Genomic DNA, 226,488 nt, shown 5'->3' with positions numbered 1-226,488 from the left:
GTGTATCCGCGCAGTTTCGCCGACAGTGACGCCGATGGCACGGGTGATCTGGAGGGGATCCGGCGCCGGTTGCCGTACCTGAAGGAGTTGGGGGTGGACGCGGTGTGGCTGTCGCCGTTCTACGCCTCGCCGCAGGCGGACGGTGGCTACGACGTCGCGGACTACCGGGCGGTGGATCCGATGTACGGGACGTTGCTGGATGCTGATGCGGTGATCCGTGACGCGCACGGGCTGGGGCTGCGGATCATCGTGGATCTGGTGCCGAACCATTCGTCGGACCAGCACGAGTGGTTCAGGCGGGCGGTGGCGGAGGGTCCGGGGTCGCCGTTGCGGGACCGCTATCACTTCCGTCCGGGCAAGGGCGAGAGCGGTGAACTGCCGCCGAACGACTGGGAGTCGATCTTCGGTGGTCCGGCGTGGACGCGGTTGGCGGACGGGGAGTGGTATCTGCATCTGTTCGCGCCGGAGCAGCCGGATCTGAACTGGGAGCACCCGGCGGTCGCGGACGAGTTCCGGTCGATCCTCAGGTTCTGGCTCGACATGGGGGTGGATGGGTTCCGGATCGACGTGGCGCACGGCCTGGTGAAGGCGGAGGGGCTGCCCGATCTGGGCGGCGGCGATCAGTTGAAGTTGCTGGGCAACGATGTCATGCCGTTCTTCGACCAAGACGGTGTGCATGAGATCTACCGTTCGTGGCGGACGGTCCTGGACGAGTACGACGGGGAGCGGATCTTCGTAGCGGAGGCGTGGACGCCGACGGTGGAGCGCACGGCGAACTACGTCAGGCCCGACGAACTCCACCAGGCCTTCAACTTCCAGTATCTGAGCACGGCTTGGGACGCGGACGAACTCCGTACCGCCATCGACCGCTCCCTCGACGCGATGCGGCCCGTCGGCGCTCCCACCACGTGGGTCCTGTCGAACCACGACGTGACCCGGCACGCGACGCGGTACGCCAACCCGCCGGGTCTGGGTACGCAGATCCGCACGGCGGGTGATCGGGAGCTGGGGTTGCGGCGGGCGCGGGCGGCCACGCTGCTGATGCTGGCGCTGCCGGGGTCCGCGTACATCTACCAGGGGGAGGAGCTGGGGCTGCCGGACGTCACCGACCTGCCCGACGAGGTGCGTCAGGACCCGTCCTTCTTCCGGGCACAGGGCCAGGACGGGTTCCGGGACGGGTGCCGGGTGCCGATCCCGTGGACGCGGACCGGTCCCTCGTACGGGTTCGGTGAGGGTGGCAGCTGGCTGCCGCAGCCCGACAGCTGGGGCGAGCTGAGTGTCGAGGCGCAGACCGGTCAGGAGGGTTCCACGCTGGAGCTGTACCGGAGTGCGCTGTCTGTGCGACGCGAGCAGGCCGGACTGGGGGCGGGCGACAGCGTCACCTGGCACCAGGGCGTACCCGCCGGAGTGCTGCACTTCGAGCGCCCCGCCTTCGCCTGCACCGTCAACACCACCGGCGCCGCGGTCCGCATCACCGCACCCGGCACCGTGCTGCTCGCCTCCAGCCCGGTCACCGTCGAGGACGACACGATCGAACTGCCCGCCGACTGCACGGTCTGGTGGAGCAGGCCCTGAGCACACGACCGGCGGCACTCACCACGCCTTGACCCTGACACCGTGTGAGCCGGTGGAGTGGAGCCATCATGTTCAGCATCGGAGACTTCGCCCGCCACGGCCGCGTATCGGTCCGCATGTTGCGCCACTACGACGCACTGGGGCTGCTGCGCCCGGCCCGGGTCGACCCGGCCACCGGCTACCGCCACTACACCGCCGCCCAGCTCGCCCGGCTCAACCGCATCATCGCGCTCAAGGACCTCGGCCTCACCCTCCAACAGGTCGGGGCGATCCTCGACGAGAAGGTCGACGCCGGGGAACTGCGCGCCATGCTGCGGCTGCGCCGCGCCGACCTGGAGGCGGAGATGGCGGCGGCCGCGGCACGGCTGACCCAGGTGGAGGCGCGGCTCCGGTCCATCGAGAGCGAGGGACACATGCCCACCGAGGACGTCGTCGTCAAGAACCTGCCGCGGCTGTGCGTGGCCGAACTCACCGCCGTGGCACCCGACTTCGAACCGCCCAGCATCAGCGCGGTGATCCAGCCCCTGTACGACGAGCTGTTCCGCCGGCTCGACGCGGCCGGCATCCGACCGACCGGCCCCGGCATCGCCCGCTACGAGGACGCGCCCGGCGGCGGCATCGTCGTCCACGCGGGCGTCGAGGTGTCCGCCGAGCCCCGCGAGGAAGACGGCCTGCACATCCTCGACCTGCCGCCCGTGGAGCGCGCGGCGACGCTCGTGCACCGCGGCGCGATGGAGGGCGTGCTGCCCTCCGTGCAGAACCTCGCCCGCTGGATCGACGCCCACGGTGAGCGCTCCGCGGGATACCCGCGGGAGATCAACCTGGAGTGCCCGGCCGAGCGCGACGAGTGGGTGACGGAACTCCAGGAGCCGCTCGTCCGCGGGGCCGAGCAGGAGGTGGCGTAGGCGGCGTGCCCCGGGGCGCGGCTCCGGGGCCGCCCCCTTCTCCCGCTCGGCGAGCGCGGCCGGGGCTCACACGGTGAGGTGCTGCTGCGGGCCGGAGTCGTCGGCCGCCGCCTCGGGGGTGATGCCGTGCTGCTCTTCTTCGGGGCGGCCCTTTCTGGGCAGCAGGAAGGTGATCGCGAGGAAGGCCACGAGCAGGCACGCCTGGACGATCAGCGCGCGGTGGAAGCCGCCGGTGAAGTCGCCGGTCTCGGCCCGGGCGAAGAACACCGAGCCGAAGACCGCGACGCCGATGGAACCGCCGACGGCCTGGACCGCCGACAGGACACCGGAGGCGGATCCGATCTCGTCGTCGTCGACCGCGGCCAGGATGAAGCTGAACAGGGCGGCGATCACCATGCCGGCGCCGACGCCCGCCACCGCCACACCGGGAACGATGGCCCAGATCGAGAACGAGGCGGCGTCCAGGCCGTCGAGCTCGAACCACAGCACGGCCGCGCCGGCCAGCTGGACCAGCGGCCCGATCTGCAGCACCTTGCGGCCGATCCTGTCCGCGAGGAACGCGCCGCTGACCGCGCCGCCGATCGCGGTTCCCACCGCGAGGGGCAGGTTGCCCAGCCCCGCCTCACCGGCGGTGAAGTGCCGGCCGATCTGGAGGAACAGGGTCAGCACGAGCTGGGTGCCGATGAGCCCGCCGAAGAACAGGGCGATGCCGCCGAGCCCCACGGTGAAGGCCGGCTTGCGCAGCAGGCCCGGGGTCACCAGCGGCTCGCGGCCCGCGGCGGCCGTGCGGCGCTGCTGGAGGGCGAAGAGGGCGAAACCGATCACCGAGGCGGCCATGGACAGCCACGTCCACAACGGCCAGCCGTTCTCCTGCCCCTGGTTCAGCGGCAGCACCAGCAGAGCGCAGGAGATCACGACCAGGGCCGCGCCGGTCATGTCGACCCGTACCGCGCGGTCGCCCGCCTTCCTGGGCACGAACTTCGCGGCGACGATCAGTGCGGCGATGCCGATGGGCAGGTTGACCAGGAACACCGACCGCCAGCCCAGGCCGAAGAAGTCGCCCTCGATGAGGAAGCCGCCCAGGACCGGGCCGATGATGCCGCCCAGGCCGAGGACGGGACCGAAGATCGCGAAGACCTTGGTGAGCTCGGTGCCGGAGAAGTTCTCCCGCAGCAGGCCCAGGCCCTGGGGCAGCAGCATCGCTCCGGCGGCGCCCTGCAGCAGGCGGAAGGCGATCAGCGACCCGATGTTCGGCGCGACCGCGCACAGCAGGGAGCTCGAGGTGAAGGACGCAAGTCCCACCAGGAACATCCGGCGCCGTCCGTAGCGGTCGCCGAGCCGCCCGCCGAGCACGAGCCCGGCGCCCAGGGTGAGGGCGTAGCCGCCGATCACCCATTGCAGTCCGACGGAACCGGCGCCGAGGGACTTCTCCAGGTCCGGCCCGGCGACGTTGACGATCGAGGCGTCCAGGAGATCCATGATCTCCGCGACGATCATCACGGCCAGGATCAGCCATCGCCACCGGTAGGGCTCGGACGTCTCGGCAGGGTTGGGGGACGGATCACGCACGCCAGTTACCTCCACGGTGAAATAATTCCACGGTGAAGGTAAAGTCGTAGCGGTAGGTTGTCAAAGCGGTCTGCGTGGGCCGCGTGCCGGGAAAGAAGGGCGGAGGCGTGGAGGAAGCCGTGCGTGACGGTGTCGTGGAACAGCGTGAGCGGCTGATGGAGTCACTGAGGATCTACGGCGGCCACTACGCCGAGCTCAGTCGGCGCTTCGCCGCCTGGCTGGGTCTGCACTCCACGGATGCGACCGCGGTCCTGGAGATCGCCGCCGCCGAGGAGCGCGGCACGCCGTTGTCGCCGGCGCGGCTGAGCGAGCGCATCCCCCTGTCCACGGGCGCCACCACCGCCCTGCTGAACCGTCTGGAGGCGGCGGGGCACATCACGCGGGCCCGCGAGCACTCCGACCGGCGCGTCGTCACGCTGCGCAGCGGCGGGCACATCCAGGAGCGGGCGGACGAGTTCTTCGGCCCGCTCGCCCACCGCCTCGACGCCGCGATGTCGCACTACCCGCCCGAATTCCTGGAGCGGGTCGAGGCGTTCATGGCCGACCTGAACACCACCATGGACGGCCATCTCGCGGAACAGGACGCGGCGACACCGCGCTCCCCTCACGCCTCTGACGGGTGAACTCCCTCGGATGTTCTTTGGTGTCCGGGCGTGTCACTGGGCGGTGTCGGACAGCGTTTCCCGCTCGGGCAGTCGGCTGGGGTTGTCGCGGATGAGGTCGACCAGCCCGGGGAACCTGGCCTGAAGGTCCGCGGTTCGCAGCTGTGCCATGCGGCTGTTTCCGCGATCGACCTGCCTGATCAGGCCGGCTTCGCGCAGGATCCGGAAGTGGTGGCTGCGGGTCGATTTCGACACCGGAAGTCCGAAGGACGTGCAGTGGCGTTCGGTTCCGAGCGGTTCGCGCACGAGGGTGGAGATCACCTCGTAACGCAGGCTGTCGGCCAACGCCTGGAGGACGGTCCGGAAATCCATCTCGTCCACGTCGGGGTGACCTTCGGAGTCAGGCATGAGGGCGGCTCCCTTGCGCTGTGCGGGCGGCAGACTGCTTAGGTTCTACTTGCATCATACCTTGGAGTGTGCCAACTTAAGGTTCGAAAATTACCGAACCTAGGCGGGTCGGGGCTGCGACCCGCGCAGGGAGTGTTGAATGACCACGCACGCAGACCCGGACACCATCCCGGCCGGTCAGGAGTCCGGTGCTCCGCCCGGACAGAGGCTCACTCTTCTCGCGGTCCTGCTCGCCGTCTTCGTCGTGCCGATGTCGATCTCCGGAACCGCCGTGGCGCTGCCGGGCATCGGCGCCGACACCCACGCGTCACTGGCCCCGCTGCAGTGGGTGGTGAACGCCTTCAACGTCGCGTTCGCCTGCTTCACGCTCGTCTGGGGCTCGGTCGCCGACATCATCGGCAGGGCGCGGGCGTTCGCCGCCGGCGCCGCTGTCTTCGCGGTCGCCTCGCTGGCCAGCGCGCTCTCCGGCTCCGTCGTGCTGCTCGACGTGGCCCGCGCGCTCGCCGGCATCGGCGGAGCGGCCATCTTCTCGTGCGGCAGCGCGATCCTGTCCACCGTCTTCAGCGGAGCGGCCCGGGCCAAGGCGTTCGCGCTGTTCGGCACGGTCGCCGGCGTGGGGGTGGGCCTCGGCCCGTCGCTCTCCGGCCTGCTGGTCCAAGGGCTCGGCTGGCGCTGGGTGTTCGGGCTGCACGCACTCGCGCTGGCGCTGGTGCTGCTCGCCGTCCCGGTCATGTTCCGCACGCTGCGCGAACAGCCCGGCGGCGGCCGCGTCGACGTGCCCGGTTCGCTGCTGTTCGTCGTGGCGATGGGCCTGTTGATCACCGGCATCGTCCAGGGTTCGCAGTGGGGCTGGGCCAGTGCCGGCGTGCTCGGCCTGTTCGCGGCGGCGCTCGTGGTGCTCGCTGTCTTCGTCGTGGTCGAACGGCGTACCGCTCAGCCGATGCTGGACCTGAGCGTGGTGGCCAACCGGCGCTTCCTGGCCCTGTGCCTGGTGCCGGTCGCCGCCTCCTTCGGCTTCGTGACGCTGCTGACCTACCTGCCCAGCTACCTCACCGCCGTGCACGGCGAGAGCAGCGGCATGGCGGGTGTCCTGATGGTCCTGCTGACCCTGCCCGTCTTCCTCTGCCCGATGCTGGCGGCCAAGCTGGTCGCGCGCGGCATCGCCCCCATGACGGTGATCTACGCGAGCCTCGTCTGCCTGGTCCTGGGGGACGCGGCCCTCACCCTGTTCAGCCCGAGCGTGGCCCTCGGCGTGGTGGCCCTGCCGATGCTGATCACCGGTGCCGGTATGGGGCTGTCGGCCGGACTGGTCGACGGACAGGCACTGGAACTCGTACCGGAGGAGAAGGCCGGCATGGCCGCCGGTTTCCTCAACACGCTGCGTCTGGGCAGTGAAGCGGTCGCGGTGGCGATCTACGGAGCGCTGCTGGCGACGCTGCTCACCTCGAAGGTGCGCGACAGCATCGGCGACTTCCCCGGCGCCGGTGCGCCCTCCGAGGTGGCGGGCAAGGCGGCCGGCGGCGACTTCGCCGGTGCGGCCCAGCACGCCGCACCGGGAGTACGGCACGAGCTCACCGGGTTCCTCACCGACGCCTACGACGCGTCGTTCCACACCCTGCTGTGGATCCTCGGTGCGGTCTGCCTGGTGCTCTTCGCGGTCATCGGCGTCCTCGGCCGCCGGGGCCGGAACGAGGCGGCTGCGGCCGACGCCGCCCGGATCTGAGCCGGTACGAAACGACGAAGGAGCGTCACCAGGTGACCCGCACAACGCACCCTTTCGACGTCATCATCGCCGGCGGAGGACCGGTCGGCATGCTCCTCTCCACCGAGTTGGCGCTGCACGGGGTGCGCACCCTGGTCCTCGAACCGAACCCCCGGACCCTGGATCAGCCCAAGGCGGGCACCCTCCACGCCCGTACGGTGCAGTCGCTGACCCGGCGGGGGCATCTGCCGCTGCCGTCGGCCTGCCGGGTGGACCGCACGGTCACGTCCGCCTTCCACTTCGCGGGGATGCCCGGGCTCTCCATCACCGCGCCCGCCGTGGAGGGCCCGCCGATCGTCGGACGCACCCAGGCAGGCCTGGAGCGGCTGTTCGAGAAGCGGGCCCGCGGGCTCGGCGTGGAGGTCTGGCGGGAGCACGCGTTCACCGGCCTCGTCCAGGAGGAAGACGGTGTGACGGTCACGGCCACGGGCCCGGACGGCCGGTCCGTCCGGCTCCGCACCGGCTGGGTCGTGGGCGCGGACGGAGCGCGCAGCGCCGTACGGAGAGCGGCCGGATTCGAGAGCGACGAGTATCCGGCGACGCTGCGGGCGCTGCTCGGCGAGGTCCGGCTCGACGATCCCTACGCGGCGCCGCCGGGATGGCAGCGGACGGAGCGCGGCTGGACGGTCATCAACGTCAATCCCGGCGGCCCGAGCCGAGTCATCACCTTCGAGTTCACCGGCCCCGATCCCGACCGGCACGCGCCGCTGACGCTGCAAGAGCTCCATGACACCGCGAGCGGCATCGCGGGCCACGACATCCCGATGTCCGAGCTGACCTTCAGCAGCCGTTTCAGCGACTACAGCCGACTGGTGCGGCAGTACCGTTCCGGCCGTGTCCTCCTGGCCGGCGACGCCGCCCACGTGCACTTCCCGGTGGGCGGGCAGGGGTTGAATCTCGGGCTTCAGGACGCCTTCAACCTCGGTTGGAAGCTGGCCGCGGTGGTCCGCGAACAGGCCCACGAGGAGCTGCTCGACACGTACCACGCCGAGCGGCACCCGGCCGGCAGGGGCGTCGTCGACAACACGCGGGCCCAGCGTGACCTGATGCGGCCGGGCCCGGAGGCCGAGCCGCTGCGCACGCTCGTCCGGGGCATGCTGCGCTCGCCGGAGGCCTCCCGGCACCTCGGCGACATGATCAGCGCCCAGGACATCCTTGCCGGCACCGGGATGTCGGGATGCCGTGGGGAGTTCCTGCCCAACCTGCCGCTGCGCCGCGAGGGCGTCGACACCTGCGTCGCGGAACTGCTGTACGCCGGACGCCCGGTGCTGCTCGTGCCGTCGGCCGGCGCACCGGCGCTGGAGGCGGTGGCGGCCGAACGGGACGGCGTGCTTGACGTCGTGCGGGCGGACAGCGCGGACGGCGCCGTCGACCTGAGCACCTCGGCGCTGCTGCTGCGTCCCGACGGCTACCTCGCCTGGACCGGCACCGTCGAAGCAGTCGGCGAGGCGTCTCTCCGGCGCACTCTGAACCGGCTGCTGGGCACGCCGCTGGGCGGCGCGAGGGAGCCCGTGGCGGCCTCGGTGTCCGGAGAGTGAGAGCCGGCATCGCTTCGGTGGCGGACGCGCCCGCCACCGAAGCGATACCGGCGAGCACGCGGTCGAAAACACTGTGACCAGTACTTATGGCCGTCAAATACGCGAGGGGCGCCCTCTGTTACGACCGGTTCATGACACTGTGACATAAGCGGTGTTCTAAAAATATCGAACCTGTGTAGGATCAAAACCGAACCTAACCCCGTTCGAACACGGAGCGAATATGCTTGACACCATCCGCCCCGAGCTCTCCTATGCCTCCACCGTCCCGCGCGGGCTGGTGCACCGTGCCGCCGTCTGTGAAGTCTTCCTGACGGACACTCAGCGCCGGGACGAAGGCGAGTACTGGGTGGCCGCGCAACTCCCGCGGGTGCACAGCTACTACAGCGATCAGGCCGCAGGACCCGCGTCCTACGACCCGCTGTTGCTGCTGGAGGTCTTCCGGCAGACGTCCATCCTCGTCACCCACGCGCACATGGACGTGCCCCGTGACCAGAAGTTCAGCTTCAACACCGGTGATCTGCGGATCCTGGACAGCGAGGCGTTGCGCTTCGGTGACCGGCCCGCACACGCGCTGATCGACGTCGTCGTCACCCACCGCAAGTTCCGCGATGCCCAACTCGTCGGTGTCTCCCTGCGCATGCGGCTCAGCTTCGACGACCGGCAGGCCGCGTCGATGGACATGACCATCCAGTGGATGCCCGGCCACGCATGGGCGAAGCTGCGGGAGCGCAACCGCGCCACGCTGACCCTCCCGAACGCGATGCCGGAATCCGGCGGCAGCCTCCCGCCGAGCGCGGTCGGACGCGCGGCCGAGCAGAACGTGGTGCTCAGTGAGGCGGTCGTCCTCGGCCACGAGGTCGTCTCCAAGCTGCGCGTCGACCAGGGCCACCCGGCCCTCTTCGACCACCCGCTCGACCACATACCTGCCGCCCTGCTCTTCGAGGCGTACCGGCAGACCGGAGTCTTCGCCGCTCACGAGCTTCTCGGCCTGTCGCCGCTGCGGCTGTCGATGAGCCGCTGCAAGGTCGCCTTCAACCGCTTCGCGGAGCTCGAACTCCCCACCACCTGCCACGCGCAGCTCGTCGGGGACCCCGACGCCGACGCGATCACCCTGCGCATGGAGCTCCGCCAGCAGGAGACCGTCTCCACCGCGGACGTCACACTGGGCTGCGCCAGCGCCGTGGGCCGCGCGGTCCGGATTCCCGCTCAGCGCGCGAGCTGACACCGCCGCGCGCACCACTTCGCCGCGCGGCGTCGACCGCGCCGGCTCGAGGGCCTCTTCGCGCCCAGCTCCCCTTCCCGCGCACCCGGTACGGGCCGCCGCGGTGACTGCCGTGCCCGAAGTCCCGGCCCGCGTACGCCCATTCTCTTCACCCGTCACTGAGGACGCACATGTCTGCCCCGGCCACCTCTGTCATCTGGTTCGACTTCGGCGGAGTCCTGTCTCCGCCGCTGGAGGAGCTGTACGACGCCTACGAGACCAAGACCGGCATCACGCCCGAACAACTGCAAGGAGCGATGAAGGAAGTCGCCGCCGAACTGGACCTGCCGACGCTGGCACCCGTCGAACTCGGCACCATGAGCGAACCCGAGTGGGGCGCGGCCCTCGCGCGCGTGCTCGAAGACCGCCACCCCGGCATCGACCTCGGCCGCGCCCGGCTCACGTCCTTCGGCGAGCAGTGGTTCAGCGGGATCGAGGCGAACCAGTCGATGATCTGCGCCTTCCGGTACGCGCAGGCCAACGGCTTCCGCGCCGGCGTGCTCTCCAACAACGTCCTGGAGTGGGAGCCGCACTGGATGCGGATCATCGCGCCGCTCGGACCGGTCGATCTGCTGATCGACTCCTGCAAGGTCGGCGTGCGCAAACCCGACCCGAAAATCTTCGAACTCGCCGCCGACAGAGCCGGGGTGCGAGCCGAGGAGTGCCTGCTCATCGACGACCTCGAGGAGAACTGCGCGGCCGCCGCCGCGACGGGCTGGCGCACCGTGCACTTCCGCAACAACCACCAGGCGCTCACCGACCTCCAGCGCCTGACCGGCCTGCCCAGCATCTACTGACCCTGAGGGGAAGCCATGACGATCACGGACACTCACACCGGCGCGCGGATCGACACCATTCCCGGGCTCGATCCCGCCCCGTCCTACCAGCCGACCGCGGAGCGCTCGCCGGGCGGCCTGCCGCAGGTCCTGCTCCCGAGCGGCCACGCCGCCGTGCACCTGACCACGTACGCCGACGTCCACCGCGTCCTGGCGGACAGCAGTTTCGCCCGGACCGAGACCAACGTCGAGGACGGCCCGAGCTTCCTGCCCACCATCATGCCGCCCGAACTCCTGCTCAACCTGGACGTGCCGGACCACGCCCGGATGCGCGGAGTCGTGACGTCCGACTACAGCGCGGCCGGCGTGGAGCAACTGCGCCCCACCGTCGAGAAGGTCCTGGCCGAGCGCACGTCCGCGCTGCGCGCGCAGGAGCACCCCGACCTGTTCGCCACCGTGCTCGACCAACTGCCGGTCACCGTCAACTGTCATTTCCTCGGGCTGCCCGTCGCGGACATCGCCGCCTTCCGCCCCTACGCCCGCACGGTGCAGATGGCGCCCGACACGGACGTCCCGCACCTCCTGGACCACTTCTGGAAGGTCTACGGGTACGTCACCGACCTGGTCACCGGTGAACGTCCGGTGGAGCCGGGCGGCCTGATCGACCGGTTCAAGCGCGGACGGGACGCCGTGGAACCCCCGCTGAGCGACAAGGAACTGGTCGGACTGCTGCTCGGTTCGCTCCTCGGCGGCGACCAGAACATCCTCTCCGTCCTCGGCAAGGCCGTCTACGCACTGCTCGCCGTGCCGTCGTTGTGGGAACGCCTCGTCGCCGAACCGGCGATGGCGCCGCGCCTGACCGACGAGCTGATCCGGCTCATGCCGCTCGGCACCATCTCCACCTTCCCGCGCGTGGCCACCCGGACCGTCGCGGTCGGCGAGGGCGAGATACGAGCCGGTGACGTCGTCTACGCGGACGCGTTCGCCGCCAACCGCGACCCGCTGGCCTTCCCCGACCCCCTGCTGATCGACCCGGACCGCCAGGGCCGCCGACACCTGCAGTTCGGCTACGGCATGCACCACTGCATGGGAGCCGCGCTGGCGCGGATGGAGATCACGGCCGTGCTCACGCACCTGGCCACCGAGTTCCCGCGCCTGCGCCTGACGGCGGATCCGGCCACTCTCCCGTGGGACCAGGGCGTCCTGCTGCGCAGGCCCACCGCGCTGCCCGTCGCCTGGTAGACCGGCCCCCTCCTCCCTCGGCAGCCCAGACTGTGCAGTCTTAGTTGCGCAGTCTGGGCTGCCGATCTACGGTGGAGGCATGACCGAGAAGGAAGAACCCTCCGAGGCCGCCGTGCAGGCGGCCGCCGAGGTGTGGGTGGTGGTCGGACGCCTCCGCCGCAAGCTGCAGTCCCTGCTCGGGGGCCTGGACGGGGAGAGCGACCTCTCTCCGGCGCAGGCCTCCGTCCTCGCCCGCCTCGACAAGATCGGCCCCGCCTCCGCGAGCGACCTCGCCACGGTCGAGGGCGTGCGGCCGCAGTCCATGGCCAAGACCGTGATCGCCCTGGAGGAGGCCGGACTCGTCGAGCGTCACCCCGACCCCCACGACGGCCGCCGCCAGCTCGTCATGCTCACCGGGCCCGGCCTGGAGCGGCGCCAGGACGACCGGGAGGCCCGCCGGGCCTGGCTCGCCCGCGCCCTGGACGAGCACGGCACCGAGGAGCAGGTGCGCGCGGTGATCACCGCCATGCAGCTGCTGGACGAGGTGGCGCAGGCGTGACCGGTATAGCCGAGCGCCTCCACCGGGCCCGGACCGGCGACCCGGGCGGCTTCGACCGCCGGCTCGTCGCGCCGATGATCCTGGGCTCGGTCCTGAACCCGATCAACTCCTCGATGCTCGCGGTGGCGCTGGTCCCGATCGGCCACGCCTTCGGCGTCCCGCCGTCGCAGACCGCCTGGCTCGTCTCGGGCCTCTATCTCGCCACGGCCGTCGGCCAGCCGGTCATCGGCCGCCTCGTCGACACGTTCGGGCCGCGCCTGCTCTACCTGATGGGCACCGCCCTCGTCGGCGCCGCCGGACTGCTCGGCGTCCTCGCGCCGAGCCTGTGGGTGCTCGTCCTGTCCCGGGTCCTGCTCGGTTTCGGCACGTCCGCCGCGTACCCGGCCTCGATGTCCCTGCTGCGCACCGAGTCGGAGCGCACCGGACTGCGGAGCCCCAACGGCATCCTCGCCGCCCTCACCGCGTCCGGGCAGGTCATCGCCGTCGTCGGGCCCACGCTCGGCGGTGTCCTGATCGGCCTCGGCAGCTGGCACCTGATCTTCGCCATCAACGTGCCGCTGTCCGTGATCTGCCTGTTCCTCGGATTCCGCCGACTGCCCAAGGGTGCGCCGAAGGGGGCACCCGGGCGCACGGACGTGCCGGGCATGCTGCTGTTCGCCGCCGCGCTCACCGCGTTCATGCTGTTCCTGATGGAGCCGGACCCCGCGCACTGGTACCTGCCCGTCCTCGGACTCGCCGCCGGCGCCGCATTCGTCCGCCGCGAGCACGGCGTCGCCGAGCCCTTCATCGACCTGCACGTCCTGCGCGGCAACACCCCGCTCCTGGCCACCTACGGCCGCCAACTCCTCGCGTACACCACGTCGTACGCCTTCCTGTACGGCTACGGACAGTGGCTCCAGGAAGGGCGCGGGCTGAGCGCGTCGCAGGCCGGAATGCTCCTCCTGCCGATGTCCGCCATGGGCGTCGCCGTCACCGTCCTCACCGGCCGCCGCCGCGAGGTCCGCGGCAAGCTCGCCGTCGGAGCGGTCGTCCAACTCATCGGCTGTGCGGCCCTGTTGCCGCTGGGGGCCGACAGCCCCGTCTGGCTCCTGGCCGTCGTCGGCCTGCTCTTCGGCGTCCCTCAGGGGCTCATCGGGCTCGCCAACCAGAACGCGCTGTACGCACAGGCGGACCCGGCCCGGATGGGCTCGTCGTCCGGGCTGCTGCGCACCTTCACCTACCTCGGCGCCCTGCTCGCCTCCGCCGCCAACGCCGCGTTCTTCCGCGACGGCGCCACCAGCTCCGGGCTGCACGGCATGGCCTGGCTGCTGATCGGCGTGGCCGCGCTGTGCCTGGTGGCGAGCGTCGCCGACCGCTCGCTCGCCCGCGTCGGCCGCGACACCTGAGACCTTCTCCGCCACACCTCTGCAACAACCCCCCCTCATTGGAAAGCGAGTTCAGCATGCCCCTCACCACCCTCGACCCCCGCACCGCACTCGTCGTCGTGGACCTCCAGAACGGCGTGGTCGGCATTCCCGGCGCCCCGTACGCCACCTCCGACGTCGTGGAGCGCAGCGTGCGGCTCGCCGACGCCTTCCGCGCCGCCGGCCTCCCCGTCGTCCTCGTCCGCGTCTCCTTCGCCGCGGACGGCGGCGACATGGTCCCGGGCCGCACCGAGCAGGCACCGCGCGCCACGACCCCGCCCGACGGCTGGGACCGGATCGTCGACGTGCTCGCCGGACACCCCGAGGACATCACCGTCACCAAGCGGAACTGGTCCGCCTTCTACGGCACCGACCTCGACCTGCACCTGCGCCGCCGCGGCATCACCCAGGTCGTCGTGACCGGTGTCGCGACCAGCATCGGCGTGGAGTCCACCGCCCGCGCCGCCCACGAGCACGGCTACCACGTCACCCTCGCCACGGACGCCATGACCGACCTCGATCCGGAGGCGCACCGCGGCAGCGTCGAGCGGATCTTCCCGCGTCTGGGAGAAACCGGGACGACCGAGGACGTCCTGAAGCTTCTGGCGCACTAAGCGTTGGGTGATCACACACGCAAGACCCGTGCAGTATGGCGTTTTTCACCAAGTGATCTCCGGCCGGAATCTGTTGACCTGCTGAAAACCCCACCCGTAACGTCCAGTCCGCAGCGACGGAAGTTTCATTTCGTATAGCGGAACGGGAGGGGTCTTCGATGGCCACTGCTGAGCAACGGACCCCACCCTCGGCCCCGGAGCCCCTGACGGCGGGCGGCGTGGACATCAGTTCCCGCCTCTACCACCACGACCTGGCCCCCACCAGGACCCAGGGCCGCAGCTGGGGTGCGTACAACGTCTTCACCCTCTGGGGCAACGACGTGCACAGCCTCGGCAACTACGCCTTCGCCATCGGGCTCTTCGCGCTCGGCATGAGCGTGTGGGACATCCTCATCGCGTTCGCCATCGCCTCGGTGCTGCTGTTCGCGCTGCTCACCCTCTCCGGACGGATGGGACACCGCACCGGTGTCCCGTTCCCGGTGATGAGCCGGATCGCCTTCGGGGTGCGCGGCTCCCAACTGCCCGCCATCGTCAGGGGAGCCGTCGCCATCGCCTGGTTCGGCATCCAGACCTACCTGGCCTCCCAGGTGCTGCGCACCCTCCTCAAGGCACTCTGGCCGGGCGTGGCCACGTACGACACGAACTCCTTCCTCGGCCTGTCCACGCTCGGCTGGATCTCCTTCCTCGCCCTGTGGCTGGTGCAGGTCCTCATCGTCAGCTTCGGGATGCAGGTCATCCGCCGCTACATGGCGATCGCCGCACCCACCGTCCTCGTCACGATGCTGTCGCTCGCGGTGTGGATGTTCGTCAAGGCCGACGGGTCGATCGCGCTCAGCGGCGCCACCCACTTCACCGGCGGCGCCCAGTGGCTGCACATCTTCGAGGCCGCCGCGCTGTGGGTCGTCGTCTACGGCACGTTCGTCCTCAACTTCTGCGACTTCACCCGCTCCGCGACCTCCCAGCGGGCCATCGTGCGCGGCAACCTCATCGGAATCCCGGTGAACATGCTGTTCTTCGCCGCCATCGCCGCCGTGCTCAGCGGCGCCCAGTTCCGCCTCGACGGCGAGGTCATCACCAGCCCCACCGACATCGTGCGGACCATTCCCAGCACGGCCCTGCTCGCCCTGGCCTGCCTCGCCCTGCTGATGCTGACGGTCGCGGTGAACCTCCTCGCCAACTTCGTCGCCCCCGTGTACATGCTGGTCAACCTGTTCCCACGGCACCTCAACTTCCGCAGCGCGGGCATCGTGAGCGCCGTCGTGGGACTCGTCATCCTGCCGTGGAACCTGTACGACAGCCCGGTCGCCGTCACCTACTTCCTCGGCGGCCTCGGCGCCCTCCTCGGGCCCGTCTTCGGCGTCGTCATGGCCGACTACTGGCTGCTGCGCAAGGCCCAGATCAACGTTCCGCACCTGTACACCGAGGACCCGGCCGGCACCTACCACTACCGGCGCGGCGTCAACCCGAGGGCCATCGGCGCCTTCGTCCCGGCCGCGGGCTGCGCCGTGATCGTCGCCCTCGTCCCCTCCTTCTCCGGCATCTCGGGCTTCTCCTGGTTCATCGGCGCGCTGCTCGCCGCCGGGCTCTACTGGCTCGTGAGCGACCGCACGCAGACCTACGACCACGTCGACGGCGAACCGATCGCCGTCGCCGCCGAGTGACCGCCGCACCCCGGCGACCTTCTGGAGAACCCCCATGCGCATCCTCGTAGTGAACGTCAACACCACCGCATCGATGACGGAGAGCATCGGCCGGCAGGCCGAGGCCGTCGCCGCGCCCGGCACCGAAATAGTCCCGCTCACCCCCGACTTCGGCGCCGAGTCCTGCGAGGGCAACTACGAGAGCTATCTCGCCGCCGTCGCCGTCATGGAGAAGGTGCGCGCCTACCGCGAGCCGTACGACGCCGTCATCCAGGCCGGCTACGGCGAGCACGGCCGCGAGGGCCTCCAGGAACTCCTCGACGTGCCCGTCGTCGACATCACCGAAGCGGCCGCCAGCACCGCCCAGTTCCTCGGCCACAAGTACTCCGTCGTCACCACCCTCGACCGGGCCGTGCCACTCATCGAGGACCGGCTCAAGCTGGCGGGCCTCACCGACCGGCTCGCCTCGGTGCGGGCCAGCGGGCTGCCCGTGCTCGCCCTGGAGGAGGACCCGGACGCCGCCGTCGCCGCGATCGTCGAACAGGCCGCCGCCGCCGTCGAACTGGACCGCGCCGAGGTCATCTGCCTGGGCTGCGGCGGCATGGCGGGACTGACGGAACAGGTCGTCGCCCGCACCGGCGTCCCCGTCGTCGACGGGGTGGCCGCCGCCGTCACCATCGCCGAGTCCCTGGTACGCCTCGGCCTCAGCACGTCGAAGGTACGCACCTACGCGCCGCCGCGCCCCAAGGGGATCCGCAACTGGCCGCCGCGCGTGGGCTGACGACAGGGCACCGTCCGTCCCGGACCGCGTCAGGCCTGATCCGCCCGGTTCGGGGAGTGGCTGCGGCCGAGGAGTTCGGCCAGGCCCTGCCGGGTCGCGGCGAGGACCACCCGGTCCTGCGGGTGCAGCACATGGCCGGGATGCAGGTTCCACACCAGACCGGTGGGGCGGGGCGCGCTCTCGTCGTCCTCGGGGCCCGCGGACAGATCCGGGCGGCGCTCCGCCGGCTCCGTGGCGTCCAGCGCGAGCACCCGCCAGTGCCCCGGCCGGAACGATTCCGCGATGGTGCGCCCCGCCAACTGGGGATGTCCCGCCACCTCCAGGGCGGCGAACAGCAGCACGCTCCGCTCGACCGGGACGGCGCCCAGGATCTGACGTCCCATCATGGCCCCGGCGAAGGCGGGCGCGGCCAGCGTGGACACGCTGCGGCTGCGGGTCAGGGCGCGGGGGTGCGCGGCCCGCAGCGTGCGGTAGACGGCGGCGGCGAACGCGTCGTCGTACAGACGCAGCACCACCCGCAGATCGGGCTTGAGCGCACGGGCGGACAGCGCCGCCTCCAGGTTCGTGGTGTCGACGCTGGTCAGGGCGAGCAGCGCGGCCGCGCGATGGATCTTGGCCGCCTCCAGGACCCCGTCCGACGCCGCGTCACCGATCACCGTGGGCACGCGCATGCTCCGCGCCAGCGGGATTCCGCGCGCCTCCGGGTCGGCCTCCACGCACACCACGGGGATGCCGAGTTCACCGAGCCGGGACAGCACCCGGGTGCCGACCTTGCCGAGCCCGAGCAGCACGATGTGCCCGGACAGACCGCGCGGCGGTCGGCGCAGCGCGGCGGAGGTGCGGAAGGTACCGAGCGCCTCCAGCACGGCGGCCAGCAGCACCGGCAGCAGCAGCAACCCGGCGAGCCCGGTGAGGAGTTGCAGGACCTTGCGGGCCGTCGGCTCGCCGATGGCCGGGTCGTCGATGGCGAAAAGGTCCAGCAGGGTGAGATAGCCGGCGCGCAGCGGATGCATGTCGCCGGTGGCCCAGGTGGCGATCGCCAGACCGAGCACGCTGGCCGTCAGGCCGAACAGCGACCAGCGCAGCCGCCGTGAGAAGAACGAGCCGAACGGCATCCCGCGGGTGGCCGACGACCAGCTCGGCGCGGTCCGTTCGGCGGGGGCGATCGTCTCCAGGACGACGGTGCCGCGCCCGGTCGCGGCGGCCACGGTGGCGTCGTCGGGCAGCAGCCGCGGCCCGTCCCGGCCGTCGTCGGAGTCCGAACCCTCCGACCCCGCCGGGTCGTTGGTGGTCGCCGACAGCAGGGCGAGCGTGGCGAGCCCCGGATCGGGGACCTGGCCCGGCCCCGGCGGAGTGCGCTCGACGGCGCGCAGCAGCAGCCCGTCGGCCTGGACGATCTTGCTGGTCCCGGCGACGGCGGTGGCCGCCAGCGCGGGCGCGGCCGTGTCGGCGTCGGACAGCACCGTGGTCGAGTTGTCCAGGCTCTCCGGGTCGAGACCGGGCGTGGACAGCGCCGCGGCCTGGTCGAGCAGATCGGCGAGATGGCGGCCCAGGCTGCGGTTGTAGAGCCGGATCACCAGGCGCAACTGCGGGTTGAGCCGCCGGGCGACCAGCGCGGCCCGGATGTTGATCTCGTCGTCGTCGTGCACGAGCGCCAGCGCCCGTGCCTCGGTCACCCCCGCGTCCGCGAAGGCCTGTTCGTCGAGGACGGCCGCCTGCTGGACGCGCGGGGGCGCCGCCGGTTCGTCCGGGTCGGGCGTGCGGCCGAGCACCGACTGCATCCGGGCCAGCAGCGCGGCGGCACGGGCCCGGGCCGCCGGGGCGACGCGTCCGGCGACGCCGTCGCCCGGGGAGCCGGGGACGACCACGGTGACCTGCTCCCCGTACAGCTTGCGCAGCTCCGCGGCGAGCCGCTCGGCCAGCGCGTCGTCACCGCACACGATCATGTGGCCCCGGGACTGCGGGGCGGGAGGGCTCTGCGGGTGCTGCGTGTTCTGTGCGGACGATGTGTTCTGTGCGGACGGTGGGGGAGGAGGAGGCTGGTGGGGCACCGTGTTCATGGGATCAGTCAACCGGCTGGAGGGAAGAGGCGGCTACGTTTCCGAGGACCCGCGGCCCGAACCCTTCCCTGCGCACGCCCGATCGGTCACGATGATCTCCCATGACGACGATCCGGACAGCCGCCGACGAAGTGGCCGCTGCCCTGCCCGCCCGTACCCGCTGGGGGTTCGCCCTCGTCGCCCTCGACGGTATGGGGGGCTCGGGCAAGTCGACCCTGGCGGCCGCTCTCGCCGAGCGGTGCGGCGCCGCGGTCGTGCACGGTGACGACTTCTACCGGCCGATGGACCGGGAAGAACGAGCCGCGCTCACCCCCGCGGAGGGCTGCGACCGCTACTTCGACTGGCAGCGGCTGCGCGACGAGGTGCTGTTCCCGCTCGCATCGGGCCACGCCGCCCGGTACGGCCGCTACGACTGGGGGAGCGGTGAGCTCGCCCCCGAAGAGACACACACCGTTGCCCGAACGGGCATCGTCGTGATCGAGGGCGTCTACACGGCGCGCCCCGAACTCGCCGGGTTCTACGACCTTCTGGTGTACGTCGACACCCCGCCCGAGGAGTCCATGCGGCGGCTGCGCGAGCGCGGCCACGACCACGGGCCCCTCGACTGGGAGGCACGCTGGCGGGCGGCCGAGGAGCACTACGTGGCCGCCACCCGCCCGCGCGAGCGCGCCGATCTCGTCGTCGCCGGGTACTGAACGCCCGTACCCGTACGAGGACGTGTCCGCGTCAGCAGACGCTGTCGGTCGGCTTCGGGTTGCCGAGGCCGAACAGGGGGCGCAGGCGCAGTCCGGCCCAGGTGCCGACGAGGGCGATGCCGCCCCAGAGCCAGCCGTGCAGGGAGCCGGACGCGATCCCGGCCAGGTAGGCGCCGATGTTGCAGCCGCCGGCCAGACGCGCGCCGATGCCCATGAGGACACCGCCGACGACGGCCGCGAGCGCCGTGCGGGCGGGGATGCCGCGGTGCAGCTTCCACACCCCGCCGGCCGCCGCGGCGACGGCGGCGCCGACCATGATGCCGATGTCGGTGAGGCTGTTCTTGTCGGCGAGCACCGGCCCCGCCAACTGGGCGGAGCTGCCCGGCTGCTGCCAGAACGCCCAGGTCTCCGGGGAGGCGCCGAGCAGACCGGCCAGCTTCGAGCCCCACAGTGCGAACGCGCTGGTGATGCCCCAGGCGCCGCCCGACACGAGCAGTACACCGGCGCCCAGTACGGCGAGCACGACGGCACCGGCCGCGAGCGGCCAGGAACCCCGCACCGTGCGGGCGAGCGCGCCGCGCGCGGACGGCGGGGTGCCGATCGGCGGCGGGTTGCGGCGGGCCTGTACGGCGCGCGCGACGTACCAGACCACGGCGAGCGCCACGATCGTCACCGCCCAGGAGCCGAACCAGCCGACGTGGTCGGACAGCACGTAGGGATCGAACGCCGGAAGATCGCTCCAGAGCCCGAACTGCCAGGCCGCCAGCGTCGATCCGGTGATGAAGCCGAAGAGGGTGAGCACGATCGTGCTCTGTCCCGAACCGACGGCGAACAGGGTGCCGGAGGCGCAGGCGCCGCCCAGCTGCATGCCGACCGCGAAGAGGAACGCGCCGATCAGCAGGCCGACACCGATCGGGCCCGCGCTGGGCGCGGGCACCGATCCGAACAGCCCGCTGCCGGTGCCGATGATCAGCGCGAAGAGGGTCGCCGTGGTGCCGAGGAGCAGGGTGTGGGCGCGCAGCCCCGCGCCGTTGCCGACGGCCACCAGCTGCCGCCAGGCGGAGGTGAACCCGAACCGGGAGTGGAACAGGGCGAAGCCGAGCCCCGTGCCGAGCAGCAGCAGGACGCCCGGCTTGGCGCCGTGCCGGGCGAACACGTACGCGACGAGCGCGGCGCCGACGACACCGGCCACGGCGAGCGGCACGCGCCGCACCGGCGGGGCGGTCTCGGCGCCCGGCGCCGGAGCGGAGGTGGGAGCGGGGGAGAGCAGGCCGGCGCGGGGCGGCGCCCCGGCCGCGGGGGCGGTGGTCAAGGGAGGACTCCGGGGAGGCGGGAGGAAAGGACGGACCGGAAGAGGGCCGCGCGCACGGCGCGGCAGGGCGTCAGCGGCGACAGAGCGCGTCGTCGACGCTCCACGGCGTTGCCGCGAAGAGCGCGAGAGCCAGCTGACGGGCGGGTCCGAACATGTGCGCCACTCTAAGGACCGGAGCGGAAGGTGAGAATCCCGTCTCACATGACGGTCAGGGGCGCCCGGCTGACGGGACGCCCCTGACGGTTCGGGTGGCGGGACGGATCAGGCGGTCGCCCGCAGGTCCTTGCGCTGCTTGACGTACCCGCCCAGGGCCAGCGCGCCGACCAGGACCGCGGAGACGTACAGCTGGTCGCGGCCGCTGTCGGTGGTGGCCATCGCGACGAACACGCCGGCGATCGCCAGCAGGGCGACCCAGGTCAGGTACGGGAAGCCCCACATGGGCACGGTCAGCAGCTCGGGCGACTCGCGCTCCAGGCGGCGGCGCATCCGCAGCTGGGTGAGGCAGATGAAGACCCAGCCGACGAGGACGGCGACACCGGTGGTGTTCATCAGCCAGGTGAAGACGGTGTCGGGCCACCAGATGCCGGCGAAGACCGCGAAGAAGCCGAAGGCGCAGGAGGCGAGGACCGCGGCCATCGGGACACCGCGGGTCACCCTGACGATGAAGCGCGGCCCGAGGCCCCGGCTCACCAGCGAGTACGCCATGCGCGACGAGCCGTAGATGTTGGCGTTCATCGCGGACAGCAGGGCGACCAGGATGACGACCTGCATGATCGTGCCGGCCGCCGGGATCCCGAGCTGGTCGAGGACGGTGACGTACGGGCCGTCGGTGGCGACGGACGGCTTGTCCCAGGGAACCAGGACGACGACCAGGGCCATGGAGCCGACGTAGAAGAGGGCGATGCGCCAGACGGCGGTGCGCACGGCGCGGGCCACGTTCTCGCGGGGCTTGTCGGACTCGGCGGCGGCGATGGTGACGGTCTCCAGGCCGCCGTACGCGAACACAGCCGTCAGCAGACCGGCGATCAGCCCGGTGGTGCCGGTGGGGAAGAAGCCGCCGTCGCCGGTGAGGTTGGACGTGCCGGGGGCGTCGCCGAAGACACCGCAGATGCCGAGCACGCCGAGCACCAGGAAGGCGCAGATCGCGGTGACCTTGAGGGCGGAGAAGACGAACTCGAACTCGCCGAAGTTGCGCACGGCGAGGAGGTTGCTCGCGCAGAAGAACGCCATGAAGACGGCGACCCAGCCGTAGGCGGGCAGGAACGGCACCCAGCCGTGCATGATCTGCCCGGCCGCCGTGGCCTCCGCCGCCACGCCGCAGCACAGCATCGTCCAGTACGTCCAGCCGGAGGTGGCCCCGGCCCAGGCGCCGAGTTCCTTCTCCGCATGCACGGAGAAGGAGCCGGTGGCCGGGCGGGCCGCCGACATCTCGCCGAGCATCCGCATGATCAGCATGACGACCGCGCCCGCGGCGGCGAACAGCAGCACGACGGCGGGTCCCGCGGCGGCGATGCCCGCGCCGGAGCCGACGAAGAGTCCGGCGCCGATCACGCCACCGAGGGCGATCATGGAGAGGTGACGCTGCTTGAGCCCGTGCGAGAGCCCGGTCTCCGCACCCGGGTCGGGAGCTTCCTGGGCGTCCTGACGCCGGTCGGCGACGGATGTGGGGGTGCTGGTCAAGGTCGTACCTGTTCTGCGCTTGCCGGACCGTCCACGGTCCGCGGACACGGTTTCCGGTGGGCGGTCCGCGGCTGGTCGGCGGTCCGTCATGTGAGACGAGATCGGCCCAGTATGCGGGCACCGTCCGATGATCAAAACGCGGTGTTCGTTATTCGGACACCTTGCTCACGGGCTGTGCCGGGGCGACCTCAGTGGCTCCTGCTACCCGTGCGCGCCTGGCTCATGCGCCCGTCGGCCTCACGCTCCGCGAAGCGGTGCGGCGGGCTGGTACCCGAGCGGCCGTCCCGGTAGGACAGGGGCAGGGGCGTACGGCCCCGACCGTGACGAGGAGCGCCGCGCATGGACCACCAGGACTACTTCGACCTCGGCCACCACACCCGTCCCGTGACCACGACGTCCACCGCGGCGCAGACCTGGTTCGACCGCGGTCTGAACTGGACGTACGCCTTCAACCACGAGGAGGCCGTCCGCTGCTTCGAGGCGGCCGCGGCGGCCGACCCGGAGTGCGCCATGGCGGAGTGGGGACTGGCCTACGCACTCGGCCCGAACTACAACAAGCCCTGGGAGTTCTTCGACGCCCGGGAACTGGCCGAGACCGTGGAGCGGACGCACGCCGCCGTGCAGCGCGCCCTCGACAAGGCCCGGAGCACCGAGGTCGGCCCGGTCGAGCGGGAGCTGATCGAGGCGCTGCGGGCCCGCTATCCGCAGGCCGTCGCCGACTCCGCCGAGGAGTGTGCCGTCTGGAACACGGCATACGCCGACCGCATGCGCGCCGTACACCGGCTCGCCCCCGACGATCTCGACGTGGCGGCCCTCCACGCCGACGCGCTCATGAACCTCACGCCCTGGCAGCTGTGGGACATCCGCACCGGGCAGCCGGCGCCCGGCGCCCGGACCGTCGAGGCGCGCGAGGTCATCGAACGGGCCATGGCCGGACCCGCCGGTGCCCACCACCCCGGGCTGCTGCACGCGTACATCCACCTGATGGAGATGTCCCCGACCCCCGAGGTGGCCCTGCCGGCCGGTGACCGGCTGCGCGGCCTGGTGCCCGACGCGGGGCATCTGGAACACATGCCCTCGCACCTGGAAGTCCTGTGCGGCGACTACCGGCGGGTGCTCACCGACAATACGGCGGCGATCGCGGCCGACGAGAAGTACCGCGCGAGGGCGGGGGAGTTGAACTTCTACACCCTGTACCGGTGCCACAACCTCCACTTCAAGCTCTACGGCGCGATGTTCCTCGGCCGCCGGCAGGACGCGATGGACACGGTGCGGCGGCTCGAAGAGGCCGTCCCCGAAGAGCTGTTGCGCGTGCCGAGCCCGCCCATGGCCGACTGGCTCGAGGGGTTCGTCGCGATGCGGGTGCACGCCCTCGTCCGCTTCGGCCGCTGGACCGAACTGCTCGGCCTGCCGCTGCCCGACGACCCGAAGCTGTACTGCGTGACCACCGCCATGCTGCACTACGCGCGCGGCGTCGCCCTCGCGGCCACCGGCCGTGTCGAGGACGCCGAGGCCGAGCGGGACCTCTTCCGTGCCGCGCGCGCCCAGGTCCCCGAGACCCGCATGCTGTTCAACAACACCTGCGCCGACATCCTGGCGATCGCCGCGCAGATGCTCGACGGGGAACTCGCCGACCGCAAGGGGGACGTGGAGGAGGCGTTCGCGGCCCTGCGCCGCTCCGTGGAGCTGGACGACACCCTGCCCTACGACGAACCCTGGGGCTGGATGCAGCCGTCCCGCCACGCGCTCGGGGCGCTCCTGCTCGAACAGGGCCGGGTCGCGGAGGCCGAGGCCGTCTACCGTGCCGACCTGGGACTCGACGACACCGTGCCGCGTGCCCGGCAGCACCCCGGCAACGTCTGGGCGTTGCACGGCTTCCGCGAATGCCTGGTACGGCTCGGACGGGAGGGCGAAGCACGCATCGTCGCCCAGCAGTTGACGCTCGCGACCGCGCTGGCCGACGTGCCCGTCGAGGCGTCGTGCTTCTGCCGGACGACGGCCGTGACCGGCTGCTGCTCGGGGGAGGACTGACACTCGGGGGGACCGACCGGGCGGTGGCCCTCGCGATCCGGGCGGTGGCCTTCGCCGCTCAGGCGGTGACCTTCGCGATGAACGCCGCGACGTTCGCCACGGTCCGCTCGATCTTCTCCTCCGGCGTCAGCGTCTCGTGCATCCGGGCGCCGGCCCCCGCGTCCTTCAGGCCGCGCACGTAGAGCGAGCAGGCCAGATCGCTGCATATGTAGGCGCCCACCGAGTCGCCCTGCTTCCCGGCCTTGCCCGCCTTCGGCGCGACCAGCAGCGCGACCCCGCCCGTGTGCGTCGTGACGCACATCGAGCACATGCTGCGCCGTGTCTGCCAGGACATCGCCGACTGCGCGCCCCGCAAGGTGATGCCCCGCGGCCGCCCGTCGATCTCCGCCACCAGATAGGCGCGGTCCGGCGCCTGGAGGTCGCGCCAGCCGAAGAAGTCGAGGTCCTCCCACGGGTGCTCCGCCAGATCGCGCGGCACGGACAGGCGCTTCGCCTCGCCCTTGCTGCAGTTCACGAAGGAGCCGCGGATGTCTGTCTCGGTCAATGGCTTCATGAACACGAGGCTAAGTTGCCTAAAGGGTTTAGGCAAATGCATAATGGTCAAGGTTGAAGTGACAGATGGTTTCGGAAAGGGCGGCCATGGTGCGCGCAGGGCTCAACGCGGAACGGCTGGCCCGGGCCGGGGCAGAGCTGGCCGACGAGGTCGGCTTCGAGCAGGTGACCGTGTCGGCGCTCGCCCGGCGCTTCGACGTCAAGGTCGCGAGCCTGTACTCGCACGTGAAGAACTCGCACGACCTCAAGACCCGGATCGCGCTGATCGCCCTCCAGGAGATGGCCGACCGGGCTGCCGACGCCCTCGCGGGCCGGTCGGGCAAGGACGCCCTGACCGCCCTGGCGAACGTGTACCGCGACTACGCCCGTGAACACCCGGGCCGCTACGCCGCGGCGCAGTTCCGCCTCGATCCGGAGACCGCCGCCGCGAGCGCCGGCGTGCGGCACGCGCAGATGACCCGCGCCCTGCTGCGCGGCTACGACCTGACCGAACCCGACCAGACACACGCGGTCCGCCTGCTCGGCAGCGTCTTCCACGGCTACGTGAGCCTGGAGATGGGCGGCGGCTTCAGCCACAGCGCCCCCGACTCCGACGAGACCTGGACCCGAACCCTGGACGCGCTCGACGCCCTGCTGTGCAACTGGCCCGAGGAGAAGAAATGACCACCCCCCTGATCACCGTCCCGCTCACCGCCGACCTGCTGCGCGGCGCCCTCGACGTCGAGCGCACCCCCCTCGGTCTCCTGCCGCACCGGCTCCCCGCGTGGGCGCGCGCCCAGAACACCGACGGGCAGCTCGCCATGGCCGAGTCCCAGCCCTCGGGCGTCCGTCTCGCCTTCCGTACCCGCGCCACCGCGATCGAGCTGGACACGCTGCCGACCAAGCGCGTCTACGTCGGTGCCCTGCCCCGCGCCGAGGGACTGTACGACCTCGTCGTCGACGGCAGGCTCGCCGGACAGGACAGCGTGAGCGGCGGCCACACGCTCACCATCGACATGACCGAGGGCACCTTCGAGCGCACACCCGGGACGCCCGGCACGCTCCGCTTCACCGATCTCCCCGACACCCTGAAGGACGTGGAGATCTGGCTGCCGCACAACGAGACCACCGAACTCGTCGCCCTGCGCGCCGACGCCCCCGTCGAGGCCGCGCCCGCGCCGGACCGTCCCGTCTGGCTGCACCACGGCAGCTCCATCAGCCACGGCTCCGACGCCGCGAGCCCCACGACCACCTGGCCCGCGCTCGCCGCGTCCCGGGCCGGTGTCGAGCTGATCAACCTGGGCTTCGGCGGCGCCGCGCTGCTCGACCCGTTCACCGCGCGCGCCGTGCGCGACACCCCCGCCGACCTGATCAGCGTCAAGATCGGCATCAACATCGTCAACGCCGACGTGATGCGCATGCGCGCCTTAACCCCGGCCGTGCACGGCTTCCTCGACACGATCCGCGAGGGGCACCCGACGGCCCCGCTGCTCGTCGTCTCCCCGATCCTCTGCCCGGTCCACGAGGACACCCCCGGACCCAGCGCCCCCGATTTCGGTGACCCCGCCGACGGCCGCGTCACGTTCAAGGCGATGGGGGACCCCGCCGAGGTCGCCCTGGGGAAGCTCACCCTGCGCACCATCCGCGACGAGCTGGCCCGGATCGTCGAGCAGCGCGCGGCCGACGATCCGAACCTTCACTACGTGGACGGTCTCGACCTCTACGGCGAGGCCGACCACGCGGAGCTGCCCCTGCCGGACGACATCCACCCCGACGCGGCCACCCACCGGCGCATCGGTGAGCGCTTCGCGGACCTGGGGCTCGGGCCTCTGAGCGGGCGGGTTAGCATATGAGCGCCATCTAGCTCGAAAGAGATGATCGTGACTGTCAACGACGACTCGTTCACCAATTGGAAGCACCGCGAGGAGACCGCGGAGGCGATGATCCCGATCATCGGGAAGCTGCACCGCGAGCGGGACGTGAACGTCCTGCTGCACAGCCGCTCCTTGGTGAACAAGTCGGTGGTGAGCATTCTCAAGACCCACCGATTCGCCCGGCAGATAGCCGGCGCAGAGCTCTCGGTCACCGAGACGATGCCGTTCCTGCGGGCCCTGTCCGCCCTCGACCTGGGGCCCTCCCAGATCGACCTCGGCATGCTCGCCGCCACCTACAAGACGGACGAGCGCGGGCTGAGCGTCGAGGAGTTCACCGCCGAGGCCGTCGCCGGCGCCATCGGCACCGGTAGCGTCGAGCCGGGCGCCGGCCGCGACGTCGTCCTGTACGGCTTCGGCCGCATCGGCCGCCTCGTCGCCCGCCTGCTCATCGAGAAGGCCGGCTCCGGCAACGGCCTGCGGCTGCGCGCCGTCGTCGTCCGCGGCGGCGGCGAGTCGGACCTGGTCAAGCGGGCCTCGCTGCTGCGCCGCGACTCCATCCACGGCCCGTTCCAGGGCACGATCACCGTCGACGAGGCGAACAGCACCATCGTCGCCAACGGCAACGCGATCAAGGTGATCTACGCGAACGACCCGACCGAGGTCGACTACACCGCGTACGGCATCAACAACGCGATCCTCATCGACAACACCGGCAAGTGGCGCGACCGCGAGGGCCTCTCCACGCACCTGCGCCCGGGCATCGACAAGGTCGTCCTCACCGCCCCCGGCAAGGGCGACGTCCCGAACATCGTGCACGGCGTCAACCACGACACGATCAAGCCGGACGAGCAGATCCTGTCCTGCGCCTCCTGCACGACCAACGCGATCGTGCCGCCGCTGAAGGCGATGGCCGACGAGTACGGGGTGCTGCGCGGCCACGTCGAGACGGTCCACTCGTTCACCAACGACCAGAACCTGCTGGACAATTACCACAAGGCCGACCGCCGCGGCCGCTCCGCGCCGCTCAACATGGTGATCACCGAGACCGGCGCCGCCTCCGCCGTCGCCAAGGCGCTGCCGGACCTCAAGGCCCCCATCACCGGCAGCTCCATCCGGGTCCCCGTCCCCGACGTGTCGATCGCCATCCTCAGCCTGCGCCTGGGCCGCGAGACGACCCGCGAGGACGTCCTGGAGCACCTGCGCGACGTCTCGCTGACCTCGCCGCTCAAGCGTCAGATCGACTTCACCGACTCGCCAGACGCGGTCTCCAGCGACTTCATCGGCTCGCGTCACGCGTCGATCGTCGACGCGGGTGCCACCAAGGTCGACGGCGACAACGCGATCCTCTACCTCTGGTACGACAACGAGTTCGGCTACTCGTGCCAGGTGATCCGCGTCGTCCAGCACGTGTCCGGCGTCGAGTACCCGACGTTCCCGGTGCCCGTCGCCTGACGGACCGGCACCCGGGGGTGAACGTGCGCCGTACGCACCGCGCGTTCACCCCACCGGCCGCCGTTCGCCGTGCGGGATGTCCGATCAGGAGCCGTGACGCTCGCTCATGGGGCCGAACGTGCGGACTGCCTCGGCATCGGTGGTGACCGCTCGGACATAGTGTTCGGCCCAGGTGCGCGCGCCGGGAAACCCTGACTCACGGGCCACCCGGGCCACCGCCTCATCGATGTCGAACGCGGTGTGCCGCAGCTGCACTTGGCCTTCCGCCAGGAGGGCCCATGAGCCTCCGGCCCTCCCGTACGGCATGCCGATGCTCCCGGAGTTGACGACGAGGCGCTCGTCGACGAGACGCAGGAACGGCATGTGGGTGTGCCCGCAGACCACCGTCCGTACGTCGTCGGGGAGATCGGAGAAGACCTCCGCCCACCGGTCCAGAGGTGTGTCGACGAGCACGATCTCGTCGTCGCGACGGGGACTCCCGTGACAGAAGACGGTCCTGCCGAAACCGTCGACGTCCACGGTCACCGGGTGAGGAAGGTCCGCCAGGAAGCTCACGTCCTCCGGACGCAGCTGTTCGGCAGCCCAGAGGTCGATCTCCCACGCCTGGTCGGAGGCGAACTCACCCCGCGCCATCGCCACGAGCTCGCGGTCGGCGTTGCCGCGGACCAGAAGCGCCTTCTCCCCGAGCTCGCGGAGCCGGTCCAGAACCTCGACCGGCTGTGGCCCCGCCAGATGGTCCCCGGTGGCGACGATGAGCTCGGCCGCCATGACATCAGGCTCGCTCAGCACGGCGTCCAGCGCCGGCAGCACACCATGAATGTCGGACAACACAGCGACACGGGCAACCATGAGCGACCTCGCAACGTGGGGGAGTGGGCCATCTTCCGCTCAGTCTGCCCGGTTGCCGGAGGCCCTGCAGCCAGGCGAAGATCCGCTCCACCATCCATGGGTACACGCCCAGTCCGGTGCTGTTGGAATACGTTCCTGTGATGACGGGTTGCTTGGGGACATGTGATCTGATCCGGAGCCGCTCGGTGGTATTCATCCTCTGCTGGCAGGACGGTTCAGCCCCTCCCGGTTCGACCCGTCGGCCGCCGTCGATGACGACACCCTCGGGCTGTTGCTGGAAGCCGCACGGTGGGCGCCGTCTGCCGGGAACTCTCAACCATGGGGCTTCTTCGCGAGCCGGCCCGGTGAGCCGGAGCACGAGCGGGTGGCCCGCCACCTCGCGCCCAGCTCGGGCCGGTGGGCGCGGGACGCAGGGCTGCTCGTGGTCACGTCGGCGCGCCGCCACATTGACGACACGCGTCTGCTCTACTCCGAGTTCGCGGAGTACGACCTTGGTCAGGCCATCGCTCATATGACCGTGCAGGCGCAGGCGTTGGGCCTGGCCGCGCGACAGTTCCGGGCCTTCGACCTGGACGGCCTGACCGGGGAGCTTCGGCCGAACCCGGGATGGGCGATCATCTCCATGATCGCGCTGGGGCAGGCGGCCGAAGGACCGTCGAAGAACCGTGACCGGCGTAGCGTCGCCGATCTTCTGTCCGCTCCCTGGGCCGATGGACCGCAGCCGCTCGCTGCACCGGCCGTGGGCCAGAATCGCCCGGCAGTTCTCCCGTGACCACGCTGCCGATGGGGCCGGTGCGCCAAGAGCCGTCTTCCTGCACGACATGGACGTCCGACCCAGTCGCGATCGGCATCGTGGACGTACACCGGGGCGTCGAAGGCCCGGTCCCACTCGGTCATCACGCCGTAGAAGTGCGGGTGACCGACGGCAATCGCGCTGATTCCAGCAGCGCACGCCGGCCGACCACGACCGGCCGCATCGCCCCACTCCGAAGACGCCGGGCCCCGGTCCGCGGAACCGGGAACCTTCCGGATGCGGCACTCGTCTGATCAGTCACCTGGAAGACCAAGCACCAGAGGTGGTGGATGAACCCAACCCCCCAGGCCTCCGTACCGCGTTGGCCCGGCACGGTGCACGTGCTGATATCGATCGTCATCCTCCCGGCGGTCGCCACCCGCGATCTGATCTCGCACGTCATCGCGCTGCTCGGCGCTGACCTACGGGGCGGTCCGTCCTTCGAGAGCGCCGCGTCGCCGCTGCTGCGATAGCGGCTGCGGCCCCCTTCGGTGCGCTGAGGCGTTCAGTGCACGAGGGCTCTCAAAGGATCACTACCCATGCGTGCGATCTGCCGTGTCCTGCTGAAGCCCCTGTTCGGCAAGCTCCGCGAGGAGATGGACGAGGGCGACCTGGGCTCCGTTCCCTCCGAGTGGCTGGAGACGGAGCAGGAGTCCAGCGAGGACGAGTGATCACGCGAAGACCGTCCGGCAGCAACAGCGCCGGGCGGTCTTCGCACGTCTGTGGATCTGCCCGCGCGCCGCCACTCGCCGGCCGCTGGTACAGAGCGACGGAAGGGTGACAGTCAGGGGAACTGATGGCCGCGGCGAGACGTCGTGCAGTACATGACGGTGCATGGAATCGGTGGCTCGACGGGGATTGAGCAAGTGATCGGCTTCCTCCTTGCCATCACCGTCCCCATCGTCGTCGGTGGAGCACTCATCTTTTCCCTGGTCGGACTGACGATGTGGGCGACAGCTCCGATCCGCCGACGCAGGCGCGCTCGTTCCGGCGACTGATCCGGGGGGATCGGGCAGAGCCGGGGATCAGGGGGTGTCGAAGCGCCCGGGGTAGTGGCGTCGCAGGACTCTCGTCAGAGGGGTCCCCTGGTCCGCGTCGTGGGCCACGGGGATGAGCAGTTCCGTGTAGGCGTCGAGCCCCTCGATCGTCTCGGCGGGCAGCCGTGTCCGGTCCCGTTCGCGCACGGTGAGAAGCACGTCGAGGAGCCGCGCCATGTGAGGAGTGTTCACCGGCACGAAACCGAGGCCGCGGTGCACGCGCGTGTAGAGATCGCTCAACTCCTCGTCGGGTATCGCCGTGACGTCCTCGAGGACCAGCCGCAGGAGACTGTGGGCGACAGATGTCGCGTGTTCCCCGGGCCGGGGCGTGAACGTGGTGACCGCGACACCCAGGTTGGCGAAGACCGGATCCATCGTGTGCCGGACGATCGAGTCCGTCGTGGTGGCCGCCACGGACACCTTGTGCCACATCTCGTCCCAGTAGGTGCGTTGCCAAGGCTGCCCGCCTGCCCCTTCGCGCGAGCCGAACAGCCAGTTGCCGTCCAGAGGTTGGGGGTGTTCCAACAGCTGGTCGCCCCGCAAGGTGATCTCCAGTGCACGCGTCCCGTCCTCACCCCAAAAGTGCCGCGTCGTGAAACTCAGGGCGAAGTCCGTCCACTGCTCCTCGTCCATCGCGGAGCGCCACAGCAGACAGTGCCGGCCCCACAGGTGCACGGCCGCCTGCGCGTCGGGGAACAACTCGGCCGCCGTCGTCCGCCCGCGCAGCACCAGGATCATCAGTACGAGATTCGACTCGTACAGACCGTGCCGGGCCGACGTACGCAGATCGCTCGGCCGGTAGGCGGGGTGCTCCTCCGCCGTGCGGGTCCGGTGCTGCCCGCGCAGCACCTTGATCAGCTGCCGGGCGAGCCGGTCCCGCTCGGGCTCCGGGATCCGCCCGGCTAACTCCCTCAGAAATCGCAGCATCTGACGTGACGCCAGCGGCGCGTAGGAGAGCAGCGCGTACGCCAGGTCGTCGTCGATCCGGCTCTCGCCCAGCGACAGGCCGGGGCGCCGCGCCAGCAGGTCCGTGAGCAGCCGGACCGCGAGGCGGACCGCCAGATACTCGCCGAACGTCGCATGCAGGAACTCGTACGTCGACAGGACCTGGCCGCCGCGGACCGACTGGGAGCGCTGCACGAAGAAGAACCGGCCGAGCGCGATCTCGGCCGCTCCGAGCGGCGCGCGGAAATCGGCGGACGCGGCGGCGGCGTGCCTGCCGAGCAGCGCGGTGAGGTCCTCGTCGAGCTCGGCGGCCGACACCCACTGGCGACGCCGGTTGAGCAGGGCGAAGGCGACGAGGGACAGCCGGGTCAGCTCACGCTCGACCCGCTCCTCGGTCTCCGGATCGGGCACCGCGTCCCGGGTCGACTTCCCCACCTCGCGGCGCGCGAACGAGGACAGCAGCTCCTCGTACAGCTCGGTGACCGCGAGCGGCGCCCCGTCCCGGTTCAGGCCGCCCTCCGTGGCGTCGTAGAGGGCCAGCATCGTCAACAGCAGCGGCTGCGAAGCCAGTTCGGCGTGCTGGGCGACCGCGTCCCAGGTCAGCGGGGCGAGGATGTGCGCGTTGGCGTCGTTCCAGAGGGACAGCCAGCGCTGGATCTGCGCGGGACGGAACGGCTCAAGGCGCAGCGCCACCAGCCCCTCCGGATAGCGGGCCCGGTCCGCGACCGTGGTCCGGCTGGTGACCACGGCCAGGACGGGCCGGCCCTGGTCCGCCTCGCGCTGCTGGAAACGGGCGACCCGGACCAGGAAGTCGGTGTGGTGCACGCCCGTGGTCTGGAGCAGTTCGTCGAAACCGTCGAGGAGCAGCACCGGCGTCGAACCGCCCGCGGACCTCACCAGCTCGGGCCACGTGGTGCGCTCGCCGGTCGTGGACCGCACCGCCTGCTCGATCTGGTCCTGGAGTTCGTCCTCGGCGCGGACGTCCCGCAGAGGGACCCGGACCGGCAGGAACCCGGCCTCCGACAGCCGCGCGGCGAGCACCCGGGTGAGCACGGACTTGCCCGCACCCGGCTGCCCCAGGACGAGAAGCGGGGCGAGAGCGAGGGACGGGGCGGTGAGCGCGCCCGCGAGGTACCGCGTCAGGTCGTGGCGCACCTCGAACCGCTGCCACCAGGACTCGTCGGCCGGCCCCGACTGCCCCTGCGGCTCCGCCACCCGGAAGTCGGGGTCGAGATACATCTCCCGCAGCGAGGGGACGCGGATGCCCTCGGGCGCCGTGGTCGCGTCGAGGACCGGACGTCCCAGGGTCGCGGTGTGGGCCCGGTTCAGCGCCGCCGCCACGTCGACGGGCGGGGCGAGATACGCGGCGGTGGCGGACAGCAGCGTCCGCACGCCGTCAAGAGCGCGACGGACCTCGGCCCGGGTCGCCTGATGCTCGTTCTGGGTGACCCAGAAATTGAACTCGGGAGCGGCGAGGGCAAGTTGGGCGTACAGAGCGGAGTATCTCTCCACCGCGTCCTCGACCAGCGTGCTGTCCAGTGCCGTCAGAGCCTCGAACTGACCCTGGTCCCGCAGTCGTTCCCATACCCGCAGCCCGGTCAGGAAGCGCCGGAACCGCTCGGACACCGTCGTGTAGAACGACCTCAGCTCGACCGCCAGGGCCTCCGGCGGATGATGCGGCGCGGGGAACAGGACGTCCGCGGACAGCAGTTCACGCACCAGGTCGTCGCCCGCGACCTCCTGGGCGCCGACCAGCCGCAGCTGCTCTCCCCGGGTCAGCTCCACGTCGTCCAGGGAGAACGGCAGCCGCGCCTCGTCCAGCGCCTCGCACCACGCCACCACCACGATCACCGTGTGCGCCGCCCGCAGCACCTCGGTCCGCTCGGCCCGTCGCCCGGCGCGCCCGAGCCGGTCGGCGACCCCGTGCACCGCGTCGCGCCCCGCCCCGATGATCCGGCCGCGCCCCGACACCATCCCGAGCAGCGTCCCGCTCGCGCCGCCGGTCGCCAGATTGAGCGCACCGCCAACTGCCCTGTCCAGGGCGGCGATCCGCGCCGAATCCACTCCCAGCAGCGCCAGGGCGTCCGCGAACGACAGCACACTGCGCGACCCCACCACAACCCCCGTTGTCCAGCCCGGCGCGACGGCCGGATCCGTTCTCGTACTGTAGAGAGAGCGCGCCGCGTCGCGGGCGGCATTGTTCCGGAAGATGCAGTACGTAGCCCACCTGTTTACGCTCCGTGGCCCCTATGGCTTACGGTGTGGCGCGTGGACAGTCAGGGTGAGCGCAGGCTGCTGCTGCGCCTGACCGGGGCCGCGGCCCTCGCCGTCGTATCGGCGGCGGCCGGAACATGGGCGTACGGCCGCAGCGGCGCGTCCGCATCGGATCTCGTGCGCGACCTCGCGGTCGGCGGCGCCTATGTGATCGCAGGACTCGTCGCCTGGCGGCGCAGGCCCGCCAACCACACCGGCCCGCTGATGACGGCCGAGGGCATCACCTGGTTCTTCGGCAACCTCCAGGGCACCTCCGTGCCCGTCCTGTTCAGCTTCGGCGCCTGGTGGGAGGCGCTGAACATGGCGGTGCTGCTGCACCTCGTGCTGTCCTTCCCCGAAGGCCGCCTCACCACGGTCCTCACCCGCCGCCTCGTCCAGGGCGCGTACGCACTCGTCGCCGTCGGCGGTCTGATCCGCACGCTCCTCTTCGACCCGGCGCTCAACACCGGCGCGACCTACCTGGACTGCCGCGACTGCGGCCCGAACCTCATCGCCGTCCCCGCCTGGAACGGCGCCTTCGACACCTTCGACGCCGCCTACCACGCGGCGGGCTGGGCGATCTCCGCCGTCGCCGCCGTCGCCATCGTGCTGCGCTGGCGGCACGCGTCGGCGGCCCGCCGCCGTGCCCTGCTGCCCGCCTGGGTGGGCATCGGCGTCGCCGTCGTCTTCCTGATGTGGGACATGCTGTTCTACGTCGTGCCGTGGTTCGGCGAGGTCGGCTCCCTCGCGGAGCAGGCCGTCTACCTGCTGTCGGACCTCGCCCAGGTCGCCGTCCCCTTCGCCTTCCTCGCCGGCCTCCTCCGGATGCACCTCCAGCGCGCCGAGGTCAGCGGCCTGGTCATCGACGTCGGCACCGACCCCGACCCGGCCCGGGTGCGCGACGCCCTCGTCCGTGTCCTCGGCGACGCGACGCTGCGGCTCGGCCTGTGGCGCGAGGAGAAAGGGGCCTACGTCGACGGGTCCGGCCGCGAGGTCGGCACCGACGGACCCGGACGCACCCCGGTGCGCGCCGCCGACGGCCGCCCCCTCGCCCTGCTCCACCACGACCCGGCCCTCTCGGACGACCCGGAACTGCTCGAATCCGTCGCCGCCGCGCTCCGCCTGGCCCTGGAGAACGTCTGGCTGCGCACCCGCGCCAGGGACGTCGCCAGCCGGATCGTGCAGGCCGCCGACGCCGAGCGCGGGCGTCTGGAGCGCGACCTGCACGACGGGGCCCAGGCCCGCCTGGTCTTCGCCCTCATGTCGGTGCGGCGGGTGCGGCGCGGCCTGGCCGACCACCCCGACGCGACCCTGCGCGCCGCGGCCGACGAGGCCGAGTCGAGCCTGCGCCTGGCCATCGAGGAACTGCGCGGCCTCGCCCAGGGCATCCACCCCGCCGTCCTCACCCGCGAGGGACTGGCCCCGGCCCTGAACGCCCTCGCGAAGGAGGCCGCGCTGCCCGTCGTCGTCGCCGCCGAACCGCGCCGTTACGCCTCGCTCGTCGAGACCACCGCCTACTTCACCGTCTGCGAGGCCCTGTCGAACGCGGCCAAGCACGCGGGCGCCCGCGCCGTCAGCGTGTCGGCCCGGCGGGAGGGCGACCTGCTCGTCGTAGAAACCGTCGACGACGGCGTCGGAGGCGTCGACACCGCGCACGGCACCGGCCTGCGCGGCCTCGCCGACCGGCTCGCCGCCGTCGACGGCGTCCTGCACATCGACAGCCCCGCAGGCGGCGGGACCCGGATCAGGGCGGAGCTGCCGTGCGCGTGATCGTGGCCGAGGACTCGGCGCTCCTGCGGCAGGGCATCGTACGGCTCCTCACCGACGAGGGGATCGAGGTCGCCGCGGCCTGCGGCGACACCGGACCCCTGCTCGCGCTCGTCGCCGAGCACACCCCCGACGCCGTGCTCCTCGACATCCGGATGCCGCCCACGCACACCGACGAGGGGCTGCTCGCCGCGGCCGCGATCCGCGCCGCCCACCCCGGCACCGGCGTGCTCCTGCTCTCCCAGTACGTGGAGACCACGTCGACGGTCCAGGCGCTGGCCCGGAATCCGGAGGGCTTCGGCTATCTGCTGAAGGAACGGGTCGCCGACATCGACGAGCTGAGCGGCGCCCTCAAGCGGGTCGCGGCGGGGGAGACCGTCCTGGACCCGCTGGTCGTGAGCCGGCTGATGGAGGCGCCCCGGCTGCCGGGGCCGCTCGACGACCTCACCGGCCGCGAGCGCGACGTGCTGGCGCTGATGGCGGAGGGCCGCTCGAACGAGGCCATCGCGCAGAAGCTGGTCATCGGCGGCAAGACGGTGGAGACGCACGTCCGCAACATCTTCGGCAAGCTGCGCCTCGAACCCGACCTGCTGGAGCACCGCCGGGTCATGGCGGTGCTCACCTATCTGCGCGGCTGATCCTCGCGGCGTCGCTCAAGAGATCCCGGCTGCCCGCTCCGGAGACGACGCCCGTTCCCCCGTGTCCCCCGTGCTCCCCCGTACGTCGTCCGCGGAGCGGTGCCGGACCTCCACAGTAGGCAGCCGTGCGGCGGGGGACATCAGGGCCAGCCCTGAGATGTGGAACCCCACTTACCTCTTTGATCACGGCATGCCCCCGTTTGGTCACCCGGGACCCCTTCACAGTCGCCTCGGCGCAGGTCTATAGTCCAAAACTAGCAGTGCTAATTAACCGCGTTCCGGCTGTTCCATGGAGTTGACTGTGCGCCCCGTACACTTCGCCGCCGCCCGCCGCACCCCGATCGGGAAGCTCCGTGGCGCGCTGTCCTCCGTACGGCCCGACGACCTCGCGGCGACGGTCGTCCGGGCGCTCATCGACGACGCGCCCGCGCTCGACCCGGCCCGCATCGACGACATCTACTGGGGCGCGGCGAACCAGGCCGGCGAGGACAACCGGAACGTCGCACGGATGGCCGCCCTGCTCGCGGGCCTGCCCGAGTCGGTGCCCGGCGCCACCGTGAACCGCCTGTGCGCCTCGGGCATGGAGGCCGTCACCACCGCCGCCCGCACCATCGCCGCCGGTGAGGCCGAGGTGGTGCTCGCGGGCGGCTCCGAGTCGATGAGCCGCGCCCCGTTCGTGCTGCCCCGGCCCGACGAGGCGCTGCCGCACCAGATGCAGACGTACGACACCCGGCTCGGCTGGCGCCTGACCAACCCCGGGATGCGGGACCTGCACGGCGTCCTCGCGATGGGGGAGACCGCCGAGGAGGTCGCCGACCGGCACGGCATCTCGCGCGAGCGCCAGGACGCGTTCGCGCTCCGCAGTCATCAGAAGGCGGCCGCCGCCCGCAAGGACGGCCTGTTCGACGCCGAGATCCTGCCCGTCACCCGCCCCGACGGGGTGGTCGTCGACGCCGACGAGTGCATCCGCCCCGATACGTCGCTGGAGAAGCTCGGCGGCCTCAAGCCCGTGTTCCGCAAGGGCGGTTCGGTGACGGCGGGCAACGCGTCGCCGATGAACGACGGCGCCGCCGGACTGCTCCTGGTCAGCGAGGAGGCCCTGGAGGAGTTCGGGCTCGTCTCGCTCGGCCGCTATGTCGCCGGCGCCTCGGCAGGCGTCCACCCCGACGTCATGGGCGTCGGCCCGGTGCCCGCCACGCAGAAGGCGCTGAACCGCGTCGGCTGGTCGATCGCCGACATCGAGGAGGCCGAGTTCAACGAGGCCTTCGCCGCCCAGGCCCTCGCCTGCGTCGACGGCCTCGGCATCGATCCCGAACTGGTCAACCCCACCGGAGGGGCCATCGCCCTCGGCCACCCGCTCGGCTGCTCCGGCGCCCGCATCCTCACCACGCTCCTGCACCGCCTGCGCCGCACCGGCGCGGCCCGCGGCCTCGCCACCATGTGCGTCGGCGTCGGCCAGGGCAGCGCCGTCCTCGTCGAGCGCGGCTGAACGCCCGTACCACGTAAGGAAGTCGAGCACACATGAGCAGGTTCACCGGACGCGTCGCCGTCACCGGAGCCGCCCGCTAGCCGGATCACCGGCCCAACGACCTGGTTCACCGCAGCACCAGAGTTCAGTACGGAACGGAGCACCACCCGTCATGGCAACCCTCTCCCTCGCCGCGATCCTCGCCGAGAACGCCCGCCGCCGCCCCGCCAAGGTCGGACTCGTCGAGGGCGGACTCCGCCTCACCTTCGAGGAGTTGTGGCTCCAGGCCCGCAAGCAGGCCGCAGCCCTCACCGGCCTCGGCGTCCGCCCGGGGGACCGGGTCGCCCTGATGGCACCCAACACCGCCGAGTTCCCGCGCGCCTACTACGCGGCGCTCGCGGCCGGCGCGGTCGTCGTCCCCGTCCACCTGCTGCTCTCCGCCGGAGAGGTCGAGCACGTCCTGAAGGACAGCGGCGCGACGCTGCTCCTGTGCCACCCGGCGCAGGCGGCGGTCGGCGCGGCGGCCGCGGAGGCGACCGGCGTCCGCATGCTGACGCTGGGCGCGGACGGCGAGCTGGAGCGACTGACCTCCGCCGCACAGCCGTTGGGCACGTACGTCACCCGCGAGGCCGACGACGCGGCCGTCATCTTCTACACCAGCGGTACCACCGGCGTCCCCAAGGGCGCCGAGCTGAGCCACTTCAACCTGGTCATGAACGCCACGGTCTCCGCCTTCGACGCCCACAACGTCGCCCCGGACGACATCGCGCTCGGCGCGCTGCCGCTGTTCCACGCCTTCGGCCAGACCGTGTCGATGAACGCGACCTGGCGTGCGGGCGCGACCCTCGTCCTGCTGCCGCGCTTCGACGCGGCACGCGCCATCGACCTGATGGTGACGGAGAACGTGAACACGTTCCACGGCGTCCCCACGATGTTCGTGAACCTGCTCGCGGCGGCGCCCGCCGCGGACAAGCTCCCCGACCTGAAGATCTGCGTCTCGGGCGGCGCCTCGCTCCCGGTGGCGGTCCTCGAAGGCTTCGAGAAGGCGTTCGGCGCCACCATCTTCGAGGGCTACGGCCTGTCGGAGACGTCCCCCGCGGCCGCGGCCAACCAGCCCGTCTTCGGCGCGCGCCCCGGCACGATCGGCCACCCCCTGTGGGGCGTCGACGTGGAGATCGCCCGCGCGGAGGTGGAGGACCGGGTGGAGCTGCTGGCCGCCGGCGAGCTCGGCGAGGTCGTCGTCCGCGGCCACTGCGTCTTCACCGGCTACCTGGGCCGCCCCGAGGCCACCGCGGAAGCCCTGGTCGACGGATGGTTCCGCACCGGAGACCTCGGCACCAAGGACGCCGACGGCTATCTGCGCATCGTCGACCGCAAGAAGGACATCATCATCCGCGGCGGCTACAACGTGTACCCGCGCGAGGTCGAGGAGGTCCTGATGCGCCACCCCGGCATCGGCCACGCCGCCGTGATCGGCCTGCCCGACGACGTCCACGGCGAGGAGATCTGCGCCGTGATCGTCCCCAAGCCGGGCGAGACCCTGGACGCCGCAGCCGTCACCGACTGGTCCAAGTCCCACCTCGGCAAGCACAAGTACCCCCGCCGCATCGAGTTCACGGACCAGCTCCCCCTGGGCCCGAGCATGAAGATCCTGAAGCGCGAACTCCGCTCGACGTACGGCAAGTAGAGCCCCGTAAGGGGCGCGGGGAACGGCGCGAGAACCCCCACGCACCCGCACCCGACAACGCAGCGCACAAAAGAGGACCGGCCCGACGCCTCCCAGCGCCGACCCGGTCCTCCCTGCTGAACCGACGGAGTCGTCAGTCGGTGCCGAACTCCATCGCGGCCCGGTCCAGAGCCTCGTCCTCCCCGGACACCTCACCGCGGGAGGCGATGGCCTGGGCCCCGCCCTCCGGCAGCGCCCCGATGAGCCCGGCGCCGAGCGCCGAGTCGCCGGAACCGAGCAGCCCGAGGCCCGCGTACTGCTCCAGCTTGGCGCGCGAGTCGGCGATGTCCAGGTTGCGCATGGTGAGCTGGCCGATCCGGTCGACAGGACCGAACGCCGAGTCCTCGGTGCGCTCCATGGAGAGCTTGTCCGGGTGGTAGCTGAACGCCGGGCCCGTCGTGTCGAGGATCGAGTAGTCCTCGCCGCGCCGCAGCCGCAGCGTGACCTCACCGGTGACCGCGGCGCCGACCCAGCGCTGCAGCGACTCGCGGATCATCAGGGCCTGCGGGTCCAGCCAGCGGCCCTCGTACATCAGACGGCCCAGACGACGGCCCTCGATGTGGTACTGCGCGAGGGTGTCCTCGTTGTGGATGGCGTTCACGAGCCGCTCGTAGGCGGCGTGCAGCAGCGCCATGCCCGGAGCCTCGTAGATGCCGCGGCTCTTGGCCTCGATGATCCGGTTCTCGATCTGGTCGGACATGCCCAGGCCGTGGCGGCCGCCGATGGCGTTGGCCTCCATCACCAGATCGACGGCGGAGGCGAAGTCCTTGCCGTTGATCGTGACCGGGCGGCCCTGCTCGAAGCCGATGGTGACGTCCTCGGTGGGGATCTCCACCGACGGGTCCCAGAACTTCACGCCCATGATCGGCTCGACGGTCTCGACGCCCGTGTTGAGGTGCTCCAGGACCTTGGCCTCGTGGGTGGCGCCCCAGATGTTGGCGTCGGTGGAGTACGCCTTCTCGGCGGAGTCCCGGTAGGGCAGCCCGTGCTCGACGAGCCACTCCGACATCTCCTGGCGGCCGCCCAGCTCGGTCACGAAGTCCGCGTCGAGCCACGGCTTGTAGATCCGCAGGTTCGGGTTGGCGAGCAGGCCGTAGCGGTAGAACCGCTCGATGTCGTTGCCCTTGAAGGTGGAGCCGTCGCCCCAGATCTGCACGTTGTCCTCGAGCATCGCCCGCACCAGGAGCGTGCCGGTGACCGCGCGGCCCAGCGGCGTCGTGTTGAAGTACGCGCGACCGCCCGAGCGGATGTGGAACGCACCGCAGGTCAGCGCGGCCAGGCCCTCCTCGACCAGCGCCTCGCGGCAGTCGACCAGGCGGGCGATCTCGGCGCCGTAGGCCTGGGCGCGACCGGGCACCGAGTCGATGTCGGGCTCGTCGTACTGGCCGATGTTCGCGGTGTAGGTGCACGGGACGGCGCCCTTGTCGCGCATCCACGCGACCGCGACGGAGGTGTCGAGGCCGCCCGAGAAGGCGATGCCGACGCGCTCGCCGGCGGGAAGGGAAGTGAGGACCTTGGACATAGGAAGAGTATGCATCACCACTCATGGTTATGCAAAGCCTCGCCGGGTCTCCGTCTGCGTCGAACGTGTGTAGTGCGAAAGTGTCCCGGGGTGCGCGGCAGGCGGGGACCCCGTACGGGCGGAGATGGAGCACATGCACGAGATGTTCGGCGTCACCCCGTGGGGGTTCGCGGCGCTGGCCGCCGCGGCCCTCCTGGTGGGCTTCTCCAAGACCGCCGTCAGCGGGGCCAACACCGTCAGCCTCGCCGTGTTCGCCGCGATCCTGCCCGCCCGTGCCTCCACCGGCGTGCTGCTGCCGATCCTCATCTTCGGCGACGTCCTCGCCGTGCTGACCTACCGCCGGCACGCCCACTGGCCGACCCTGTGGCGCCTCTTCCCGGCCGTGGCGGGCGGCGTGGTGGTCGGCACCGCCTTCCTCGCGTTCGCCGGTGACGGACTCGTCCGCGGCTCCATCGGCGTCATCCTGCTCGTGATGGCCGGCGTCACCGTCTGGCGGCGCCGCCGGACCGAGGCGCCCGGGGCGGAGCGGAACCCGACCCGCGCGGCCCGCGTCAAGGCGGGCTCGTACGGGGTGCTCGGCGGCTTCACCACGATGGTCGCCAACGCGGGCGGCCCGGTGATGTCGATGTACCTGCTCTCCGCCGGGTTCAAGAAGCTGGGCTTCCTCGGCACCTCCGCGTGGTTCTTCCTCATCGTGAACTCCGCGAAGGTGCCCTTCAGCGTGGGCCTGGGCCTCATCGACGGCCGCTCGCTGCTCCTTGACGCGGCGCTCGTCGCCTTCGTCGTACCGGGTGCGCTCATCGGCAAGGTGGCCGTGAACCGCATCAACCAGCGGCTCTTCGAACAGCTGGTGATCGCGGCGACCGTGCTCGGCGGTCTGCAACTGCTCCTGCGCTGAACGTGCCGGGCCGGGTCAGGAGGCCGCCGCGGAACGGTCGGCCGTCGGCTGGTGCGGCAGCCCCTGCGCGAGATCCTCGGCGAGCAGCCGCTTGGCGATCGAGTCGACCGCGGCGCGCAGGTCCGCGCCCGGCGGGCGCCCGAGGTCGGCCTCGACCTGCTTGCCCAGCCACTCGCCCCAGGCCCGGTTGAGCACATCGGCCTCCCGCCGTCCCGCGGCGGTGTGCGAGAAGTACGACCCCGTACGCGTCAGATAGCCCTCGTCGACCATCCGCTGGAACACCGGCACCAGCACCTCGGGCGGCACCCTGCGCCGCGCCGCGATCATTCCGAGGGAGGCGTGTCCGACCATCCGCGTATAGAACTCCACCTGCATCACGGCCCACGACCCGGCGATGTCCAGACGGCTGTCGGAGGAGTCGAGGATCCGCCGCGCGGTCTGCAGGTCCGAGGACTTCACGATGTTGCCCACGGCCCGCTCCAGCAGGTGGGACGGATCACCGGTCGACGGCTGGGCGAAGCCCTCGCCCATGTCCGTCGAACCGGCCCGCGCGGTGTCGCGCAGCTGCACCTGCTTGAGGAAGAGCGCCACCACGAACCCGACGACCGCCACCGGCACCGTCCAGAGGAACACCGTGTGCAGGGAGTCCGCGTACGCCTGCGCGATGGGCTCGCGCGCCCCGGCCGGCAGCGCGTGCAGCCCCTCCGGGCTCTGCGCGGCCTTGGCGAGCGCCGCCGGATCGATGCCGGTACCGGCCCGCGCCGCCTGCTCGACGCCGTCGGACAGGTTCGGCTTGAGGGTGTTGGCGTAGATCGTGCCGAACACCGCGGTCCCGAAGGAGCTGCCGAGCGTACGGAAGAAGGTCACCCCGGACGTGGCCGTGCCCAGATCCGCGTACTCGACGGTGTTCTGCACGGCGATGGTGAGCACCTGCATGGACAGCCCGATCCCGAGACCGAGCACGAACATGTAGAGCGACTCCATCCAGGCCGAGGACGACGGTCCCATCAGGGACAGGAGGTACAGGCCGAAGCCCATGACGAGCGAGCCGATGATCGGGAAGATCCGGTACTTGCCGGTCTTGCTGACGACGTTGCCGGAGAAGATCGACGCGATCAGCAGACCGATCACCATCGGCAGCGTGCGCACGCCGGAGATCGTGGCCGAGTCCCCGTCCACGTACTGCAGATACGTCGGCAGGAACGTCAGCGCGCCCAGCATCGCGAAGCCCACGATGAAGCTCAGGATGGAGCAGACCGTGAAGACCGGGTTCGCGAACAGCCGCATCGGCAGCATCGGTTCGGACGCCCGGGTCTCCGCCCAGCAGAACAGGCCGAGCGCCAGGAGGCCGCCCGCGAACAGGCCGATGATGACGCCCGAGCCCCACGCGTACTCGTTGCCGCCCCAACTCGTCGCCAGGATCAGGGCGCTCGCCCCGACCGCGACCAGTGCGATGCCGAGATAGTCGATGACCGGCCGCGCCGCCGACTTCACCACCGGGATGGTGCGGGCCGCCGCGATGACCACCACGATCGCGATCGGTACGTTCACGTAGAACGCCCAGCGCCAGGTCAGATGGTCCGTGAACAGACCGCCGAGCAGGGGGCCGATGACCGTCGACACGCCGAACACGGCACCGATCGCGCCCTGGTACTTGCCGCGCTCGCGCAGCGGGATGACGTCCGCGATCAGCGCCATCGCCGTGACCATGAGGCCGCCGGCGCCGATGCCCTGCATCGCCCGCCAGGTGATGAGCAGCGACATGTTCGTGGCGAGGCCGCACAGGAACGAGCCCGTGATGAAGACGATCGCGGACACCTGGAAGACGACCTTGCGGCCGAACAGGTCACCGAACTTGCCGACCAGGACCGTGGCGACCGTCTCCGCGAGGAGATAGGAGGTGACCACCCACGACATGTGCGCCGCGCCGCCCAGATCCGAGACGATCGTCGGCAGGGCCGTGCCGACGATCGTCTGGTCCAGCGCCGCGAGCAGCATGCCGAGCATGATCGTCACGAAGACGACGTTCCGGCGACGCTTGTCCAGTACCGGTGGGGCCGGGGTGGCGGCTTCAGCCGTGGTGGTGGTCACTCTGGCAGAGTCACATCGGCGTGTCGGGGCCGCATGCGGGTGGGGGCCGGACCGGTGACGGACCGCTCCGCGGGGCTACCGGCCCCCGACGAGCCGGGGCGCGCAGGACGCCGCGTCCACCGGACGCCCCTCCCGCGCCACCCGGTCGGCCAGGGACCGGGCCCAGAACACGACCCCGGGCACGTCCAGCCGGGCCGGCGCGTCCCCCGGCCAGGCGTCCACCGCGTCCGCGCCCCTGCGCAGCAGCCGGGCCCCGCCCGTCGCGTTGCCCCGCGCCGCGTGCGTCAGCCCCACGGCCGCCTGGGCGAGCCCGCGCCACAGCTCGCGCTGCTCCCGGGGCGCCGCCTTCCACGCGTCCTCGAAGACCTCGTGCGCATGGAAGGGCCGCCCGGCGTCGAGCAGCGCCTGTGCCTCGGCGACGGTCTCCTCGGCCGTGCGCACCACACCCTCCGGCTGCCGGGCGACACCCGGGGACCTGTAAGGGAGCGGCCGCCCCAGCCCATCACGGGGCCGCGCGTTACGCGCGCGGCCCTCGTCGTCGCGGTCCCGGCCCGCACTGCGATCGGTGCTCATGCCCCGATTCTCGCCCACCGGGCCCAGAGCCCGCGGAACCGGTTTCAAACCACCCGTGAGCTTGGGGTAATGTTCTTCCTGTCGCCGCCGGAAGGGCCCGGAAACAGCGGGTCGGAAGGCGATCGACATCGGGACGTGGCGCAGCTTGGTAGCGCACTTGACTGGGGGTCAAGGGGTCGCAGGTTCAAATCCTGTCGTCCCGACTGGAGACAGTCGCAGTTCAGGGCCGGTTTCGGAGAAATCCGAGACCGGCCCTGACGTCGTTCTGGGGGCGATGCGGGCGGTCGGCCCCTTGCCTCTCCGTTGATCCTCGCTCTATTTTACTCCCAAGTAAGTTTACTTGGGAGTAAGGAGCTTGCTGTGGGGGCCTACCGTACGGTCATGGTCGGAACGGACGGCTCGGAGTCGTCCTATGCGGCGGTCGAGGGGGCGGCCGGGCTGGCTGCCGTCTGTGGGGCGGAACTTCTCGTCGTCTGCGCGTACTTGCCCATGCAGGGCACCGAACTCGCGCGCGCCCAGGATCAGTTGGGGGCGGAGGGGTATCAGGTGGTCGGCTCGGCGCCCGCCGAGGACACCCTGCGTACGGCGCGGGAGCGCGCCCGGGCGCACGGCGCGGAGGACGTGCGGTCCCTCGCCGTGGAGGGGGAGCCCGTCGCCGCCCTCGTGCGGACCGCCCAGGAGAACGCCGTGGACCTTCTGGTGGTCGGCAACAAGGGGCTGCGCTCGCTCGCGGGGCGTCTCCTCGGCTCCGTACCCGCCGACATCGCCCGCAAGGCCGGCCTCGACGTGCTGATCGTGCACACCACGTGAGCGCGGACCGGCCCGCGTCCGGCGAACCGGTGTCGCCGGACGGCGCCGAGGCGCTGCGGCGGACCATCGAGGACGTACTGCTCGGCGGCGGCCGCCACTGGACGCGGCACGACATCGGTGAGCGGACGGGGGTGGGCCCGGAGCGCACCGCGCAGATCTGGCGGGCGCTCGGCTTCCCGCTGGTCGAGGACGACGTGCGGGCGTTCACCGACGGTGACGTCGACGCGCTGCGGGCGGGGGAGCGGCTGATCGCGGCGGGGATCATCACCGAGGAGAGCGAGGCGCTGATGGCCCGCGCCCTCGGCCACCACCTCTCCCGGCTCGCCGAATGGCAGGTCCACACGCTGTGGGCGTGGCTGAACCGGGGCCGCGAGACGCCGCTGACGCAGACGGAACTGGCGAGCAAGGCCGCGGTCCTGCTCGCCGAGATGGAACTCCTCCAACAGCACGTCTGGAGGCGGCACTTCGCGGCGTACACCGGACAGGTCATCGCGACCGCGCAGGCGGACGCGGCGCGGAAGGAGACGCCAGGAGCCGTCCCGCCGCCCGACGGGACGGTCCCGCCGGGGGAGGGACTGCACGTACAGGACCTGGCCGTCGGGTTCACCGACATGGTCGGCTACACGCGGATGACGCGCGGCCTCGACAGCACCGAACTCGTCAAGGTCCTCGACCGGTTCGAGAGCCTGACCGGGGACGTGGTCGCCGAGGGCAGGGGCCGGGTGGTGAAGACCATCGGCGACGAGGTGCTCTTCGTGTGCGAGTCGGCGTCCACGGCGGCGGACATCGCCCTGGAGCTCACGGCCCGTGCGGAAGGGGAGAAACGCCTCCCGCACGTACGCACCGGACTGGCCCACGGACCCGTCATCGGCCGGTTCGGCGACGTCTACGGAGCCGCGGTCAACATAGCGGCCCGCCTGACCGCGGTGGCCCGCCCCGACACGGTCCTCGTGAACACCGCACTGGCCGGGGAGCTGTCCGGCCAGGACGCGTACGAACTGAAGGTCCTCCGCCCGGTCTCGGTACGCGGTTACCACCGCCTCCGCCCGGTACTGCTCCGCCCGGCGGCCGCTTCGCGCGGCCGGAGTCGCTGACGGCGGGGGAGTTCAGGCCCGGAGGGTGGCGAGCCAGTCGACCAGCAGGCGGTTGACCTCCGCGGGGCGTTCCTGCTGGACCCAGTGGCCGCAGTCCTCCAGGAGGTGGGAGGCCGACAGGGCGGGGAGGGCGGTGGGGAAGGCGTCGATGGCGTCGGACATCCAGGTCGTGGAGGCGTCGAGGGTCCCGCCGATGAACAGGGACGGCTGCTCGACCGGGGCTCCCCGGTACGGGGCGAGGTCCTCCCAGTCGCGGTCCATGGCGCGGTAGCGGTTGAGCGCGCCGGTCATGCCGGTGCGCTCGAACTCCCCGGCGTAGAAGTCGAGATCGGCCTCGGTCAGCCAGGACGGGAGGGTCCCGGCCGAGGGGAAGCGGTCGCGCAACCGGCCACCGCGCCGGGTCACGAAGTGCGGGTCGGGCTCGTCCCGGGCGGGCATGGTGTCGGCGGACAGCGCCGCGTAGAAACCGGCGAGCCAGCCGCGGACGTCGGGCTCGATCTCTGCCTCGGCGCGGCCGGGCTCCTGGAAGTAGGAGACGTAGAACTCCTGCTCGGGGCCGCCGATCCGGCTGAAGACGTCGGTCGGGCGGGGACCGCCGGGCGGCGCGTAGGGGACGCTCAGCAGGCCGACCGCGCGGAAGACCTCGGGATGGAGCAGTGCCGAGGTCGCGGCGATGGTGGAGCCCCAGTCGTGGCCGACGACCACCGCCGTCTCCTCGCCCAGGGCGCGGACGACGGTGACGTTGTCCGCCACCAGGTCGAGCATCCGGTAGGCGTCGGTCCCCGCGGGCCCGGAGGAACGGCCGTAGCCGCGTACGTCGACGGCCACCGCCCGGTACCCGGCCGCGGCGAGGGCCGGGAGCTGGCGGCGCCAGGAGTACCAGGACTCGGGGAAGCCGTGCACCAGCAGGACCAGCGGGCCCGCGCCCTGCTCGACCAGGTGCAGGCGCCCGGCCGGGGCTTCGACGATGCGGTGGCTGAGGCGGAGGGCGGGGGACGGCTCGGACTGCATGGGCTGCTCCTCGATGCACGGACGACGCGGCTACCCGTCGATCATGCGGCGCGGCGCCGGCCTCACGCGATCTCCGTTGACATTCTGGCAAAATCGCAGGACAGGGCGGTGGAGCGGCACGGTCGGAAGGAGCGGGCACGGTGGCGGTCGACGATGTGCACGACACCTTGGCGGCGATGGGGACCCGGCTGCGGGCCGCCCGCGAGCAGCGCGGCGTCACCCTCACCGACGTCAGCCGTGCGACCGGTGTCGCGGTGAGCACGCTGTCGCGGATCGAGACCGGCCGGCGCAGGCCCACCCTGGAGACGGTGCTGCGGCTGGCGAAGGAGTACGGCACCTCCCTGGACGAACTGGCCGGGACCGCACCCGCCCCCGAGCCGCGCCCGCCGAGGCCGCTGAGCTTCGGCGACGACAAGGCGGTGCTGCCGCTCACGCGGTACGTGGGCGGTCTGCACGCCCACAAGCACGTCCTGCCCGCCGTCGAAGGATCCCCCGCGCGGCCCCGGCAGGTCTCCCACGAGGGTCACGAGTGGCTGTGCGTCCTGTACGGGCGGCTGCGGATCGCGCTCGGCGACCGGACCCTCGTCCTGACCGCCGGGGACATCGTCGAGTTCGACACCCGCACCCCGCACGGCGTGGCGAACGCCGGCCCCGGCGGGCCGGTCGAGTACCTGGTCATGTTCGGCCCCCAGGGCGAGCGCCCACGGGTGCGCACCCCGCGATTCTTCCCTGATTCCTACCCGACGGACCCGGCCGCTGCGCGAGGATCTACCGGTGAAGCCCCGCCGGGCACCGCACCCGACGTCTCCCCCTAAGGACGGCTGAATTGAGCACCATCGGAATCGGTCAGGCCGTTGTTCTCGGAGTGGTCGAGGGTGTGACCGAGTTCCTGCCCGTGTCCTCCACCGGCCATCTGAAGATCGCCGAAGGGCTGATGGACATCCCGGTGGACGACAAGGCCGTCGTCGCCTTCACGGCCGTCATCCAGGTCGGTGCCATCGCCGCCGTCCTCGTCTACTTCTTCCGCGACATCCTGCGCTTCGTCACCGCCTGGGGACGCGGACTGGCCGACCCCTCCCAGCGCACGAGCCACGACTACAAGTTCACCTGGTGGGTCATCTACGCCACCATCCCCATCGTCGTCGTCGGCCTCGCCGCGAAGCCCCTCATCGAAGGGCCGCTGGCCTCGCTGTGGGTCGTGGCGGGCTCGCTGATCGTCGGCAGCGGCGTGATGTGGGCCGCCGACCGGATGGGCAGCCACCGGCGCGGCGAGGAGGACACCACCTTCAAGGACGCGATGCTGGTCGGCTGCTCGCAGATTCTCGCCCTGCTCTTCCCCGGCTTCTCCCGCTCCGGCGCGACCATGTCGACGGCGCTGATGCTCGACCTGGACCGGGTCGCCGCCACCCGGCTCTCCTTCTTCCTCGGCCTGCCGGCCCTGACCGGCGCGGGCCTGTACGAACTGAAGGACGCGGTGGGCGGCGGAGTGGACGCCGCGCCACTGATCGTCGGCACCCTGGTGTCCTTCGTCGTCGCCTACGCGTCCATCGCCTGGCTCCTCAAGTTCGTGGCCAAGCACTCCTTCAACGCGTTCGTCATCTACCGGATCGTGGTCGGCGCCCTGGTGTTCGCGCTGCTCGGCGCGGGGGTGCTCAACGCCTGACCGGGCGGCTACGCCACGTCCTCGCCCGCCGTGTCCGGCACCGCGTACCCGGGCACGGAGGGCCACCGCACGGTCAGCACCACCGACTCCTCCTCCGCGAACCACGAGTGGTCGACTCCGTGCCCCCACACGACGTAGTCACCCTGTTCCTCCAACAGGACACTGCGGCCCGGGAGTTCGACGCGGAAGCGGCCGCTGACGAGGACCAGGAGAGCGGTGCGCTCCTCACCCCGTACCCATTGGGCCCGCTCGTCGCCGGGAGGGTGGACGCCCCACTTGATCTCCACGTCCTCGCTGTGGCGCGGATCCCCGGCGTCCTTGAAGTGACCGAGGATCCATCCCCGGTCCAGTGCCGCGTCCTTGCCCGCATTGCCCACGTACACGCTGTCGCTCACGAGCCCGGACGCTAGCAGCTCCTCCTCGAGGCGCCGTCGAACCGTCCGGGACACGCCCGCCGCCGTTCTCCGCGAACGGCGGCGAAGCGGCCGAGCCACTGCACGGGGTCCCGGCGCAACGGCTCCGCAGACGATGGTCGTGTACGGGGAAGCCGGACGCAGGTTCTTCACAGGGGCCGCCGCGCTCAGTGGCTGACGGCCTCGCTCTGCGGACAGCGCGCGGGTCCCGGCGCCGACCGTCCCGGTGTGGCGGGCGGCGCCGTGGTCGCCGACGTGCCGGTCACGCGTCGAGTCCACCCCGCTTCACCAACTGGGTCGCGATCACGTTCCGCTGGATCTCGTTCGTGCCTTCTCCGACGATCATCAGCGGGGCGTCCCGGAAGTAGCGCTCGACGTCGAACTCCGTGGAGTAGCCGTAACCCCCGTGGATCCGGACGGCGTTGAGCGCGATCTGCATCGCCGTCTCGGAGGCGAACAGCTTCGCCATCCCGGCCTCCATGTCCACGCGCCGGCCGGCGTCGTACTCGCGGGCGGCGTGCAGCGTCAGCTGGCGGGCGGCCATGAGCGACGTGGCCATGTCCGCCAGATAATTGCCGATCGACTGATGCTTCCAGATCGGCCTGCCGAACGACTCGCGCTGCTGCGCGTAGGCGAGGGAGTCCTCCAGGGCGGCCCGCCCGACGCCCAGGGCGCGCGAGGCCACCTGGATGCGCCCGGTCTCCAGGCCCTTCATCATCTGGGCGAAGCCCTTGCCCTCCACGCCGCCGAGGACGGCGTCGGCCGGGACCCGGTGGTCCTCGAACGACAGCTCGCAGCTCTCGACACCCTTGTACCCCAGCTTGGGCAGATCGCGGGAGACCGTCAGCCCCGGGCCGTGTTCGACCAGGAGGATCGAGATGCCCCGGTGCGCGGGGATCGCCTCCGGATCCGTCTTGCACAGCAGCGCGATCAACCGCGAGCGCCGGGAGTTGGTGATCCAGGTCTTCGCCCCGTTCACGACGTAGCCGTCGGCGTCCCTGCGCGCCACCGTCCGCATCGCCTGGAGGTCGGAGCCGCCGCCCGGCTCGGTCAGCGCCATCGTGGCGCGCACCTCGCCGGTGGCCATCCGGGGCAGCCGGCGCTCCTTCTGCTCCTCGGTGCCGAACATCAGCAGCAGTTTGGCGACGACCGTGTGACCGCCCATCGCGCCGGCCAGGCTCATCCAGCCGCGCGCCAGCTCCTCGGTGACCAGGACGTAGCACGGCATGGAGACGGGGGTGCCGCCGTACTCCTCGGGGACGGCGAGACCGAAGATGCCGAGTTCCTTCATCCGCTCGATGAGGGCTTCGGGGTAGGCGTCGGCGTGGTCGAGCTCCTGGGCGACCGGCTTCACCTCCTTGTTCACGAAGTCGTGCACGGTCTTCACGACGAACCGTTCGTCGGACGACAGGGCGTCCAGGGTGCTCACGGGAACCTCCTCGGTCGTTTCGCGTGGTGCCCGGATGTGGGGTGACGCGGTGTCAGACGACGCCGTCCGCCCGCAGACGGGCGATCTCGGCGGGCGTGCGGCCCTGGGCGGTCAGGATGCGTTCGGTGTGCGCGCCCAGCGCGGGCACCGGTTCCATCCGGGCGTCGAGGCCGGCCAGGTCCGCCGGCGGACGCAGGGCCTGCACGACGCCGCCGGGAGTGGCGACGTCCACCCAGCGTTCCCGGCCCGCGAGAACCGGGTGACCGAGGAACTCGGCGACGTCGTTCACACCCGAGTTGGCGATGCCCGCCTCGTCCAGCGCCTTGGCCACGTCGTCGCTTCCGGAGCGGCTGAACCGCGCGGCCACGATCGCGTTCAGTTCCTCCCGGTGGGCCACCCGGTCCGAGCCGGTGGCGAACCTCGGGTCGGTGGTCAACTCCGGTCGCTGCAGGAAGTGTGCGCACAGCGCGGCCCACTCGCGCTCGTTCTGGATGGAGAAGAGCACCTGCTTGCCGTCGGCCGCGGTGTAGGCGCCGTACGGGGCGATGGTGGCGTGCTGCGTGCCGATGCGCGGCGGCTGCGTGCCCCCGTACCGGGTGTAGTACGCGGGCTGGCTCATCCACTCCGCGAGCGCCTCGAAGAGGGACACCTCCACGGAGCGCGCCACCCCCGTGGTGGCCCGGGTGAACAGGGCGGTCAGGATGCCGGTGTAGGCGTACATGCCCGCGGCGATGTCGGCGACCGACACCCCGACCCGGGCGGTGCCGTCGGGTGTGCCGGTCAGCGAGACGAGGCCGGTCTGGCACTGCACCAGCAGGTCGTACGCCTTGCGGTCGGCCCACGGCCCCGACGTGCCCCAGCCCGAGACCGTGCAGGCGATCAGCGACGGATGGCGCTCGGCCAGGGTCCGCGGATCGAGACCGAGCCGGGCGGCCGCGCCGGGGCCGAGGTTCTGGACGAAGACGTCCGCGCCGGACAGGAGTTCGTCGAGGATCGCCCGCCCCTCGGCGGACTTCACGTCCAGCGTCAGGGACTCCTTGGACCGGTTGAGCCACACGAAGTAGCTGGACTCGCCGCCCACCGTCGTGTCGTAGCGCCGGGCGAAGTCGCCGCCGTCCGGGCGCTCGATCTTGATCACGCGGGCCCCCAGATCGGCCAGCTGACGGGTGGCGAACGGCGCCGCCACGGCCTGCTCGACGCTGACGACGGTGATGCCGTCGAGCGGCAACGCGGCGGCGCGGTCGGTCGTTTCGGTCATGCGAGGGCCTCCAGATCGGTGCGGCGGACGGCTCGGCCGGACGGCCCGGTCCCCGGACGTGCTGCCCACGGTCCCCCCATCCGTACCGTCGGGGCGGCGGTCCGTATCGGCGCTGACATCATGTGCTTCCAGGACGGTGCGCGTGCAAGAACGGTTCGTGATGCCGCTGGGCCCGGCCGGGCCGTGATCTGTCGTCGGCCCGACGTGCCCACTACCATCGGCCCCGCACACCCGAGTCGACTGGGGGCGGGCCATGACCGCGGAATTCGCGCTGCTGGGTGTGCCGTCCTGCGCGGGGACGCACGGGCCGGGCCAGGAGAAGGCCCCGGCGGCACTGCGCTCCGCCGGCCTCGTGGACCGGCTGCGGGCGGCCGGCGTGAAGATCACGGACCACGGCGACCTCCCCGTCGTGCCGTTCAGGACCGACCCCGAGCGCCGGGACCGGCAGAACCTGCCGCGGGTGGTCGAGGTGGCCCGCTCGGTGGCCGACCGGGTCGGGGCGATCCTCGACTCCGGCGCGACTCCGCTGGTGGTGGGCGGCGACTGCACGATTACGCTGGGCGTGCTCGCCGCCCACGTCGCCCGCCGTCCCGACACGGGACTGCTCTACTTCGACGGGGACCTCGACCTGTCGGTGCCCGACACCAGCCGCTCCGGGATCCTCGACACCATGGTGCTGTCCCATCTGCTGGGCGACGGCGCGCCGGAGCTGCGGGACCTGGGGCCGCGCACCCCACTGATGCCGGCCTCGGCGATCGCGGCGTTCGGCTACGAGCCGGCGGAGCTGGGCCCCGCGGGACGGGAGCGGCTCGCCGCGTTCGGGCTGCGGGCCCGGTCCTGCACCGAGATCACCGCGCCGGGCGTCGATCCGGTCGCCGAGGCGCGCGCGTGCCGGCAGGAGCTCGCGTCCGGGTGCGACCGGTTCGTCCTGCACTTCGACGTCGACGTGATCGACTCGGTGGACTTCCCGCTCGCCGACTTCCCGCACTTCAACGAAGGCCTGCCGGTCGGGGTGGCCTTCGACTGCCTCGCGGAGTTCGCCTCCGCCCCATCGCTGGCGACCCTGGTCGTCACCGAGGTCAACCCGCACCGCGACCCCGACGGGACACTGGTGGACGCGCTGGTCGGCGCCCTGGTGCGGGCGCTCGCTCCGCGTCCGGTGTGACGTAGTAGGGCCTGACCGGTTCGCCGCCCCCACGCCATGAGGCGATGCCGCTGCGCAGGTCGGGCGGGGCGCAAACCTCACCCGGCCGCGATCATCGGATCGAGTTAATGTCACCCGCTTCTCCTGGATCCGCGTCCGCGGAGGCCTTTACCGTTCAGCTGCGTTCCGGATCGACCGGCCGCAACTCCTCGCCGAGTGACGGTATTTGATCCCGCATTCCTGCACCTCTGAACCTGGAGAGCTTCCCGTTGACTGTTGACTCGATCCCGGAGGCTCGGCCGGAACCGCCCCGGCAGACCAGTCTGGGCACGGCGGCCGCCCGCAACCTCTCCACCACGACCAAGTCGGCGCCGCAGATGCAGGAGATCAGCTCCCGCTGGCTGCTGCGGATGCTGCCCTGGGTGGAGACCACGGGCGGGACCTACCGGGTGAACCGCCGCCTGACCTACACCGTCGGTGACGGCAGCGTCGAGTTCGTCCAGGACGGATCCCGCGTCCGCGTCATCCCGCGCGAGCTCGGTGAACTGGCCCCGCTGCGCGGCTTCGACGACGTCGACGTGCTGACGGCCCTCGCCGAGCGGTGCGTCCAGCGCGACTTCCGGGACGGCGAGACGCTGGTCGAGCGCGGGACTCCGGCGGACCGGCTCCACCTGATCGCCCACGGACGGATCAGCCAGCTCGCCGAGGGGGAGTTCGGCGCCGACGTCACCCTCGACGTCCTCGCCGACGGGGACCGGTTCGGGGACGAGGCCCTGCTGGACGAGGACGCCCGGTGGGAGCAGACCGCGGTCGCCGAGACCTCCGGCACCCTGCTCACCCTGTCGCGCGCCGACTTCGCCTCCGTCCTGGCCACCGCACCGAACCTGCGCGACCACGTCGACGCGTTCCTCTCGCGGGGGCGGCAGCGCCAGAACCATCGCGGCGAGGCGGAGATCGCGATGTCGGCCGGCCACCGGGGCGAGCACGAGCTGCCCGGCGCGTTCGTCGACTACGAGGCACAGCCGCGCGAGTACGAACTCTCGGTCGCCCAGACCATCCTGCGCGTCAACACCCGGGTCGCCGACCTCTACAACCAGCCGCTGAACCAGACCGAGGAGCAACTCCGTCTCACCATCGAGGCGTTGCGCGAGCGCCAGGAACACGAACTCATCAACAACCGCGAGTTCGGACTGCTGCACAACGCCGACTTCAAGCAGCGCATCCAGACGCACGCCGGACCGCCGACGCCGGACGACCTGGACTCGTTGCTCTGCCGCCGCCGCGGGTCGAAGTTCTACCTCGCCCATCCCCGCACGATCGCGGCGATCGGCCGCGAGTTCAACGCGCGCGGGCTCTACCCGGAGACCACGGAGCTCCAGGGCGAGCAGATCCTCACCTGGCGCGGGGTCCCGATCCTGCCCTGCGACAAGATCCCCATCACCAAGGAGCGGACCAGCTCGATCCTCATCATGCGGACCGGCGTGGAGGAACAGGGCGTCGTCGGACTGCGGCAGACCGGACTGCCCGACGAGTACGAACCAGGGCTCTCGGTCCGGTTCATGGGCGTCGACGACAAGGCCATCACCTCGTACCTCGTCAGCACTTACTACTCGGCCGCCATCCTCGTGCCGGACGCCGTCGGCGTCCTGGAGAACGTGCAGATCTCGCGCTGGCCCAGGTAGCGGCGGAACGACCGGTGCCCCGGAACGCAAGGAGCCCCCAAGGAGCCATGGATGCCACCGCCTGAGCAGACACCTCCGCAGTCCAGCCTGCCGGAAGCCGCCTCCCGCTACGGAGCGCAGATCCTGGCCGACGCCGCGACCCGCGCGCGCGACATCGGCACGGCCCTCGGCGCCCCGCCGCCTTCTGACCCTGCACCCGTCGACGTCCCGTCGCCGGACATCGACCTGACACGGATCCTGAGCGGTCCCACCGGCATCGGCACGGCCGGTCTGCGGCTGAGCCTGCCGGACGGGGCGCCGGAGCCGACGCCGCAGGCCGCGACGGGCACGCCGATCCCCGGCCTCTACCACCACCCGATCGCCGAGCCCGATCCCGTACGCGTCGAGGAGGTCAGCCGCAGGATCAGGGCCTGGGCGCTGGACGAGGTCTCCCTCTTCCCCGACGACTGGGCCGAGGAGTTCGACGGCTTCTCCGTGGGCAGCTACATGGTCGGCTGCCACCCCGATGCACCCACCGTCGACCACCTGATGATCGCCACCCGCCTCATGGTGGCGGAGAACGCGGTGGACGACTGCTACTGCGAGGACCACGGCGGCTCGCCCGTCGGACTCGGTGAACGCCTGCTCCTCGCCCACACCGCCCTCGACCCCCTGTACACGACACAGGAGTACCAGCCCGACTGGGCGAAGTCGCTGCACGCGGACGCCCCGCGACGGGCCTACCGCTCCGCCATGGAGTACTTCGTCCAGGCGGGCAGCGCCTCCCAGACCGACCGCTACCGGCACGACATGGCCCGGCTGCACCTCGGCTACCTCGCCGAGGCCGCCTGGGCCCAGGAGGAGCGGGTGCCGGAGGTGTGGGAGTACCTGGCGATGCGTCAGTTCAACAACTTCCGTCCCTGCCCCACCATCACCGACACCGTCGGCGGCTACGAACTGCCGGCGGACCTGCACGCCCGACCGGCCATGCAGAAGGTCATCGCCCTCGCCGGGAACGCGACGACGATCGTCAACGACCTCTACTCGTACACGAAGGAACTCGACGCCCCCGGAACGCACCTGAACCTGCCGGTCGTCATCGCGGAACGGGAGGGCCTCTCCGACCGGGACGCCTACCTGAAATCGGTCGAGGTCCACAACGACCTCATGCGCGACTTCGAGACCGCGGCCGCCGACCTGGCCGCCGACATGCCCCTGCCGAGCGTCCAACGCTTCTTGCGCGGCGTCGCCGCGTGGGTCGACGGCAACCACCACTGGCACCAGAACAACACCTACCGCTACAGCCTGCCCGACTTCTGGTAAGAGATTGGACCCATCTGTGCTCAGCACCGAACTCACCGTCCCCTCCACCGGCCGCACCGTGCACGTCCCCAACCCGGCCACGCCCTACCAGGGGGACATCGCCCGCTACTGGGACGGCGAAGCCCGGCCCGTGAACCTGCGGCTCGGTGACGTCGACGGTCTCTACCACCACCACTACGGCATCGGGGACGTCGACCACTCGGCCCTCGGCGCCGACGGCGACCCGGCGAGCGAGCAGAAGCTCGTCGCCGAACTCCACCGCCTGGAATCGGCCCAGGCCGACCTCCTCCTGAAGCACCTCGGCGACATCGGCGCCGACGACACCCTGATGGACGCCGGCTGCGGCCGCGGCGGCTCGATGGTCATGGCCAACCAGCGCTTCGGCTGCTCCGTCGAGGGCGTCACCCTCTCCGCGAAGCAGGCCGAGTTCGCCAACGGCCGCGCCGCCGAACTCGGCATCCAGGACCGGGTGCGGGCGCGCGTCTGCAACATGCTCGCCACCCCCTTCGACACCGGTCAGATCGCGGGCTCCTGGAACAACGAGTCGAGCATGTACGTCGACCTGCACGACCTCTTCGCGGAGCACTCCCGCGTCCTGAAGGTCGGCGGGCGCTACGTCACCATCACCGGCTGCTGGAACCCGCGCTACGGCCAGCCCTCCAAGTGGGTCTCCCAGATCAACGCCCACTTCGAGTGCAACATCCACTCGCGCCGCGAATACCTGCGCGCCATGGCCGACAACCGCCTGGTCCCGCAGGCCGTCATCGACCTCACCCCCGACACCCTGCCCTACTGGAAGCTGCGCGCCACCTCGTCGCTGGTCACCGGGATCGAGGAGGCGTTCATCAAGTCCTACGAGGACGGCTCCTTCCAGTACGTCCTGATCGCGGCCGACCGCGTCTGACCCGCACACCCGTACACCGGAGGGCCCGGACGAACCGTTCGGGCCCTTCCCGCGGAACGCCCCTCGACCACCCGGCCGCCGAGGGCCGCGCCTCACCCACGGTGCGAACGCCCGTCCCGGCGCGGGCTGGGCCGGCCCGCTGTTGCACAATCGGCTGATGGCCGTCTCCGTACCCGACCTCGTGGCCCAGCCCGCCCTCCGGCTCACCGCGCTGACCAGCCACTGCGCCGACAGCGAGCGGCGGATCCGCTGGGTGTCCACCACGGAACTGCCCGACCCGCTGCCCTTCCTGCGCGGTGGTGAGCTGGTGATGACCACCGGCCTGCTGGACCGGGCCGAAGCCGACTGGATCGGCCTGCTCGGCAGACTCGCGGAGCTGCCCGTCGCCGCGCTCTGCGTCGGCACGGGGCTCGTGCACCAGAGCGTGCCGACGGTCGTCGTGGAGACCGCCGAACGGGTCGGCCTCGCGCTGCTGCAGTCACCGGTCGAGGTGCCGTTCGCCCAGATCAGCCACTGGGTCGCCGAGCAGACGTTCGCCGAGCAGTACGACGCCGTGCGCGCCGCCTCCGCGCTGCAGGACGAGCTGATGCGGGAGCTGCTCTCCGGGCACGGGCTGCGCGGACTGCTCCGCAGGCTGTACCGGCAGCTCGATGCCGGCCCGGTCGCCGTGGTGGAGCCGGACGGCAGCGTCCTGGCCCGCCACCCCGCCTCGTCCGCCCGGCCGGTCGGCGACCCGGCGGGCGCGGGCCCCGGCGCGTCCGTGCCGATCGAGGTCGACGGAGTGCCCGTCGCCCTGCTCTGCACCCGCCGGGCCACCCCGCGCGGCGACCTGCTGTCGTTCGCGACGAGCATCCTCGGCCTGGAAGTCGCCCGGCACCAGGCCGTGCTGACCGGCCGCCGGGAACTGCTCGGCCAGCTCCTCGAGGACGTACTGCACCGCACGATCCCGGACGCCGACGCCCGCCGGAGGCTCGCCGCCCACCACCTGGCCGTCGACGGGCCGCACGCGGTCGTGGTGGCCCGCGTCGACGGCGACCCCACCCGGCTGCGCAGCCTGCCCTGGACCCTCGGCCCGCTCCTCGAACGCGAGGGCGACCGACTGCCCACCGCCCTCATCGACGACACCGTGACGGTCGTCGTCCCGGACGGCGTCGACGCCGAGGCCGCCGCGCGGACCGTCGCCGGTCACCTGAGACTGCTGGACCCGGGGGTCCGCGTCGGGGTCGGCGAACCCCGCCGCGGAGTGGCCGGGCTGCGGCTCGGCTACTTCGAGGCCCGCCAGGCCGCCCGGACCGGCCCCGGAGTGCACCGGGCCGCACCGCTCAGCCTCACGGGCCTGCTGCTGGGCAATCTGGACCTGCCGCTGCGCGAGCTCGGAACCGGCGTGCTCGCCCCGCTCCTGCGGCACGACGAGGCCCAGCACGCCGACCTCCTCACCACCCTGCGGACCTACCTCGCCCACGACTGCGCCTCCGCCGCCACCGCCGCGGCGCTCACCCTGCACCGCAACAGCCTGCGCTACCGGCTCCAGCTGATCGAACAGCTCACCGGCCGCGATCTCGACCGGCTGACCGACCGGCTCGAACTGTGGCTGGCCCTGACCGCCCTCGACGCGGACCCGGCGGCGGGCTGACGCGGGGTCAGCGCAGCAGCGTGCGCGAGACCACGATCCGCTGGATCTGGTTGGTGCCCTCGTAGATCTGCGTGATCTTCGCGTCGCGCATCATCCGCTCGGCCGGGAAGTCCTTGGTGTAGCCGTAGCCGCCGAGCAACTGCACCGCGTCGGTGGTGACCGCCATGGCGGTGTCGGAGGCCAGACACTTCGCGGCCGCGCCGAAGTACGTCAGGTCGTCGGCGTTCACGCTGCTGCGGGCGGCCGCCGCGTACACCATCTGCCGGGCCGACTCCACTTTCATCGCCATGTCGGCGAGCATGAACTGCACGCCCTGGAAGTCGGCGAGGGCCTGCCCGAATTGACGGCGTTCCCGCACGTAGCCGGTGGCCAGATCGAGGGCGCCCTGCGCGATGCCCAGCGCCTGCGCGCCGACCGAGACCCGGGTGTGGTCCAGCGTCCCCAGCGCCAGCCGCAGCCCCTTGCCGCGCTCGCCGAGCAGCCGGTCGCCGGGGATCCGGCAGCCGTCGAAGTACACCTCGCGGGTGACCGACCCCTTCAGCCCCATCTTCCGTTCCGGCTCGCCGTACGAGATCCCGGCGTCGTCCGCGTGCACGACGAACGCCGAGATGCCGCGCGAGCCCGCCTCCGGATCGGTGACCGCGAACACGATCAGATACCTGGCGACGCCCGCCGAGGTGATCCACGTCTTCACCCCGTCCAGCACCCAGCCGTCCCCGTCCGCGGCGGCCCGGCAGCGCATCGCGCCGACGTCGCTGCCCGCCTCCCGCTCACTGATCGCGTAGGCCATCAGCGCCTCGCCCGAGGCGACCTCCGGCAGATAGCGGCCGCGCTGTTCCGGCGTACCGGCCAGCAGCAGCGGTGTGACACCCAGCTTGTTGGACGTCTGGACCGTCGACGAGGACGCGCAGGCCCGCGCCACCTCCTCCACGGCGACGGCCGCCGCGATGGCGTCCATCCCGTCGCCCCCGAACTCCTCGGGGACACCCGGGGCGTGCAGGCCCGCGGCCACGAGCCGCCGGTAGTTGTCGTGCGGGAACTCGGCCCGCTCGTCGGTCTCCGCCGCCCGGGGAGCCAGCTCCTTCTCGGCGAAGGCGCGGGCCGCGGCGCGGAACTCGTCGTACATCGGGGGCAGCAGAAACGGCGTCATGCCGTGCTCCTTCGTGGTGCGTCCGTCAAGGCCGGTCCATTGCCGCGCACCGCACCGCCCCGCGCCAAGGTGCGCGTGCACGAGGATCGGCCCTCGCTTCGTGCAGACGCACGTCGACGCCCCGGACCGCGCCCGCATACGTTCCGGTGGCCGCGGGCCGTCACCACCCGCGGTCCCACGAACGGAAAGGCGCAACACGATGACTGTCCTCCAGGGCCTGCGGGTGCTCGACCTCAGCCGGGTACTGGCCGGCCCGTACTGCACCTCCCTGCTGGCCGACCTCGGCGCGGACGTCGTCAAGGTCGAACCGCCGGCCGGCGACGACGCCCGCCACCTCGGCCCCTTCCGGGACGGCGAGAGCGTGTACTTCGCCCAGCTCAACCGGGGCAAGCGCAGCATCGTGCTCGACCTCAAGAACCCCGACGACCACGCGACCCTGCTGCGGCTGGCCGAGCGCGCCGACGTCCTCGTCGAGAACTACCGCCCCGGCGTCGCCGAACGCCTCGGCATCGACCACGCCACGCTCGCCGCCGTCAACCCGCGCCTGGTCTACGCGAGCATCTCCGGCTTCGGGCAGAGCGGCCCGATGCGCGCCCACCCCGCCTACGACCTGATCGTCCAGGCCATGTCGGGGCTCATGGCCGGCACCGGCACCCCCGACGGGCCGCCGACCAGGGTGGGCGAGTCCGTCGGCGACCTGATCGCCGGGCTCTTCGCCTCCTGGGCGGTCGGCGCCGCCCTCTTCGACCGGGAGCGCACCGGCCGCGGCCGGCACGTCGACGTCGCCATGCTCGACTCGCTGGTCTCGCTTCAGGTGACGGCGATGAGCCTGCTCACCGCGACCGGCAGCCTGCCCGGCCGGGTGGGCAACCGGCATCCGGTCTCCACCCCGTTCGACACCTACCGCACCGCCGACGGACTGCTGGCCGTCGCCGTCGCGTCGGACGGCGTGTTCGCCCGGTTCGCGCGGCTCGTCGGCCGGCCCGACCTGCCCGCGGATCCCCACTTCCACGACGACACCGCCCGCACCCGCAACCGGGACGAGGTGCGCCGGATCACCGAGGAGTGGTCGGGTGGGCTCACCACCGAGGAGGCGCTGAAGCTGGCTCAGGCGGAGGGTGTGCCGGCCGCCCCGATCCAGGACCTCGCCCAGGCGATCGACAGCGAGCAGATCCAGCAGCGCGGCCTGATCGGCGAGTTCGACCATCCCGTGCTCGGCCGTACCCCCTACCTCCGTCAGCCCGCCCACTTCGGCCCCGGCGGGCAGGAGACGGCCACGGCCCCGACGGCACCGAGCCCGGCCCTCGGCGCGCACACCGACCAGGTCGTCAGCGAATGGCTCGACGCGAACGGAGCCTGAACGCCGTTGACTGCGGCACAAAAGCCGTGGAACGGTGAAACCGCGTTCCCCCTCCTGCCTGTACAAGGCCCATGACGACGGGCCGACAAGAGAACTGGAAGCGGATCACCGTGACGCTCGGAAATTCTGACTCCCCCCAGGCCGCCGACCGAGGCCTCACCCCGGCACGGATCGAGATGTTCGAGAAGGAGTTCGCCTCCCGGCCGGCGAACCGGCTGATGCAGAACGCCGTGACCCAGACACCCGTGGACGACATCGCCCTCGACCGGCGGATCGTGACCGCCGCCGACCACTCGGTCTCCCACCACCTCGACGACTGGAAGGTCACCAACCAGAAGCGCAGCGGACGCTGTTGGATGTTCGCCGGGCTCAACCTGCTCCGCGTCGGCGCCGCGCGCGAACTCGGCGTGAAGGACTTCGAGTTCTCCCAGAACTACGTCCTCTGGTGGGACAAGTTCGAGCGGGCGAACTACTTCCTGGAGTCCATGATCGAGACGTCCGGCGCCGACGTCGACGACCGGACGGTGGCCCATCTGCTCGGCGACCCCATCAGCGACGGCGGACAGTGGAACATGTTCGTGGCGCTGGTCGCCAAACACGGACTCGTACCGAAGACGGCCATGCCGGAGACGGAGAGTTCGTCCGCCACCGGGCCCATGAACCGGGCCCTGAAGAGCCTCCTGCGGCGCGGCGCCCGTGACCTGCGCCGACTGGCCGCCGACGGGACGGAGGCGCAGCGCGAGCACAAGGCCGAGGTGCTCGCCGCCGTGCACCGCGTGCTCAGCATCCACCTCGGCACGCCCCCGCAGCGGTTCCTGTGGCAATGGCGGGACAAGGACCAGGAGTTCCACCGCGAAGGCTGGCTGACCCCGGCCGAGTTCGCCGCCGCGTACGTCCGCATACCCCTCGACGAGTACGTGTGCCTCGTGCACGACCCGCGGGAGTCGAGCCCGGCCGGCCGGACCTTCACCGTCGAGCACCTCGGGAACATCGTCGAGGCCCCGCCCGTGGTCTACCTGAACGTGGAGATGGACCTCCTCAAGCGGCTCACCATGGACGCCGTCGTGGGCGGCGAGCCCGTCTGGTTCGGCTGCGACGTCGGCCGGATGATGCGCGCCGACCTCGGGCTCTGGGACGCCGAGCTGTACGACTACGAGGCCGTCTACGACGCTCCGTTGACGATGGACAAGGCGGAGCGGCTGCTCCACCACGAGACGCAGATGACGCACGCGATGCTCTTCACCGGCGTCGACGTGGTGGACGGCGCGCCGCGCCGCTGGCGCGTCGAGAACAGCTGGGGCGGCGAGAAGGCCGACAAGGGCTTCTGGACGATGAACGACTCCTGGTTCGGCGAGCACGTCTTCGAGGTCGCGGTGCGTCGCTCCGCGCTGCCGCCCGAGTTGGCCGACGCCCTCGCCGAACCGCCGATCGTCCTTCCTGCCTGGGACCCGATGGGCGCGCTCGCGCGATGACACCGGGTCGGAAGGGGTAGGGCGCCGGGGCGGGCCGGGCGGTGGTCCAGCGGGTCCGGCGACCGGACGGGCCGCCGCCCTGCCCGTGAACGGCGCTCGGCGGCCCGTCCGGCCGGCTCAGAAGGGTTCGTCGTCGGCGAGGTCCACGACCTTGCGGACCCCGGTCGCCTGGGCCGTCACGCCCGCCTCGCAGGCGGCCGCCGCCGCGTAACCGTCCCAGGAGGACGGGCCGACGACCCGGCCCGCGCGCGTCGCGTCCACCCAGGCCTGCACCTCGCGTTCGTAGGCGGCCCGGAACCGGGTGAGGTAGTCCTGGGGGATGGCGCCGCCCCAGCGGCCCGCCGCCTGGACGACCATGGCGTGGCCGTCGCCGATCCGCGCCGTGCCGAGCTCACAGACCGCCTCGCACTGCACCTGGTCGCCGAAGCCCGCGTTGCGGTACAGCTCCACGTCCGCGATCACGCCGCCCGTCGTCTCCAGGATCACCAGCTGCGGGTCGGGCACGCCGTTCATCGAGGTGGGCAGGGGAGCGGGCTTGACGACCTGCACGGCCGCGATCTCGTGGCCGGTGAGCCAGCGGGTGACGTCCATCTCGTGCGCCGCCGAGTCGGTGATCATCATGCGCTCGGTGAAGTGGCCGGGGGTCGCGGTGTTGCGGTGCCGCTGGTGCAGCATCAGCGGACGGCCGAGCCCGCCGGCGTCGAGCGCCGCCTTCAACTGCTGGTACTCGGCGTCGAACCGGCGCATGAAGCCGACCTGGATCCGGCGGTGTCCGAGGCGCCGCTCCGCCTCGACGATCCGGTACGCGCTCGCCGCGTCCGCTGCCAGGGGCTTCTCGCACAGCACCGGCAGATCGAGGGCGAGTGCCTGGGCCAGCGCCTCCTCGTGGGCCGGTCCGGGGGAGGCGATGAGCACCGCGTCCACGCCGGGCGCCGCCAGCGCGGAGGCCGCGTCGTCGTGCGCGGTGCAGCCGTCGAGGTCCGCGGCGAGCTTCTTGGCGCGCTCCACCTCCACATCGGCGACGGCCACCACCCGCGCCCCGCTGATCGCCGTGTCGATCCGGCGGACGTGATCGGCACCCATCTTGCCGGTTCCGATGACTGCTACTCCCAGGGCCACGGCGGTGTCTCCTTCGGTCACGGCCCCGGACGGCTGCGGCCGGCGCCCTCGTGTCCCGCTGTTCCTACCTCAGGACGGCGGGCGGGGCGAGGGCGCGGCGGCACCCGGTTCAGCGAGCCGCGTCCCGGGACCGCAGCAGCGGCTTGACCACCTTGCCGCCCGCGTTCCGCGGCAGTTCGGCGAGGACGACCAGGTCCTTGGGACGCTTGAAGGAGGCGAGCCGCCCGTCGAGGAAGTCCGTCAGGCCGTCCAGCGACAGACCGGCCCCCGGGGCCACGGTGACGTAGGCGACCGGTACCTGGCCCCAGCGCTCGTCGGGCCGGCCGATGACCGCGACCTCGCGCACGGCCGGGTGCGCGGCGACGGCGTTCTCCAGCTCGGCGCAGTAGATGTTCTCGCCACCGCTGATGATCATGTCCTTCTTGCGGTCGACCACCCACACGAAGCCCTCGTCGTCCTGGGTGACGAGGTCACCGGAGTGGAACCAGCCGCCGTCGAAGGCCTCCGCCGTCTCGCGCGGCTTGTTCCAGTACCCCCGGGTCACGGAGGGCCCGCGGTAGACGATCTCGCCGATCTCACCGGCGGGCACGTCGTTCATGTCGGCGTCGACGACGCGGTACTGGATGTTCGGGATCGGCCGGCCGACCGAGCCCAGCTTGCGCAGCGAGTCCTCCCCGCGCAGCACACAGGTGATCGGCGAGGTCTCGGTCTGGCCGAAGACGGCCACGTTGAGGGCGCCGGGGAACCTCTCGGCCATCGCGCGCAGCGTCGCGTCGCTCGCGGGGGCGGCCCCCCAGCTGATGATCCGCAGCTTCAGGTCCCGCTTCTCGATGCCGGGCTGGGCGCAGAGGAGGTCCCACTGCTGCGGAACGTTGAACACGACCGTGGCGCCCTCGCGTTCATAGGCGTCGAGCACCGCCTGCGGGTCGAAGGCGCCCAGCGGATGGATCACGACGGTGCTGCCGACCACGAAGTTCGCCACCATCGAGCCGAGGCCCGCGATGTGGAAGAAGGGGGCCGTCAGGAAACCGATGTCGGAGTCGTCGAAGATCTCCATGGCGCGGATGCAGGTGAGTGCCTGCACCTGCATGTTGCGATGGGAGAGCAGCACCCCCTTGGGGCGGCCGGTGGTGCCCGAGGTGTACATGATCAGCGCGGTCGCGTCCTCGCTGATGTCGGGCAGCTCCATCGGCTCGTGGGCGGCGAGGACGTCCTCGTACGCGAGCCGGCCCCGGGCCGCAGCGTCGTCGGGGAGGTCGCCGATGACGACGACGGTGCCGATCGACGCGGCGTTCGGCGCCGCGTCGAGCAGCGGCAGCAGCCGGGCGTCGACGACGACGGCCGCGGGCGTGCAGTCGGCGAGGATGTCGTCGAGCTCCAGCGGGGCGAGCCGGAAGCTGAGCGGGACGGCCATGGCGCCGAGACTGTTCGCCGCGAACACGCTCTCCACGAACCACGGGTGGTTCAGCGTGAGGAGGACCACGCGGTCGCCCTCGGCGATCCCCCGCCCGGCGAGCGCGGACGCCAGCCGCAGCGAGCGCCCGGAGAGTTCGGCCCAGGTCGTCGTCCGTCCGAGGAAGCGCAGCGCGGGCTTGTCGGGGCGCATCATCGCGTGAGTGGCCGCCTGGGACATCCAGTGGTGCCGGAAGGACCAGGCGGGAGCCGTGGCGGTCGGCATGGGGCGACTCCTCGGGGTCGTGGCGATCGGGTGGCCGCTGCCGCATTGTGCCGGTCGACACGGCTCGCGGAGAAGGCTCGTGAACCATTTTGTTAATGGGAAATCACATCGCGACGGGTGCCGCCCGGCGTGTGGTTGACTGGGTCCCATGCCCCCGTATCCGCAGTCGTCCGGCCGGTCATGACGGTCGGATCGACCTCGGCCGTCCGGCCCCGCAACCGCAGACAGCTCATCGTCGAGGCGGCCGGCCGGCTCTTCAGCGAGCGCGGCTACCACGCGGCGTCCATGGAGGAGATCGCCGCCCGCGTCGGCATCACCGCCGCCGCCCTGTACCGGCATTTCCCCAACAAGTACGCGCTGTTCGCCGAGTGTGCGCACGCCATGGCGGACCGGCTCGTCGCCGCGCTCGACGAACTGCCGCCGCAGGCAGACCCGGCGGAGGTGTTCGCCGCACTGGTCCGGGTCACCGTCGCGCACCGCGCCTCGGGCGGCGTGTACCGCTGGGAGGCCAGGTACCTCCACCGCGAGGACCGCCGGCTCCTGCGGGCGAAGTTCGCGCACGTCGTCGGGCGGGTGGCCGAGGCGGTACGGCGCGAACACCCGCTGCCGAAGGAGCAGTTGCGGGTGGTGGCGGCGCTCGGCGCCATCGGCTCCCTCACGATGCACCACACCTCCATCGCCCAGCGCCGCGTCGAGGAACTGCTGGTGGACTGTGCCCTGCGGGTGACCGGAACCGACCCCGCCGGAGCCGCCGGGAGCGGGCCCTCCGTCGAACTGCCCGCCCTGCCGGTGCCCCGCTCGCGGCGCGGGGAGATTCTCGCGGCGGCCGTCCCGCTGTTCGCCCGCGACGGGTTCGCCGCCGTCACGAACGGCCAGATCGCCCGGGCGGTCGGCCTCGCCCCGTCCGCGCTGTACCGCCACTACCCGGGCAAGGTCGACATCCTCGCCGCCGCGTGCCTGCAGGCGGCCGGGCTGCTGGCCCAGGCCGTGGACCGGAGCCTGCACGAGGTGGCGGGGCCGTGCGAGGCCGTCCGCGCGCTGGCGGCGACCTACGTGGCCTACAGCTTCGAGCACACCGCGCTCACCAGCGTCGCCGAGGCGGAGTTCGCCGGCCTCCCGGCCGACCTCCAGCGCCCCCTGGTGCAGGCGCAGCGCGAGCACATCGCCGTGTGGGAGCAGCAGTTGCGCCTGTCCCGCCCGGAGCTCGACCCGCGCCAGGCCCGGGTGCTGGTGCACGCCGGGTTCGGCGTGGTGGTCGAGGCCGGGCGGAGCCTGCGCTGGCGCGACGGCCCCGAGGCCCGCGCGGCCGTGACCGCCCTGGTCGTGGGTGCGCTGGGACTCTGAGGCCGGGCCGGGGCGGTCCCGGAGCGCGGGCCCGACGGCTCTCAGGACGGCCGGTTGCCCGTGGGGATCACGATGGGCGTGGTCGTGCCCGAGGCGCCGTTGTTCAGGAACGCCATGGCCAGCGCGCGCACGAACTGGTCGAACACGTAGAAGGCGGCGGGCGCGATCGGCGACAGTCCCTCGCGGAACAGGATGAACGCCGGCCACACGGTGCGGATCAGCGCCGCCGATGCGTAGTCACGCTTCAGGCCCAGCCAGTCGCCGACCCCGTCGCTCAGGACGTAGCGGACGAACTCGTTGAGGAAACCGCGCGTGACCCCCAGGTCCACCTGGGCTGTCAGCCCGAGCAGGTCCTCCGCCAGTTCGATGCCCTCCGTCGTCGGGGCGAGGATCGGCGTGAGCACCTGACCCGACTGCGCCTCCGCGTCGGCCCACGTCTTCGGGATGTACTGGTCCTGCACGCCCAGCAGATGCAGGGCGACCTGCCAGCTGTGCAGGAACGCCTCCTGGTCCGCCGCTGAGAACGGGACCTTCCAGTCGAGCAGCTTCCGGCGCACGTACGTGCCGAGGCTGTGGAACGTGACCAGGATGTCCGCGTTGCTGATCGGGATCTTCTGGTCCGCGCCCGCGCTCCAGTGCGGCGACCGCGGCAGCAGATGACGCACCCCTGCGTGCACCAGACGGGTCTTGTTCGCCGTCACGATGAACTGGCCCGTCGGCTCGAACCCCTTGAGCTGCGCCAGGTCGTAGCCGAACGTGAACGTCTTGGCCGCGCGGTCCTTCATGTTCGCGCCGCCCGCCGACCAGTAGACGCTCCTGGCCTCGCGCGGGATCACCGTGCTCATGATGCCGCTGCCCAGGCCGTAGAGCACGAAGAGGTACGTGTCCTTGCGCCGGTTGAAGTCGGCGGCGCGGGCCAGCTTCGCGGGATCCGCCCAGGAGGGCAGCCGGTTGACCCGCTGGAGGTGGGCGGTGAGGTCGGCCGGGAGGCCGCCGGGCAGCGGGTCGTTGTTGTTCACCCACGACGCCATCGCGCTGTTGACCGCCGGAACCCCGCCGCTGTCGATGAGCGAGGCCAGCAGGCCGTCCACCTCGTCGTCCCACACGTACTCCGGATCGGTGCCCGTACCGCTGCCGGCGACCGAACCCGCCGGGGACCACGCCCAGGCGCCGGTGGTGCCCGTCGCGCTCACGAGGCCCAGCGCGGCCCCGAGCGACAGGACCCTTCTGCGGCTGAGATTGCTCATTTACTTGCTCGCTTTCCTGGTAGGGCGTACGGCTCATCTCGCCTTGAAATGCTCGGAGTTGGCGCTGTCGGCCATGCTCGGGAGCTTGTTCCAGGATGTGATTTTTGATTAACATAGCGAGGCGCGCCGGGGTCGACAAGGGCAGCGACGCGAGCGAAGGACAGGGGCCGTCGCCGGCTCGGACCACGACCGAGGAGCGCGCATGACCACGGAGCAGGACGAGATCCCGGCACCCGACGGCCTCCCGTCCGAAGGCCCGCGCCCGGGCCCGGCGAGCGCCCGGCCGCCGTGGGTGACGGACGAGCTGATCGCACGGTGGTGCGGGCGGGTGAGCCGGGACGCGGCGGCACCCGGCGCCGCCGAGCCGCTGACCGCGCTCGCGCCGTTCGACCTGACGCCGACCGCGGCCGTGCCCGCGTGCACCCCGTACGACGTGGAGACGGCCGTGGCCGGGGCCCGGGCCGCCCGGCCGGACTGGGCGCGATCGGCGCCGGCCCACCGCCGCGACACCGTCCTCGCCTTCCACGATCTGCTGCTGCGCCGCCAGGACCAGGTGCTCGACCTGATCCAGTGGGAGACCGGCAAGGCGCGCTTCCACGCCTGGCAGGAGGTGGCGCAGGTCGCCGCGATCGCCCGGCACTACGCACGGCGCGCCCGGCACTACCTGGCGCCGCGCCGGGTGCGCGGGATGGTCCCGGGCCTGACACGGGTCAGGGAGGTACGCGTACCCAAGGGCGTCGTCGGCATCGTCTCCCCGTGGAACTACCCCCTCTACCTCGGTGTCGGCGACGTGCTGCCCGCCCTCCTCGCCGGGAACGCCGTGGTCTCCAAAGCCGACGAGCAGACCCCGCTGACCCTGCTGTGGACCCGTGACCTGATGGCGGAGGCCGGACTGCCCGCCGGGCTGTGGCAGATCGTGGCCGGGCCCGGGGCCGCGGTGGGCACCGCGCTGACCGACGCCGTGGACTTCGTCTGCTTCACCGGCTCGACCGGCACCGGCCGCACCGTCGCGGAGCGGGCCGCGCGCCGGCTGGTCGGTGCCTCCCTCGAACTCGGCGGCAAGAACCCGCTGATCGTCCGCGAGGACGCCGACATCGCCGCCGCCGCGGCCGGGACGGTGACCGCCGCCTTCGCCAACACCGGACAGATGTGCATCCACGTCGAACGCGTCTATGTGCACGAGAAGGTCCACGACGCCTTCCGCGCCGAACTCGTCCGGGCCACCCGGGCGTTGCGGCTCGGACCCGCCTACGACTACTCGGCGGACATCGGGTCACTGACCTCGGCCGCGCGGCTCGCGGCCGTCACGGCCCAGGTCGACGAGGCGGTGGCGAAGGGCGCGACGGTCCTGACGGGCGGCCGGGCCCGCCCCGACATCGGCCCGCTCTTCTACGAACCGACGGTCCTCGAAGGCGTCACCCAGGAGATGTCCGTGTGCGGACAGGAGACCTTCGGACCGGTGATCTCGCTCTACGCCGTCGGCTCGGACAGCGAAGCCGTGGGGCTCGCCAACCAGGGGAGCTACGGCCTCTCGGCGTCGATCTGGTCGCAGGACACCCGCGAGGCGGCCCGGATGGCCGCGCGGATCCGCGCCGGGGCGGTGAACATCAACGACGGCGCCGCCGCCGCGGCCGGCAGCGTCGAGGCCGGGATGGGCGGCATGGGCGACAGCGGACTCGGCCGCCGGCACGGCGCCGAGGGCATCCGCAAGTACACCGAGACCCAGACCGTCGCGACCCAGCGGCTCCTGCCGCTCGGACCGCCCCGCCCCGGGGAGGACGCCGTGCGGAACTTCGTCCGCCGCACCAACGGACAACTGGCCCTGCTGCGCCGGCTCGGTGCGCGATGAGCGGCGGTCCGCGGGACGTCGCGACGGTCCTGGGTTCCCGGCCCCGTCGAGAAGGTGCTGGGGGCCGGCCGCCCGTACGCAACCAGTCCGGATCGGAGATCTGATGGCCAGTCCTGTGATCGGGGAGCGCTCGCTCTACGAGGAGGACCACGAACTGCTGCGGAAGACCGTCCGCGCGTTCGCCGACAAGCACGCCGCGCCGCACGCCGAGCGCTGGCGGGAGGCGGGCAAGGTCGACCGGGACCTCTTCGCGGAGGCCGCCCGGGCCGGACTCCTCGGCTTCAACATCCCCGAGGAGTACGGCGGCGGCGGGATCACCGACTTCCGCTTCAACGCGGTGATCGGCGAGGAGTTCTCCCGCCACCCCGCCGCGGACGGTCTCGCCGCGGTGGGGCTCTCCAACGACATCGTCGTGCCCTACTTCACCGACCTCACCGACGACGAGCAGAAGGCCCGCTGGCTGCCCGGCATCGCCGCCGGACGGCTCGTCGTCGCCGTCGCGATGACCGAACCCGGCACCGGCAGCGACCTGGCCGGCATCGCCACCACCGCCGTCCGCGACGGCGACGACTACGTCGTCAACGGCAGCAAGGTCTTCATCTCCAACGGTCAGAACGCCGACCTGGTGGTCACCGCCGTCCGCACCGGGCCCGACCGGCACGGCGGCCTGAGCCTGCTCGTCGTCGAGGCGGACCGGCCCGGCTTCTCCCGCGGACGCAACCTGAAGAAGGTCGGCCTGCACGCCCAGGACACCAGCGAACTGTTCTTCCAGGACGTCCGCGTCCCGGCCGCCCACCTGCTCGGCGCCGAGGGCTCCGGCTTCCACGCCCTGATGCGCAATCTTCCCCAGGAGCGGATCTCGATCGCCGCCAACGCCATGGCGTCCATCGAGGGCGTCCTGGAGCGGACCGTCGACTACGTGCGGGAGCGCAAGGCGTTCGGCCGGAGCATCGGCTCCTTCCAGAACACCCGCTTCGAACTGGCCGACATGGTCACCACCGCCCGCGTCGGCCGCACCTACATCGACGACCTGCTCGCCCGGCACTCCCGCGGCACCCTGAGCGCCGTGGATGCCGCCGCCGCGAAGTTCTGGGCCACGGAAGCCTACGTCGACATCGTCGGACGCTGTCTCCAACTGCACGGCGCCTACGGCTACATGCTCGAATACCCGATCGCCCACGCCTACCTCGACTCGCGCATCACCACCATCTACGGCGGCACCACGGAGATCATGAAGGAGATCGTCGCCCGCGACCTGGATCTGTAGGCCGTACGCGCTTCCGCTCAGGCCGGCCGGCAGGCCGAACGCTGCCGGCCGAGCCCGGCGATCTCCATCTCCATCACGTCGCCGTCGCGCAGGTAGGGGAAGCGGCCCGACAGGGCCACGCCCTGCGGTGTGCCGGTGTTGACGACATCGCCCGGCTCCAGGACCAGGTACTGCGACAGGTGGTGCACGATCTCGCCGACCGAGAAGATCATGTCGGCGGTCATCGAGTCCTGCCGCGGCTCACCGTTGACCCACGAGCGCAGCCGCAGCCCCTGCGGGTCGCCGACCTCGTCCGCGGTCACCAGGACCGGGCCGAGCGGGTTGAACGTGGCGCAGCTCTTCCCCTTGGACCACTGGCCGCCCGACACCTCCAGCTGGAAGGCGCGCTCGGACACGTCGTTGCTGACCGCGTACCCGGCGACGTGCGTGAGCGCCTCCTCCGGCGAGTCCAGGTAGGCGGCGCGGCGGCCGATGACGACGGCCAGTTCGACCTCCCAGTCGGTCTTCTCCCCGCCGCGCGGGATCAGCACGTCGTCGTACGGGCCGACGACCGTGTTCGGCGACTTGTAGAAGAGGATCGGCCGCTCGGGCGGCTCGGCGCCCGACTCGGCGGCGTGCGCCGCGTAGTTCTGGCCGATGCACAGCACCGCCGACGGCCGGGCCACGGGCGGGCCCACGCGCTGACCGGTGACGTCGACCTCGGGCAGTTCCGCCGCGGGCGGCACGAGTCCGGGCCGCTCCGCGAGAGCGGCGAGGAACGTGCCGTCGATGTCGTCCGTCACGGACGACAGATCGTGGTGACGGCCGTCGGGAGCGGCGAGGACGGGCCGTTCGCGGCCCGGTCGGCCGACGCGCATGAGTCGCATGAGGGGTGTGTTCTCCAACTCGTACTGTCATGAGGGGTGTTGCGGGCGGTCGCTCAGTGCAGCCGTACCAGCGCCTCGACGCCCACGGCCGTCAGCGGGGGCAGCCCGTCGAGCAGGCGCAGCACCTCGGTCACGGAGCTCGCGCCGAGCCGGTTGCGGCACTCCACGGTGCCCGCGGCGGTGTGCGGGGTGAGCAGAACGTTCGGCAGGGCGCGGAAGGCGTGCCCGACCGGCAGCGGCTCCGCGTCGAAGACGTCGACGGCGGCGTCGATCCGGCCGGTGCGCAGCTCGGCGGCGAGCGCGGACTCGTCGACGAGCCAGGAGCGGGCCGTGTTCACCAGACCGGCACCGTCGGACAGCAGCGCGAGCCGCTCCGCGTCGAGCACGTGCCGGGTCTCCTCGGTGGCCGGGGCGTGCACGGCGACGATCCTGCTGCCGGTCAGCAGCTCGTCCAGCGGCAGGAGCCGCACGCCGAGCCGGTCCGCCTCGGACGGCGACAGATAGGGGTCCGTGACCGAGACCCGCGCGCCCAGCGCCTGGGCGAGGGCGATGTACGCCCGGCCCGTGCGGGAGGCGCCGATCACCCCGATCGCGCTCCCGTGAATCTCGTGCCGGTCCGGAGCCCGGCTCGCGGTCTCCCACGAAGCTCCGGTGCGCAGCGCGTGGTCGAAGCGGTGCGTGCGGTGCAGCAGGGCGAGCGTGAACGCGAGGGCGACCTCGGCGACGGGCCGCGCCATCTCGTCCCCGGCCTGCGTGACGCGCACCCCGCGCCGGAACACCTCCTCGGTGACGTACGGGGCGACGGCCGACCCGGTGTGCGCCACCAGCTCCAACTCGGTTGCGCAGAAGAGCAGTTCGGCGTCGATCTGTGGCGTGCCCCAGGACGTGATCAGCGCGCGGGCGCCCGGCAGGGCCGCGGCCAGCGCCGCCCGGTCGGTGTGCGTGTCGAGGACGGTCAGGTCGGCCGCCGTGGCGAGGCGCCGCCAGGTCGCGGCGGTGAAGAACGCCTCCCGCAGGCTGGGCGGCACGCTCACCACGACCTTCGGCAGCTCAGCGGAGCCAGTCATCCAGGTGCTCCTTCACGAACGCGTCGTCCGTCAGCCACGGGTACGCGGCCGCCACCCGGGTCAGCTCGTCGGCCTGTCCCGGCGACAGGGTCTCCGCCGGGTCCAGGCACCAGATGCCCTCCAACAGGCCCTGTCGGCGCAGGACTTCGTGGACTCCGGCGATGCAGCCGCGGAACGCGCCGCGCACGTCGAAGACGGCCTGGTTGGCGTCGGTCAGTTCGGGGCGCCGGGTCAGGCAGCGCAGGAGTGCCTCGTGATCGCCGGCCCGCGCCGCCCGGACGTCCTCCAGGAGCGTCGCCGCCGACCGGGTCCACACCGCCCACTGGCCGAGCAGCCCGCCCGCGAACCAGCGCCGCCCGCCCGCCGTCTCGTACGGCGTGAGCAGGTCGCCGATGATGTCGTCGTCGTTGCCGGTGTACAGCGCCACCTCGGCCGCGCGGTCGGCAGCGCCCACCGCCCGGACGACATCGGCCGTCCGGTACCGGTCGAAGGGCGCGATCTTCACGGCCGCCGTCGTCGGCAGGTCCGCGAACGCCGACCAGAACGACGGCGACAAGTAGCGCCCGCCGACGGCCTCCTGGAGGTAGAAGCCGATGACCGGCAACACCTCGCCGACCGCGCGCGCCCGCTCCAGCAGGCCCTTCTCGTCGGCGCCCGGCACGGCGGGGCTCAGCAGCACCGCGTCGTAGCCGAGCGACGCCGCCAGCTCGGCCTCGGCGACGGCCTGCGCCGTGTATCCGCAGGCCCCGGCCACCTTCACGAAGGGGCGGTCCGCCTCGGCCCGTACGGTCTCGGCGGCCAGTTCGAGCACCGGCTTCAGCAGGCCGACCCGGGGTTCGCGGATCTCGAACTGGGTGGTGTGCACGGCCACCGCGACACCGCCCGCGCCGGACGCCAGGTAGTAGCGGGTCAGGGCGCGCTGGCGCCGTTCGTCGAGCTTGCGGTCGGCGTCAAGGGCGAGCGGATGGGCGGGGATGACGGTGCCCTGGGAGAGCACTTCGAGCGCGGTCATGTGCGGTTCAGAACCTTCCGTCGCGGACCTGGAACTTGGTGGGCTTGCCGGACAGCGGCAGACCCCGGCGCAGCCAGTCGGCCTGCCAGCCCACCAGCGTGCGCAGCGGCACGTCCGGATAGCCGAACAGGGCGTGGCAGCGACCGGCGTCGGACAGCAGCGCCGTCGGTGCCTCCGTGCCGGCGAAGGACGGCTCCTTGCCGAACTCGGCGCCGAACAGGTGGGCGAGCCGCCGCACCGAGGCCGTCTCCGGGCCGGTCAGGTTCACCGTGAAGCCGTCGCCGTCCGTCGCGTGCCTCAGTGCGCGCAGGGCGACCTCGTTGGCGTACCCCTGCCAGACCACGTTGGCGTGCCCGGTCGTGACGTCGACCGGCTCGCCCGCGCGGACCCTGGAGGCGATGTCGGCGAGGACTCCGTAGCGCAGGTCCACCGCGTAGTTGAGGCGGATGAGTGCGACGGGCGTGCCCCGGGTGAGCGCGGCGTGGCCGAAGATCCGCTCGCGGCCCAGGCACGACATGGCGTACTCGCCGACCGGCCCGACCGGGTCGTCCTCGGTGCAGCCGCCCGAGCCCACCGGCACCAGCGGATACACGTTGCCGGTGGAGAACGCGGCGATCCGGGCCGACGGCCAGCGGCGCGCGACGCGGTCCGGCATGGCCGCGTTCACCGCCCAGGCGTGCGAGGGCGCCCCGGCGGAGCCGAACTTGGCGCCCACCATGAAGACGACGTTGCCCGCGTCGGGCAGCGTGCCCAGGTCGGCGTGCGGATCCATGAGGTCGAAGGCGACCGTCCGGACCCCGTCGGCCTCCAGGGCCCGCGCCGCCGCCGGGTCCGACCAGCGCGACACCGCGTGCACGGCGACGTCGGTACGGCCCGCGGCGTCGAGGGCGCGGCGCGCGAGCCGGCACAGGCTCGGGCCCATCTTGCCGCCCGCGCCGAGCACCAGCAGATCGCCGTCCAGCCCGGCGAGGTCCGCGACGAGCGCGGGGGAGGGGGTGGCCAGGCGCTCTTCCAGCGCCGCCTCATCTGTGAACATCGTGGAACTCAACCCTTGATCCCGGACGCCGTGACGCCCTCGGTGAAGTAGCGCTGGCCCACCAGATACGCGGCGAAGATGGGCACGAACGCGATGACGGAACCCGACAGGACGACGTTCAGCGGCACGTTCTGCTGCTGGAGCGACGCGATGCCGACGGTGAGCGTGCGCATGTCGGTGGACTGGCCGATGACGAGCGGCCACAGGAAGTCGTTCCAGTGCCACAGGAAGACGAACACGCCGAGCGTGGCGAGGATCGGCTTCAGCAGCGGCAGCACGATCCGGCGGAACACCTGCCACTCGCTGCACCCGTCGAGCCGCGCCGCCTCGAACAGCTCGTCGGGCAGCCCCTGGATGAACTGCCGCATCAGGAAGACCGCCTGGGCGTTGGCGAGGGTCGGCACGATGAGTCCCCAGTACGTGTCGACGCCGCCCAGCTTCGCGATCATCGCGAAGGTCGGGATCATCGTGACGTGGTAGGGGACCATCACCATCGACAGGAACGACCAGAACATCGCCTCGCGCCCGGGGAAGCGCTTCTTGGCGAACGCGTAGCCCGCGAGCGAGGCGAGCAGCAGCACGCCGACCACGGAGACGACGGAGTAGACCAGCGTGTTGAGCAGCCAGCGCGGCACGTCCTGCGAGCCGAGCACCGAGTCGTACGCCTCGCCGGTCAGCGGCCACGGCAGCAGACTCCCGGGGAACTCGACCGCGGCGGACGGCTTCAGGGACAGCACGACCATCGCGTAGAACGGGAAGATCGTGGCGAGCGCGGCGACCGTGAGGAGCACGCCCCGCACGATCCGGCCGCCGAGCGTGCCCCGCAGACCGGCCGGCACGAAGTCCCGCTCGGCCTCCTTGCGCAGCCGCCGCGACGGGCGCACGGGCGGCTCGGGCGCGGGCGTGGGGGTCTCCTCGACAGGGGGTGCGGTCATGGTCACTGGTCCTTCCCGATCACGAGCCGCTGGACGACGGCGACCACGAGGGTCAGCACGAACAGGGCGACCCCGATCGCGGAGGCGTAGCCCAGGTCGAAGTACTTGAAGCCCGCGTCGTACAGCTGGAACACGAGGGTGTAGCTGGCGTTCGCGGGGCCGCCGCCGGTCATCGTGTAGACGGCGTCGAACACCTGGAACGACGCCGTCGTCTCGATGACGGCGAGGAAGAACAGCGCGGGCCGCAGCTGCGGCAGCACGATGTGCCGGAAGCGCTGCCAGGGCCCCGCGCCGTCGGTCAGCGCGGCCTCCTCCAGCTCCCGCGGGATGTCCTGCATCCGGGCCAGCAGGATCAGCATCCCGTAGCCGAAGCGGGACCAGATCCCGACGACGGCCAGCGCCGGGACGACCAGCGTGTCCGAGGTCAGCCACGACTCGTCGGACATGCCGAACCAGCTGACGAACGTCGCCCACGGGCCGCCCGTGGAGAAGATCCACACGAAGACGGTGGCGGCCAGCACGAGCGAGGTGACGACCGGCAGGAAGAACACCGAGCGGAACACCTTCGAGCCGCGGAACGCCCGCCGCGTCAGCAGCGCCAGCGCCACCGACGCGACCAGCGTGCCCGGCACGGCGAGCACCGTGTACAGGACGGTGACCCTGAGGGACTTCCAGAACAGCGGATCGGCCCACAGGCGCGTGAAGTTGTCGACGCCGATGAACCGGCCGCCGCCGGTCAGGGTGTAGTCGGTGAAGCTCATCAGCACACCGGCGACACCCGGACCGAACCGGAAGGCGAGGAAGAGGAGGAAGCAGGGAAGGACGAACAGCAGGCCGATCCGGGCTTCGCGGCGCGCCTGGGGGCCGCTGCGCCTGCTTCGGCGGGTGTGGTCCGCGACCACTGTCACGGGAGACTCCTTCGGATACGGGGACTACCCAGCCCGGCCGGCGTTCGAGGCCGAGGGACGCGGGGGTCCGGGGGCGGAGCCCCCGAACGGATCGGGCGGAGGGAGAGGACCGGTTCAGCCGCGGGCGGCCAGCGCGTCGGCCGCCTTGGCCGCCGTGTCCAGCGCGTCCTTCGGGGACTTCTTGCCGAGCAGCGCCGCCTGGATCTCGGGCGCGAGGACGCCCATGACCTCACGGGCCTTGTCCTGGAGGGGGCCGGCCGTCATGGTCGGCAGGGTGTCGCCGACGGCCTTCTGGAGCGCGTCGCCCGGGTACAGGTCACCGGCCGACTCGCGCGCCGGGAAGTAACCCGCGCCCTTCTCCAGACCGGCCGCGTTCTTCGGCTCGGCGACGAAACTGATCCAGTCGCCGGCGAGGCCGGTGTTGGCGCCCTTGAGCATCGACAGCGCGCCGACCGTCCCGTACCCGACCGACTTCGCGTCCTTCAGCGGGGGCTGGACGACGATGTTCTCCTTGCCCCAGAACGGCTCGACGTCCGCCGGGGTGTTCTGCCACGTACAGGCGACCTTGCCCTTGGCGACCGGCGTCTGCTCCAGCTTCGGCGTCGTCGTCACCAGGTCCTTGTCGGTGTAGCCGCCGTCGACGAGCTTCTTCAGGTAGGTCAGCGCCTTCACGCCCGCCGCGCTGTTGAACGTCGTCGTCCTCCCGTCCTGCGCGAACACGTCGCCGCCCGCCTGCCACAGCAGCGGGTAGAAGGTCATGTTGAGCGTCTGCTGCGTGTCACCGCTGTAGCTCGTCGCGTAGTAGCCCTTCTTCTTCAACTTCGGCGCAAGGGACTCCAGTTCCGCCCAGGTCGTCGGGTACGACGTCTCACCGACCGCCTTGAAGACCCGCTTGTCGCAGATCAGCGGGTTGGCGCTGGTGAGCACGGGGGTGCCGAGCGCCTTGCCGTCGACGGTCACCGACTCCAGCGCGAAGTCGCTGTAGTCCTTCTTGGCGTCGGCCGGCATGTAGTCGTCGGCGGGCACGATGTTCTTGGCGTACTTGGGCAGCTGGTCCGGGATGAGGTACACGACGTCGGGGCCCTTGCCGGAGGCGATGGCCGTGGCCAGCTGGGTGTCGCGGTTGGCCCACGGGAACGTCTCCACCTTGACGGTGACGCCCTCGTGCTTCTTCTCGAACGCGGAGACCAGACCGTCCCAGTACGCCTTGTTCTTCGCCTCGTCGAAGATCACGGGGTACGTCCACATGGTGACGGTCTTGCTGTCGGATCCGCTGCCCGAGCCGCCGCAGCCGGCGAGGGCGCTCACGGCGAGGGCGGTGACGAGGGCGGGCGCGGCGACCGCGCGCAGTCTGGAACTCCGGTGCGTGGTGCGGGACATGAGGGTTGCCTCCAGGGACGTGGAAAGGAGTGGGGGAAGTCAGTGGACGGGGACGGTCTGCACCGCCCCGGTGTGCCGGGCCCGTTCCGCGGCGAACGCCGCGAGGTGGCTGCCGAGGGACGCCGCCGTGCCCGAGCGCACCGCGGCCGGGTCGCCGGTCGCGACGGCCCGCACGAACGCCTCGACCAGCGCGGTGTCGCCGCCGCCGTGTCCGTCGGCCGCGTTCGATCCGCTGGCGCCCAGCTCGTGCACGACGGTCTCGCCGGTGCGGAAGTCCTGCACGGTGACCCGCTCGCCGTCGCCGCGCAGCCAGCCGTGCGATCCGAAGATCCGGGTCTGCCGGTGCGTCTGCTCGGTGAACGCCACCATCTGGAACGTGGCGGTCACCCCGCCCGACAACTGCATGGCGAGGACCTGGTGGTCGACCACGTCGTTGTCGGACCGGTAGACGCACACCCCGTACGGGCCCTCCCGCAGCGCGGTGAGCAGCCCGGCCTCGTCGGTCGCCTCCGTGACGTGCGTGACCGGCCACACCGGTCCCTGGTCGCGCAGGGTGGGGACGTACAGCTTCAGTGCGCTGTACGGGCATTCGGCTTCGACCGCGCAGTCGAGGCAGCGCTCGCCGGAACCCTCCGGTGCGTTCTCGGGCGTGAAGTGCCGCAGCCCGCCGAAGCTGGCGACCTGCTCGATCCGCGCGCCGCCCATCACGTACGAGAGCCAGTCCAGGTCGTGACAGGACTTGGCGAGCAGCATCGGCGAGGAGTCCTTCTCGCTGCTCCACGGCCCGCGGACGTAACTGTGCGCGTAGTGCCACCAGCCGACCGGCTCCAGATGGTCGACCGACACCAGCTGCCCGAGCACCCCCGAGTCGACGACCTCCTTCACCAGGTCCGTGTACGGCGTGTACCGCATGACGTGGCACACGGCGAACAGCACGCCGGCCTCGCGCACTCCCTCGACGAGGGTGCGGGTCTCGTCCTCGGTCGGCGCGAGCGGCTTCTCGGCGAGGATCGCGTACCCGGCGCGGGCCAGCGCCAGGACCGGCTCGACGTGGTCGCGGTCCTGAGTGGCGACGATCACCGCGTCCGCGATCCGCTCCTCGGCGAGCGGCCGCCAGTCCTCGTACTGCACGGGCGCGCCGGACGCGGCCCGCGCGGCGGGGCGCGGGTCGGCGACGGCCACCAGCTCGGCCCGCTCGGGGTGCTGCTTGATCCACTCGGCGTAGGTGAGGCCGCGGTTGCCCGCGCCGACGAGGGCGACGCGGACCGGGCGGCCGGTGATCGGGGTGTGCGTGGACACAGGGGTTCCCTGGAGGTGTCGGTGGGCCGGGAGGTCAGTAGCGGACGGTGCCCGCGGTGTGGGCGACGCGGGCGCCCTCGTCGGGCAGGGCGGCGCGCTCGACGCCGTCCTCGACGCATCCGGTGTGCAGCAGGTGGCTGTCGGAGCCGGCGAACGCGGCGGCGCGCAGGTCGAGCCGCCCGCCGGTGAAGGTGCAGCCGGTGGCGCGGTAGCGGTTGACGCCCTCGGTGACGAGCAGGTGCGCGGTCCTCGCGTCGGCGGCCTCGGCGGTGACGCCGGACAGCTCCCAGGCGACGGTGCGGTCGGCGCCGCCGGCCCGGGTGAGCAGGGCGTCGTCCTTGGTGCCGCCGCCGAGGCGCAGTCCGTCGGCCCGCAGTCGCTGGTTCTTGGTGCCGGTCAACTTCACGCCGGTGTCGGTGAGTTCACCGCCGTGGAAGGTCAGCTCGCGGTGCGCGTACGAGGCCGCGGCCGCGTCCGCCGCGCCGGTCAGGGTGCAGCCGTCCAGGGTGAGCGGGCCGGTGCCGTTGAAGGCGGCGCCGCCGATGCCGGTGAGGGTGACGCCGCGCAGGGTGAGCGGCGTGGTGACGTCCGCCTTGGTGATCTCGGCGCCGGAGGCGAACGAGAAGCTGGAGTCGGCGATCACATTGGGCCGCTTCGACCGCGACGACGCTTGTGACACGATCAGCGGTCCGCTCGCGGTGCAGCCGCGCATCTGGATGCCGTCGGCGTTCACCCACAGCATGCCGGAGCCGTCGAGGGACGGCTTGCCGATGACGGTGACGTCCTCCAGCGTGAGGTCGGTGACCTTGACCCGGGCCACGAACCACGAGCAGGCGTGCCGCCGCACCGTGATCCGCTTGGCCGCGCCGCCCCAGGCGGCACCGGAGTTGGCGAACGTCATCAGCCCGGAGTTGCCCGTGTACACGAGGTCGTGCTCGAACTGGCCGTGGGTGACGAAGGGGCCCTGGTCGTCACCGTCGCCGTGACAGTTCGTCACATAGCAGTAGGCGGACGCCGTGAAGTCGTTCAGGTGCCGGGCGTTGGAGGTGTGACAGTCCTCGACGTGCCCGTACAGACAGTAGATCTGCTGGGTCAGGTATCCGGCGCCGCCGTACGTCACGGACTTCGGGTTGGCCAGCGAACACTGCTCGGTGCGGAAGAAGGTGCACCAGCGGCGCATGACCACGGGCCAGAAGGTGCCGGTCGCTTCGATGCCGGAGACGTCGCAGCGGACCGCGTACTCATACGACACCGGGTGTGAGCCGGTGAGTTCGTCGTCGCCCGCGCCCTCGAAGACCAGGTTGCGGACGTGGGCGCCGTCCACCGGCTCGACCCGCGTCCAGGTGAGCGTCCGCCCCGCCGCGAGGTCCCAGCCGATCTGGTAGTTGACGCGGATGTGCGTGCCGTCGACGACATCGGTGACCTGGACGAGCCGCTGGATCTCCTTCTCGTACTTCCCCGAGAGGGCGTCCACCTCGACCGCCCACCACTGCCCGACCTTGAACTCACCGGAGTCTCCGACCTCGAACAGGTCGGAGAGGTCCGGCATCGCCGCGCCCAGCTTGTGGGTGTGGGTGGTGTCGGTGGGGGTGCCGCGGAAGGCGAGGACGGCGCCGAAGGGGTTGTCGTGGGTGTTGGCCTCGATGCCTTTCGTGTGTATGCGGTGGCCGTGGAAGTCGAGTTCGATGCGGGAGCGGTGCCACAGGTGGCGTTGGGTGAAGAGCAGGTCGGTGTGGGCTTCGACGCGGTGGACGGCCGGGTCGTCGACCATGGCGTCCAGGGCGGCGTCGGCGGGCGTTTCGGCGTCGAAGTGGCCGAAGGTGCGGAAGTCGACGACGCCGGTGTGGAGTTGGTGCCAGCGGCCCCGGGTGGTGGCTTTGGTGGGGGCGATGACGGTCCCGCCGTTGTGCGCGGCCTTGGAGGCGGCGTCCCAGCGGACGGCCATCCCGCCGCCGTCGCCGGGCTTGCGGTAACCGGCGACGATGACCACCGCCCCGTCCCGGACACCCTTCGACGAACGCAGGGCGGCAACGGTGTCGACGTACGCGACATCTTCCTGGGAGGCGGCCTGCGCGGTGCCGGTGGCCGCGACGGTGCCGACGACGGCGAGTCCGGCGAGGCCGGAGGCGCGCAACAGGGCGCGGCGGTCGGTTCTCGTGCTCGAACTCGGGTGCTGCGGAACGCTCATGACGGACTTCGCCTTCCGAGAAGTGCCGAAGGGAGGGGAGCGTTCCTGCGGGGGTGCTGCCGTGCGGGCGGATGGCTGGAAAGGGACCGTGCGTGGGCGAACCGGTCGCAGTTCCCGGCTATGAGGGCAGATAGCGGGAGTCGGGTCCGTGCAGGTGAACCGCCGGTGACCGGAGTGCGTCCCGGCGATTGGCACGGACCGTACGTGGAAGGTTCCGGCCAGTCAAGCCCCGACAGGGGCGCGGGGCTGTGTCGATATGCGGCTGACCGAGCCCCGCAAGGGGCGCGGGGAACTGCGCGACCAGCCACAGACAACCCGCGGCCGCACAGCACGAGAACGTCGCAGACGCCTAGACGCCCTCCTCAAAAACCCAGCCCAACGCCCCACTGACCCGCCGCGCAGCGTCCCGCACCCGACCACCCAACTCCTGGTACTTCCAGGCGGGAAGCCCGAGCTTCAGTCCCGTGATGCTGATCGCCCCGACACACACCCCGTGATCGTCCCGCACGGGCGCCCCGATGCAGATGATCCCTTCGGCGTCCTCCTCGTCGTCGAGCGCGTACCCGACCCGGTCGATGTCCTTGAGGTGGGCGAGGAACGTGGCGGGGTCGGTGATCGTGCGGGGAGTGCGCCGGGGCAGCCCGAAGCGCTCCACGACCCGCGCCGCCTCGGCCTCCGGGACCGCCGAGAGCAGCGCCTTGCCGAGCCCGGTGCAGTGCGGCAGCTCGCGCTGGCCCATGCGCAGGTCGAGCCGGACCCGCTGGTCCAGCTCGACCTGGTCCACGACCACCGCGTGACCGTCCTCGGGCACGGCGAGCCGCGAGGCCATCCCGGTCGCGGCGGTCAGCTCGCGCAGCACCGGGTGGGCGACACCGCGCAGGGACACCTGCGAGCGGGCGCGGTCGCCGAGCCGGGCCAGGCCCATGCCCAGGCGGTAGCGCCGGCTCATGCCCTCGCCGTCGTCGGACACGAGACCGTACGAGCGCAGGGTCTGCAGAGTGCCGAACGCGGCGCTCTTGGAGATCCCGCAGGTCTGCGCGACCTCCGTGACGCTCAAGCCGTTGCCGGGGGCCGGGGCGGCGAGGACTTCGAGGATGTCTGCGGCTCTGGCGACGCTCTTGACCCAGTACTTCGGCTCGGCCGGTGGGGAGTCTGGGCCCTCACTGTTCGTCATGGCCGAACAGTCTAGTCACATCCTGTTCGGGATGAGGCCCGAAGGGGGTTGACCGGCCCGGGAACCGGTCGTAGTCTCCTGCCGTGTTCTGCACCACAGAACGCTGTTCTGAAAAATCAGAGCGGCTGTGAGAACACTTCCTGCGGAGACTGCCGGGCGGATGGCGCCAGGGTGCACGGGCCGGGCAGGGCCCCTGACACCGACGACTCTCGACGCAAGGAGCAAGCCCCATGAGTTCAGGCCCGGACGCCCCCTCCGGAGCCCGGATCGCCGAGCGCGCCCGCAAGGTCGTGCCCGGCGGTGTGAACAGCGGCCAGCGCAGCATCCCCGGCCTCACCGATCTCGTCGTCACCGGCACGTCGGGCGCCCGCTTCCGGACCGCCGACGGCCGCGAGTTCACCGACTTCCACGCCGCGTTCGGCCCGCCGCTGCTCGGCCACAACGACCCCGACGTCGCCCGCGCCGCCGCCGAGGCCGGCGCCCGCATCGGCCACATGGGCGTCGGCGTCACCGAGGGCGAGGTCGCCCTCGCGGAGCAGCTCGTCGAGCTGATCCCGTCGGTCGAGAAGGTGCTGCTCACCTCCACCGGCAGCGAGGCCACGTTCCACGCGCTGCGCGTCTCCCGCGCCGCCACCGGCCGCCGCCTGATCGTCAAGTTCCAGGGCTGCTACCACGGCTGGCACGACGCCGTGAGCCTCAACGTCATCTCCGCGCCGGAGAAGGTCGGCTCCCACGACCCGATCTCCGCGGGCATCCTGCCCGAGGTCCTCGACGCCACCCTCGTCCTGCCGTTCAACGACAGCGAGGCCGTGCGCCGCGCCTTCGCCGAGCACGGCCACGACATCGCCGCCGTCATCGTCGAGCCGGTCCCGCACAACGTCGGCGCCCTCCTGCCGCACCAGGAGTTCCTGACCACCCTGCGTGAGGAGACCACCCGAGCGGGCAGCGTGCTCGTCTTCGACGAGGTCATCACCGGCTTCCGGCACGACCTCGGCGGCTGGCAGTCCATCTGCGGCGTCACCCCGGACCTGACCACCCTCGGCAAGGCCATCGCCAACGGCGCGCCCGTCGGCGCCATCGGCGGCCGCGCCGACCTGATGGACCTCTTCTCCACCACTCCGGGCGCCCCCGCGTTCTTCGCCGGCACCTACAACGGCCACCCCTCCGTGGTCGCCGCCGCCCTCGCCACCCTGCGCAAGCTCCGCGAGGAGCCGGTCCACGCCCACGTGTACCGGCTCGGCAACCGTGTCCGTACCGAACTCGCCGCAATGTACGAGAGGTTGGGCGTACCCGCCGTCGTCACCGGGCACGGCTCCGTCTTCGTCTCGTACTTCATGCCGGGCCCCGACACCCCGCGGACCTACGACGACCTGCTCGCCAACGACGCCTCGCTGTTCGTCGGCTACCGCCGCAAGCTCCTCGACCACGGCCTGTTCGAGCTGCCCCTGAACCTCAAGCGCAGCCACATCAGCTACGCCCACACGGACGCCGACGTCGAGCGGCTGATCGAGGGCACCGAGGCCGCCGTCAAGGCCGTCCTCGCCGAGGGCGGCGCACGCGACCTGGAGAACGCCTCCACGATGGGCGGGGCGGTCAACTGATGCTCACCGTGAACACCACCCGCCCGGCGGGCCCCGCAGGACGCATCACCCGCGTCGAGACCCTGATGCTCGGCACCGCCTGGCGCGACTTCGGCTACGTCCGCGTGCACACCGACGAGGGCCTGTCCGGCATCGGCGAGATCACTCACCCCTACCGCGGCCAGGAGGTCTGCGCCCTCACCGAGTCCCTCGCCCGCCGTCACCTCATCGGCGCCGACCCCTTCGACATCGAGGAGGTCTGGCTCCGCCTGTACCAGGGGGACTTCCTGCGCGGCGGCGACATGGGCGGCATCGCCCTGTCCGGACTCGACCAGGCCATGTACGACCTGATGGGCAAGGCCCTCGGCGTGCCCGCCTACCGGCTCACCGGCGGCGCCTGCCGCGACCGCGTCCGCGTCTACGCCAACGGCTGGTACAACGGCGAGCGCGATCCGGAGGTCTTCGCCGCGAAGGCCCGCGCCATCCTCGAAAAGGGCTTCACCGCCCTGAAGTTCGACCCCTTCGGCCCCGGCCTGCACGAGCTGGAGCGCGCCGAACTGCGCCGCTCCGTCGACCTCGTCGCCGCCGTCCGCGAGGCCGTCGGACCCGACGTCGACCTCTTCATCGAGGGGCACGCCCGCTTCGCCATGCCGACCGCGTCCCGTCTGCTGCGCGAGCTGGAGCCGTACGACATCGGCTGGTTCGAGGAACCGCTGCCCTGGACGCACATCGAGCGGTACGCCGAACTGCGGCAGCGGGCCCCGTTCCCGATCTCCGGCGGCGAGCACTTCCACAACCGCTACGAGTACAAGCAGCTCTTCGCGACCGAGGCCGTCGACATCATCCAGCCCGACCTGTCGATGGCCGGCGGCTTCACCGAGGTCCGCAAGCTGGCCGCGATCGCCGACACGCACGGCATGCTCGTCGCCCCGCACAACTCCAACTCGCCGCTGTGCACCACCGTCTCGGTGCACGCCGCGCTCGGCATCCCCAACTTCAAGATCCTGGAGACCTTCGACGGCCTCCTGGAGGACTACGTCTTCCAGGCTCTCGAGGGCACCCTGCCGCTCGCCGCCGACGGACACGTCGACCTGCCCACCGCGCCCGGCCTCGGCGTCGAACTCGTCGACGAGGTGTTCGAGGAGCACCCGCCGACCCACCGGTTCTGGAACATGTTCGCCGAGGGCTGGGAAAAGAGGAACCGGACATGATCGTCGACGTCCACTCCCATCTGTTCCGGCACAGCCACGACTTCACCGACCCGTTCGCCTCCGACTCCGCCCGCGCCCACGAGGGCGAGGTCGACCTCACCGTCAAGTGGGAGGAGTACGAAGCCAGTTCACCGGCCGACACCCGCACGATCGTCGTCGGCGGGAAGGCCCGCCGCAGCGGCCTGTGGGTCGACGACAAGGCCGTCGCCGCCTACGTCGCCGAGCGCCCCGACCGCCTCATCGGCTATCTCGCCCTCGACCCCACCCAGCCCGGCTGGCAGGACGAACTGCGCCACGGCCACCAGGAGCTGGGCCTGCGCGGCATCAAGCTCATGCCGATGTACGCGGGCTTCGACCCGGCCGCCGAGGAGTACGACGAGCTGTACGCGTACGCCGAGCGGCACGGCCTGCCGCTCCTCGTGCACACCGGCACCACCTTCGTATCGGCGGCGCCCCTGGAGTACGCGATGCCGCGCCACCTCGACGCGGTAGCCATCCGCCATCCCGAACTCCGCATGGTCCTCGCCCACTTGGGTCATCCCTTCGAAGGCGAGTGCATCGCCGTCATCCGCAAGCACCCGCACGTCTACGCGGACGTCAGCGCCCTGCACTACCGGCCGTTCCAGCTGTGGCACAGCCTGCGGCTCGCTCAGGACTACGGCGTCCTGCACAAGCTGTTGTTCGGCAGCGACTACCCGTTCACCACCGTCGACGACTCGGTGAAGGGGCTGCGGGAGATCGCCGCGATCCCCGGCATCCCCGGCCTTCCGCCGCTCGACGCCGACGCGGTCGAGGCCATCATCGAGCGGCCCTCGCTCGACCTGCTGGGGCTGTCATGAGCGGCGGGGCAAGCGGCGTCGACCGCTTCGACCTGACGGGCCGCACCGCGCTGGTGACCGGCGCGGCCCGGGGCCTCGGCCGTGCCTTCGCCGTCGGCCTCGCCGAGGCGGGCGCGGACCTCGTCCTCGTCGACCTGCCGGGCGCGGAGGGCATCGCAACCACGGCCGCCGCCGTCGAGAAGCTCGGCCGCCGGGCATGGACGTACGGCCAGGACCTGTCCCGCACGGAGGAACTGGCCGGCTTCACCGACACCGTCCGCGCCGACTGCGGCCCGCTGCACATCCTCGTCAACAACGCGGGCACGGCCGCGCTCGAGCGGGTCGGCGAGATCACCCCGGCGAGCTGGGCGGCGGTGATGCGGGTGAACGTGGACGCCGTCTTCTTCCTCACCCAGCGCGTCACCGAGCACATGGTCGCGGACGGCGTCCGGGGCCGTGTCATCACCATCACCTCGAAGAACGCCCTGGTCGCGGAGGCGGGCCTGGCCCACTACAACGCGTCCAAGGCGGCGGCGCAGCTCCTCACCGAGACATACGCGGTGGAGCTGGCCCCGCACGGCATCACCGCGAACACCCTCGCGCCCGGCATGGTCGAGACGCCGATCGACGGGGAGTTCCCCTTCGACCGCGAGGCGTTCGAGGCCGCGTACCGCGAGCGCATCCCGCTCGGCCACTACGCCCAGCCGGACGACTGCGTCGGCGCGCTGCTGCTACTCGCTTCCGACGCGGGCGCGTACGTCACCGGCGCCCGGATCGTCGTCGACGGCGGTGTCCTCGCCGACCAGATGCCCCGGATGCGCTTCATGCCGCCGTACCGCAACTCCCTCACGTCCCCCGACACGTCACACGACACCTGAGGAGCGACGTCCCGATGGACGAGTCACGCAGACGGGCCCTGCTGCTGTCCGGACTGACCGGGGTGGGCGTCCTGACCGCCACCTCCGGCACGGCGCACGCGGCGTCCCGCGAGGACGCCCTGTACGTCGACACTGTTGCCGCCCTGCGTTCGTCGAAGGGTGTCCGGGACGGGGCGGTGGTCATCGTCGCCGGTTACCGCAAGCCCGGTGACGGCGGCGGGATGGCTGTCCGCTGGGACGCCGCCTCCAAGGCCGCGCACAACGGCGGGACCGTCATCGCCCCCGCCAAAGCCACGGCGCGGGGCCGCTGGCACCAACTCCACACCGGCGTCGTCGACTTCCGCACCTTCGGCCACTTCGACGCCGAAACGCCCGCCGACGCCGCCCTGGACGCGATGGTCGGCGACCCGGCCGTCCACCGCGTCGAAGCCCACACCGACCTGCTCTTCACCCAACGCCACCTGTGGCACCGCTCCCGCATCGAACTCGACTTCCACGGCCACCGCATGCTCACCGACGGCATCGAGGCCAACACCCACGACAACCCCTTCGGCGCCGTCCTCGCCTTCCGCGGCACCCCCACCGACACCACCCACGCCTACGCTCTGCCCGCCGACGTCATCGAACTGACCGACACCTTCCCCGTGCCGGACGCGGCGGCCTTCACGGTCGGCCAGTGGTGGACGGTGCAGGTCGACCCGGTGGCGGGCGGCGGCCGTGACGAGCGGGAACTGCAGAAGCTCGTCGAGGTCACCGAGATCGTCGACGGCACCCACATCCGCGTCGGCTACCTCAACGGCTGGCCCCTCGCCAAGGGGCGCACCCTCACCTGGACCCGCGTCGAACCCGTCCACGACACCCATGTGCGCAACCTCGTCTTCGAGGGCGCGGGCGACGACGAGTACACCGGCTCGCACCCCGTCTCCTACGAGTACGCCGTCGACTGCGACGTCTCCGGCATCCACGCCACCGGCTCCTTCTGGCCGGTGATCATGCGACGCTGGTGCACCCGGTTCCGTACCGAACAGTGCTCCCTGAAGAACCCGCCGACGGTCGAGTACGGCGGCGCGGGCTATCTCACCCAGCAGATCTACTGCCTCTACGGCCGCGTCGCCGACTGCACCACCAGCAATGTGCGTCACCTCAACGACCTGACGGCGTCGGCCTATTGCACCGTCATCAATTGCCACGGAGACGGCGACGACGCGGGCGGCAACCCCTTCACCACCCACGGCCAGTACGAGCACGACCTGCTCTTCGACGGCAACTCCGGCCTGATGGACATCGCCAACTCCGGCGCCCAGTGGGGGATCTCGGCCAAGCGCATCACCGTGCGCCGGCACACCTGCTCCTGGTTCACCGCCAACACGAAGATCACCGACCTGACCCTGGAGGACGTCACCGTCCTCGCCCGCCCCACCTTCGACCGGGCGGGCACCCTCACCGTCAACGCCGACGGCGCGCAACTGCGCGGCTGCACCGCGAAGACGTTCGCCGTCGCCCAGCGTTCGGCGCGCTCCGCACGGCCCACCGTGATCAGCGACTGCGACTTCGGCCCGCCCGCCGGTACCGTCCTCGTCCAGACCCCGGTGACCGCACCCGTCCACTTCGTACGCTGCGTGATCAAGGGGGCCGACGGGCTCGTCCTGCGCGGAGCGGGCCCCGTCCACTTCACCGACTGCACCGTCGAGGGCAGCCCCGACGCCGCGCCGCTGTCGGTCGGAGCGGCCCACCTGGTCGTCGACGGCGGCACGTTCACCGACACCGGCATCGAGCTGAGCGCCGTGCGCGACCAGCACCTCCAGATCACCGGTGGCGCCCGCCTCACCGGCACCAACAAGGCCAAGACCCTCCTCGGCCGGGCCGCCGGTGGCTCCGGCGCCGTCACCTGGCAGCTGACCGGCGCCGCCTCCAGCACGGACGACGAGGCGACCGCCCACGTCCGGATCGCCGACGGCACCAACCACTACGCCGCCACCGGCTGCCGTTTCACCGGCGGCCGCCTCCACCTGGAGCCCGCGGCCTGCGCCGACGTCCTGCACACCGCCTGCGTCGAACAGGGCACCAGGCGCAGCGCCCTGCCCGAGGACGGCGACCGCGTGCGCACCGAGGGAAACCTCCTCCTGTGACCCCTCCTCCCGCGATCCGCACCGCCACCGCGGCCGACGAGCCCGCCCTGCACGCCCTGTGGTCCCGGTGCTTCGGCGACGCCCCGCACCTGCCCGCGCTGTACGCCCTCGACCCGGGCCGCCACCACCGCACGTTCGTCGCCGCCGGACCGGGCGGGACCCTCGACGCCGTCGTCGTCTACGTGCCGCGCACCGTGCGCGACGCCCACGGCGCCCCGCACCGGATCGGCGGCATCGGCAGCGTCGCCACCCGGCCCGAGGCGCGGGGCCGGGGACTGGTCCGCGCGCTGCTCGCCGAAGCGACGGCGACCATGAGAGAGGAGGGCTGCGACTGGTCCCTGCTGTTCACCGGCACGCCCGGCGTGTACGGGAGTTCGGGGTGGCGCACGTTCGCGCGGCCGTACGCCGAAGGCCCGCTCGCCGACGCGCCGCACGCCCCCGGTGACGTACGCGAGGCACGCCCCGGCGACCTCGCGTCGCTGCCCCGCCTCCAGGAAGCCCACAACGCCCACCGCCCCCTCAGCGCGGTGCGTTCGGCCGACGACTGGCGGGTGCGGGTGCCTGCCTGGTACGGCCCCGGCACGCTCCAGCTGGTGGCCGAGGGCGGCGCGGGCGGTCCGCGCGGCTGGCTCGTCGCCCGCATCGCCGACGGGACGGCGGAGGTGCTGGAGGCGGCCGTCGCCGCCGACGACTGTCTGGCCGCCCTGTACGGGGGACTGGCCGTCCGCGCCCGCGCCGCCGGAGCCGACCGGGCCCGCACCCGGCTCCCGGCCACGCCCGGCGCCGAGCGCGCCCTGTCCCGGCTGCTGCGGGCCGATGCCGTGGTCCGGGGGACCGACACGACGGGCATGTACCGCCCACTGCTCGCACCGGCCCGCACCGTGGAGCGAACGCTGTCCGCGCCCGGCGCCGCCTACTGGTACGGCGACTCCTTCTGAGGTCGGTCCGGGGGCGGAGCGCGGGCCCGCGCGATGCTCCTCGGACACCCCCAGGTGGCGCTCGCCGGATCGAGCGCTACTCCGCGCGCGGCGGCCGGCCGGCCTCGGGGGCGCTCAGCTCGTCGTAGAGGAGGGCGCAGTCGCCCGTCTGGCCGGTGCGGTACGCGGCCCTCGCCACCAGATGGGCGGCGACGGCGCTGGTCAGGAGCTGGAAGAACGCGACGAGGGCCAGTGTGCCGAGGTCGACCCCGGAGCGCAGCCGCAGCGCGAGACCGGCCACGAGCAGCAGCATGCCGAACGTCTGCGGGTTGGTCGCGGTGGCGCTGCGCGTGAGGACGTCGGGCAGCGTGAGCATCCCGATGACACCGGCCAGACAGACCGCCGCGCCGAGGAGGAGAAGGACGGACCCGGCCAGATCGGCCGTCTGCTGCCAGGCGTTCACGGGCGCTCCTTGGTCCCCGCGCGGTCGCGCGAGGCGATGAACCGGGCGATGCCGACCGAACTGGTGAAGCCGAGGAAGGCCAGCACCAGCATGATCGACAGGTAGTAGCGGGTGCGGGTCATCGCCGCGTCCACCCCGATCCCGGCGATGATCAGCACTGCCGCCACATCGACGGCGACCGCCCGGTCCAGCATCGAAGGACCGCGCCAGATGCGGATGAGCAGCAGCACGCCCGCGAGGACGATCAGCGTCAGGGCGGCGTTGAGCAGGATGTCGTTGGCCAGCCTCACGAGCCGCTCTCCTTTCCGGTGGGGGAGGACGGGCGGGGGTCCGCCGCGATCCGCGCGATCTCCTCGCGCGTGCCGAAGGCCCGTACGACCAGGGCCTCCAGACGCCAGACGTCCCGGCGCGAGCGGGGCGCCGTCGCGGGGTCGTCGGCGTCGCTCACATGCAGGTACAGGGTGGCCGTCGCGGCGTTGACCTCGACGAGCGCGCCTCCGGGCACGCTGGAGACGGCGACGGCCGTCGCCGCGATCATCAGGTCCGTGCGGCAGCGCAGCGGCACCCGCAGCACGGCGGCCGGACGGCGGCGCCCCGTCAGCGCGTGCCGGGTCACGACGACGCTGGACGCCACCATGTCGTAGAGCAGGTATCCGGCGAGCCGCAGGATCCCGCGCGGCCGCAGCCGCAGATCGAGATCGACGGCGGGCAGCGGGAACGCCAGGCACAGGATGACCGCGACGACGACACCGCTGATGAGGTTGCCCCAGGTGAGGCCCGACCACAGCAGCATCCAGATGACGGTCAGCCAGGCGATCAGCGGCCAGTCGAGGCGGCGCCGACGCGCCGCGAGGGCGGGGGAGTTCACGGTCCGAGCACCGCCTTGACGTAGGGGGTACGGGCGAGGAGTTCGGCGGCCGAGCGGTCGGCCAGGCCGGTGAGCGGGGTGGCCAGCACGGTGTAGGAGAGACCGAGGGCGACCGCCGCCGCGGTCGCCGCCGTCATCACGCGCGGGATCCGGGCGGTGGTGCGTACGACGGTCTTCGTGGCGGGGCCCGAGCCGTCCTCGGGCGCCGAGTCGGGATCGTCGCTCTCCTCCAGGACATCGCCCTCCACCGGGAGTTCGGTCACCGCGGGCCCCCGCCAGAACGCCAGGTTCCAGACCTTCACCATCACGTACAGCGTCAGCAGGCTCGACGCGGCCACCCCGGCGACCAGGACGTACGCCACGTCGCTGCCGTCCTCCACCCCGGCCCGCAGCAGCCCCAGCTTGCCGATGAAGCCGGACAGCGGCGGGATCCCGGCGAGGTTCATCGCGGGCACGAACCACAGGGCGGCGAGCAGCGGGGCCGTTCGGGCCGCGCCGCCGAGCCGGGTCAGTTCCGTGGTCCCGTACCGCTTCTCCAGCAGACCGGCCGCCAGGAACAGCGTCGTCTGCACGGTGATGTGGTGGGCCGTGTACACGATCGCGCCGCCGATGCCGTCGCGGCTGCCGAGCGCGAGTCCGAACAGCATGAAGCCGATGTGGCTGACCAGGGTGAAGGACAGCAGCCGCTTCAGGTCGGTCTGGGCGACCGCGCCGAGGATGCCGACGACCATGGACGCCAGCGCCACCGCCATCAGCTCGTCCGAGAGCCGGTTCCCGGGGAACAGCAGCGTCTCGGCACGGATCATCGAGTACACGCCGACCTTGGTGAGCAGGCCCGCGAAGACCGCCGTCACCGGCGCGGGCGCCGTCGGATAGGAGTCCGGCAGCCAGGCCGCGACGGGGAACGCGGCCGCCTTCACCCCGAACACGGTGAGCAGCAGCACCTCGGCCATGGTCCGTACGCCGAGCGGGAGTTCGGGCATCCGCACGGCGAGCTGCGCGAAGTTCACCGTGCCCGCCGCCGCGTACGTCACGGCCACCCCGGCGAGGAACACCAGGGAGGAGACGAGCGAGACGACGACATAGGTCGAACCGGCGCGGATGCGCGGCTCGGTGGCGCCCAGCGTCAGCAGCACGAAGCTCGCCATCAGCATGATCTCGAAGCCGACGTACAGATTGACGAGGTCGCCCGCGAGGAAGGTCAGCGACACCCCGGAGACCAGCACCAGGTAGGCCGGGTGGAAGACGGCCAGCGGCGCGTTCTCCTCGCGGTCGGCCATGTCCTGGCCCATCGCGTACACGAGGACGATGAGCGTGACGGCGCCGGACACGGTCAGCATCAGCGCGGCCAGCCGGTCGGCGACCAGGGTCACGCCCAGCGGCGGCCCGAAGTCGCCGAGGTGGACCACGAGCGGACCCGTGCGGTCGGACTCCACGAGCAGGACCAGGTCGACGGCGACGACCCCGGCGAGCACCCCGACGGTGATCACACGGTGCAGCCAGCGCAGCCGGGGCCCGATGAACAGGCTCAGGCCGCACACCGTGAGCGGCATGATGACGGGCAGCGGAACGAGAGCGTTCACCGGGCCTCCTCCGGATCGGTGCCGAGCACGTCGTCCCACAGGTCGCCGGACGAGTCCCGGGCCCGCGCCTGGAAGGCACGGTCCGCGCGGATCCGGCGGCGCTGCTCGCGGCGCTCCTCGCGCCAGGCCCGCTTGCCCTCGCCGCGGTGCTGCTCGCGCAGTTCGTGGCGCTCCTCGGCGATCTGGGCGCGCAGCACCACGCGGCGGTCGGCGATGTCGTCCGGCACGAAGTCCGAACCGGTCAACTGGCTGCTGCGGTACGCCATCGCGAGGACGAACGCCGTGGTGGCGAGCGTGATCACGACGGCGGTGAGCACGATGGCCTGCGGCAGCGGGTCGGTCACCCGGGCGTGCGACACCCCCGGGTACAGCAGCGGGGGCAGACCCGCCCGGCCGGCCGAGGCGAGGACGAAGAGGTTGATGCCGTTGCCGCACACGATGATGCCGATCAGCACCCGCGTCAGACTGCGGGTCAGGATCAGCATCCCGCCGGCGGCGACCAGCACGATGCCGCAGACCAGCAGGGTCGCACTGACACTCACCGGCGCTCCTCACCGGCGAGCGCGAGGCCCGCCCTGTACTCGGTCTGCTGGTCGATCTTGGACCCGAGGGCGCGGACGACGTCGAGCACCACGCCGAGCACCAGCAGATACACGCCCAGGTCGAACAGGACCGCGGTGCTCGCGTGCCAGTCGCCGATCAGCGGCAGGTGCCCGTGCCAGGTCCAGCCGTGCAGCACGGTCCCGTCGGCGAGCCCCACCAGGGCGACCCCCGTCGACAGGGCGAGGCCGAGACCGGTGAAGAAGCCCGGGTGCACCGGGGCCGCGGCCGCCAGCTCGTGCCGTCCGCCCGCGAGGTAACGGATGGTCAGGGCGACCCCGGCGACGAGTCCGCCGACGAAGCCGCCGCCCGGCAGGTTCTCCGCGCACAGCAGCAGATACATCGACAGCATCAGGATCGGGTGGAAGACGAGCCGGGCGACCACCTCGAAGACCACCGACCGGTGCTCGGGCGCGAGGGTGTCCCCGGCCACCAGCCAGCTGCGCTCCGGCGCCCCCTGCCGGTACTTGGCCGGGACCCGGAGCCGGGACGTGGCCAGCGACCACGCCGTCACCCCGCCCGGCAGCCGCGCCGGGGGCGAGGCCGCCCGGCCCTGCCTGCGGTGCACGTAGAGCAGGCTGGTCACGCCGAGCACCGCGACCGCGAGGACGGCGGACTCACCCATCGTGTCCCAGGCCCGGTAGTCCACGAGGATCGTCGCGACGACGTCCTTCAGCCCGTGGTGCGCGGTCTCCTCGGTCATCGCGGCCCCGGCCGGTTCGGCGGTGCGCGCGCCCGCCGCCAGCCACACCGCGCAGGCCACCGCGGCGCCGCTGCCCAGCGCGAGCAGGACGCCGGTGAGACGGCGGCGGATCTTCTGGCTGTCGCCGAAGAAGACCGGCAGCCGGCGCAGGACGAGCACGAGCACCACCGTCGACACCGTCTCCACGCCGAACTGGGTGAGCGCGAGGTCGGGGGCGCCCTGCACGATGTACAGCGCCGCCGTCCCGTACCCGGTGAGGCCCGCGAGCACGGCGGCCTTCATCCGCCGTTGCACCAGCAGGCACATCAGGGCGCAGGCACAGGTCAGCGCGCCGACACCGGCCTGCCACGGGGAGTCCCACACGCGGGGCGCGGGGGTGCCGGCCCAGGGGCGGTCGGTGGCGAGGACCGCGACGAGCCCGGCGAGCATGACCGCGAGGACCGTGGCTACGTACGCGGGAAGCGAGCCCTTCTGCACCGAGCCCGTCACCTGGAGTGCGGAGCGTTCCAGGCCCAGCACGAGCCGGCCGAACACCTCGTCGGCCTTGGGCCAGGCGAGCCGCCGGCCGAGCCGCACCACCGGCTCCCGCGCCAGGAACAGCGCGACACCGCCCGCCCAGGCGAGCGCCGACAGCCCGAGCGCGAGCCCGAAGCCGTGCCAGAGGGCGAGGTGATAGGGGTGCTCGGGCACCGGGTAGGCGTGCGCGTACTCCTCGAAGAGCCCGGCCAGCAGGCCGATGCCGGGACCGAACACCAGGCTGCCGAGCGCGAGCAGCGCGGGCGGGGCGAGCAGCCCCGCGCCGACCCGGTGCACCGGGGTGTCGGCGACGCCCGGCTTGCGGGCGAAGGCACCCCACAGGAAGCGCAGGGTGTACGCGGTGGTGAGCGCGGAGCCGACGACGATCAGGGCGAGCGACCACCGCTCGCCGGGACCGCCGTGCGCCAGCGCGTCGAACGCCGCCTCCTTCGCGGCGAAGCCGAGCAGCGGCGGCAGCGCGGCCATCGACGCCCCGGCCACGACGGCGACCGCGCACACCCACGGCAGCGACCGCCCCACCCCCGAGAGGCGCCGCAGATCGCGGGTGCCCGCCGCATGGTCGACGATGCCGGTCACGAGGAACAGCGGGGCCTTGAACAGCGCGTGCCCCAGGATCATCGCGACGGCCGCCAGCGCGGTGTCGTACGACCCGGCGCCCGCGAGGACGACGAGGAATCCCAGCTGGCTGACCGTGCCGTAGGCCAGCACGATCTTGATGTCGTTGAGCCGCAGCGCACGCCAGCCCGCGAGCAGCATCGTCGCCGTGCCGAGCGTCAGCAGCACCGGCCGCCACGGCGTGACGTCCGAGAGGGCCGGGGCGAGCCGTGCGACCAGGTACACGCCCGCCTTGACCATCGCCGCCGCGTGCAGATAGGCGCTGACCGGGGTGGGCGCGGCCATCGCGTTGGGCAGCCACAGACTCAGCGGCCACACCGCCGACTTGGCCAGCGCGCCGCACAGGATCAGCACCACGGCCGCGGTGAGCGTGGCGCTCGGCGCGGGCGGCGCCTCGACGATCCGCGAGATGCGGTAGGTCCCCGCGAGCTGCCCGAGGATCAGGAACCCGACGAACATCGCGAGTCCGCCCGCCGCGGTGACGGTCAGCGCCTGGAGCGCCGAGCGGCGGCTGCCGCGCTTCTCGCTGTCGTACCCGATGAGCAGGAACGACAGGACCGTCGTCAACTCCCAGAACAGATAGAGGATCATCAGATCGTCGGCCAGGACCAGGCCGAGCATCGCGCCCGCGAAGGCCAGCAGATTGCCGCCGAACTGACCCAACTGGCGCGTGCCGGGCCGGAAGTAGCCGGCGCAGTACACCAGCACCAGTGCCCCGATCCCGGCGGCGAGCAGCACCATCACGAGCGACAGCGCGTCGAGCCGGAACGCGGCCTCGACGTCGTACGCCCCGATCCAGGACCAGGTCTCGGTGCTCGGCCGCCCCGACGCCACCTCGCCCCACCGGGACAGCGCCCAGCAGAGCGCCGCCAGAGGCGGCAGGGCGAGCACGAAGAAGGCGCGCGGGCCCGCTCGGCGGACCAGCGGCGCGGCGCAGAGCGCGACGGCGAAGTGTGCGAGGACCAACAAGGTCATGAACCATGCATATCTGGACTTATGCGGCATAGCGGGTGAGACGCGCCGGGCGGCGTGCGCGGATCGTTGCGCCGTTCATCTGCCGTGCGCACCGCAACGGGGATAGCCTGGCCAGCTACAACTCCAGGGACGGGGGAGGGAGTTGGGTTACATGCGTGCGCGGGGTGGCTCGGCGGAGGACGTGGACGAGGGCCGACGGCTGTCCGCCCTCGATCTGGTGGGACTCGCGGCCGGCGGTGTGGTCGGCTCCGGCTGGATGCTCGCCGCGGGGCAGGCCCACTGGGCGGCGGGCGAGGACGCCGTGTGGGCCTGGGTGATCGGCGGCGCAGTGATGCTGCTGATCGCCGCGGTGATGGTCGAGCTGGGCATCGCCGCGCCCAAGACCGGCGGCCTGATCTTCCTCCCGCTCCAGGCCGCAGGCCCCCTCGTGGCCACCGTCGTGGCCGCGGCCCTGTGGATCGTCTACGCCGTGAACCCGGCCAGCGAGGCCGCCGCCATGGTGCGCGGCCTCGCCCACTGGTTCCCGTCCCTGCTGCGCAGCGGCGGGGCGGGTGCCGACGTCGGCGGGCTGCCCCTCGGCATGGACGGGACCTACGACCTCTCGCTCACCGGCGCCCTGTGCGCCGTCCTGCTGATGGTGGTCGTCGTCGGCTTCAACCTGCTGCCGGCCCGGCGGCTGATACGGCTGAACCTGTTCATCACCGTGATCAAGGTGCTCGTCCCGCTGCTCATCGTCGTCTGCCTCACCTTCGCCGCGACCGACGCCGCCGGCTCCTGCACGCCCGGGGACGCCTGGTACCTGAGCGGCCAGTCGGGCGGCGCCGACCATCTGCGCGGCCAGGCCGGACACTTCTCCGCCCTGTACGTGGTGCTCGGCGGCGGCATCATCTACGCGTACATCGGCTTCCAGGCGCCCCTGGACTTCGCGGGCAACATCAAGCGCCGCGGCATGGGCGAGGCGGCCCGGCTGCGCTGGGCCGTCTACGGCACCCTGGTCGGCGCCGTCGCCCTCTACACCGCACTGCAGTACGTGTTCGCCCGGAACTGCGGCTCGCTCGCCGCGGACATGCTCCAGTCGCCGTACGCACAGTTCGCCACCGCCGCCTCGATGACCTGGCTGGCCTGGCTGATCCGGCTCAACGCCGTGCTGTCCCCGATGGGCTCCGGCATCGTCTTCACCCACGCCCTGACCCGCGAGGTCGCCGCCCTCAGCCGCGCCCACCTCACCCATCGCGGCCTGCAGACCGCGCGCCGGGCCTCCTTCAAGTTCCGCGGGGCGGAGATCGACGCGTACTGGATGATCCTCATCGTCAACCTCGTCATCGGCCTGACCACACTCGCCCTCGTGCGCGGCAACTGGGAGGAACTGGTCGCCCTCAACAGCGTCCCGATCATGGTCGTCTACGCCATGCCGGGCGTGGTCCTCGTGGCGCTCCCCGGCACCGACGCGACCGGCCTGCGCAAGGCGGTGCGCTGGTGCCTGGCCTACGCGGCGTTCGTGGCCGTCGCCCTGGTGATCCACGAGGCGGGCTGGGCCGACGTCTGGCGGGGCATGGCGGGCGTCGGCACCGGGGCGGCGCTGCTGCTCGCGCTGCCCTGGCTCGCCGAGCGCGATCTGCCCTACATCGGCCGGGTGCTGCGCCACTACGACGCCCGTGAGCACGTGTCCCGGTTCGCCCTGCGCGGCGATCCCGCGGTACGGCCGCTGCTGTTGCTGGTCGGCTACCTCGCGGTGCTCGTGGGCTGCACGGGGCTGCGCGAACTGTTCGGCGACACCGCGGCCCCGGCGACGCGGGCCGTCTCCGTGCTGGCGGCCGTCCTGGTCTTCCCGCTGCTCGTGCGGGCCGCCCGCCGCTACATGGGCCGGGTCAAGCCCACCCTGCCGCACCAGGGAGAGGCGCCGCGCCCCCGGGTCAGCGCAGAGACTTGACGATCCAGTCGGCCTGCGGGCCGAGCCCCTCCGCGCGCAGCGTGTCGACCGCCTCGTCGCGGTGCCGCACGTCCGACCAGCGGCCCACCGTGGCGCGCAGCAGCAGCTCCGCGTCGGGCAGCGGGATCGCCAGCACGCCCCGCACCACGCACAGCACGTCGGACGCCTGCACCAACTGCTCGTTCTCCAGGAACCGTTCGAGCAGGGTCCAGGCCGCGTTCTCGAGCCCGGAGGCGTGCAGCAGCCGTGCCACACCCGCCACGAGCAGCGCGTCCGCGCCCTGCGACGCCGACGGGTCGGACAACTCGCGGCACGCGGCCTCCACCGCCTCGGCGTGCCGGCTCTCCTGGAGGACGACCAGACAGCTGACGAACCACTCCCGGTCGGCGCGCGGTTCCATCACGGCGACGGCGAGCTGCCGGCCCACCTCGTGCGCGGCCCGGGTCCGCTCGCGGTTGCGCGTGATGCGGTTCAGCAACTCGGTCAGCTCGTCCCCGGAGCGCCCGCGCACCTGCACCGCGGCGGTGTGGCACAGCAACGCCACACACGTCTGGTCGCCGCCCTCCTCCTCGTTCAGCCAGTCGCACAGCTGAGCGAGGACATCGAGGGAGCGCGGCACGGCGTCCGGGCCCGCGGGCACGGTGACGATGTCGGCCAGCAGCTCACGCGTCCCGGCCGTCAGCACCGGGTCCCGGTGCCACAGCGACACCAGCTTGGCCAGGCCCTGGACGTTCTGCTGTCCGGCCGCGTGCCGGCGCAGCAGCTCGCACTTGGCGGGCGACTCCTCCTCGCGGGTCAGCAGCGCGCAGAGCTTGACCACGTCACGCGGCTGCGCGGTGCGGCCGATGTGGGCGGCCAGGGCGTCGTGGCCCGCGCCGCGCCGCGCGATCAGCCGGGCGATCAGCTTGCGCGCCTGGTCCACCTGCTTGGCGTCGGGCGCGCTCAACTGCGCCTGCGCCCAGGTCTCCAGGATCTGCCCGTGCGGACTCAGGTGGAGGAACGCGCCCGCGAGGTCGGCGATCTCCTCGCCCTGTCCCTCGGCGCCGCCGGGCGTGTGCGTGGCGACGACGTGCAGCGTCAGCTCGAGCAGCCGGTCGGCCTGGACCGGGCACTTCTCGTCGAGCAGCGCCGTGTGCAGCAGCGCCTTGTCGAGGTTGGTGCGGCCCGAGTCGGGGCCGCCGAACACCGCCACCGTCCGGTCCGCGAGCTGCGGGAACCGGTCACGGACGACGCGCACGAAGACCGCGACGTCGAACGCGGTGCGCTGGCAGGCGACGTCGTGCACGATGCTCGCGGTGATCGGCGCGCTGAGCCGCCCCGCCTCCATCTCCTGCTGGAGCATGGCCAGTTCGGCGGCCTCGCTGACCGGCCGGGCCAGCGCCGCCGTCGCCATGATCATGACCGCGTCGCGGGCGTCGAACCCGTCCGCCAGCTCCACCAGGTCCTGCACACCGCGGCGCAGCGCGAAGGCGTGCAGCGCCCGCATCGCCATGGCCTCGCTCCGGGTGGACCGCATCTGGTCGAGGATCCGGGCGAACTGCGGCCCGTCGACCTGCGTCACCCACGCGTAGTCCTCGGTGAGCAGCTTCGCCACGTCCGGCTGGAACAGCAGATGAGTGCGGCGGGCGCCGACGACGCCGTTGTGCTCGCTCACGCGCCGCCCAGCAGCGCCGGCTCGATCTCACGCCAGTAGCGCACGAAGTCCACCGGATTCGGCAGCAGTGTCGCCGCGCGGCGCTCGACCCGGCTCGCCAGGTCGCGGCTCTGCTCGTCGCCGGACTTCAGGCGGACCACGACACGGCCCGCCAGATCCGGCTTCTGCATCAGCCTGCGCAGCTTGCGCTCGCCGTACAGCCGGAGCTCGCGGACCCAGTCGTCCTCGGTCTGCGGCTCACGGCCGGACGGGCGGCGGCCCTTGGCGTGGTTGGTGAACAGCGCCGCCGCCTCGGAGGCGTCGTTGAGCAGCATCCGGGGCGCGTCGTGCACCCCGCACGACTGCATGTCCTCGTCGATGCCCGCACGCAGGGCGCCGAGCGTGAGGTCGTCGTCGTGCTCGGACATGCCCTGCCCCAGCACGTTCAGCAGATGGCCGGAGAACGGGGTGCAGCCGTTGAGCGGACTCGGCAGGTTGGCGCAGGCGTCGGCCGACGCGTTGTGCACGTTGCCGCTGACCGCGCTGAAGACACAGGTGCCGTCGGAGCGGGTGCCCAGGATCCCCGGCAGCGGCGAGTCCGGGCCGAGATGCGGCAGCAGGTTCGAGTAGCAGCAGTCGGTGATGAGGACCTTGAGCCCGGCCCTGCTCTGCCGGATCGCCCGGTACACGTACCAGGACGACAGCCACGTCCACGGCTCGTTCTGGTAGGAGGAGCCGACGGCGAAGTGCACCTGGCCGCCGGGGACGTCCTTCCAGTACGCGCCGTGCCCGACGTACACGACGAGGAGGGTGTCCTCGGGCCCCTCGCCCGCAGCGGCGGCGTCGTGCAGGGCGCGCATCACGCCGTCCGCGGAGTACGCGGCGTCGCCGGAGAGGATCACCGAGCGGGCGGCGTCGCCCCAGCGCGGGTCCCCGGCGAGCGCGTCCCCGTAGGCACGGGCGCTGGTCTCGATCGTGGGATAGCCGCTCATCCCCGAGTTCGCTTCGTAGGTGCCGACGCCTATCACCAGGGCCCGGGAAGCCATCTCCGTCAGCTCCCCTCGGCGAGGGCGGGCGGCTCGCCGTCGCTGTCGTCGGCGCCGTCCCGCGCCACCTCGGGCTGCTGCGCCGCCTCGGCCGGCTGCTCCGCCTGGACCACGACCACGGTGACGGTCGGCGGGTCGAGCCGGCGGCCGCGCCACGCGTCGATGGCGCGCTGCGCCGCGGCCTGCACCACGGCCCCGGTGGCGCTGGTGAGGACCGCCATCAGCAGGGCGGCGGCCGTCCCGCCGTCGAGCGTGTCCCGCTCCTCGTCCGCCGCTTCCAGCCGCCACTGGAGGGCGGTCTCGCGGGCCAGCTCGGCGCGGAGTTCCTCTGGTTCGTCCAGCCCGACAGGGCCCTCGACCCTCACGGAGATCGTCGCTGTCATACCGTCCGGTTCCTCCCCCGAGGCGGTCGGAGCATCGTTGTCAGTCTGCCAGGCGGCCGGTCGGGGCGCGAGAGAGTGCCGATCACCGTTACACGCTCATGACACGGCCAACGTGCTGTCGAAGCAGTCGACTTGACGGTGTGCCCGGCCCCTTCCGCGCGGCAGCCGGGGCCGCCGCGCCGGTGTGGGGGGAGGCGGTGCGCGGGCGGCTTCGTCGTGCGTGACAACGTGTGGGGGGCGCGCTCATCGGGCACGACGAGCGGGCCCCGGCCGTGTTGCCACAGTGCCGGGCGCGGGCGGCTGTGTACGTTCGCGACGACGGCCAGGACGACGTACGGGAAGGACCTTCGACGTGACCGACGGCAGTACGGGCCCGGACACCGCCGCGCACGAACGGGCGGAGGTGTGGGGAGAACGGCTCAAGGAGCGCATCTACGCCTCGCTCACCCTGCTCGCCGTCCTGGTGGGCCTCGCCATGAGCGGTCACCCCAGCCACTCGGGCGCCGTGGTCGCCGTCGCCGTGACCGCGCTCGGCCTGTGGCTGGCGACCCTCGTCGCCGACCTGCAGGCACACCCCGTCGCCCACCGCAGCAGGCCCGGAGCACACGAGATCCGGCACGTGCTCTTCGTCAGCAGCCCGCTGCTGACCAGCGCCGTGGGACCGCTGCTCCTGATCGGCCTGTCCGCGGCGGGCGCGCTGCACCTCGACACCGCCCTGTGGATCTCCGTCTACAGCGAGGTCGCCGCGCTCGCCCTGTGGGGCTTCGCCGGTGGCCGCAGCATCGGGGCGGGCATCCTGCGCGCCACGGTCACCGGCGTCCTCAACGCCGTGATCGGCCTGGGCGTGGTCGGCGTGAAACTCCTCGCCGGCCACTGACCGCCCCGGTGGGCCTCAGGAGCCGGTCGAGCCGTCGAGCATCTCCCGCAGGATGTCCAGATGCCCGTTGTGCCGGGCGGTCTCCTCGGTCAGGTGGAGCAGGATCCAGCGCAGATCGACGTGGAGCCCGTCCCGGATCGGCCGCTCGGCCCGCGTGTCCAGCTCCGTCCCGGCGGCCAGCTCCCGGTTCCGGGCGCACTGCGCGGCGTACTCGTCGAGCACCTGCCCCACGGGGAACTCCACGGCGATCCGCATCTCCCGGTCGGGATCCTCGTCCGTCCAGGGCCCCAGGTCCTCCTCGCCGAGGAGCATCACCTGGAACCAGTAGTACTCGACCCACCGCAGGTGGTTGATCAGCCCACTCACCGTCATCAGCGGTGAGCCGGGCAGAAGCGCCTTCCGGGCATCCTCCTCGGAGATGCCCTCGCACTTGGCGCGGGCGGTGTCACGTGCGTAGTCGAGGAACGTGGTGAGCTGCGTGCGCTCGTCCCACGCCTTGGGCGTGTCATCGATTCTGGTCATCGGGGCCCAGGGTGCCCTGTCGGGGTGATCGCCGTCGAGGTGATTGTCGGGCCGTCCCCCGGTGTCGGGCACCCCACCGGGGGATCGACCGCGTCCTGACGGCTCTCCGACAGCTTCCACCCCCTCGCGCGGCCCGTGCCTCACGCCTTCGGCGACATGCCCTGAGCGAGAGTCTCGTGCAGGGAGTCGAGGCCATCGGTGTAGATGCCGGTGAAGAGTTCGACGACCTCCTCCTCGGTGGCGCCCTCGGCGTGGAAGCGGCCGGACCACTGGACCTCGGCGAGGTCGTCGCGGCCGGGGACCGTGTGGACCCGGATCGTGGAGAGGTACCCATCGACGGGGAACGGGGCCTCGAGGATGGCGTAGCTGTAGTGACGCTCGGCCTCGTCGAAGCTGATCAGACGCTCCACGATGATGTCGCCGTCGGGGTTGGTCAGGCGGCGGACCCTGCCGCCTTCGAGAGCGGTGCTCGCGGAGATGTAGGGGAGCCAGGCGGGCAGGGCGTCGAATCCGCCGATCAGGCTCCACACCCGGTCGGGCGGGGCGGGGACGGTGCGGGAGACGGACGTGGAAGCCATGGTCGTTCCTTCTGGTGTCGTGTGCGGGTCAGGCGTCGTACGGGAGCGGGGCCACCGGGCTGACCAGGCCCGCGGCACGCAGGTCGGTCCAGAACGCGGCCGGGACCGTCTCGTTCAGGGCCGCGGTGTCCTCGGCGATGCGGCCGGGCCGGGTCGCTCCGGGGACGACGGCGGCGGACGCCGGGTGGGCGAGGGAGAACTGCAGGGCAGCGGCCTTGATGCTGACGCCGTGCTTCTCGGTGAGAGCCTTCAGCTTGCCGACGCGCTCGATGATCTCGGCCGGTGCCTGCTGGTACTCGAAGTGGGTGCCGCCGGCGAGCACGCCGGAGCTGTACGGGCCGCCCACGACCATGTCGACGTTCTGCTCCTGGGCCATGGGGAGCAGGCGGGTCAGCGCGTGCTCGTGGTCGAGCAGGGTGTAGCGGCCGGCGAGGAGGAAGCCGTCGGGCCGGGGCTCGTCGAGGGCGAGGGTCAGCTCGATGGGCTCGGTCTTGTTGACGCCGAGACCCCAGGCCTTGATGACGCCCTCGTCACGCAGCCGGGACAGGACACGGAAGGCTCCGGTGCGGGCCTCCTCGAACTTGCCCAGCCACGCGTCGCCGTGGAAGTCCTGCGCGATGTCGTGGACCCAGACGATGTCGAGGCGATCGGTGCCGAGCCGCCGGAGGCTTCCCTCGATGGAGCGCTCCGTGGCGTCGGCGGTCCACTCGTGGAGGATCTTGTTCGGGTTCCCGTGCTCGAACAGGCCGCCCTTCTCGCCGAAGTCCGGCACGGCGGTCTCGTGCTCGTCGAGAATCACCCGGCCCACCTTGGTGGAGAGGACGAACTCGTCGCGCGGCTTGCCGGCGAGCACCTCGCCGAGCCGTTCCTCGGCGAGCCCGGCGCCGTAGAAGGGGGCGGTGTCGTAGAAGCGGATGCCGTGGTCCCAGGCGGCCTCGACGGTGGCGCGGGCCTCGTCGGCGGGGATGTCGCGGAACATGTTGCCGAGCGGGGCGGTGCCGAAGCCGAGACGGCCGGGAAGGAGGTTCTTGAGTGCCATGGGTCGTGCCTTTGCGAGATGTGGGGGTGGAGGCCGAGTGGCCATGTGAGCCGCGTCAGGGCGCGAGCGCACGCCTTACAGACGAAGACACTACTTGCATGCGCGGGCTATTGCAACCGCCCCTATTCTGCGCACGCGCCGTAAAGCGGATTGGGCGGGCTCCCCACCTGCCGTACCCCCGGCGTCACCGCCCGTCGGGGCCGAGCTTGTCGAGGATCGCGGCCGGCTCACCCGGGGTGAGGGCGATGTCGAACCCGAGGCGTTCCAGGGCGGCGGCGAAGGGGACGACGTGCTCGTAGCAGTAGCCCCCGCGAGGGCGTCGCACCAAGCGCTCCTGTGCGGCGCCGCGGCAGCCGGGTGCGGCGAGGTCGTGTGCGTTCCACAACCGGCTGGATGAAATGTGCGAGCGGCTCCGGATCCCGTTGCGTGGAGAAACGCGGCAACTGGGACGCCGCCCCACTCGCCACCGGACCGCGGTCCCCGCGAATGTCGTCGGCATCGGCGAGCCGCGGCCCCGCCAAGTCGACTTCCCCGGCGTGCAGTTGACTGCCTGCGGGTATGCTCGGCGGGCGTGTGGGAGCTGGTGGCGGATGGGGAACGGGGCGGTCGGCAGTGGACGACGCGGTGGAACTGGCCGACATGATCGCCCAGTTGCGAAGCGAACTGGGCCGGGCCATGGCGGCGGGGTCCGGTGAGGCCCTGCGGTTCCAGGCCGAGAAGCTGGAGCTCGAACTCACGGTGGGTGTGGAGCGCAGCAGGGAGCCCGGGGCCAAGGTGCGCTTCTGGGTCTTCGACGTCGGCGCCAGCGCCCGTCACGCGCAGACCGCTCAGCAGCGCATCACTCTGACCCTCCAGCCGGTCATGAGTGAGGCTCCGGACACGCCTGCGTGGATCTCCGGCGAAGAACTGACCGATGAGCGCTGATCCGCCGTCCCCAGGTGCGGGCCTCGACCCGCACCGGATAGCGGAGATCATCGTCAGTACGCAGGGCGGCGGTCGGCGCGGCTCCGGGTACCGGGTGTCCGACGGAGCGGTTCTCACCGCCGCGCACGTGGTGGCCGATGCCGTCGAGGTGCGCGTACGGTGCGACGCCGACCGGCCGGGACAGTGGTCGGCCCCGGCGGCCGTGGCCTGGCACGACAGCCGGACCGATCTTGCCGTGCTCACCCTCGAGCCACCCGCGCAGGCCACCGCGGGCCTCGCGCCGACCCGCTTCGGACGTGTCCCCGACGACCGTCCGGACGTGATCCGGGTGCACGCGGCAGGTTTCCCGCTGTGGAAGCGGCGCCGCGGCCCGGACGGAAAGACCTTCCGTGAGCTCCACCAGGCCGACGGTACGGTCGCCGTGCTCTCCAACCTCCGCGGCGGCACCCTGGAGCTGACCGTCGCACCCGCCGGTGCCGACCCGGACCCCGGCAGATCGCCCTGGGAAGGCATGTCCGGCGCCGTGGTCTGGTCCGGCAGCCGCGTCATCGGTGTCGTCGCCGAGCACCACAGACCGGAGGGGGCGGGACGGCTCACCGCCGTCCGCCTCGACCACGCCCTGCGCCGCCTCGACGACGAACAGCGCAGCGGGCTCACCCGCCTGCTCGCGCTCGCGGCTCCCGCGCGGCTCGACCTCGTCACCGCACACGAGCCGGAGGCGGAGGGGCGCCAATGGACGCGGGTGGTCGGCGTGCCCGTGGCGCACGGCATCGAGCTGTTCAAGAACCGCACCCGTGAACGCGACGCGATTTCGGCGCAGTTGAGCGATCCCGCTGTACGCATGGTGACCCTCACGGGGCGCCGGGGCATCGGCAAGAGCGCGCTGGCGGCCAAGGTCATGGACCTTCTCGACCGAGGGCAGTGGCCGGGCTCCGCCCGAGGTCCGCTGCCGTCGGGCTTCGTGAACCTGTCGACCCGTACCTCGGGCATCTCCCTGGAGCGGATCTACTTCGACTGTGCTCGGCTGCTGGGAACCGAGAGCCAGGACCACCTGCGGCAGGTGTGGAACACGACCAGCGCCGAACACGACCGCCTCGACGCCCTGTTCACCGCCATGGGGGACCGGCTCGTCATCATTCTCCTGGACAATCTGGAGGACATCCTCGACGACGACGGAACCATCGCCGACCCGGGCTTCGCCGTCTTCATCGACTGCTTGTTCAGGGCGCCGCGCGCCACTCCACGGCTCCTCGTCACGAGCCAGCTTCCGGTCCGCCTCCCGCCCGAACTGCGGCGCTTCGCCGCGCAGATCGAGCTGTCCAAAGGGCTGGAGGACACCGAGGCGGTCGCCCTGCTGCGCGAACTCGACCACGACGGCACGCTGGGCATGGCGGACCTGTCCGACGACGAACTCCTCCGGGCCGCGGTCCACGTCCACGGCGTACCCCGCGCCCTCGAACTGCTGGTCGGGGCGCTGGCCGACGACACCGTGCTGATGCCCAGCCTCCGCGACGTCCTGCGGGACTTCACCCGACGGCAGGAAGTCGTCGAGGACCTCGCCCAGGACCGCTACGCACGTCTCGACGAGCCGGCCCGCGCCGTCCTGCGGGTACTCGCCGCACTGCGCACGCCCATGACCCAGCCGCAGATCGAGGACGTCCTGCGCGGCATCGATTCCGGCCTGCGCGTGGCACCCGTCCTGATCTCCCTGGTCCGCACCCATCTGGTGTCCGTGGACCGAATCCGGCGTACCTTCTCGCTGCATCCTCTGGACTCGGACCTCGTTCTCGCACAGTTACCCGACCACGGACCCTTCCGGAGGCAGGAGTTGGAACGGAGCATCGCATCCTGGTACGCCCAGCAGGCCACGCCGCACAGCACCTGGCGCACGCCCGAGGATCTCGAGGCGCAGCGGCGCCAGTTCGATCACCTCGTCCGGGCCGAGGATCACGACGGCGCCGCCCAGGTGCTCAACGGCATCAGCGCATGGCTCGTCTGGCACGGTTCCGTGCTCGCGGCCGTCTCCATGCACCTCGCCGTCGACGGGCACATCCGGGACGAGAGGATCCGCGTCGCGCACACCGTCGCCTTCGGGCACGCCCGACTGAGCGCGGGCCCGATGGAACAGGCCGTCGACCTGTTCACACAGGCTGCGCAGCTCGCCGAACACCTCGACGACCGGGCCGCACACCAGAGCGCCCTGTTCGGACTCGGCGACGCCCACCGGCAACTCGGTGACCTCGACGCCGCCGTGGGACCGTTCACCCGGGCCGCCGCTCTCGCGCGGGAGATCGGCGACCGCGACGGCGAGGTGCACACCTTGCTCTCCCTCAGCCTCAACCACAGCTACCGCGGCGACGGCGACAGCGCACTCACCGGCGCCGAACGGCTCGCCGAACTCGCCCGGGCCGACGGCGATCCGCTCACCGCAGCCCGTTCGGGCAATGCCCGCACCATCGCCCTGCTGACGCTCGGACGCTGGCGCGAGGCCGCGGACGCAGGTGCCGAGACGGTCCGCGCCTACCGGGCCGCCAACAGTCTGGAAGCGATCGCCTACGCGCAGAACGCCCAGGGGCTCGCCCTCATCGCACTCGGCGAGCCGGGCCGGGCCGTGACGATCCTGTTGGACGCCCGGCGCGCGGCGTCCCAGATGCAGAACCCCCGCGCCGAGGGAGTCTGCCTTCTCGACCTGGCCTGGGCGTACTGGTGCGAGGGCAGCCACGAGGAGTGTGTGGCCACCGCCGAGCGCGCCCGGACCATGCTGCAGATCGCCGGAGCCGGGCAGTCGGCCGCGGCCGGTTCCCTGGCGGACGCCGCCCGGACCCTGCCCCAGAACCCGACAGCCGCTGCCGCCGCGCTGGACCGGGCAGCCGCCGCACTTGACGGAAACCCCGAGGTCATAGCCCCCGATTGGCTCGCTGATCAGGCCAGGGCCCTGCGGCAGGAGCCCTGACCGGCGGTCTCGAATTTCCGCCTCACCCCCGCCCCGCACGGCCCGCCCGCGCTCCTCGGGCGGCTCAGCCCGGCAGTTCGTCCAGCACCGTGTGCATCGAGGACGCGCGGGCCAGGTCGGCCAGCGCCTGTTCCATCACCGACAGCGGGGTGCGGGGCGGAAGCAGCAGTCCGATGCCCGCGCTGCGCCGGGGCCGGAGCAGGGGCACGGCGCGCATCCCGGCGGGGATGCCGAAGACGTGCAGCCAGGTGTGCGGGACGACGGTCGACCAGTTCCCCGTGCGGACGTGCGCGATGAGCGACGCGATGGAGTCGGTCTCCACGCGCGGCGCGACCGCGACCCGCAACTCGGCGAAGACGGCGTCCAGCACCTGCCGGCCCACCATGTGCGGATGCAGCAGACACAGCGGCCGGGCCGCCGCCTCGGCCCAGCCGACGCCCTCCGCGTCCACGTCCGCCGACGCCTGCGTCAGCAGGACGTACCGCTCCCGGTACAGCGGCACGAACGGCAGACCGGGCTCACGGGTCGGATAGGTCACCGCGCCGTGCAGTTCGAACGCGCGGAGCCGCCGGACGATCTCGTCGCCCTGCAGATCGGCGTGCACCCGTAGGGTGGTCTGCGGATTCGCCGCGCAGAACGGCTGCGTCAGCAACGCGACGGCCGCGACCGCCGTCGGCACGGCGCCGATCCGCAACTCGCCTTCCAGACCGGAGCGGAGCGCGGCCAGACCGGCCGTCATGGCGTCCCGGTCGGCGAGCATCCGCCGCGCCCACACCACGACCTCCTCGCCCTCCGCCGTCAGCCCCTCGAACCGGTGGCCGCGCCGCACCAGCGGCACGCCCAGCTCGCTCTCCAGCTTGCGGATGCCCTCCGACAGGGTCGGCTGGGAGACGAAGCAGTTCTGGGCCGCCCGGGCGAAGTGCCCGGTGCCGGCCAGCGCCACCAGGTACTCGAGCTGTCTCAGGAGCACGGGCCGGAGCCACCGCCTGTCCGGTTCGGGGTGTTCGGGAGCAGACTTGATCGTATCCGCCTATCGACGATCGGATCTTCCGCTTTGACCGTGCGGGCGGCCCGGGCGAATCCTGCTGTGCGCGGGCCGCCGGAACTCCCCGGCCCACGGACGAGACGCCGAGGTGATGGGCATGCGTGACACGGGCGAGCCGGCGGAGGAACTCTCCCTGCACAAGCCCAAGACCTGGGCCACGGGAGCCCCGGCCGTGGCCCACGCCCTGAAGTACGCGCTCGGCCAGACCTCGCCCCGCCGCACGGCCCTCACCCTCCTGAACATCAACCAGGCCGGCGGCATCGACTGCCCCGGCTGCGCCTGGCCCGAGGAGGCACCGGACAAGCGGCACCGCAACGAGTACTGCGAGAACGGCGCCAAGCACATCAGCGACGAGGCCACCACGCGCCGCGTCACGCGGGAGTTCTTCGCCGAGCACCCCGTCAGCGAACTGGCGCAGCGGTCCGACTACTGGCTCAACCAGCAGGGCCGGCTGACCGAGCCCATGGTCAAGCGCCCGGACAGCGACCACTACGAGCCCATCGGCTGGGACGAGGCCCTGACCCTGCTGGCCGACGGACTGACCACCCTCGACGACCCCGACGAGGCGCTCTTCTACACCTCGGGCCGCCTCGCCAACGAACCCGCCTTCCTGCTCCAGCTGTTCGCCCGCGCGTTCGGCACCAACAACCTCCCCGACTGCTCCAACATGTGCCACGAGTCCAGTGGCTCCGCGCTCAACGAGACCCTCGGCATCGGCAAGGGCAGCGTCAGCCTGGAGGACCTGTACAGCAGTGACCTGGTGTTCGTCGTCGGCCAGAATCCGGGCACGAACCACCCCCGCATGCTGTCGGCGCTCGAGGAGACCAAGCGGCGCGGCGGACGGATCGTCGCGGTCAACCCGCTGCCCGAGGCCGGACTCCTGCGCTTCAAGCACCCGCAGAAGGCACGCGGCGTCATCGGCCGGGGCACGCAGATCGCCGACCAGTTCCTCCAGATCCGCCCCGGCGGCGACCTCGCCCTGTTCCAGGCGCTGAACCTGCTGCTCCTCCAGGCCGAGGACGAGGCCCCCGGCACCGTCCTCGACCAGGAGTTCATCGACCGCCACACCACCGGCTTCGCCCTCTTCGACCACAACATCCGCGCCCTCGACTGGGACGACGTGCTCGCCGCCACCGGACTGCGGCGCGAGGAGATCGAGGAGGTCCACGAGCGGGTGCTCAAAGCCCGCAGCGTCATCGTCTGCTGGGCCATGGGACTCACCCAGCACAAGCACGGGGTCCCCATCATCAGGGAGGTCGTCAACTTCCTGCTGCTGCGCGGCAACGTCGGCCGGCCCGGCGCCGGAGTCTGCCCGGTGCGCGGGCACAGCAACGTCCAGGGCGACCGGACGATGGGCATCTGGGAACGGATGCCGCAGACCTTCCTCGACGCCCTGGAGAAGGAGTTCGGGTTCACGCCGCCGACCCGCCACGGCCTCGACTCCGTCGACGCGATCCGCGCGATGCGCGACGGCCGGGCCCGGTTCTTCCTCGGCGTGGCGGGCAACTTCGTCCGGGCCACCCCCGACAGCGACGTGACCGAGCGCGCGCTGCGCAACTGCCGGATCACGGCCCACATCTCCACCAAGCTCAACCGCTCGCACACGGTCTGCGGCGAGACCGCGCTGATCCTGCCGACCCTCGGCCGCAGCGACCGGGACGTCCAGGCCACCGGCGAGCAGTTCATGACGGTGGAGGACTCCATGAGCGACGTCCACACCACCAGGGGCCGGCTGACGCCCGCCTCGCCCGCGCTGCTCAGCGAGGTGGCGATCATCAGCCGGCTGGCCCGCGCGGTCCTCGGCGCCCGGCACGGGATCGCCTGGCGGGCGTTCGAGGACGACTACGACCTCGTGCGCGAGCACATCGCGCGGGTCGTCCCCGGGTTCGAGGACTTCAACCGCCGGGTGCGCGAGCCCGGCGGCTTCACCCTCCCCAACCCCGTCAACGAACGGCGCTTCCCGACCGCGTCCGGCAGCGCCGTCTTCACCGCCAACACCTTCACCGGACTCACGGCGCCGCCCGGCCACCTCATCCTCCAGACGCTGCGCTCGCACGACCAGTGGAACACCGTCCCGTACGCGATGGACGACCGCTACCGGGGCATCGAAGGCGCCCGCCGCGTCGTCCTGGCCCACGCCGACGATCTCGCCGAACTGGGCTTCGCCGAGGGCGACCTGGTCGATCTCGTGAGCGTGTGGGAGGACGGCGTCGAGCGGCGGGCCCCCGGCTTCCGGGCCGTCGCCTATCCGACGCCCCGGGGCTCGGCAGCGGCGTACTACCCCGAGACCAACGTGCTGGTCCCGCTGGACAGCGTCGCCGAGCGCAGCAACACTCCGACGTCGAAAGCAGTCGTCGTACGGCTAGAGCGGCACTGAACCGCCGGGCCCCGGCGTCAGCCGCGCGCCGCCGCCCGTTCCTCCGCGTCCGCGTCGAAGCCCACCGGCTCCCACCGCTTCACCAGGAGCGCGACCAGACCGAGGGCGGGCGCGCCCAGGATCACCCAGTACACGTGCGTGCCGAGACCGGTGCTGAGGATCGGGAAGAAGAACAGCGTCAGCGTCGAACCGAGTCGCAGCACCGCCTGGTTGAAGCCGATGCTGACGCCGCGCATCGACGTCGGGAAGCCCAGCGAGGCGAAGCTCATGATGTGCGCGCCCGGCCCGAAGCCCTGGGCGAACATGAACGCGCCGAGCATGAGGATGCCCGCCGTGACGACGGCCGTGCCGGACGGCTGCCCGATCAGGGCGAGCACGGTGATGGCGACGAACTGGATCGCGAAGCCGAGCGTCATCATCGGCCAGGCACCACGCGTCGACGCCCAGCGGACGCCGAGCAGCCCACCGGTCAGGGCGAAGACCAGGTTCAGGGCGAACGAGGACGCGATCGTGGTCAGCGGACCCTGGGTCATCAGCGTGGCGATGATGATGGGCAGCCCGAAGGCGACCGCGTTGTAGCCGAAGGTCTCCGCGAGACCGACGGCCACCGACTGGACGGTGCGGGTGCGGTACGGGCCGGTGAACAGGCGCGCGTACGAGGCGAGCCCGGGCCGCGGCGGGCGGGGCGCCCGCGCCGGGACGTCGTCGGCGACGCGCGCGTCCACCCCGTACGACTCCCGGAGGATCCGCGCGGCGGACTCCAGGTCGCCTTGCTCGGCGGCCCAGGTCGGCGACTCGTTCATGTAGCGGCGGCGCAGCAGCATCACGATCAGTGCGGGCACCGCGCCGAAACCGACGGTGAACCGCCACAGCCAGCCCAGGTGGGCGTCCGGCAGCACGAAGTACAGGAACATGATCACCAGGTAGCAGCCGCTGGTCGCGGTGTACCAGGCGGGCGACCAGGCCGCCGTGCGCGAGCCCTTGCTGCCCTTGCCGCGCAGCCGGGAGAACTCGGCGAGGAAGGCGATGGCGACCGGGATGTCCATGCCGACGCCGATGCCCATCACGAAGCGCGCCACGATCAGCGTCCACACGTCCTGCGCGACCGCGCACACCAGCGCGGTGACGACGAAGAAGACCATGTTGGCCATGAAGACGCGGTAGCGGCCTATTCGGTCGACCAGCCAGCCGCCGAGCAGCGCGCCGAGCAGCGAACCGACACTGATGGAGGCGGTGACCGTGCCGGCCATCGCGGAACTGAGGCCGAACTGTCGGGTGATGTCGGGCAGACCGTACGCGAGCGAGCTGAGGTCGTACGCGTCGAGGAAGATGCCGCCGAGCGCGATCACCACGATCATCCTGGCGTGCCGGCCACTGGCCGTACCGGAGTTGACGAGGTCGGAGACGTCGGCGGCGGAGCGGATCGCCACCGGGGAGGGGCCTGCGGGTGCTGCGACGGACGGGGCGTGTGGGGGAGGGGTGGAGCTCACGAGCGCCTTCCGGGGTGGTGCGGAACGGTTCGTGGAATCGTATGCACCAAACGGAATGTCTTCGTCCGCCTGTCCGCATGGCGGTCACCTGTGCGACCTGAGCGAGGCCGGATCAGAGCGGGGTCAGATCCGCGTACAGCATGTGGTGGTCCGAGTGCTCGCTCGGCCGCACCCGGTGGGCCTGGGGCTCGATGCCCCGCAGGAAGACGTAGTCGAAGCGGCTCTGCCAGTCGGTGGTCGGCTCGCAGGCGCCGCCCGCGGAGGGGCCGCACCGGGGATCCGCGTCCGTGGCCAGCGGCCACATCGGGCGCAGTTCGGGCGAGTCCGGCACGGCGTTGAAGTCGCCGAGCACGATCGCGCGGTCGTGCCGGGCGACCTCCTCGGCGAGCACGGGCACCTGACGCGCACGCACCGCTTCCTGACGCCGTTCGGCGAGATGGGTGTTGAAGACCCGTACCGGGCGGCCGTCCACCTCGGTGGTGACCGCCATGAACCCGCGGTCCTCGGAACCGCCGTCGGGATACTCCACGGTCACGCCGTCCGTCGCCGGAGCCGCGGACAGGATCGCCTGACCGTAGCCGCCGGGGTGCCAGGGCAGCCCGCCGCAGCGGCTCCAGTTCCGCAGCACCGAACCGTACGTGACGTGGTAGACGAGCCCGTAGACGTGCTCCAGATCGTTCCTGATCTGCTCCACATCGCGGACGCACGCCTCTTGCAGGCCGACGACCTGGGGCGCGTACGTGGCGATGTCGGCCGCGCGGCCGAGGTTCTGCCCCGCGCCACGGCAGGGATTGCAGATGTTCCACGTCATGACCCGGTTGGGCACGATCTCCGTGGCCGCGCCGGCGGGCAGCGGTTCGGCGACGGGCAGGTCGTCGCGCGGCGCGCCGGGACCGATCAGCAACAGACAGACCAGGGCCAGGGCGCCTGCGACCCACCGTGTGTTTCTGCCGGACACCGCCGCCTCCTCGGACGTGGACGCTCATGGCATCACAGGAGGAGGGACCCGGTCGAGCCGGGGTGCGTCAGCCCTCGGCGAGGGAGGCCAGGTGGTGCAGCGAGTCGGGCAGGTGCTCCGGCGGGAACGGCGGGAAGCCGACGTACTCACGGACGGAGTCCGGCACCGCCGACCAGTCGTACGTGAGCGTCACCTCGGTCCGGTCCGGGCCGAGCGGCGCGAGGTCGTAGCGCCAGTACCAGCCGCCGAACCGCAGGCTGCCGTCCTCCTGCTCGGTCCCCGTGAACCAGCCGATGGCGTGCGGCGGTTCGAGCACATGGACGCGGTTGGCGGTCCGGTAGGTGCCGTCGGGGTGACCGGGGTGGTACATGCCCATCCGGAAGACCTGCCCCGGCTCGGTCAGCGGCGCCCGGTCGACGGAGTGCCGCACCCAGCCCGTCCCGTCGATCGCCGCATGGCTGGCCGGGTCGGCCAGCACCGCGAACACCCTGGTGACGGGTGCGGCGACGGTCAGTACGGCGCTCACCCGGTCCTGGTCGATGCCGTCCATGTCTCTCCTCGTCCGCTGCCGGTGTCGTCCCTCATGGAGACGGCCCGGCGGGGCGGGACTCATCGGTCGCCGCCCCGCCGGGCCCGCGGAGAGCGGGGACGATCAGCGAACCCCGTAGTAGAGGGAACCGTGCGCGGTGTCCGGAAGGTACAGCACGTCGTTCCCGTCCGAGTCGCGGCGCACCGCGAGCCGGTCCGCGCTCACCCCGGGCGCGACGGACTCGGCCGTCCAGGAGGCGTCCGCCGCCTGCGTCGCGGCGAACACCCGGTCCGTGCCGGACGACTTCACGTAGTAGATCCGCTTGCCGTCCGTCTCGTCCCACGTGATGCCGAGGGCCGCGGTGGTCCCGCCCGCGTACACCGTCTTGCGGAGCCAGCCGGTGCCGCTCGGGTAGGCGTAGTAGACGTTGAAGTTGCCGCCGCTGTCGGCCGACCGGTAGCGGTACGCGACCTTCGGGGTGTCACCGTCGAGGACCAGCTTCGCGCTCTGCACCGTCGCGCCGGTGTACCCGGCGTTGTCGATGCTCCACTCCTCGCCCGTGGTCAGCCCCTGGATCACGTCGGAGGTGTCGGGCGTGGTGGGCAGGGTGACCCCCGCACCGTCGTGGTCGGCGAACTGCCCGGTCGTCGGGTCGTAGCGCAGGTAGGAGAGCTGGTGGCGCCAGGCCGACGCGGGCGCCTTGGCCCACTCGTACAGCAGGTGCACGCGTCCGGAGGCGTCGACGGTGAGGTCGTCGGGGTAGACGGACCGGTTCAGCGCGGAACCGAAGGTGGCGACCACGCTCCAGGTGCTCGCCGCGTTGTTCCAGCGGTAGAGCTTGCCGTCGCGCTGGGAGTTGCCGCAGCCGACGCGGGCCGCCAGGTAGACGTCGCCGTTGGGCGCGGTGGTCAGCACCGGGTAGGTGATGCCCTGGCCCTGGTCGGGCAGCTCGCTCGCGTGGTCGGTGACGTCCGTGCCGGGGGCCGTGGTGCGGAAGTAGCGCCAGGTGTCGCAGTGCATGGACGTGAAGACGTGCAGCCGTCCGCTGCCGTCGCGCGCCACGGACGGCTGGTTGTGGCCGTTGTCGTCGGCGAACTCGGCCTGCTGCCCGTCGCTCTTCAGCAGCGGCAGCCGGCTCCAGACCCCGTCCGGGTCACGGCGGGCGATCGCGGGACGGTGCGTGGCGGCCGTCGATCCCGGCTCGTTGAACGCGAAGTACGTGTACTGGCCGCGGCCCTTGTACGTGGCGGCCGGGGTCCACCAGGCGGCCTGGTTCGACGAGTCCATCGCGTACGGGACCTTCTCGACGGTCGCGGCCGCTGCCGCCGCGGCACTGTCGGCGCTCGCCGCCGATACGGGCATCAGCAGGGCGGCGACGGCGGCCGTCGCGGCAGCGTACGTGCGTACGGTGGGTCGTCTCATGGTGAACTCCTTCGCGGGTGCGGTGAGGTGCCGAACAGGAGTGGCCCGAAGGCCTGGTCGAGGGGGAGCGGGCCGAGGGGGAGTGGGGCGGGCGCGGACAGCGAAGGGCCCGGTGACGGCCGTGCGACGTTCACCGGGCCCTGGCGCCTGCCGGGTCAGCGCGTGACGAGGTCAGCGCTTGACGAGGTCAGCGCTTGATGAGGTCGGAGACCTCCTCGGCGGCCTGCTTCATCGCGTCCTTCGGCTTCGACTTGCCGACGAGGACGGCCTGGACCTGCTTGGCCACGGCCTCCTCGATCTGGGCGTTCTGCGCGAACTGCCAGAACGGGCTGCCCGTCGCCGTCTTGGTGATCTTCTCGGTCCACTCGGTGGTGAACGTGTCCTTGGCGACCTTCGGGTCGGCCAGGCCCGCCGTCGTCGACGGCGGCAGCGCGCGCTCGACGAAGTACTGGGCGATCGTCTCGGGGTCGGTGGTGGCGTGCAGCGCGAAGTCCGTCGCCGCGTCCTGGCCCTTGCCCTTGACGATCGCGATCACGCCGCCCCACAGCAGCGCCTGCGGGGTGTCGCCGGCCTTCAGCACCGGGCGCGGCACCGGCTGCATCGCGTCGGCGAGCGTCTTGTCCTTCGACTGGGCCGAGGTCACGCCCTTGCCGATGATCGCGTCGTCGTAGAAGGCCGCCTTGCCCTGGCTGAACAGGGCGCGCGCGTCGAAACGGTCCACGTCGGCGGCGATCAGCTTCTGGTCGTGCAGCTTCTTGTACCAGGTGACCGCGTCGATCGAGGCGTCGTCACCGATGGTCACCTTGTCCCCGTCGAGGAGCTTGCAGCCGAAGGTCTGCATCCACGGGAAGATGTCCTTGAGCTGCGCCACCTTGGTCGCCGCCGCGTAGGGCACGACCCCGCCGCCCAGGCCCTTCAGCTCGCGCAGCGCGTCCTCGAACTCCTCGACGGTGCCGGGCTGCTTGTCGATGCCCGCCTTCTTCAGGAGCTTGGTGTTGGCTATCAGGCCGATCGAGCCGGTGTTCCACGGCAGGCCGTACTGCTTGCCGTCGTACTTGCCGCTGTTCAGCGCCACATCGGTGTAGCCGCCCTTGCCCGCCACGGAACCGAGGTCCGCCAGCTTGCCCATCTGCGCCACCGCGGCGAGCCAGGCGATGTCCAGGTGCACCGCGCCGGTGGTCTCCCCGCCGCCGAGCTTCAGGGTGAGCTGGCTCAGGTACTCGTTGTACGGGTACGAGACCGCGCGGATCTTCGACTTCTGCTCCGTCTCCCACGCCTTGATGATCTTCTCGATCGACGGCTTGGCGGCTTCCTCGTTGAGCGACCATGAGGTGAAGTCGAAGTTCTTCGACTTCGTGTCGCCGCCGTTGGAGGAGGTGCTGGCGCCGGACGGCGCACAGGCGCCGAGCACGCCTGCGCCGGCCACACCGAGCGCTCCGATACCGAACATGCGCAGGGCGCCGCGCCGGCTGATGCCGTTGGTGGTCATGGTGTCTCCATGGGGGAGTGGGACGGAAGGGAAGTGTGGGGGCGCGTGCGGGCGGGGCCCGCGCGGGTTCAGCGGAAGTACAGGAGTGGAGGTGCGGGAGCCGTCGGCTACTTGACCGAGCCCGCCGTCATGCCGCCGACCAGGTAGCGCTGGAGGAACATGAAGGCGACGACCACCGGGACGGACACGACCAGCGACGCGGCCATCAGCTCGGGCCAGGCGGTCTGGAACTCTCCGATGTAGGTGGAGACCAGGCCGGGCGGCAGCGTCTGCTTCTCCTTGTCGGCGAGGGTCACCGCGAAGATGAAGTCGTTCCAGCCGCGGACGAAGGCGAACAGGCCCGCGGCGATCATGCCGGGCGCGGCCAGCGGCGCCACGATGGAGTGCAGGGTGCGCCAGCGGGAGGCGCCGTCGATGGAGGCCGCTTCGAGCAGGGCGTCCGGGATGGTGTCGAAGATGCCCTTCAGCATCCACACGCACAGCGGCATCGTGAACGTGGTGAACGACAGCACCAGCGCGGTGTACGTGTTGAGCAGGCCGAAGCTGGAGAACACGGCGTACAGCGTCACCAGCAGCAGCGCCTGCGGGAACATCTGCGAGGCGAGCACCATGTGCATCAGGGAACGGCGGCCGCGGTAGCGGAACTTCGAGAACGAGTAGCCCATGTACGTCGCGACGATCACGCTCAGGACCGCCGTGATGGTGGCGACGATCATGGAGTTGACCAGGTACTTGATCAACTGGTCGTTCTCGGCGAGGGCCGTGAAGTTGCTCAGCGTGAGATCGGTGGGGATCAGCTTCGGCGGGAACTGGAACGTCGACTCGGGCGTGCTCAGCGCGGTGGCGAGCAGCCAGTACACCGGCAGCAGGCCGAAGCAGCCGATGACGACGACCGCGGTCCAGGCGGCGATCCGCGAGCGCAGCACGTCCTTGCGGATCCGGCGGCGCGAGGTCTGCCCGGTGGCGGCGGAGGGCGTCCGCGCGGCGCCGGTGCCGGACAGCCGCTCGGTGCCGGACAGCTGGGAGGAGGTCATGGGGGTCGTGGTGGTCATCGGGCGTCGCCCTTCCGCTCGGTGATCCTGAGGTAGACGACGACGAGAACGAGCAGGAGCAGCATCCACAGCCCGCCCAGCGCGGTGGCGCGGCCGATGTCGAAGCCCTTGAAGGCGGTCTGGTAGACGGCGGTCGCGAAGGTCTCGGTGGACCCGGCGGGGCCGCCGCCGGTGAGCACGTAGATGGTGTCGAAGTGCTGGAAGTTCCAGATGAACTCCAGGAGCAGCACGATCGAGGCCACCCCGCGCACCTGCGGCCAGGTGACGTTGAAGAAGCGGCGGATCGAGCCCGCGCCGTCCATCGAGGCCGCCTCGTGCAGCTCCTTGGGCACGGTCTGCAGACCGGCGAGCAGCATCACCATCATCCACGGGAAGCTGGCCCAGGTCTTGGTGATGATCACGGCGAGCATGGCGGTGCCGGGCTGGCCCAGCCAGGAGACCGAGTCCTCGATGAGGCCGGCCTTCATGAGGACGCCGTTCAGGACGCCGTAGTTGGCGTTGAAGATCCACATCCAGAGGAAGGAGACCACGACGCCCGGGATCACCCAGGGGAAGAGGAAGAGGCCGCGCATGAAGCCGCTGCCCTTGAGGCCCGTGTTCAGGGCGAGGGCGAGGGCGAAGCCGATCACGAAGGGGACGACCGTCGCGCCGACGGTGAAGACCAGCGTCTGCTTGAGGATGGTGAGGAAGTCGCCGTCCAGCCAGTACGTGAAGTTCTCCAGGCCGACGAACTCGCGGCCCGGCAGCCGCAGGTCCTGCTTGAAGAAACCGGTGAACAGGGCCGATATCAGCGGATAGATGATGATCGCCGCGAAGAGGGCGAGTCCCGGTGCCGTCAGCAGGAGGGCGAACGCGCCGTTGGAGAGCCGTCCGCCGGTCCGCTCACGGGGTGGAGAGACCTTCCGGGGAGGTGCGGCCGTACTCATGGGTGTGTCCTCTCGAACGGGGCGGGAGCGCCGGGGCCCTGTGTGAACGCCATCCATGCTCCATTGAACGCAAGTTGCAGCATGCGGGATCGTTCTCCATATCGTGCGACGGCGTCAACCCTTTTGGTCGGTGAATCGCCGGTTCTGCGCAGGGCCGGCGAACTCGCCCCACCTGCCATGAACTTCAAAAGCGGCTCGTGCCAGCCGTGTCCGCGGCTGCGTCGGAAACTTACAATGGATCCCACTGACTGAACAGTGGTTGCACAATATGGATGTGATGTACGTTCGAGGCCGCTCCGCTCCGGCGGGACGTATCCGCGCTTCACACCGCGTCACACCGGCGCACCGTCACACCAGGGAGGCCGCTCCGTGCGGGAAGAAGAGGTCCATTACGACATCGCCGTCATCGGCGGCGGCTTGGCGGGGACCTGCGCGGCCATCGCCGCGGCCCGGCTCGGCCGACGCGTCGCGCTGGTCAACAACCGCCCGGTGCTCGGCGGCAACGCCAGCAGCGAGGTCCGCGTCTGGGTCTGCGGCGCCACCGCACACGGCGTGCACCGGTGGGCGCGCGAGACCGGCATCATGGGCGAGCTGTACACCGAGAACCAGTTCCGCAACCCCGAGGGCAACCCGTACTACTGGGACCAGGTGGTCCTCGATGCCGTCCTCGCCGAGCCCAACATCGACCTGTACCTCAACACCGACGTGCGCGAGGTCGACGCGAGCGGACCGGACGACGCCCGCGAGGTGCACTCCTGCACCGGCTGGATGATGGGGTCCGAGCGCCGCATCACCTTCCACGCACAGCAGTTCCTCGACTGCACCGGCGACGGACTGCTCGGCCACCTCGCCGGCGCCCGCTACCGCATCGGCCGCGAGGCCCGCGCGGAGTTCGACGAGCCGTGGGCCCCCGAGGAGAGCGACGAGGCGCTGCTCGGCTCGACGATCCTGTTCCACACCAAGGACGCCGGCCACCCCGTGAAGTTCGTGCCGCCCGCGTACGCCCGGGATCTGACCACCACACCCATCCTGCGCAACCGCGTCCTGCGCACCGGGGACAACGGCTGCGACTACTGGTGGATCGAGTGGGGCGGCGAGCTGGACACCGTCCACGACAACGAGCGGATCCGCGACGAGCTCCAGGCCGTCATCATGGGCATCTGGGACCACATCAAGAACTCGGGCGAGTTCCCCGACGCCGCGAACCTCACCCTGGAGTGGGTCGGCTCCCTGCCCGGCAAGCGCGAGTACCGCCGCTTCCTCGGCGACTACGTCCTCACCCAGCAGGACATCCTGGAACAGCGGCAGTTCAGCGACCGGGTCGCCTTCGGCGGCTGGTCCGTCGACCTCCACCCCGTCCAGGGCATGTACGCCGACGAGCCCGGCGCCCGCCAGCGCTACGCGGACGGCGTCTTCCACATCCCGCTGCGCTCCCTGTACTCGGCGAACGTCACGAACCTGCTGTTCGCCGGGCGCAACATCTCCGCCACCCACATCGCGTTCGGCGCCACCCGGGTCATGGCCACCTGCGCCACGATCGGCGAGGCGGCCGGCACCGCCGCCGCGCTGTGTGTCGCCGAGAGCCTGAGCCCGCGCGAACTGGCCACCAAGCGCCCCGAGCTGGTGCGCCGCGCGCTGCTGCGCCAGGACGCCTCCGTCATCGGTCTCGCCGACGACGACCCCGAGAATCTGGCCCGCACCGCCCGCGTCAGCGCCGCCGGCCACCTCGCCCGGCTGGCCGCGGAGCCCACCATCGAGGCGCCCGGCGAGCCGTACCCCCTCACCCGCGACCTGGCGCTGCTGCTGCCGGCGGACCCGGCCCTCGACACCGTCGACCTGCTCGTCCACGGCGCCGACGACGGCGCGGAGCGCGAGCTGACCGTGGAGCTGTGGGGTACGGGCCGCCCCGAGAACGCCGTCCCCGTCGACCGGTTGCTGACCACCACCGTGACCGTGCCGCCGGGCGGCCCGCACTGGGTCACCGCCCGCTTCGACCACCGCCCCGAGGCCCCCGGGAACGTCGTCGTCATCGTGCGGGCCGCGCCCGGCACCGCGCTCGTCCTCGTGCCCGAGCGCACCGACGGAGTGCTCGCGCTGCGCAGCCGCGTCGAGGGGGACGCGGCCGTCGACCACGACATCCCCGAGGAGGACGGACAGCTCGTCCTGGAGTGGCAGGCCCGCGGGCTGCGCCGCCGGACCTTCGCGTTCCGGGCGAGCCCGCGGACGGCCGCGTTCCGCCCGGAGCGCGCCGTCGGAGGGTTCCAGCGGGCGTACGGCGGCCCGCAGATGTGGGTCTCCGAGCCGTCGGGCGGCGAGGAGTGGCTGCGGCTCGACTGGGATCGGCAGCAGCTGCTCACCGAGGCACGGGTCGTGTTCGACGACGACGTCGACGAGTACCTCAACAACCTCCACCGGCACCGCACCCCGTTCGAGGTGATGCCGGAACTGGTCCGCGACTACCGCATCCAGAGCCGCGCCGCCGACGGCACCTGGCACACCCTGCTGACGGTCACCGGCAACCGCCGCCGCCACCGCGTGCACCCGCTCGCCGAAGCCGACGGCGGACCCGTGCGCACCGACGCGCTGCGGATCGTCGTCGACGCGACGCACGGGGCGCGGCGCGCGCACGTGATCGCGTTCAAGGCGTACGGCGCGTAGGCCCGAGGCGCGGCAACGGGGAAGGGGCCCGGCACCGGTCGAACGACCGGCGCCGGGCCCCTTCCCCGTACGTGCCCTCGTGTACGGGACTCAGAGCGCGCCGAGTGCCTGGCTGATGGCGTCTGCGGCCTCGATGACCTCACGGGTGAGGGTCTGGCGCTGCCCGTCGGCCACGGCGCCGTGGTCCCCGAGCAGCGAGGTCGGGCCCCACAGCGAGATGGCGGCGACGACGTCGCCCGAGGCGTCACGGACCGGGGCGGCCAGCGAGGCCCGGCCCAGAGCGCGCTCCTCGGCCTCGATCGCATAGCCGGAGCGGCGCACGGAGTCGATCTCGGTGTCCAGGAGATCGTGGCTGGTCGTCGTGTAGTCGGTGTGCGCGGCGAGCGGCTCGGGCAGCAGCCTGCGGCGCTCCTTGGGCGTGAGCCCGGTGAGCAGGCACTTGCCGATGCTGGTGGCGTGCAGCGGCGCCGTATGTCCCGCCTGGGTGTACGACTTGGGGGCGCGGGTCCCCTCGAAGTTGCACAGGAACATCAGCTCCGTCCCGCGCCGGATCGCCACATTGGCCCCGAGGCCGGTGCGGGCGGCGAGGTTCTGGAGGACCATCCGGGCCGCCCGGTGCACGGGGTGGCGGTTCGCCGCGGTGGTCGCGAGCGGGAGGATGCCCAGGCTGAGGCGGTACAGATTGCTGACCGGGTCGCGCTCGACCATGTCCAGGCGCTCGAGGGTGGACAGCAGCCGGGACGTGGTGGAGGAGCCGAGGCCGGTGAGCTCGGCGACATCGGACACGCGCAGCTCGGCGCGGCCCGAGTCCAGTGCGCGCAGCACCGAGACCGCTCGTTCGACGCTCTGGTTCGTCCCGGCGTCGGTCGCCCGAGTAGCCATGACCCTCCTCGTTCTGCAAATGGCTTGCACATTCTGCATCAGCATATCGCGTCAGGTCGTTCTGTCAGCGGTTCCGCGGACCCGGACCCCACTCACTGATGACGGCGTGCGGGCCCGGCTACAGGCCGCTCACCTTGGCGCTCGCCGACACCTCGTACACCAGCGTCACCGTGCGCCGGCCGCCCGGCGGGAGCGTGACGTCCCAGCGGGCGATGCCCTCGGCGTCGAGGGCATCCGGAGCGGGGGAGCAGGACTCCTTGCGCAGACGCACCTCGACGTCCGACACCTCGGACACGGGGATCCGCTCGCGCACCGCGATCACCCGGTCGCCGGTCTCGTCCGGCGCGGAGAAACGCGACAGGTGCAGCCGCACCGTGCGGGTGACGACGGTGCGCTGGGTCAGGCCCGTCGTGTTCCGGAACTCCTCGGCCTCCCGGGTCACCCGGTAGGTGTCCGCGCTGCCGAACGCCAGCTCCTGGGCGGCTCCGGGCGCGGTGAAGTCCAGAGTGGCGCGGCCGGTGAAACCGCTGCCGCGGATCAGCTCCACGGGTCCGGCGAGCAGGGCGTGCCCGCCGGTGTGGGTGAACCGCACGACCTCGGTGACCAGCGGGGAGAGTTCCGGAGCGCAGACGTACTCGCTCTGCGCGGGCGAGACGGCGGTCGTCAGCGGCACGCGGTGGGCGCGCCCGTCGCCGGGCACCGAGGCGGCGGCGGGGGCGCGCAGGACGCGTACCTCCCCGCCGTCGTCCACGCCCGGCAGGCCGGGCACCTGCGCGGGGCCGACGTCGGTGATCTCCTCCTCGCGCAACTCGATCTCCACGGAACGGCGTTCGGCGGCGGACCGGTCGCGCAGGGTGAGGCGGTCCTCGACCAGCCGCGGCGGGGTGGTGGCGAGGGACGAGCGGGCGGTGGACAGGGTCAGGCGTACGCCGGTCCAGTCCTCCCCGGTGCGCTGCCACACCATCGCGTCGGTGTGCAGCGTCAGCTCGCCGTCGGCCGCCGTTGCCCGGTAGGCGGGGCGCCACAGGGCGCACGGCGTGAGGTGCGTCAGGCGCAGCTCCGCCGGGCCCGCCGCGGTGGACCGCACCGTCAGCTCGACGTGGGCCGTGAGCTCCGGCGGCTCCTCCTCGGCGAGGGTCAACGCGTGCTGGGCGTAGGACAGTTCCGCGCCCACCGCCGCCAACTGGGTGTCGACGGAGACGAGCTCGTCCTCGTGCGTGGCACGCTCGGCGTCGACGCGGTCCAACTCGGCTGCCCAGCGCTCCGGTTCGGCCTCGCCGAACCCCGCGCCCTCGCCGATGTCCCGCAGCAGATCGGCCGCAAGTCCGCCCAGCAGGTCCAGGCGGGCCCGGAGCCGGTCGCGGCGCTGCTCGAAGGTCCGCTGCTCCTCGCCCAGGGCGTGCAGGCGGCGGCGCAGCGGTGAGTCGTCGGCGGTGGGTGGCTCGGGGCTGCGGGGCGTCCAGGCCCGTACCACGCGGACGTCGAGGACCGTGGCGTCGTCGGGGCCGTCGGTGAGCTCGGCGTGCAGACTGCGGTCGACGGCCAGCGCGCTGACCGGCCCGAGTCTCAACTGCCGCACACCGGGTTCGAGTTGAAGTGTGGCCGTCCGCTCGATGTGCGCGCGGTCCTCCAGGCAGGTCACCGCGGTGACCGGCAGGGGAATCGGCCCGGGGGCCGAGGGCGGGACGGTCTCGGAAGAAGACGTGGGAGTGGTGTTCATGGTGGGTCAGCTCCTCCGGTTGCCGCCGGTGAGGGCCTTGGCGGCCGGAATACGGATCTCGTAGCCGCCGTCGAGCACGGCGGTGCCGCCCGCGGGCACCTCCACCCGCCACAGCCGGGCGCCGGGCACCTGCGGCTCGGCTCCGTCGTGGCCGTCCTCCGGCGCCGTCCAGTCGGCCCGTTCCTCGACGCGCACATCGGCCTGCGAGGTGACGGGCACCCGCTCGCGGACCTCCACGGCGACCGGGCGGGACAGCCGGTTGGCCAGCTCCACGTGGATCCGGTGGTCGAGGACGGTGGTGGTCGAGCGCAGCCCGGCCGTGGATTCGCGCAGTTCGGTGCGGCGGCTGACCCGGATCGCCTCGGCGGGCCCGAGCCCCACCCGGCCGGTACCGCCCGGGGCGACGGTGGGCAGCGCGGCCGTCGGCAGGTGCTCGCCGTCGGCCGTGACGTCCACGGGCCCGGCGAGCAGTGCCCGGCCGGTGGCGTTGGAGAGCACCAGAGTGGCGTACACCGTCTCCTCGACGGACGGCACGCACAGGTACTCGGTGCGCAGACCGACCGGGAGCTCCGTGACGGTGACCGTGTGCCAGGTGCCGTCCGACGGGATGTCGGCGGTGCCCTCCGCGTCGTAGCGATGGTCGAAGGAGCCGGCCGATTCGCGCGGCCGCACCGCGCGTTCGGGCAGCGGCAGCGAGCCCACCGATTCCGCGCGGCGCCGGTACTCGGCGGCCACCGGGTCCGCCGGAGTCCCCGGCGCGAGGAGCCCGCGGCCGCCGCCCGGCGCGTCGGGACCGGCGAGGACCAGGTCGGCGTAGTCGAGTTCGGCGGCGCTCGGCCGCGGCGGCCCGGGCGGCGGGGGCGGCGGTGGGGGAGCGGGCACGGCCCCGCCGGGAGCGGCGGGCGCCGGGGGAGCGGCGGCCGGAGGCGGCGCCGGCAGGGCGCCCGGCGCTTTCAGCTGTCCGGCCGTGCGGGGGCGGCGGGCACCGAGCGTCGCCTGAGGTGCGGAGCCCGCGTACACCGGCGCCTGGGGCGCCCCGGCGAAACCTGCGGCCGGCGAGAGGCCCCGCGGCTGGACGGCAGGGCCCGGCCCCACCGCGTCGTACCCGGCGAACAGCCCCGCGAGCCCGGCCGGCGGCTCTCGCCAGCCGGAGGGTGCCGGGGCGGGCTGGCGGCGACCGATCCGCACCGACCGCAGCACGGGCACCCCGGTCGGCCGGTGCAGATCGGCGGTGGACAGGCCGAGACGCACGCCGCTCCAGTCCTCACCGGTGCGCTGCGCGACCGAGGCCCGCAGCACGAGCCGGCCGTCGTCCTCGCCCGCATGCCGCGTCAACCGGTAGGAGGGCACCCAGACCGCGCCCGGGACCCGGTACTCGATCTCGATGTCCACCGGCCCGGTGTCCTCGCCGGTCTCCCCCAGAGTGAGGTCGGCCGCGACCGTGGTCCGCACGGGAGTCGACGGAGCATCGGTGGAGGAGCGCGCCAACCGGTCGCGGGCGATACCGAGTTCGTGCCCGATGCGGGTCAACCGCTCGTCCAGGTCGGCGAGTTCGCCGTGCAGTGCCGAAAGGCGCTCGTCGACGAAATCGGCGAGCCGCAGCCACGCGTCGACGGGCGCACGCCGGTGCGGATCCTCGCGGCGGCGCGGCGGCGGGACCGCGCGCAGCGCCGTGACCTCCTCGATCCGGCGCAGCTGCCGGTCCCGGCGGGCCTCGGCGCGCAGCTGCTCCCGGGTGAGCCGCTCCGTCTCGCGGACCAGGTCCTCGGGTGCGTCGGCCGGGACCGGCTCGGCCTCGACGGCGATCCGGGCGCCGGTGACCCGCAGGCCGCTCCCGGCCACGACCTGCGCGCGCAGCGAGAGGGGGTCGAGGACGCGGGGCAGACCCGCACCCGGACCCGGCCGTCGGCCGGCACGACGCCCCGCGCGAGCCGCCGGCACACCGCGCCGCGCGCGTGCACCACGACCGACGTGAGCTCCGATTCCCAAGGCGCGCAGGGCTGTGCCGCCGCGTCCGTCATCGCGTGTCCCCTCCCGTACGCCGTCGAGCACGGCGCCGACTTCGGACGAAGGGTAGCCCGTGGTCAGCGGGCCGGACACGGGATTGCGGACGCGCGGGGCCCTCACTCCGGGGGCAGCACCGCGGCCAGCGCCGTCATCACGGGCGCCCGCCGGACGTCGATGTGGGCGAAGGTGAGCGCCTCGGCGAGGCGCGGCCGGCCCGCCCCGATCGCGTCGCAGATCTGCCGGTGCTCCGCGCAGTGCTGCTCGGCCCCGCGCTCGGTCGCGGTGATGCGGAACAGCCAGTGCATCAGACCGCGCGAGGGCTGGAAGGACGACTGCAGCAGGCGGTTGCCCGTCATGGTGATCAGCTCGGCGTGGAAGTCGGTGTTCGCGGCCGCGATGGCCGCCGCGTCGCCGCGCCCGGTCGCCGCCTCGGCCTCGGCCATCACCGCCCGCAGGCCCGCGTGGTCACCGCCGCGCTCGACGATCTCGGCCGCCCGCCGCGCCGCGAACACCTCCAGGCTGAGCCGGAGGTCGAAGAGCTCGTCGACGTCGCGCAGGGTGAGCCGGCGCACCCGGGCGCCCCGGCGCGGTTCCAGGACGACGAGTCCGTCGCCCGCGAGCCGCATCAGGGCCTCGCGCACCGGAACGCGCGAGACCCCGAGGGCCTCGGCGAGTTCGCGTTCGCGCAGCCGGGTGCCGGGCCGGTAGGTGCCCGCGTGGATGCCGGTCCTGATCAACTCCTCGGTGCGCTCCACCTGCGAGGCACCGGAGATTTCGGACGCCTCGGCGAGCGTCACGCGCCCGTCTCCTGCCCGGCCCCGCGGAACGCGGGAAACGTCGGCGGGAAGAGCGCGGCGGTGTCCCGGCGCTGCGTGTCGCGCTCGCTGTAGGCCGCGCGCATCCGCTCGAACAGGGCCTGTGCGTCGTGCCGGAGCGCGTCCAGGTCGAGACCGGGAAGGCCCCCGTCGACGAGCACCGGGCGGCCCGCGACCACGGAGTCCGTCGCCTGCCGCGCCGTCCCGTTGAGCAGGAAGGTGCGAACCGGGTCGTCGAGCACGCCGTCGCGGAAGTCGTCCAGGGAGAACGCGACCAGGTCCGCCTGGGCGCCGGGCGCGATCCGGCCCAGGTCGTCGCGGCCGAGCGCGCGGGCGCCGCCCAGCGTGGCCGCCTCCACGTAGTGCTCGGCGGGCGCGGCGTCCGAACGGCCGTCGGCGATCTTCGCCAGGTGCACGCCGGTGTCCATCCCGCGGACGAGGTCCGGCGGGAACGAGTCCGTGCCCAGGCACAGGTTCACGCCCGCCTCGCGGTAGGCGCGGAACGAGTGCAGCATCTCGCCGTAGCGCAGCGAGGTCTGCGGGCAGTGGACGACCGAGATGCCGCGCCGGGCGAGCAGGGCCAGGTCGCCGTGGTCCGCGCCGTGGACGGCCGGGTGCCGGTCGAGGAGCACGGTGTGCGGGATGAGCAGGTTCGGGCCCAGCAGGCCGTGCTTGTCGAGGAGTTCGATCGGGGTCAGGCCGTGCCGCCGCCGGATGATGTCGCGCTCGGCCAGGCCCTGGAGCGCGTGCAGCCGGACCAGGACCCCGCGCTCGCGCCCCACCCGCGCCGTCTCGGCGAGCAGTTCCTCGGTGAGGGTCTCGACGCGGCACGGCAGCAGGACACCGGTGAGCAGCGGGTCGCCGAGCGCGTCGAGGTGGTCCAGGAAGCGGACGGCGTCGCGCATCCCCGCCAGCCCCTCCGCCTCGTCGAAGGCGACCTCGCGCGTGCCGTCCGGCAGGACGACGTTCACGCCCGACCGGTAGGCGGGACCGAGGTAGCCGCGCAGACCGATCCGGCGGGAGACGTCGGCCATCGCGACGAGTTCGTCGTACGGCTCGGCCCAGCGGCTGTGCACCTCGGAGGCGATCGGCATGAACGTGGTGATGCCGTGCAGCGCGAGCTGGGCGAGGGCGTACGTGCGGATGGTCGCCCGTTCCTCGGGCGTGAAGACGTCATGGCGCCGCTGGGCGAAGTAGTCCAGCGACCACTGCAGGCCCTTGGCCCGCTCCGGCCCCGCCCAGGAGTCCAGGACGAGATGGTCGACGTCGGTGAGCGCGTCGAGGTCGATCAGTCCGGGCAGCACCAGGGACTCGCCCAGGTCGCGCTCCGCGTCGACCGCGCCGTCGAAGCGCGGGCCGACGTAGACCACGCGGTCGTCCTCCCACACCACCTCGCCGTCGTGCAGCAGCGCGTGGCCGCCGTCCTGGTGGGCGAGGATGTGCCGGGCGCGCCAGCGGGTGCGCATAGTGCCTCCTGTGGTTCACGGGCCTTGCCTTCCCGATCGTACGAGTTGGTATACCGGCTAGGGAAGAGCGATCGGCCATCCGTTGACCGGCAGCATCTCTGCGCGGTGAAATGCCCTATTAAGCGCACAAGTTACCGGGCTCGGTATACCAAAATCCGGTCAGCCCTTTCGCGCCATTGCATTCCTGGTATACCGTCCCGCCAACCTTCCCCCGAACGCCGAATGGATCACGCGACGTGACGGATTCCCCTGTGCTGCCCGCCCGGCCGCCTTCCGGCGCCGACGCCGGTGGCGAGCCCAACTCCACCGCTGCCGCGCCGACTTCGGCCCCGCAGACGGTCGCCGCCCGCTCCCTGATCGGCACCGCATGGCTGCGCATCCGGCGCAGCAGGATCGCCCTCGCCGCGCTCGCCGTGGTGGTCCTCATGATCCTCTTCGCGGCGCTGGCCCCGCTGCTCAGCGCTCTCGAGGGCCAGGACCCGTACACCACCCGCACCAGCCCGGACGTCCTCGACGACTACGGCACCCCCGGGCTGCCGCTGCCCTACTACCGCTATCCGTCCGCCGACCACTGGCTCGGCGTCGAACCGGGCCTGGGCCGCGACATCTTCGCCCGCATGGCACACGGCGCCCAGGTCTCCCTGATCATCGCGCTGCTCGCCACCGCCGTCTCCGTCGTCCTCGGCACGCTGCTCGGCGCCGCGGCCGGCTACTTCGGCGGCAAGGTCGACATGGTGATCAGCCGGGTCATGGACCTGTTCCTGGCCTTCCCGCACCTGCTGCTCGTGCTGTCCCTGACACCGATCCTGCAGTCCCGGCTCGGCGACACGGCGCTGGGGGAGGGCAGCCTGCTGCCGATCGCCTCGCTCGTGATCATTCTCGGCTTCTTCGGCTGGGCCTATCTCGCCCGCGTCGTGCGCGGCCAGGTGCTGTCCATCCGCGAGCAGGAGTTCGTCGAGGCGGCCCGCGCCTACGGCGCCTCGCACCGCACGATCATCGTCAAGCAGATCGTGCCCAACGTGATGGGCGTCGTCCTCGTCTACGCCACGATGATGATCCCCACGAACATCACCGCCGAGGCGGCCCTGTCCTTCCTCGGCGTCGGCGTCAAGGACCCCACCCCGTCCTGGGGACAGATGCTCAACGCCGCCCAGGCCGGCAACTGGTACCTGACCGACCCCTGGTTCCTCGCCGTCCCCGCCGGCGCCCTCGTCCTCACGGTGCTGGCCTTCAACCTGCTCGGCGACGCCGTCCGCGACGCCCTCGACCCCAAGTCCTCCCGTGGCTGACCCCGTCCACGCAACCCAGGAGCAGCAGTGAATCGACGCACCGTGGCGGCGCTCGCCCTGACGGTGGCCACCGGGCTGACCCTCACCGCCTGCGGCGGCCCCAAGCCGAAGCCCGGCTCGGGCTCCAACGCCCCCGCCGACGCCTTCGAGGCCGTCAAGGTCGGCGACGGCGACACGACCAGGGGCGGCAACGTCAACGTCCTGATGTCCACCGACTTCCAGACCCTCGACCCGGGCAACAGCAACTACGTCCAGACGGCCAACGTCGGCCAGCTCTACTACCGCACCCTCACCATGGCGAAGGAGGAGGCGGGCAAGCCCCCGAAGATCGTCCCCGACCTCGCCACGGACCTCGGCAAGGTCTCCAAGGACGGCCTCACCTGGACGTACACCCTGAAGACGGGCCTGAAGTTCGAGGACGGCTCGCCGATCACCGCGAAGGACGTCAAGTACGGCGTCGAGCGGACCTACGCCCGCGACGTGTACACCCAGGCACCGCAGGAGCTGAACTCCGCGCTCTCCGACGACGGCTACAAGGGCCCGTACGCCAAGGGCTCCGCCGGTGACTTCAAGGGCATCGAGACCCCCGACGCACACACGGTCGTCTTCAAGCTGAAGCAGCCCTTCGCCGAGTTCCCGGCGCTCGTCTCGCGCTCCAACACCGCGCCCGTGCCCCGGGCGAAGGACACCAAGCTCGACTACACCAACCACCCGGTGTCCACGGGCCCGTACAAGATCCAGTACTACGACCGCGGGCGCTCCATGAAGCTCGTCCGCAACAAGAACTGGGACCCGGCCACCGACCCGAACCGCAGCGCCCTGCCGGACACCTTCACCTTCAGCCTCTCCACCGCGCAGTCGACCATCAGCCAGCAGCTGCTCGCCGACTCCGACCCCACGGCGCTCACCCTCGACAGCTCGGGCGGACTCCAGGCGTCCGACGCGGCGAAGCTGGACGAGCCGGGCGTCACGCGGCGCACCGCGTCCGGCCTGATCGGCTGCACCGACGTCCTCGACTTCAACACCGTGTCGATCAAGGACCCGGTCGTCCGTGAGGCCATCGCGCTCGCCATCGACCGCAAGGCCATCCAACTCCAGTACGGCGGTGCCCGCTTCGGCAAGCTCACGCAGTCGTACATCAACCCCGACCAGCGCGGCTACGTCCCCCAGCACACCGGACTCGACCCGGCGGGCCAGCCCCGGCTCGCGGCGGCGAAGAAGCTCCTGAAGGGCCGTGACGTACCGAAGAAGCTCGTCTACGGATACGCCGACGCCACGCCCCGCTACAAGAACATGGGCACCTCGCTCCAGCAGAACCTCAAGCAGCTCGGCATCGACCTCGAACTGCGCCCCATCCCCGCCGCGAACTACTACACGACGCTCGCCGGCTCCCACATGCCCGACATCGCCCGCAGCGGCTGGTGCGGCGGCGCCGACAGCGGCTCGGTGCGCACCACCATCGACCCCAACCTGGGCCCGAGCGTCGACGGCAAGAGCTTCGGCTTCTCCAACATCCCCCGCTACCACGACCCGGAGATCGCCCGCGCCATGTACGCGCTGCGCGGGGAGAACGGCACCAGTGAGGAGCTCGGCCGCAAGTGGGCGAAGCTCTTCGACCGCGGCATGCAGGACTACCCGCTCGTGCCGCTGATCAGGAACGTCACCCGCAGCGTCGTGGGATCCGACATCCGCAACGCGCAAGTCGGTTACTTCTTCGGCTCCATCGACCTCTCGACCGTCTCGGTCGTGTCCAAGAAGGGGTGACCATGGCCGCCTTTCTGCTCCGGCGCTTCGGCGCCACCGTCGTCCTGCTGATCGTCATCAGCTTCGTCACCTTCACCCTCTTCCAGTTCGGCCCCGCCGACCCGGCGGCCGCCGCCTGCGGACAGGAGTGCACACCGCAGCGCGTGGCCGAGGCGCGCGTCGCCCTCGGCATGGACAAGCCGTTCCTCAGCCAGTACCTGACCTACATGTCCGGGCTGTTCCACGGGCGGACGATCGGCGCGGCCGGTGCGCAGTCGCTGTGCGAATGGCCCTGCTTCGGCAAGTCGTTCCAGACGAACGAGAACGTCACCGCCGTACTGGAACGCGCCCTGCCGTACACGGTGTCCGTCGCCGTCGGCGCGATCGTGCTGTGGACGCTCGTCGGCGTCACCCTCGGCACGCTCGCCGCGCTGCGCAAGAACAAGCTCACCGACAAGCTGATCGTGGGCGGCGCCTCGATCGGCGTCTCGCTGCCGATCCCCGTCACCGGGCTGCTCCTGCTGCTGGTCTTCGTCTCGACGTTCGACCTGCTGCCGTTCACGACCAACGCCATCACGTCCCCGTTCGGACCGGCCGGGTTCGGCGGCTGGTTCCAGAACTACCTGCTGCCCTGGGTCGCGCTCGCCGTGCTGTTCAGCGCCCAGTACATCCGCGTCACCCGCAGCTCCATGCTGGAGACGTTCGGCGAGGACTTCATGCGCACCGCCCGCGCCAAGGGCCTGTCCAGGACGGTGATGGTCGTCCGGCACGGCGCCCGCGCCGGACTCACCCCCGTCGTCACCATGCTCGGCCTCGACATCGGGCTGCTGCTCGGCGGCGCCGTCCTCACCGAGCAGATCTTCTCCGTCCCCGGCGTCGGCTTCACCGCCGTCCGCGCCGCACAGGCCGGCGACCTGCCCGTGACCATGGCGATCACCCTGCTCGCCGCCTTCTTCATCATCGTCGCCAATGTCGTCGTCGACGCCGTCTACGCCGTCATCGACCCGCGAGTGAGGGCCGCCTGATGACCACCGCCACCGATCAACCCCTGCTGCGCATCCGGGACCTGCACGTCACCTTCCCGACCGACGACGGCCTCGTGCACGCCGTCAACGGCATGGACCTCACCCTGAACCGGGGCGAGACCCTCGGCATCGTCGGCGAGTCCGGCTCCGGCAAGACCGTCACCAGCCAGGCGCTGATGGGTCTGCTCAAGGAGACCCGCGCCGAGGTCACCGGCGAGATCCTGCTCGACGGCACCGACCTCAACTCCCTGTCCGAGGACCGGATGCGCGCCTGGCGCGGCAAGAAGATCGCCATGATCTTCCAGGACCCGCTCTCCGCGATGCACCCCTTCCACACCGTCGGCGCCCAGATCGCCGAGGCGTACCGGGTCCACAACCAGGTGTCGAAGAAGGCCGCCCTCGACGTCGCCGTCGACATGCTCGGCCGGGTCGGCATCCCCGACGCCCGGCGCCGCGCCCGCGCCTTCCCGCACGAGTTCTCCGGCGGCATGCGCCAGCGCGCCATGATCGCCATGGCGCTGGTCTGCGAACCCGAGCTGCTCATCGCCGACGAGCCGACCACCGCCCTCGACGTCACCGTCCAGGCACAGATCCTCGACCTGCTCGGCGAACTCCAGCAGGAGACCGGCACCAGCGTCGTCCTCGTCACCCACGACCTCGGGGTCGTCGCCGAGGTCTGCCACCAGGTCGCCGTCATGTACGGCGGCCAGTGCGTGGAGCGGGGCAGCGTGCGCGAACTCTTCCGCGACCCGCGCCACCCCTACACCCAGGGCCTGCTCGCCTCCATGCCCACGCTCGGCGACGAGAGCGAGCGGCTGCGCCCCATCCCGGGCTTCCCGCCGTCGCTGCTCGCCCTGCCGGACGGCTGCCTCTTCGCCGACCGCTGCCCGCAGGCCCACCGCGTGCCCGACGGACGCTGTCACGGCGAACGCCCCGCGTTCCGCACCGCGGACACCGCCGACCACCCCTCCCGGTGCCACCTGGAGACCCTCACCGACACCGCGGAGGCCGTGCGATGACCACCACCGAGCAGCCGCCGCTCCTGGAGGCGCGCGGCCTGACCAAGCACTTCCGGGGACGCGGCGGCCTCCTCGGCCGGGGCGGCGCCCCGGTCAAGGCCGTCGACGGCGTGAGCTTCGCCGTGGGCGCCGGACAGACCCTCGGCATCGTCGGCGAGTCCGGCTGCGGCAAGTCCACCACCGGCCGGCTGCTGATGCGCCTGCTCGAACCGACCTCCGGCACCGTCCTGCTCGACGGCCGCGACGTCGGCTCGCTGAACCGGGCCGAGGCGCAGGAGTACCGGCGCCAGGTGCAGATGGTCTTCCAGAACCCGTCCTCGTCCCTCAACCCCCGGCAGACCGTGGGCGCCGCGATCGCCGCGCCGCTGCACGCCCAGGGCATCGAACCGGCCGGCGGCGTCAAGACGCGCGTACGGGAACTGATGGACCGGGTGGGGCTGCGCCCCGACCACTACAACCGGTTCCCGCACGAGTTCTCCGGCGGCCAGAAGCAGCGCGTCGGCATCGCCCGCGCGCTCGCCCTCGAACCCCGCCTGATCATCTGCGACGAGCCGGTCTCGGCCCTCGACGTCTCCGTCCAGGCGCAGGTCGTCAACCTCCTCCAGGACATCCAGGCCGACACCGGCGTCTCGTACGTGTTCATCGCCCACGACCTTTCCGTGGTACGGCACTTCGCCGACCGGGTCGCCGTCATGTACCTCGGCAGGGTCATGGAGAGCGGGGCCACCCGCGACGTCTTCGACCACCCCCGCCACCCCTACACCCGCGCCCTGCTCTCCGCCGTCCCCCAGCCCGACCCGGACGCCGACCGGGGCCGCCGGATCCGGCTCTCCGGCGATCTGCCCACCCCGGCGAACCCCCCGTCCGGCTGCGTGTTCCGTACGCGGTGCCCGCTGCGCCCCACCCTCGGCGAGGCCGAGCAGGCGCGCTGCGCGGGGGAGGTCCCGCCGGTCCCGCAGGACGAGGGGCCCGCCTGCCACTTCGCCGACCGGGCCCTCTCGACCCACTGACCCGTCAACACATCACCGAAGTAAGGAAGTTGCACCACATGCTCATCCGTGACGTCCGCCCCTGGGGCGGCGAGCGCAGCGACGTGACCGTCGACGGCACCCGCATCACCGCCATCCGCCCGCACGACCCGGCGGCCGCGCCCGTCGCGGACACCGTCGAGGGCCGCGGCCGACTGCTCCTGCCGTCCTTCAGCGACGTCCACGTCCACCTGGACTCCACCCGCATCGGCCTGCCGTTCCGCCCGCACACCGGCGGCCCCGGCGTATGGACGATGATGATGAACGACCGCGAGAACTGGCGCGACGCGGAGATCGCCCTGCCCGAGCGGGTCGCCGGCACCCTGGAGCGCATGATCGCCCGCGGTACGACGCGGGTGCGCACGTACGCGCAGGTCGACGTCGACTGCAAGCTGGAGAAGTTCGAGGCGGTCGTCGCCGCCAAGGAGAAGTACGGGCATCTCGCCGACGTCCAGATCATGACGTTCCCGCAGGCGGGCATCCTGCTGGAGCCCGGCACCGCCGACTACCTGGAGGCCTCGCTCAAGGCGGGCGCCGACGTGATGGGCGGCATCGACCCCTGCACCCTGGACCGCGACCCCAAGGGCCACCTCGACGTCGTCTTCGGGCTCGCCGAGAAGTACGGCGTCGAGGTCGACATCCACCTCCACGAGCCCGGCGAACTGGGCGTGTTCTCGACCGACCTGATCCTGGAGCGGGTCCGGGCGCTCGGCATGCAGGGCAAGGTCACGATGTCGCACGCCTACGAGCTGGGCTCCGTCAACGAGGCGACCAGCCGCCGCCTCATCGAGGAGTTCGCGGAGCTGGACATCGCCATGGCTACCGTCGCCCCCGCCGCCCGCAACCAGCTCTCCCTCACCGCGCTCACCGAGGCGGGCGTCCGCGTCGGCCTCGGCGAGGACGGGCAGCGCGACTACTGGAGCCCGTACGGCAACTGCGACCTCCTCGACCGCACCTGGCAGCTCGCCTTCACCAACAACTTCCGCCGCGACGAGCACATCGAGATGTGCCTGGCGGTGGCGAGCATGGGCGGCGCCGCCATCATGAGCCACGACGTGCCGCGGCTCGCCGGAGTCACCGACCGGCCCGGTCTCGCCGTGGGCGACCGCGCCGACCTGCTGCTCGTCGACGGCGAGACGCCCAGCAGCGCCGTCATGGACCGTGGCACCGACCGCACGGTCCTGCACGACGGACGGGTCGTCGCCGACGGCCTCGAACTGGTCGACGCCGGCTGATCCCGACGCTCCCGACGCGGGCCGCCGTCCCTTGTGGACGGCGGCCCGTTGAGTACGACAATGTCCGGAATGCGTAACGACGCGTAACGTTCCGGCACGGCACGTGTGGAGCGAACCGCTCCACGGGCACCCTTCCCCCGGCACCGGCACAACGACCGCGCACGTCAGGACGTGCGCACGACAACGGGGGAACCGATCATGCGTGTGAACCACCAGAGAACGCTGCGCACCGGCCTGCGGGCCTGCGCGCTGGGAGCGGCCGTAGCGGCGGCCCTGACCCTGACCGCCTGCGACCAGAGCAGCGCCGACGACAAGACCGCCGGCACCGCGAGTCCTGCCACGAGCACCCCGCCGAGTCCGTCCGCCGCGAGCGCGTCGCCCTCGAAGACCGCCTCCACCGCGACGGCCGACCCCGCCGCGAGCACGACCACGCCCGGCGCGGCGAGGTCGGGCGGGTGGAAGTTCGCGCACCGGCAGACCCCGCCGACCGGCTCGGTCTGCGACCACGGCGGCCAGGGCCCGTACGGGAAGATCGAGTCCGTCAGCATGGGCGGCGAGAGCCCCACGCTCGTGAGCCTCGTCCTCGGCCACTACGAGTGCGGCGGAGCGAAGCCCCGCTTCGTGCCGTCCAGCGCGACCGGCGCCGCGACGGACGTGCTCGTCGACACGAACCATCTCAAGACGGTCGTCGGCGGCCGGATCGCGAGCCGCATGGGCACCCGGACCCCTGCCGCCGGCCCGTTCCTCGACGAACTCGCACGGATGCAGGACAAGGGCGAACTCGACGGCGCCAAGGCCCCCGAGTTCTGGTTCCGGATCGACGCCCCCTCCGACGACGTGAACGCCATGCCGGACAACGACAGCCACCTCATCTACCTGTACCAACTCGTCGACGCCCACTGACATCGCACACCGGCGCCGGACGGGCGCTCAGGCTGCCGCCACCTGTCCCTCCAGCGCGGCGAGCAGCCAGTCGTGGGCGCTGCCCGGTGTCGGCTCCGGTGCGCTGCCGGGCACGGTGATCAGCTCCGCCACGAGGTCCCAGTAGCCGTCGAGCCGGGGATCGGCCGCGAGCAGCGGAGCCAGCCCCCGGCGGAAGTCCGGGGTGTCGCGGCAGCCCGCCACGCGCGCGTACGTCGCCACGAAGCAGTCCAGCGCCTCGCCCCCGGAGGGCCCGGTACCCGCGCGCAACTGCCGGGCCGCCAGGTCGTAGGCCTCGGCCAGACCCGCGTACAGCAGCGCGGACTCCCGGGCGCCCGCCGAGCGGTGCGCGGCCGGCTGGGTACGGGTCTCGCCGACGCACGGAGGGGACACCAGGGCGCACAGCCGGGCGAACGCGAGGACCTGCGCCGGGGCCGGCGCGTCGGGCGGTTGCGGAACGGCGGCCTCCAGGAAGGCGGTTCGGGACGCGGCAGGCATCCGCGGCGGCAGCCACGCGCGCCAGAACCTGGCCAGCGGGGCCGTGCTGGGCGGCGTACCCAGCGAGCCGACGAGCCGCAGCCGGTCCGCGCGCTCCTCCGGCGGACAGGAGTGCACCAGGTGCAGCGCGGCCTCCTGCCAGCGCAGCGCGCTGAGCCGCGAGCCGAGCGTGCGCAACTGCTCCGCGACCGCGTCCTCCAACACGCCCTGCGCACCGGCCCGTTCGTCGACGACGCGACGCACCTCGGGGACCGGCAGGCCCAGCCCCCGCAGTGAGCGGATCAACCGGAGCCGGTCCAGGGCGTCCGGCGCGTAGCGGCGGTGTCCGCCGGTGCTGCGCGCACGCTCCGGCAGCAGACCGCTGTCGGAGTAGAAGCGGACCGTCTTCACCGTGGTGCCCGCGTGCTCGGCGAGCTCACCGATGCTCCACAGGCCGTCGGAACCGGAACCCGGCGTCACTTGAACCTCCCTCTGGGGGAGTTCCTAACGTACCCGCGAACGCGGCCCGGCGACGGACCGGGCCGCGAGGACGACGGGTCCGAGGAGCGTGCGGAATGACGGAATTCGTGCTGGTGCCAGGGCTGTTCACCGGACCGCACGTGTGGCGGGAGACGGCTGCCCGACTGGAGAGCGAGGGCGCGCGGGCACACCTCGTGGACCTGCCGGGACGGCGGTCCGAGAACGGAGCGGGCGCAGACGTGGCGGCGGACGTCGCCCTGGTCGTCGAGACCATCGACGCGATCGACGCGGCGGCCGACGGGCGCGACCTCCCGGAGATCGTGCTCGTCGGCCACGACTACGGCGTCCATCCCGCGGTCGGGGCCGCGGACCGGCGGCCGGGACGCGTCGCCAGGATCGTCCACGTGGACACGGCCCCGGTGAGCGACGGCGTACCGGCGCTGGCCACCGTGCCCGACCAGGAACTGCGCGAGCGGCTGGCCGCAGCCGGGGACACCGGCGGGGAGCTCGCCCCGCCCGCGCGGGACGCGTGGCCGCGCTGGGGGAGCACCGCGGGCCTGTCCGGGGCGGCCCTCGACCGGCTCACCGACCTCGCCGTGCCGCAGCCCCTCGGCACCTTGCTGCGGCCACTGCGGCTGACCGGCGCGGAACTGCCGCCGACCACCGGCGTGCTGTGCGCGGAGAGCGGCGCGACCCTCGCCACCGTCCGCATGCTGCTGAGCTTCGGCGACCCCATGATGAAGGCGCTGGCCCGGCCCGGGATCACCTTCTTCGAACTGCCCACCGGACACTGGCCGATGCTGTCCTGCCCCGACCGGCTCGCCGAGGTGCTGCTCGCCGCGGCGGCCGGGGACGGGGAGAGCCTCCTCGACGATGCCGACGGCGCCGACGCGCGTACGGCGACGGCGGGCTACCTCAGGCCCTTCCTCCTCGACGTCACGGAACGGCCCCGCGAGCGACGCGGCACCATCGACCTCTACGTCCCCGAAGGCGCCGTGGAGGCGCCGCGGCCCGCGATCGTGTTCGTGCACGGCGGGCCGGTGCCCGAGGGCGCGGAGCCGACGCCGCGCGACTGGCCGACCCTGATCGGATACGCCCGGTACGCCGCCGACCGGGGAGTGGTCGGCGTGACGCTCGACCACCGGCTGCACGCGGTGACCGCCTACCCGGCCGCCGCGGCGGACCTGGAGGCCGCGGTGGCCCGGGTGCGGGCCGATCCCCGGGTGGACGCGGACCGGATCGCCCTGTGGTTCCTCTCCGGCAGCGGCCCGCTGACCGCGCCGTGGCTCAGCGCGCGACCGCCGTGGCTGCGCTGCCTGGCCGCCAACTACCCGATCATGGCGCCGTTGCCCAACTGGGGAGTGAACGACGCCCGGTTCAGGCCCGCCGAGGTGGTGGCGCGGGGCGGCACACCGCCGTTCGTCCTGGTCAGGGTGGGCCAGGAGACGTCCGCGATCGCCGCGACCGTCGCCGGGTTCCTCGCGGCGGCCGAGGCGGGCGGCGCACCGGTCGAGGTCGTCGACGTACCCGCCGCACCGCACGCCTTCGAGGGGCTCGACCACACCGACAGCGCCCGGGACGCGGTGCGCGAGGCGATGGGGCGCGTCCTGGGGCACCTCACCGTCCCGCAATAGAGTGCGGGCATGGATCCACAGGAGCTCCGCGCGGCCGTCGACGAGGCGTTCGCCGATACCGGCGCCGACACCCCCGCCTGGGCGGACCCGCACCCCGACCGGGCCCCGCTCGACGAGGAGTACTCGCGCTGTCTCGATCCCGGCAAGTACCGCATTCTCGCCGCCCGCGCCGAGGCCTGGACCCGGGTGCTGTGCGGGACGGGCCTCGCGACGGCGGAGCCGGCCGGTGACCCGGCGGGCCTGTGGCGGCGCACCCCGGACGCGCCGTTGAGCGACCCTGTCCTGCTGCGGCCGGTCCGGGCGGACGCCGTCCCCCTGGTCTTCGGCTTCGGGGCCGTCGACGACGTGCCGCGCACCGTGGTCGTGGTCGGGGCGGGCGAACCCGCCGTGCCGGTGGAGCAGGTGCCGGACTGCGGCTGCGACGCGTGCGACGACGGCTCGGAAGGCATCCTCGAACTTCTGGACGACGCGGTCGTCGCCGTGGTCACCGGCACCTTCACCCACATCGACGCCGGGCCGGGGCAGGCGATCGTCGACACCGGGGAGAGTCTGTCGGCGAGCAACTGGCCCTCGTCCGCCGCATCGCCCGAGGAGGCCCTGGTCGCGGCCCGGCAGGGGCGCTCGCCCCATCGGGTGGTGATGGGACCGGCGTGGGACTGAAGGCGCTCAGGGGACGTCCGGGTCCTCGGAGAAACCGTCCCCGGCCAGCAGGAGGGCGGCCGTCCCGGTGAGCCGCAGGACGCGCAGCACCGGCCGCGTGACGGACACGATCCGCAGACTGCCACCGGCGCGCGCGGCGTGCCGGTGGTTGCGGACGAGGAGGTTCACCCCGGTCGAATCGGTGAACGGCACCTCGGCCAGATCCAGTTCGCAGCAGCGCGCGTGGAACGGCGTCAGTGCCCGGTCGAGCCGGGGACCGGTGCGCAGGTCGAGTTCGCCGCGGACCCGGAACAGAACCGTGTCGCCCGTGTCGACGACATCGATGACGAGCGACGGCGGAGTGGTCGCGTTCACTTCGGCGCCCCCTGGTGTCCGTGGGAGCAGTGAGGGAACTGCCCCCGGCATGTTCTTCCCGGCACATCCCATAGAAGCACCGGCGGGCCCCCCGCCGCCCCGCGGGGGACAGTTCGAGCCCGTGACACACCAACGAACCGTACGGACGATCGGTCACGCCGATGCTGTTCGAATCCGGAACCCGCCAGGTCAGTCCTGGGCGCCGTACGCCTCCGCGATCTCCTGCGGGCCGGCCCAGCGGCTGTACGTCGGCCCCTGGGGCCATCCTTCGGGGGAGTCCTGCCAGACCTCCTGACGCCCGTACGGCAGGACGTCCACCAGGGGGAACAGATGGCTGAGCTGCTCGGTGCCGCGGCCGTCCGTGTGCCAGGTCCGGTACACCGTGTCGCCGTCGCGCAGGAACACGTTCACCCCGAAGCCGCCGTTCGGCGGGGCGCCCACGTCGGTGCCGAAGGAGCTGTTCGCCGTGGAGTACCAGTCCATCCTGTTCCCGACCTTGCGCCGGTAGGCGAGTGCCTCGTCGATCGGGCCCTGCGTCACGATCACGAAGCGGGCGTCGAACTTCTCCAGCCCGAGGAGCCGGGTGAACTGCGAGGTGAACCCGGTGCAGCCGCCGCACTGCCACTCGGCGCCCTCGTGCCACATGTGGCTGTACACGATGAGCTGCGGATGCTCCCCGAAGATCTCGGCGAGCCGCACCGGACCGTCCGCGCCCTCCAGGACGTACTCCGGCATCTCGACCATCGGCAGCCGGCGGCGCTGCGCGGCGATCGCGTCGAGCTCACGGGTGGCCGCCTTCTCCCGCACCCGCAGCGCCGCCAGCTCCTTCTGCCAGGTGGCGGCGTCGACGACGGGCGGCAGGGCGTGCTCGGTGCTGGACATGGTGCCTCCTGGCGCTCACGGAACTGTCTGGGAGTAAGGACTCCAGGACATCCCGGAACTCATCGGCGCGCCCGTCGGCACCGGCCACCTGCCGCGACGAGATCGTGGCCGAGAGTGTCGGAGCGAAACTCAAGCAGCCCCTGCCGTACGAATTCGCCCCTACCCCCCGGGAGTTCACCGTGTCCGAGCCGGTCCAGCTGCGCGCCGCAGGCGTCGGTCTCGTCCTCGCCACGCCTCAGGGCGCTCCGGACGCCCTGCCGTCGGTCGTCCACTGGGGCGCCGACCTGGGCGCCCTCGACGCGGCCGCCCTCACCCGCCTGTGCCGGGCGGTCGAACCGGCCCCGGTGCCCAACGACGTCGACCAGGTCGTCGCACCGTCCCTCGCGCGCGAGCACGCCGCCGGCTGGCACGGCCGGCCCGGACTGACCGGGCACCGCGACGGCACCGCCTGGTCGCCCTGGTTCCGGCGCACGGGACTCGACGTCGACGACCGAGGGGCCCCGGGCCGGGGCGGCCGGGCCGTGGCCACCGGCGAGGACCCCGAGGCCGGTCTCGTCCTGCGGCTCGAACTGGAGCTGACCGAGGAGGGGTTGCTGCGCCAGCGCGCCGAACTCACCTCCACCGCGTCCGACGGCCACTTCGTGCTCGACGCGCTCACCCCCACCGTGCCCCTGCCGCCCGTCGCGACCGAGCTGTTCGACCTGGCCGGACGCTGGGGACGCGAGCGGGCCCCGCAACGCCTGCCGTTCACCGTCGGCGCGCACAGCAGGGAGAACCGCCGGGGCCGCACCGGCCCGGACGCCCCGCTGATCCTGGCCGCGGGCACCCCCGGCTTCGGCTTCCGGCACGGCGAGGTGTGGGCGCTGCACGTCGCCTGGAGCGGCAACCACCGCACGTACGCCGAACGCCTCTCCACCGGCGCCGCCGTGCTCGGCGGCGGCGAGCTGCTGCTGCCCGGCGAGGTGCGGCTCGCACCCGGCGAGAGCTACACCACGCCCTGGGTGTACGCGGCGTACGGCGCCGACGGCCTCGACGCCGTCGCCGCCCGCTTCCACACCCACCTGCGTGCCCGGCGGCCCGAACTGCCGCCCCGGCCGGTCGTGCTGAACACCTGGGAGGCCGTCTACTTCGACCAGGACCTGGACCGCCTCACCGCACTCGCCCGGGCCGGAGCCGAGGCGGGCGTCGAGCGGTTCGTCCTGGACGACGGCTGGTTCCGGCACCGCAGGAACGACCGCGCCGGCCTCGGCGACTGGTACGTCGACGAAGACGTCTGGCCCGAGGGGCTCGGACCACTGATCTCCACCGTCCACGCACTTGGCATGGAGTTCGGCCTGTGGGTGGAGCCGGAGATGGTCAACCCGGACTCCGACCTGGCCCGCGCGCACCCCGACTGGCTGCTCGCCGCCGGCGGCCGGCAGCCCCTCCCGGCACGCCACCAGCAGGTCCTCGACCTCGCGGTCCCCGGCGCGTACACGTACCTCCTCGACCGCCTCGACGCGCTCCTCACCGAGTACGACATCGCGTACCTCAAGTGGGACCACAACCGCGACCTCCTCGACGCCGGGCACGGGCCGCACGGCACCCCCTCGGTCCACGCGCAGACCCGTACCGTCTACCGCCTCCTCGACGCGCTCCGCGCCCGTCACCCCCGGGTCGAGATCGAGTCCTGCTCGTCCGGCGGCCTCCGCGTCGACCTCGGCATCCTCGAACGCACGGACCGCGTGTGGGCCAGTGACTGCATCGACCCCCTGGAACGGCAGCAGATCCAGCGCTGGACGGCCCAGTTGGTGCCGCCGGAACTCGTCGGTGCCCACGTGGGCGCGCCCCGCTCGCACACCACGGGCCGCACGCACGACCTCTCCTTCCGGGCCGGAACCGCCCTGTTCGGCTCCTTCGGCATCGAATGGGACCTCACCACCGCCACCCCCGACGAGCGCCTGGAACTCGCCCGCTGGGTCGCGCTGTACAAGGAACTGCGGCCGCTGCTGCACGGCGGCACCACCGTCCGCGCCGACGCCCACGACCCCGCGCTCGCCGTCCACGGAATCGTCGCCCCCGACCGGCGCGACGCCCTGTTCGCCCTCGTGCAGCTGGACGCGCCGCTGACCTCCGTGCCGGGCACGGTCCGGCTGCCCGGCCTCGCCGACGACCTGACGTACCGGGTGAGCGTGCAGCCGCCCGGCGACACCCCCGCCCTGCGCCAGGGGCAGCCGACCCCGTGGACCACCGGACCGCTCGTCCTCGGCGGGGCCGCCCTGGCCCGGGTGGGCGTGCGCGCCCCCGCCCTCCACCCCGAACAGCTCCTTCTCGTCCGGGCACAGGCCTGCTGATCTGCCTGCATCACGCAACCATCCGCCCTCCCGGCGCGTCCCTCAGTCACGGCGAACTGGTCTAAACCATGGGGGGTCCGGACGGTGCGAGGGCACGGGGCCGTGTCGACGCGGTGGATACGAAGACGGGCGGCGTCGCTGAGCGTGCTGCTCGGGGTGGTGGTGGCGCTGTCCGTCGGTGGTACCGCCGGCTACACGTACTGGCGGCACAGTGAGGCCCGTACCGCCGCCCGCTGCGCCGCCGCGGGCCGCGAGGCGGTGCGGGCGGCGGGCCCGTCCGGCGCGGTCCCGACGGCCGGTCCCGGCACCTTCGGCACGGCGCACTCCGACGGCCCGCCGGTGGGGACCGGGACCCGGCTGCGGCGCTATCAGGTACAGGTCGAGGACGGTTCCGGCATCGCGGCCGACGCGGCCGCACGGGAGATCTCCGGCGTCCTGGGCGACCGCCGGGGCTGGGGGAGCGACGGCATCGACGCGTTCCAGCTGGTGAGCAAAGGTCCGAGGGACTTCGTCATAAAGATCGCGACACCGCGGACCGTCGACTGCCTCTGCGGTTCGGCGGGCCTGTACACGCACGGCGAAGTCAACTGCAGCGTAGGGCGGACCGTCGTCGTCAACCTGCGCCGCTGGCTGCTCGGTTCCCCCGAGTTCGACGGCCCCATCGAGCAGTACCGGGCGCTCATCGTCAATCACGAGGTCGGCCACCGCATCGGCCACGGCCACGAGACCTGCCCCGGGCCCGGCAGCCCCGCGCCCGTGATGATGCAGCAGATCAAGGGCCTGAAGGGGTGCGTCGCGAACGCCTGGCCCTACGACACCCACGGCCGGTACCTGGGCGGACCGCCCGTGCCGTAGCGGGACAGCGGAAGGCTCTCACCTCCGACATCAAACTTCCGGCACCCGGCAGGCATAGATCGCCGCAGGTGCGCGCGTCCCTAGGGGAGTCAAGAAACGGGAGGGCTCATGGACCCGCAAGACCACGAGAGATTCCGGGAGTTCGTCGACTCCCGCTGGGGCGCACTGCTCCGGGTGGCGAACCTGCTCACCGGCGGCGACCGGCACGAGGCCGAAGACCTCGTGCAGACGGCGCTGATGAAGGCACTCGACCGCTGGCGGCAGATCGAGGATCCCGAGCGTTATGTGCGCAAGGTGATGTACCGCCACCAGGTCAGCCGATGGCGGCTGCGCCGGCCGCACCGCGAGCCGACGTTCGCCGCCCCGCCGGAGAGCCGCGGGACCGCGGACGGCACCTCCGCGGCCGATCTGCGGATCGCCGTGGGCCAGGCCCTCGCCCGGCTCACCCCGCGCCAGCGCACCGTCCTCGTCCTGCGCTACTTCGAGGACCTGTCCGAGACCGAGGTCGCGAGCACCCTGGGCTGTTCGGTCGGCACCGTGCGCAGCACCACCCACCGGTCCCTGGCCCGACTGCGCGGCCTCGCGCCGGAGTTGGCCACCCCCGCACGAGAGACGAGCGCCGCGATGAGCGGCGGCACCCCCGAGGGAGCCCACACATGAGCGCCGACCAGCTGGACCACGCGATCCGGGACGTCCTGCACGGCTGGACCCCCGACAACCCGGCCGCTCCCGCGGGCATCGCCGACCGCATCCTGCGCCGCCGGCGGCGCAGGAACGTCACGCGAGCGGCAGGCGCCGCGCTCGCCATCGCGGGCGTCACGGTCTCGGCCGTGCTCGTCACCGGGGGCGACACCCACCGCGGGACGCAGCCGCCCGCCTCCGGCACGAGCACCACCAGCAAGCTGCTGTGGCGGACCACGCTCCCCGGCGGCACCGACTGGCGGGCCTGCACCACCGCTCCGGGCACCGTCTACTGCCAGGGCGCCCGGTACGACGCCCTCGCCGTGAACGCCCGTACCGGAAAGGTCACATGGAAGGCGCGCGCGGGATCGAACGACGGGTCCTCGGCGGCGGCCCTGCCCGGCGTGCGCGACGGCATCCTCTTCGGCTACGCCGATCATGCCCCCGGCGCACCCGGACCGGGGACCGATGTCGTCGCCCGTGACGTCACGAGCCATCAGGTGCTCTGGCGGCACAAGGTGGCCGACGACAGCCGCGACCGGTTCTCCGCCGTGCTGTTCGACGGCGGGGTCCTCGCCAACACCCCCACCTTCAAGAAGGCCGCCGCCCTGGACGACAGGACGGGCCGCACGCTGTGGACGTACGCGTGGAAGAAGGCCGACTGCGACCAGATCGCGGTCGACGGGGTCCCCTACCTGACGTGCACACCGGACAGCAGGAAGGCGCCGCAGGTCAGCACCGTGGTCCGGCTCGACCCGGCGACGGGCGAGGCGCGGACGGTCGCGACCGTCGAGGGGGCGGCCGTGTACGCCGGTACGGACGGGCGGACCGTCCTGCTGGCCGAGATGTCCGAGGGCGGCGGCTCCGGGCCTCTCACCCTGACCCGGGTCGACACGCGGTCGGGAGCGGTCACCCGGCACCGGACCGACGACTACCCCGGGAACGTGGTCGCCGACGGCATCGCCCTGGGCAGCAGGCACGGCGAAGGCGTCGCGAGCACGGCCGCCGACGGCCGTCGCCTGTGGTCGCACGACCTCGGACTGACCCTGCGCGAGGACCCGCGCATGCCCGAGATGCGGGAGCTGCCCTCCGAGCCCGCGATCGACCTCAAGGCCAGGGTGGCGTACTACCTCGATCCGTCCGGGAACCTCGTGGGCCTCGACCTGGACAGCGGGGCGGTCCGCTGGCGCGGGCGCGTGCAGCTGCCCGAGGCGGAGGTCAGGGGCGGGATCCTGCCCCAGCTGATCATGTACGGAGACAGCCTCGTGGGGCAGACCGGCGGCCGGCTGTTCCGGATCGAACCCCGGCCGGCCTCCTGATCGACCAGGGGCGGGGAATGGGGGAGTGGCCTTGGCACCGGACAGGCTTTAGCTTAATCTGAACGAAAGTCCTTGCCGCAAAAGGGGCCTTGGCGCCGTAATTTCGAACAAGATGAGCGTTTGCCCGCCGCTGAGGCCCTGAGCGCCCGGTCACCTCCCACCCTGACTCACGATCGGAAAGACCAGTCATGTCCACACCCCAGTTGTCGCTCCAGCTGTACTCGGTGCGCGACGCCCTCAAGGCAGACGAGGACGGCACGCTCGCCCGTCTCGCGGCGACCGGTCTGCGCAACGTCGAGGTGTTCGACTTCGTGACCCGGCCCGGGGAGCTCGCCGACGCGCTCGGCAGGCACGGCCTGACCGCCCGCACCGGGCACGCCGCCCTCGCCGCTCCCGGCCAGGGACGGGACGCACTGGAGCGGACCTTCGCCGCGGCCCGGACCCTCGGCCTGGAGACCGTCTACGAGCCGATGGTGCACGCCGACCGGTGGGCGGACGCCGAGGCGATCGAGCAGACCGCGAAGCAGCTCAACGACGCCGCGGCGATCGCCGCCGACCACGGGCTGCGCGTCGGGTACCACAACCACTCGCAGGAGTTCACCCCCGCCGTCGAGGGGCGCACCGCCTACGAGTGGTTCGTGTCCCGCCTCGACGACACGGTGGAGCTGGAACTGGACGTGTACTGGGCCTCCGCCGGCGGACACGACGCGGTCGCGCTCCTCGGCAGGCTCGGCGACCGGGTCACGGCGCTGCACATCAAGGACGGCGCCGTCATCGACGACCCGTTCACCTCGGGCGACCCCTTCGACATCGCGCTGACCCGGCAGGTGCCGGCCGGGCAGGGCGAGATTCCGCTCGACGCCGCCCTGGCCACCGCCCCCAACGCGGCCTACGCGATCGTGGAGTTCGACACCTACGCCGGTGACATCTTCGAGGGCATCGCCGGATCCGTCGCCCACCTCCGCGAGAAGGGGATCGTCTGATGACGCCGTCCACGCCCCGCTCGGGCCCGGTCGGCGTCGGCATCATCGGCGCGGGCAACATCAGCGAGCAGTACCTCGCCACGCTCACCCGGATCCCCGACGTCGACGTGGTCGTCATCGGCGACCTGATGGCCGACCGCGCCGGGGAACAGGCCCGCAAGCACGGCGTCCCGGCCTGGGGCACGACGGACGACGTCCTCGCCCACGACGGCGTCGAGATCGTCGTCAACCTCACCATCCCCGCCGTGCACGCCGAGGTCAGCTCCGCGGCCTTCGCCGCGGGCAAGCACGTGTGGTCGGAGAAACCGATCGCCGTCGACCTGGCGTCCGCCCGCGCCCTGCTCGACCAGGCCGCCGCGGCCGGTCTGCGGGTCGGCGTCGCCCCGGACACCGCGCTCGGCCCGGGCGTCCAGACGGCGCGACGCGCCATCGAGCGCGGCGACATCGGCTCCGCCCTCTCGGCGTACACGATGTTCCAGACCCCGGGCCCCGACGCCTGGCACCCGAACCCGGAGTTCCTCTACTCCGCCGGAGCCGGGCCGCTGTTCGACATGGGCCCCTACTACTTCACGACCCTGATCACGCTGTTCGGGTCCGTGACGCGGGTCTCCGCCGTCGCCTCGACCGGCCGCAAGGTCCGCACGATCCGCACCGGACCCCGCGCCGGCACCGAGTTCCCCGTCGAGGTCCCGACCCATGTCGCCGCCCTCGCCGTCTTCGAGGGCGGAGCGGTCGCCCAGAGCGTCTTCAGCTTCGACTCGGCCCTCGTCCGCGCTGGAGTCGTGGAGATCAACGGCACCGAGGGCGCCCTCGTCGTGCCCGACCCCAACCGGTTCACCGGTGACGTGCGGATCACCCGCGGCACCGGCGACGACGGTGCGCCGCAGTGGGAGCCGGTCGAGCCCGTCGGTCTCGGCGAGGGCCGCGGCCTCGGCGTGCTGGACATGGCCCGGTCCATCCGGTCCGGTACGCCGCACATCGCGACCGGCGACCTCGGCTACCACGTCCTGGAGGTGCTCGTCGCCATCGACCGGGCCGCCGCCACCGGCGAGACCCAGCTCATCGAGAGCCGGGCCGGTGAGGTCGCGGCGGTGCCGCTGGACCGGGACCCGTTCACCGCCACGCTCTGACCCGTCGCCCGCCCGGTCGGTCGAGCAGTGTGCCGAGGGCCCGCCGGAGCACGGTGCGGTGCGCCTCGGACGCGTACGAACGGCCGTCGTGGCCGAGCGCGTCGTACACGGTGGTCCCACCACCGGGGCGGGTGTGCACCCACAGCAACGGGTGCCGCCCGCCCTCGTGTTCGTGCGCGAGCAGCACCCGGACGCGCGGGTCGTGGCGCAGGTGGGTGTAGCGCTCGTCGTCCAGTTCGAAGGAGTCGAGGCCCGCGGTGACCGGGTGCCCGGCGTCGGTGACCAGGACGCGTGCCCGGCCGTACGGCGGGTGCATCGACGTGCCGTGCACCCAGATGCCGCCCAGGAGTGACTCCCAGACCTCGTCGTCCGGGAAGCAGGTCGCCGAGGAGTGCACGGCGAGGACGGGCACGTCGCTCTTGACCAGCCGCGCGAGTCCGGCCGCGCCCCGGGCGTCGGCGGGGACGGGCGCGCCGTCCCCGGGCAGGCCGATGTTGACGACGACGAGGTCCGGCAGCGCTCCGGCGGCGAGGGAGGCCAGCGCGGCGTCGATGTCCGTGGCCGGCTCCAGGACGACGCCCGCTTCCCCGGCCGCGTCCGTCAAGGCCGCATTGGTGTCCGCGAAGGGATGCCACGGGTCCGTGTAGCGGCCGACACCACCGAGGAGCAGCCCGTGGCGCGGTGCGGCGGGGGCGGGGGATGTGGTCATGCGGTGACTTCCGTTCCTCCGGTGCCGGGCCACGGGGCCCTGACACGGTAGCGGCGCCCGGCCACCGCGCTGCGGCAGCTGCTCAGGGGCGGAACCCGTCGATGGCGAGGTCCAGCAGACGCTGAGCCTGCGCGGTGCCCTCGGGAGTGTCGGGAGTGCGCCACAGGCAGCTCAACAGCATGATCACGTCGACCGGGTCGAGCCCGGGGCGCACCTCACCGGCCTCCGCGCACGCGTCGAGCAGCCGCCCGACGGCCGCGCTGACCGGGGGCCAGGAGGCGCTGATGACCTCCTGGGCCGCCGCCGAGTGCAGCGCCTCCCCGAGGCCGTGCTTGATCCGCACGTAGCCCGTGAGCGCGGTGAACCAGCTGCGCAGCGCCTCCAGCGGCGGCTGTGCGGCGAGCGTCTCGTCCACCGCGGCCACGAGGCGCTCGATGCCCTGCCAGTGGACCTCCAGGATGAGCGCCTCACGCGTGGGGAAGTGCCGGTAGAGGGTCCCGGGGCCGACGCCCGCGCGCTTGGCGATCGAGTTCAGCGAGGCGTCCGGCGTCTCGGCGAGCACGTCGTGCGCGACCTGGAGGATCACCTCGCGGTTCTTGAGCGCGTCAGCGCGCCGCCGCGCGGCCTCGGGCATGGGTCCTCCTGGTGGCGCCGGCCCCCGATTGCGAAACGGAGAACTCTCCGTTACGGTCGAAGAGTCAATCGGAGACATCTCCGTTTACTGTTCGTTCCACCCTAGGAGTCCTCGTGCGCTACATCAAGCTGGGCCGGACCGGCCTGGACGTCTCCCCGGTCGCCATCGGTGCCATGACCTACGGGCAGCCCGACCGGGGCCACCCCGTCTGGTCCCTCGACGAGGAGAGCAGCCGCCCCCTCATCAAGCACGCCCTGGAATCGGGCATCAACTTCTTCGACACGGCCAACATGTACTCGTACGGCTCCAGCGAGGAGATCCTGGGCCGTGCCCTGAAGGACTACGCGCACCGCGACGACGTCGTCATCACCACCAAGGTCCGCCACACCATGCGCCCCGGCAGCCCGAACGGCGGCGGGCTCTCCCGCAAGGCGATCATGTCCGAGATCGACGCGAGCCTGCGCCGCCTCGGCACCGACCACGTCGACGTCTACATGATCCACCGCTTCGACGGAGCGACGCCGCTGGAGGAGACCCTGGAGGCCCTGCACGACGTGGTGAAGGCGGGCAAGGCCCGCTACCTCGGCGCCTCCTCCATGCACGCCTGGCAGTTCGCCAAGGCCCTCCACCTCCAGGAGCGGCACGGCTGGGCGCGCTTCGTCACCATGCAGGACCACTACAACCTCCTCGCCCGCGAGGAGGAGCGCGAGATGCTGCCGCTCTGCGCCGACGAAGGCGTCGCCACGATGGTGTGGAGCCCGCTGGCCCGCGGCCGTCTCGCCCGCCCCTTCGACCAGGCCAGGGCGGGGGAGCGCGCCGCCACCGACGGAGCCTTCGCCGACCTGCTCTACCGGGCCACCGCCGACAGCGACCGCCTCATCGTCGACGAGGTCGGTGCCCTCGCCGACGCACACGGCGTGAGCCGCGCCCAGATCGCCCTGGCCTGGCTGCGCCGCAACCCGGTCGTCGCGGCGCCCCTGGTCGGCGCCCGCACGATCCAGCAGATCGACGACGCCGTGGCCTCCCTCGACCTCACCCTCACCGACGACGAGGCCCGCCGCCTGGAGGCCCCGTACACGCCCCGGCACGACTTCCAGGGCGTGTCGGACGAGCGCGAGATGGACCGCATCAAGGCGAGCATCGCGGGCTACGCCAACATCTGACCGCACCACCTGAGGAGTTCTCATGACCGAACCCGTGGGCCGGCTGGGATCCGTGTCCCTGGACTGCGACGACCCGCGCGCGCTCGCCGCCTTCTGGGCGACGATGCTCGGCGGCGAGATCACCGTCGACACCGACGCCTTCTGCGCGGTCGCCCTCGACGGCCTTCTCCTGGTCACCGTCCGCGTCCCCGACCACCGTCCGCCGCAGTGGCCGGACGGGCTGCCGAAACAGTTCCACCTCGATGTGGCCGTCACCGATCTGGACGAGGCGGAGCGGCGCGCGCTCGCCGCCGGGGCGACCAGCGCGGCCGACCAGCCGGGACCCGACCGCTGGCGGGTTCTCCTGGACCCCGCGGGCCACCCGTTCTGCGTGACCACGCTCATTGCGGCCTAGGGCCTGCCGGCAGTGCGGAGTGACGGCCGTGCGGCGCTGGACCGTTGGCCCCGTCGCGGCCGACGCCCCGGCCCTCGTGGTGTGCCATTGGTACAAGGCATTCGTCCTCTGTTGAACCATGAGCCACCGAAATGCTGAGATGTACGCGTCGATGGCGCTGCGGACCTGCGAGAGGTCTCCGCGGCGCCTTTCTCATGTGCGTACGAAACCGGCGACGGAAAAGGGCGGGACAACTTGCTGAAGAGGGCGTTCGTGGCACCGGACCCGGGCCGCATGCGGCTGCGGTTCGCGAGCCGGGCCGTGCTGGGCATCGGGCTCGCGGTGGCGCTGTGCGGGGCGGTCGGACATTCGCTGGCGGCGGCCGTCACCGGTGGGCTCGCCGCGCTGCTCGCCCTGTTCACGGTGACCGACCCGACCGTGCGCGGCCAGGCGGTCACCACGGCGCTGCTGCCCGCCGTCGGACTGCCGGTGCTCGCCCTCGCCGCCCTGCTGCACGACCTGCCCCTCGCCCGCGACCTGGCCTTCCTCGGCGTCGTCGGCGCGGGCGTGTACGCGCGGCGCTGGGGGCCCCGCGGCCACTCCCTGGGCGTGTTCGGCTTCATGACCTTCTTCGCGGCCCAGTTCCTGCACACCGTGCCCGGCCGGCTGCCCGAGCTGTACGCGGCCGTGCTCCTGTCGCTCGGCGCGGCGGCCGTGGTCCGGTTCGGTCTCTGGTGCTACGAGCGACGGCTGCCCGCCCCGGCGGCCGTCGCCGCGCCCACCGGCGGGACCGGCCTGCGGCGGATCACCACCCGGCAGGCGGTCCAGGCGACCGTGGGCGCGGGCTTCGCGCTCGCCGCCGGACAACTGCTGTCTGACCAGCGCTGGTACTGGGCCGTCGGCGCCACCTGGTGGGTGTTCGTCGCCACGACCTCGCGCGGCGAGACGGTGGTGCGCGGCTTCCGCCGGTTCCTCGGGACCGTCCTCGGCATCGTCCTCGGATTCGCCGTCGCCCTGCCGCTGCACCACGAACCGGTCGTCGCGGCCGCCGTGATCGCCGTCAGCGTCTTCGGGATCTTCTACACCGCGCACGTCTCCTACACGTGGATGATGCTCGCCGTGACCGTGATGGCGAGCATGCTCTACGGGCTGCTCGGCGTCCTCGACCCCGCCCTGCTCGCGCTGCGGGTCGGCGAGACGGCGGTCGGCGCCCTGGGCGCCGCCCTGGCCGTCGTGCTGGTGCTGCCCGTGACCACGCACTCCGTCACCGAGGCCTGGGTCGAGCGGGCGCTGCGCTGCGTGCACGCCTGCACCGCCGACGCGGCCGCCCGGCTCGCCGGTCACGACGCCGACCCGGCACCGCGGGTGGCCGAACTGGAGGCCGTCCTCGGCCGCGTCCGCCTGTCCCTCGCCCCCCTCGTCCATCCGCTCAGCCCCCTGCGCCACCGCAAGGGCCGGGCCCGGCAGGTGCTCGCCCTGCTCGACGCGTGCGCCCACGAGGTACGCGGCCTCGCCTCGGTCGCCGCCGACCCGGAGGCCTCGCACGACGCCCGGCTCGCCGCCGCCTGCCGACGCGTGGAGAGCGCGGTCGAGGCGCTCACCGCCCCCGCCCGGCACCCGCACGCCGTGCCGGCCGCGCCGCACACCGCCGATGCCGAGCTGCCCGTCCTCGCCCACCTGCACGCCCTGGAGCGGGCCCTCGTCGACCTCGCGGTACCGCTGCGCGGAGCCGGGCGCGCGACCGTGGGCGCGTAGCTGCGGCCGCGCGCCGTCGCGCAGTTCCGCACGCTCCCCGTACGTGCGTGACCGACCGGCCGCCGGGCCCGCGGTGTGGTTGTCTCGCATCGGCCGAACCTCTGGGGGTGCGCCGTGCCGAGCAATCTGCGCAGGAACGAACCGCCGCAGGACGTGGAGGGCTGGCTCGGTGCGGCCCGCGTCACCCACGACCGGGCGGGGTGCGCCGACCGCCGCGCCCCGCTCACCGACACCGGGCGGGCCGCGGCCGCGTTCATCCGGCAGCACCACGCCGAGGAAGGGCTCGGCGACCCGGCCCGCCGCATCGCCGAGGCCGAGGCGGAACTCGCGGCCACGGGCACGTACACGCACACCCCGCGCGAACTCGAACACGGCGCCCGGCTCGCCTGGCGCAACGCCAACCGCTGCATAGGCCGCCTCTACTGGCGCTCCCTGTCCGTCCGCGACCTGCGCCACGTCGACTCCGCCGAGCAGATCGCCGCGGCCTGCGCCGACCACCTGCGGCAGGCGGCCCCCGGCGGCCGCATCCGCCCCCTCATCACCGTCTTCGCCCCCGATCGGCCCGGCCGTCCCGGCCCGCGCATCTGGAACGACCAACTCGTCCGCTACGCCGGACACGTCCAGCCCGACGGGCGCGTCATCGGCGACCCGCGCGCCGCGGGCCTCACCGCGTACGCCCGACAGCTCGGCTGGCGCGGCGCGGGCACCGCCTTCGACGTGCTGCCCCTCGTCGTCCAGGAGGCCCCGCACCGCAGACCCCGCGCCTTCGCGCTCCCAGCGGACGCGATCCTCGAAGTCCGCCTGGAGCACCCGGACTTTCCCTGGTGGGCCGAGCTCGGCCTGCGCTGGTACGCGGTCCCCGCGCTCGCCGGAATGTGCCTGGAGATCGGCGGCATCTGTTACGGCGCCGCCCCCTTCAACGGCTGGTACATGGGAACGGAGATCGGCGCCCGCAACCTCGCCGACACCGATCGCTACGACCTGCTGCCGCACCTCGCCCACCGGCTCGGCCTCGACACCGCGACCGACCGCTCGCTGTGGAAGGACCGCGCGCTCGTCGAACTCAACCGCTCGGTCCTGCACTCCTTCGACCGCGCGGGCGTCACCATCACCGACCACCACACCGAGTCCGTCCGCTTCCTCACCCACCTCGAACGCGAGGAGTCCCGCGGCCGCACCGTCGGCGCCGACTGGTCGTGGATCGTCCCGCCGCTCTCCGGCTCGGCCACCCCCGTCTTCCACCGGACCTACGACGACGTGCGGCACACGCCGTCGTACGTGCACCATCCCGAGGCCCAGGCACGCGCCCGCGGCGAGGACCCGGTCCCGGCCCAACACCGGCCTCCGCGCCGCGACCTGGTCTAGACCGACTGCTACCGTCGGCCGCACGGGCACCGGGCCCGCGGCCGAAAGGGGAAGCAGTGAGCGGCAGTCAGGCAGCACGGGCGTACATCGGGTCGTTCACGGCGGCCGGCGGCCCCGGCATCGTGACGGCGGAGCTGAACACCAGGGACGGCTCCCTGACCGTCCTGGACGCCACGGACACCCTGCCCGACCCCTCCTACCTCGCCGTCTCCGGCGGGCTCTTGTACGCGGTGAGCGAGACCCGCGAAGGAGCCGTCGCCGCCTTCCGCACGGACGCCACCCCGGTGCAGCTCGCCGCGCCGCCCGTACCGGTGGACGGCGCGGGCCCCACCCACCTCGCCGTTCGCGACGGCCGGGTGCTGACCGCCAACTACAACTCGGGCAGCGTGACCTCGCTCCCGCTGCGCGCCGACGGCGTCCCGGACGCGGCCGGGCGCGACGTGCTGGTCCACACCGGCTCCGGCCCGCACCCGCAGCGCCAGCAGGCCCCGCACGCCCACCAGATCCTGCCCGACCCGAGCGGCCGCTGGGCGGTCAGTGTCGACCTCGGCACGGACTCGGTCCGCGTCTGCGCGCTCGACGACGGCCGGCTCACCCTCCACCACGAGACGGCCCTGCGCCCCGGCTCGGGCCCTCGCCACCTCGCCTTCCACCCCTCCGGCGCACACGTGTACGTGCTCAACGAACTCACCCCCACCCTCACCGTCTGCCGCTGGGACGCGGCCGACGGCTCCCTCAAGCCGCTCGCCGAACTGCCCGTCCTGCCCGGCGACAGCACGAACGGGGACGCCTACCCGTCCGAGGTCGTCGTGGCCCCCGACGGCCGCTTCCTGTGGACGGCGACCCGGGGCGAGGACGTCATCTCGGTCTTCGCCCTGGACGGCACGGGCGGGACCGCCACGCTCCTCACCACGGTTCCCTGTGGCGGCCACTGGCCCCGCGACCTCGCCATCGACCCCTCGGGCCGCTTCCTCTACGCGGCCAACGAACGCTCCGGCGACGTCACGTGGTTCACCGTGGCCCCGGAGACGGGCGTGCCGGTACGGGGCGGCTCGGTGCGGGTGCAGGCGGCGTCGTGCGTGGTGTTCGGCTAGGGCGTCTCTTCGGGATCCGTTCTGGGGTGCGAGCGCTAGGTTCCAGGGCATGACCGAACTCGCCGTCGCCGTCTGGCCGCCCGCCCCGATCAGCACCGCACGTCTCACGCTCCGCGAGTCCGCGAGACGCGACCGCGGTGTGTTCGTCGATCTCTTCGCATCGGCGGAGGTGCGTTCCTACCTGGGCGGGCCACAACCGCGCGACGAGCTCGAACGCGCGATCCCCGACATACCCGGGCATCGACCCGGCGTCTTCGTCGTCGATCTCGACGGAGCGATGATCGGCTCGATCCACTTCGACCGACGCGATGCGGAGCGCCCGGGGCATGTCCGCCCGGGGGCCGGAGAGGTCGAGCTCGGTTACATGTTCCTGCCGACGGCGTGGGGCCACGGTTACGCTTTCGAGGCCTGCCGCGCGGCACTTGTCTGGGTCGCTGACGCGCTTCCCGGTGAACCGGTGGTGCTCTGCACCCAGACCGCCAACAAGAGCTCCCTGCGTCTCGCCGCCGCGCTGGGGTTCACGGAAGTGGAACGGTTCGAGGAGTTCGGCGCCGAACAGTGGTTCGGCGTGACGACCCCGGGAGCAGACGCCGCTTGAAGCCGTGCCGGCAGCCGCGACGACCGAGCCCGCGGGGCGGGCAGAAAGAGAAGCGGGGCCCGGGCAAAGCCCGAGCCCCGCTCAAAAGCCCCGGTCAGCCGCCGGAGGCGACCGGCTGAGGCGTGATCCCCAGCGCTGCGGTGTACTTGGCCAGCGCCAGCTTGCCCATCGCCGGATACGCCCCCAACGGCTCCGCGGCGGCACACCCGGCATCCTTGGCGGCAGCTTCCAGCACCGACGGATCCAGCTCGGGCCCGATCAGGTACGGCGACAGCGCCAGCTGCTGCGACCCGGACCCGCGCAGCTGCTCGGCGATCGCGGTGACCGACCCCTCGGCGTCGAGCGCGGCGGCCATCACCGGCACGGCGAGCCGCGCGGCGAGCAGCATGCCGGTGATCCCGGCGGCCTGCACGGCCTCCTCGCCGCCGACCGTCGCGAGAATGATCCCGTCGGCGGCTGTGGCCACGGTGAACAGCCGGGCACGGTCGGCACGGGCGAGCCCCGCCTCCGACAGCCGAACGTGCAGCCCCTCGGCGAGCAGCGGGTGCGGGCCGAGCACATCGGTCAGCTCGGCGGCGACCCGGCTGTCGGCGATGCCCTGGCGGATCTGCCGGACCTGCGCGTTGTCCGGACCGGCGAGCAGCGGCACGACGACGGCGACGGGGCCCTCGGGCTCCTTGACGCCCTCGACCCCGGCGGCGAGCGCCTGCTCGTAACGGCTGCTGCGCTCCTTCGCGGCGTGCGCGAGCACGGACGCGAGGGAGGGGAACTCGGCGGAGACCGGGAAGTCGGTGGCTTCCCCCTCCACGAAGGCGACCCGCGCGTCCAGGCCGGGCAGCTCGGAGCGGGCGATGCTCACGACCTCGTCGGCGAGCATGCGCGTCGCGGCGCTGGGCGTGCCCGGCACCGCGAGAACGAGGGACGGTGCGCCCTCGGGGGCGGCCACGGGTTCCGGGCGGCGGTGCCGTCCGGGCTGTCGGGGTCGCGGCATTCGTACAGGCAGGCCGGAAGCAGGCCCTTGGGGGGAGCTCATGGCGCCGCATGCTACTGGCTCGACAGGCCCCGATGTTCGGTCAGGGCCCAGCTGAGCGGTATCCGTCCTTGATTGTCCGTTCAGTTACGGATGGGCGGTTACGGACGGTTCAAGTGCCCTGGTCCACAGGGTTTCCCGTCAACCCCGGGTGTCACCGGCACCCCGGCGGCCCGCTACACCACCGCCAGCAGTCGGCCGTCGCGGGGCAGCCGCAGCGCGTCCGTGGCGAGGGCCGCGGCGATCACCAGGGAACCGTGCAGCGGATCGCCCGCGGCGGACGCCATGGTGGCCCCGGGCAGTTGCTCCGCGATCTCGGCGCGCAGCGGGGCGAGCAGCGGCTCGCCCATCTTGAACAGGCCTCCGGTGAGCGCGACGTCCCCGCCCTCGTCCGGGCACACGGCGGCCGCCGCCTCGGCGATGTGCCGGGCGGCCCGGCGCAGCACCTCGCAGGCGACCGGGTCGCCGTCCGTCGCGCACCGGGCCACGTCGGGCGCGAAGGAGGCCAGCGCCGCCGCCCGGTCCGTACGCGGATAGATCCGGCCGGGCAGCTCACCGGCGGGCCCGAACCGCTCCTCGGCGCGCGCGAGCAGCGCGTCGCTGCCCCCGCGCCTGCCGTCGAACGCCCGCAGCGCCGCCTCCAGCCCGGCCCGGCCGATCCAGGCACCGCCGCCGCAGTCGCCGAGCAGGTGCCCCCAGCCGTCGGCCCGCCGCCAGCCGGTGAGATCGCTGCCGAGGGCGATCATCCCGGTCCCGGCGGCGACGACCGCTCCGGGCCGCTGCCCGAGCGCTCCCGCGTAAGCGGTCACGGCGTCACCGGCCAACGCGATCCGGCCGGCGCCCAGTTCGCGCTTCATCGCGTCGGGCAGCACGGCCCGCAGGTCGTCGCCGAGCGTCGCCATCCCGGCGGCGCCCACGGCCACCGCGTCCACCGCGTCCACCGCGGAGCCGCTGTCGTGGAGCAACGACCGCACCAGGGGCAGGAGTTGATCCATCATGTCGGCCGCGTCGATGCCGGCCGCGGAGGTGCGGACCGGCGTACGGGACACGGCCGTGACGGCTTCGGCCGGCCGGTCGGCGCGGGCGAGCGCGACCCGCAGCCCCGAACCTCCCGAGTCGATGCCGAGCACCAGGGCGCCGCTCACGGCAGCCTCCGGCCGACGGGGCGGAGTGGCTCGATCGCCGGACGCAACGGGCTCCCCGCCTTCGTGAGGGCCGGCCGCACGGGATGCGGGACCGGCTCGGTGACCTCGGACACGAGGAAGAGTAGCGCCGAGGCCGTTCGCCGCGGTGCGGGGGTCGCGCACCCGTGGACCCCGTGCGCCGCGGGTGTCGGTGTGGACCAGTAGGGTGACGCACTGTGGCACCACGACCGTTGCACGAACTTGTCGAGACCGGCTGGGCGCAGGCCCTCGAGCCCGTGGCCGGGCGCATCACGGCGATGGGGGACTTCCTCCGCGCCGAGATCGCGGCGGGCCGGACGTACCTTCCGTCGGGCGCGAACGTCCTGCGCGCCTTCCAGCAACCCCTGGACGACGTCCGGGTCCTGATCGTCGGTCAGGACCCCTATCCCACACCGGGGATGGCCATCGGGCTGAGCTTCGCCGTGGCGCCCGAGGTGCGCAGGCTGCCCGGCAGCCTGGAGAACATCTTCCGCGAGATGCACTCCGACCTGGGCCTTCCGCGCCCGTCGAACGGCGACCTGACGCCGTGGACGCGACAGGGCGTCCTGCTGCTGAACCGTGCGCTCACCACGGCCCCCGGCAAGCCCGCCGCCCACCGCGGCAAGGGCTGGGAGGAGGTCACCGAGCAGGCGATCCGCGCCCTGGTGGCACGCGACAAGCCGATGGTGTCGATCCTGTGGGGCCGCGACGCCCGCAACCTCCGTCCGCTGCTCGGCGACCTCCCGGCGATCGAGTCCGCACACCCCTCCCCGATGTCGGCGGACCGCGGCTTCTTCGGCTCGCGCCCCTTCAGCCGGGCCAACGAACTGCTGCAGCGCCACGGCATGGAACCGGTGGACTGGCGCCTGCCGTGAACCGTCCCCGCCGCCCGGCCGGAGCCTGAGGCGTCGCGGACCGGTGGCGCCGGTCCGGGCGGGGCGCACGCCTCTCCTCAGCCCACCACCGCCGCCCGCACGCACAGCACATCCGGCAGATGGGAGGCCAACTGCCGCCAGCTGTCGCCGTCGTCGGCGGAGGCGTACACCTCCCCGTTGCGGTTGCCGAAGTAGACGCCCGCCGGGTCGGCGTCGTCCGTGCACAGTGCGTCCCGCAGCACCACGCCGTAGTGGTCGCCCGTCGGCAGGCCCCGGGTCAGCGGCTCCCAGCTCTTGCCCGCGTCCTGGGTACGGAAGACGCGGCAGCGGCGGTCGGCGGGGACCCGGTCCGCGTCCGCGGTGATCGGGAAGGTGTAGGCGGTGTCGGCGCGGTGCGGGTGGGCGGCCATGGCGAACCCGAACGTCGACGGCAGACCGTCCCCGATGTCGGTCCAGTGGCCGCCCGCGTCGTCGCTGCGGTACACACCCCAGTGGTTCTGCAGGTACAGCCGGTCCGGGTCGGCAGCGTCCCGCGCCACCTTGTGCACGCACTGCCCGAACTCCGGGTTCGGGTCCGGCAGGAACACCGCGGACACCCCCGAGTTCGCCGGCTCCCAGCTCGCACCGCCGTCCGCCGAGCGGAACACCCCGGCCGTGGACACCGCCACCGTCAGCGCCCGCGGATCGCGGGCGTCGGTCAGCACGGTGTGCAGTCCCTCGCCGCCTCCGCCCGGCACCCACCGTCCCCGCGTCGGGTGCTCCCACAGCGGCCGGCACAGCTCGAACGTCGTGCCCCGGTCCTCGGAGCGGTACAGCGCGGCCGGCTCGGTGCCCGCGTACACCACGTCCGGCTCGGCCGCCGCCGGGTGCAGCTGCCACACCCGCTCCAGTGAAGTCCCGGTGTCCTGCGGGAACTTGACGGCAGGCGCGGACGGCTCGGTCCAGGTCCTGCCGAGGTCGTCGGAATGGAACACGGACGGCCCCCAGTGCGCACTGTCACCGCCCGCGAGGAGCCTCGGTGTCGGGCCCCTGGTGTCGATGGCGACGGAGTACACCGCCTGCGCGTTGAAGCAGGGGCTTTCGTCGAACGTCCAGGACGCGCGGGACGCTCCCGCCGTCCCGCTCGACCGAGCCAGGAAAAGCCCTTTGCGTGTACCCACAGCGAGCAGCACGTCGGTCATGCCGACCACCTCCGAAACTCCGTTGTCTCCAGGTACTCGTCAGTCTGCACCCAGCCACTGACAATGGCCGTGGCACATGCAGTCACCGCAGGTCACAGGGTCTGTCGCGGAAGTGGGCCGTCATGGTCCGCGCAGGACGAGAACCCGCAGTCCGGCGGGCTCCAGGTCGTACCAGCGGCCGTCTCCCCAGCCGCCGATCAGCACGCCGAGATCACGCTCCGTGATGCCGATCCTGCGCTCCGGCGGCAGCCGTGAGGCGAGCGGCGTGGTGACCACCCAGGCACCCCCGGGCGCGAGCAGCCGGCGAACCCGTTCGGCGACGGCCGCCTTGCGCCGCAGAAACGCGTAGACGAGCCGCATCGTCACCAAGTCGTACGACCGTTCGGGGAGTTGCCGCACGGACCGCGCGTCCTCGAAGTCGACCCGCCGCACGTCGAGCGGAAGGCCGAGCCCCTCGTAGCGATCACGGACCGCCGCCACCGACGAAGCCGCCCAGTCGATCGCCGTGGTCGTGTACCCCAGCGCGGCGAGCCCGGCCGCGTACCCGCCGAGCCCGCAGCCGACGTCGAGCGCCCGCTGCCCGGCACGCGGCCGCACCTGCGCCCGCAGCAGCGCCATCTCGTACGGGTCCGCCCGCCGGAACCCGCCACCGCTCGCGAAATGCTCCTCCCACACCGAGGCGGGAACCACCTGGCCGGACATGTCGCCGCACCTCGCTCTCCGGAGCCCCGGCGCCCGTCGGCGGGCCACCGGTCCCTCATCATGCGGCGTAGCCGGCCGGCGCGGCGTACCCGGATAGCGGCGCACACCCGCCGCTGTGCGGGGTACGTGTCCGATCATGAGTTCTTCCCCCGATGAACGGTCAGTGCCCGAGGAGTCCCCGGCGGGCGGCGGGCGGCTCTGCCTCGTGACCGGCGCGAGCGGCTATGTGGGCGGCCGGCTCGTCCCGGAACTGCTGGCGAAGGGCTTCCGCGTCCGGTGCCTGGCGCGGACGCCGGAGAAGCTGCGCGACTTCGAGTGGGCCGCCCAGGTCGAGATCGTCCGCGGTGACGTCCTGGACCCGCCGTCCGTGACCGCCGCCCTGGAGGGCATCGAGATCGCCTACTACCTGGTGCACGGCATGGGCAGCGGCGACGACTTCGAGGAGACCGACCGGCGGGCCGCGCACATCTTCGCCGACGCCGCCGCACAGCAGGGAGTCGGCCGGATCGTCTACCTGGGCGGCCTGACGCCCAGCGACGTCCCCGAGCCCGAACTCTCGCCCCACCTGCGCTCCCGCAGCGAGGTCGGCCGCATCCTGCTGCGCGCCGGAGTGCCCGTCGCCGTGCTGCGCGCCGCCGTCATCATCGGCTCGGGCTCCGCGTCGTTCGAGATGCTGCGCTACCTCACCGAACGCCTGCCGGTCATGGTCACCCCCCGCTGGGTGCGCACCCGCATCCAGCCGATCGCGGTCGCCGACGTGCTGCGCTATCTCGTCGGCTGCGCCGACCTGCCCGACACCGTGTCCCGCGTGTTCGACATCGGCGGACCCGAGGTCATGAACTACCGCGACATGATGCAGCGTTACGCGCGCGTGGCCGAGCTGCCCCATCGCATGATCCTCTCCGTGCCGATGCTCACCCCCGGCCTGTCGAGCCACTGGATCGGGCTGATCACCCCGGTCCCGCGGGGCATCGCGCGCCCGCTCGCCGAGTCGCTGCGGCACGAGGTCGTCTGCGCGGAGCACGACATCGCGCAGTACGTGCCCGATCCGCCCGGCACCCCCATCCCCTTCGACGACGCGCTGCGGCTCGCGCTGCGCCAGGTGAAACAGGCCCAGGTCAGCACGCACTGGTCCGCCGCGGCCGTGCCCGGGGTGCCGAGCGACCCGCTGCCCACCGACCCGGACTGGGCCGGCGGCAGCCTCTACACCGACCGTCGGGCCCGCCGCACCGAAGCGACCCCCGAGGCGCTGTGGGCGGTGATCGAGGGCATCGGCGGCGAGCACGGCTGGTACTCGTTCGGCCTCGGCTGGTCCGTGCGCGGCTGGATCGACCGGCTGGTGGGCGGCGTGGGCCTGCGCCGGGGACGCAGGGACGCCACCCGGCTGCGCCTCGGCGACGTCGTGGACTTCTGGCGGGTGGAGGAGATCCAGCGCGGCACGAGCCTGCGGCTGCGCGCCGAGATGCTGCTGCCGGGCCTGGCGTGGCTGGAGCTCCGCGTCGCCCATGACCGCGCAGGGCGGACGGTGCTGCTCCAGCGCGCGCTGTTCCACCCGCACGGGCTGGGCGGACACGCCTACTGGTGGAGCGTGGCCCCCTTCCACGCGATCGTCTTCGGGGGCATGACGTACAACATCACCAAGGCGGCGGAACGCCTCACCGCCGAGGCGGACGAGGAAGCCGGGGGAGAGGCGGGGTAAGCGGCCGGGCGCGAGGATCGGCGGCCCGGCCGAGGACGGGCCGGGCGAGGGAGTGGCTCAGGCGGCTCAGTCGGTGTCGGTGCCGACGAGCCGCAGCCGCAGCCGGTGCAGACCCCGCTTCGAGTGGCTCTTCACCGTGCCGAGCGGCCACCCCGTCACCTGCGCGATCTGGGTGTGGGTGAGATCGGCGAAGAAAGCCAGTTCCAGCACGCGGCGCTGGGTCGCGGGCAACTGCGCCAGCTCGTGGCTCACCACCACCCGGTCCAGGGTGCGCTGCGGGGCGTCGTCGACGGTCGTGGGCGCGAGGGTCAGCACCGCCGCCGCGGCGGACGCCAGATCGGAGCGCCGGGTGCGTGCCCGCAGCGCGTCGGCGATCTTGCGCCGGGTGATGCCGACGATCCAGCCGGCCAGGGCGCCGCGTGCCGGGTCGTAGCCGTCCCGGCCGCGCCAGACGGCCAGGAAGACCTGCTGGGTGACGTCCTCGGCCTCCCGCGCGTCGCCCAGCGAACGGTAGGCCAGGGTGTGGACCAGCGTGCCCCAGCGGCGGTAGGCGGCCTCCAGGCAGGCGTCCTGACCGTCGCGCAGACCGGCCGCGAGCTCCTCGTCGGCGAGGGACTCCTCGACGGGGGCCCAGAGGTCTCCGCGCGCCGCCGTCGTCCGGGAAATCGTTTGAGCGCGCATGGACCCGTGCCCTTCTGTGGCCGACTGAGTGGGCTCACCTTGACCAGGAGCCCGGGCCCGTTTCGACTCGCAACGAATACGCATCGCTTTGCCGGATGCTGATCGTGTTCAGCGTGCCGAGCGGCACTCGTGGCGAGGAGGCGGGGCGATCGGACGCCGTCTTCGAGGCTCCACCAGGCATGCAGCGGTTACGCATCGATATAGTTGATCCATGGACACCAGCGATGCTCCGGCGCGATCGTCCCGGCGCCCCTCGACCGCCGACGGCGCCGGGATCACATCGGGCTCGCTGGCGCGGCGGCTCGGCATCTCGCCCACGACCCTGCGCTCGTGGGACCGGCGCTACGACCTCGGTCCGGCCCGCCGTGACGAGGGCCGGCACCGCCGCTGGTCACCCCGGGACGTGGCCATGATCGAGGAGATGTGCCGGCTGACCGCCTCCGGCGTGCCGCCCGCCGAGGCCGCGCGTGTCGTCAAGGCCCACGCCGCGGACGCCGTCGCCGCGTCCGCGCACCCCACGGACACGGGACGCACCGACGCTCCGGCCGACTCGACCGGCGTGACCCCGACCGACTCCCCGCCGGTGCCGCCCGGCACCGTCAGGTCCGAGTGCCGCGGGCTCATCCGGGCCGCCCTGCGCCTCGACTCCGCCGCCGTCCAGGAACGGCTGAACGCCTTCGTGCGGAGATACGGGGTGATCGCCGCCTGGGAGGAACTGATGATGCCGACCCTGCACGCGGTCGGCCGCAAATGGGAGACGTCCGGCGACCGGTACGTCGAGGTCGAGCACCTGCTGTCGTGGCACGTGTCGACGGCGCTGCGCAACACGCCGTTCCTGCTGGGCCTTCCCGAAGCGAGCCGTGACGACAACTGCGTCCTGCTGGCGTGTGTGCCCGGCGAGCAGCACACCCTGCCGCTGGAGGCCGTGCACGCGGCGCTGCTCCAGGCCGGCCGGCCCGCCCGGATGCTGGGCGCGGCCGTGCCCGCCGACGCGCTCGTCTCGACGGTGCGCCGCACCGGCCCCGCCGCGGTCATGCTCTGGTCGCAGGCCCGCTCCCTGGCGAACACCCCGCTGGCCCAGCACCTTCTCCAGTCGGCCTGGGGACCTCAGGGCGCCCGGCAGCAGCCCCGGCTGCACCTGGCCGGACCCGGCTGGCGGGGCGCCACCGTCGAGCGGGCGTCCCAACCCGCCGGGCTGCGCGAGGCGGTCGCCCTGCTCGCGGCCGACCCCCGCTGACGCGCCCTCTCCCGCGGCGCGACGGGCCGGCACACCGTCAGCGCGGCACCAGCCCCGCCACGACGGAACCCGCCGTACGGTGCCAGAACCCCGCCCGGCGCAGCATCGCGTGATCGCCGCCCGGCACATTCCGGAACTCGGCCCGCGCGCCGGCCGCCCCCGCCCGCTCCACGAAGGACCGCGAAGCCACGGGATCCGTCACCCGGTCCCGGTCCCCGTGCAGCACCACGAGATCCCGGCCCCGCAACTGAGCCACCGGTTCACCGTCCGGGCACCACGGAGCCAGCGCCAGGACCCCGCTCACCGAGGGCGTGCCCGCGACCCGCAGCGCCGCCCGACCGCCCATCGAATGGCCCACCAGAACCACCGGCACCTCACCCACCGACCGCGCGAGGTCCGCGAGGGCTTCCTCGGCGTCGTGCAGCGGATCGGCCGCCCCGCCGTTCCAGCCGCGCACGCGGTAGCGCACCCGCGCCAGCAGCACGTCGTCGTCCGGCAGCGCGGCGGCCACGGCCCCCTCGAACGGCCGCATCCGCAGGGCCGCCGCGTGCCAGGGCCGCGACGTGGCCAGGCTGTCGGCCCGCCCGCCGTGCAGGAACAGCACCGCGGCCCGTACCCGGGAAGGAACCCTCCCCGGCACCAGCGCCCCCGTGCGCACCGCACCCGACCCGCGCCCGTCCACCGTCATCCGTGTTCGCTCCCTTCGTGCCGGGCGCCGTGCCGCGCCCCTTCGCCGTCGACCCCTCATCATCGATCCGTAGCCGGTCCGGGATCGGATCGGTCCACGGACCAATCCGCTGAGGAGCGGGCTCCGAATTAACCGTGGACATGCAAAGACCACGGAGGACCCAGTGAAAGAAGCCGTGCACATCGGAGGCCGTCCGGCCGACGAGCCGGACCTCGAGGAACTGGTGGGGCGGGTCGCCCTGGGCGATGAGAAAGCCTTCACGTCCGTGTACGACGTGGTGGCGGGACCGGTCTTCGGCACCGTACGCGCCGTGCTGCGCGACCGGGCGCAGTCCGAGGAGGTCGCCCAGGAGATCCTGGTCGAGGTCTGGCGCACGGCGCCCCGCTACCGCTCCGACCGGGGCACCGCCATGAACTGGATCCTCACCCTGGCCCATCGGCGGGCCATCGACCGCGTACGGTCCGTGGACGCGGCCGCCGCCCGCGACCGCCGAGCCGCGCTCCTGGACCACACACCCGAGTACGACCAGGTCAGCGAACAGGTCGAAGCCCGCCTGGAGCGGGAGCAGGTGCGGCGCTGCCTGCGCACCCTGACCGAGATCCAGCGGCAGGCCGTCACCCTCGCGTACTACCGTGGACTGACCTACCGTCAGGTCGCCGAGGCGCTCGCCGTGCCGCTGGGCACGGTCAAGACCCGGCTGCGGGACGGGCTCATCCGGCTGCGCGACTGCCTGGGGGTGACCGCATGACCGCCGACCTGCACACACTGACGGGTGCCTACGCGGTGCACGCACTGACCGACGAGGAGCGCGAGGCGTTCGAACGGCATCTCGCGGACTGCGAGGCCTGCGCCCAGGAGACCGCCGAACTGACCGCGACCGCCGCCCGGCTGGGCCTGGCCGCGACCGACGAACCGCGCCCCGAACTGCGCGAGCAGGTGCTGCGCCGGATCACCACGGTGCGCCAGGAGCCGCCCGGCGAGCCGGGCGCCGCCCAGACCATCCGCACGGGAGCCGCGCGGCGGCGCGTGCTTTCGCAGTGGGCGCTGGCGGCGTGCCTGGCCGCGGCGGCCTCCCTCGGCGGTGTCGCGGTCTGGCAGCACCAGCGCGCCGACGACGCGGTGCAACAGGCCCGGCAGGCGGAGCGGAGCAGCGACCGGATCGCCGCCGTGCTCGCGGCGCCGGACGCCAGGACCGGCACGGCCCGACTGGCGGGCGGCGCCAGCGGCACCGTCGTCGTCTCCGCCGCGCAGGACAAGGCCGTCCTCGTCGTCAGCGGGATGGCCGAGCCGCCCCGGGGCAAGGTCTACCAGCTGTGGTACGACGACGGCGGCACCATGCGGGCGGCCGGACTCATGGACGCGGGGCGCCGCGACCAGACCGTCCTGCTGAACGGATCCGTGGACGGGGCGTCCGGCATGGGGATCACCGTCGAACCGGCGGGCGGATCCGACCGGCCGACCTCCGACCCGGTGGCGCTGATGCGGCTGCCCGCCTGAGGGCACGCGTCAGTCGGTACGGTCCCGCTCCTGTGCGAGCAGGGCGTCCAGATCGCTCAGGCGGCCCAGTCCACGGACCGCCTGAGCCATCCGCGGATTGTGCTCGAAGCGGGTCCGGTGCCGGTGCAGGAACGCCCAGTACCCGGCCGTGAACGGGCACGCGTCGTCGCCCACCCGCACCGTCGGCTTGAAGCGGCAGTCGCCGCAGTAGTCGGTCATCCGGTTCAGGTAGGCGCCGCCCGACGTGTACGGCTTCGTCGTCATCCGCCCGCCGTCCGCGAACTGGGACATGCCCATCACGTTCGGCACCATCACCCAGTCGTAGCCGTCGACGAACGCGCGGTGGAACCAGTCCGTCACCTCGGCCGGGTCCCAGCCGCGCTGCAGGGCATAGCTCCCCAGGATCATGAGCCGGGGAATGTGGTGCGTCCAGCCCGTCGAGCGCACGTCGTCCAGCACGTGCGACAGACAGTTGGCCTGCACCGCGCCGGAGTCCAGCTCCTCCCACCAGGACGGCACCTCGCCGTGCGCCCGCAGGGCGTTCGCCGTCCGGTGCTCCGGGCCGAAGTGCCAGTAGAGCTGCCACACGTACTCCCGCCACCCGGCGATCTGCCGCACGAAGCCCTCGACGCTGTTGAGCGGCGCCCGCCCGGCGCGGTACTCGGCCTCGGCGCCCTCGACGCACTCCGCGGGGTCCAGCAGGCCGAGATTGAGCGACGAGGACAGCAGGCTGTGGCTCATGACGGGGTCCGCGGCGAGGACGGCGTCCTCGTACGTGCCGAACGTCGGCAGCCGGAACTCCAGGAATCGCCGCAGCGCGGCCAGCGCCTCGCGGCGGGTGGCGGGGAAGCGGCGCGGACCGTCGTCGCCGAGGAACTCCACCGTGCCCTCGCGCTGCCAGCGGTCGAGATCCGCGCGGACCTCCGCGTCGATGTCGTCCTCACGCGGCCGGTAGGGGGCGGGCACCCCGAGGTCCGCCGCACCGCGCGGCGCCGGTTCGCGGTTGTCGTGGTCGAGGTTCCAGCGCCCGCCGACCGGCTCGGCGCCGTCCATCAGCAGGTCGTGGTTGCCGCGCACCCACCGGTAGAAGGTCTCCTGGCGCAGCTGTCCCGAACCGCTCCGCGCCGCCCACTCCCGGAAGTCGTCGTGGCCGACGAGGAACCCGCGGGCCGGCAGCACCCGCGTCGAGGAGCGGGCGCGGACCAGCTTCAGGGCCGCGCGGGACGTCGGGTGATGGACCGTCAGCGGGGCGTCGCCGACGGCCTCGCGCACCCCTTGCACATAGCTGTCGGCCCGCACGTAGATGACACGGTCGCCGAGTTCGGCCGCCCGGTGCCGCATCGCCGAGAGGACCAGATGTGCCTTGGCACGATGGAACCTGCGGCGCCGGAACACCCCACGGGACTCCACCATCAGCACCGGAGTGTCCCGGTGCGGCCCGTCGGGTCCCGCCGTGAGGAAGTGCGGCCCCAACTGGTCCCCGAAGAGCCAGTGGGCCGCCACGTCCGTGTCGTTCTCAGGCACCGTGCGCCGTTCCTTCCGAGTGGGCCTACCGCGGTCAGCGGCGCGGCGGCCAGGGGAAGAAGCCACTGGTCCGCGCCACGTACTCGGTATAGCCCGGCCGCCCGGCCATGTGCTGTTCCAACAGGCGCTTGCCGCTGCCCTTCGTCAGCAGCAGGGTCATCACCACCGGGGAGACCACACTGACGGCCGCCGCCGGGAGCGAGTCGCAGGTCAGCAGGAACAGGCCCCACCACACACAGAAGTCACCGAAGTAGTTGGGATGCCGGGTGTAGCGCCACAGGCCCCGGTCCATGATCCGGCCCTTCGCCGCCGGGTCCGCCTTGAACCGGGCGAGCTGGGCGTCACCCACCGCCTCGAAGACCATCCCGACGGCCCACAAAGCGCCACCCGCCCAGGCGAACCCGCTCATCGGCCCGGGCACGTACCCCGCCGCCTGGACCGGCAGCGACACCAGCCAGACGAGCGCTCCCTGCAACAGGTAGACCATGCGCAGGGCGTAGAGGTTCCGGCTGCCCGGCGCCTTCGCCAGCATCCGTTCGTAGCGCGGGTCCTCGCCGTGCCCGCGGCCGCGCCGGGCGATGTGGACGGCGAGCCGGACGCCCCACACCGCGGTCAGCACGGTCACGAGCACCCGGCGGCCCGGATCGCCACTGCCCGCCGACGCCGCGTAGCTCACCAGGGCCACCGCCGTGAACCCGAGCCCCCACGCGACGTCGACGATCCGGTGCAGCCCCTTGCGCAGCGCCACGGCGAAGGTGGCGAGCAGCACGGCGAGCGCGGCGGCGGCCGACCAGCCGAGGCCCGCCGCGAAGTCCGCCCAGGGAAAGCCGTTCACAGCTCCGCCAGCCCCGTGTACCAGTCCCGCTGCGTCGCGGGCATCGCGACGTGGCCGTCGGCGGTCGGCCGGACCGAGAGGATCTGGTCGACGCCCATGCGCCGCTCGTCGAACGCCAGGCCACCGCCGACCAGATACAGCCGCCACACCCGGGCCGTCTCCTCGCCGACCAGCCGTACGACCTCGCTCCAGCGCTCCTCCAGGGTGCGGTGCCAGGCGTCGACCGTCCGCACGTAGTGCTCGCGCAGCGACTCCGTCGACCGCACCTCCAGGCCGGCCGACTCCAGCAGCGCCACGGTCTCGCCCAGCGGCCGCATGTGCATGTCGGGGGCGATGTACGCCTCGATGAAGGCACCGCCGCCGGGCGCCACGGTCCCGCGCGACATCTGCTGCACCAGGACCCGCCCCGCGGGCCGGACCAGCCGGTGCAGGGACGCGGCGAACGCGGGGTACTCGGCGTCGCCGACGTGCTCGCCCATCTCGACGGTGGCGACCGCGTCGTAGCCGCCGCCCGTGATGTCGCGGTAGTCCTGGCACACCACGTCGACCCGGTCCTCCAGGCCTCGTTCGCGCACCTGCTCCCGGACGTACGCGGCCTGCTCGGCGGCGAGCGTCACCGCCGTCACCCGCGCCCCGTGCCGTTCGGCCGCGTACAGCGTGAGCGAACCCCAGCCGCAGCCGATGTCGAGCAGCCGCGCGCCCTCCACCAGGCCCAGCTTGCGGCAGATCAGTTCCAGCTTGGCGCGCTGCGCGTCCGCCGGGCCGAACTCCGGTGCGTCGGACGCCCAGTAGCCGCACGAGTAGGCCATGGTCTCGTCGAGGAGCAGCCGGTAGAACGCGTTGGACAGGTCGTAGTGGTGGCTGATGGCGGCCCGGTCGCGGGACCTGCTGTGCAGGACGCCGCGCAGCCGCGCCTGGGACGCGGGCGGCGCGGGCGGCGGGCCGGCCGCGCCCAGCCGGGCCGCCGTGCCGACGGCGTTGGCCCGGTCGGCGATCGTGAGGCGGGGCGGGTGCAGCCGGCGTTCCCTGGCCGCCGCCCACATGGTGCGCAGACCGGTGGCCAGGTCGCCCTCCACGTTGATCTCACCGGTCACATAGGCCTGTGCGAGCCCCAGCTCGCCCGGCTGCCACAGCAGTCGGCGCAGCGCCCGGCGGGAGCGCACGACGACCACGGGGGCGTCGACGGGCCCCGACTCGGAGCCGTCCCAGGTGCGCAGCCGGACCGGGAGCGGCCCGCCGAGCGCGGTCGCGGCGAGAGCTGCCAGCCGGTGGGCGGCGCCGGTGCGGACGGGACGTGCGGTCTTCATCGGACGGAGGCCTCCTTGGTGAACAGGTATTGCTGGACGTCGAGGTATCCGGAGCGGAACCCGGCCTCGGAGTAGGCGAGATAGAACGTCCACATGCGGCGGAACGTCTCGTCGAAGCCGAGCGCGTCGACCTCGTCCGCGCGTGCGGTGAACCGCTCGCGCCACAGACGCAGCGTCTCGGCGTAGTGGGCGCCGTAGCCGTCCCGGCGGGCGACGGTGAGCGCGGTGTGGTCGCGCACGACCTCCGCCACCGCCTCCACGGACGGCAGCAGACCGCCGGGGAAGATGTACTTCTGGATCCAGGTGTACGTGGAGCTGCTGGCCAGCATCCGGTCGTGCGGCATCGTGATGGCCTGGAGCGCGACCCGGCCGCCCGGGGCGAGGCGGGCGTCGAGCGTACGGAAGTACACGGGCCAGAACTCGGCGCCGACGGCCTCGATCATCTCGACGCTCACGACGGCGTCGTACGTGCCGCGGGCCTCCCGGTAGTCGCACAGCTCGACGGTGACCCGGTCGGCGAGACCCGCCGCCGCGATCCGCTCGCGCGCCAGGTCCCGCTGCTCGTGGGAGAGAGTGAGGGAGGTGACGTGCGCGCCGCGGGCTGCGGCGCGCAGCGCGAGCTCGCCCCAGCCGGTCCCGATCTCGAGCACCCGCGTGCCCTCGCCCACCTCGGCGAGGTCGAGCAGCCGGTCGATCTTGCGCCGCTGAGCGTCGGCGAGCAGGTTCCACTCGGCGGGCAGCGCACGGAAGGCGGCCGACGAATAGCTGAGCGTCTCGTCGAGGAACAGCGCGAACAGGTCGTTGGACAGGTCGTAGTGGTGGCTGATGTTCTCGCGGGAGCCGTCCGGGCTGTTGCGCTGCGCGGCGGGCCGGCGCAGCGCCCACAGGCCGCGCAGCCGCTGCAGCGGCGCGGGCACCAGATCGGCCGCGTGCGCCGCCAGCACGGTCAGCACCGCCACCAGGTCGGGGGCGTCCCACTCCCGCGCCATGTAGGACTCGCCGAACCCGATCAGACCGTCGCGGCCGATCCTGGCGTGGAAGTCCCGCGGCCGGTGGACCTCCAGGAGCGGGCCGCCCCGGCCGAGCTCGGTGCCGTCGGCGAACCGGACCCGCAGCGGCAGCCGCTCCAGGGCGTGCCGGACGACGGCGGCGGCGAGCGCGGTGCGGGCCCGTGAGGCCCGGGGTGTCGCCGCGACGTCCGGCCAGCGGACCGGATCGACGGAAGAGGGCCGCGCCGTGCCGCGGAACGCCGTGGTCGAGGGGGATTCGTCTGTTCTCATCGGTGGTTCTCCGGGCATCGTCGTGAAGCGGGCCGGGGCTGGACCGGAAGCCCGCGCAGATACAGGCGCACGCCGTGCCACCGGATGGCGGCGGCCACGGCGAGCGTGGACCACGGCCGGCGCACGGCCAGCCGCAGCAGGGTCCGCGCCCGTGCTTCGTGCCGCGTACCGCGAACGGTTGCGGTGAAGGGCCGGCCGCCCTCCCGCTCCAGCTGCACGGTGAGGTCGACCCGGTCGCCGGGAGCGGGCAGGCGCATGCGGTAACGGCCGTCGACGGGGAAGAACGGCGAGACGTAGAACTCCTTGCCGGTCGTCGCCCGCCCCGCGCCGTCGGGGTGCAGCAGATAGCTGTGCCGTTCGCCGTACGTGTTGTGGACCTCGGCGACGACGCAGCGCAGCGCGCCGTCGGGGCCGTGGCACCAGTAGAGGGTGAGCGGGTTGAACACGTACCCGAGTACCCGCGCATGAGCGAGCATCAGCACCCGGCCGCCCGCCAGATCCACCCCGTGCTCCGCCAGGAAGGCGTCGAGCCCGGCACGGACGGACGGCGCCAGACCCGTGAAGTGGTCACGGGGGTCGAACCGCGCCCACGGCCGCAGCAGGAAGGGCAGTTCAGGGGGCCGGTCGGCGTCGATGAGCCACATGTAGGTGCGGTGGCGCAGGGTGTGGCGCAGCGGCGCGGTGCGTACGTGGACGACCGCGACGTCGTACAGGGCGGGCGCGGCCGTCACCAGCGCACTCCCAGCGCCGCGGCGGCCGCCACCCCCGAGCGGCAGCCGTCCTCGTGGAACCCCCAGCCGTGATAAGCGCCCGCGAACGCCGTGACGGCGGAGTCCAGTTCGTGCAGCCGCTGCTGCGCGGCGACCGACTCCGGTGTGTAGACGGGGTGTTCGTACACCATGCGGGCCAGCACCCGGTCCGGTGCGACCCGGTCCTCACCGCCGAGGGTGACGACGTAGGTCTCGGGCGCGGTCAGGTGCTGCAGCCGGTTCATGTCGTAGCTGACCCGGACCCGGTCGGCGCCCGCCGCGCAGGACGGCATCAGATAGTTCCAGGAGGCGCGGGCCCGGCGGGCGCGGGGCAGCAGGCGGGTGTCGGTGTGCAGCAGCGTGGTGTTGCGGGAGTACCGGAACGCGCCGAGAACCGTCTTCTCGAGCGGCGTGGCGTCGGCCAGCAGCCTCAGTGCCTGGTCCGGATGGGTGGCGACCACCACGGAGTCGTACGAGGCGGTGACGCCGTCCTCCGTGGTGACGTCGGCCCCGTCCGGGTGCCGCCGCACGGACCGGACCGGGCTGCCGAGCCGTACCTCGTGCACCCCGTCGGCCACCCGGTCGACATAGCTGCGGGAGCCGCCCGTGACGGTGCGCCACGTCGGTGATCCGCTCACCGAGAGCATCCCGTGGTGCCGGAGGAACCGGAACAGATACACCGCCGGGTAGGCCTGGGCGGTGGCGGAGTCGCAGGACCAGACCGCCGAGACGAGCGGGGTCATGAAGTGCGTACGGAAGTACGGCGAGAAGCCCTCGCGGTCCAGGAACCCGCCCAGCGTCAGTGAGCAGCCGGGGTCCTCGTCGAGCGTGCGGCTCGCCGCACGGTGGAAGGCCGGTACCTCGGTGAGCAGCCGGAGATAGGGGCCGCGCAGAGCGTTGCGGGGACGGGCGAACAAGCCGCCGGGGCCCTTGGCGCCCGCGTACTCCAGGCCGCATCCCTCGCACCGCACCGACATGCTCATCTCCGACTCCTGGGTGGCGACGCCGAGTTCGGCGAACAGCCGCAGCAGGTTCGGGTAGGTGGCGCGGTTGTGCACGATGAAGCCCGAGTCGACGCGGTGCCGCGCACCGTCCGACGAAGTCGTCTCGTGCGTGTGGGCGTGACCGCCGAGCCGGGCGTCGGCCTCGTACAGGGTGACCTGGTGCGCGCGGCCCAGGACGTGTGCGGCGGTCAGTCCGGCCACGCCGCTGCCGATCACGGCGGTGCGCCGCGTTCCGGACCGGTCGGCGGTCCGCCGTCCGGCCTCCCCGGGGTTCTGCCCCGATATCGACGTCATCGCCTCTCCTCCCCGGTGACCGCGGGCGCGGTCTCATGGATGATCCGGAGCGGGTCGGGCGGCGGATTGGTGGACGGTGGGCCACGCCGTGACAGGGGGTGTGAACAGGGGCGCGAGCGGTCGCGGGGCGGGGGATCGCGGACGGCGTCGATAGGGTGAGCGAGTGGACAACCGTGAACCCCGAGGGGGCCCCGCCGCCGGCGACCCGGAGCCCGCGTCCGCGCCGTCGCACCCGGACCTGCGCGCCCTCGCCGTCGAGCTGCGCCGGCTCAACGGCGAACTGAACCGGCTCATTCACGCCTTCGCGGCCGGGCAGGAACTGCACCCCACGGACGTCCAGGCGCTCGCCGCCATCCTGGACTCCGAGACGCCCCTCACCCCCAGCCTGCTGCGGCAGCGCCTCGGGCTCACCTCGGGCGCCGTCAGCGCCTGCGTGGACCGCCTGGAGCGCGCCGGACACGTCAAGCGGGTCCGCGAGAGCGCGGACCGGCGGGTCGTCCACCTGCACTACGTGCCCAGCGCGCAGGCGCAGGCCCGCAAGCACTTCACCCCGCTCGCCGAGGCCACGGAGCGGGCCAGGCGCCGCTTCGACGAGCCCGAACTGGCCGTCGTCCTGCGCTTTCTGAACGTCCTCAACGAAGAACTGGCCGAAACCCGGAGCGCGCAGCGCGGCTGATCCCGGCCGACCGGGGCATGCCGCATCCGATCGGCGGGCAGTCGGCGAATGATGACCACGGAACCCCGCGTCGGAGATTTTTAGCTCAATCATTAAGATACTTTGGCGTTGAGATTCCTGTGTCTCCGACTGTTCCGAGATCCCCGCTGTCGCTGCTCTGGGAGAACCATGTCCCGCACCCCCCGAGGTACTCGGTGGCTCGTGCCTCTTGTCCTGCTCTTCGTCTGGCTCGCCGTCGGCGGCACCCTGGGTCCCTATGCCGGGCGCCTGGGCGAGGTGTCCACCAACGACCAGGCCGCCTTCCTGCCGCGCAGCGCCGAATCGACCCGGGTGATCGAGGCGCAGCGGGCCTTCCAGGACGACGAGACGCTGCCGGTGATCGTCGTCTGGACCGCCGACGACAAGGGCACCCTCGACAGCGCGCAGCGCGGCGCCGCCACCCGCGCGCTGGCCACGCTGAAGGGCACGCCGGGGGTGGTCGGCCAGGTCTCGCCCGCGATCCCGTCGGGCGACCGCAAGGCCCTGGAGGGCGTGGTCCAGCTCCGGCCCGACCTCGGCGACGACCTGGCGCCCACCCTCGACCGGATCTCCGACCGCGCGGACGCGGTCACCGGCGCCACGGCGGTGCTCGCCGGACCGGCCGCCAGTCAGGCCGACCTCTCCGACGCCTTCGCCGGGATCGACGGACTCCTCCTCGGCGTCGCCCTGATCACGGTCCTGGTCATCCTCCTGCTGGTCTACCGGAGCGTCCTGCTCCCCTTCGTGATCATCCTCGGCGCGGTGTTCGCCCTGGGGGTCGCCTGCGCCGTCGTCTACGTCCTCGCCGACCACGACGTCGTCCGGGTCGACGGCCAGGTCCAGGGCATCCTGTCGATCCTGGTGATCGGCGCGGCCACCGACTACGCCCTGCTGCTCACCGCCCGCTACCGCGAGGAGCTGGCCGCGGGGGAGAACCGGTTCACCGCGATGCGCGCCGCTCTGCGCCGCTCCACCGGGGCCGTCGTCGCCAGCGCCGCCACGGTCGCGCTCGGCCTGCTCGCCCTGCTGCTCAGCGACCTCACCAACAACCGCGCCCTCGGCCCGGTGGGCGCCATCGGCATCGTCTGCGCGGTCCTGACCACCCTCACCTTCCTGCCGGCGGCCCTGGTCCTGCTGGGCAACGCCGCCTACTGGCCCGCACGGCCCAAGCCGGCGGAGGCCGCAGGCGGCGGCCACGGCGTGTGGCGGCGCATCGCCCACCGCGTCGGGCAGTCGCCGCGCCGGATCTGGGCCGTCGCGCTGATCGGCCTCCTGGCCTGCGCCGCCTTCGCCCCCACCCTGAACGCCAAGGGCGTGCCCCTCGACGAGATCTTCGTCAACGACGCCCCGTCGGTCACCGCCCAGGCCACCCTCGCCGAGCACTTCCCGGGCGGCTCCGGCAACCCGGCCGTCGTGATCGCCGACGCCGACCACGAGGCGCGGATCGTCGGGCGGGCCAAGGCGGTGCCCGGAGTCGCCGACGTGACGCCGGTGACCGGGCAGGGCCGCCCCGGCGCCGGGAAGGCCCGGGTCGTGGACGGCAGGATCCGCGTGGACGTCACGCTCGAGGACGCCGCCGACAGCGACGCCGCCAAGGCCACCGTCGCCCGGCTGCGCACCGCCCTGCACGGGATCGACGGCGCCGACGCCCTGGTCGGCGGCTACACCGCCCAGCAGTACGACACCCAGCGCACCGCCGAACACGACCGCGCGCTGATCGTCCCCGTGGTGCTCGCCATCATCCTGGTCATCCTCGTCGGGCTGCTGCGCTCCGTCCTGATGCCGCTGATCCTGGTCGCGACGGTGGCGCTCAACTTCGCCGCGACGCTCGGCATCTCCTCGCTGGTGTTCCGGCACGTCTTCGGCTTCTCCGGCACCGACGCCTCCGTGCCCCTGTACGGGTTCGTGTTCCTCGTCGCGCTGGGCGTGGACTACAACATCTTCCTGATGTCGCGGGCCCGGGAGGAGTCCCTGGAACACGGCGTCCGCGAGGGCATCCTCAAGGCGCTCGTGGCCACGGGCGGGGTGATCACCTCGGCCGGTGTCGTCCTGGCCGCGACCTTCGCCGCCCTCGGGGTCATCCCGTTGGCGTTCCTCGTCCAGATCGCCTTCATCGTCGCCTTCGGCGTGCTCCTCGACACCCTGGTCGTCCGCTCTCTGCTGGTTCCCGCACTGGTCAGGGACATCGGACCGAAGTCCTGGTGGCCGAGCCGGCTCAGCAAGGAGTGATGTTCCGGATCACGTGCAACCAAGAGGGCAAAACGGGGCGAAGTGATCTCCGGGAGGGGTTACTGGACGTGGTGGACCAGAAAGGTGCCCGCATCATGGAACTCAAGGACGAACTTCCCGTCGATCACAAACTGTCCCAGGTGTACCGGTGGGGCGCCGCGTTCTGCGGCGTCGTGCTGCTCGTCTTCGGCTGCCTCGGCTTCGCCGATCAGCTCAGCCCGTTCGACACGGACGGCAGCCACATCGCGGGCATGTCCACCAACGGCGTCCTCAGTCTCATCTCGGTCGTCGTCGGCGTCGCCCTGATCGCCGGAGCCGTCATCGGCGGCAACGTCGCCTCCACGCTCAACATGGTCGTGGGCACCCTGTTCCTGATCAGCGGCTTCGTCCACATCTTCATCCTGGACAAGGGCGCGAACGTGCTCGGCTTCGGCATGACCAACGTCATCTTCAGCTTCGTGATGGGCCTGGTCATCCTCACGTTCGGGATGTACGGCCGGGTGTCCAGCAGGCTGCCCCACGACAACCCCTACTGGCGCCGCCGGCACCCCCGGGAAGCGGCGAGGGAGTCCATCGCGCGCCGTGGCCTGCCCGCGGGCGGCACCCCCACGGGCTCGCGCACCTGAGCTACAGCTGGTCGCGGATCGTCTCCCACACCTCTGCCGGAGGCCGCACCGGGTCCGTCGCACCGGCCCGGGCGGCCTCCGTCACGCGTACGAACTGCGCGAGTGTCGATCGGCACGACGCGCAGTCCCGCACATGGCGCTCGGCCTCCTCCGACAGATCACCGTCGAGGGCGAACAGCGCGAGATCCCCGGGCGACGGGTGATTCAACTGAGAACCGGCTGACATCGGTCACCTCTGACGGCGGAAGCTGACGAAGCACGGCGGATCCGTGAATCGGACACGTCGTGTCAACCACCGTTCAGTTCGCCGGGCCGTGTCGGATGCAGCCGCCTGGGCCGGGAGGTGTCCGTCAGCGGCGGACCGCGGCGGCCACCGCCTTCCCGAAGGCCCGCGAACCGGTCGCGTTCGGATGCAGGGGGAACGCGTCACGGGTGGAGACGGCGCCCTCGACGTAACGGTCGGCGGGCGCCGCACACGCGTCGTGCCCGGCGCCGAGGGCGGCGGTGTCCACGAACGTGTCCCCGTGCCGGGCGGCGGCCTCACGCAGGACCGCGCCGAGGTGATCGACCTTCCCCTGGAGATAGTCGGCGTCCTCCTTCCAGAACGGCTGCGCCGGGTAGCAGCCGCCGGGCCGCAGGTAGGCGCCGTACCCGACGACGAGCACGCGGGCGTGGGGCGCGCGCCGGTGGATCGTGTCCAGGACGGTGTCGAACGTGGGGGCCCAGGCGTCGATGGCCGCCTGCACCTTGTCCGTCCCGCCGGCGGTGTTGCGCTCGGCGCAGCTGGTGCCGAGCGGCTTCGGCAGGACGTTCACGCAGCTCACCGCAAGGTTGAACAGGGCCGTGTCATTACCGCCGATGGTGATGCTGACGACGTCCGTGTCCTCGCTCAGCGCGTCGTACTGCGGTGCCGTCCCCGGGAACTGGGAGGTCGTGAAGTCGTCGGAGGTGGCGCCGGAACAACTGACGTCGGTCAAGGAGGCGCCCAGTTCCCTGGCCGCGACGTGCGGATAGTCGGCCAGCGACCGCAGACACGCGCGGTCCGTGGTGTCGGTCGGCAGGACGAGCGGCGCTGCGGCGTAGGAATCGCCCAACGCCACGTAGCTGAGCCCGCCGCCGCTGTCGGCAGCGACGGCGGGGGGAGCGGCGGCGACGGCCGCGCAGAGCGCGGCGGAGGCGGCCAGAGCGCGGGGACGGATCTTCATGGAGCGGTCTCCCTGTCGTGTCCGTGCGGGTGCGGGTGCGGGTGTGGAGGTGGTGGTGCGGGACGCGGTCAGCGCCACAGGCAGCGCTCCTCCTCGCGGGGAGCGGGGACCACCCGCGCGCCGTCTGCGGCGAAGGTCATGACCGGCCGGCCGTCGTCCCACCGGGGCCAGCCGGGGTCGCCGGTGGCGGCGAACGAGACCCAGGCGCCGTGCATCGCGTCGGCCAGTTCCTGCGGGGCGCCGTCCCCGGTGAGCAGGCGGCTGTCCGCCGTGCCGAGCGTGTCGAAGACGAAGCCGATCTCCAGGGCGTGGCAGGCGCCGAGCCGCTGCACGGGCGACGGCCAGGCGAACTCGTAGAGGAACGTGCGCCCGGGCCGGCCCGTGCGCGCGTCGGCGAGCCGGTTGAACGGAACGCGCAGCAGGGTGTCGGTCGCGATGGCGCCGAGGATCTCGCCCGGGGACGCGCCGGGCCGCGCGGCCCGGTAGACGCGCGGGGCGCGCCACGGGGCCCGCTGCTTGAGCAGGGCGGCACGCAGCGTGACCCGGCCGATCCGGTCGACGAGACCGCTGGGCACGAACCACAGCCGGTACTCGTCGGTGTTGCTGCCGAGGAGCACGTCGACGCCGTCGGCCGCGCCCCGCGCCAGCGCCGTGACGGGATCCTCGGGGACGACATCGCCGTCGACGACGATCTGGAAACCGAGGCCGCCGGTCAGCGGATTGCCGCGCCGGGTGACATCCCGCTGAGCGGCGAGCAGGCGGCCGGGATCGGCAGCGGCGAAGGCCTCCGCGGTGGCCTCGATGCCGAGCTGTTCGGCGATGGCGGCGGTGGTGCGCGCGGCGGAGTCCCGGGACACGGCCGAAGGCGCGCCGCTCTGCAGCACCGCCCGGTGGAAGAGCCCCTTCGCGTGCGGACTCGCCAGCAGGGCACCGATGCTGATGGCGCCCGCGGACTCGCCGAACACCGTCACGTTGTCCGGGTCGCCGCCGAAGCGACGGATGTTGTCCCGCACCCAGGCGAGCGCGGCCAGCTGGTCGCGCAGTCCGAGATTGGCCGGGGCGTCGGGGAAGACGCCGAACCCCTCGATGCCGAGGCGGTAGTTGAGGGAGACGAGCACCACGCCGTCCCGGGCGAACGCCCGGCCGTCGTAGACCGGCACGGCCGAGGAGCCGTTGCGCAGGGAGCCGCCGTGGATCCAGACCATCACCGGGCGCGGGTCACCGTCCGGCGCGGGCGTCCACACATTGAGGTTGAGCCAGCCGTCGCCGGGCACGTCCGGATCGGGCAGCAGCGCGTCCAGGGGCGCGGCGTACGGGTTCTTGGGGGCGGTGGGGCCGAAGTCCGCGGCCTCCATGACCCCGTCCCAGGGGTCGGCCGGCTCCGGGGGCCGCAGCCGCAGCGGACCGACCGGCGGTGCCGCGTACGGGATGCCCCGGAAGACCGTCACCCCGCCCTCGACGCGGCCGCGCACCGCTCCGCTCGTGGTCTCGACGACGCTCATCGGCACTCCTTCTGCAGTTCCCGCTTGAGGATCTTGCCGCTCGGACCGAGCGGCAGCTCGCTCAACAGGCGCACGACACGCGGGTACTTGTGCCGGCCGAGCCGCTCGCGGGCCCAGGCGACGATGTCCTCGCCGCTGACCGTGGTGCCCGGCCGCAGCACGACGGCGGCGCACACCTCCTCGCCGCGCTCCTCGTCGGGCAGGCCGATGACGCTCACCTGGGCGACGGCCGGATGCCGGGCGAGCACCTCCTCCACCTCGCGCGGGTAGACGTTGAAGCCGCCGCGGATGATGAGGTCCTTCTTGCGGTCGACGATGCTGAGGCGCCCTTCGGCGTCCCGCACCCCGAGGTCACCGGTACGGAACCAGCCGTCGACGACGGCGGCCGCGCTCGCCGCCGGGTCGTCGAGGTAGCCCGCGAAGATGTTGTGACCGCGCAGCACGACCTCCCCGACCTCGCCTTCCGCGAGCAGCACCGTGCGGTCGTCGGTCTCGGCGTCGGCGATGCCCGCCTCGACACCCCAGATCGGATGGCCGACGGTGCCCGGCCTGCGGCCGAACGCCGGCTGGTTGAAGGTGGCCGCCGGAGACGTCTCCGTCAGCCCGTACCCCTCCAGGACCATGGTGGAGAACGTGGTCTCGAAACGTTCGAAGAGCGCGACGGGCAGGGCCGCGCCCCCGGAGACGGCCATCCGCAGCGCGGGCCGCCGCTCGTCGTCCGTGGCCGCCTCGACCAGCGCGTGGTACATCGTCGGTACGCCCATGAAGACCGTGACGCCTTCGCGCGCCATCAGCTCCAGCGTGCCCGGGCCGGTGAAACGCGGGCAGAGGACGAGCGTGGCCCCGGCGCGCAGGGCGGCGTTCATGGCGCAGGACTGGCCGAAGCTGTGGAACAGCGGCAGGCAGCCGAGGACCACGTCGTCCGGGGTGAGGGCGAACAGGTCCTGTGCGCACACCGACGCGTTCAGCACCAGGTTGGCGTGGGTGAGCAGGGCGCCCTTGGGCCGGCCCGTGGTACCGCTGGTGTACAGGATCACGGCGGTGTCGTCGGCATCGCGCGGCTCGGCGACGGCCGACTGCTCGTCGCCGCCGTCCCCGTCGGCGCCGTCGACATTCACGTGGAGCACCTCGACCCCGGCGGCCTCTGCGGCGGCCCGCGCCACCGGCCCGTACGGCTCGGCGGTGACGATGGCCCGGCAGCCACTGTGCTTCAGCACATGGACGACCTCGTCCGCGACGAGCAGGGCGTGCACCGGAACCACGGTCCCGCCTGCGGCGAGCACCGCGTAGTAGGCGCGGGGGAAGTCGACGGTGTTGGGCAGCAGCAGGGCGACGCGGTCGCCCGGCCCGATGCCGTGGGCCCGCAGCCGGGCGGCGAAGCGGAGGGCCTCGCGCCACAGCGTGCGGTAGCTGACGCGGACGTCGCCGTCGACGACCGCGATGCGGTCGGCGTGGCGGGCGGCGGATTCCTGAAGGACGGTGGCGACGCTCAGTTGCACAGCGGCTCCCTTGCATGTGTGCACGTTCGAGTGGCCGACGCCCCGGTCGGACGGACGCGCGGTCGGGTCGGGCCGCCTCAGCTTCCGGCATCGCCCCACCGGGCACCATGTGCAACTGCCCACCATCACCGGCGGCGCGCTGGGCAGCGGCCACCCGTGGCCCGTGCCCTATGTGCTCAGGGAGCCAGTTCGAGCGCGCGCAGGGCCAGCGCCCAGCCGAGCCGGGCCTCGCCGGACTCGGCGGGCCAGCCGGTGAGTTCGGCGACCCGGCTGATGCGGTTGAGAACCGTGTTGCGGTGACAGAACAGCCGGGTGGCGGTGCGCGACGCCGAGCAGCCCGAGTCGAGCCACACCCGCAACGTCGTGAGCAGGGCGGGTCCCTCGACGCCGCTGCTCAGCACCCCGTCCAGATAGCGCGCGACCAGCCGCTCGGCGATCTCCGGCTCCGTACCGAGTGCGGCGTGCACCAGCCGTTCGTCGAGTTCGGCGACCTCGCCGTGGCCCGGCGCCAGGGTGTCGAGAGCCAGCCGGGCGAGCCGCAGCCCCTGGTCGGCCAGGGCGAGTTCGGTGAAGGCGGGGGAGACCCCGGCGCGGTAGCCGAGATGGGCGCGCAGCATGTCGACGAGCACCGCGGGCTCGTGCGCCCCCAGCCGGACGAGGCCCGCCACGGTCTCGCCGCGCGAGCGCCAGAACGACCACATGCCGGCCGTCTCCAGGGCGGGCCCGGGATCGGGCGGCGAGGCGGGGTCACGGGCGTCCTGGGCGACGAGGACCACCACGTACCGGTCGTGGCGCGGCACGCCGAGGGCGGAGGCGGCCGCGGCGGCCACCGCCGGGTCGCCGGCCCGGCCGTCGAGCAGCGCCTCGAACAGGGCGCCGCGCCGGGACGCGTCACGATGCTCCAGCTCCAGGGTGCGCAGCCGGTAGGAGTCGGCCATCTCGGAGGAGAACCGGTCGATGGTCTCCCACACCGCGCCGGCCATGTCACCCATCAGCCGCTGCTGGGACGGGGGCCGGTCCCGCATCCAGTCGGCCATGGCCTGCCACAGGACGCGCCCGCCGCGCCGGTAGGCCTTCAGCACGGTGGCCAGCGGCATGCCCTGCTCGGCGCGCAGACGCCCGTTGTCCGCGGCGACGGCCTCGAAGCGGCACCGGTCACCGGGCAGCCGGCCGAACTCGCCGAGCGCCAGCTCCATGTTGCCGCGCAGGGTGCGTTCGAGGTCCTCGCGCGAGACGGGACGGCCACTGGCGTAGCGCGTGCTGTGGGCGCAGATGTCGGCCGCCAGGTCGGCGATCAGCGGGTCGAGATCGGTGAGCAGCGTCAGGGCCAGCTCGCGGCGCAGCGCCGACTCGTCGTTCATGGCCGGAGGATAGGCATCCGCCCTGCCGCCTGGGAAGAGGAACGGGCGGTTGCCCAGGTGACCGGGGCGTCACCTGGGCAACCGCCCAACAACGGGGCGAGGGTTCGTTCAGTCGACGGCCGCTGCCACGGCGGGCACGCCGGTCCGCTCCTCGCGGCCCACCATCCACTTCAGCGCCGCGGCGAGCACGCTGCCCACCAGGCCCGCGACGACGACGAAGACGAACGGGGCGTCCGCGTCACCGCCGCGGTCCTCGATGACACCGAACACCAGTGGCCCGACGAAGCCGCCGAGCAGTCCGATCGTGTTGATGAAGGCCAGCCCCACGGCGGCCATCAGACCCGACATCCGGGACATCGCCACGGACCAGAACAGGGGCAGCGTCCCGGTGAGGAAGAAGTTCGCGGCGAACAGCAGCGCGAACCGTGCTCCGGCGGCGTCGACCGCCAGATATGCGGCCATGATCCCCGTCCCGGCGAGCGCGCACACCACGATCAGGTCGGTGTCCCGGCCCACCCGGCTCTGCAGCCAGGGGAAGAAGAGCACGCCCGCGAGGATGGCCAGGCCCATCGTCCCGGTGACGAGCCCGATGTTCAGCGGACCCGAGACGCCGAGTCCCTGCACGATCGACGGCAGGTTGAACCCGACGGCGGATCCGACGAGTTGGTTCACGAAGTAGGTCCCGGACAGCAGCAGCACGATGGGGCGGGCGAAGGCGAGGCCGAGGTTGCCGCGCAGCCGGTGCGGCGACGGTTCGGCTCCGGCGGCCGCGTGCCGGGTCAGCGAGGCGGCCTGCTCGGCCGACAGCCACCGGGCGTCCTCCGGGCGGCTCGGCAGCACGAACCACACCAGGACGCCGATCGCCACGGTCACCAGACCCTCGACGAGGAACATCCACTGCCAGCCCTTGAGCCCGGCCACCCCGTCCAGGCTCATGAGCCCGCCGCCGGCCGGTGCGCCGAGCAGGGTGGCGAGCGCGGGCGCGGTGTAGACGAGCCCGACGACCGGCACCCGGTGCCGCTGGGCGAACCAGAGCGTCACCGTGTACATCAGCGCCGGATAGAGCCCGGCCTCGGCGGCGCCGAGCACGAACCGCAGGACGTAGAACGAGACTTCCCCCTGCACGAACATCATGGCGGCCGAGACCAGCCCCCAGCTCACCGCGATCCGCGCGATCCACACCCGGGCGCCCACCCGGTAGAGCACCATGTTGCTGGGCACTTCGAGCAGCGCGTAGCTGACGAAGAAGATGCCGGCGCCCAGTCCGTACGCGGCCGCGCTCACCCCGATGTCGGCCTCGAGCCGGGTCTTGGCCAGCGCGATGTTCGTCCGGTCCACGTACGACATGAAATAGGCGAGGCCGAGCACCGGCAGCAGCCGCCGCATGGCGGTGCGGGTGGCTGCCGCGTGCACCGCGTCGGGTAGAGAGAGCATCACAGTCCTTCCCGCGTGCGCGCGTCGGCGCAGCAGGGGTTGCCGGAGATTGCCGTGGAAATGCCGTGGAATTGCCGAGAAAGGAGACAGCGGCCCCGCGCGGCACCGTTCTTTCCGGTGGTCAGGCGCGTGGCCGGTGGTTGTTCAGCATCGAGTACGCCCCCTGGACCCGGCCATGTGCACGCGCCCACCGTGCCCGTGCGGGTGATGGGCACCGGCCCAGACCCGTACGCGCACACGCGTCAGGGCGGAGGCGCTGTCGCCTCCGCCCTGACGCGTGTCTCTTTTCTCGGGCTCTCCCGGCCCTGGCTCGCCCCGGCCTTTCGGCTCGGGCTCATCCGGCTCGGACCGGACCGGTCCGGACCCTTCGGACTCAGACGGACCGGTGGTACTGGTCCGGCACGTGCACGTCGGCGCCGAGCTCGCGGGCCGCGTGCCGTGCGAACGACGGGTCGCGCAGCAGCTCACGACCGAGCAGCACGGCGTCCGCCTCGCCGTCCACCAGGATCTTCTCGGCCTGCTGGACCTCGGTGATCAGACCGACCGCGGCGGCCGGGACGCCGGCCTCGTTGCGCACGCGCGCGGCGAACGGCACCTGGTAGCCGGGGCCGACCGGGATGCGGACGCCGGAGGCGTTGCCACCGGTCGACACGTCGACCAGGTCCACTCCGTGCTCCTTGAGCTCGGCGGTGAACCGGACGGTGTCGTCGGCGGTCCAGCCCTCCTGCCCGTCCAGCCAGTCGGTGGCGGAGATGCGGAAGAACACCGGCAGTTCCTCGGGCCACACGGCGCGTACGGCGTCGGTGACCTCCAGGGCGAACCGGGTGCGGTTCTCGTAGGAACCGCCGTACTCGTCGGTGCGCTTGTTGGAGTGCGGGGAGAGGAACTGACCGATCAGGTAACCGTGCGCACCGTGGATCTCGACGACCTCGAACCCGGCGTCGAGCGAGCGCCGCGCCGCGGCGGCGAACTCCCGCACGATCTCCTTGATGCCGTCGACGGTCAGCTCGGCGGGCACCGGGTGCTGCTCGTCGAAGGCGACGGCGCTCGGCGCGACGGCCTGCCAGCCGTGGGCCTCCGGGCCGACCGGGGCGCCGCCCAGCCAGGGGCGGTCGGTGGAGGCCTTGCGGCCCGCGTGACCCAGCTGGATGCCCGGGGTCGTGTTCTGCGACTTCAGGAACGCGGTGATCCGACGGAAGGCCTCGACCTGTGCGTCGTTCCAGATGCCGAGGTCGTACGGGGAGATGCGGCCCTCGGGGCTGACCCCCGTCGCCTCGACGATGATCAGGCCCGTGCCGCCGGCCGCGCGGGCGCCGTAGTGCTGGAAGTGCCAGTCCGTGGGGGCGCCGGTCAGCGGGCCCTCCGCGGCGGCACTGTACTGGCACATCGGCGGCATCCAGACGCGGTTCGGGACGGTCAGCGACCGGAGGGTGAAGGGCTCGAACAGCGCGCTCACGGCGGACTCCATTCGTATGGGCTCGACTGGTACCTCGTACGATAGCCATCGTAGTACGGCGAATGTCAAACTACGAAGGTTCTCGTACAATGAGCGATGAGCCGCTCGACAGAGAGACGTGAAGGGGAGGTCGTCATGGCGACCGCAGCACCGCAGGCCACCGGAGGCCGCACGCTGGCGCATCCGGCCCGCGAGGAGATCCGCCTCGAAGGGGTGCTGCACGCGCTGTCCGACCCGATGCGCCTCGCGGTCGTCCGCGAGCTGGCCAGTGCGCGGAGCGTCGAGCTGTCCTGCTCGCACTTCGATCTGCCCGTCACCAAGTCCACGACCACGCACCACTTCCGGGTGCTGCGCGAGAGCGGTGTGATCGAGCAGGTCTACCGCGGCACCACGAAGCTGAACGGACTGCGCAGAGCCGATCTCGACGCCCTGTTCCCCGGCCTCCTGGACAGCGTCCTGGCCGCGGCCGACCGCCAGGAGCGGCGGCTCGGCGCCTGAACCGGACATGCCGTAGGGGTGGCCGCGATCCGCGGCCACCCCTACGGTCCTTACCCCTGCCGCTACTTCACCGGCGCGTCCGCGCTCGGCGCCGCCTGGGCGGGAACGACCGGGACCTCGGTGATCTCGGCCGGCGCCTCGGTGGAACGGTCCTTCTGCGGAAGGTGGTTGAAGACCAGGTTCAGTACGATCGCCGTGATGCAGCCCGCGCTGATCCCGCTGTCCATCACCGTCTGGAACCAGTGCGGGAACTTCTCGTAGAGCGTCGGCACGCCCACCGGCAGCACACCGAGCGCGACGGACACGGCGACCACCGTCAGATTGCCGTTGCCCTCGAACTCGACCTTGGACAGGGTCTTCAGGCCGCTCGCCGCGACCGTTCCGAACATGACCAGACCCGCGCCGCCCAGGACCGGCGACGGTATCGCGGCGATCACCGCGCCCAGCTTCGGCAGCAGTCCGAGCACCACGAGGATGCCGCCCGCGACGGCCACCACCCAGCGGCTGCGCACCTTCGTCATGCCGACCAGGCCGACGTTCTGCGCGAACGCCGTGTACGGGAAGGTGTTGAAGACCCCGCCGAGGACGGTCGAGAAGCCGTCGGCGCGCAGACCGTCGGCGAGCGCGCGCCGCTCCACCGGGCGCTCCGTCATCTCGCCGACCGCGATGAAGTCACCGGTCGTCTCGGTCATCGTCACCAGGGCCACGATCAGCATCGACACGATCGCCGCGCCGTGGAACTCGGGCGCCCCGAAGTGGAACGGCGTACTGATCCCCACCCAGTTCGCGTCCCCGACCGCCCCGAAGTCCGTGAACCCGGTGGGTATCGCCACTGCCGTGCCGACCACGATGCCGACGAGCACCGCGACCCGGCTCAGCGCGGGCGGCGCGAACCGCTGCACCCCGAGCACGAGCACCAGCACGAACGCGGCGAGGGCGAGGTTCTTCGGCTCCCCGAAGTCCTCCGCACCGGCCCCGCCGGCCGCCCACGTACCCGCGGTCGGCAGCAGCGAGAGCCCGATGATCAGAATCACCGTGCCGGTCACCAGGGGCGGGAAGAAGCGCAGCAGCCGCCCGAAGACCGGCGCGAGCAGCATCATCGCGAGCCCTGCCACGATCACCGCGCCGTAGATGGCGGGCAGCCCGCCGCCCGTCGTCCCGATCAGCACCATCGGCGAGACCGCCGCGAACGTGCACCCCTGCACGATGGGCAGCCGGATGCCGAAGCGCCACACGCCGACGCACTGGATCAGCGTCGCGATCCCGCACACCAGCAGGTCGGCGGTGATCAGATATGCGAGATCGGCGGGCGGCAGCTTCATCGCGCCGCCCACGATCAGCGGAACGGCGACCGCGCCCGCGTACATGGCGAGAACGTGCTGCAGCCCGAACGCCGCCAACTGGCGTACGGGCGGGACCTGATCGACAGGGTGTGTCTGTGGCATACGTGCTCCAAGGCCAAGGGAGTCCCGGGGGACAGCGGGAGGGGCGGCAGCACGAGACCGTATTCGGGTTAAACGTTTTGTTGATTGCACGGATGTTGCCGGGACGTGTCGGGCCCCGGGGCCCGACACGGATCGCCTACGAACCGGCGCCCGCGGCGCCCAACAGCCCTTCCCAGTCCGGGATCTTCACCGGTCCGCGACCGAGCGCGCGTCCCAGCTCCGCCTCGGCGCGCTCGATCCCGAGCCAGCCCGCCCAGTCGACCGGCCGCACCCCGGCACCGACGAGTCCGGCCAGCGGATCCCGGGCGAGCGTCCTCGCCGCGAGCGCCGGGGCGTCGTCGAGCAGGGCGGCCACGGTCTCCTTGGCGCACGGCCGGTTGGTGCCGATGACGCCCGTCGGGCCGCGCTTGATCCAGCCCGCGACGTACTCGCCGGCCGACACCCGGCCGTCGCGCAGCACCCGCCCGGCCAGCTGCGGCACGGTGCCGCGCTCCGCGTCGAACGGCAGTCCCGCCAGCGGCACCCCGCGGTACCCCACCGACCGCAGCACCAACTGCGCGCCGATCTCCTCGTACGTCCCCGTGCCGACGGCCCTGCCGGCGCCGTCCGGCCGGGTCCGCTCGAACCGCACTCCGGCCACCTGCCCGTCCCGCCCGACGATCTCGACCGGCCGCAGGAAGAACCGCAGATGGATCCGGCGCCGCCGCTCCTCGTCCGGCAGGGCGGCCCAGCCGCGCAGCACCTCCACGTTCCGCCGGTTCGCCGCGGGCAGCGCCGACGGGTCCGCGTACGCCGGGTCGAGCGCCAACTCGGCCTCGTCCAGCACCAGCCGGGTGTCCGGCAGCGACGCCAGCTCGCGCAGCTCCTTGGTCGTGAAGCGGGCCTGCGACGGTCCGCGCCGCCCCACCATGTACACGTCCCGCACCTCGCTGGCACCCAGGGTGGACAGCGCGGCCTGCGGCATGTCGGTGGGCGCCAGCTCGGCCGCGCCGCGGGCCAGCATCCGGGTGACGTCCACGGCGACATTGCCCACGCCGATCGCGACGGCGGCGCGCACGCCCCGGACGAATCCGTTGTCACGCGCGTCCGGATGTGCGCTGTACCAGGCCACGAAGTCGGTGGCGGACCAGCTGCCGGGCAGATCCTCGCCCGGCACCCCGAGCCGGCGGTCGGCCGCGGCGCCCACGCAGTACACGACCGCGTGGTACAGCTCGAGCAGCCTGGCGGGCGGCAGCGCCGGGCCGACCTCGACACCGCCGAGGAACCGCACCCGGTCGTCCTCCAGCACCTTGCGCAGATTCCCCTGGAGCGACTTGATCTTCTCGTGGTCGGGCGCCACGCCGTAGCGCACCAGTCCGAACGGGCAGGGCAGCCGGTCGAGCACGTCGACCCGGACGTCCGGGACGCGCAGCTGCTGGACGAGGCACTGGGCGGCGTAGACCCCGCTCGGCCCCGAACCCACGACGGCGATGTGCGGCACGTGCGGCTCCTTCCGCCGGTGCTGCGCTGAGGTTCCTCAGCATGGCATCGCGCGCGGCGCCGGGGGAGAGGGATGACGCGGACCTCTCTGCGTGCCGTTGATGATCAAGTGTGATCGGAGGGTTACGGTGCGTGGGTGCTGGAAAGTTCATTCTTTGACGTCGCTGATCATTATCGACTGAACGATGTCGTTTCCGCAGAGCCGCGATGGGAGATCCAGGGGCACGGCTCGGTGACGGGCGACCTCTGCGGCGACCTCCGGGACGGCCGGTGGGGTGACGCCGTACCCGTCGGGTCGTCGCCGTGGTTCCACGTCCGGCTCACCTTCGGCCGCGGCACCCATGTCGACGTCCTCGCCGTCATGGCCGACGGCCGCGTCTCCATCGAGGACGTACGGGCCCAACCGCCCCTCTCCCTGGAGGAGTTCGCCTCCCTCAGCGGATGGATCGACGGCTCGCTCCAGGAGGCCTGCCGGACCGTCACCGGCCTGCCCGACCGTGCCGCGCCCGCCTCCGGCCGTTCCGCGGAGCCCGGGGAGGCGGCCACGCACCGTGCCCGCTCCGCGCTGCCGCGCGGTGTCGAGGGCCGCCGCGCGGTCGCCGAGGCCTACCGTGCGGCCCAGGGCGCGGGCGCCGATCCGGTGCTCGCGGTCATGTGCGCGACGGGCCGCAGCCGGCGCAGGTCCCTGCGGATGATCGCGGGCGCACGGGACGCGGGACTGCTGGCGCCCCGCCACAACCGGCGCTGAGCCGGGGCGCTGCCGGCCGGGGCGGGGCCGGGTTCAGGACATCTCGCGCATGCGGGAGATCTCGGTGGTCTGCTGCGCGATCACATCGTCGGCCATCTCCTCGACCATCACGTCGTTCCCGTCGCTCTTGACCTCCGTGGCCATGGTCACCGCACCCTGGTGATGCGTGATCATCAGCTTCAGGAACAGTGCGTCGAACGCGGCCCCGCGCGCCGCCCGCAGCTTCTTCAACTGCCCCTCGGTCGCCATCCCGGGCATCGCCTCGTGCCCGGCGTGCCCGGAACCGCTCTCCGGCTTTCCGTACTTCTTCAGCCACGCGCGCATCGTCTCGATCTCCGGCCCCTGCGCGGCCGTGATCCGTTCGGCGAGTCGCTTCACCTGCTCGGAATCGGCGTGCCTCGGCGCGAGTTGAGTCATCGTCAGCGCCTGCTCGTGGTGGCGGATCATCATCTGCGCGTAGCCGACGTCCGCCGAGTTGGGCCGGTCGTCGGACTTGCGCTTCTCGGCGTCCTGCGCGGACAGCGTCTCCGCCACCTGGCCCGGCTTGCCCGGCGCGATCACCGAACTCCCGCTGGAGACGCGGGAGTCGGCCTCGGTGTCGCCGCCCGCATCGCATCCGCTCACCCCCAGCGCGAGCGCCGCGAGCAGCGCGGGCACAGCAACTTTCATGACGAGTGCGTTGCCATCTGTTGATCTGTGCATGGTGAAGACGATACTCGGGGGACGAGTGAACCGTTCACGAACGAACGACGTCACCATCGATCAGGGAGACGAGGGAGACAACAGTGACCCTGTTGCACAGCTTCGCCCGAACACGCGCAAGACGCCTGGGAGTCGCCTCGGCCGCGGCCGGACTCCTGGCAGCCCTGCTCGCCGCGGGGCCCGTCTCGGCGACCCCTGACCCGGGGGACCGCTCCGCCGCACCGCGCGGCGTCTCGAAGAGCGCACAGGCGCAGGCCGAGGCGGCGATAGCCGCCGGCGACATACCCGGCCAGGACGAGGTCGTCCACTCCGCCAACATCGAACACCTCACCAACATCCCCAAGGATGCGCTGCCCGGCACCAATTCGGACCTCGCCTTCCAGGGCCGCTACGCCTTCGCGGGCAACTACGACGGCTTCCGCATCTTCGACATCAGCAACCCGAGGGCGCCGAAGACCGTCGCCCAGGTCCTGTGTCCCGGATCGCAGAACGACATCTCCGTCTCCGGGAACCTGCTCTTCCTGTCGACGGACAGCTCCCGCAGCGACAACTCCTGCGCCTCCACCACCCAGCCCGCGACCGAGAAGTCGTCGTGGGAGGGCATGAAGGTCTTCGACATCAGCGACAAGAAGAACCCCAAGTACGTCGCCGCCGTGGAGACCGCGTGCGGCTCGCACACCCACACGCTGGTGCCGGAGAAGAAGAACGTATACGTGTACGTCTCCTCGTACTCGCCGAGCGCCACGTTCCCCGACTGCCAGCCGCCGCACGACGGCATCTCCGTCATCAAGGTGCCGCGCAAGGCCCCGCAGAAGGCGGCCGTGGTCAACTTCCCCGTCGTCTTCCCCGGTGAGGGCCCCGACGGCGGCGGCAACCCGGGCGGGCCCACCAACCCCGGCGTCTCCAAGACCACGGGCTGCCACGACATCACGGTCCTGCCCTCCAAGGACCTGGCGGCCGGTGCCTGCATGGGTGACGGCATCCTGTTCTCCATCAAGGACCCGGAGCGCCCGAAGGTCATCGACCAGGTCCAGGACAACGTGAACTTCGCGTTCTGGCACTCGGCGACCTTCAACCAGACGGCGAGGAAGGTCGTGTTCACCGACGAGCTGGGCGGCGGCGGGGCAGCCACCTGCAACGCGGCGATCGGCCCGGACCGCGGCGCCGACGGCATCTACGACATCGTCGGCAAGGGCGACAAGAGCAGGCTCGTCTTCCGCGGCTACTACAAGATCCCGCGCCACCAGGCCGACACCGAGAACTGCGTCGCGCACAACGGCTCGCTGATCCCGGTCAAGGGCAAGGACCTCATGGTGCAGGCCTGGTACCAGGGCGGCGTCTCGGTCTGGGACTTCACCGACTCCACGAAGCCCCAGGAGATCGCCTACTTCGAGCGGGGCCCACTGACCACCGGCACCCTCACCGTCGGCGGCTCCTGGTCCGCGTACTACTACAACGGCTACATCTACTCCAACGACATCGCGAAGGGCTTCGACGTCCTGAAGCTCAGCGACCGGCGCACGGATCCGGCCAAGCGGATCCACCTGGACGAGCTGAACACCCAGACGCAGCCGGACTACTTCGACTGATCCCGGTCCACCACGGCAGGCCGCAGCGGCTCGAAGTAGCGTGAGAAGTCGGCCGCGCGGGCGTGCGAGGACATCCCGTCGGACGGCAGGTCGTCAGGACCGCCGTCCGGCGGGAAGCCCGACTCCCACGCCAGCCCGTAGCGCTGGAACAGCTCGGCCCGCAACGTCGCGACCGGCATCGGGGCGCCCGGGACGAGCGCGGCGAAGACCGCGCCCATCAGCAGGGCCCGCAGCAGCGGATAGTCCCGGTCGACGTCGAGCGTCCCGTGCCGCATGACCGTGTCCCGCAGCAGCGCCGCGAGCCGCTGCTGCTCGGGGCACTGCACGAAGCCTTCGGCCTGCAGGATCCCGGCCATGTGCGTGCGCATCAGCACGGGCTGGTCGCGGGCGAGCCCGAGAATCGCGTCGACGGCCCGGGCCAGCCGCTCGTCACCGTCGTCGTCGGCGGGCCGCGGCTCCCGCTCCAGGGCCTCCTGCAGCGTCCGGTTCATCAGCCGGTGGACGGCGGACTGCAGCAGCTGGCGCTTCCCGGGGAAGTAGTACGAGACCAGCCCGCGGGCGGAGCCGGCCCGGTCCGCGATGTCCCCGAGCGTCGTCGCGTCGTACCCCCGCTCCCCGACCAGTTCCAACGTCGCCTGGAGGAGCCGCTCGCGGGAACGTCGGCGCAACTCCTCATTGACCGATGCGCTGCGGGGGGACATTCTTATCTCCTGCGTTGACTGGCTCTCAGCCAACTATACTCAGCGCATCTCGGCCCGCGGCCTCGAGTCTGCGGCGTGCCGAGGTGGACCGGCCGTATTCGGGCGACGCGGGGGATCGTCCGAATACGGTTGATTCCTGTCGGCCTCAGCGATCTCCGCCCGCAAATGTCGTTGAGCCCGCACCCTGCCATCGTGTTGGCTGGCGGCACCGAACCGTCGGTACCGCAGGTGCCCGCGCGGCTGGAGCAGGGAGTTGAACGTGCAGGACATTGGTGGCGATCCGGTCGCCCACAATCGGGCAGCCTGGGACAAGCTCGTCCAAGAGGGCAACGAGTGGTCGAGGCCGGTGAGCTCCGAGGCTGTCGAGCGTGCCCGCCTCGGCGACTGGTCGATCGTTCTCATCGGGTATGAGCCGGTCGATCGCTCCTGGCTGCCGGCGGACCTGACCGGCAAGGACGTGCTGTGCCTGGCCTCCGGCGGCGGCCAGCAAGGGCCGATCCTCGCCGCCGCGGGGGCGCGGGTCACCGTGTTCGACAACTCACCCGGCCAGCTCGGCCAGGACCGGATGGTGGCGGCGCGCGACGGACTCGAGCTGCGCACCGTCCTGGGCGACATGCGCGACCTCAGCGCCTTCGGCGACGCGACGTTCGACGTCGTGTTCCATCCGGTCTCCAACCTGTTCGTACCGGACCTGGCAGCGGTGTGGCGCGAGTGCTGCCGCGTCCTGCGACCGGGCGGAACTCTGCTCGCGGGCTTCCTCAACCCTGACGTGTACTTGTTCGACCACGAGGCGCTCGACGAGCGCGGCGAGCTGATCGTGGTGCACAAGCTGCCCTACAGCGATGCCGCGCAGTACTCCACCGAGGAACGCGCCGCGAAGTTCGGCGCAGACGCCCCTCTTGAATACAGCCACACCCTCGCCGACCAGATCGGCGGGCAACTCGCCGCGGGATTCGTCGTCACCGGCTTCACGGAAGCGCCGCACCAGTCCAACGCGTCCGCCCCCTACATGTCGTACTATTTCGCGACACAGGCGGTCAAGCCGGGCTGACCCGGCCGAGACGCGCTGCCTGCCAACGCCGGAGTGCCGATGCCGCTGCCGGGTGCCGCGTCGCTCGGTGTTGTGCGATCGCTGGTTCTGCATGCTCGGCAACTGAGAATCGCGAACGCCATGGGATGGCGCAATTCCCACAGGGACTTGGGTTTCCGCGTCGCTGAGGATCCGATCCCACCACGGCAGGACGGAAAAGAGCGCCAGTTCGTGGACTCGCCTCGGCCGCCTGATTCGGTGCATTGACGCGTGTCTGGCCGTGCTGCCGGCTGACGAACTCGCCGAGGGGAGTCGACGCCTACCGGCGTGACCCTGCCTCCGGATCCCGCCACTACGACCCCTCCCTCTACGCCCCCGTCCTCGACGGCGCTGTACTGCCCACCGACCCCCTCACCGGGATCGCATCCGGCGCGGCTCGGGAAGTGGACCTGCTGGTCTGTCACACGACTGAGGAGTACTGGCTGCTCGATGCCGTCGGCAGCAGCGCGAAGGTCACCACCGATGAGCAACTGGCCCGATTCGCGGCTGACTTCGACCTCCCTGACGGTCTGGTGGCCGGCTACCGCGCTGTGATGCCCGACGCCCCGGTGCTCGACGTCTACCTCGCCGTTTTCGGGGATCTCCTGTTCGGCGAGTACAGCAAACGACTCGTCGAGCTTCATGCCCGAGCCGGCGGCCGGACGTTCCTCTCGCGTTTCGACCGTCGGCGCACCGGTCCGAACGGGGCCGTACGTGCCTGGCACTGCGCGGACATCCCCTTCGCCTTCGGCAACCTCGATGACGACTCCCTTGCCTTCCTCATCGGCGGCGCACCCACCCCCCAGGACCACGCACTGGCACGCCGCATGGTGCGCGCGTGGGCCGACTTCGCCGCCACCGGAAACCCGGGCTGGCCATCGGCCGACGACTCCATCGCCCGGGCCAGGACATGGAGCACCGAGGGCGACCCCGCCGATGACACGGCCGCCGCCATCAGGGCTCTCTGGGCCAAGGCCGACTTCCCCGTTCTGTGCCCGTGAACAGCCTCGGACAGCGGGCGGCTACTCCGCCGGAAACAGGATCGGGCTGATGAGGTGCCGGACGCGGTCCGGGGCAGGGGCGTTCCCGATGTACTGGACCAGGACGGCGCGCAGCCCTTCGATGAGTTCCGTCCGTTCGGCGGGGCTGAGCCAGACCGCGTGCTGCCGGTAGCCGACCTGGTCGGTCACCGGATCGGCGCCCTCCCGGTCCAGATAGGCACCGAACTCCGCGAGCAGGGTCGCTGTCGCCACGGCGAAGACCTGCCGGTGTTCGTCGGGCGTGACCTGGGCGGCGGCCTCGGCGTCGACCACCGCCCGCTCCCGGCGCAGCCGGTAGGAGCGCTCCACCGCCCCGCGCACCCGCCGCTCGTCCGCGACGTCGAGGAGTCCGGCATCGGCGAGGGCGCCCACGTGCCGGTACACGGTCGCCTTCGACACATCGGGCAGCAGTGCGCACATCTGCGACGTGGTGAGCGAGCGGTCGCCGGACAGGGTGTGCACGAGGCGCAGCCGTACCGGATGGAGGAGGAGATCGACCGTGTCCATGAGAGTACGTTCTCACGGCTGATAACGTTCTCAAAGTTGAGAATGTTGCTCGCGGGAGAGAACACATCGCGGTGCGCAACCACGCGCGCCCGAGTCGAGGGGGAGCGCCATGACCGTGCACCGGCCGCCGCTGGGCCGTCACCACACCGTCGGGGGAAGGCAGTTGATGCTGCACCGGGCCGGGACCGGTGGCCCGGCCGTCGTCCTCCTCGCGGGCGGCGGAATGATGGGCCTTGACTATCTCAACCTGCACGAGCGCATCGCCGAGCGCACCACCGCCGTCCTCTACGACCGGGCGGGAACTGGCTGGAGCGAGGGTGCCGACGCGCTGCCGCGCAAGGCCGCCGACGTCGTCGCCGAACTGCGCGCGCTCCTGCTCACGGCGGGCGTGCCCGGCCCGTACCTGCTCGTCGGCCACTCCCTCGGCGGGGCCTACGCCCGCCACTACGCCCGGACTCACCCCGCCGACGTGGCCGGCCTGCTGCTCCTCGACCCGTTCCACGAGGACCTGCAGCGACGGGTGCCGCAACGGGCGCGCGACCATCTCGAGCGCATGACGAAGGAGCTGGAGCGGCAGCAGGGCGCCGAGCCCACCGAGGCTCAACTCGACTCTGCGCGGGAGCAGTTGATCGCCCACTTCGCCGCCTGGCCGGAGGCCGTGCGCGGACCCCTCGCCGACCGCCACCTCGGCACGTTCCGGACCGCGGGCCGCGAGAACGACAACCTCTACGACGAGGTCGCCGACGAACTGCGCGCCGCACCGCCCACTCCGGACGTCCCGGTGATCGTCCTCTCCGCCATGGGCCACGACGCCACCCAGGCCCACCTGTGGCCCGCGGACCTGCTCGGCGAGATCGCCACGACCAAGCACACCCTGCACGCGGAACTCGCCGCCGAGTCGTCGCGCGGCGAGCACCGCGTCCTGGACGATGCCGGACACGGCTGGCTCCACGAGGAACGGCCCGAGGCGGTCCTCGCCGCCGTCGACGACCTGCTGCGGGAAGCTGCGCGCCCGTAAGCGGCGCCTCCTCCAGAACCTGTCCGGTGAATCGTTCGGCACATGGCTAACCTTCAGCCGTGGACCTCTACTTCGATCCGGTGTCAAGGCTCGACGATGCTCGCGGAGCGTTCTCGGGACAGTGGGCGGATCGGAAGTGGCTCAATGTGCCCGGACCGTTCTACGGAGCCGATACCGACAACTGCGGCACGGGCCGAATCCACGCCCCGGAGCTCGTGCTCTACGAGGCCGACTGCTTCGCCGAGTATGTGTACCGGCAGCCCCGGACGCCGGAGGAGCTTCAGCGGCTGGTCGATGCAGCGGAGGCTGAGGCATTCTCCGGCTTCGGCTGTGACGGCGACACCCAATGGACGCCGGCATCGGTCCGGGAGTGGTGGCGTGACCGAGGGCGGATCAGGCAGTACCTGGCGAATCGGTGTGCCGACTGGGAGGCCGACGACGCGAAGGCCGGGCAAGGTGTGGCCGCCGCGGCCTTGAACTACGCCGCCTACATCGACGGCGAGCTGGCGTCGCACCTCCGTGTCCATCTCTTCTGGCTCGAGGAGCGACGCACTCCCACAGTTGCGGACCGCCTGCCGCAACTCTGACGACAGCGGCACGATCCGGCGGCCTTCCGGTTCGGCGGGGCTGCGCCAAGCGCGTGCCTCCTGCGCCTGACTCAGGCGTGTGGTCGACGTCACCACGGCCAGAAGCCGAGCCCGTGACCTCGTTGCATTCCGCAACGGAATCTCACATGCGCGCACGGTATTGGAGTCCGCTGCCCTCGTCTCTGTGTACTGCGTGCCGTCGGTTTTTGGCCACCGGCGCTCGCGGGCGTCGGCACGATCAGGGAAGCGCGCCATGTACGAGGAGTTCTTGTCCGGCAAGCTGCACGAGCTGCGGAGCAAGGGGCAGTATCGCGAGTTCATCGACATCAACCGCAGAGCCGGTGCGTATCCGTCGGCGATACGTCGCCTGCCGGACGGACACGAGCAGCAGGTGACCGTGTGGTGCAGCAACGATTACCTGGGCATGTCACAGCACCCGAGAGTCGTCGATGCCATGCACCAGGCCATCGACGAGTACGGGGCGGGGTCGGGTGGGTCACGCAACATCGGCGGCACCCACGCCCACTACGCGGCCTTGGAGTCGGCGATCGCCGAGTGGCACGGCAAGCAGGCGGCACTGGTCTTCCCCACCGGTTACGGGTCCAACGACGCGACACTGCAGTGCCTGCTGCGCATTCTCCCGGATGCCGTCATCATCTCCGACGAGCTGAACCACGCCTCGATCATCAACGGCATCCGCAGTACGCGGGCCGAGCGGGCGGTCTTCCGGCACAACGACGTGGCGCACCTGGAGGAGTTGCTCTCCCAGCAGCCCCTGGACCGGCCGAAGATCGTCGCTTTCGAGTCGGTGTACTCGATGGACGGTGACATCGCGCCGATCGAGGAGATCGTCAAGGTCGCACAGCACTACAACGCCTTGACCTACCTCGACGAGGTGCATGCGATCGGCATGTACGGCCCTCGTGGAGCGGGCATCGCCGCCCAGCTGAACATCGATCATCAGGTCGACATCATCCAGGGCACGATGGCCAAGGCCATCGGTGTGATCGGTGGCTACATCACCGGCTCGGCAACCCTTGTCGACGCCGTACGCAGCTTCGCCTCGGGGTTCATCTTCACCACCTCGTTGCCCCCGGCGGTCGTGGCCGCCTGCCACACCAGCATCGAACACCTGAAGTCGTCGGAGGCCGAACGGGAGGCGCTGCACCGTAAGACCGCGATGCTCCGTGAGGCTCTCCTGGCAGCCGACATAGCCGTCATGCCCTGCAGCACCACACATGTGCTGCCGGTTCTGGTAGGTGATGCGGACCTGTGCAAGCAGGCCGCGAACCGGCTGCTCGACGTGCACGGCGTGTACCTGCAGCCGATCAACTCCCCTACGGTGCCGGTCGGAACGGAACGGTTCCGCGTGAACGTCACCCCGAATCACAGCGACGAGGACATCGCCCACCTGGTGCGGTCGCTGACCGAGGTCTTCACCCACTTCGGCATCGCCCGGCACATGCTCGAGCAGGCAGTATGACGCCGCCGAATCCCCCACAGGTTCGCCCTGCCGGCCTTGGTGACATCGACGAACTCATCAGGCTGCGCGCGCTCTTGCTGGACGGGGAAGCCGCCACGGGTCTGCCCTACGCAGCTTCCTCGGACGCGGCACGAACCGCGTGGCGCGAGCAGTACCGCAGCTGGCTGACGTCACGGCTCGCAACAGAGAGCCCTGTCCGGGTGGCGGTGGTGGACGGCCCGGGCCGGCTGAGCGCCTGCGCCCTCGCCATCGTCGACCAACGGGCGCCCTCTCCTGCCTGCCCCAGCGGGAAAGCGGCCTGGTTCCAGTCGGTCGTGACCGACCCCCGGGACCGCGGGCTCGGCCTCGGGACCGCCGTCCTGGAACACCTGGCCTCCTGGCTGCGGGAACGAGGCGTGGACGAGGCCGTACTGCAGACCACCGCGGAAGCCGAGGGCTTCTACCAGCGGGCCGGATATCTGCCCAGCGGCGAACAGCTGCTGTTCCGCCCTCTGCACGACACGAAGAAGGAACACCTCGTATGAGCACCCTCAACGTCCTGATCTCAGGCATGGGCTACGCCGGTTCACGCTTCCTCAGCGCCCTGCGCACCCTCGACAGCATTCCGGGAATCGGCGCCGACATCGAGGTCGCCTACCACTCCCGGCGCCGCACCCGCGACGATCTGCCGTACTACAGCTCTCTCGAGCAGGCACTCACCGACTTCGCCCCCGACCTGGTCATCGTCGCGGTCACCGACTCCGCCCACGCCGAGATCCTCACCGCGCTCGACGGCTACACCGGGTTCGTTCTCGCCGAGAAGCCGCTCACCTCCCGCCACGACGACCTCGACGCGGTGACCGCGGCACTGCACCACACGTCCGGGTTCGCCATGGACCTGGTGGAGCGCTACTCCGACGTCACCGTCGCTCTGCGCCAGTACGTGAGGGACCACGGTTTGACGCTCGTGCGGGCGCACGCTACGTGGGGCAAGGACCGCATCAACGACCACCGGCCCACCGTCGGCGTGACCAGCGAGGTCATCCACTCGCTGGACCTGCTGCGCTGGATCGCCGGCGGCCCTTGTGACCTGACTCTGGTCGATGCCGTCGGCGTCACCTCCGACTTCTCGGTCTCCGGTCCCGAGGTCCTCGACACCGTAGCCCTGACCGCACGCGTGGGCGACGCGCCCGTCACGGTCTACAGCAGCTTCACCAACATCACCCGCCAGCGCACCGTCGACTGCACGTTCCGCGCCACCGACGGCAGTCTCGTCCACGCCTCCACCGTCTACGACACACCCGCTTGGGACGCTGACCACCTGCGGATATGGCGCCGGGGGCAGCACGGCGACGAGGTGCTGTGCGAGGTCGACACCCGCCACGAGCCGGTCCCTGAACGGCTGCGGGCCATCGTCAAGATGCGTCGCCTGGTCGCCGACGTCCTTCACTACGTCCGGCACGGCGAAGAACCGGACATCGCCTTCGCGGGGCTGGCCGAGTCGGTGGGCCTGCAACAACTGCTCAACGCGATCGAGGAGCAGGCCCGCATCACCGGGCCGGCCCGCTACTTCCCCGAGGGCCGGACCATCGCCGCCGAAACGGACTGGGAGCGACTGGGATGAGCAACAACAACAACACTCCGGCCACCGGATCCCGCGGCAGGTTCGTCCTCCTGCTGGCGTTCGGCGCCTTCGCCCTCGGCCTCGATGCCTACGTCATGGCCGGTCTCCTTCCCCAGGTCGCCGACGACGTGCACGCGTCGGAATCGTCCGCCGGGCAGATGGTGACCGTCTTCACGCTCTGCTACGCCGTCGCCGCCCCCGTCTTCGCCGCCCTCCTCGCCGGACGCTCGGCCAAAGCCGTCCTCGCCTGCGCACTGACCGTCTTCACCCTCGGCAACGCCCTCACCGCCCTGGCCACCGGCCTGCCCCTGCTGCTCGTCGCCCGCGCCCTGGCCGGGATCGGCGCCGGCCTCTACTCACCGATGGCCGCGGCGACCGCCGCGGGCCTGGCCGGGCAGGAACGCCGAGGACGCAGCCTGGCCCTGATCATGGGCGGAATGAGCATCGGCACCATCGTCGGTGTTCCCCTGGGTGTGCTCCTCGCCGAACACACGGGCTGGCGCGGCACCCTCTGGCTGATCACCGGACTGGGTCTTCTCGCCCTGGTCGGCATGACGACACTGCCCACCGCTACCGCCGCTGCGCCGCCCGCACTGCGCGAGCGGGTCCGCATCCTGGCCGACGGCCGCGTCGGCGGCATCGCCGTCGTCTCCCTGCTCGGCGGAATCGCCAGCCTCGGCCTGTACACGTATCTCGCCCCGTTCCTCACCGATGCCGCACACACCACATGGACGGTCGGGCCGATGTGGGCCTGGGGCGCGGGAGGCGTGCTCGGCAGCCTGCTCATCGGCCGCATCGTCGACCGCACGCATCGTCCTTTCGCGATCGTCGCCTGCATCCTGGCGCTGCTGACGGCGGCGCACCTCGCGCTGCCTGTCGCGGCCGGATCCTGGGCGTTGGCCGTGCCGCTCGTCGTGTGGGGCGCGGCGGGATGGGCCCTGCAGGTGCCCCAGCAGCACCAGCTGATCGCCGCCGAACCCGACCAGGCTCCCGTCGTCGTCGCTCTCAACAGCTCCGCCGTCTATCTCGGCTCGGCCATCGGCTCCGCACTCGGCGGCACGATCATGGCCGCCGGGCTGGCGCCCGCGTCGCTGCCCTACTGCACCGCAGCACTGGCTCTGCTGGCCCTGGTGCTCCACTTGACCGTCGTACGCCGCCCGGGGCGAGGCCAGGCCACTGCCGCGCAAGAGGAGGCCCCCGGGCCGTCGGCACCCGTGAGCAGGTGACTAGTGTGATGACGATGGACATCGGCATTCACCACCTGCGGTGCTTCCTGACCCTGGCCGAGGAACAGCACTTCACCTGGGCAGCAGACAGGCTCGGGCTTGCGCAGCCCACGCTGAGCAGACAGCTACGGCGTCTTGAGGAGAGACTGGGCTACCGCCTGGTCGACCGCAGCACCCGCCACCCCCGCCTCACTCCCGAGGGCCGCCGCCTGCAGGCGGAGCTGCACACCTTGCTGCCCCAACTCGAGGCCGCACTGAAACCAGCCGCAGAACCCCAGGACCTCCGCCTGGGCTACTCGTGGGGCTTCCCGCTGAGCCTGGGCCGCAAGGTCGTCGCCGCCATGGAAGACGAACATCAGCTCCTGGTGCAGCTCGTGCGATCCGATACCCGGACCGCGGGCCTGCACAACGGATCGGTCGATGCGGCCCTCGTCTGGAACATCAGCGACGATCCTCGCCACACCGCGATTCCCATCCTGCGTGAACCCCGCGTCGCGGCGATCTCCCGGCGATCCACCCTGGCCGTGCAATCCACCGTCACCTGGCGCGACCTCGGCCGCCGCTGCATCGTTCTGAACACGTCAAGCGGCACGCTCACCCCCGACGACTGGCCCCCTACGGCCACTCCTGAGGTGGGCGCCGAAGCCACCAACTTGGAGGAGTACCTTCACGCCATCGCCGCCCGCCGGGGCGTCGGCGTGCTCCCCGCATCAGTAGCTGCCGCCAACCCGGACCCCGACATCCTCTACCTCCCCCTCAGCGGTGCTCCCGCCGCAGTGCTCTCCTACGTCTTTCCGCACGACAGCCCCCACCCGCACGTGCACACCCTCGCCCAGGCATTTCAGGAGGAACAGCAGTCCCGCAGGCCCGACCCCTCACCGAAGCAACTCGCCGAGACCCTCACCCACTCGTCCGGCTAGCACTTCGGAGCGGTCCGGTGGGCAGGAAGACCGCCCGGGGCGTCACGGGCGCCACTCCTCGCGATAGCCGGGGCGGTCCGCGTACGCGGCGGCCAGGTCCCTCGTGATCGGGTCCGCCACCAGCAGCGCCATGCGCGCCGGGCGGCTCAGGAGGTGGTCGGGGGAGTCGGCTTCCGTGAGGGCGGTGCCGACGCGGGCGAGGATGCGGCGCTTGGCGTCGGTCTCGCGCAGCACCCGGGCCGGGATCCCGCAGTCGCAGACCGCGCCCGGTGCCTCATGGAACATCGCCATGGCCGCCTTCACCGACTCCAGGTCACCCTGGAGATAGGCGTGGATGTCGCACTCCAGCGCGTGCAGGCTGCTCGCCTGGCGCGTGTCCGCGTCGAGCTGGGCCCCGAGCCACCGCACGAGGTCATCCATCGGCTGCGGTGATCTCTGCGAGGAGGGTGGGAGCGACTCCATGGCGCCAACGTATCGCAGGCGCACGGCCGCCCGGCCGGTGACGTCCTCACTCTCGTGGCGCAGCCAGGATGCGGCAAGGGCGGCGCGACCGCATCCTGGACGTAGGGCTCGAAGCTAGGAGGCCGACATGTCCGTGATGGACAAGCTCAAGCAGATGCTCAAGGGGCACGAGGACCAAGCCGGCAAGGGTGTCGACAAGGCCGGCGACTTCGTCGACAGCAAGACTCAGGGGAAGTACAGCAGCCAGGTCGACACGGCCCAGGAGAAGCTCAAGGAGCAGCTGGGCGGCGACCGGGGCCAGGACGGGCAGCCGCCGCAGTCATGACCTCCCGCACGGACTGACGTCCGGGGCCCCGCCGTCCACGACGGCGGGGCCCCGGACGTTTCAGGCCGCTTCGTAGTGGTGCGCCCGCCCGCCGCGCCACTTCACCCATGCGGGGTCGTCCAGCAGTGCCTCTGCATGGTCGAGACCGGCGCGGCGCAGGAACTCCAGGACGTCGCTGTCACTGTGGGCGAGGCCGAGAATCTGCCCGTGCGCGGTGACGCGCCGGCCGCCGGTGCCGAGCGGCGGATGGACGACTATCGGGGCGGTGGGCATAAGTCCAGGGTGGATGGTCAGTGATCCTTCCGCGACTTCACGCACCGGTCCGCCGCACTGTCGACGGCGAACAGGGCGACCGGAAACTTCATGACGGTCTCCTGCCCAGCCCCGGGATCCGCACGCATGTGCCCCTGCCGCAGCCACCTCCCGCAAGGTGATCAGGGGAGTGAACGGTGCATCCGGCACGCCCCGCGAGGTCGTAAGACAGGCATGAGCACGTCGATGGAATCCCAGAACAAGGAGGGCTGGTCGGTCATCCCGGTCCTCTGCTTCGTCCGCAAACCGGGGGACACCCTGCGCTGCACCCTCGCCGCCGGTCACGACAGCGACCACCTCCACGCGTACACCCGCACCTCCTGGCCGCACCGCTCCGGCGAGAAGCAGGCCGACTAGACGCCCGCCCGCCGCCGACGGCGGATTCACTCCGGTGGCGGGCGGGTCCTCAGCGTCCCGCCGGACGCGGCAGGGCCGGCGGGCGCAGGAAGCGCAGCCCGGTCTCGATCAGCAGCCAGCCGACCCGATGGCGCAGCGGGGCGGCCCCGCTGTCCGTACGGTCCGCGGCTGCCGCCCGGCGCAGCCGGTGCGCGCGGGCCGCGGCGCGCAGTTCGGCGGAGCGTGCGGCATGGACGTAGCGGTGGATCTCCGGATGGGTCATGAGGTCGCCTCCTCACGGCGGTTGCGGTACGCGACGCGCAGCACGGTCACCGGCTCCGCGCCCTCCGGACGCCTGTCGGGATCGCCGAGCCGGTCGTCGTAGGCGGCCACCAGTTCTCTGAACCGACCTGCCAGCTCGGCGAGTTCGTCCGCCGTCACGTACACGACGTCGTCGCCGAACTGTTCTGCCTCGCGCCATGCGGTGGGCAGCTGCCTGCGGGTCAGCAGTGCCTGCGTCATCGACTCGAAGTAGCGCTGCGCCATGGTGGCGCTGAGCGCGTCGGCGGCTTCGCTGTCGACGCCCTGCCAGTCCGTGTAATGGGCCGTGGCCCGCCAGGGCTTGTCCCGGCCGCCGCCGCTCTCCGCCTCCTCCACCAGGCCGTACTTGGCGAGCATGCGCAGGTGGTACGAGCAGCTGGCGACGGACTCGCCGGTCAACTCCGCGGCGCGGGTGGCGGTGAAGGGCCCCTCGACGCGCAGCAGCCCGACCAGCTTCATCCGGGTGGGATGGGCGTAGGCGCGCAGGGCTCGGGGGTCTTCCAGATGGACGGTGTGATGGGGCGTGCCGGGCTCTACCATGCATATAAAGGTATCTTTCTAAAGATATCTTTACAAGGGTGCGGGGGAGTTCCGGCGGGCAGGCCGCCGTCACAGCAGGTCGAGCAACGGCCGCAGCCCGTCCGGCCGTTGGGTCGTCGGCAGGTGGTCCACGAAGTGCACCGCGCAGCCGAGCTTCGCCGCGCCCGCGTCCGAACGCCGGTCGTCACCGACCATCAGGGTGTCCGCCGGAGCCACCCCGAGGGCCTCGCACGCGGCCGCGAACAGCCGGGGGTCCGGCTTCTGGACGCCGTGCCGGTACGACATGACGTAGGTGCCGACGTACGGGTCCAGGCCGTGCTCGACGAAGACCGGCCGCAGGTCCCAGCCGATGTTGCTGACCACGCCCACCGGGACCCCGCGGCCGCGCAGCGCGGCGAGCACCTCGTGCGCGTCGGGATAGGGGCACCAGGCCGCCGGAGCCATGTGGCGTTCGTACAGGGCGTCGTAGAGCCGCTCGTCGGGCAGCGGCACCTCGCGGGCGAGGCCCGTGTACGCGGCGCGATGGCGGTCAGCGTCCACGTCGCGGACCGCCATGAGCTCGGCCAGGTGAGCGGGGACGTCGACGTGGTGGGTGCTGCCGCCCGGCAGCGCGCCGACCTCGTCGAGACCGGCGACGGCACGGTCGAACTCGCCGTCGGGCAGGGTCAGTCCGGTCGCGTCGAGTGCGGCACGCAGCCACGAGCCGGTGGACTCGATCCTGAAGAGCGTTCCGGAGAAGTCGAAGAGCACGGCTTTGATCGTCATGCGCCCGATGCTCCGTGGGGCGGAACGCACGGGTCAAGAGCGGCTGCCCGCGGCTCTCCACCGCTCGTACGCGACCGTGGACAGCAGGACCGTGAACGCACCGAGCAGCCAGCCGCCGGCCACGTCGGACGGCCAGTGCACCCCGAGCCACAGCCGGGTCAGCCCGACACCGAGCACCGAGACGACCGACACGGCGAGAGCCGCCCACCACAGGGCGCGCCCCGCACCGCGGCGACGCAGCAGCCACAGCAGCAGACCGCACACGACCGTGGCCGTCATCGCATGCCCCGAGGGGAACGCCGCGTAGTGCGCGGAGTCCACCGGATCGGGCCACACCGGCCGCGGCCGGTCGACCAGTGCCTTGAGCGCCTGCTGCACCAGCGTGCCGAGCAGGCACGTCGCCGCGATCCAGCCGGCCAGCACCGCGTCCCGCAGCCGCCACACCAGCACGACGATGACCACGGCGATCAGGGCGCGCATCGTCCACGGGTCCCACACCCAGTCCGACAGGATGCGGTTGGCTCGCGTGACGTCCGGCTCGTCGACGGCCTTGCGGTGCAGCGAGCGGGAGACGTCCGCGTCCAGATCCATCAGCGGGGTCCAGCGGGCCGCCACCAGCGTCAGAAGCAGGGCGAAGGGCAGCAGTGTGAGGAACAGCGGCGACAGGGGAGCGGTGGGCCGGCCGCGGGCCGGAGGCGGGGCTTCGGACGGGGAGGCGGGCGGTGCCGGGTGCATGCGCCGATCCTCGCTCATGGGGCCGGACCCGATCCAGCTCGGCGCGGCCCGATCCGGCGCGGTCTAGCCCAGCGCCCGCAGCCCGGGCACGAACGTCACCAGAAGGGGGACGAGCGGGACGAGCGCCGCTGCCGCCGTCAGCCTCAGACGGCGGGCCGGGGTGAGCCGGGACGGCGGCGCGAGCAGCCGGTGCACCCGCTGCGGCACGTGCGCCTGCGGGGTCGGGCAGGGGCCCGAGAACACCCCACGGTCCTCGTTGAGTTCCACCAGGGCGAGCGCGATGGTCAGGCGGCCGAAACGGCGCGAGGCGACATCGTCCGCGGCCAGCTCGACCAGCCGGTGCATCTCGTCACGGAACGCCGCGAACACCGGCACCTGCGGAAAGCCCGAGGCCAGCGCACCGGAACAGTGCAGCAGCCAGTCGTGCCGCCACTGCGCGTGGCCCATCTCGTGCGCCAGCACCGCATCCAGCTGACGCCCCTTCAAGCGGCGCAACGCGGCCGTGGTGATGACCAGTTGGGGCGACTGACCGGGCAGCCACCACGCGTCGGGCCGCTCGCCCTCCAGCACCACGAGACGGTCCGCGCCGGGCTCCTCGCCGGGCAGCAGCGGCGCGCGCACCTGCAGCTCCGCACGGCGCCGGGCCCGCCGGGTCCGCGCCCGGTGCACCTCACGGACCAGCATCGCCGCCGTCCAGGCGCCGCCGAGCGCCAGCGTCACGGCGACGGCGCCCGCCCACGGGCCGTCGCCGCCGGGAGCGTAGGCGGCCACGACCGAGTGCGGCGCGGGTGCGAACACATGCCCGCGCACGGCCTTCCAGGCGGCGGCCGCACTCAGCGTCATGGACAGCGCGCAGCACAGCAGGACACCGGCCACCACGCACTGCCACACCCACAGCGCGACGATCGGCTCCCGCTCGGGCCAGTCGGCGCGCCCGAGCAGACGGGGGGCGACGACAGCGGCGAGGGCGCCGAGCAGCAACAGCGCTACGGGGACCGTCATACCCGTCACCCTATGAGCCGCACGCGACCCCCGATACGGCCTGAGGCTTCAAGTGACGTACGCCACGGTTTCGTTCGGCCGCACGCCCGGCTCGGGGAGCCCGGGGGCGTCACATCGCCAGCAGCATCGCCAGCATCCCGATCCCCATGGACAGCCGGCAGGCCCGCGCCAGTTCGGGACGGTCGCCCCAGCCGGCCCACACGGCGCCCCCGGGGGAGGCGCCCTGCGAGGCCGCGGCGAGCGGGGCCACCCGGGCGCCCGTCCACAGGACGTACGCCGTGAAATAGACGAGGAGCAGACCGGTCAGCAGGGGAGCGCCCGCACCGCCGTGATGGGCGTGCGCCGCCGGGCGGACCGCCATCGCCAGCGCCATGTACGCCATCGCGAACGTCCCCACGAGGTGGTGCAGGTGATGCCCCGGCGCCGTACGGGAGGCCCACAGCGCCCGCAGGGCCGCGCCGCCGAACACGACCGCGTACAGCAGCCACGCCCAGCGCGGTGGCGTGAGGACCGCGGCGGGCACCGCCATCAGCGCCATGCCGAAGCCCATCAGCGCCTCGCCGCCCGCCGTGCGGCGCTGCTCCTCCACGGCGCTGCGCAGCCGCAGCAGGCAGTACACGCCGGTCGCCGCGCACAGCGCGACGAGCAGCCAGGCGGCCGACAGCGATCCGTGCACCCCGGGTCCCCCTTGCCCTCTCCCGTACAGGCCCCGCGTTTCGCGCGGCTGTCGAGGAGATGCCCCGGTGAGCGGGGGCGTAAGGCGGCGCAGGGGAGCACACGCGGTGTTTTGCGGGTGAAACACCCGCGCGGCACGGATCGGCGACACTGGGAGCAGCGACGGCGACGCGGCCGTCGGCACAGGTGAAAGGGCCGGTCGGGCAGGTATGAGCACGGAGCAGGGCGCGGACAGGGAACCGCACGCGGTGGCCGACACCGTGTCGTCGGTCGTACGGCAGTGGCAGACCGTGCGTCCCGATGTCGACACGGGCCCGATGGAGATCATCGGGCGGATCAACCGGTGCGCCGCGCTGCTCCAGCAGGCCGAGGACGCGCCGCTGCGGCACGCGGGACTGACCCGTCCCGAGTTCGATCTGCTCGGCACGCTGCGGCGCACCGGACGTGAGCTGACCCCCGGCGATCTGGCCCGGGAGACGTTCGCGTCCGGCGCCGCGGTCACCAAGCGGCTGAAGCTGCTCCAGGAGCGGGGCCTCGTCGCACGGCGCGGCGACACGCGCGACCGCCGGGTCTCGCAGCTGAGCCTGACGGTGGAGGGGCGGGCCCTGGTCGACGAGGTGCTGCCGCAGCAGCTCGGGTACGAGGCGTCGGTGCTCGCGGGGCTCGCGGGCGGCCACGAGGGCGAACTCGCCGCGCTGCTGAGCGAGTTGCTGATCCAGCTCGAAGGCCGCCTGGGCGGCGGCCGGGTCTGACGAGGCGGGCCGGGGGCCTCGGTGCCCCTGCGGGACCGAGGCCCGTCCGGGCTACTCGGGAAGCTGCGCGATCGGCAGGTCCGGCCGCTGCGGCGTCATCGCCCGCCCCGCGACCTGCGCGCTGACCGCCGCGTGGATCTCCTCCGGCGACAGATACGCGTCCGTCATCTCGAAGTCCTTGAGCGTGGCCGGCCGGTGCCGCTGGAACCCGGTGCGCACGAAGTCGTCGCCCGCGACCGCGTTCAGACCCCAGTTCGCCGCCGTACGGAACCGGGCCGTCAGCGTCCGCAGCGCGCCCAAGTGGTAGCCGCGCGCGACGACCTGGGCGGGCAGCCCGGTCAGCTGCACCCCCATCGGCTTCGACACGGCCTGGATGCCGCCGAGGTCGACCACGAGTCCGAGGTCCTTGTGCCGGTAGGGCGTCAGCGGGGTGCCGCGCACGGCGGCGAGCACATTGCGGGCCGCCGCCCAGCCCTGCCGCATCGCGTGCTGCGCGGTCGGCGGGCAGATCGCGTCGCCGCCCTTGGCGAGGTCGGGCACGGCCGCGGCGTCGCCGAGGGCGAAGACCCCGTCCATGCCCGGCACGGTCAGCCGGGGCGTGACCACGAGGCGGCCGCGGTTCGTCTCCGCGCCCAGCGTGGCGACCAGCGGGCTGGGGGCGACACCCGCCGTCCAGATCAGCGTGTGGCAGGGCAGCTCCCGGCCGTCCGTCAGCGTCACCGTGGACTCGGTGGCCTTGGCGACGGACACCCCGAGCGAGACGTGCAGACCGCGCCGCTGCAGGATCGCCATGGCCTTGTCACCGAGCCGGTCGCCCAGCTCCGGCATGAGCTTCGGGGCCACGTCGACCAGGTGCCACTTGATGTCCTTGGGGTCGAGCCCCGGATACCGCTTCACGGCGGACGTCGTCAGCCGCTGGAGGTACGCGGCCGTCTCCGTGCCCGCGTAGCCGCCGCCCACGACGACGAACTGCAGGCGCGCCTCCCGCTCGGCCGGGTCCGAACTGGCGGCGGCCAGGTCCAGCTGCGAGATCACGTGGTCGCGGATCCAGGCGGCTTCCGCGAGGGTCTTCACGCCGACCGCGTGCTCGTCGACGCCCGGGATGTCGAACTGGCGGGTCACACTGCCCGGCGTCAGGACGAGATGGTCGTAGCGCTCGACGATCTCCTCGCCGTTGATCTTCCGTACGACGACGGCCTTCGCCTTCGGGTCGACGCCGACCGCGCCGCCCGGCAGGATCGCGGTGCGCCGCAGCATCCGGCGCAGCGGTACGGCCACCGACTGCGGGGTCAGCACTCCGGACGCGACGTGCGGCAGCAGCGGCAGATAGAGCTGGTGGTCCATCGGACTGATGAGTTTCAGCACGGCCTCGCCGGGCTTCAGCTCCTTCTCCAGTTTGTGCGCGCACTCCATCCCGGCGAATCCGCCGCCGACGATCAGGATCCGCGGCACATTCGAGGGACGGGAAGCGTTCGTGTTCCGGGGAGCGGTCATCTCGGATTTCTCCTGGGCTGGACTGCGAGGGCCGTGCCGGTCTTGCGTCTATCCGGATCGGCGCCGCCGAATCCCCGGATCAGCGCCATCCTCCGGCCTGAACCGGATCGCCGCACGTCAGCGCCGCCTTCGGATGTCCACATTCCGGACGACGGGGGATCGGGCTACGCCATTCGGTGGGCGCCGCATGATCCCCCGGGCCTCCCGGGGTGTGTGCCGCCCTAGATCCCCGGCCGGTACCGGATCGGATGGTCCCGCGGCACCTCCACGAGCACGATGCGGTGTCCGTCCGGATCCGCGATCCACATCTCGACGAGCCCCCACGGCTCCTGGACCGGCTCCCGCAGCACCTCCACCCCGGCCGCCACCAGCTCCTCGTGCGCGGCGGCCACGTCCGCCACCTGGAGCCACAACCGCAGGTGCGGCACCGGCTGCTGAGCGGCCCGCCCCGCCACCTCCAGGAAGCCGCCGCCGAGGAAGTACACCGTGCCCCGCTCCGGACCGGTGCCGAACTCGCGGTACACGGCGAGCCCCAGGGCATCGCCGTAGAACCGCCGCGACCCCTCGGGATCGACGGGCCGGATGAGGACTCTGCTGCTCAGCACATGAACCATGCCGACGCACAGTAGTGCGGCCGGGTTAACCTCGACGGCGCCGACAGGCCCGCACCCGTACGAGATCGGAGAGTCCTCCATGACCGCCGCCCTGACCTACCGTGATGCCGTTGCCGAGGACGCCGACGCGCTGGTGGCGCTCATCGAGTCGGCCTACCGCGGCGACGCCAGCCGGGCCGGCTGGACCACGGAGGCGGACATCCTCCAGGGGCAGCGGACCGACCCGGAGGGCGTGCTGACCGTCATCAAGGACCCCGACAGCCGCCTGCTGACCGTCGAGCGCGGCGGCGAGATCGTCGCCTGCTGCCAGCTGGAGCACCGGGACACCGCCGCCTACTTCGGCATGTTCGCCGTCAGCCCCGCCCTCCAGGGCGCGGGCCTCGGCAAGCAGATCATCGCGGAGGCCGAGCGCCGGGCGCGCGAGACCTGGGGCGTGCGCGAGATGCACATGACGGTGATCTCCGTACGCGACGAGCTCATCGCCTGGTACGAGCGCCGCGGCTACCGCCGTACGGGAGAGACGACCCCCTTCCCGTACGGCGACGAGCGCTTCGGCATCCCCCAGCGCCCCGACCTCCGGTTCGAGCTGCTGGTCAAGCCGCTGGTCTGAGACCCGCCGGGACTATGCGGTGAACCGGCCCGTCCGCTTGATCTCCGGATAGTCGGTGGTCGCCCCGTCGAGGCCGAGCGCCCGTACGAGCCGCAGGTCGTCCTGGGTGTTCACGACCCAGCCGATGATCCGCAGGTCGGCCTTGCGGGCGTGCTCGACGATCTCCTGGGTGAGGCGGCGGATGTTCAGGACGAGCGTGGTGGCGCCGACGGCCACGGCCCGCTGGACCACGTCGGTCCCGTAGCGGCTCGCGACGAGGGCCGTGCGCACCCCAGGCACGAGCCGCGCGATCTCCGCGACCGCCTCGTCGTGGAACGAGATCACCTCGACCCGGTGCACCAGATCGCGGCGCAGCATCACCTCGGCGAGCGCCCGGGCCGCCGTGACGGTCTTGATCTCCGCCTGGAGCGGTGCGCTCACCGCGTCCAGGACCTCTTCGAAGACCGGGATCCGCTCCCCGCGCCCCGCGTCGAGCGTGCGCAGCTCCGCGAGGGTCTGCTCGGCGATCGGGCCGCTGCCGTCCGTCGTGCGGTCCACGTCGGCGTCGTGCATGACGACGAGCGCGCCGTCCTTGCTCAGGTGCAGATCCAGCTCGATGAGATCGAGCCCCGCCCGTTCGGCGGCGACGAAGGATCGCAGGGTGTTCTCGGGTTCGACACCCATGGCTCCGCGATGCCCGATGGTGAGGAAGTTCAAGGCGGTCTCGCTTCCGTCGACGGCGACTCTGCTGTCACGCGCTTACGTACCCAGGTAACCGCAGCCTAACGACCGGACTCCGCGACCGGACCGGAGCGACGCAGGTGACCGGAATCGTCCTGCCGGGACCCCACGATCCCCAGGAGCAGTCCGGTGACGACGGCGGCGACGAGTACGGCTCGGATGCTCACGACGGGTGCGCTCCTGGAGTGCCTGACGGTGCGGGACGGGGACGCCGACCGTCCTACCGCCCCGCCCGGACGGCACCCGGCGAGGTCACCCGTCGGTGGGCGAGTCGGATCCGGGTTGACGCGGCCCGAGCGCCACCAGATCCGCCAGCATGCCCCGCGCCAGATCGACTTCGGCCACGAGCCGGCGCTCGCTCCAGCGCAGCGCGATCTGCGGATGCGCCCACGCGTCCACCCCGTCCGCCTTCGCGAGGGCGTCCCGTACGTCCCTCAGCTCGCCCTCGGCGCGCGTCACGTGCTCCGCGACCAGCGCGCGCAGCCGCTCCGGCTCGGCGAGGTGCCCCAGCCAGACCCGCAGCAGCACCGGGTGCTTGAGCGACACCGCGCCGGGATCGTGCGTGCCCGCGGCCCACGAGGCCAGCGCCGCCCGCCCCGCCTCGGTGATCGTGTACGCCCGCTTCGCGCGCGGTTCCTCGGGCCCCGAGCGCCGTGAGGTGACGTAGCCGAGGTCCTCGAGCCGGCGCAGCTCCGCGTAGATCTGGCTGAACGCCGGCGCTCCGTAGAAGAACCGCAGGGAGGAGTCCGCCCACTTCTTCAGCTCGTACCCGGTCCGCTCGCCCGGGAAGGAGAGCAGGCCGAGCACGGCCCAGGCGGTCTGCGGGAGTCGTGGTGTCGGCATGCGTCCGCATTGAAGTTCGCGGGGGACACCGGCGCAAGAGGCCGGACGCTACGCCGTCGCGCGGTGCAGCCGGGCCGTCAGGTGATGCTGCAACGGCTGCCCCACGGCGGCGAGTTCGTGCACGAAGTCGAGCGTGCCGGGTTCGGTGAGGGTGTACCGGCGAGTGGTCGCCTCGACCTTCTTCGCGGTCGGCGTCAGCGCCACGTCCTCGGTGGCCAGTGCGACCGTCGTGCCGTCCGCCGTGCCGACCGCGATCTCCGCGATGCCGGTCGGCTGCGTGATCAGGGCCTCCACCCGGCCGTCGGGCTGCAGCCGCCACCAGCCGCTCTCGCGGGCGGCGGGCCGCACCGGAGCGTCGTCCGCGCCGATCAGCCAGGCGCGGGCCTCGTAGTGCAGGAAGGGGCGCCCGTCATGGCTGAACGTGACCTCCTGCGCATAGGAGAAGTCGCCGTCCAGCGTCGGATAGCCGCCACGGCCCCGACCGCGCCAGGTGCCGAGCAGGCCGAGCACGGGCGCGAGCAGCGGGTGCGCCTCCCGCGGCTGGTCGCTGTACGGGTAGGCGGGCACGGCGTCGAACACGGCGAACTCCAGGTCCGGGGGGAACGGGGGGACAGCGCGGCCAGCCTAAGGTGCGGCGCGGCCGGTCCCGCCCGGTGCGCCCCGTAACCTCGTGCGCGTGTCCGTCTCAGCCCGCCCGCACCGCGTCGCCGTCCTCGTCCTCGAAGGGGCGAAACCCATGGACGTGGGGATCCCCGCCCAGGTGTTCACGACCCGCGCGAGCATGCCGTACGAGGTCCGGGTGTGCGGGCCGGCGCCCGGCCTCGTCACCGGGGGCGACGGGCTGTCGTACGCCGTCGCCCACGGCCTCGAGGCGCTGGAGTGGGCAGACATCGTGTTCGTGCCCGGGTACCGCTTCCCGGACCGTGAGGCGCCGCCGGCCGCGGTCGTCGACGCGCTGCTCGCCGCCCACGCGCGGGGCGCCCGGCTCGCCGCCATCTCCACGGGCGCCTTCGCGCTCGCCGCGACGGGCCTGCTCGACGGGCGGCGGGCCACGACCCACTGGCACTACACACAGGCGCTGGCCGAGCAGTATCCGCACGTCCGGGTCGACGAGAACGTCCTCTTCGTCGACGAGGGCACCGTGCTGACCTCGGCGGGCGCCGCGTCCGGCATCGACCTGTGTCTGCACATCCTGCGCGCCGACCTCGGCGTGGCCGCGGCCAATCACGCGGCCCGGCGCCTGGTCGCCGCCCCCTACCGCAGCGGAGGCCAGGCCCAGTACGTGCCGCGCAGCGTCCCCGAGCCGCTCGGCGAACGGTTCGCCGCCACCCGTGAATGGGCCCTGAGCAGGCTCGGCGACCCGCTCACGCTGCAGATCCTCGCCCGGCACGCGGCGGTGTCGGAGCGCACGTTCTCCCGGCGCTTCGTCGAGGACACCGGGTACACGCCGATGCAGTGGGTGATGCGGGCCCGGATCGACCTGGCACGCGAACTCCTCGAACGCTCTCAGCTGGCCGTCGAGCAGATCGCCGCCGACGTCGGCCTCGGCACCGGCGCCAACCTGCGCCTGCACTTCCAGCGGATCCTCGGCACCACGCCGAGCGAGTACCGGCGGACCTTCGCCCGAGGCGAATAGTCCCGGCCCGTGGGTGCTGGCGGGATCCTTGCGAACCGTGGCGTTCCCGCCGCTGTCGACCGGGCCCGCGGCGAGCGAGTCTGGAGTCGTTCCCGCTGCACGGACCACGGCCCCCGCCGGGCGGCCCGCGGCAGCACTCCACCCCGGACGGGCCGGTCGTCCCGCACGCACCGGCTCCGTCGGACCGACGGGAGACCCGCACATGACCCGCATCGCCATCAACGGATTCGGCCGCATCGGACGCAACGTCCTGCGCGCACTCCTGGAGCGCGACTCCGCCCTGGAGGTCGTCGCCGTCAACGACCTCACCGAGCCCACCGCCCTCGCCCGCCTCCTCGCCTACGACTCGACGGCGGGCCGCCTCGGCCGCCCGGTGACCACCGACGGGGACACGCTCGTCGTCGACGGCCGCCGCATCAAGGTGCTGGCCGAGCGGGAGCCCGCCCAGTTGCCCTGGGCCGAGCTCGACATCGACATCGTCCTGGAGTCCACCGGCCGGTTCACCTCGGCCAAGGCCGCCCGCGCCCACCTCGACGCGGGCGCGAAGAAGGTCCTCGTCTCCGCCCCGTCGGACGGCGCCGACATCACGCTGGCGTACGGCGTGAACAGCGACGGGTACGACCCGGCCCTGCACACGATCGTCTCGAACGCCTCCTGCACGACGAACGCGCTGGCACCGCTCGCCGCCGTCCTCGACGAGCTCGCGGGCATCGAGCACGGCTTCATGACGACCGTGCACGCCTACACCCAGGAGCAGAACCTCCAGGACGGCCCGCACCGCGACGCCCGCAGGGCCCGCGCCGCCGCCGTCAACATCGTGCCGACCACGACCGGCGCCGCGAAGGCGATCGGCCTGGTCCTGCCCAGCCTCGACGGCAAGCTCTCCGGCGACTCGATCCGCGTGCCCGTCCCGGTCGGCTCGATCGTGGAGCTCAACACGACGGTCGCCCGCGACGTGACCCGCGACGAGGTCCTCGCCGCCTACCGCGCCGCGGCGGACGGCCCCCTCGCCGGCGTCCTGGAGTACTCCGAGGACGAGCTGGTCTCGGCCGACATCGTCGGCAATCCGGCGTCCTCGATCTTCGACGCGGCCCTGACGCGCGTCGACGGCCGCCACGTCAAGGTCGTCGCCTGGTACGACAACGAGTGGGGCTTCTCGAACCGGGTCGTCGACACGCTGGACCTGCTCGCCGCCGGCTGAGGCGCCGGGAGGCCGGTACCCACCCCTTCCCATTTCTGACACTCCGTCATATACCTAATAGTCATATGGAGGCGATGCCCCACCCCTCTGTCCCAACTCCCGGGAGGAACAGTGAAGTTCTCCGTCATCTTCGAGGCGCAGCTCGCCGATCCCACCGTCGACCGTGAGCACCGGCTCTTCCACGACTGTGTCGAACAGGCCGTCCTCGCCGAGGAGATGGGTTTCGACCGGATCTGGGCCGTGGAGCACCACTCCCTCAAGTGGTACGCCCACATGTCCGCGCCGGAGATCTTCCTGACGTGGGTCGCGGCCCGCACCTCCCGCATCCGCGTGGGACACGGCGTCGTCTGCATGCCGTTCCGGTTCAACCACCCCGCTCGCGTCGCCGAACGCGCCGCCACGCTCGACCTGCTGTCGGGCGGGCGGCTCGATCTCGGCGCCGGGCGGGGCGGCACGCAGCAGGAGACGTCCCTGTGCGGCGTCGACAAGGAGCGCACGGCCCAGGAGGTCGAGGAGGCGCTGCGCATCATCGGCAAGGCCTGGGAGAAGGACGAGCTGGAGCACCACGGTCCGCTCCTCGACATCGACCCGCACCCGATTCTGCCGCGCCCCGCCCAGACCCCGCATCCGCCGCTCTTCCTGGCCTGCAGCCGCACCGAGACCCTGCGCCAGGCGGCCGAACTCGGCGTGGGCGCACTGGTGATGGGGTTCGCCGGGCCGGAGTCGATCGCGGAGATGCGCCGGGTCTACGACGCGGCGACGGCGGGGCGCACCTCCGAGCGCCTCGTCTCCTCCGTGGTCAACGACCACTTCTCGGTGCTGTGCCCCACGATCGTGCTCGACGACCGGGAGGCCGCCCGCGCCATCGGCGTGCGCGGTCAGCGTTTCTTCGCCCAGTCCATCGGGCACTGGTACGGCGGTGCAGGGATCCCCGACGAGGCCGTCGTCGAAGGAGCCGACGAGGCCGCCGAGATGCGCAGGGCCGCCGAGCAGGTCGTGGCCCGCCTCAACGAACAGCACATCCCGGTCCGGCCGAGCGCCACCGCCACCTTCAACGCCGACCATGCCTACGGCACGGCGGCGGACGCCATCGCCTACGTCGAGCGTCTCCGGGACGCCGGTGCCGACGAGATCATGTGCCTGATCCAGATGGGGACGGTGCCGCAAGCGGCGTGTCTGGAGACGTTGCGGCAATGGGGCGAGACGGTGATTCCGCATTTTCGGGGGGAGGAGTAGGGGCGCGGGGAACTGCGCGACCAGCCACCCACCCGCCGTCAGTCGACAACCAACCCCTCAAGGAGCCGCCATGACCACGACGGACCGCCTCGCACCGGAGGCCCGCCCCCTCGTGGACGCGATGACCGCCGCCTTCCCCGACCTCGGCGGCACCGTCACCGACGCCACCGAAGCCCGCAGGATCCTCGCGGAGGCCCCCGCGTCGCCCTTCCCCGGGCCGGCCGTCGGCGCGGTCGAGGACCGGGAGATACCGGGCGCCCCCGGCGGACCGCCGGTCCCCGTGCGGATCTACCGGCCGGAAGACGGCGCGGGGCCGCTGCCGGTCGTCGTGTTCTTCCACGGTGGCGGCTGGGTCATCTGCGACCTCGACAGCCACGACTCCACCGCCCGCGCCCTGTGCCGCGACGCCGGCGCCGTCGTGGTGTCCGTGGACTACCGGCTCGCCCCCGAGCACCGTTTCCCCGCCGCGGTCGAGGACGCGTACGCCGCCGTGTGCTGGGTCGCCGCCCACGCGGGCGAACTCGGCGCCGACGCGCGGGCGCTGAGTGTCGCCGGGGACAGCGCGGGCGGGAACCTCGCCGCGGTCGTGGCCCAGATCGCCCGCGACGAGGGCGGGCCCGCGATCGCCCGGCAGCTCCTCGTCTACCCGGCGACCGACGCCCGCCAGAAGACCGGCTCGTTCGAGGACAACGCCGACGGCTACTTCCTCACGGCCGCCGCCTGCGCCTGGTTCCGCGAGCAGTACCTCGGCCCCGACGGCGATCCGGCTCAGCCCCGCGTCTCGCCGCTCCTCGCCGAGGACCTCACGGGACTCCCGCCCGCGCACATCGTCACCGCGGGATGCGACCCCCTGTGCGACGAGGGGCAGGCGTACGCGCGCGCCCTGCGGGACGCCGGGGTTCCCGTCACCGAGAGCCGCTTCCCGGGGATGTTCCACGGCTTCTTCGGATTCCCCGAACTGCTCGACGACGCCCGCCGTGCGTTGGCAGATGTGGTCGAGGTCATCGTTTCAAGCGGTCGGGACAGGAAAAACGACGGTGATGCAGGGGGTAGCGCAGGATAATTTCCCGAGACTCCTCTTGTGGCGGAGAACCTTGCATGCATACGGTGTCCATACGCGAGGTTCTCCCGTGGAGGATGAGACATGACGGAAATTCTTGTGCAGAAGGCCGTGGAGGAAAGTGTTCCTGCGGTCCAGGGGATGGGTGACAGGGTGGTGGAGCACCCGGCCTGGCCCGTGCTCAAGGACGCCGTCGAGGAGATCAGGACCTGGCAGGAGAAGGACGGGTCGATCGATCTCGACGCCGAGGGCGCCCCGTCGGCGGGTGACGCCAAGGACGCTGTGGACCGGGTCGTGACCGCGGTCGAGCGGCTCGCCCCGCTGCTGCCGCACGACGCCGCGTACCTGGACGCGCTCGTGGGCGACCTGCGGCGCTGGGCCGACGGCGGTTTCGCGGTCCCCGACTTCCTGGACTCCCTGCTCGCCTTCCAGCCGGCCGCGCAGCGCCGGGACGGCCTCCAGCACCTGGTGGTCTTCCCGATGTACACGCAGAACGGCAACCCGGACCGGAACCTGGAGGCCGTCGTCCTGAAGATGGTGTGGCCGGACTGGCTCGCCGAGCTGGAGGCGACCCGCTACGACAACCCGCTCTTCTGCGGCATCACCTTCGAGGACTTCACCTCCGGCTACGACACGAACTCGGCGGTGCTCTTTCCCGAGACCATCGCCGTGCGCGAGGCGCCGGAGCGGTTCTCCTGGGGCGGCATCTTCTGCGACCGCGAGGCGGCCCGCTTCCGCCGGGTCACGGACGCGGCCGTCGGCATCCTGGGCCTCGAACTGCCCGCCGACATCCAGGAGATGGTCGGTGACCAGGACCGCTGCCAGCAGGCCTTCGTGCTGTGGGACATGGTCCACGACCGCACGCACAGCCATGGCGACCTGCCTTTCGACCCGTTCATGATCAAGCAGCGGCAGCCGTTCTGGATGTACGGGCTCGAAGAGCTGCGCTGCGACCTCACGGCCTTCAAGGAGGCGGTGAAGCTGGAGGCCGACGGCGTCCCGCAGGGGCGCGACGTGCAGTACGCGGTCCTCTTCGACCGGATGTTCCGCTTCCCGGTCACCGGTGAGCGCGTCCGCAACTACGACGGTCTGGGCGGCCAGCTCCTCTTCGCGTACCTGCACAAGCACGACGTCGTCCGCTGGACGGACAACAAGCTGCAGATCGACTGGCAGCGCGCCCCCGAGGTGACGAACCAGCTGTGCGGCGAGATCGAGCAGCTGTACCGCGACGGCATCGACCGTCCGAAACTCGTGCACTGGTTCGCGGCGTACGACCTGGTGTCGACGTATCTCGCCCCGCACCCGGGATCGCGCTGGGCCAAGGGTCCCGACGCCCTGGACACCTCGCTCCCGCCGCGCAAACTGGTCGACGACGTGCTTCCGGACGAGTTTCCGCTGAGCATGTTCTATGAGGCGCTTTCCAAGAAGCTGAAGAACGTGATCGCCTCCACCAAGGGGATCACGGCGGCGGGCGCCGAGCGGGTGGCCGCGTGAGCAACCCCGTACCGCAGGAGGCGACCGCCATGACGGACACCACGCAGACCACCGAGGTCGCGGGCAGGGAACCGCTGGACGGTGCCGTGATCGCGGTCGCCGGGGCGGCCGGGCCCGCGGGCCGCGCCGCGCTCAAGCGGCTCGCCGAGGCCGGTGCCACGGTCATCGGCGCCGACGCGGACGCCGAGCGCCTGGCCGAGGCCGTCGACGAGGCGCGCTACGCGCACGGCGGCGCCACCGTCGTCGGCGACACCGTGGACCTCCTCGACCTCCGGGCCACCCGCGACTGGGCGGACCGGATCGAGAAGGACTTCGGCCGGGTCGACGGCGTCGTCCACCTCGTCGGCGGCTGGCGCGGCAGCGCGTCCTTCGCCGAGACCGACCTCGCCGACTGGGACCTGCTCGAAAAGCTCCTGATCCGTACGGTGCAGCACACCTCGCTCGCCTTCGAGGGTCCGCTCGGCCGGTCCGACCGCGGCCGCTTCCTGCTGATCAGCGCGGCCGGAGCGTCGAAGCCGACCGCGGGGAACGCCGCGTACTCCGCCTCCAAGGCCGCCGCCGAGGCCTGGACGCTCGCTCTCGGCGACGCGTTCCGCAAGGCCGGGGGCGACGCCGGGCCGCAGCAGGCGGCTGCGATCCTGGTGGTGAAGGCGCTGGTGCACGACGCGATGCGCGCGGAGCGCCCCAACGCGAAGTTCGCGGGCTTCACGGACGTCAAGGAGCTGGCCGAGGCCATCACCGGCGTCTGGGACCGGCCCGCCGCCGAAGTGAACGGGACCCGCCTGTGGCTGACCGAGAAGCCGTGAACCCTCCGAAGACCGACGCCCGCAGGCATCACGACCCCACCGTCAGGGGCTTCGCCAGCGACAACTACGCGGGCACCCACCCCGAGGTGCTCGCGGCCCTCGCCCTCGCCAACGGCGGGCACCAGGTCGCGTACGGCGAGGACGACTACACGGCCCATCTCCAGCAGATCATCCGCAGCCACTTCGGCCCGACCGCCGAGGCCTTCCCGGTCTTCAACGGCACGGGGGCCAACGTCGTCGCGCTCCAGGCGGTCACCGACCGGTGGGGCGCGGTGATCTGCGCCGAGTCCGCGCACATCAACGTCGACGAGGGCGGTGCCCCCGAGCGCATGGGCGGCCTGAAGCTGCTCACCGTCCCGACCCCGGACGGCAAGCTCACGCCCGACCTCATCGACCGGCAGGCGTACGGCTGGGACGACGAGCACCGCGCGATGCCGCAGGTCGTCTCGATCACCCAGTCCACCGAACTGGGCACGCTGTACACGCCCGACGAGATCCGCGCCATCTGCGACCACGCCCACCAGCACGGCATGACGGTGCACCTCGACGGCTCCCGGATAGCCAACGCGGCCGCGTCCCTCGACGTCCCCCTGCGGACGTTCACGAACACGGTCGGCGTCGACATCCTCTCCCTCGGCGGGACGAAGAACGGCGCGATCTTCGGCGAGGCCGTCGTCGTCCTCAACCAGGACGCCGTGCGGCACATGAAACACCTGCGCAAGCTGTCCATGCAGCTCGCCTCCAAGATGCGTTTCGTGTCCGTGCAGTTGGAGGCCCTGTTCGCCAAGGACCTGTGGCTGCGCAACGCCCGGCACGCCAACGAGATGGCCCAGCGCCTCGCCGAGGGCGTCCGGGCGGTCGACGGCGTGGAGATCCTCTACCCGGTGCAGGCCAACGGCGTGTTCGCCCGCCTCCCGCACGACGTCTCCCGGCGCCTGATGAAGCAGTACCGCTTCTACTTCTGGGACGAGACGGCCGGCGACGTCCGCTGGATGTGTGCCTTCGACACCCGCGAGGAGGACGTCGACGGGTTCGTCGCGGCCCTCAAGGAGGAGATGGCTCGCTAGAGCCGCAGAATCTGCATAGGTATGCGGTCGACCGTAAAGTCATTGACTGGCGGTCGGCCGCAAACCTATGCTCGCGTGCCATGCAGCTGATCCAGCAGAACCCTGATCTCTCGGCCTATCTGGCGGCGGACGACGTCATCGACCATCACCATCCGCTCGTCCGGGAGACGGCCGCGCGACTCGCCGAAGAGTCCGTCGATTCATATGCATACGCCCGCGCCGCCTACGAGTACGTCCGCGACGTGATCCCGCACTCCGCAGACAGCGGCGACCCGCGCGTCACCTGGCGGGCCTCCGACGTGCTGGAGAAGGGCACCGGCATCTGCCACGCCAAGGCCCACGCCCTGACGGCGCTGCTGCGCGCGGAGGACATCCCCACGGGGCTCTGCTACCAGCGCCTGACGCACGATGCCGGAACGGGCTGGTGCGTACACGGACTCGTCGCCGTACGGTTCCACGGCGCATGGCACCGGCAGGACTGCCGCGGCAACAAGCCGGGCGTCGACGCCCGCTTCTCGCTGGAGGGGGAGCGGCTGGCCTGGGTGCCCGATCCGAGAGAGGGCGAGGTGGACTATCCGGCGCTCTTCGACGCGCCGCATCCCGCGGTGCTCGACGTGCTGCGCGGAGCCCCGGACCGTCCACACCTCTGGGAGAACCTGCCCGATTCGCTCGCCCTGTGAGGCGGCGAGGGCCGAACCGGTCCGATTCCCGGAGAAGTTCGGCCCCCGCCGTGCGACTCAGCCGGCCTCGGCGGCCTTGACCTCTTCGGGGGTCGGAGCCGTGCCACCGAGGTGGGCCGGCATCCACCACGTGTCGTTCGGGCCCTTGGGGCGTACGGGATAGGCGCGCTGCGCCGCTTCGAGCAGCTCCTGCACCCGGCTGCGCAGCCGGCGCGTGATGGCACCCGCGTACTGGTCGGACGGAGCCTCCACGGCCTCGCCGACCCGGATCGTGATCGGGATGTGCTGCCGCTTGAAGTTGCGCGGGCGCCCCTTCGTCCAGACCCGCTGCGTGCCCCACAGAGCCATCGGGATCAGCGGCACCCCGGCCTCCTGGGCCAGCCGCACGGCACCCGTCTTGAAGCTCTTCAGCGTGAACGACTCCGAGATCGTCGCCTCGGGGAACACACCGACGACCTCGCCCGCGCGCAGCGACTGCAGCGCGTGCTGGTAGGCGTGCTCACCCTGCGAACGGTCCACCGGGATGTGCTTCATGCTGCGCATCAGCGGACCGGAGATCTTGTGCCGGAACACCGACTCCTTGGCCATGAACCGGACCAGACGCTTCTGCGGCAGCGCGGCGAGGCCGTCGAAGATGAAGTCCAGGTAGCTGATGTGATTGCTGACCAGGACGGCACCGCCCGAGCGCGGAATGTTCTCCGAGCCCTTGCAGTCGATCTTCAGGTCGAGCGCCTTGAACATCGTTTTCGCGGCGCCGATGACCGGACGGTAGACGAGCTCTGCCATGGAGGGGGAGGACCCTTCTGAAGTGCCTGGGGAACGTGATGGGTGGGACGGTTCCCGGCGTTAAGTTACGGAGCCGTAGGTATTGCGGCTTGCGCAGATCGTGCCCCAAGAACGGCTGGGTGGCCAGTCCTGGTTCCGGCGCCACGCGAGATCCTGGTCACGTTGGCCGGAATGCGCAGAGACGTTTGAGCGCTGTACCGGAGACGACGGACAAAGGAGGACAGGAGTGACCGTGGGTGAAGTGACGCTCGGTGCCGGGCAGTTGGGCGCGGAGGTGGGGGAGCGGGCGACGCTCGTCCAGTTCTCCAGCGCCTTCTGCGCGCCCTGTCGGGCCACCCGGCGCGTGCTCGGCGAAGTCGCCGCACTCGTCCCCGGGGTCGCGCACGTCGAGATCGACGCCGAGGCGAGACTCGACCTCGTACGCGCCGTGGGAGTGGTCAGGACACCGACCGTCCTGGTCCTCGACGCACAGGGCCGTGAAGTGCGCCGGGCGGCGGGGCAGCCGCGCAAGGCCGACGTGATCGCCGCGCTCGGCGAAGCCCTGTGACGCCCTCACCCGCGGGGGTGGCGGGGTGACGCATCTCCCAGATGACGGACCGCACTTGACTGCGCGCACCACGTATCGTCAGTGTGACCTTATGCCGCCGGAACTCCTTCTCCACCAGCGGGTCCACGTCGATCTCGCGCGCTGTTCGAGCGCCCGTTGTCGTGTCTGACGCACCCTCGGACCCCGCTCGCGCCCTCCCGCAGAAGGACAGTTCCATGACGGTCACACCTGATCTGCGCACCGCTCTCCCCGCCAACCCCGATCTCCTCCGTTCCGTTTTCCGTCGGCATGCCGCGGGTGTCGCGGTGATCACGGCAGCGGGCGCCGCCCCCGTCGGCTTCACCGCCACCTCCCTCACCTCGGTCTCCGCCCAGCCGCCCGTGATCTCCTTCGGCATCGGCGTGGGCGCCTCCAGCTGGCCCACCGTCGCGGAGGCGGACCATGTCGGCGTGCACATACTCGCCGAGGGCCAGGCGGACCTCGCCGCGACGTTCGCGCGCAGTGGCGCCGACCGCTTCGGCGAGCCCACGCGCTGGTCCGAGGGCCCCGAGGGGGTTCCGGTCCTGGACGGCGTACTGGCCTGGATGGTGTGCAAGGTGATCGCCCGGGTACCCGCCGGTGACCACCGGATCGTGCTCGCCGAGGCGGTCTGCGGGGACCTGCCGGGTGCGGGCCGCCCGCTCCTATACCACCAGGGGCGCTTCAACGCGCTGCGCGACTGAGAGTTCCCCGTTCCGGGCGATTACGGAGCGTTGGCAACGTCACAGTTCAAAGCGCTTGCTTAGCGGGCATATTCTGGATGTACTGACGAGTAATATTTCGTTCGGAGTGCGGGCCGCCCCGACCGGAAGAGTCCGCTTCAGGCGCCTATGCTGCCTGGTACAAGGCGTTTTTCGACGCAGCAGCACAGCCGCCCAGTAAAAGACGATTGCAGTAGGAGAGCCGGCGTGAGCTTGAGGATCGTTGTCACCGTGAAGTACGTGCCGGATGCCACGGGCGACCGGCACTTCGCCGATGATCTGACCGTTGACCGTGATGATGTGGACGGTCTGCTGTCGGAGCTGGACGAGTATGCGGTCGAGCAGGCGTTGCAGATCTCCGAGAACTCGGACGATGACGTGGAGATCACCGTGTTGACGGTGGGTCCTGAGGATGCCAAGGACGCGTTGCGCAAGGCGTTGTCGATGGGTGCGGACAAGGCGATCCACGTCGAGGACGACGATCTGCACGGTACGGACGCGATCGGGACGTCGCTGGTGCTG

Annotated in this window: 206 protein-coding genes, 1 tRNA gene and 2 pseudogenes (1 of these 209 only partly in view); 110 read left to right on the top strand and 99 right to left on the bottom strand. The window is 72.0% G+C overall.

Features of this window, described 5'->3' with window-relative positions; translation table 11 throughout:
• Positions 1-1,575: the 3' portion of a glycoside hydrolase family 13 protein gene (locus ABT127_RS12475; RefSeq protein ID WP_351447791.1), read on the top strand. The gene continues 99 nt to the left of window position 1, outside the view; 1,575 of the gene's 1,674 nt are visible here — the last part of the coding sequence; the start codon falls outside the window, past its left edge; it ends in the stop codon at positions 1,573-1,575.
• A 68-nt stretch (positions 1,576-1,643) separates the two neighbouring features.
• Complete coding sequence (locus ABT127_RS12470) at positions 1,644-2,480, top strand: MerR family transcriptional regulator (protein ID WP_351447788.1); 837 nt, start codon at positions 1,644-1,646, stop codon at positions 2,478-2,480.
• Between the two features lie 66 nt (positions 2,481-2,546).
• On the opposite strand, the gene ABT127_RS12465 is transcribed toward ABT127_RS12470, so the two are convergent.
• On the bottom strand, positions 2,547-4,049 hold the full coding sequence (locus ABT127_RS12465) for an MFS transporter (protein ID WP_351447785.1): 1,503 nt from the start codon (positions 4,047-4,049) through the stop codon (positions 2,547-2,549).
• Positions 4,050-4,204: 155 nt separating this feature from the next.
• Between ABT127_RS12465 and ABT127_RS12460 the strand changes: the two genes are divergently transcribed.
• Entirely contained in the window at positions 4,205-4,672 is a 468-nt protein-coding gene (locus ABT127_RS12460; RefSeq protein WP_502971694.1) for a MarR family winged helix-turn-helix transcriptional regulator, read from the top strand.
• A 33-nt stretch (positions 4,673-4,705) separates the two neighbouring features.
• Here the strand turns inward: ABT127_RS12460 and ABT127_RS12455 are convergent, their stop codons facing one another.
• On the bottom strand, positions 4,706-5,059 hold the full coding sequence (locus tag ABT127_RS12455; protein WP_351447780.1) for an ArsR/SmtB family transcription factor: 354 nt from the start codon (positions 5,057-5,059) through the stop codon (positions 4,706-4,708).
• Between the two features lie 139 nt (positions 5,060-5,198).
• Here ABT127_RS12455 and ABT127_RS12450 point away from each other — a divergent pair, with 139 nt between their 5' ends.
• From ABT127_RS12450 to ABT127_RS12405, 10 genes are all read left to right on the top strand, one after another.
• On the top strand, positions 5,199-6,782 hold the full coding sequence (locus ABT127_RS12450; RefSeq protein ID WP_351447777.1) for an MFS transporter: 1,584 nt from the start codon (positions 5,199-5,201) through the stop codon (positions 6,780-6,782).
• A 32-nt stretch (positions 6,783-6,814) separates the two neighbouring features.
• Positions 6,815-8,359: an FAD-dependent monooxygenase gene (locus ABT127_RS12445; RefSeq protein ID WP_351447774.1), complete on the top strand. Its 1,545-nt coding sequence runs from the start codon at positions 6,815-6,817 to the stop codon at positions 8,357-8,359.
• A 220-nt stretch (positions 8,360-8,579) separates the two neighbouring features.
• Entirely contained in the window at positions 8,580-9,581 is a 1,002-nt protein-coding gene (locus ABT127_RS12440; RefSeq protein WP_351447772.1) for a ScbA/BarX family gamma-butyrolactone biosynthesis protein, read from the top strand.
• A 170-nt stretch (positions 9,582-9,751) separates the two neighbouring features.
• Entirely contained in the window at positions 9,752-10,417 is a 666-nt protein-coding gene (locus tag ABT127_RS12435) for an HAD family hydrolase (protein WP_351447769.1), read from the top strand.
• A gap of 15 nt (positions 10,418-10,432) precedes the next feature.
• Entirely contained in the window at positions 10,433-11,638 is a 1,206-nt protein-coding gene (locus tag ABT127_RS12430) for a cytochrome P450 (RefSeq protein ID WP_351447766.1), read from the top strand.
• Positions 11,639-11,717: 79 nt separating this feature from the next.
• A complete protein-coding gene (locus ABT127_RS12425) occupies positions 11,718-12,176 on the top strand; it encodes a MarR family winged helix-turn-helix transcriptional regulator (RefSeq protein ID WP_351447764.1) in 459 nt (152 codons plus the stop codon).
• A 74-nt stretch (positions 12,177-12,250) separates the two neighbouring features.
• Entirely contained in the window at positions 12,251-13,561 is a 1,311-nt protein-coding gene (locus tag ABT127_RS12420) for an MFS transporter (protein WP_502971693.1), read from the top strand.
• 56 nt (positions 13,562-13,617) lie between these two features.
• Positions 13,618-14,193 (top strand): isochorismatase family protein, encoded by a 576-nt coding sequence (locus ABT127_RS12415; RefSeq protein ID WP_351447758.1) that lies wholly within the window; start codon positions 13,618-13,620, stop codon positions 14,191-14,193.
• A gap of 158 nt (positions 14,194-14,351) precedes the next feature.
• Positions 14,352-15,854: an NCS1 family nucleobase:cation symporter-1 gene (locus tag ABT127_RS12410; RefSeq protein WP_502971688.1), complete on the top strand. Its 1,503-nt coding sequence runs from the start codon at positions 14,352-14,354 to the stop codon at positions 15,852-15,854.
• Between the two features lie 34 nt (positions 15,855-15,888).
• Entirely contained in the window at positions 15,889-16,614 is a 726-nt protein-coding gene (locus ABT127_RS12405; RefSeq protein WP_351447753.1) for an aspartate/glutamate racemase family protein, read from the top strand.
• Between the two features lie 29 nt (positions 16,615-16,643).
• Here ABT127_RS12405 and ABT127_RS12400 read toward each other — a convergent pair whose 3' ends face one another.
• On the bottom strand, positions 16,644-18,560 hold the full coding sequence (locus ABT127_RS12400; protein ID WP_351447750.1) for a potassium channel family protein: 1,917 nt from the start codon (positions 18,558-18,560) through the stop codon (positions 16,644-16,646).
• A 215-nt stretch (positions 18,561-18,775) separates the two neighbouring features.
• Between ABT127_RS12400 and ABT127_RS12395 the strand changes: the two genes are divergently transcribed.
• Entirely contained in the window at positions 18,776-19,369 is a 594-nt protein-coding gene (locus tag ABT127_RS12395) for a uridine kinase family protein (protein WP_351447747.1), read from the top strand.
• 31 nt (positions 19,370-19,400) lie between these two features.
• On the opposite strand, the gene ABT127_RS12390 is transcribed toward ABT127_RS12395, so the two are convergent.
• Together ABT127_RS12390 and ABT127_RS12385 are read right to left on the bottom strand one after the other, a co-directional pair.
• Positions 19,401-20,681, bottom strand: a complete 1,281-nt coding sequence (locus ABT127_RS12390; RefSeq protein WP_351447744.1) for a YeeE/YedE family protein — start codon at positions 20,679-20,681, stop codon at positions 19,401-19,403.
• A 261-nt stretch (positions 20,682-20,942) separates the two neighbouring features.
• Positions 20,943-22,361: an amino acid permease gene (locus ABT127_RS12385; RefSeq protein ID WP_351447742.1), complete on the bottom strand. Its 1,419-nt coding sequence runs from the start codon at positions 22,359-22,361 to the stop codon at positions 20,943-20,945.
• Between the two features lie 339 nt (positions 22,362-22,700).
• On the opposite strand from ABT127_RS12385, the gene ABT127_RS12380 reads away from it, so the two are divergent.
• The gene (locus tag ABT127_RS12380; RefSeq protein ID WP_351447739.1) at positions 22,701-24,392 is read left to right on the top strand and encodes a hypothetical protein; all 1,692 of its coding nucleotides are present in this window, start codon (positions 22,701-22,703) and stop codon (positions 24,390-24,392) included.
• Positions 24,393-24,450: 58 nt separating this feature from the next.
• On the opposite strand, the gene ABT127_RS12375 is transcribed toward ABT127_RS12380, so the two are convergent.
• A complete protein-coding gene (locus ABT127_RS12375) occupies positions 24,451-24,945 on the bottom strand; it encodes an FBP domain-containing protein (protein WP_351447737.1) in 495 nt (164 codons plus the stop codon).
• Positions 24,946-25,031: 86 nt separating this feature from the next.
• Here ABT127_RS12375 and ABT127_RS12370 point away from each other — a divergent pair, with 86 nt between their 5' ends.
• Genes ABT127_RS12370 through ABT127_RS12360 form a run of 3 tightly spaced genes read left to right on the top strand, consistent with a single transcriptional unit; the run spans position 25,032 to position 28,249 of the window.
• Complete coding sequence (locus ABT127_RS12370; RefSeq protein WP_351448223.1) at positions 25,032-25,607, top strand: TetR/AcrR family transcriptional regulator; 576 nt, start codon at positions 25,032-25,034, stop codon at positions 25,605-25,607.
• Entirely contained in the window at positions 25,604-26,776 is a 1,173-nt protein-coding gene (locus ABT127_RS12365) for a GDSL-type esterase/lipase family protein (RefSeq protein ID WP_351447734.1), read from the top strand. Before ABT127_RS12370 ends, ABT127_RS12365 begins: the two co-directional genes overlap by 4 nt.
• A 27-nt stretch (positions 26,777-26,803) precedes the next feature.
• Positions 26,804-28,249, top strand: coding sequence for a glyceraldehyde-3-phosphate dehydrogenase (locus tag ABT127_RS12360; RefSeq protein ID WP_351447732.1), 1,446 nt, complete (start codon positions 26,804-26,806; stop codon positions 28,247-28,249).
• Positions 28,250-28,333: 84 nt separating this feature from the next.
• Here the strand turns inward: ABT127_RS12360 and ABT127_RS12355 are convergent, their stop codons facing one another.
• The gene (locus ABT127_RS12355) at positions 28,334-29,098 is read right to left on the bottom strand and encodes a metallophosphoesterase family protein (protein WP_351447729.1); all 765 of its coding nucleotides are present in this window, start codon (positions 29,096-29,098) and stop codon (positions 28,334-28,336) included.
• Between the two features lie 199 nt (positions 29,099-29,297).
• On the opposite strand from ABT127_RS12355, the gene ABT127_RS12350 reads away from it, so the two are divergent.
• The 4 genes from ABT127_RS12350 (at position 29,298) to ABT127_RS12335 (ending at position 30,889) form a co-directional block, all read left to right on the top strand.
• On the top strand, positions 29,298-29,870 hold the full coding sequence (locus ABT127_RS12350; protein WP_351448220.1) for a nitroreductase family protein: 573 nt from the start codon (positions 29,298-29,300) through the stop codon (positions 29,868-29,870).
• Positions 29,871-30,181: 311 nt separating this feature from the next.
• Positions 30,182-30,364, top strand: a complete 183-nt coding sequence (locus ABT127_RS12345; RefSeq protein ID WP_351447726.1) for a hypothetical protein — start codon at positions 30,182-30,184, stop codon at positions 30,362-30,364.
• Between the two features lie 66 nt (positions 30,365-30,430).
• A complete protein-coding gene (locus ABT127_RS12340; protein ID WP_351447723.1) occupies positions 30,431-30,562 on the top strand; it encodes a hypothetical protein in 132 nt (43 codons plus the stop codon).
• Positions 30,563-30,706: 144 nt separating this feature from the next.
• A complete protein-coding gene (locus ABT127_RS12335; RefSeq protein WP_351448242.1) occupies positions 30,707-30,889 on the top strand; it encodes a hypothetical protein in 183 nt (60 codons plus the stop codon).
• 27 nt (positions 30,890-30,916) lie between these two features.
• Here ABT127_RS12335 and ABT127_RS12330 read toward each other — a convergent pair whose 3' ends face one another.
• Positions 30,917-33,988, bottom strand: coding sequence for an NACHT domain-containing protein (locus ABT127_RS12330; RefSeq protein ID WP_351447720.1), 3,072 nt, complete (start codon positions 33,986-33,988; stop codon positions 30,917-30,919).
• Positions 33,989-34,141: 153 nt separating this feature from the next.
• Here ABT127_RS12330 and ABT127_RS12325 point away from each other — a divergent pair, with 153 nt between their 5' ends.
• From ABT127_RS12325 to ABT127_RS12310, 4 genes are all read left to right on the top strand, one after another.
• The gene (locus tag ABT127_RS12325; protein ID WP_351447717.1) at positions 34,142-35,896 is read left to right on the top strand and encodes a sensor histidine kinase; all 1,755 of its coding nucleotides are present in this window, start codon (positions 34,142-34,144) and stop codon (positions 35,894-35,896) included.
• The gene (locus ABT127_RS12320) at positions 35,893-36,531 is read left to right on the top strand and encodes a LuxR C-terminal-related transcriptional regulator (protein ID WP_351448217.1); all 639 of its coding nucleotides are present in this window, start codon (positions 35,893-35,895) and stop codon (positions 36,529-36,531) included. Before ABT127_RS12325 ends, ABT127_RS12320 begins: the two co-directional genes overlap by 4 nt.
• A gap of 301 nt (positions 36,532-36,832) precedes the next feature.
• Positions 36,833-38,020: a thiolase family protein gene (locus ABT127_RS12315; protein WP_351447714.1), complete on the top strand. Its 1,188-nt coding sequence runs from the start codon at positions 36,833-36,835 to the stop codon at positions 38,018-38,020.
• A gap of 151 nt (positions 38,021-38,171) precedes the next feature.
• On the top strand, positions 38,172-39,686 hold the full coding sequence (locus ABT127_RS12310) for a long-chain-fatty-acid--CoA ligase (RefSeq protein WP_351447711.1): 1,515 nt from the start codon (positions 38,172-38,174) through the stop codon (positions 39,684-39,686).
• A 133-nt stretch (positions 39,687-39,819) separates the two neighbouring features.
• Here ABT127_RS12310 and argG read toward each other — a convergent pair whose 3' ends face one another.
• A complete protein-coding gene (argG, locus tag ABT127_RS12305) occupies positions 39,820-41,247 on the bottom strand; it encodes an argininosuccinate synthase (protein WP_351447708.1) in 1,428 nt (475 codons plus the stop codon).
• Positions 41,248-41,380: 133 nt separating this feature from the next.
• On the opposite strand from argG, the gene ABT127_RS12300 reads away from it, so the two are divergent.
• Complete coding sequence (locus ABT127_RS12300) at positions 41,381-42,145, top strand: sulfite exporter TauE/SafE family protein (protein WP_502971687.1); 765 nt, start codon at positions 41,381-41,383, stop codon at positions 42,143-42,145.
• A gap of 15 nt (positions 42,146-42,160) precedes the next feature.
• Here the strand turns inward: ABT127_RS12300 and ABT127_RS12295 are convergent, their stop codons facing one another.
• Together ABT127_RS12295 and ABT127_RS12290 are read right to left on the bottom strand one after the other, a co-directional pair.
• Entirely contained in the window at positions 42,161-44,236 is a 2,076-nt protein-coding gene (locus ABT127_RS12295) for an MDR family MFS transporter (protein ID WP_351447703.1), read from the bottom strand.
• Positions 44,237-44,311: 75 nt separating this feature from the next.
• Positions 44,312-44,809: a DUF309 domain-containing protein gene (locus tag ABT127_RS12290; protein ID WP_351447700.1), complete on the bottom strand. Its 498-nt coding sequence runs from the start codon at positions 44,807-44,809 to the stop codon at positions 44,312-44,314.
• 129 nt (positions 44,810-44,938) lie between these two features.
• On the opposite strand from ABT127_RS12290, the gene ABT127_RS12285 reads away from it, so the two are divergent.
• The 3 genes from ABT127_RS12285 (at position 44,939) to ABT127_RS12275 (ending at position 46,713) form a co-directional block, all read left to right on the top strand.
• Positions 44,939-45,012, top strand: a tRNA-Pro gene (locus ABT127_RS12285).
• A gap of 157 nt (positions 45,013-45,169) precedes the next feature.
• The gene (locus ABT127_RS12280) at positions 45,170-45,619 is read left to right on the top strand and encodes a universal stress protein (protein WP_351447697.1); all 450 of its coding nucleotides are present in this window, start codon (positions 45,170-45,172) and stop codon (positions 45,617-45,619) included.
• Complete coding sequence (locus ABT127_RS12275; RefSeq protein ID WP_502971686.1) at positions 45,616-46,713, top strand: adenylate/guanylate cyclase domain-containing protein; 1,098 nt, start codon at positions 45,616-45,618, stop codon at positions 46,711-46,713. Before ABT127_RS12280 ends, ABT127_RS12275 begins: the two co-directional genes overlap by 4 nt.
• A 12-nt stretch (positions 46,714-46,725) precedes the next feature.
• Here ABT127_RS12275 and ABT127_RS12270 read toward each other — a convergent pair whose 3' ends face one another.
• The gene (locus ABT127_RS12270) at positions 46,726-47,724 is read right to left on the bottom strand and encodes an alpha/beta hydrolase (RefSeq protein ID WP_351447695.1); all 999 of its coding nucleotides are present in this window, start codon (positions 47,722-47,724) and stop codon (positions 46,726-46,728) included.
• Positions 47,725-47,864: 140 nt separating this feature from the next.
• On the opposite strand from ABT127_RS12270, the gene ABT127_RS12265 reads away from it, so the two are divergent.
• Complete coding sequence (locus tag ABT127_RS12265) at positions 47,865-48,539, top strand: helix-turn-helix domain-containing protein (RefSeq protein ID WP_351447692.1); 675 nt, start codon at positions 47,865-47,867, stop codon at positions 48,537-48,539.
• A gap of 11 nt (positions 48,540-48,550) precedes the next feature.
• On the top strand, positions 48,551-49,387 hold the full coding sequence (locus ABT127_RS12260) for an undecaprenyl-diphosphate phosphatase (RefSeq protein ID WP_351447689.1): 837 nt from the start codon (positions 48,551-48,553) through the stop codon (positions 49,385-49,387).
• An 8-nt stretch (positions 49,388-49,395) separates the two neighbouring features.
• Here the strand turns inward: ABT127_RS12260 and ABT127_RS12255 are convergent, their stop codons facing one another.
• The 3 genes from ABT127_RS12255 to ABT127_RS12245 form a co-directional block, all read right to left on the bottom strand.
• Positions 49,396-49,782, bottom strand: coding sequence for a cupin domain-containing protein (locus tag ABT127_RS12255; protein WP_351447687.1), 387 nt, complete (start codon positions 49,780-49,782; stop codon positions 49,396-49,398).
• Positions 49,783-50,062: 280 nt separating this feature from the next.
• Positions 50,063-51,229 (bottom strand): acyl-CoA dehydrogenase family protein, encoded by a 1,167-nt coding sequence (locus ABT127_RS12250; RefSeq protein ID WP_351447684.1) that lies wholly within the window; start codon positions 51,227-51,229, stop codon positions 50,063-50,065.
• 52 nt (positions 51,230-51,281) lie between these two features.
• Positions 51,282-52,487: a CaiB/BaiF CoA transferase family protein gene (locus tag ABT127_RS12245; RefSeq protein WP_351447681.1), complete on the bottom strand. Its 1,206-nt coding sequence runs from the start codon at positions 52,485-52,487 to the stop codon at positions 51,282-51,284.
• Positions 52,488-52,740: 253 nt separating this feature from the next.
• Between ABT127_RS12245 and ABT127_RS12240 the strand changes: the two genes are divergently transcribed.
• From ABT127_RS12240 to ABT127_RS12220, 5 genes are all read left to right on the top strand, one after another.
• The gene (locus tag ABT127_RS12240) at positions 52,741-53,652 is read left to right on the top strand and encodes an arginase family protein (RefSeq protein ID WP_351447678.1); all 912 of its coding nucleotides are present in this window, start codon (positions 52,741-52,743) and stop codon (positions 53,650-53,652) included.
• 248 nt (positions 53,653-53,900) lie between these two features.
• The gene (locus ABT127_RS12235; RefSeq protein WP_351447675.1) at positions 53,901-55,313 is read left to right on the top strand and encodes a family 2B encapsulin nanocompartment shell protein; all 1,413 of its coding nucleotides are present in this window, start codon (positions 53,901-53,903) and stop codon (positions 55,311-55,313) included.
• A gap of 51 nt (positions 55,314-55,364) precedes the next feature.
• Complete coding sequence (locus tag ABT127_RS12230; protein WP_351447672.1) at positions 55,365-56,615, top strand: family 2 encapsulin nanocompartment cargo protein terpene cyclase; 1,251 nt, start codon at positions 55,365-55,367, stop codon at positions 56,613-56,615.
• A 16-nt stretch (positions 56,616-56,631) separates the two neighbouring features.
• On the top strand, positions 56,632-57,519 hold the full coding sequence (locus tag ABT127_RS12225) for a geranyl diphosphate 2-C-methyltransferase (RefSeq protein ID WP_351447669.1): 888 nt from the start codon (positions 56,632-56,634) through the stop codon (positions 57,517-57,519).
• 157 nt (positions 57,520-57,676) lie between these two features.
• On the top strand, positions 57,677-59,152 hold the full coding sequence (locus tag ABT127_RS12220; protein ID WP_351447667.1) for a PucR family transcriptional regulator: 1,476 nt from the start codon (positions 57,677-57,679) through the stop codon (positions 59,150-59,152).
• Positions 59,153-59,159: 7 nt separating this feature from the next.
• On the opposite strand, the gene ABT127_RS12215 is transcribed toward ABT127_RS12220, so the two are convergent.
• The gene (locus ABT127_RS12215) at positions 59,160-60,302 is read right to left on the bottom strand and encodes an acyl-CoA dehydrogenase family protein (protein WP_351447664.1); all 1,143 of its coding nucleotides are present in this window, start codon (positions 60,300-60,302) and stop codon (positions 59,160-59,162) included.
• 199 nt (positions 60,303-60,501) lie between these two features.
• Here ABT127_RS12215 and ABT127_RS12210 point away from each other — a divergent pair, with 199 nt between their 5' ends.
• Positions 60,502-61,662, top strand: coding sequence for a CaiB/BaiF CoA transferase family protein (locus tag ABT127_RS12210; protein WP_351447661.1), 1,161 nt, complete (start codon positions 60,502-60,504; stop codon positions 61,660-61,662).
• A gap of 71 nt (positions 61,663-61,733) precedes the next feature.
• Positions 61,734-63,134: a C1 family peptidase gene (locus tag ABT127_RS12205; RefSeq protein WP_351447658.1), complete on the top strand. Its 1,401-nt coding sequence runs from the start codon at positions 61,734-61,736 to the stop codon at positions 63,132-63,134.
• 117 nt (positions 63,135-63,251) lie between these two features.
• Here the strand turns inward: ABT127_RS12205 and ABT127_RS12200 are convergent, their stop codons facing one another.
• Both ABT127_RS12200 and ABT127_RS12195 read right to left on the bottom strand, forming a co-directional pair.
• Complete coding sequence (locus tag ABT127_RS12200) at positions 63,252-64,253, bottom strand: Gfo/Idh/MocA family protein (protein WP_351447656.1); 1,002 nt, start codon at positions 64,251-64,253, stop codon at positions 63,252-63,254.
• Positions 64,254-64,362: 109 nt separating this feature from the next.
• A complete protein-coding gene (locus ABT127_RS12195) occupies positions 64,363-65,931 on the bottom strand; it encodes an AMP-binding protein (RefSeq protein ID WP_351447653.1) in 1,569 nt (522 codons plus the stop codon).
• A gap of 180 nt (positions 65,932-66,111) precedes the next feature.
• On the opposite strand from ABT127_RS12195, the gene ABT127_RS12190 reads away from it, so the two are divergent.
• Positions 66,112-67,275: a TetR/AcrR family transcriptional regulator gene (locus ABT127_RS12190; RefSeq protein ID WP_351447650.1), complete on the top strand. Its 1,164-nt coding sequence runs from the start codon at positions 66,112-66,114 to the stop codon at positions 67,273-67,275.
• 41 nt (positions 67,276-67,316) lie between these two features.
• Here the strand turns inward: ABT127_RS12190 and ABT127_RS12185 are convergent, their stop codons facing one another.
• Complete coding sequence (locus ABT127_RS12185; protein ID WP_351447647.1) at positions 67,317-68,522, bottom strand: oxygenase MpaB family protein; 1,206 nt, start codon at positions 68,520-68,522, stop codon at positions 67,317-67,319.
• Positions 68,523-68,724: 202 nt separating this feature from the next.
• Between ABT127_RS12185 and ABT127_RS12180 the strand changes: the two genes are divergently transcribed.
• Positions 68,725-70,371, top strand: a complete 1,647-nt coding sequence (locus ABT127_RS12180; RefSeq protein WP_351447644.1) for a succinic semialdehyde dehydrogenase — start codon at positions 68,725-68,727, stop codon at positions 70,369-70,371.
• A 103-nt stretch (positions 70,372-70,474) separates the two neighbouring features.
• On the top strand, positions 70,475-71,638 hold the full coding sequence (locus tag ABT127_RS12175; RefSeq protein WP_351447642.1) for an acyl-CoA dehydrogenase family protein: 1,164 nt from the start codon (positions 70,475-70,477) through the stop codon (positions 71,636-71,638).
• A 17-nt stretch (positions 71,639-71,655) separates the two neighbouring features.
• On the opposite strand, the gene ABT127_RS12170 is transcribed toward ABT127_RS12175, so the two are convergent.
• From ABT127_RS12170 to ABT127_RS12125, 10 genes are all read right to left on the bottom strand, one after another.
• Positions 71,656-72,504 (bottom strand): fumarylacetoacetate hydrolase family protein, encoded by an 849-nt coding sequence (locus tag ABT127_RS12170; protein ID WP_351447640.1) that lies wholly within the window; start codon positions 72,502-72,504, stop codon positions 71,656-71,658.
• Positions 72,505-72,557: 53 nt separating this feature from the next.
• Positions 72,558-73,571 (bottom strand): hydroxyacid dehydrogenase, encoded by a 1,014-nt coding sequence (locus ABT127_RS12165; RefSeq protein ID WP_351447637.1) that lies wholly within the window; start codon positions 73,569-73,571, stop codon positions 72,558-72,560.
• Positions 73,555-74,583, bottom strand: a complete 1,029-nt coding sequence (locus ABT127_RS12160) for a dihydrodipicolinate synthase family protein (RefSeq protein WP_351447635.1) — start codon at positions 74,581-74,583, stop codon at positions 73,555-73,557. The genes ABT127_RS12165 and ABT127_RS12160 overlap by 17 nt, the downstream gene beginning before the upstream one ends.
• Positions 74,584-74,590: 7 nt before the next feature.
• The gene (locus tag ABT127_RS12155; RefSeq protein ID WP_351447632.1) at positions 74,591-75,619 is read right to left on the bottom strand and encodes an NAD-dependent epimerase/dehydratase family protein; all 1,029 of its coding nucleotides are present in this window, start codon (positions 75,617-75,619) and stop codon (positions 74,591-74,593) included.
• A gap of 8 nt (positions 75,620-75,627) precedes the next feature.
• The gene (locus ABT127_RS12150) at positions 75,628-76,554 is read right to left on the bottom strand and encodes a carbohydrate ABC transporter permease (RefSeq protein ID WP_351447629.1); all 927 of its coding nucleotides are present in this window, start codon (positions 76,552-76,554) and stop codon (positions 75,628-75,630) included.
• A 2-nt stretch (positions 76,555-76,556) separates the two neighbouring features.
• The gene (locus ABT127_RS12145; RefSeq protein WP_351447626.1) at positions 76,557-77,462 is read right to left on the bottom strand and encodes a carbohydrate ABC transporter permease; all 906 of its coding nucleotides are present in this window, start codon (positions 77,460-77,462) and stop codon (positions 76,557-76,559) included.
• Positions 77,463-77,576: 114 nt separating this feature from the next.
• Positions 77,577-78,842: an ABC transporter substrate-binding protein gene (locus ABT127_RS12140; RefSeq protein ID WP_351447623.1), complete on the bottom strand. Its 1,266-nt coding sequence runs from the start codon at positions 78,840-78,842 to the stop codon at positions 77,577-77,579.
• A 39-nt stretch (positions 78,843-78,881) separates the two neighbouring features.
• Complete coding sequence (locus ABT127_RS12135; RefSeq protein ID WP_351447620.1) at positions 78,882-80,141, bottom strand: Gfo/Idh/MocA family protein; 1,260 nt, start codon at positions 80,139-80,141, stop codon at positions 78,882-78,884.
• Positions 80,142-80,175: 34 nt separating this feature from the next.
• Entirely contained in the window at positions 80,176-82,278 is a 2,103-nt protein-coding gene (locus tag ABT127_RS12130; RefSeq protein ID WP_502971692.1) for a putative phage tail protein, read from the bottom strand.
• A 400-nt stretch (positions 82,279-82,678) separates the two neighbouring features.
• Positions 82,679-83,503 carry an IclR family transcriptional regulator gene (locus ABT127_RS12125; RefSeq protein ID WP_351447615.1) on the bottom strand — a complete coding sequence of 275 codons (825 nt, stop codon included), beginning with the start codon at positions 83,501-83,503 and terminating at the stop codon, positions 82,679-82,681.
• Positions 83,504-83,733: 230 nt separating this feature from the next.
• Between ABT127_RS12125 and ABT127_RS12120 the strand changes: the two genes are divergently transcribed.
• The 6 genes from ABT127_RS12120 to ABT127_RS12095 are packed head-to-tail and all read left to right on the top strand — an operon-like array spanning position 83,734 to position 91,057.
• A complete protein-coding gene (locus tag ABT127_RS12120) occupies positions 83,734-85,104 on the top strand; it encodes an aspartate aminotransferase family protein (RefSeq protein WP_351447612.1) in 1,371 nt (456 codons plus the stop codon).
• Positions 85,104-86,294 (top strand): mandelate racemase/muconate lactonizing enzyme family protein, encoded by a 1,191-nt coding sequence (locus ABT127_RS12115; protein WP_351447610.1) that lies wholly within the window; start codon positions 85,104-85,106, stop codon positions 86,292-86,294. The genes ABT127_RS12120 and ABT127_RS12115 overlap by 1 nt, the downstream gene beginning before the upstream one ends.
• Positions 86,291-87,133 (top strand): amidohydrolase family protein, encoded by an 843-nt coding sequence (locus ABT127_RS12110; RefSeq protein WP_351447607.1) that lies wholly within the window; start codon positions 86,291-86,293, stop codon positions 87,131-87,133. The genes ABT127_RS12115 and ABT127_RS12110 overlap by 4 nt, the downstream gene beginning before the upstream one ends.
• A complete protein-coding gene (locus ABT127_RS12105) occupies positions 87,130-87,990 on the top strand; it encodes an SDR family NAD(P)-dependent oxidoreductase (RefSeq protein WP_351447604.1) in 861 nt (286 codons plus the stop codon). Before ABT127_RS12110 ends, ABT127_RS12105 begins: the two co-directional genes overlap by 4 nt.
• A 14-nt stretch (positions 87,991-88,004) precedes the next feature.
• Positions 88,005-90,119 (top strand): putative phage tail protein, encoded by a 2,115-nt coding sequence (locus ABT127_RS12100; protein ID WP_351447601.1) that lies wholly within the window; start codon positions 88,005-88,007, stop codon positions 90,117-90,119.
• Positions 90,116-91,057: a GNAT family N-acetyltransferase gene (locus ABT127_RS12095; protein ID WP_351447598.1), complete on the top strand. Its 942-nt coding sequence runs from the start codon at positions 90,116-90,118 to the stop codon at positions 91,055-91,057. Before ABT127_RS12100 ends, ABT127_RS12095 begins: the two co-directional genes overlap by 4 nt.
• 76 nt (positions 91,058-91,133) lie before the next feature.
• Here the strand turns inward: ABT127_RS12095 and mnhG are convergent, their stop codons facing one another.
• The 6 genes from mnhG to ABT127_RS12065 are packed head-to-tail and all read right to left on the bottom strand — an operon-like array spanning position 91,134 to position 97,380.
• On the bottom strand, positions 91,134-91,499 hold the full coding sequence (gene mnhG, locus ABT127_RS12090) for a monovalent cation/H(+) antiporter subunit G (protein WP_351447595.1): 366 nt from the start codon (positions 91,497-91,499) through the stop codon (positions 91,134-91,136).
• Positions 91,496-91,789: an MrpF/PhaF family protein gene (locus ABT127_RS12085; protein WP_258395025.1), complete on the bottom strand. Its 294-nt coding sequence runs from the start codon at positions 91,787-91,789 to the stop codon at positions 91,496-91,498. The genes mnhG and ABT127_RS12085 overlap by 4 nt, the downstream gene beginning before the upstream one ends.
• Complete coding sequence (locus ABT127_RS12080; RefSeq protein WP_351447591.1) at positions 91,786-92,367, bottom strand: Na+/H+ antiporter subunit E; 582 nt, start codon at positions 92,365-92,367, stop codon at positions 91,786-91,788. Before ABT127_RS12080 ends, ABT127_RS12085 begins: the two co-directional genes overlap by 4 nt.
• Positions 92,364-93,950 carry a Na+/H+ antiporter subunit D gene (locus ABT127_RS12075; protein WP_351447588.1) on the bottom strand — a complete coding sequence of 529 codons (1,587 nt, stop codon included), beginning with the start codon at positions 93,948-93,950 and terminating at the stop codon, positions 92,364-92,366. The genes ABT127_RS12080 and ABT127_RS12075 overlap by 4 nt, the downstream gene beginning before the upstream one ends.
• Complete coding sequence (locus ABT127_RS12070) at positions 93,947-94,492, bottom strand: Na(+)/H(+) antiporter subunit C (RefSeq protein WP_351447585.1); 546 nt, start codon at positions 94,490-94,492, stop codon at positions 93,947-93,949. The genes ABT127_RS12075 and ABT127_RS12070 overlap by 4 nt, the downstream gene beginning before the upstream one ends.
• Complete coding sequence (locus ABT127_RS12065) at positions 94,489-97,380, bottom strand: Na+/H+ antiporter subunit A (protein WP_351447582.1); 2,892 nt, start codon at positions 97,378-97,380, stop codon at positions 94,489-94,491. Before ABT127_RS12065 ends, ABT127_RS12070 begins: the two co-directional genes overlap by 4 nt.
• Positions 97,381-97,531: 151 nt before the next feature.
• Here ABT127_RS12065 and ABT127_RS12060 point away from each other — a divergent pair, with 151 nt between their 5' ends.
• Complete coding sequence (locus tag ABT127_RS12060; protein WP_351447579.1) at positions 97,532-99,310, top strand: APC family permease; 1,779 nt, start codon at positions 97,532-97,534, stop codon at positions 99,308-99,310.
• Here the strand turns inward: ABT127_RS12060 and ABT127_RS12055 are convergent.
• Genes ABT127_RS12055 through ABT127_RS12045 form a run of 3 tightly spaced genes read right to left on the bottom strand, consistent with a single transcriptional unit; the run spans position 99,294 to position 102,372 of the window.
• A complete protein-coding gene (locus ABT127_RS12055; RefSeq protein ID WP_351447576.1) occupies positions 99,294-100,964 on the bottom strand; it encodes a hypothetical protein in 1,671 nt (556 codons plus the stop codon). The two genes, ABT127_RS12060 and ABT127_RS12055, sit on opposite strands and share 17 nt — an antisense overlap.
• Entirely contained in the window at positions 100,961-101,989 is a 1,029-nt protein-coding gene (locus ABT127_RS12050) for a hypothetical protein (protein WP_351447573.1), read from the bottom strand. The genes ABT127_RS12055 and ABT127_RS12050 overlap by 4 nt, the downstream gene beginning before the upstream one ends.
• 5 nt (positions 101,990-101,994) lie before the next feature.
• A complete protein-coding gene (locus ABT127_RS12045; protein WP_351447571.1) occupies positions 101,995-102,372 on the bottom strand; it encodes a hypothetical protein in 378 nt (125 codons plus the stop codon).
• Positions 102,373-102,724: 352 nt separating this feature from the next.
• Here ABT127_RS12045 and ABT127_RS12040 point away from each other — a divergent pair, with 352 nt between their 5' ends.
• The gene (locus tag ABT127_RS12040) at positions 102,725-103,249 is read left to right on the top strand and encodes a hypothetical protein (protein WP_351447568.1); all 525 of its coding nucleotides are present in this window, start codon (positions 102,725-102,727) and stop codon (positions 103,247-103,249) included.
• A gap of 15 nt (positions 103,250-103,264) precedes the next feature.
• On the opposite strand, the gene ABT127_RS12035 is transcribed toward ABT127_RS12040, so the two are convergent.
• The 4 genes from ABT127_RS12035 to ABT127_RS39315 all read right to left on the bottom strand — a co-directional run bounded on the left by ABT127_RS12035 (position 103,265) and on the right by ABT127_RS39315 (position 105,713).
• A complete protein-coding gene (locus ABT127_RS12035) occupies positions 103,265-103,771 on the bottom strand; it encodes a DinB family protein (protein ID WP_351447566.1) in 507 nt (168 codons plus the stop codon).
• Between the two features lie 140 nt (positions 103,772-103,911).
• Positions 103,912-104,349 carry an SRPBCC family protein gene (locus ABT127_RS12030; RefSeq protein ID WP_351447563.1) on the bottom strand — a complete coding sequence of 146 codons (438 nt, stop codon included), beginning with the start codon at positions 104,347-104,349 and terminating at the stop codon, positions 103,912-103,914.
• 28 nt (positions 104,350-104,377) lie between these two features.
• Positions 104,378-105,388, bottom strand: a complete 1,011-nt coding sequence (locus tag ABT127_RS12025; RefSeq protein ID WP_351447561.1) for an aldo/keto reductase — start codon at positions 105,386-105,388, stop codon at positions 104,378-104,380.
• A gap of 184 nt (positions 105,389-105,572) precedes the next feature.
• Positions 105,573-105,713 (bottom strand): arylamine N-acetyltransferase, encoded by a 141-nt coding sequence (locus ABT127_RS39315; protein ID WP_502971685.1) that lies wholly within the window; start codon positions 105,711-105,713, stop codon positions 105,573-105,575.
• A 287-nt stretch (positions 105,714-106,000) separates the two neighbouring features.
• On the opposite strand from ABT127_RS39315, the gene ABT127_RS12015 reads away from it, so the two are divergent.
• Both ABT127_RS12015 and ABT127_RS12010 read left to right on the top strand, forming a co-directional pair.
• Positions 106,001-106,312, top strand: a complete 312-nt coding sequence (locus ABT127_RS12015) for a trypco2 family protein (protein ID WP_351447559.1) — start codon at positions 106,001-106,003, stop codon at positions 106,310-106,312.
• Positions 106,302-109,265, top strand: coding sequence for a trypsin-like peptidase domain-containing protein (locus tag ABT127_RS12010; RefSeq protein WP_351447557.1), 2,964 nt, complete (start codon positions 106,302-106,304; stop codon positions 109,263-109,265). Before ABT127_RS12015 ends, ABT127_RS12010 begins: the two co-directional genes overlap by 11 nt.
• 64 nt (positions 109,266-109,329) lie before the next feature.
• On the opposite strand, the gene ABT127_RS12005 is transcribed toward ABT127_RS12010, so the two are convergent.
• The gene (locus ABT127_RS12005; RefSeq protein ID WP_351447555.1) at positions 109,330-110,235 is read right to left on the bottom strand and encodes a LysR family transcriptional regulator; all 906 of its coding nucleotides are present in this window, start codon (positions 110,233-110,235) and stop codon (positions 109,330-109,332) included.
• Positions 110,236-110,407: 172 nt separating this feature from the next.
• On the opposite strand from ABT127_RS12005, the gene ABT127_RS12000 reads away from it, so the two are divergent.
• Positions 110,408-112,687: an FdhF/YdeP family oxidoreductase gene (locus ABT127_RS12000; protein ID WP_351447553.1), complete on the top strand. Its 2,280-nt coding sequence runs from the start codon at positions 110,408-110,410 to the stop codon at positions 112,685-112,687.
• 17 nt (positions 112,688-112,704) lie between these two features.
• Here ABT127_RS12000 and ABT127_RS11995 read toward each other — a convergent pair whose 3' ends face one another.
• The 7 genes from ABT127_RS11995 to ABT127_RS11965 all read right to left on the bottom strand — a co-directional run bounded on the left by ABT127_RS11995 (position 112,705) and on the right by ABT127_RS11965 (position 120,553).
• Positions 112,705-114,117: an MFS transporter gene (locus ABT127_RS11995; RefSeq protein WP_351447550.1), complete on the bottom strand. Its 1,413-nt coding sequence runs from the start codon at positions 114,115-114,117 to the stop codon at positions 112,705-112,707.
• Positions 114,118-114,289: 172 nt separating this feature from the next.
• On the bottom strand, positions 114,290-115,135 hold the full coding sequence (locus ABT127_RS11990; protein ID WP_351447547.1) for an endonuclease/exonuclease/phosphatase family protein: 846 nt from the start codon (positions 115,133-115,135) through the stop codon (positions 114,290-114,292).
• 67 nt (positions 115,136-115,202) lie between these two features.
• Positions 115,203-115,685 carry an SRPBCC domain-containing protein gene (locus ABT127_RS11985; protein ID WP_351447545.1) on the bottom strand — a complete coding sequence of 161 codons (483 nt, stop codon included), beginning with the start codon at positions 115,683-115,685 and terminating at the stop codon, positions 115,203-115,205.
• A 102-nt stretch (positions 115,686-115,787) separates the two neighbouring features.
• A complete protein-coding gene (locus tag ABT127_RS11980) occupies positions 115,788-117,086 on the bottom strand; it encodes a BNR-4 repeat-containing protein (RefSeq protein ID WP_351447543.1) in 1,299 nt (432 codons plus the stop codon).
• 187 nt (positions 117,087-117,273) lie between these two features.
• Positions 117,274-118,575, bottom strand: a complete 1,302-nt coding sequence (locus tag ABT127_RS11975; RefSeq protein ID WP_351447541.1) for a sugar ABC transporter substrate-binding protein — start codon at positions 118,573-118,575, stop codon at positions 117,274-117,276.
• A gap of 107 nt (positions 118,576-118,682) precedes the next feature.
• On the bottom strand, positions 118,683-119,627 hold the full coding sequence (locus ABT127_RS11970; RefSeq protein WP_351447539.1) for a carbohydrate ABC transporter permease: 945 nt from the start codon (positions 119,625-119,627) through the stop codon (positions 118,683-118,685).
• Positions 119,624-120,553 (bottom strand): carbohydrate ABC transporter permease, encoded by a 930-nt coding sequence (locus tag ABT127_RS11965; RefSeq protein ID WP_351447536.1) that lies wholly within the window; start codon positions 120,551-120,553, stop codon positions 119,624-119,626. Before ABT127_RS11965 ends, ABT127_RS11970 begins: the two co-directional genes overlap by 4 nt.
• A gap of 369 nt (positions 120,554-120,922) precedes the next feature.
• Here ABT127_RS11965 and ABT127_RS11960 point away from each other — a divergent pair, with 369 nt between their 5' ends.
• Positions 120,923-123,211, top strand: a complete 2,289-nt coding sequence (locus ABT127_RS11960; RefSeq protein ID WP_351447534.1) for an FAD-dependent oxidoreductase — start codon at positions 120,923-120,925, stop codon at positions 123,209-123,211.
• Between the two features lie 90 nt (positions 123,212-123,301).
• On the opposite strand, the gene ABT127_RS11955 is transcribed toward ABT127_RS11960, so the two are convergent.
• From ABT127_RS11955 to ABT127_RS11935, 5 genes and pseudogenes are all read right to left on the bottom strand, one after another.
• Complete coding sequence (locus ABT127_RS11955; protein WP_351447531.1) at positions 123,302-124,093, bottom strand: IclR family transcriptional regulator; 792 nt, start codon at positions 124,091-124,093, stop codon at positions 123,302-123,304.
• Positions 124,094-124,211: 118 nt separating this feature from the next.
• The gene (locus ABT127_RS11950) at positions 124,212-125,813 is read right to left on the bottom strand and encodes a mucoidy inhibitor MuiA family protein (protein WP_351447528.1); all 1,602 of its coding nucleotides are present in this window, start codon (positions 125,811-125,813) and stop codon (positions 124,212-124,214) included.
• A gap of 6 nt (positions 125,814-125,819) precedes the next feature.
• A pseudogene (locus tag ABT127_RS11945) lies at positions 125,820-127,834 on the bottom strand (DUF4139 domain-containing protein).
• Between the two features lie 102 nt (positions 127,835-127,936).
• On the bottom strand, positions 127,937-128,617 hold the full coding sequence (locus ABT127_RS11940) for a GntR family transcriptional regulator (protein WP_351447526.1): 681 nt from the start codon (positions 128,615-128,617) through the stop codon (positions 127,937-127,939).
• Positions 128,614-130,101 carry a chlorohydrolase family protein gene (locus tag ABT127_RS11935; RefSeq protein WP_351447523.1) on the bottom strand — a complete coding sequence of 496 codons (1,488 nt, stop codon included), beginning with the start codon at positions 130,099-130,101 and terminating at the stop codon, positions 128,614-128,616. Before ABT127_RS11935 ends, ABT127_RS11940 begins: the two co-directional genes overlap by 4 nt.
• A gap of 251 nt (positions 130,102-130,352) precedes the next feature.
• Here ABT127_RS11935 and ABT127_RS11930 point away from each other — a divergent pair, with 251 nt between their 5' ends.
• From ABT127_RS11930 to ABT127_RS11900, 7 genes are all read left to right on the top strand, one after another.
• Positions 130,353-131,390: an ABC transporter permease gene (locus ABT127_RS11930; RefSeq protein WP_502971691.1), complete on the top strand. Its 1,038-nt coding sequence runs from the start codon at positions 130,353-130,355 to the stop codon at positions 131,388-131,390.
• Positions 131,391-131,417: 27 nt separating this feature from the next.
• Positions 131,418-133,154, top strand: a complete 1,737-nt coding sequence (locus ABT127_RS11925) for an ABC transporter substrate-binding protein (protein ID WP_351447517.1) — start codon at positions 131,418-131,420, stop codon at positions 133,152-133,154.
• A 2-nt stretch (positions 133,155-133,156) separates the two neighbouring features.
• Positions 133,157-134,158, top strand: coding sequence for an ABC transporter permease (locus tag ABT127_RS11920; protein WP_351447515.1), 1,002 nt, complete (start codon positions 133,157-133,159; stop codon positions 134,156-134,158).
• Positions 134,158-135,177: an ABC transporter ATP-binding protein gene (locus tag ABT127_RS11915; protein WP_351447512.1), complete on the top strand. Its 1,020-nt coding sequence runs from the start codon at positions 134,158-134,160 to the stop codon at positions 135,175-135,177. The genes ABT127_RS11920 and ABT127_RS11915 overlap by 1 nt, the downstream gene beginning before the upstream one ends.
• Complete coding sequence (locus tag ABT127_RS11910; RefSeq protein ID WP_351447509.1) at positions 135,174-136,187, top strand: ABC transporter ATP-binding protein; 1,014 nt, start codon at positions 135,174-135,176, stop codon at positions 136,185-136,187. The genes ABT127_RS11915 and ABT127_RS11910 overlap by 4 nt, the downstream gene beginning before the upstream one ends.
• Before the next feature lie 38 nt (positions 136,188-136,225).
• Positions 136,226-137,440 carry an amidohydrolase gene (locus ABT127_RS11905; RefSeq protein WP_351447506.1) on the top strand — a complete coding sequence of 405 codons (1,215 nt, stop codon included), beginning with the start codon at positions 136,226-136,228 and terminating at the stop codon, positions 137,438-137,440.
• Between the two features lie 198 nt (positions 137,441-137,638).
• A complete protein-coding gene (locus ABT127_RS11900; RefSeq protein ID WP_351447503.1) occupies positions 137,639-138,343 on the top strand; it encodes a hypothetical protein in 705 nt (234 codons plus the stop codon).
• A 27-nt stretch (positions 138,344-138,370) separates the two neighbouring features.
• Here ABT127_RS11900 and ABT127_RS11895 read toward each other — a convergent pair whose 3' ends face one another.
• Positions 138,371-139,318, bottom strand: a complete 948-nt coding sequence (locus tag ABT127_RS11895; RefSeq protein ID WP_351447500.1) for a helix-turn-helix domain-containing protein — start codon at positions 139,316-139,318, stop codon at positions 138,371-138,373.
• 95 nt (positions 139,319-139,413) lie between these two features.
• On the opposite strand from ABT127_RS11895, the gene ABT127_RS11890 reads away from it, so the two are divergent.
• A complete protein-coding gene (locus tag ABT127_RS11890; RefSeq protein WP_351447497.1) occupies positions 139,414-140,952 on the top strand; it encodes an alpha/beta fold hydrolase in 1,539 nt (512 codons plus the stop codon).
• Positions 140,953-140,961: 9 nt separating this feature from the next.
• Entirely contained in the window at positions 140,962-141,612 is a 651-nt protein-coding gene (locus tag ABT127_RS11885) for a DUF6226 family protein (protein ID WP_351447494.1), read from the top strand.
• A 6-nt stretch (positions 141,613-141,618) separates the two neighbouring features.
• On the opposite strand, the gene ABT127_RS11880 is transcribed toward ABT127_RS11885, so the two are convergent.
• Positions 141,619-141,966: an STAS domain-containing protein gene (locus ABT127_RS11880; RefSeq protein WP_351447491.1), complete on the bottom strand. Its 348-nt coding sequence runs from the start codon at positions 141,964-141,966 to the stop codon at positions 141,619-141,621.
• 189 nt (positions 141,967-142,155) lie between these two features.
• Positions 142,156-142,848, bottom strand: coding sequence for a DUF899 domain-containing protein (locus tag ABT127_RS11875; protein ID WP_351447488.1), 693 nt, complete (start codon positions 142,846-142,848; stop codon positions 142,156-142,158).
• A gap of 179 nt (positions 142,849-143,027) precedes the next feature.
• Here ABT127_RS11875 and ABT127_RS11870 point away from each other — a divergent pair, with 179 nt between their 5' ends.
• The 6 genes from ABT127_RS11870 (at position 143,028) to ABT127_RS11845 (ending at position 150,149) form a co-directional block, all read left to right on the top strand.
• Positions 143,028-145,181: an alpha-galactosidase gene (locus tag ABT127_RS11870; protein ID WP_351447486.1), complete on the top strand. Its 2,154-nt coding sequence runs from the start codon at positions 143,028-143,030 to the stop codon at positions 145,179-145,181.
• Positions 145,182-145,283: 102 nt separating this feature from the next.
• Complete coding sequence (locus ABT127_RS11865) at positions 145,284-146,036, top strand: DUF3152 domain-containing protein (protein ID WP_351447483.1); 753 nt, start codon at positions 145,284-145,286, stop codon at positions 146,034-146,036.
• A gap of 108 nt (positions 146,037-146,144) precedes the next feature.
• Positions 146,145-146,696 carry a SigE family RNA polymerase sigma factor gene (locus tag ABT127_RS11860; RefSeq protein WP_351447481.1) on the top strand — a complete coding sequence of 184 codons (552 nt, stop codon included), beginning with the start codon at positions 146,145-146,147 and terminating at the stop codon, positions 146,694-146,696.
• Positions 146,693-148,036, top strand: coding sequence for an outer membrane protein assembly factor BamB family protein (locus tag ABT127_RS11855; RefSeq protein WP_351447478.1), 1,344 nt, complete (start codon positions 146,693-146,695; stop codon positions 148,034-148,036). The genes ABT127_RS11860 and ABT127_RS11855 overlap by 4 nt, the downstream gene beginning before the upstream one ends.
• A 188-nt stretch (positions 148,037-148,224) precedes the next feature.
• Positions 148,225-149,019, top strand: coding sequence for a sugar phosphate isomerase/epimerase family protein (locus ABT127_RS11850; protein ID WP_351447475.1), 795 nt, complete (start codon positions 148,225-148,227; stop codon positions 149,017-149,019).
• Positions 149,019-150,149, top strand: coding sequence for a Gfo/Idh/MocA family protein (locus ABT127_RS11845; protein WP_351447472.1), 1,131 nt, complete (start codon positions 149,019-149,021; stop codon positions 150,147-150,149). Before ABT127_RS11850 ends, ABT127_RS11845 begins: the two co-directional genes overlap by 1 nt.
• Here the strand turns inward: ABT127_RS11845 and ABT127_RS11840 are convergent.
• Positions 150,133-150,858: a ThuA domain-containing protein gene (locus ABT127_RS11840; protein WP_351447469.1), complete on the bottom strand. Its 726-nt coding sequence runs from the start codon at positions 150,856-150,858 to the stop codon at positions 150,133-150,135. The two genes, ABT127_RS11845 and ABT127_RS11840, sit on opposite strands and share 17 nt — an antisense overlap.
• A gap of 82 nt (positions 150,859-150,940) precedes the next feature.
• Positions 150,941-151,492, bottom strand: coding sequence for a TetR/AcrR family transcriptional regulator (locus tag ABT127_RS11835; protein ID WP_351447466.1), 552 nt, complete (start codon positions 151,490-151,492; stop codon positions 150,941-150,943).
• A 113-nt stretch (positions 151,493-151,605) separates the two neighbouring features.
• Between ABT127_RS11835 and ABT127_RS11830 the strand changes: the two genes are divergently transcribed.
• From ABT127_RS11830 to ABT127_RS11805, 6 genes are all read left to right on the top strand, one after another.
• Positions 151,606-152,655, top strand: coding sequence for an aldo/keto reductase (locus tag ABT127_RS11830; RefSeq protein ID WP_351447463.1), 1,050 nt, complete (start codon positions 151,606-151,608; stop codon positions 152,653-152,655).
• A gap of 22 nt (positions 152,656-152,677) precedes the next feature.
• Entirely contained in the window at positions 152,678-153,049 is a 372-nt protein-coding gene (locus ABT127_RS11825) for a VOC family protein (RefSeq protein WP_351447461.1), read from the top strand.
• Between the two features lie 234 nt (positions 153,050-153,283).
• A complete protein-coding gene (locus tag ABT127_RS11820; RefSeq protein ID WP_351447459.1) occupies positions 153,284-154,783 on the top strand; it encodes an FUSC family protein in 1,500 nt (499 codons plus the stop codon).
• A 255-nt stretch (positions 154,784-155,038) separates the two neighbouring features.
• Entirely contained in the window at positions 155,039-156,148 is a 1,110-nt protein-coding gene (locus ABT127_RS11815; RefSeq protein ID WP_351448212.1) for a nitric oxide synthase oxygenase, read from the top strand.
• Positions 156,149-156,204: 56 nt separating this feature from the next.
• The gene (locus tag ABT127_RS11810; RefSeq protein ID WP_351447457.1) at positions 156,205-157,242 is read left to right on the top strand and encodes a lactonase family protein; all 1,038 of its coding nucleotides are present in this window, start codon (positions 156,205-156,207) and stop codon (positions 157,240-157,242) included.
• A 49-nt stretch (positions 157,243-157,291) separates the two neighbouring features.
• Complete coding sequence (locus tag ABT127_RS11805) at positions 157,292-157,840, top strand: GNAT family N-acetyltransferase (RefSeq protein WP_351447455.1); 549 nt, start codon at positions 157,292-157,294, stop codon at positions 157,838-157,840.
• 94 nt (positions 157,841-157,934) lie between these two features.
• On the opposite strand, the gene ABT127_RS11800 is transcribed toward ABT127_RS11805, so the two are convergent.
• Both ABT127_RS11800 and ABT127_RS11795 read right to left on the bottom strand, forming a co-directional pair.
• On the bottom strand, positions 157,935-158,873 hold the full coding sequence (locus ABT127_RS11800) for a sirohydrochlorin chelatase (protein ID WP_351447452.1): 939 nt from the start codon (positions 158,871-158,873) through the stop codon (positions 157,935-157,937).
• A 173-nt stretch (positions 158,874-159,046) separates the two neighbouring features.
• A complete protein-coding gene (locus ABT127_RS11795; RefSeq protein ID WP_351447449.1) occupies positions 159,047-160,015 on the bottom strand; it encodes an N-acetylglucosamine kinase in 969 nt (322 codons plus the stop codon).
• A gap of 215 nt (positions 160,016-160,230) precedes the next feature.
• Between ABT127_RS11795 and ABT127_RS11790 the strand changes: the two genes are divergently transcribed.
• Positions 160,231-160,908, top strand: coding sequence for a uracil-DNA glycosylase (locus ABT127_RS11790; protein ID WP_351447447.1), 678 nt, complete (start codon positions 160,231-160,233; stop codon positions 160,906-160,908).
• Positions 160,909-160,985: 77 nt separating this feature from the next.
• Here ABT127_RS11790 and ABT127_RS11785 read toward each other — a convergent pair whose 3' ends face one another.
• Both ABT127_RS11785 and ABT127_RS11780 read right to left on the bottom strand, forming a co-directional pair.
• Complete coding sequence (locus ABT127_RS11785) at positions 160,986-162,089, bottom strand: WD40/YVTN/BNR-like repeat-containing protein (RefSeq protein ID WP_351447444.1); 1,104 nt, start codon at positions 162,087-162,089, stop codon at positions 160,986-160,988.
• A 120-nt stretch (positions 162,090-162,209) separates the two neighbouring features.
• Positions 162,210-162,791 (bottom strand): class I SAM-dependent methyltransferase, encoded by a 582-nt coding sequence (locus tag ABT127_RS11780; RefSeq protein ID WP_351447441.1) that lies wholly within the window; start codon positions 162,789-162,791, stop codon positions 162,210-162,212.
• A 136-nt stretch (positions 162,792-162,927) separates the two neighbouring features.
• Here ABT127_RS11780 and ABT127_RS11775 point away from each other — a divergent pair, with 136 nt between their 5' ends.
• On the top strand, positions 162,928-164,490 hold the full coding sequence (locus ABT127_RS11775; protein WP_351447438.1) for an SDR family oxidoreductase: 1,563 nt from the start codon (positions 162,928-162,930) through the stop codon (positions 164,488-164,490).
• Positions 164,491-164,556: 66 nt separating this feature from the next.
• Here the strand turns inward: ABT127_RS11775 and ABT127_RS11770 are convergent, their stop codons facing one another.
• On the bottom strand, positions 164,557-165,171 hold the full coding sequence (locus tag ABT127_RS11770; protein WP_351447435.1) for a sigma-70 family RNA polymerase sigma factor: 615 nt from the start codon (positions 165,169-165,171) through the stop codon (positions 164,557-164,559).
• A 211-nt stretch (positions 165,172-165,382) separates the two neighbouring features.
• Here ABT127_RS11770 and ABT127_RS11765 point away from each other — a divergent pair, with 211 nt between their 5' ends.
• A complete protein-coding gene (locus tag ABT127_RS11765; protein WP_351447432.1) occupies positions 165,383-166,408 on the top strand; it encodes a MerR family transcriptional regulator in 1,026 nt (341 codons plus the stop codon).
• Between the two features lie 37 nt (positions 166,409-166,445).
• Here ABT127_RS11765 and ABT127_RS11760 read toward each other — a convergent pair whose 3' ends face one another.
• Complete coding sequence (locus tag ABT127_RS11760) at positions 166,446-167,096, bottom strand: alpha/beta hydrolase (RefSeq protein ID WP_351447429.1); 651 nt, start codon at positions 167,094-167,096, stop codon at positions 166,446-166,448.
• A gap of 163 nt (positions 167,097-167,259) precedes the next feature.
• Between ABT127_RS11760 and ABT127_RS11755 the strand changes: the two genes are divergently transcribed.
• Together ABT127_RS11755 and ABT127_RS11750 are read left to right on the top strand one after the other, a co-directional pair.
• Positions 167,260-167,844 (top strand): sigma-70 family RNA polymerase sigma factor, encoded by a 585-nt coding sequence (locus ABT127_RS11755; protein WP_351447426.1) that lies wholly within the window; start codon positions 167,260-167,262, stop codon positions 167,842-167,844.
• The gene (locus ABT127_RS11750; RefSeq protein WP_351447423.1) at positions 167,841-168,593 is read left to right on the top strand and encodes an anti-sigma factor; all 753 of its coding nucleotides are present in this window, start codon (positions 167,841-167,843) and stop codon (positions 168,591-168,593) included. The genes ABT127_RS11755 and ABT127_RS11750 overlap by 4 nt, the downstream gene beginning before the upstream one ends.
• A 9-nt stretch (positions 168,594-168,602) precedes the next feature.
• Here the strand turns inward: ABT127_RS11750 and ABT127_RS11745 are convergent, their stop codons facing one another.
• The 6 genes from ABT127_RS11745 to ABT127_RS11720 are packed head-to-tail and all read right to left on the bottom strand — an operon-like array spanning position 168,603 to position 175,586.
• A complete protein-coding gene (locus ABT127_RS11745; RefSeq protein WP_351447420.1) occupies positions 168,603-170,117 on the bottom strand; it encodes a cryptochrome/photolyase family protein in 1,515 nt (504 codons plus the stop codon).
• 34 nt (positions 170,118-170,151) lie between these two features.
• A complete protein-coding gene (locus ABT127_RS11740; protein WP_351447418.1) occupies positions 170,152-170,952 on the bottom strand; it encodes a DUF1295 domain-containing protein in 801 nt (266 codons plus the stop codon).
• Entirely contained in the window at positions 170,949-172,259 is a 1,311-nt protein-coding gene (locus tag ABT127_RS11735; protein WP_351447415.1) for a class I SAM-dependent methyltransferase, read from the bottom strand. Before ABT127_RS11735 ends, ABT127_RS11740 begins: the two co-directional genes overlap by 4 nt.
• Positions 172,256-173,539, bottom strand: a complete 1,284-nt coding sequence (locus ABT127_RS11730) for a class I SAM-dependent methyltransferase (protein WP_351447413.1) — start codon at positions 173,537-173,539, stop codon at positions 172,256-172,258. Before ABT127_RS11730 ends, ABT127_RS11735 begins: the two co-directional genes overlap by 4 nt.
• The gene (locus tag ABT127_RS11725) at positions 173,536-174,270 is read right to left on the bottom strand and encodes a DUF1365 domain-containing protein (RefSeq protein ID WP_351447411.1); all 735 of its coding nucleotides are present in this window, start codon (positions 174,268-174,270) and stop codon (positions 173,536-173,538) included. The genes ABT127_RS11730 and ABT127_RS11725 overlap by 4 nt, the downstream gene beginning before the upstream one ends.
• Complete coding sequence (locus ABT127_RS11720) at positions 174,267-175,586, bottom strand: NAD(P)/FAD-dependent oxidoreductase (protein WP_351447408.1); 1,320 nt, start codon at positions 175,584-175,586, stop codon at positions 174,267-174,269. The genes ABT127_RS11725 and ABT127_RS11720 overlap by 4 nt, the downstream gene beginning before the upstream one ends.
• 163 nt (positions 175,587-175,749) lie before the next feature.
• Here ABT127_RS11720 and ABT127_RS11715 point away from each other — a divergent pair, with 163 nt between their 5' ends.
• The 3 genes from ABT127_RS11715 (at position 175,750) to ABT127_RS11705 (ending at position 179,135) form a co-directional block, all read left to right on the top strand.
• Positions 175,750-176,262 carry a MarR family winged helix-turn-helix transcriptional regulator gene (locus tag ABT127_RS11715; protein WP_351447406.1) on the top strand — a complete coding sequence of 171 codons (513 nt, stop codon included), beginning with the start codon at positions 175,750-175,752 and terminating at the stop codon, positions 176,260-176,262.
• Positions 176,263-176,430: 168 nt separating this feature from the next.
• Positions 176,431-178,509 carry an MMPL family transporter gene (locus ABT127_RS11710; RefSeq protein ID WP_351447403.1) on the top strand — a complete coding sequence of 693 codons (2,079 nt, stop codon included), beginning with the start codon at positions 176,431-176,433 and terminating at the stop codon, positions 178,507-178,509.
• Between the two features lie 95 nt (positions 178,510-178,604).
• A complete protein-coding gene (locus tag ABT127_RS11705) occupies positions 178,605-179,135 on the top strand; it encodes a DUF4383 domain-containing protein (RefSeq protein WP_351447400.1) in 531 nt (176 codons plus the stop codon).
• A 1-nt stretch (position 179,136) separates the two neighbouring features.
• Here the strand turns inward: ABT127_RS11705 and ABT127_RS11700 are convergent, their stop codons facing one another.
• From ABT127_RS11700 to ABT127_RS11670, 7 genes are all read right to left on the bottom strand, one after another.
• The gene (locus ABT127_RS11700; protein WP_351447397.1) at positions 179,137-179,361 is read right to left on the bottom strand and encodes a hypothetical protein; all 225 of its coding nucleotides are present in this window, start codon (positions 179,359-179,361) and stop codon (positions 179,137-179,139) included.
• A gap of 124 nt (positions 179,362-179,485) precedes the next feature.
• On the bottom strand, positions 179,486-180,340 hold the full coding sequence (locus ABT127_RS11695; protein ID WP_351447395.1) for an SGNH/GDSL hydrolase family protein: 855 nt from the start codon (positions 180,338-180,340) through the stop codon (positions 179,486-179,488).
• 68 nt (positions 180,341-180,408) lie between these two features.
• Positions 180,409-181,842 (bottom strand): carboxylesterase/lipase family protein, encoded by a 1,434-nt coding sequence (locus ABT127_RS11690; protein ID WP_351447392.1) that lies wholly within the window; start codon positions 181,840-181,842, stop codon positions 180,409-180,411.
• On the bottom strand, positions 181,839-183,341 hold the full coding sequence (locus ABT127_RS11685; protein ID WP_351447389.1) for a long-chain-fatty-acid--CoA ligase: 1,503 nt from the start codon (positions 183,339-183,341) through the stop codon (positions 181,839-181,841). The genes ABT127_RS11690 and ABT127_RS11685 overlap by 4 nt, the downstream gene beginning before the upstream one ends.
• A 176-nt stretch (positions 183,342-183,517) precedes the next feature.
• Positions 183,518-184,702 (bottom strand): PucR family transcriptional regulator, encoded by a 1,185-nt coding sequence (locus tag ABT127_RS11680; protein ID WP_351447386.1) that lies wholly within the window; start codon positions 184,700-184,702, stop codon positions 183,518-183,520.
• A gap of 108 nt (positions 184,703-184,810) precedes the next feature.
• Positions 184,811-186,136: an MFS transporter gene (locus ABT127_RS11675; RefSeq protein ID WP_351447383.1), complete on the bottom strand. Its 1,326-nt coding sequence runs from the start codon at positions 186,134-186,136 to the stop codon at positions 184,811-184,813.
• Positions 186,137-186,509: 373 nt separating this feature from the next.
• Positions 186,510-187,592: an NADH:flavin oxidoreductase/NADH oxidase gene (locus ABT127_RS11670; protein ID WP_351447381.1), complete on the bottom strand. Its 1,083-nt coding sequence runs from the start codon at positions 187,590-187,592 to the stop codon at positions 186,510-186,512.
• A gap of 135 nt (positions 187,593-187,727) precedes the next feature.
• On the opposite strand from ABT127_RS11670, the gene ABT127_RS11665 reads away from it, so the two are divergent.
• Positions 187,728-188,090 (top strand): ArsR/SmtB family transcription factor, encoded by a 363-nt coding sequence (locus ABT127_RS11665; RefSeq protein ID WP_351447378.1) that lies wholly within the window; start codon positions 187,728-187,730, stop codon positions 188,088-188,090.
• A gap of 62 nt (positions 188,091-188,152) precedes the next feature.
• On the opposite strand, the gene ABT127_RS11660 is transcribed toward ABT127_RS11665, so the two are convergent.
• Positions 188,153-189,535: a nucleobase:cation symporter-2 family protein gene (locus ABT127_RS11660; protein WP_351447375.1), complete on the bottom strand. Its 1,383-nt coding sequence runs from the start codon at positions 189,533-189,535 to the stop codon at positions 188,153-188,155.
• 136 nt (positions 189,536-189,671) lie between these two features.
• Positions 189,672-191,015, bottom strand: coding sequence for an NAD(P)-binding protein (locus tag ABT127_RS11655; protein WP_351447372.1), 1,344 nt, complete (start codon positions 191,013-191,015; stop codon positions 189,672-189,674).
• Positions 191,016-191,246: 231 nt separating this feature from the next.
• Here ABT127_RS11655 and ABT127_RS11650 point away from each other — a divergent pair, with 231 nt between their 5' ends.
• Positions 191,247-191,762 carry a DUF6214 family protein gene (locus ABT127_RS11650; protein ID WP_351447369.1) on the top strand — a complete coding sequence of 172 codons (516 nt, stop codon included), beginning with the start codon at positions 191,247-191,249 and terminating at the stop codon, positions 191,760-191,762.
• Positions 191,763-191,795: 33 nt separating this feature from the next.
• Here ABT127_RS11650 and ABT127_RS11645 read toward each other — a convergent pair whose 3' ends face one another.
• Positions 191,796-192,431: a DUF305 domain-containing protein gene (locus ABT127_RS11645; protein WP_351447366.1), complete on the bottom strand. Its 636-nt coding sequence runs from the start codon at positions 192,429-192,431 to the stop codon at positions 191,796-191,798.
• 116 nt (positions 192,432-192,547) lie between these two features.
• On the opposite strand from ABT127_RS11645, the gene ABT127_RS11640 reads away from it, so the two are divergent.
• The gene (locus ABT127_RS11640; protein WP_351447365.1) at positions 192,548-194,053 is read left to right on the top strand and encodes an LVIVD repeat-containing protein; all 1,506 of its coding nucleotides are present in this window, start codon (positions 192,548-192,550) and stop codon (positions 194,051-194,053) included.
• Here the strand turns inward: ABT127_RS11640 and ABT127_RS11635 are convergent.
• Complete coding sequence (locus ABT127_RS11635) at positions 194,041-194,754, bottom strand: TetR/AcrR family transcriptional regulator (protein WP_351447363.1); 714 nt, start codon at positions 194,752-194,754, stop codon at positions 194,041-194,043. The two genes, ABT127_RS11640 and ABT127_RS11635, sit on opposite strands and share 13 nt — an antisense overlap.
• A 259-nt stretch (positions 194,755-195,013) precedes the next feature.
• On the opposite strand from ABT127_RS11635, the gene ABT127_RS11630 reads away from it, so the two are divergent.
• Positions 195,014-195,805: a class I SAM-dependent methyltransferase gene (locus tag ABT127_RS11630; protein ID WP_351448209.1), complete on the top strand. Its 792-nt coding sequence runs from the start codon at positions 195,014-195,016 to the stop codon at positions 195,803-195,805.
• Positions 195,806-196,089: 284 nt separating this feature from the next.
• Positions 196,090-196,824 (top strand): annotated as a pseudogene (locus ABT127_RS11625) (carboxylesterase family protein); the annotation flags it as partial.
• 21 nt (positions 196,825-196,845) lie between these two features.
• Here the strand turns inward: ABT127_RS11625 and ABT127_RS11620 are convergent.
• On the bottom strand, positions 196,846-197,370 hold the full coding sequence (locus tag ABT127_RS11620; RefSeq protein WP_351447362.1) for a helix-turn-helix domain-containing protein: 525 nt from the start codon (positions 197,368-197,370) through the stop codon (positions 196,846-196,848).
• Positions 197,371-197,479: 109 nt separating this feature from the next.
• On the opposite strand from ABT127_RS11620, the gene ABT127_RS11615 reads away from it, so the two are divergent.
• The 7 genes from ABT127_RS11615 to ABT127_RS11585 all read left to right on the top strand — a co-directional run bounded on the left by ABT127_RS11615 (position 197,480) and on the right by ABT127_RS11585 (position 204,207).
• Positions 197,480-198,388, top strand: coding sequence for an alpha/beta fold hydrolase (locus tag ABT127_RS11615; RefSeq protein WP_351447359.1), 909 nt, complete (start codon positions 197,480-197,482; stop codon positions 198,386-198,388).
• 59 nt (positions 198,389-198,447) lie between these two features.
• The gene (locus tag ABT127_RS11610) at positions 198,448-198,975 is read left to right on the top strand and encodes a ferredoxin (protein ID WP_351447357.1); all 528 of its coding nucleotides are present in this window, start codon (positions 198,448-198,450) and stop codon (positions 198,973-198,975) included.
• A 79-nt stretch (positions 198,976-199,054) separates the two neighbouring features.
• On the top strand, positions 199,055-200,458 hold the full coding sequence (hemA, locus tag ABT127_RS11605) for a 5-aminolevulinate synthase (protein ID WP_351447354.1): 1,404 nt from the start codon (positions 199,055-199,057) through the stop codon (positions 200,456-200,458).
• Positions 200,459-200,532: 74 nt separating this feature from the next.
• Positions 200,533-200,982, top strand: a complete 450-nt coding sequence (locus ABT127_RS11600; RefSeq protein ID WP_351447352.1) for a GNAT family N-acetyltransferase — start codon at positions 200,533-200,535, stop codon at positions 200,980-200,982.
• The gene (locus ABT127_RS11595) at positions 200,979-202,061 is read left to right on the top strand and encodes a Gfo/Idh/MocA family protein (protein ID WP_351447349.1); all 1,083 of its coding nucleotides are present in this window, start codon (positions 200,979-200,981) and stop codon (positions 202,059-202,061) included. Before ABT127_RS11600 ends, ABT127_RS11595 begins: the two co-directional genes overlap by 4 nt.
• Positions 202,058-203,287 carry an MFS transporter gene (locus ABT127_RS11590; RefSeq protein ID WP_351447346.1) on the top strand — a complete coding sequence of 410 codons (1,230 nt, stop codon included), beginning with the start codon at positions 202,058-202,060 and terminating at the stop codon, positions 203,285-203,287. Before ABT127_RS11595 ends, ABT127_RS11590 begins: the two co-directional genes overlap by 4 nt.
• A gap of 8 nt (positions 203,288-203,295) precedes the next feature.
• Complete coding sequence (locus tag ABT127_RS11585; protein WP_351447343.1) at positions 203,296-204,207, top strand: LysR family transcriptional regulator; 912 nt, start codon at positions 203,296-203,298, stop codon at positions 204,205-204,207.
• Positions 204,208-204,249: 42 nt separating this feature from the next.
• Here ABT127_RS11585 and ABT127_RS11580 read toward each other — a convergent pair whose 3' ends face one another.
• Complete coding sequence (locus tag ABT127_RS11580; protein WP_351447340.1) at positions 204,250-204,669, bottom strand: DUF6221 family protein; 420 nt, start codon at positions 204,667-204,669, stop codon at positions 204,250-204,252.
• Between the two features lie 127 nt (positions 204,670-204,796).
• Here ABT127_RS11580 and ABT127_RS11575 point away from each other — a divergent pair, with 127 nt between their 5' ends.
• Entirely contained in the window at positions 204,797-204,994 is a 198-nt protein-coding gene (locus ABT127_RS11575; RefSeq protein ID WP_351447338.1) for an antitoxin, read from the top strand.
• 60 nt (positions 204,995-205,054) lie between these two features.
• Here ABT127_RS11575 and ABT127_RS11570 read toward each other — a convergent pair whose 3' ends face one another.
• Positions 205,055-205,267 (bottom strand): hypothetical protein, encoded by a 213-nt coding sequence (locus tag ABT127_RS11570; RefSeq protein WP_351447335.1) that lies wholly within the window; start codon positions 205,265-205,267, stop codon positions 205,055-205,057.
• A gap of 213 nt (positions 205,268-205,480) precedes the next feature.
• Between ABT127_RS11570 and ABT127_RS11565 the strand changes: the two genes are divergently transcribed.
• Complete coding sequence (locus tag ABT127_RS11565; protein ID WP_351447332.1) at positions 205,481-205,663, top strand: hypothetical protein; 183 nt, start codon at positions 205,481-205,483, stop codon at positions 205,661-205,663.
• Positions 205,664-205,712: 49 nt separating this feature from the next.
• Here the strand turns inward: ABT127_RS11565 and ABT127_RS11560 are convergent, their stop codons facing one another.
• The 6 genes from ABT127_RS11560 to ABT127_RS11535 form a co-directional block, all read right to left on the bottom strand.
• Positions 205,713-205,925, bottom strand: coding sequence for a hypothetical protein (locus ABT127_RS11560; protein ID WP_351447330.1), 213 nt, complete (start codon positions 205,923-205,925; stop codon positions 205,713-205,715).
• Complete coding sequence (locus tag ABT127_RS11555) at positions 205,922-206,503, bottom strand: helix-turn-helix domain-containing protein (protein ID WP_351447328.1); 582 nt, start codon at positions 206,501-206,503, stop codon at positions 205,922-205,924. Before ABT127_RS11555 ends, ABT127_RS11560 begins: the two co-directional genes overlap by 4 nt.
• 69 nt (positions 206,504-206,572) lie before the next feature.
• Complete coding sequence (locus ABT127_RS11550) at positions 206,573-207,268, bottom strand: HAD family hydrolase (protein ID WP_351447326.1); 696 nt, start codon at positions 207,266-207,268, stop codon at positions 206,573-206,575.
• 33 nt (positions 207,269-207,301) lie between these two features.
• Positions 207,302-208,003: a phosphatase PAP2 family protein gene (locus tag ABT127_RS11545; protein ID WP_351447325.1), complete on the bottom strand. Its 702-nt coding sequence runs from the start codon at positions 208,001-208,003 to the stop codon at positions 207,302-207,304.
• Between the two features lie 63 nt (positions 208,004-208,066).
• The gene (locus ABT127_RS11540) at positions 208,067-209,005 is read right to left on the bottom strand and encodes a M56 family metallopeptidase (protein WP_351447323.1); all 939 of its coding nucleotides are present in this window, start codon (positions 209,003-209,005) and stop codon (positions 208,067-208,069) included.
• 109 nt (positions 209,006-209,114) lie between these two features.
• Positions 209,115-209,681, bottom strand: coding sequence for a DUF5134 domain-containing protein (locus tag ABT127_RS11535; RefSeq protein ID WP_351447321.1), 567 nt, complete (start codon positions 209,679-209,681; stop codon positions 209,115-209,117).
• A gap of 208 nt (positions 209,682-209,889) precedes the next feature.
• On the opposite strand from ABT127_RS11535, the gene ABT127_RS11530 reads away from it, so the two are divergent.
• The gene (locus tag ABT127_RS11530; protein ID WP_351447319.1) at positions 209,890-210,432 is read left to right on the top strand and encodes a MarR family winged helix-turn-helix transcriptional regulator; all 543 of its coding nucleotides are present in this window, start codon (positions 209,890-209,892) and stop codon (positions 210,430-210,432) included.
• 51 nt (positions 210,433-210,483) lie between these two features.
• On the opposite strand, the gene ABT127_RS11525 is transcribed toward ABT127_RS11530, so the two are convergent.
• Together ABT127_RS11525 and ABT127_RS11520 are read right to left on the bottom strand one after the other, a co-directional pair.
• Entirely contained in the window at positions 210,484-211,926 is a 1,443-nt protein-coding gene (locus ABT127_RS11525) for an NAD(P)/FAD-dependent oxidoreductase (RefSeq protein WP_351447316.1), read from the bottom strand.
• A 221-nt stretch (positions 211,927-212,147) separates the two neighbouring features.
• Complete coding sequence (locus tag ABT127_RS11520) at positions 212,148-212,540, bottom strand: VOC family protein (RefSeq protein WP_351447313.1); 393 nt, start codon at positions 212,538-212,540, stop codon at positions 212,148-212,150.
• Between the two features lie 79 nt (positions 212,541-212,619).
• Here ABT127_RS11520 and ABT127_RS11515 point away from each other — a divergent pair, with 79 nt between their 5' ends.
• Positions 212,620-213,150 carry a GNAT family N-acetyltransferase gene (locus ABT127_RS11515; protein ID WP_351447310.1) on the top strand — a complete coding sequence of 177 codons (531 nt, stop codon included), beginning with the start codon at positions 212,620-212,622 and terminating at the stop codon, positions 213,148-213,150.
• Positions 213,151-213,162: 12 nt separating this feature from the next.
• Here the strand turns inward: ABT127_RS11515 and ABT127_RS11510 are convergent, their stop codons facing one another.
• From ABT127_RS11510 to ABT127_RS11495, 4 genes are all read right to left on the bottom strand, one after another.
• Positions 213,163-213,846, bottom strand: a complete 684-nt coding sequence (locus tag ABT127_RS11510) for a glycerophosphodiester phosphodiesterase (protein ID WP_351447307.1) — start codon at positions 213,844-213,846, stop codon at positions 213,163-213,165.
• Between the two features lie 65 nt (positions 213,847-213,911).
• Positions 213,912-214,037, bottom strand: coding sequence for a hypothetical protein (locus ABT127_RS11505; RefSeq protein ID WP_351447304.1), 126 nt, complete (start codon positions 214,035-214,037; stop codon positions 213,912-213,914).
• A gap of 85 nt (positions 214,038-214,122) precedes the next feature.
• Positions 214,123-214,713, bottom strand: coding sequence for a PadR family transcriptional regulator (locus ABT127_RS11500; protein ID WP_351447302.1), 591 nt, complete (start codon positions 214,711-214,713; stop codon positions 214,123-214,125).
• A 48-nt stretch (positions 214,714-214,761) separates the two neighbouring features.
• Complete coding sequence (locus ABT127_RS11495; protein WP_351447299.1) at positions 214,762-215,292, bottom strand: nitrobindin family protein; 531 nt, start codon at positions 215,290-215,292, stop codon at positions 214,762-214,764.
• 97 nt (positions 215,293-215,389) lie between these two features.
• Between ABT127_RS11495 and ABT127_RS11490 the strand changes: the two genes are divergently transcribed.
• The 8 genes from ABT127_RS11490 to ABT127_RS11455 all read left to right on the top strand — a co-directional run bounded on the left by ABT127_RS11490 (position 215,390) and on the right by ABT127_RS11455 (position 223,893).
• On the top strand, positions 215,390-216,349 hold the full coding sequence (locus ABT127_RS11490) for a GlxA family transcriptional regulator (protein ID WP_351447297.1): 960 nt from the start codon (positions 215,390-215,392) through the stop codon (positions 216,347-216,349).
• Positions 216,350-216,551: 202 nt separating this feature from the next.
• Positions 216,552-217,550, top strand: a complete 999-nt coding sequence (gap, locus tag ABT127_RS11485) for a type I glyceraldehyde-3-phosphate dehydrogenase (protein WP_351447294.1) — start codon at positions 216,552-216,554, stop codon at positions 217,548-217,550.
• A gap of 111 nt (positions 217,551-217,661) precedes the next feature.
• Complete coding sequence (locus ABT127_RS11480) at positions 217,662-218,786, top strand: LLM class flavin-dependent oxidoreductase (RefSeq protein ID WP_351447291.1); 1,125 nt, start codon at positions 217,662-217,664, stop codon at positions 218,784-218,786.
• Positions 218,787-218,856: 70 nt separating this feature from the next.
• Complete coding sequence (gene lipP1 / locus ABT127_RS11475; RefSeq protein ID WP_351447288.1) at positions 218,857-219,849, top strand: LipP1 family hormone-sensitive lipase; 993 nt, start codon at positions 218,857-218,859, stop codon at positions 219,847-219,849.
• An 81-nt stretch (positions 219,850-219,930) separates the two neighbouring features.
• The gene (locus tag ABT127_RS11470) at positions 219,931-221,340 is read left to right on the top strand and encodes a DUF6421 family protein (protein WP_351447286.1); all 1,410 of its coding nucleotides are present in this window, start codon (positions 219,931-219,933) and stop codon (positions 221,338-221,340) included.
• A 29-nt stretch (positions 221,341-221,369) separates the two neighbouring features.
• Positions 221,370-222,146 (top strand): SDR family NAD(P)-dependent oxidoreductase, encoded by a 777-nt coding sequence (locus ABT127_RS11465; protein ID WP_351448207.1) that lies wholly within the window; start codon positions 221,370-221,372, stop codon positions 222,144-222,146.
• Positions 222,143-223,213: a threonine aldolase family protein gene (locus ABT127_RS11460; RefSeq protein ID WP_351447283.1), complete on the top strand. Its 1,071-nt coding sequence runs from the start codon at positions 222,143-222,145 to the stop codon at positions 223,211-223,213. Before ABT127_RS11465 ends, ABT127_RS11460 begins: the two co-directional genes overlap by 4 nt.
• Positions 223,214-223,293: 80 nt before the next feature.
• Positions 223,294-223,893: a transglutaminase-like domain-containing protein gene (locus ABT127_RS11455; protein ID WP_351447280.1), complete on the top strand. Its 600-nt coding sequence runs from the start codon at positions 223,294-223,296 to the stop codon at positions 223,891-223,893.
• Between the two features lie 57 nt (positions 223,894-223,950).
• Here ABT127_RS11455 and ABT127_RS11450 read toward each other — a convergent pair whose 3' ends face one another.
• Complete coding sequence (locus ABT127_RS11450; RefSeq protein WP_351447278.1) at positions 223,951-224,679, bottom strand: lysophospholipid acyltransferase family protein; 729 nt, start codon at positions 224,677-224,679, stop codon at positions 223,951-223,953.
• A 226-nt stretch (positions 224,680-224,905) separates the two neighbouring features.
• Between ABT127_RS11450 and ABT127_RS11445 the strand changes: the two genes are divergently transcribed.
• From ABT127_RS11445 to ABT127_RS11435, 3 genes are all read left to right on the top strand, one after another.
• On the top strand, positions 224,906-225,226 hold the full coding sequence (locus tag ABT127_RS11445; protein ID WP_351447275.1) for a TlpA family protein disulfide reductase: 321 nt from the start codon (positions 224,906-224,908) through the stop codon (positions 225,224-225,226).
• A gap of 215 nt (positions 225,227-225,441) precedes the next feature.
• Positions 225,442-225,948, top strand: a complete 507-nt coding sequence (locus ABT127_RS11440; RefSeq protein ID WP_351447273.1) for a flavin reductase family protein — start codon at positions 225,442-225,444, stop codon at positions 225,946-225,948.
• Positions 225,949-226,173: 225 nt separating this feature from the next.
• Positions 226,174-226,488, top strand: a 315-nt coding sequence (locus tag ABT127_RS11435; protein ID WP_502971684.1) for an electron transfer flavoprotein subunit beta/FixA family protein, incomplete at its 3' end; no start/stop codon positions are given.

It is taken from the genome of Streptomyces sp. NPDC001904 (assembly GCF_040297005.1).
Taxonomy (GTDB): domain Bacteria; phylum Actinomycetota; class Actinomycetes; order Streptomycetales; family Streptomycetaceae; genus Streptomyces.
Note: the sequence above shows the minus strand (reverse complement) of the source record. Positions and strands in the feature narration are given on the sequence as shown.

What these genes read in the sequence shown, in the direction of transcription:
- ABT127_RS11520 (WP_351447313.1), bottom strand. Translation starts at nt 212,540, where the DNA reads ATGGTTCATGTGCTGAGCAGCAGAGTCCTCATCCGGCCCGTCGATCCC.
- ABT127_RS12190 (WP_351447650.1), top strand. Translation starts at nt 66,112, where the DNA reads ATGACGGTCGGATCGACCTCGGCCGTCCGGCCCCGCAACCGCAGACAG.
- ABT127_RS11585 (WP_351447343.1), top strand. Translation starts at nt 203,296, where the DNA reads ATGACGATGGACATCGGCATTCACCACCTGCGGTGCTTCCTGACCCTG.
- ABT127_RS11855 (WP_351447478.1), top strand. Translation starts at nt 146,693, where the DNA reads ATGAGCGCCGACCAGCTGGACCACGCGATCCGGGACGTCCTGCACGGC.
- ABT127_RS11675 (WP_351447383.1), bottom strand. Translation starts at nt 186,136, where the DNA reads ATGCTCTCTCTACCCGACGCGGTGCACGCGGCAGCCACCCGCACCGCC.
- ABT127_RS12100 (WP_351447601.1), top strand. Translation starts at nt 88,005, where the DNA reads ATGGACGAGTCACGCAGACGGGCCCTGCTGCTGTCCGGACTGACCGGG.
- ABT127_RS12210 (WP_351447661.1), top strand. Translation starts at nt 60,502, where the DNA reads ATGACTGTCCTCCAGGGCCTGCGGGTGCTCGACCTCAGCCGGGTACTG.
- ABT127_RS11980 (WP_351447543.1), bottom strand. Translation starts at nt 117,086, where the DNA reads ATGAGACGACCCACCGTACGCACGTACGCTGCCGCGACGGCCGCCGTC.
- ABT127_RS12425 (WP_351447764.1), top strand. Translation starts at nt 11,718, where the DNA reads ATGACCGAGAAGGAAGAACCCTCCGAGGCCGCCGTGCAGGCGGCCGCC.
- ABT127_RS11800 (WP_351447452.1), bottom strand. Translation starts at nt 158,873, where the DNA reads ATGAGCTCCCCCCAAGGGCCTGCTTCCGGCCTGCCTGTACGAATGCCG.
- lipP1 (WP_351447288.1), top strand. Translation starts at nt 218,857, where the DNA reads ATGACCACGACGGACCGCCTCGCACCGGAGGCCCGCCCCCTCGTGGAC.
- ABT127_RS12065 (WP_351447582.1), bottom strand. Translation starts at nt 97,380, where the DNA reads ATGACCTTGTTGGTCCTCGCACACTTCGCCGTCGCGCTCTGCGCCGCG.
- ABT127_RS11850 (WP_351447475.1), top strand. Translation starts at nt 148,225, where the DNA reads ATGTCCACACCCCAGTTGTCGCTCCAGCTGTACTCGGTGCGCGACGCC.
- ABT127_RS12010 (WP_351447557.1), top strand. Translation starts at nt 106,302, where the DNA reads ATGAGCGCTGATCCGCCGTCCCCAGGTGCGGGCCTCGACCCGCACCGG.
- ABT127_RS11595 (WP_351447349.1), top strand. Translation starts at nt 200,979, where the DNA reads ATGAGCACCCTCAACGTCCTGATCTCAGGCATGGGCTACGCCGGTTCA.
- gap (WP_351447294.1), top strand. Translation starts at nt 216,552, where the DNA reads ATGACCCGCATCGCCATCAACGGATTCGGCCGCATCGGACGCAACGTC.
- ABT127_RS12185 (WP_351447647.1), bottom strand. Translation starts at nt 68,522, where the DNA reads ATGAGCAATCTCAGCCGCAGAAGGGTCCTGTCGCTCGGGGCCGCGCTG.
- ABT127_RS12460 (WP_502971694.1), top strand. Translation starts at nt 4,205, where the DNA reads ATGGAGTCACTGAGGATCTACGGCGGCCACTACGCCGAGCTCAGTCGG.
- ABT127_RS12345 (WP_351447726.1), top strand. Translation starts at nt 30,182, where the DNA reads ATGAACCCAACCCCCCAGGCCTCCGTACCGCGTTGGCCCGGCACGGTG.
- ABT127_RS11845 (WP_351447472.1), top strand. Translation starts at nt 149,019, where the DNA reads ATGACGCCGTCCACGCCCCGCTCGGGCCCGGTCGGCGTCGGCATCATC.
- ABT127_RS11590 (WP_351447346.1), top strand. Translation starts at nt 202,058, where the DNA reads ATGAGCAACAACAACAACACTCCGGCCACCGGATCCCGCGGCAGGTTC.
- ABT127_RS12245 (WP_351447681.1), bottom strand. Translation starts at nt 52,487, where the DNA reads ATGACCGAAACGACCGACCGCGCCGCCGCGTTGCCGCTCGACGGCATC.
- ABT127_RS12045 (WP_351447571.1), bottom strand. Translation starts at nt 102,372, where the DNA reads ATGACAGCGACGATCTCCGTGAGGGTCGAGGGCCCTGTCGGGCTGGAC.
- ABT127_RS12290 (WP_351447700.1), bottom strand. Translation starts at nt 44,809, where the DNA reads ATGAGCACCGATCGCAGTGCGGGCCGGGACCGCGACGACGAGGGCCGC.
- ABT127_RS11770 (WP_351447435.1), bottom strand. Translation starts at nt 165,171, where the DNA reads ATGCGCGCTCAAACGATTTCCCGGACGACGGCGGCGCGCGGAGACCTC.
- ABT127_RS12165 (WP_351447637.1), bottom strand. Translation starts at nt 73,571, where the DNA reads ATGACTGGCTCCGCTGAGCTGCCGAAGGTCGTGGTGAGCGTGCCGCCC.
- ABT127_RS11775 (WP_351447438.1), top strand. Translation starts at nt 162,928, where the DNA reads ATGAGTTCTTCCCCCGATGAACGGTCAGTGCCCGAGGAGTCCCCGGCG.
- ABT127_RS11890 (WP_351447497.1), top strand. Translation starts at nt 139,414, where the DNA reads ATGACGGAATTCGTGCTGGTGCCAGGGCTGTTCACCGGACCGCACGTG.
- ABT127_RS12180 (WP_351447644.1), top strand. Translation starts at nt 68,725, where the DNA reads ATGACCACGGAGCAGGACGAGATCCCGGCACCCGACGGCCTCCCGTCC.
- ABT127_RS11470 (WP_351447286.1), top strand. Translation starts at nt 219,931, where the DNA reads ATGACGGAAATTCTTGTGCAGAAGGCCGTGGAGGAAAGTGTTCCTGCG.
- ABT127_RS12365 (WP_351447734.1), top strand. Translation starts at nt 25,604, where the DNA reads ATGACCACCCCCCTGATCACCGTCCCGCTCACCGCCGACCTGCTGCGC.
- ABT127_RS12395 (WP_351447747.1), top strand. Translation starts at nt 18,776, where the DNA reads ATGACGACGATCCGGACAGCCGCCGACGAAGTGGCCGCTGCCCTGCCC.
- ABT127_RS11785 (WP_351447444.1), bottom strand. Translation starts at nt 162,089, where the DNA reads ATGACCGACGTGCTGCTCGCTGTGGGTACACGCAAAGGGCTTTTCCTG.
- ABT127_RS11835 (WP_351447466.1), bottom strand. Translation starts at nt 151,492, where the DNA reads ATGCCCGAGGCCGCGCGGCGGCGCGCTGACGCGCTCAAGAACCGCGAG.
- ABT127_RS11780 (WP_351447441.1), bottom strand. Translation starts at nt 162,791, where the DNA reads ATGTCCGGCCAGGTGGTTCCCGCCTCGGTGTGGGAGGAGCATTTCGCG.
- ABT127_RS12175 (WP_351447642.1), top strand. Translation starts at nt 70,475, where the DNA reads ATGGCCAGTCCTGTGATCGGGGAGCGCTCGCTCTACGAGGAGGACCAC.
- ABT127_RS11560 (WP_351447330.1), bottom strand. Translation starts at nt 205,925, where the DNA reads ATGACCCATCCGGAGATCCACCGCTACGTCCATGCCGCACGCTCCGCC.
- ABT127_RS11565 (WP_351447332.1), top strand. Translation starts at nt 205,481, where the DNA reads ATGAGCACGTCGATGGAATCCCAGAACAAGGAGGGCTGGTCGGTCATC.
- ABT127_RS11500 (WP_351447302.1), bottom strand. Translation starts at nt 214,713, where the DNA reads ATGCCGACACCACGACTCCCGCAGACCGCCTGGGCCGTGCTCGGCCTG.
- ABT127_RS11840 (WP_351447469.1), bottom strand. Translation starts at nt 150,858, where the DNA reads ATGACCACATCCCCCGCCCCCGCCGCACCGCGCCACGGGCTGCTCCTC.
- ABT127_RS11975 (WP_351447541.1), bottom strand. Translation starts at nt 118,575, where the DNA reads ATGACCACCAACGGCATCAGCCGGCGCGGCGCCCTGCGCATGTTCGGT.
- ABT127_RS12380 (WP_351447739.1), top strand. Translation starts at nt 22,701, where the DNA reads ATGGACCACCAGGACTACTTCGACCTCGGCCACCACACCCGTCCCGTG.
- ABT127_RS11915 (WP_351447512.1), top strand. Translation starts at nt 134,158, where the DNA reads ATGACCACCGCCACCGATCAACCCCTGCTGCGCATCCGGGACCTGCAC.
- ABT127_RS12450 (WP_351447777.1), top strand. Translation starts at nt 5,199, where the DNA reads ATGACCACGCACGCAGACCCGGACACCATCCCGGCCGGTCAGGAGTCC.
- ABT127_RS11575 (WP_351447338.1), top strand. Translation starts at nt 204,797, where the DNA reads ATGTCCGTGATGGACAAGCTCAAGCAGATGCTCAAGGGGCACGAGGAC.
- ABT127_RS12115 (WP_351447610.1), top strand. Translation starts at nt 85,104, where the DNA reads ATGCTCACCGTGAACACCACCCGCCCGGCGGGCCCCGCAGGACGCATC.
- ABT127_RS11540 (WP_351447323.1), bottom strand. Translation starts at nt 209,005, where the DNA reads ATGACGGTCCCCGTAGCGCTGTTGCTGCTCGGCGCCCTCGCCGCTGTC.
- ABT127_RS12470 (WP_351447788.1), top strand. Translation starts at nt 1,644, where the DNA reads ATGTTCAGCATCGGAGACTTCGCCCGCCACGGCCGCGTATCGGTCCGC.
- ABT127_RS12160 (WP_351447635.1), bottom strand. Translation starts at nt 74,583, where the DNA reads ATGACCGCGCTCGAAGTGCTCTCCCAGGGCACCGTCATCCCCGCCCAT.
- ABT127_RS11805 (WP_351447455.1), top strand. Translation starts at nt 157,292, where the DNA reads ATGACCGAACTCGCCGTCGCCGTCTGGCCGCCCGCCCCGATCAGCACC.
- ABT127_RS11885 (WP_351447494.1), top strand. Translation starts at nt 140,962, where the DNA reads ATGGATCCACAGGAGCTCCGCGCGGCCGTCGACGAGGCGTTCGCCGAT.
- ABT127_RS12060 (WP_351447579.1), top strand. Translation starts at nt 97,532, where the DNA reads ATGCGTGCGCGGGGTGGCTCGGCGGAGGACGTGGACGAGGGCCGACGG.
- ABT127_RS12155 (WP_351447632.1), bottom strand. Translation starts at nt 75,619, where the DNA reads ATGTTCACAGATGAGGCGGCGCTGGAAGAGCGCCTGGCCACCCCCTCC.
- ABT127_RS12170 (WP_351447640.1), bottom strand. Translation starts at nt 72,504, where the DNA reads ATGCGACTCATGCGCGTCGGCCGACCGGGCCGCGAACGGCCCGTCCTC.
- ABT127_RS11905 (WP_351447506.1), top strand. Translation starts at nt 136,226, where the DNA reads ATGCTCATCCGTGACGTCCGCCCCTGGGGCGGCGAGCGCAGCGACGTG.
- ABT127_RS11580 (WP_351447340.1), bottom strand. Translation starts at nt 204,669, where the DNA reads ATGGAGTCGCTCCCACCCTCCTCGCAGAGATCACCGCAGCCGATGGAT.
- ABT127_RS12435 (WP_351447769.1), top strand. Translation starts at nt 9,752, where the DNA reads ATGTCTGCCCCGGCCACCTCTGTCATCTGGTTCGACTTCGGCGGAGTC.
- ABT127_RS12430 (WP_351447766.1), top strand. Translation starts at nt 10,433, where the DNA reads ATGACGATCACGGACACTCACACCGGCGCGCGGATCGACACCATTCCC.
- ABT127_RS11665 (WP_351447378.1), top strand. Translation starts at nt 187,728, where the DNA reads ATGGCGACCGCAGCACCGCAGGCCACCGGAGGCCGCACGCTGGCGCAT.
- ABT127_RS11455 (WP_351447280.1), top strand. Translation starts at nt 223,294, where the DNA reads ATGCAGCTGATCCAGCAGAACCCTGATCTCTCGGCCTATCTGGCGGCG.
- ABT127_RS12120 (WP_351447612.1), top strand. Translation starts at nt 83,734, where the DNA reads ATGAGTTCAGGCCCGGACGCCCCCTCCGGAGCCCGGATCGCCGAGCGC.
- ABT127_RS12415 (WP_351447758.1), top strand. Translation starts at nt 13,618, where the DNA reads ATGCCCCTCACCACCCTCGACCCCCGCACCGCACTCGTCGTCGTGGAC.
- ABT127_RS12410 (WP_502971688.1), top strand. Translation starts at nt 14,352, where the DNA reads ATGGCCACTGCTGAGCAACGGACCCCACCCTCGGCCCCGGAGCCCCTG.
- ABT127_RS11440 (WP_351447273.1), top strand. Translation starts at nt 225,442, where the DNA reads ATGACGGTCACACCTGATCTGCGCACCGCTCTCCCCGCCAACCCCGAT.
- ABT127_RS12220 (WP_351447667.1), top strand. Translation starts at nt 57,677, where the DNA reads ATGGCCGTCTCCGTACCCGACCTCGTGGCCCAGCCCGCCCTCCGGCTC.
- ABT127_RS12215 (WP_351447664.1), bottom strand. Translation starts at nt 60,302, where the DNA reads ATGACGCCGTTTCTGCTGCCCCCGATGTACGACGAGTTCCGCGCCGCG.
- ABT127_RS11570 (WP_351447335.1), bottom strand. Translation starts at nt 205,267, where the DNA reads ATGCCCACCGCCCCGATAGTCGTCCATCCGCCGCTCGGCACCGGCGGC.
- ABT127_RS11680 (WP_351447386.1), bottom strand. Translation starts at nt 184,702, where the DNA reads ATGAACGACGAGTCGGCGCTGCGCCGCGAGCTGGCCCTGACGCTGCTC.
- ABT127_RS12300 (WP_502971687.1), top strand. Translation starts at nt 41,381, where the DNA reads ATGCACGAGATGTTCGGCGTCACCCCGTGGGGGTTCGCGGCGCTGGCC.
- ABT127_RS11465 (WP_351448207.1), top strand. Translation starts at nt 221,370, where the DNA reads ATGACGGACACCACGCAGACCACCGAGGTCGCGGGCAGGGAACCGCTG.
- ABT127_RS11550 (WP_351447326.1), bottom strand. Translation starts at nt 207,268, where the DNA reads ATGACGATCAAAGCCGTGCTCTTCGACTTCTCCGGAACGCTCTTCAGG.
- ABT127_RS12050 (WP_351447573.1), bottom strand. Translation starts at nt 101,989, where the DNA reads ATGGCTTCCCGGGCCCTGGTGATAGGCGTCGGCACCTACGAAGCGAAC.
- ABT127_RS12025 (WP_351447561.1), bottom strand. Translation starts at nt 105,388, where the DNA reads ATGGCACTCAAGAACCTCCTTCCCGGCCGTCTCGGCTTCGGCACCGCC.
- ABT127_RS12310 (WP_351447711.1), top strand. Translation starts at nt 38,172, where the DNA reads ATGGCAACCCTCTCCCTCGCCGCGATCCTCGCCGAGAACGCCCGCCGC.
- ABT127_RS11970 (WP_351447539.1), bottom strand. Translation starts at nt 119,627, where the DNA reads ATGACCACCACGACCCCCATGACCTCCTCCCAGCTGTCCGGCACCGAG.
- ABT127_RS11450 (WP_351447278.1), bottom strand. Translation starts at nt 224,679, where the DNA reads ATGGCAGAGCTCGTCTACCGTCCGGTCATCGGCGCCGCGAAAACGATG.
- ABT127_RS12140 (WP_351447623.1), bottom strand. Translation starts at nt 78,842, where the DNA reads ATGTCCCGCACCACGCACCGGAGTTCCAGACTGCGCGCGGTCGCCGCG.
- ABT127_RS12205 (WP_351447658.1), top strand. Translation starts at nt 61,734, where the DNA reads ATGACGACGGGCCGACAAGAGAACTGGAAGCGGATCACCGTGACGCTC.
- ABT127_RS12440 (WP_351447772.1), top strand. Translation starts at nt 8,580, where the DNA reads ATGCTTGACACCATCCGCCCCGAGCTCTCCTATGCCTCCACCGTCCCG.
- ABT127_RS12125 (WP_351447615.1), bottom strand. Translation starts at nt 83,503, where the DNA reads ATGACGAACAGTGAGGGCCCAGACTCCCCACCGGCCGAGCCGAAGTAC.
- ABT127_RS11985 (WP_351447545.1), bottom strand. Translation starts at nt 115,685, where the DNA reads ATGGACGGCATCGACCAGGACCGGGTGAGCGCCGTACTGACCGTCGCC.
- argG (WP_351447708.1), bottom strand. Translation starts at nt 41,247, where the DNA reads ATGTCCAAGGTCCTCACTTCCCTTCCCGCCGGCGAGCGCGTCGGCATC.
- ABT127_RS11950 (WP_351447528.1), bottom strand. Translation starts at nt 125,813, where the DNA reads ATGAACACCACTCCCACGTCTTCTTCCGAGACCGTCCCGCCCTCGGCC.
- ABT127_RS11635 (WP_351447363.1), bottom strand. Translation starts at nt 194,754, where the DNA reads ATGTCCCCCCGCAGCGCATCGGTCAATGAGGAGTTGCGCCGACGTTCC.
- ABT127_RS11720 (WP_351447408.1), bottom strand. Translation starts at nt 175,586, where the DNA reads ATGACGTCGATATCGGGGCAGAACCCCGGGGAGGCCGGACGGCGGACC.
- ABT127_RS11515 (WP_351447310.1), top strand. Translation starts at nt 212,620, where the DNA reads ATGACCGCCGCCCTGACCTACCGTGATGCCGTTGCCGAGGACGCCGAC.
- ABT127_RS12105 (WP_351447604.1), top strand. Translation starts at nt 87,130, where the DNA reads ATGAGCGGCGGGGCAAGCGGCGTCGACCGCTTCGACCTGACGGGCCGC.
- ABT127_RS11860 (WP_351447481.1), top strand. Translation starts at nt 146,145, where the DNA reads ATGGACCCGCAAGACCACGAGAGATTCCGGGAGTTCGTCGACTCCCGC.
- ABT127_RS11615 (WP_351447359.1), top strand. Translation starts at nt 197,480, where the DNA reads ATGACCGTGCACCGGCCGCCGCTGGGCCGTCACCACACCGTCGGGGGA.
- ABT127_RS12455 (WP_351447780.1), bottom strand. Translation starts at nt 5,059, where the DNA reads ATGCCTGACTCCGAAGGTCACCCCGACGTGGACGAGATGGATTTCCGG.
- ABT127_RS12000 (WP_351447553.1), top strand. Translation starts at nt 110,408, where the DNA reads ATGCGTGACACGGGCGAGCCGGCGGAGGAACTCTCCCTGCACAAGCCC.
- ABT127_RS11690 (WP_351447392.1), bottom strand. Translation starts at nt 181,842, where the DNA reads ATGAGCGTCGTCGAGACCACGAGCGGAGCGGTGCGCGGCCGCGTCGAG.
- ABT127_RS11760 (WP_351447429.1), bottom strand. Translation starts at nt 167,096, where the DNA reads ATGACGGTGGACGGGCGCGGGTCGGGTGCGGTGCGCACGGGGGCGCTG.
- ABT127_RS12270 (WP_351447695.1), bottom strand. Translation starts at nt 47,724, where the DNA reads ATGCAGTCCGAGCCGTCCCCCGCCCTCCGCCTCAGCCACCGCATCGTC.
- ABT127_RS12370 (WP_351448223.1), top strand. Translation starts at nt 25,032, where the DNA reads ATGGTGCGCGCAGGGCTCAACGCGGAACGGCTGGCCCGGGCCGGGGCA.
- ABT127_RS12400 (WP_351447750.1), bottom strand. Translation starts at nt 18,560, where the DNA reads ATGATCGTGTGCGGTGACGACGCGCTGGCCGAGCGGCTCGCCGCGGAG.
- ABT127_RS11955 (WP_351447531.1), bottom strand. Translation starts at nt 124,093, where the DNA reads ATGGCTACTCGGGCGACCGACGCCGGGACGAACCAGAGCGTCGAACGA.
- ABT127_RS11695 (WP_351447395.1), bottom strand. Translation starts at nt 180,340, where the DNA reads ATGAAGATCCGTCCCCGCGCTCTGGCCGCCTCCGCCGCGCTCTGCGCG.
- ABT127_RS12240 (WP_351447678.1), top strand. Translation starts at nt 52,741, where the DNA reads ATGACCGCGGAATTCGCGCTGCTGGGTGTGCCGTCCTGCGCGGGGACG.
- ABT127_RS11935 (WP_351447523.1), bottom strand. Translation starts at nt 130,101, where the DNA reads ATGCGCACCCGCTGGCGCGCCCGGCACATCCTCGCCCACCAGGACGGC.
- ABT127_RS12030 (WP_351447563.1), bottom strand. Translation starts at nt 104,349, where the DNA reads ATGGCTTCCACGTCCGTCTCCCGCACCGTCCCCGCCCCGCCCGACCGG.
- ABT127_RS12375 (WP_351447737.1), bottom strand. Translation starts at nt 24,945, where the DNA reads ATGAAGCCATTGACCGAGACAGACATCCGCGGCTCCTTCGTGAACTGC.
- ABT127_RS12405 (WP_351447753.1), top strand. Translation starts at nt 15,889, where the DNA reads ATGCGCATCCTCGTAGTGAACGTCAACACCACCGCATCGATGACGGAG.
- ABT127_RS11660 (WP_351447375.1), bottom strand. Translation starts at nt 189,535, where the DNA reads ATGCCACAGACACACCCTGTCGATCAGGTCCCGCCCGTACGCCAGTTG.
- ABT127_RS12110 (WP_351447607.1), top strand. Translation starts at nt 86,291, where the DNA reads ATGATCGTCGACGTCCACTCCCATCTGTTCCGGCACAGCCACGACTTC.
- ABT127_RS12230 (WP_351447672.1), top strand. Translation starts at nt 55,365, where the DNA reads ATGCCACCGCCTGAGCAGACACCTCCGCAGTCCAGCCTGCCGGAAGCC.
- ABT127_RS11620 (WP_351447362.1), bottom strand. Translation starts at nt 197,370, where the DNA reads ATGGACACGGTCGATCTCCTCCTCCATCCGGTACGGCTGCGCCTCGTG.
- ABT127_RS12150 (WP_351447629.1), bottom strand. Translation starts at nt 76,554, where the DNA reads ATGACCGCACCCCCTGTCGAGGAGACCCCCACGCCCGCGCCCGAGCCG.
- ABT127_RS11920 (WP_351447515.1), top strand. Translation starts at nt 133,157, where the DNA reads ATGGCCGCCTTTCTGCTCCGGCGCTTCGGCGCCACCGTCGTCCTGCTG.
- ABT127_RS11910 (WP_351447509.1), top strand. Translation starts at nt 135,174, where the DNA reads ATGACCACCACCGAGCAGCCGCCGCTCCTGGAGGCGCGCGGCCTGACC.
- ABT127_RS12355 (WP_351447729.1), bottom strand. Translation starts at nt 29,098, where the DNA reads ATGGTTGCCCGTGTCGCTGTGTTGTCCGACATTCATGGTGTGCTGCCG.
- ABT127_RS11825 (WP_351447461.1), top strand. Translation starts at nt 152,678, where the DNA reads ATGACCGAACCCGTGGGCCGGCTGGGATCCGTGTCCCTGGACTGCGAC.
- ABT127_RS11765 (WP_351447432.1), top strand. Translation starts at nt 165,383, where the DNA reads ATGGACACCAGCGATGCTCCGGCGCGATCGTCCCGGCGCCCCTCGACC.
- ABT127_RS11525 (WP_351447316.1), bottom strand. Translation starts at nt 211,926, where the DNA reads ATGACCGCTCCCCGGAACACGAACGCTTCCCGTCCCTCGAATGTGCCG.
- ABT127_RS12195 (WP_351447653.1), bottom strand. Translation starts at nt 65,931, where the DNA reads ATGCCGACCGCCACGGCTCCCGCCTGGTCCTTCCGGCACCACTGGATG.
- ABT127_RS11545 (WP_351447325.1), bottom strand. Translation starts at nt 208,003, where the DNA reads ATGCACCCGGCACCGCCCGCCTCCCCGTCCGAAGCCCCGCCTCCGGCC.
- ABT127_RS11530 (WP_351447319.1), top strand. Translation starts at nt 209,890, where the DNA reads ATGAGCACGGAGCAGGGCGCGGACAGGGAACCGCACGCGGTGGCCGAC.
- ABT127_RS11710 (WP_351447403.1), top strand. Translation starts at nt 176,431, where the DNA reads ATGTCCCGCACCCCCCGAGGTACTCGGTGGCTCGTGCCTCTTGTCCTG.
- ABT127_RS11965 (WP_351447536.1), bottom strand. Translation starts at nt 120,553, where the DNA reads ATGAGTACGGCCGCACCTCCCCGGAAGGTCTCTCCACCCCGTGAGCGG.
- ABT127_RS11705 (WP_351447400.1), top strand. Translation starts at nt 178,605, where the DNA reads ATGGAACTCAAGGACGAACTTCCCGTCGATCACAAACTGTCCCAGGTG.
- ABT127_RS11645 (WP_351447366.1), bottom strand. Translation starts at nt 192,431, where the DNA reads ATGAAAGTTGCTGTGCCCGCGCTGCTCGCGGCGCTCGCGCTGGGGGTG.
- ABT127_RS11730 (WP_351447413.1), bottom strand. Translation starts at nt 173,539, where the DNA reads ATGAGAACAGACGAATCCCCCTCGACCACGGCGTTCCGCGGCACGGCG.
- ABT127_RS11750 (WP_351447423.1), top strand. Translation starts at nt 167,841, where the DNA reads ATGACCGCCGACCTGCACACACTGACGGGTGCCTACGCGGTGCACGCA.
- ABT127_RS11555 (WP_351447328.1), bottom strand. Translation starts at nt 206,503, where the DNA reads ATGGTAGAGCCCGGCACGCCCCATCACACCGTCCATCTGGAAGACCCC.
- ABT127_RS12035 (WP_351447566.1), bottom strand. Translation starts at nt 103,771, where the DNA reads ATGACCAGAATCGATGACACGCCCAAGGCGTGGGACGAGCGCACGCAG.
- ABT127_RS11735 (WP_351447415.1), bottom strand. Translation starts at nt 172,259, where the DNA reads ATGAAGACCGCACGTCCCGTCCGCACCGGCGCCGCCCACCGGCTGGCA.
- ABT127_RS12340 (WP_351447723.1), top strand. Translation starts at nt 30,431, where the DNA reads ATGCGTGCGATCTGCCGTGTCCTGCTGAAGCCCCTGTTCGGCAAGCTC.
- ABT127_RS11875 (WP_351447488.1), bottom strand. Translation starts at nt 142,848, where the DNA reads ATGTCCAGCACCGAGCACGCCCTGCCGCCCGTCGTCGACGCCGCCACC.
- ABT127_RS11900 (WP_351447503.1), top strand. Translation starts at nt 137,639, where the DNA reads ATGCGTGTGAACCACCAGAGAACGCTGCGCACCGGCCTGCGGGCCTGC.
- ABT127_RS12420 (WP_502971693.1), top strand. Translation starts at nt 12,251, where the DNA reads ATGATCCTGGGCTCGGTCCTGAACCCGATCAACTCCTCGATGCTCGCG.
- ABT127_RS11700 (WP_351447397.1), bottom strand. Translation starts at nt 179,361, where the DNA reads ATGTCAGCCGGTTCTCAGTTGAATCACCCGTCGCCCGGGGATCTCGCG.